Genomic DNA, 230,686 nt, shown 5'->3' on the forward strand with positions numbered 1-230,686 from the left:
CATCATATCGGCAATTCGAGTTACCCTATCCTCAGGATTATATTGATTAACTACCTCATACAATGGCATTCTTTTTCCCCCAACTATTTTGATATCTATTTCGATTTTGCCATTCGAGTCTATATCGATAATATTATAGGTATCCTCAAAAACCCCTCTATATCTCCAAGAACAAGCTGTGCCGGCATAAGCTATTTTCATTGTACCTAAATCCCAGATCCAAGGCCTGTGCTTGTGACCGCAGATAACAATATCGACATCATTAGCCAGACATGTTCTTAAAACATCACCTGCGTCAGATATTCCCACTACATTTGTATAGCCTGTATCAGGTATGGCAATCAAATGGTGATGCATTGCAACAATCTTTATTATTGCTTTAGTCCTATTTTGAGACTGCTGCTGACCCTGTTGGTGTTTCAGATCCGCTTTAGGTTTGGGAATGTGATATTTTCTTAGAATCTTGTTTAACCATAGGTTTTGTCTAAATCCAACTTCACCTTCATCTCTATCTGCTCTTGCAGTTCCTACCGTAGTAACTATTACTGTTTGGTTCTTGTTCTTCGGATTATTATACTTGTAAACCCGTGAACCACTCGGTGCAGAAACAGGAAAGAATTGTCTAAATAAAAGATAGCCAGTGTGTCTATAGTCATGGTTTCCTGGAAATATTATCAGATTCTTGCATGTGAATTTTTTTATTTCTTGTTGGGCCTGTTCGAACTGAAAGAATAATCCGTCATCAGTTAAATCCCCTGATATAATAATGACATCAGGTTTTAAATCATTATTAATCTCATCCACCAAAGTATCAAAAGTATCTTTTTTAAATAAACCACCAATGTGCAAGTCAGATATTTGAACAAATCTCATATCCTATATCTTATTTAATATTTTGAAATATAACGTTAAATACTTTCACAAAGAGAAAGAGATGAAAATCATATTCTGCAAATTGATTGAATCCCCTTAAACAATTATCATAACAATTACTAGTGATGAATTCTAGTCAGTGAGAGTCATGGTTTTTTGAATGTAGGTTTGGGTATAGCAATTTTAATAGGATGTCTAAAGGCAGGATGTACCAAGATAAACTCACCTCTGTGTAGTTTGCTGATAACCGATTTGGTAGTGTCATCTACCATTGAATATGGATTTGTAGAAAGCTCGGATAAGCCCAACTTGGTGATAACATGTAACCCAGTATTTTCATTAATGCTCTGATCAATTTGACTTTTGAATTGCTGTGCAGAGAAAAGTATGCAGTGTCTAGACTTGCCAGTGATCAAAATCTTTAACAGTTCTTCTGCAACAGCCGAACGATTAGACATCGACATTCTGAGATCCATATTACCTGATTCTCCCCGTGGCAAAAATCTGTTAATTTCATCAATAAAGATTACAATATATTTTGGTTTTTTTGTCAATTCTTTTTTTGTAATCTCTTTTTGATCATCAATTTCATCTCCGCTACCCACACTATCGTATTCGTCATCAGGATTATTAGCATGGCCAAGCGAGTACATCTCGTTTATCGTTTTCATTACATCTCCCACTACAAACGCTTGCTCATCTAACGTAGGCAGCCTAGCAATATCTATCACAAACACTTCATTCTTATTCATTTTTTTAATTTCCCTACCAAGATATCTACTTGTTACTTTTTTGTCTACAAATAGAGTAGATGGCTTCCTATATTTTTGGATCATACCCTGAAACTTTAGTAATGTAGTCTTATGGGTAACGATTTCTTCTGGGAATTCACTAAAATTGATCAAGTCCGTCCAGTTTGCAATTTTCTGAGGATTTCCCTTGTCACCACCCCTTTGGTCCAAGTTGGGCCATAATTCGTAAATGTAATTTAGGATTGAGGAAATATTATGTTGAGGGTCCAGAGTTGATTCAGAGGAAAATAACAATTCCAGCCGATCATAGACATCGGATAATTCAAAAGAATATGTGAAGTAGTTTTTCTCAGGAATATGTGCTGAATTTGGTTTACCATCTACTCCCCTTGGGAGAAAATATTTTACATTGTTAAACGGAGTTAAATTCAAACCAAGGATGTCCAGTTCTTCTTTATCCTCGCTAGCATAAGTTTCCTCTCTTTCTTTATCTATGTATAAAAGATCTTTTTCTTTGGTATTAAGTAGAATTATAGAAATACCTTCCTCTAATAGTTTTTGATGAAGGACCTGTAACAAGAATAAGAGATAACTGGTCTTCATGTTCCCTGAAATTCCCGTGGCGTTAACATGAGTGGTATCAGGTCCAAAAATGTAAGTTACATCCAAGTCAATTGGGATTTTAGTATTGTTAGTCATCGAGATCACGCCTGCGGGAATAGGATGTTCCATTTCAGGGATCCCAAGAGATGAAATGACATCCTCTACAGTAGCAAAAGTTACAAGTTTGCCTTCTTGAACAGGCATATTGATGTTCCAATTTTTTGATTTTGAAGGTATTTTGTTAGGGCTAGAAGTATTAGAAGAAATATCTTCTTTAAAACTAATTAATTGAAGGTTAGCAATTACATCAATCTTTGCAACTGTCAGGCCACCGCTCAACTTTTCATCCGAGTTTAAAAGTAAATTGATCTGAGTCGGATAGTAATTTCTAGAAAAAGTTTCGCTGTCTATGTAGATTCTCTTTAGTTCTTTGATCATTCCAATAGTTTTTGTGTTCTGGACATTTTCAACACTAATAAAGTCAAATGGGTTTATCAGGATTTCAGGTTTGATTATAATCCAAAATGAATCGATAGAATTGGAAAAATTTTCAGATACGAAGGTAATTCCGATGGGTTTGTTATCTTGCATCTATAAAATCTTAATCTACAAAGGTTATAAGAAACCAAGTATCGAGTTACATCCTGTCCAGCTGTCTTTACAAAAAATTTATTTTAATGATCCGCTTTTTGCAAATGTCAAGAATGTCATGAAAGTAAACTCACTCTCATTAATTTTCTGAATTCCTATTAATGAAGATTCATGTTAAAGACAATCGAATAACGTTACTGGACCAATTTGTATCTTTATGAAAATATCAATGTATACTTTTTACATTAAGAAATGAAATTAGGTATACAGGGTACAGGAGTACGCATAACTATTCCAGTTTACCAGGTTAATATTTAGAAGACTGCTCCTAATAGAGTAGGATTGAAATATTATTATCAAATTTTTTTATCACATTTAACTAATTCTTGTAACCCTTTGGAATGTACTATTTGATTGTGGTTACTAACATTAACATATATGCAAGCATACCAACTTTATAGATTGATAAATAATTCAAGAATATGGATGATAACAGTCATACCGCTTGCAATAATGATAGTAATTTTTGGATATCTTGTATATCAGGTTAATGATCTTTCAGTCAAACTAAACGCAGCATTAGAACAAGATTCTTTGTCCCTTAAAACAAAAACTAGGGAGAACTCAAGCTTACTGGAGGTAGAAGAAAACAATAGTAACAATGGTACAATCGACAATAGTATTTCAGAACAACTAATGCTAAATAACGTATCATCCGAAACATCATCTGAATCACAGGAATCTGGGATAGATAATGGTGGGCAGAATGCTGATGCTGGAGCTTCTCCTTACATTGTGATACATGACGCTCTAATTCCTGACCCATCTTCCATTTTATCGGTAATCATAAGGACTGCAATAATCGCAACCTTGGTTTTTGTTATCGTTAAATGGCTGGGTGGAAAAGGTATAGGCCAGTTATCTCCTTTTGGATTATTAATCGTAGTGGGTCTGGGGTCAGCAATTGGCGATCCTATGATTTATAAAGAAATATCTATCCCGCAAGCGATGGCTGCAGTCATCATTGCGGTAATATTCTTTAAAGTAATTGACTATTTGACCTTGAAGAGTAGGCGATTTAGAGAATCCATAGAACCTAAACCAATCTTGCTAGTAGAACATGGATCGATTGTTAATGAAGGTCTAAAAAGGGCTAAGATGGATATGGCAGAATTTGAGGCCGAAATGAGATTAAGCGGTTTAGAAAATGCAAGGGAAATTAAGTACGCCCGTCTGGAATCTAACGGTAAGATTAGCTTTATAATAAATAAGAAAACGACATCAGATGGAAATTAAGCGACTAATTAAACTTGAATTGATTGGGACTTCATCTCCTTACATCATCTAAGTTGACGAATATTCTGGATAACATTGGTGGTTCTTCACAGAAGGACCACCTTTAGAAAGAACATGTTAGTTCGTAAAATCGTAACTAACCCTCGTAATTTATGCTCTTTTCAACTAAATTGTTATTTGTAATTTGATGCGATCTTTTGTAGACATTCGAATAGCTAAACAAGAGAACATTAATTGCATTAATCTATTATAAATATAGCAAAGAAACGAACATAATTAAGATTTAGATTGATGGGTTTAGAGGACTCTCCAGAGTATCCATACTTACCAATTTGTTTAATTTATATGATTCATTCTCATTTTTAAGATTATTGAACAGCAGTGACGACATAAAATACGTCGTTGTAGTAAGAAAAGATCTCGGAATGGGTGTCGGAAAAATTGCTGGCCAGGTAGGACATGCATGTAGTTCCGTTGTGTGGCAGAACCCAGACCATGTTGCTAATTGGTTTAACTACGGTGGTCAAAAAAAAGCAGTATTGAAGATCCAATCAGAAAAAGAACTAATAGATATAATAAAAAAGGCTCAAGCATACGGTATCATTACTACAGTGATAAGAGATGCTGGAAAAACACAGATAGAGCCTAATACCATGACATGCTGTGGATTCGGTCCAGATTATTCGACAAAATTAGATAAATTGACCGGACATTTAAAGTTACTGTAGTAGTAACACTTCTGGCGACTCGAAAATAAATTTGGTTTTTCATGTAATAGTATCCTTTTGGTGTAACTTCCATGAACCAGCAAAAATTTTTCATCGCCATTCTTCAAAAATTGATATTTATTTTAAAAAAATGAATACTTGGAGAGGGAATACGAATATTACTAAGAAACACATGAAAGGGATGCAGAATTGCTCTATGTAGTTGCGACGTCTTACCTTTCTTATTCAATATCAATTTATTTGACGGTAATAGGCTGATATGTAAGATGCACGTACCGAATCCTAATAACACTTTTTACTACTTGGGCTTGTCAGTTCTATTTTCGACAATATTAGGATTATTATTCCCAAATATAGGAATCGTAGTGGAACCGTATTTGTTGTTGTGGCTTGGACTTTTACTTTTGTTCAATCTAATCAACATGAACCTGTCAGAACTTTATACAGTATTTTCACATCCGAAGAAGCTTATAATACTTACAATAGTGAAACTGGTGTTAATTCCAGTCGGATTGTACGCGATAATGAACATCTTTTCGCTTACCATTGTTCCTATAAGTACAAATTTAATGTTGTCAGTGTTTTTACTATCGGGCATATCTACAGGGCTTGGATCACCTTTTGTTGTAAACTTTGTTGGGGGCAGATTGCCAATAGTAGTAGGTCTAATAATAGCAACCTCACTATCTGTTCCATTTGTGTTACCAAGTTTAATATTTCTTTTTTTTAGCAGCAACTTTACAATCCCTATTTTCGACATGGTTGTGCTTTTATTGGTAGCATTAATGCTGCCTTTGATAGCAAGTCAGCTTTTAAAAAAAATTTCTCCCAAACTTACGGATCTAGTCAATAAACAATCACTAAACCTCTCACTTGTTTTCATTTTTCTTATCAACCTGGGGATTTTTGCCAAATATTCCTATTTCTTTTTTTCCAATTTCTTAGGAACTGTAGAAAACATATTTTTGGCGTTTATATTATTTGGGTATTATGGACTAACAGGATATGGTATCTCCAGGATAATGGGCTTATCAAAGGATGATAGAATATCAACAATGATTTCAATGATATATATTAACAATATTTTGATAGTTGTGTTTGCTCAACAATTCTTTGGTACTGAGATCGCTGCATTAGCAGCATTTTTCAATATTCCTTATTACTTGGGGATATTACTACTAAAAAAAATTTTCAATGCAAAATAAATTATTGTCATCATTTATTTTTTTGGATTTATTAGAAGAAAAGGTCACAATCCGGTTTATGTTTTAGGGGAGTTAACCCATTGTATCAAGAATCACAAATTGTAACCTGCTACTAGTAAATATCAAAAAATTTGGTTATTGATCATCTTAGCCTATTACTAGGGAATTATTTCAAAATAACTTTGATCTTGATCGTGTGGGGTCAATACTCCACCACCTTTACTTTCTGTAATGTACTGCATATGAATTCTGTATTGTTGAATCCAAATCCTTTTTGAATTGATTACTAATTAGGCCGCCATACACTACCAAGTCTCTTGCAAAACTTTCAAGTCTACCGAGCAACTGTACATTTATGATCTCGCGGTCCGCATTAAAATCCTGATTCGAGTTTATAGATATCCCATATGGTAAACTCCAACCATAGCACTGCCTTATAGCCGTTCTCATCTGATCCATTACTGTCAAACCTTTTTCATGCGAAGAGCAAAGGTACCCAAAAGTCTTTCCGGCAAACTCTGCCCAAAAGTAATCTAAAAAGTTTTTCAGTGATCCTGCCATTGAACCATGATAGTCGGGTGTTGCAAGGACTAAAGCGTCAGCCCAGTTAACTAATTCAACAGCGTGTTTAATCCCACTTAATTTTTCGTTGTATTCTGCAGTATACATAGGCAAAGGATTTGAATAGAGATTCAGTAACCTTGTATCCCCGCCATTTTTGTTTACATTGTTTAATATGATCTTTAAAGTTTCTGTACTAAAGGAATCTTGCCTCATGCTAGATCCAACACCTAAAACCTTTAAGGTCATCATCTCTAGTAAATACCACCTGGGACGATCTGAAAAGTATAATTTGTTTTATTCACACATACTATTCGTCATGGTAATTTATAAATATAATAGTTTACAAATTATATAAATTAGAAAATACAGATTCTGGATAAGTACCTCTAACAAATATTAAAGGAAATCACTCTTTTCTTTAATCAAGAACTTACAGATTGAATCTCCTTTGGCTGCTCTATGAGTAACCTCTACATTAGCATCAAGTATATATTCAAATAATTCTGTTTCAATAGAGCAGGCCTCCCAATGTTTTTCCGCTATCATTATTATTGGACAATTATATTCCAACAGAGTATGAGAATTGCGTTTTCTGTCTTTTTTGGATTCAGCGATATAGCCTTCTTCATCCCTGATTCTTGCTAATTCTTTTACTCTTTCATTGAATTTCATATCCTTCATACGTACACTATATTTTTCTAATAACTCCTTTTGACGTTCCCGCAATACAGACTCTACTGCATCCTTACCCATCTTTTTTTCTAAATAGTCCAAAGCATGTGTTGCTATTTCACCATAAGATCTTGGAAATGCAGTTTTACCAGTACTTGATAATGAATATTGCATTGTGGGTCTCCCTACACCTTTACGAATTTCCACACTTTCAACCAAGCCTCTATCTTGTAAATCACTCAAATGCTTGTGTACGGCCATTCTAGAAATCTTCATAACCTTTGACAAGTCCTTTAATCCTGCTTGTTTCATGACTTTCAGATAATACAATATTTTTCTCTTTGGATCAGATTGTGAAAAGGTTTCTGATTTCATTTTACGATACTCCTTTAAAATCCATCTAAGGTACCTAAGTAGAGCATTGCTAATTAATATACAATTTGGTTTATTAATTAAGTTAGGGTTTTAGATTTTTTTGGGTATTACACCTAGTTAGGATTCAATATATATATATATCAGCATAACAGAAGTTTCCAATTCAATTAAAATCAAGAAGAAAAAGATGTACCAATCAAGCTTTGACAAAAGATCAGGCTTTAACTTCTAAATAAATGTAAAGTACCAAAGTTTAAAAATGGTTCAAAATAACAAATCATAGTTGATTATAAGAAAACCTCACCTGGCGATAGTGGGTTTGACAATCATAACTATTATTCTAATATATTACTATTACTATGAGATAGTTGTATTGAGAGAGAAACCACCCGAGCCCCAGGAAATAATCACTCCTGAAGGCAAAGATATTTTTGGAGTTGATGAGATCTATCCCACAGCAAAGGATGGTAGAGAGTGGTTTATTAATATGCAAGATCCTCTTGATGACGATGCATTCTCAATTACATCAAATGTTCCTATAGTCAAGAATTCAGAAGATGAACCAGCCTGGTTTATTAATGATACTCAGATAAGAATGAATATAGGTACTCCAGATAGTGCACAACCATGGAAAAATATTGAGATGACCGGCTATGTTAAGATAAAATCAGTTTATGATACCAATCAAGAAGACGAAGGAGGAACTGATGGTGGAGATTCTGAGTCTCTGGCCCATGATTTTACATGGCGTGCACGTGGAGGCTCACATAATAATCAAAATCCTTGTGAGGGGACCGCATTGAATGGGGGGATTGATGTGATGAACATGGAAGCAGCTTGGAAGAAGGAAATATGGCATACCGGGGGCTACACTGATTCCAGAGGTTCGGCTAAAGCAACTGAAAAGCCTCTATTTGATAGATGGATTGGGTGGAAGGTGATAATGTACAACCAGGATAGTGACACCAGTGTCAAAATGGAATCATTTATTGATGATGATAATGACAATGTATGGAAAAAGGTCAATGAGATCACCGATGATGGTGGTTGGTTTGCCAATAGTTCAGATAAAGAATTTAACAGTGCAAAATGCAATAAGGCCAAGGACTACGTCATAACTAATTCAGGACCTATAGCAAGTTTTAGAGCAGACAATTTAGCCTTTGAGTTCAAGAATCTTAGTATCAGAGAAATTCAGCCCGTCTAAAATGATTTAAAACTAGATATTTTTTTTGGGTCTCAGTAAAGTATGACAACCAGTTTTGGTAATTAGTTGTCTTTACAAACTAAAACATATTGATTGATTAAGATGCTTTTAATGGATTGCTTTGGATTGATCGTCAGCCCTACTCCGATATCAAGGTCGAGAGGATTGAAATTGTTACAGATAAAGGTAGAAAATACCACTTAAAGCAAGTAAAACCTGAATTTCCATTTGATTTTCAAAGGCGTTGATCCACTTATTGTTAATAATGGTTCATGGATTAAACCCAAACATTGAAAACTTAACCAAGGTTAACATTTATTAACCTAGGAAAGTAATATAGATTATGCAAAATTTTAGGCGATTGGCATTGCCCCTTTTTTCAATTATTTTGGTTATTACGATAGCTTTGATAATGTCTGCCTACCTACTTAACCCATCAAATCCATCTTTTGATACCCATGCTCAAAACTCGACCGACAATAGAAAAATGATTGGAAGTCATACGCCAGGCTATCCTGTCTTCCGATCAACTGGAGATATACTAGATCCTATTTCTATTCCTGGCAACTCCAAAAATGCAGTGGTAGATCCGAATCAATATTTACATGAATTCAATTATGGACACGTGTCAAAATATGCCAATGGAACCACCCTAAGAGAATACACACTGATTGCTTCTGACTCGGAGATAAAAGAAGTGTCACCGGGGGTCTTTTACAATGTGTGGACTTACAACGGCACAATACCTGGCCCGACAATTCGAGCTACAGAAGGTGATCACATCAAGATCAATTTCATAAATAACGGTTCAAAACCTCATTCACTACACACCCACGGAATTCATCCAGCAGAGATGGATGGAGTTTTTGACATGGTTGGTCCAAAGGGCAAGTTCACATATGAATTTACGGCTGAGCCATATGGAGTTTATCCATACCATTGTCACATGACGCCACTAGAGGAGCACATAACACATGGACTCTATGGCGTCATGATTATTGATCCAAAGACTCCAAGACCTCCAGCAGATGAAATGGTTATGGTTATGAATGGTTATGATACTGACTTTGACACGGAAAATAACTTTTACACTGTAAATGGAATCCCATATTTTTATATGCATAATCCGATAGAGATCAAAAAGGATGAGCTAACAAGAATTTACCTAGTCAATATGTTAGAGTTTGATCCAATAAACAACTTTCATTTGCACGCCAACATGTTTAACTATTATCCAAGTGGAACTAGTCAAACTCCTGCTGAGCTTAATGACATCGTAACTATGAGTCAAGGAGAAAGAGGCATCTTAGAATTCAAATACAAATATCCAGGAAATTACATGTTCCACGCTCATAAAACAGAATTTGCAGAAAAGGGATGGATGGGTATGTTCAAAGTGGTAGACAACAGTCAAGACGATAAAAAAGAGGTTGATCTGAGGAGCAATAGTGCAGAAAACCCAACTAATGTATCTGTTTCCAAGAATCAGTCCTATCTGGTAGCAAATTCTAGTCAGAACGGTGTAATGAATACTGATTCAGAAAATAACAAGATGACATATAATTACACTGACTATAAGTTTAGTAACAACTCACTACATAATAGCCAACAACAGACAGCCAATCCAAATGAGGTTATTTCTTCCTATCAGTACGGAACAAACTCAAGCCAAGCCAAGGAGTAGATAGATAATGAAAGATAAGAAATTAGAAAAAGTAGACAAGGAAAAAGAGTTTGGCAAGAATGATGAAAATAAATTATCCACCAATACTCTCGGCAATACTGATGGACAAGGTCAAAAGAGGCAAGATATTAGAGATACAGAAGAGCCAACCGCTATTGGTATCAATGCAAGTAATACAAATACAAAGTCAACAAAAGGAAAAAGAAGAAAAATTGCATCATTGGTCTTAGCAATTACACCACTGATCATTTTAGCAGGGATGGTTTATTTTCTTTCAAGTCCATTTGGACAAAACCTGATAAACACTGGAGTTCCTCTACCAGAAGTAACAATAGAAAAAGTAGAATTTCATGAGAATCAAGTGGTGGCTTTTATACGCAATACGGGCCCCGAGCAAGTTATGATTTCTCAAGCAGACATTAATGATAGGATACAATCTGCCGCAATTGAACCCTCTCAAGTATTGCCCAGGCTTTCAGAAGCTAAAGTCATAATACCCTTTTTTTGGAACACAGCAGAACCTTATGAAGTGGGCATAACTACTTCTGACGGAACAAGATTTAGCAAGGTTATCGATGCCGCTGCCCCTGCTCCGGTTCCAAACATCAATCAGTTCTCAGTATTCGCGATGTTGGGAGTATTCGTAGGGGTAATACCAGTTCTGATTGGACTTGCATGGTATCCGTTTATGAGGAAAATAACAAGAAACCAGTATAATTTCTTTCTGAGTTTGACCGCAGGATTGCTAGTATTCTTGGGTATTGATGCATTTTTAGAAAGTAACGAAATAGCCGCGAATAATCTAGCTGCAACATTTAATGGCCAACTTTTAATACCAGTTATAATCATCGCGACTTTCCTTGGGCTATTCTATCTTTCAGAATATTTCGGCAAGAGAGCAGAGTCAAAGTTATCATTTGAATATGAAAAAGAGGAGACAGAACAGAATGACACAAGACGTTTAAATGCTCAAAATAATTTTCAAGAATCCTCCGTTAATCCCCTATCTAAAACTAGGGTTTCATCATCATCCTTGACAAACCCGCTTTCAAATGACATGATAGGTTTAGCACAAAAAGAGGAAGAGAAGAATAGAGTAGAGAAGAAAGAAGAAGAAGAAGAAAAACTAACTCGATTGATTGATAAGCGCGAATTAATAAAGCCACTTACCCTATCGCTAATGGTTGCAATCGGAATAGGCCTACATAATTTCGGAGAGGGTTTGGCAATAGGGGCAGCTGTTTTACTTGGTGAAATAGCGCTTAGTACCTTTTTAATCATTGGCTTTACAATCCATAATACAACAGAGGGCCTAGCTATCGTTGCCCCCCTTGCAAAAACAGGAAAGTTAATGATAAGACGATTAGTTGCAATGGGACTGATTGCAGGGATTCCTACTATTTTAGGCACATGGATCGGTGGATTTGTATACTCTCCTTTGGCCTCAATCATATTCTTGTCGATTGGAGCAGGTGCAATATTTCAGGTCGTTTACGCCCTTGCAGTATGGATGAGTAAGTCATTGAGGGAAAGTAGTAAGACTAACAAAGCCGAAAGCGTAGATTTGGGAGAAATAACAGGTAGATCCGGATCAAGATTATTAGCTTCCCAGGGAAAAAGTCCCACTGCGGCTATAATAGCAGGCTTCATCGTAGGATTGCTAATAATGTATATAACAGGATTGTTGGTGTAGTGTGATAGTTTTGCAAAGTTTTTTATCAACCCTCGGTTTCTATATAACTAACTAGGTGGACTAGAAAGTGTCAAATAATACTTCATCTTTGGGAGAAAATACAATAATTGACTCTATTAGAAAGGTCAATAGTTCACAAAGAAAGGAACGTACAGATAGGATGGAGGACTATCTTGAGATTATTTATGAGCTAGTCCAACAAAAAGGATATGCTACCAGCGTCGACATTACCGAATGTTTGAATGTCTCAGCCCCTAGTGTTACCAAAATGATGAGAAGGTTAGATACCACAGGATATTTAGAATATGAAAAATACAGAGGTATTCGTTTAACCCAACAAGGGACAAATGTTGCCCAAAATATTAGAAGAAAACATGAATTATTGACAGAGTTCTTTACTTTCATAGGTGTACGAGAGGATGTTGCAAACTCAGATGCAGAAGGCATAGAACATCACCTACATTCTGAAACGCTAGAAAAACTAGAAGAATTTCTTAACGCTAATAGAAAAAAGCAGAAATAATTGTAAAAACCACAGCATATTTCGTAAAGCAATCATCCTAGTCTCCTAATTACCTATATTAGTAGATTAACTGAATAGAAATTGTAATTGAGACAATCATTACCATCCACACAAAATCAATCCTTAACGGATCGGTTATTTAGCTAATACGAAATATAGTATGGAGAATCAAGTCATGAACTATATAATTCAAACATAATCGTACTTTGCAACCTAAGAAAAGGTAACTTTGAAATGCTAATTGAATACTTCAAGAGGGATCTCCGGAGATCGGTATCTGACGATATCCAAATAAATGGTTAAATATTTCAAGAATTAAACCTACTAACTAAAATTAAGGAATATTTGCTTGATAGAATAAAAGCAGAATATTTTCTGATTTTAAAAAATACAAAAATGATGTAGAAACCATTAAGAAAGACTAAACTAATGTATTTGAACCATAAGTCATATTTGAAAAATGAAGAATAAAAAAACTAAAATCATATTTTCTCATAATAATCTATTATTCTAGACATATCGCTATTCTTTCGCTTCTTTCTCTGTTGAAGTATAGTTTCCCAATTAACAGAATAGTTTTTTGTAACGTCTTCTATCTCCGTGCCTGAAAATGCTAGCACATATTGATACTTTTTATTCCAATTTTGTTCATAATAATGAGGGTTATTGACCGAAATAGGATATTCAAGAGTTGAATCCACATGAATCCATTTTTCTTCTATTAAAGCTTCGTTCCAACAGTGATCGAGAAAATCGTGAACAATTCTAGATTGAATCGATAGAGAACTGAGTATGGCCCCAAATAGAAACGACCATTCACTACATCTACCGATCCGATTAAATGCTATGTTTTCTATTTCGCCGTAACGGGGGAACGCCAGGGTAAAAGAACATTGAGGGCAATCATAATATTCTACACTTCTTACTATCCATGAATTTCCCTTAACATATCTAAGACTTAATGATATGTTGCACGATGGACATACTGGGCTCTTATCCATCCATTTCATAAAATCGTGTTTGAACCAATAAAGCAGCAAGGCCATAGGTATCTTCAAGTCTAATTTTCCTCCTACTGCCCCTTCAAATTTGTTTTTAATTTTGATTGGCACTAGCATCCTAATGGATTCAAGTAGGTACCTATCCAGATATTGCTTGCTCACTTGCTTGTACAAGACAAGAGTGTCCTTTGTAATTGGATAAGGAAGACCACTATTTGCTAAATCAAAAAAGTTTAGCACTAGTTAATCACCAAACAATCATTTAAAAATCAAGTGCTATAATTCAAGACCCCTGCATCATGAATCTCATCTAAATGCTGTTGATATTTGTGCCAATCGAGGTGAAAGGAGGTTGCATACAAGGAAAAATGTTGAAAAGTAAAAATAAAAAGATCAGGTAAACAAACACTAATCGTCCATATTTTCATAATTCTAATTATATTCTATTTTCAATAGACTTATGTTTGAATAAGCGCATACGGGTAAATGTTTAAAGAAATAAGGCATGATACAACTTAACAAAGATTCTATTGAAACTGAAAAAAAAGTGTCAGAAAAAAAAAGGTTTGTGTTTCCAGGAAGCAAAGTCCACTCTATGCCTTTCTTGTCTTTTACGATTGAGCATATGTCGTTAAAGATAAAGCCTGATCTAGTAAACAAGATCCTACTTGATTGCGAACAGCAAATAACAATTAGGGCTTTCGATGATTTAGCAGAAATCGTGTTAGATATTTCTGATTTAAAAGTTTCAAAGGTAAATTCACAGTCTATTAATATTTCAAATTTTAGATGCGTTGATAACAAGCAAGTCATAATAGAATTTTCAGAACAATTTAGAGCTGGAAGCACCGTAAACGTTGATATTTCATATTCTGCCGGCTATACCAGTATTGACGGCAAAGAAGAATTCGGTTCTCCAAAAACTGGGTTTCACTTTATTACAAAGAGTAATTATAGCAAACAAATTCCTGCATACCAAGCGTGGACACAAGGAGAAGCAACCGAATCACGATACTGGTTTCCGTCAATTGATATACCCCAGGTCAAATTTACTTTGGATATCGAAGTCTCTGCACCACAAGGGTACGATGTAATTTCAAATGGATTATTAGAATCAAAGGTTATGAAAGATGAATTTGTAATTTGGAAGTATGTTGAAAAAAGACCCCTTCCTTCTTACCTTATTTCAGTTGTAATTGGTACGTTTTCACATTATGAATCAAAATATAGAGACGTTTCCCTCTACTATTACTGGCCAGAAGAGATTAAAGAAGAAGATGCCATGTTAACTTTTTCTGAGACTCCGAAAATGTTAAAATTCTTTGAAGAATATTTCGAAACCAATTATCCTTTCAAAAAATACTCTCAGACCGCTGTTGATAATTTTGAGTTTGGAGGTATGGAAAATACCACCTGCACTACTTTAACCAGGAGAGTTTTGCATGATAAAAAAGCTTCTAGCGACTATAGAAATGATATTTTTTTGGTCGTTCACGAGCTTGCACACCAGTGGTTTGGAGATATGGTTACCTGCAAAGATTGGCCGCATATTTGGTTAAATGAAGGATTTGCCACATATTGTGAATCATTGTATTGGGAAAATTCTCGTGGAAAAGATGAATTTCAGTATAACTTGATAGAAGCTACAGATATTTATTTTGAAGAATCAAATACACTCTATAACAGACCAATTGTTACTAATTTATATAAACATGTAGATGATTTGTTTGACGCCCATTCATATGAAAAATCAGGGTTTATCCTCCACATGATTCGAAATCATGTAGGAGAGAATAATTTTAGAAAATCACTTAAGGTCTATTTGGAAAAATATCAGAACAGATCGGCTGAAACGCTAGACTTGCTAAAAGTAATTGAAGAAGTCTCAGGTAGAGAAATGGCATCATTTTTTGACCAATGGATTTACAAACAAGGTCACCCTAAATTGGAGATCGAGTATTCTCTGGAGAATAGTGATTCTATTGAGAATGTTAACAGAAATTCTCAAAGACTGAAAATCAAAATCTTACAGAAAAACATAGATGATAGCTATGAAGATTCCTTTAGATATTATCAATTTCAATTGGAATTTAAAATAAAAATTGTAGATAGTTCTGGTCAAAAAAACCAAATGGCGCATTTAATGAATGTGAATAACAATGATTCAGAGTCGTTTGTAGATATAGTCGGCAATTTCAATATTGAATCGATCTCCATTGATCCAGAATTTAAGATTCTAAAAGAAATAAGTTCTATTAAAGTAGTAAATGAAACCAGAGACTTTCAATTAAAGAAATTGCTTCATAACCAAGTGAAATGTGGAGAAACCATTGTAGAAAGAATTAACGCTTTAAGATTACTGAAGGATCGATATTCAGAAGATGGGATCAGGGCACTTTATGATGCAATTGTTCAAGACAAATTTTATGGGGTAGCCATTGAGGCGGCGAATACACTTGGCTCTTTTTATGACAAAAATAATTATGAAAAATCTGATAATTCATATCAGTGTTTGGTTTCCATATTAAGTAGTAAATCAACCTTTGATGCTTTACGATCGGAGGTCAAAAAAGCTGTCATTAGAAACATTGGGATATTTGAAAGAGTTGAATCAATTAGTTTGCTAAAAGATGTAATTCACGGATCTAGAGACGAAAGCAATTTTGTAAGATCATCTGCGGCTACGGCCCTAGGAAAAAGCAGTAAGGAGGTAGAAGAGGTGAAGAATAAGTTCCAAGTAATTTCACTTTTAAAAAACCTTGTTGAAGAAACAGAGACTTTTCAAAACGTTTTAGCTACTGGGGCTTTGGAAGGACTGAAAGAGTTAGCAACTGATAAAGATAACCAGATACGCATTGAGGTAGCTAATTTTTTTCTGGAGAATACACTTGAATCAAAGGACTACTTTGTGAGAGCCCAGGCAACATCAAATTTGGCCAAGTTTTTGGTTAGCAAGAATGACACGGTAGACGCAGACACTAGTGCTATGCACCAGGCTGTTTTTAACAGACTTAAGGATTTGTTAAGAGATGATAGACGAAAGATAAAGATAAATGCTTGTTCTGCACTCGCTGATAAAGACGGAAGATTTCACACTATACCAGATAAGCGAACGTACGAAACGATCCAAGTGCTTATTGATGTCGCAAAAAATGATATGGACGGATTTGTTAGAAGAAAAGCTGAACATAGTGCAAACATCGTGAGAGAATGGATACATACATGGGCAAGTAAACCCTTGCTAGTCAATTCTGAACCTAGTTCCAGTTCATAAATGTACAACATCCACCTAGCTACTAATATCATATTACCTAAATTAGGACCTAGATCAATTATCATTGTACGCGATCTAGTATGATCGGATTAGGCGAATAGAATTTCCTTAAACCTTTATATTTTCCAAATAAAACTTTTCTATTATGATTGAATCAGAAATTAAAGGTACTTTGTCAAGTGAACCATTAAGAAAAGTAGCCTTGGTTCTCATTATTAGTAGTATTTCTTTGGTTTCCTTCTTGATAATAGAGTCGGTTTCAACCGTTTCATCCACTTTTGGCCAAATTGATTCCTTACAGGCAAACAGTTCTAGATCTAATCAATTAACCATGGATGATTACGATACCCTAGTGAATCCATTTTATTCAGAAAATACAAAATCAACAAACATTAAAGTATCAAGTATTGATCCCATTCCAACCGTTGAAGTTACTTATACTGGTAACAGTACTATTGGTGGAGCACCAACTCAAACCATAGGTACAATAGTGGATAAGATGAATAATGATGGGACAGTTTTTTCTAAAGGTCAAGCGATAATATTGACATCAACAGGTCAAGTCATAACTTACAGATCTGAATCAATAGGTAACTACAATCCTGATGGGAGTTTCTCAGACAGTGGTATAATGGTCTTCCACATGCCTTTTCAAATGAATTCAGGAAATTCTACTGAAGAATACTCGAATTCAACAGACACCCTTCATACCCAATATGATAATCTATTTGGCATCTACAAGAAAACCGTAGACCCTGAGGGAAATGGTCTTACCAAGGTCTGGAAATGGAGATAGAAATCTACATCCTGATTACTTATAGAAGTGTCGTCCCCTATCTTTATGAATAATTTAGTTTTTGGGCTACCAATAAAGTAATTACCTGTATTTATAAAAGAAATGAAACATAATAATCGCACAGGTTGGTGCTTTTACCATCACAAATAGATCCATAGTTGTAATCTGTGAGAAACCTTCTGTTGCAAAACGAATAGCACAAGCGCTTAGTACATATTATCACGACCACAGAAATCATTATTCAGACAAAACCTCAGACCAAGAACAAAAAAATAGATCACAACCACCACAACCAACATCTTCAACATTATTTACTACCATTAGGGGTTTGAATGGTCAAGATTACATCATTTGTCATGCATTAGGGCACTTATACGGACTATCAGATAATAACAAAGGATCTAGAAAAGCATTCCCAGTCCTTGATCCCACTTGGTTACCATTATCCATACTAAAAAAGAAGGGGCCAAGCTCAAAATATCTGGCTTTCAAGATTGAAAAAATATTGAGGGAAATTTCTCAAATATCTAAAAATGCCTCAGGCTTTATTCATGCCTGCGACTATGACCAAGAAGGTGAAGTGATTGGATATAATATATTAGAGCATGCTTGTCACCACAAATACTCTATTTCAAAGAGAGCCAAATTTTCATCGCTTACGGATGAAGAAATAATACAATCTTTTAATAATTTGTTACCTCCCAACGAAAAGCTAAAGGATGCAGGGACGTCACGACATATGATAGATTTCATATATGGAATTAATCTTTCTAGGGCCCTAACTAATTCTGTCAATAAAAAAAAAGAATCTGCTGGAGAAATCAAAAAAGGTTATCAGCAATTATCAATTGGCAGGGTCCAGGGTCCCACACTTGCATTCGTAGTAGAAAGGGAAAAAGAAATTGAAAATCACATATTTGAACCCTATTGGAATGTTATAGCAGATTTTAAAAAAAACAATCAAATCATCAAAACTTATTATTATCCCCAGCGAATAGATACAAAACCAGTTGCCGAGAACATTGTCAACTCTTGCAAAAATCAACTCGGCAAAGTAACAAATATCAAGATTATTAAAACATCAATAAGACCACCAATTCCTTTTAATCTTGGAGACCTTCAAAAAGAAGCCTATAGGCTTTTTAGATTTACCCCAAGTTACACCCTTTCAATCGCTGAGAAATTGTACTTGGCTGCCCTTATTTCATATCCAAGAACATCAAGCCAAAAGTTACCTTCCCCAATTAACTATGAAAAAATAATCAAAGCAGTTTCAACCCTGAATAATAATTTACATCAGGATAGTTCATATGGTAACAAAACTGGATCAATCCTTTCATATTCAGAGATCTCTATAAAATTGTTAGCCAATAAGACCCTCAAACCAAACGAAGGAAAAGAAACTGATCCTGCGCATCCGGCCATTTATCCGACAGGCCAAAAACCAAAGCAAAAACTCGAAGATTCAGAATTAAAACTATTAGATCTCATAATCAGGAGATTCTTTTCTGCGTTTGGAAAAGATGCCTCTTCTAGTCAATCTACTGTCACGATAACAGTAAAAGACAAATATACGTTTAAAGCAGAAGAGAAAAAAATTGTTTTTGAAGGATGGATTCAATATTATAGGCCCTACTTTGATTTATCAGGCTTTGTAAATTTAGACTCACTTTCATTTCTAAAACCAGACGATATTTTAGAAAATATAAAAATGGAACTTTTAGAAAAGTTTACCCAGCCTCCTCCCAGATACAATCAATCAACGTTGTTGCAAAAAATGGAAAGAGAAAAAATAGGGACCAAAGCCACCAGGTCTGAAATAATTGGTACTTTGTTTAAGAGAAATTATATTACTAATCTTGTACCCCCCGCTACTACTGCAACCAATCAATCCGTTACCTATGATTCAAAGATATCAAAAAATTATCCTATTTCCAATAATCAAAAGGTAAAGACAAGCAAGTTAGAATATACAGGTGTCCAAAAATCAGGATTAAGACCTACAGAAATTGGAATAGCTATTGTAAGTTCAATGAAGAAATACATACCTAACATTGTTTCGACAAGTCTAACACAAGACATGGAAACCCAGTTAGAACAAATTGAATCAGGAAATTCCACAAGTATACAAGTGGTAGAAAAGGCACGCACCCAAATTAAAGAAGCAATACAGTCTTTTAATATCAACGAAACTAAAATTGGCCAAGAAATATCTTTAGCCTTAGAAGCAAATAGAACAACAAATCCTTCACGAAAACCCATCGCCCTAGTTGCGTTGGGCACCTGTCCTGTTTGCAAGAATGGAAATTTAATTGTCAAAAAGGCGATAAAATCAAAGAAAAGATTTGCAGGGTGTACATCCTATGCATCAACAAAATGCTTGGCTACATCCCCATTACCTCAAAAAGGTACAATAAAAAGCACTGGGAAAAGGTGTGAAAAATGCAACTGGCCCATTATCATAGCTAGTGGCAATAATCAGGGTAAAAAATACCAATGGGAGTTTTGTATTAATTCTCAATGCCCCTTGAAAATTTACAGCAATAGCGACAAAAAAAATCCTCCTTCACAACCAACATAATGGACAGAGAGAAACAACAGATCACAATTCAATTTAAAAACATGACAGCTTTGTCGATGTCTACTAGGATATAGGTAAATAATAGATATTGATGAGCAAAATAACGAATTCGTTATACTTGGTAAATCATGTTTTACTCACCGAAATTATCTTACCACAAGTACAGGACAGTGTGCGTATTTTAGCACTTCTGTGGCAGTACTTCCAACTAGCATTTTTTTCAAACCGGTTCGGCCCTTACTTCCAACTACTAGTAAGTCGACATTTTTGGATTCGGCGTAATCAACTATGGTCGATGCAGCAGATGTTTCAGCCTCAATAATTGCAGTTTCAAAGCGTGAAACAGTTGAATCAGTAGAGGTAGAATCAGCGGTATTAGAAGTAGGAGTGGCATTGATTCCTTCCGAAATCACTTTATCATTTTCTGAAGCCAGCACCTTCCTGTTGCCTGCATTGTACTTTTCTTTAAGCGAATTCATCAATTCGTCAAATTTCTGACGCTCTTTTTCTAACTTGTCAGAACCGTATGTCGGGGCGAATACAACACTTGAAAGTAAATATGGATATTTGTAACCATCTAAAATGTGCAAAATTATCAATGAAGAATTATATTTATTGCCTATTTCCATAGCACTTTCAACGGCATCCAATGAGGGTTTTGATCCATCAAATGCAACCAATATCTTTGAAAACATTAGGTTTCTTGTTTAAACTATAACTTATTTTAATTGTTTGATTTATTCTGTTGTCATCCCACATGAACAAGACAGAGGAAATAACTAGGGATTATTAATTAAGGATTTTTGCTAATGTTGAAGAACAAAATAGAAAACAGATGTTTACTAAGACACAGAAGGAGAAACTACATCAACGCTCGTAAGACCTCAAATCCAAATTCAAGGGTTCAATTTTGCTATTCTTATGACGGCAACCAATGCATTAGTGATAAATATTGGCAAGTTCATTTTAAAGTACGTGTCTTCTGTATGTCAAGTCAAAATTCTTTGAAATTGAAAGGAAAAACAACCAAGACTGACTTGGTTTCCAAAGTATATGAAAAATTACAAAAAAATATTTTAAAATTTAAACAAGTTTCAAATAAACCACTTACACTTGGAGAAAAAATTCTGATAGGTCACCTTGATGAGTCAACGGACTTTATGACCTTCAATGGCTTAACTCCGGGAAATGGATATATCTTGTTAAACCCAGACAGAGTTGCCCTTCAAGACGTTACAGGACAAACCACAATCTTGCAATTTATGCAAGCAGGTATAAAACAGGTTTTGGTCCCCACTACGGTACATTGCGACCATTTGATTCAAGCAAGGGTGGGCAGCGATTCTGACACCAAAGCCGCAATTTACGAAAATAATGAAGTCTATCAATTTCTAGAATCTGCCTCAAGAAAATATGGTATAGGATTTTGGAAACCTGGTGCTGGAATAATACACCAGGTTGTTCTAGAAAACTATGCATTTCCAGGTGGTTTGATGATCGGAACAGATTCTCATACCCCAAATGCCGGAGGATTAGGTATGCTTGCTATAGGGGTAGGCGGACTGGATGCTGCCGAAGTCATGGCAGGGCTGCCTTGGGAAGTCTTGTACCCAAAAAGAATCGGAGTATATTTAACAGGGAAACTAAACGGTTGGACATCTCCTAAAGATATCATACTATTTGTTGCATCAAAGCTAACCGTATCTGGCGGGACTAACGCAATAATAGAATACTTTGGACCAGGTGCAAGAAGTGTAAGCTGCACGGGAAAAGCCACCATAACAAATATGGGTGCAGAAATAGGTGCTACCTGTTCTGTTTTTTCATATGACGACAAAATGGAATCCTACTTGATCTCTACAGGTCGAAAAGATTTGGCAGATATTGCAAATAAAAACAAAGAATTGCTTACACCAGATCCAGAAATTGAAAAAGAAATCAGCCAGAATCGCGACAACGCTACTAAATATTTCGATCAACTTATTGAAATAAACCTAGACGAACTAGAACCTTACATAGTAGGTCCGCATACCCCTGATCTCGCCAGGCCCATTTCAAAAATGGCTGAAGACATTCAAAAAAACAACTACTTAGACACGATTTCTGTTTCGCTTATAGGAAGCTGTACTAATTCATCTTACGAAGACATGTCCCGTGCAGCTGATATCGCAAAGCAGGCAATAGAAAAAGGAATCAAGACAAAAACACCTCTTCAAGTTACACCGGGCTCAGAAATGATAAGAGAAACGATAGAAAGAGATGGTCAGATTCAATTGTTAAGAGATATTGGAGCAAATGTATTAGCTAATGCATGTGGACCCTGTATAGGGCAATGGAGCAGGCCTGAAATAAAAAAAGGAGAGCCAAATACTATAGTCACTTCCTATAACAGAAACTTCCCTGGAAGAAATGATGGTAGAAGAGAAACCATGAACTTTATTGGTAGTCCAGAACTTGTAATAGCCCTCGCCCTAGGCGGTCGACTCTCATTTAACCCACTAAAGGACGAGCTGGAGGCAAGCGACGGGACCAAATTCAAACTAGACCCCCCGAAAATAGCCCCCGAAGTCCCAAAAGACGGTTTCAAAGACACGGTAGACATCTATGTCGCTCCCGCTACAGACCCAGAAAGCGTGGCAGTTGTAATAGACAAAAATAGCCAACGACTTCAAGCTCTAGAACCCTTTTTAGAGTGGGACGGAAACGACTTTATCAAATTACCAGTATTGACCAAGGTAAAGGGAAAATGTACAACTGATCATATTTCACCTGCCGGTCCATGGTTAATGTATAGGGGTCATCTAGACAGATTAAGCGATAATTTGTTATTAGGCGCAGTAAACGCATTTAGAGACGGAGAAGTAGGCAAAGGACTCAATCTCTTAAATAAGAACATTGAAACTTTTTCCCATATCGCCAGAGAGTACAGGAAGAATGGATTAAAATGGATAATCATTGGCGATAAGAATTATGGAGAAGGCAGCAGCCGTGAACACGCAGCAATGACTCCAAGATATTTAGGCTGTGCTGCAGTAATTGCAAAAAGTTTTGCCAGAATACATGAAACAAATCTAAAGAAACAAGGGATTCTTGCTCTGACTTTTGTGGAATCATCTGATTATGAGAAGATAAGAGAAGACGACAGAATAAGCATAATTGATTTACAAGATCTTAGACCCAAAGGTGTAGTAACTGCCAACTTATACCATAGTGATGGTACTGTAGAACAAATTCCATTGATACATTCATACAATGATGCTCAACTAAAGTGGTTTCGTGCTGGTTCTGCCCTTAACATCCTGAGATCAACTGAAAGAGTTTAATCGATCTCTACTCTTACTTCTATTCCTACATCTTAGTCATGGATATCACGACCGCTATATCCATTACTGTTGCTAGTCTACTTCAGCTGACAATCCATTTATTATAAGAAACAGACAAGTGAGCAAAAATATTCATTTTGTTTAAGTTTTCTTGTTCTTTTTCGCTATCATTTATATATTACAAAAGAAGTAACGAAACAATTAAACTCACAGGAGCAACTAAAAAAATTCAAATATTGAGGTGGAGGAACACCTATCTATCTCAAATACTCAAAGCAGATACTTCAAAAAAGCCTAATTTCCCCAGATAGGGAATTTCTTCTTTAAATTTTAAAGCATCTTTTACTAAAAAGCCATACCTCTTAAATGTATGATTTGATTTTAACTTTTCAATTGAGAAATGCTTGTGATGATCACCCAAAAAATCTTCAATAGTTGTATACTTTATAACATCGTACACAAGCGCTTTTCCTATAATCGCACCTCTGACCAAATTGCGTTCGTCAAAATCTAGAGTCAAACAGGCATCTTTATTGACATTTTTTGAGGCATGTATCAAGAATGAACCTCGAAAGTTGGTATTCCATTTTCTGATTTCTATAGTCTTTCTTCCAGTTGCAAGCAAATCAGCATAAGGCTGTTTTAGAGAAAGACATTTCAAATACTGAAAATCTGAAAGTAAGATATTTAAATCATAATAATATTTTTAGTAGGATGTTCATCTCCATTTATTATATAATCCGACCGGATTTGAATGGTTTGAAAGGAAGATCCTTGGTTGCATCCAAAGAAAAGTTAATCAAATATTTCTCTAAATGACAAGCTTGTCAACAATGACACTCAGATAATCAAACTAAAATTGTTCCTACTTAATTAACTAAATGCTAGGCGACACAAAGTATTTTTGTTAATATCTTAGAAGCACTCGCTCTTATTGAAAAATCCATTAGAGAGGTCATTTCAGTAACATTGGGATTTATTTCTACAAGCACTGCATGATTTTTGACAGCGTGATATGGTAAAGTATTAGCTGGAGAAACGTTTAATGATGTTCCAATAACAAACATTATGTCACATTCAGACGATAATCGGATGGCTTGAATCCAGGCGTCTTGAGGCAAGGGTTCCTCAAAAAGTACCACATCAGGTTTTAATATGTTATCACAACCTGGACAAGTTGGAATTTTTTCTTCACTAAAGTTATTGAAAAAATCAAAATAATCATACTGTTTCCTTTTTCCACAAGCTAAACAAACCATTCCAAAAATGTTGCCATGTAACTCTATGACATTTTGAGATCCTCCTCGCTGATGTAATCTATCAATATTTTGAGTTATAACGTGACTATTTTCGGGCCTTGTATTTTCAAATCTTCCGATAGCAGTATGAGCATCATTACATTCAGCTTGACATACAAGTCTTTGTCGTGAGTAAAAGAAATCCCATACCAATTCTGGATTTGAAATAAAGGCAGAGTGTGAAGCAAGTTTCGCTGGGTCGTACTTTTTCCATAAGCCATCCTTATCCCTAAAAGTGGGGATTCCACTTTCCCTTGAAATCCCAGCTCCTGTAAAAAATACGAAATTTTCGGATTTATCAATGATTTTTTGAATTTGAATTATATCTTCCAGGTAATCTCCCTCAATGCCCTCCATGCTGGTTGTTTATTGCTATGGAATTTAAATTCATAGATTTATATAGATTACAAACGTGTTCGTACTAAATAGAGCCTCAAACTACCGTAATTGCTTATCAAAAATATAAGAAACTGTCATATATTTCAGATAGAAAAATGAAAATCCTAGCCTTAGAAACAGATCATTTGAAGAGAATCTTAATGTGACAGGAAGATTTGAATTTGAGTGAACTTGGGATGGTCGTTGATAAAATTACGTTCCTAATATGGTAATATAATTTCAGATGATAAATTATGTTACCATTAGTGAATGCTTACAAACACTACAAGTATTCATTCTTTACTCTGTCCTGGAATTTTGATAATAATTTTTGTACTTTTGGATCGATCACGTAACTACAATACGGTACATTCTTGTTGTTATCATAGTAATTTTTGTGATACTTCTCAGCAGGGTAGAAATTTTTAAAAGGGGTGATTTCAGTGACTATAGGATTAGAGTAAACTTTCTTTTTCTCAATATTTTCTTTCACGAGATTTGCTGTGTCCTTTTGTTTTGGTGTTTGATAAAAAATGGCAGATCGATATTGTGTTCCCACATCATTTCCCTGTCGATTAAGTGTCGTTGGATCATGAGTATACCAAAATATTTCAAAGAGTTTTTCTAGAGGAATGATTTTTGGATCAAATCGGATTTGAATGGCTTCAGCATGACCAGTTTCACCAGTACAAACTTGGTCATACGATGGGTCATCTAGAAATCCTCCTGAATATCCAGGTATGACTGAGACAATTCCCCGAACTCGCTTAAAAACGGCCTCTGTACACCAAAAGCAGCCGTTTGCCAGTGTTATTTCTTCGAAACCATCTGTATTGTTAGAATTTTTGGCTTGTGGGTCGTTCATATGAATAGATAAGCAGCCACCACCCTATTAGATTTATTCACTCCTTTGTGTGTTTTTGAGAGTAATTTAGAGATGCCAAATTAGAACCAGGGTTTGAATTGACAAAAAGTCGTTGAGAAGGTCTATAATATTTTAAAAATAAAACAGAGGCATTTAAGAATGATTTTAACTTTAGCTTATCCTATACAAATAAACCGAATTTTATCAAGAATTTTAAGAATTAATAAATTAATAAAAATAAAGGTAACTACGAAGATTTAAGATTTGTTAATAAAAAGTATCATTGATTTGGTCCTTACTGCAAATCAAGAATAATCTTAATTTCGAATCAGAATACCATCAAGATAAAACAGGTATGAAATTAGAATTGAAACTACCACATTAACATATGTGAAATCAGAACGTATTCAATTTATCGATTTAAAGTTTTTCAAAAATTATACTATACGATCAATTAGTAAGATTATTAAATATTAAGACATTAAAATTTTAATTAACAAAAAAGGATCGTTCTAATTAATCAACTTTGAAGAGGTTGTAATCGTAATTAAATATAAAGGTTATCTCTAACTGATTTTATTCGTTTAAATAATAGAAGATTTATAGTATTTAAAAAATTGGTAACTGTAGATCCTTTTTTCAAAAGTTTTTTTATTCTGTTTATTACAATTATCTTCTTTTCTTTTATTATCTTTTATATGAACAATATTTTGATTGTAGGGCCCAAATCAAATGTAGAAATTATGGCTTTCGCTCAAACCGTAAGTCATATTCAAGGGAAAAACTATGTTTTACTAAATACTACAGATACCAAGAATTGTCCTGAATTTTACGATAATCCTGGAGAAAGTAATAAAACCTTTGCTTCTCCTATAAATAACACATCATCCATCCCCCATAACGGGAGCGGAATAGGTAATATCACCGATCCAGTCGAAGATCCAAAGACAATCACCAATATTTGTCCATTCTTAAAGATAATGTATCCATATGATTGTTCATCAGAAATAAACAGTTTATCGGAAATAATGTGTGATTCAAAGGAAGAAGATCTAAATCAAACTGAAGTCGAAGAGGATGAGGACAATAATGAGGAGGAAGTAGAACAGGCCGAAGAAGAAATACCAGATAATGAAATATTTGACGAAAAAGGTTTGTTGATAGCGGATACAAAATTCAACAAACAATATTCATACGAATTAGTTGACCCTCTTAATTCTGACAAAAAAATAAGAGTTAATTTGGACCTTGGAAAGCACACTCAAGGACATAATAAACACATAAATTCACCCAGGATTGAAATTGAGAGAGAAAACATTAACGGAAGCTTAGACATGAATGCTGCGAAGAACCAAATGATAGTTTGGAAAGGAAACATATTGAATTATTTTGAACAACCAGAAGATAAGTTTGATAATGAAACATATATTGAAATAATGTTTAACACTGGTTTTCACGCGTCTGATGCACCAGATATTGAGCGGAGAGGAATCGGAGTAGTATTTGACGTTTCAAACAGCAGTAACCCATACATTATGGATTATCGTGATGACGGCAGATACTTGAAACTTACAATGAATGATGTAAAAAATTTAGCAGGAGATGATTTTATTTTTCATTCAAACGACAATAGGAGCAAAGACTATTTCCTAAACGATCTCATTAATACTAGTAATGTTACCCTGAAGGTGAAAACTTTTTTGACAGGCGATAATAAACGCGTTATAGAAGCATATATCGATCCTGGTACAGGCAAAGAGATTTGCTATTGGACTTTAAAAGACGCTTCAAAACTGCAACATCATGAGGAAATTAAGGATATAGAGGGATTTATAGAAACAGTTCATCAGGGTTCGGGATTTACCTATGTCCGAACTGACAACATAGATACTCGTCTCGCATCCTTACAATCACTAATTTTAACTAATTAGTGTGGTTGTTACATTTTTTGAAGTAAATTGTCAGTCCTAAATGAGAATTATTGAGCACACACAGATCAATGCACTTTTTTTTCTTCTACATCTTTATTGTCAAATCAAATTCCCCATAAATCTATTGTGTTTACCATAGACAACCAGCAAAGTTCTCAGGTTCTACAAAATTTTATGATCATATATTTAGTATATAGTATATTAAGGATCAATCTTTATACTCCTAGGCCAGTTGAGGTCAATTCAAGTACCATCTGAGGGGTCTATTTGGGTATATCCTTTCAGTTGTGCATTAAGCACTATCCACTATGATCCTGCAAGCGCCTACCCAAAATGACTTTAAGTACACCTAACCCATCCCGTCTTCTCAGAGCATGAATATCAACAGCAAAAGACAAAAATGATTTATAGGCGACATAAACCGAAAAATAATTGATTTCACCTCATCCCCTCAATAAATTTGGGATCTGGATATAAAGGATGTAGTGAATGATTCTTTAGGTAATAAAATCAAGAGGTACCATAATCTATTTTCTAAATTTAGTTAATTCCTTTGCAACAGCATCAATAGTATAGGTCACAGTGAAAGGCTCCCCGCTTGTTTTGTGAAATATTAGTGCATTACCTACGAAATCGAGCGTCCCTGAACTCATTCCCGTTCCATTGATTTCAATAGGCACATCAACCAAGTTTCGGAGATGAGTTATTGCAATGCTCTTATTTCCAGGCAATACTGCATGATAAGGTTCACCATGAGTGGAATCTGGGTTCTTCAATGGTGAGTAAGTATGAAGGACCTCGACTTCTATTGGTTTACTTGCTGTAAATGTTACTGTGCCTGACCAAATCTTACCGTCATTCCTTAATGGAAGAGCAAAAACTACTTCGTGTGATGGCTGGCCTGGATGTCTTACCGGTGCTGGTACCGACATTGAAGTATTTTGAATGGTTATTTCATGCAAAGATAGCTGGTTTGATGATGATGTCTCAGTCGGGGAATTTGTTGTACTATTTGAAATGGATTTTGAGGAACTAGATGCTAAAAAGCTATTAATGTCATTAACAAAACTCGAAAAAGATCCAAATGATACGTTTCCGTTCTCTATCAATGAGGGCGGATATGTTAAATTATTAATGCTACTGTTATTGCTGCTGATGCTGCTAGAGATGTTGTTGATGCTAGTGCTATTCTTGATATTATTAGGTGAATCCAGCTGAGCGTATGAAACTTGATATGAAAAAAATATCATCGTAGCGTTAAAAACAATTAATGCAATGCTTGTTTTGCTAAACAACAGATGCTGTCTCTTTTTAAATGTAATTTCTGTATTCATTGTCTACCTCATAAACGATGTTTAGGAAGTAAAAAATCTTTACTAATCTAAAAATGTCATCATTATGACTTATCCTTACGAACGTCATTTGCGATATTCATTACTTTATGGTTCTGAAATACCAAAACTCAAAAATGTTGATGAAAACACAGATTCAAAAAAGTAAGAAATATGCAAACCCACTTCAACTTTGATATTCTCAGAAGGATAGATCTCCAAAGATCAATAAGCAAGGATTTTCAACTTTTGACAGTATCCATAAATAATTCTATGGATTTTAGATCAAATGGATCCTGGAATGTGAGAAAGAACTGGGTGATACCCAGGTCCACATATTCTCGTATCCTTGCGCATACTTCAGCAGGATTTCCCACAAGACCTTTCTTTAATATTTGATCGTAAACACCTGGTCCCCTCTCCATAGCAAATACCTTTTTTTTGTAATCGAGTTCTTGCTCGGTACTAGCAATAAGTACATCTAATTCAATCGATCTCTTTACCTTTCTATTTTGTTGGTCTTTATCTTCTTTCTTACTTTGGGATTCTAATAATTTTTCAAATCTTTCGTTTAAAGTAAAATATTCGTTTGGCGTCAGATAGGAACATTCCCATACATCTGCATAGGTTGCAGCAATTTTCATCATTCTTTCTTGTTTGGCAGCTACTGTTATAGGAATTCTATTTTTAGGTTTAACAAATGAAGCCCCATGTATTTTATAATATAGACCCTCAAAATTAGTAGCCACAGTGCGCCCAGATTGACCGTAGTCTATATCATAGTTTTCCAGGAATTTTGATAGTAATTGAATGCCTTCGTTGAATAAATCCACACGCTGAGTTGCAGTTGGATAGTTTATTCCAAAAGGATACCACCACTGGAGAGAATATTGGAGGCTTGCACCAGCACCTGTTCTAAATTCAAGCCGTCCATTTGAAAGATCTTGAAAGGTAATTGATTGCTTTACAAGTAAAGCCAAGCTTCTATATTCCGGAAGTATATAAGTTATAACTGGACCGAGTTTAATTTTATTAGTAATTGGGATTAATGCGGAGAGAACAGTCCAACAGTCAAGGTCAATTTCGGTTAACGATTCACCATAATAAAAACCGTAATATCCAAGCTCTTCAGCTAACAAGCATGTTTGCTTAATTTTTTCATAATCCGTTCCCCAAATTTCAAGACAATAATGAATATCATTCAATAAAACAAAGTCCGATGCAATATATTAAAACATCACCTTAGATCCAAATTTGGGTAATCTCGAGATTTTGGATAAGGAAATATATCAGACAATGTTACTTATATATAGTAATAAATACCACTATTTCAGGTTGTACGTCTAGAACAAGACAAATTCATATAGGTGGGGGGATATGGTCGACTGGCTTGCTCTTTGTCGACTATAACATTGGTTGTTTATATACTACTTTCTTTTTAAGGACCACAAAAATAAACATCCAACTCTTTCTGCATCAATCAATCGAACAAAAAAAATAAAAATGGTTTAAAATTAATCTATTCTTGTCTTCTCTTATTCAACGTAGTGATGATGTATCAGCTGATCATAGAACCTTATAGACTTGATGTTTACGAATTCAAACATCCCATGCTTTGATAATTCCCTCCCAAATCCACTATTTTTGATTCCTCCAAATGGAACCCTTGGATCTGATACAACTACATTATTGACTGTGACAATTCCAGCCTGCAATAATTTTGAATATTTCTCGGCTTTACCCAGATTTTGGGTCCAAATGCTTGCACCAAGACCAAATTGTGTATCATTTGCTATTTCCAATGCTTCTTGTTCATCTTCAACTACTATCACGGGGGCAATCGGACCAAATGTTTCTTCTCGAGCTACCTCCATTTTAGGAGTAACATTTTTTAAAATGGTTGGTTTGTAGAAATACCCTTTTTCATTGCCATCATTTTTCTTACCTAATCGCTGTCCACCCGTTACCAATTCTGCACCTTCTTTCAAAGATCTCTTTACCATTTCGTCAATATTTTCTAGTGCAGAAGAGTTTACCAATGGTCCTATATCTGTTTCCTCTGAAAGTGGATCTCCAATTCTTAACTTTTCTGTCTTTTCAGCAAATTTTTCAATAAATTGAGAAGCTACGTTTTTGACGACAATAAAGCGTTTAGATGCTATACAACTTTGTCCACAGTTTATGAAACGTCCTTTTACAGCTCCACTTGATGCTTTATCAATATCTGCGTCCTCACAAACGATAAATGGGTCGCTACCTCCTAACTCTAATACTATTTTTTTCAATTGAGCTGTTGCATGCTTGGCAACCTTTGCACCCACAGGTACACTGCCAGTAAAAGTAACTGCACTAACATCATCAGAGTCGATTAAGTATTCTGCTTCGACCGATGAAGCAATAACTGTCTTAAAAACATTGTCGGGTAAACCAATTTTTTCAAAAATCCTCTCGATTTCTAGACCACATTGCATAGTAACACTGGATGGTTTCAAGATAATGGTATTACCGGCTATCAGTGACGGTGCAGCAAACCTTAGGGCTTGCCAGTAGGGAAAATTCCAGGGCATCAGACTTGCGATTACTCCTAACGGTTCAAATGTGACGATAGATTTCCTTGCATCCGTATTGATAACCTCATCGTGCAAAAACACTCCACCGTTATCTGCAAAATATTCTACAGCCCAGATGCACTTGTCTATTTCGGATCTGGCTTCTTTAACTGTTTTTCCCATCTCTGAAGTAGCGATTCGAGCTAGTCTTTCCTTCTCCTTCTTAAATTCATTCGCAAAAGCATAAAGAAAACCCGATCTTTTTCGGTAATCCTTTTTCCATTCTTTGAAAGCTTTTTTAGATTTATTTGCTAAAGTTGTAATTTCTTCCTTTGAAATTAGTCTATATTCTTTAATTATTTCTTCAGTAGCAGGATTAACAGTGACTATAGTATTAGAGGGTTTTTCATTACTTTTTGTTATATTGTTTTTTTTTAAAGGAACATTATTAGAAATCAATTGATATCCAAGCATCTCCTATTCATGTACTGCAATTTATATCGTACTTTTAATGATTATTGGAATTAAACTTTGCTAATGTCTTGGGCTATAAAATTTTGGTTTTCCGTAAAACTCATATTGATATTTTGGTAGGCGGAGGTCCATCAAATGGTGCCTAGTTGTCAAATCTGGAGCCCTTGCTGAAACGAATTCTCACTCTCCTGATTACAAGATAAATATGTCGAAACAACTTGAAAATGACAAAATAGAATGCAATCGATGTGTTTTAGGGTCAAATTTTAACCTTTGGCAAATTCCATGCGTATTTTATGGCCAATAACCTGATGCCTGTGGCCGAAATAATTCCACTGATTGCTGCCACTACTGGATCGGTCGAGATTATCAATACAAAAAAAACAACTACTCCTACGAAACTAGCTGTTGCATATAGTTCTCTGACAAATACTAATGGTATTTCATTTACTAGGACGTCTCTTAGGATTCCTCCTCCTGTAGCTGTTATCAAACCTCCAACAGAAACTAGAAGAAAATTTGGACCAAAGATAGAATAAGCAATGCTTGCTCCAATTACCGTGAAAACTCCCAATCCTATTGCATCACATTTTAGAAAAATATTCCAGTGTTTTTTCAACCGAGGATATAGAAAAAAAATAGAAAAGCCCGTAACTATGGTTAGAATTAAGTACATCGGATCTGTCAATGCAGCGGGAGGATATTCTCTAAAAATGACATCTCGTATCAATCCACCTGCTAGTCCAGTAACACTAGAAAGAATAACTACTCCTACGATGTCGGCTTTTTGTTCAATTGCTTTGAATGCTCCTGTAATTGCAAATGCTACTGTACCAAAATAATCAAGAAATAGTAATATTTGGGGATAATAGAAAAAGACAAATTGCAAGTCAATCATCCATAGCTAGTAACTTAAATGATATATTTGAGATTGCATTCATCAGTTAGGGTAATTTGGAGTCTAACAAACTGACGATTCCTATTAATCGATTCTCAAAACAAGATTTAGGATCAGAGGCGTTAAATACACTGGTTGATTACTCCTTTGATTCAGCTCCTAGACATGTTCAAATGTAGAAAAGCATGTTATTGCAATATATCGTAAAAATATGATAAGTCACTTGGTTGGTTCTAATATGACCAAAGAAGATTCATGATGATCCCGGTGAAATTGAATAAAATCATAAAAATATACTAATGTTAAAGTTCTAAAATTTGAAAAGATTTGGAAAAATTAAAACGGATTTGGAAATGTTGGCAAAAAGATACCAACTATTGATACTACTATCCAGATAACAACAGCAATCAAAATAGCCTTGAGCCATCCCGTATTATAAAGCCACTTGAGTGATATTAACCAAATAATACCCCCTATAGCGGCTGCAATAAAGCCATATCCAAATACATAAGTAACAATACCAAACATAATTGAGCCTAAAAGAGCAGCAAAGAAGGCAGTTTTAAACCCCTCCTTTTCGCCCATCAGCTTTGTAACGACATAAATTAGAAAAGTGGATATCACTAAACCTATTAAGAAACCTAATATTCCCAAGTATTACTCGGTATTAGGAATTACGAATATTAAGTTTTATCTAGTTTTGAGAATATCTAGTTCACAGAATTTAACTTCCCTCAACCTATAGAATTAGGGTTAGTGCAGGTATGGGTGAGTGCAGGCACTACCCATTACCCCTTTTATTAGCAATCGCTTATGTCGATGAAATGAAAAATTGTAACATTTCTTGTCGTATACGTGATTTATATATTTTAGTAAAAACTAATTAATTGTGTCTGAAAAAATATCAAAAATTCTTATTCTTTTTTATTCAAGATACGGAAACACTGCTAAGATGGCCGAGGAAATTGCATATGGAGCAAAAGAAGTTCCAAATACAAGTGTAACACTTCGAAGAATTGCGGATGACGTTCCTGCTGAAGTAATTTCGGAAAACCCCGAGTGGTCAAAAACTGTTGAAGACTTGACTAATAGGTATCCAACCAGTAAGATAGAAGATTTAGTAAAGGAAATGCCTAATTATGATGCAATTATCTTTGGATCACCTACAAGGTTTGGCAATATGGCTGCACCCATGAAAGCCCTCTGGGATCGCACTAGCGAATTATGGATGAAGGGATCCCTTATTGACAAGTTAGGTGCGGTGTTCACCGGAGCGGCTTCCGTCCATGGCGGTCAAGAAACAACTGCTATTTCAATGATGTTTCCCATGCTTCACCATGGAATGATAATTTTAGGTGTCCCTTATGCCGTTCCCGAATTAACTCAGAGTGGAAGTCCCTATGGTCCTAGTAGAATTGTCGGGCCCATGTCAAATAAGGAAATTACGGAGGCAGATACCAAGGTAGCACGAGCACTAGGAAAGAGAGTCTCAGAATTGGCACAGAAACTATCCTAGAATACCAAGGTTTGGAAAGCAGCACAGATCCCTGTGGGTTGCTACTTGAATACCATCCAGACAAATTTAACCATTGATTGATTGATTGATTGATTGATGCATATACCTTCTGAAATGATGATCGGCACGGAGAACAGGATGATAATTAATGATGATGATGGCATGAAAGAAAATATCAAAATTCATAAAAAATTGGATTTCAACAGGGGTATTAAGAAATTTACTTGAAATTGCTTGTTGCTACCCCATATTTCCATTTACTGGCATTCATCTTGTGTATGAAATCTAAAACAACTCTTGCAAGAATATCTATAATTTCCTGTCCCTTTTGAATTGATGCCTCCTTGGGAGCACCAGTCGCTCCGGTCGTAGTTAACTCACTAAATTTCCAGTAAAGCCGGATATCATCTCCAGGAAGGTTTGGAATAATCTTATCTGGCGCCGACTTTAGGTCAACTAAATCAGGTCTTACTGCCATCATAGCAGAAGTTTCTGCTTCTCCACCGTGACCTAACCCTTTCCACACATTGAAAATAGTGGTGTTTTTTTGTCCAACTAGTACCCACCATGATTCAAGACAAGCAATAACCATATCAGGATACTTGTCTTTTAAATTTCGCGAAGCTACTTCAATTGGTGCAATATTACCGTCATGACCATTTATTACAAGTACTTTTTTGATTTCATTTTTTGCCAAACTATCTAACACATCTTCGATTACAGAAATCATAGTCGAAAATTTTAGGCTCATTGTCATTTGAAAATCATTGTGATGTATACTAACTCCGTAAGGCAGGACAGGTAATATGAAACAGTTATTATCTGAAGAAGGATTGTTGTTGTCAATTTTTTCTAATATGATTTTGGCAAGATTCATTGGAAAGATAAAGTCAGAACCAAAAGGAAGATGGGTTCCGTGATTTTCACATGAACCAAGAATAATCAAAGCTATTGAATTTTTGTTGACGACGTTATTAACCTCGCTTGCATTCATTTCTTCTAATAGTAGTTTTTTATCCATTACATCAATCACTTTCTAATTGAATTGGCTATACTTTAAATTTTGATTTTCAATTATCATTAACATATGTTTCAATAACAATATACAATTGTTGGATAATCTTGTAGGCTCATAAGACTTCTTCATATCTATGTAAATTTAATCATTGTATGCAAAATTTAACAAACAAGACTTTGATTTTTTAATGGACAATCAATAAGAACTAAAGTGGACATCTTTCTTAATTCCTGGATTCAATTTAATATTTGATCCAACGAGTTCTTCCATCTTTTTTGCGACAAGCAAAACTATATAATCTCCATACTGGGGACCAATTATCTGTAGACCTACAGGAAGTATATTGGCTTTTTCAGTAACAAATCCCAGTGGGATTGTAATTGCAGGAAGCCCGATACTATTGAACAATATGGTATTCCTTAGTAATGTTTTTCTAACATTTAGGAGTAGATCATTAACTTTTACATCGACTTTTCGTAGCTCTGGCGCCGGGATGACAGTAGTGGGTAATAGAATAGCCTTAATTCCACTACTAAAGATGTTCATAAATTCATGTTTGATTTTTTTTATTTGTTTTTTGGCTCGGATATACTCATCAATACTAGTATTAGTTCCTTCGATGAGCATTTTCAAAACATCGGTCCCAAATTGTCCTGTATTTGATTCAAGTCTACCAGCATGAATGATTGAAGCTTCATACAATCTAACCTTCTTCCAACTTGAGAAAAAGTTATTTGTATACTTCGTCTCAAAATTTTTTACCAATATTGGAGACTGTGAAACAATATTTATGAAATCAGTAAACATTTTTTGAATTCGAGAATCTATGATTTTGAGAAAATATCCGTTTGGAATTCCTATTACTATTTTTGAAGTCCTCAAAGGTTTGTCGGTAAAAATTGTGTTTTTTTTTAACTTTTTGCAGTTTTTATGATCACATAGACTTTTAAATATCAAATTCGCATCCCACACACTCCTTGTCAGCCACCCGATATGATCTAATGATGGTGACAGTGGGAAAACTCCCGATGCACTTATCAAGCCGAAAGTAGGCTTGACACCCACTAAACCACATAGAGAAGTTGGAACTCTTACAGACCCACCTGTATCTGTTCCTAAAGAAAATACTACCATACCAGAAGCAACGGCAACAGAGGATCCACCACTAGAACCTCCAGAGATTCTCGATAAGTCCCAGGGATTTTTTGAGTCTCCGAAGACAGGATTTTTGCCTGTAATTCCTGATGCAAATTCATTTAGATTGTTTGTCCCGATAAGAATTGCCCCTTTTTTATTCAAGATTTTTACAATTGAGGCGGTAGTATTGGAAACATAATTAGAATAAAATTTTGAGCCTGCAGTAAATTTGAGTCCCATTACATGAATCATGTCCTTAATAGAGTAAGGAATTCCATGCAAAGGATCCAAAATATCATTTTGTTTTACTTGTTTATCGCATTTTTCAGCAAATTCGAAAATTTCTTCTTCTTTTCGAATAGTTATAAACGAATTTAATACATGATTGAATCTTTTTATTCGATCTAAGCACAATCCTGTCAATTCTGAAGGAAGTAACTCACCGGTCCTGATAGATCTTGATAGATATTCGATGGTAAATGGAGAAATTGGAGGTTTCAAACCGATCATGATTTAATTCCTACAAACTACTGTTTAGGTAATAAATTATTTGATCCTACAAATTAGGAGGGGTTTACATTATAATACAAATTAAAACTATTTCCCCATCTCAAGTAATCATTCTTGCTAAAATAGATAAAGTTATTCATAAAACACAAATAGTAGAATTACTCTTCTACAAGAGGTATCAACTGGAGTAATATACTTTACGCGATACTGAAATTTGTATAAAAATTCTGTAATAGCAGATGGGTCTTCTCTTACAATCATTTCGGGATTTGTTTTAATAATGATACTCTAAACATAGATGAAGCAAGAATCGGTAGTAAAAAAAGTCGATTTAACTGGCCAATTCTAATGCTATGTTAGTAATTTGTGAATATATGTAATTATACGTCAATGTTATAAAAACCCAAGGTGATAACACTTTACCTAAATTACTCTTTTAGGAACAGCATTTAAAGCGTCTAATCTTTGATCTAAATAAATACAAACTAATCCATAAATTCAATGACATTTTACTTTAATGATTTCATTCTTACCCTAAGTATTCAAAGAATGATTCCTTTTGAGAGAAAATAGAATTAGAGTCTATATTAAAACGGTAACACTTTTAAATATTGTTATAGCATGACAGGACATGTAATGTGAAGGTAAATATCTAAGATAAAACAAAAAAAGCGTGGTAATTGACCGATTAAGGTATAATTATCAAGTTTTAAAGTGCTTTGTCGCCTAACTCAACATATTTAGCTGGAATGAACAGATTGATTATTTGTGATAGACTGGCCCTCTTACAATCGCTCATTAGTTCAACGCGGTGAGATCCTCTTCTCGTATGATTTCCTTGATGGTTGGGGTTCAGAGATAGAGAATATGAATATAAACAAAAAGGGTAAACCATTTGTATTTCCAGATTCTTTCATCTTGGCCATTGGTTACATTCGCTATTTATTTCACCTACCATACAGACAAACCCAAGGTATAATTAAGGCCACAGGAAAAAGGTTACCTGCTAATCCACCAAGTTATGGTCACATCTGTAAACGAATCAACAAGCTAAACATCGATATTAAAAGAGACAAGATGGATGACGATGATGACCTAATAATATCAATAGACAGTACAGGTATCAAGATTACTACCAGAGGTCAGTGGATGGATGAGAAATGGAATACACAAAATAGAAAAGGATATCTCAAGATCCACGTTGCTGTAGACATAAAGACCAGGAAAATCATTGCTTTGGAAGTGACAGATGAGAAGGTACATGATGGGAAAATGCTAAAGAAACTAGTCAATCATGTTTTGGATTCGAGAGAACCAAACACTGTAAAGATAAAATCGGTACTAGCTGATGGAGCCTATGATTCAAATCCAAACTTTGTGTATCTTGAGGACAAAAAGATCAATCCAGGTATAAAGGTAAGAAGGAACTCTATTGTTTCTCCTAAAAACAATAGGTTAAGGAACAACGAAGTAAAGTTACAAGCAAAGGATCTGTTGAAATGGAAGACAAAAAGAAAATACGGACAGAGATGGATATCTGAAACTGTGTTCTCAGCTATAAAGAGAATGTTTGGTGAATACACATCAGCAAACAGGTTTCAAAACATGGTAAAGGAGATCATGATAAAAGTATCATTGTATAACATTTTTAGAAGAATATAACATGATGATCATGATGATAACCGGAGAATAAGGAATTATGCAACAAAGCAGTTTTAAAGAACAAAATAAACTATATTAAATTACTAAAATTATCATCTGTGATTGATCAAGGTAATTCATCCAAACATTGTTAAAAAATGGGTAAATATGATAGAAGAGTTTTTAGCCTGATGAACAAAATATTAACAGGAATAGTTTCAGCCTTACTCGTAGCAGGAATTGTTGGAATATACATTCCACATGTATCAGCAACTGTTGCTCAAGAAGAATTAGAATTCTGTTCTGGCAATAGTGCACTAGGACAAAAAGCAACTAGTTCAGCAGAACAAGGTCCATCACAAGACCAAGCAAGTGGTTCAGACGCACAATCTATAGCACCAGAATTTAACGCTTTAACTGGTAACAGTCTTAATTTCAATGCACAACAAAATGGTGAATGCTTTTCCCCATTAGAAGCAACCAATGGAGCTCCATTAGGTGCAGCTGAAAGCGAAAATCCATTAGCATCTACAACTGCTCTCCAAAACAGCACCAACTAATATAACATAACCCCTTGAGGGTTTTACTTTTTTTCAATGTTTTTAGATTTTTTGGATTTTAGCCCAGGATATCTTTTTGTATATTGGCTAAGAAAGAAATTCAAGATGATTAGATTATTATATTGATAAATTGTTTCTACATAAATGAAATCGACTACTGAATATCTAACATTTAATACCAAATCAAGGTTCCAACTAATCAATATAACCATGGATGTGGAAAAGATCTTAAATGTAAGCGGAATCAAAGAAGGTTTATGTTTAATTAATTCAATGCATATATCAGCTAGCATTTTTATCAACGATGATGAAGAAGGATTACATCGTGATTTTCATGAATGGTTAGAAAAATTAGCACCACATGAACCTATTAGTCAGTATAGACATAATGATACTGGCGAAGAAAATGCTGATGCCCACTTAAAGCGACAAATCATGGGAAGGGAGGCAGTAGTGGCAATTACCAAGGGCAAATTAGACTTTGGTCCCTGGGAACAAATCTTTTATGGGGAATTTGATGGAAAAAGAAAGAAAAGGGTCCTAGTTAAGATTATTGGGGAATAACAGATTACCCATTTATAGCAATTTAGTCTCTCATTTGGTAACCCGAATCATACTAACTGTAAGAGGTTCATCACAGGTAAAAACTAATACATTTTCCTTCAACATCGTAACCCTGCAACTTGGTGATATTAGAATGAGAAGAGTGATTCTAGAGGCACCATTTACTAAACGCACATACAATATAGTACAATGATTAGAATTTATTGATCTAACCAATTTGTTTCACTTTAGGATCATCACGTGCCCATTAGAGAAAGCTTGTCTTTATGGGGAGATAATATTATGGCAAAAATTCACACAAACCAGTACAATGACCTTCTTTATTAACAAGAAACGGAAATCATTTGTCAACATTATATACCTCTTTACATATAGTATAATGGATGATTTTTTGACCCAAAATAATTTTCCCCTAAAAAGTTGGCATATTGAAAATATGGAAAAAACAGTTATAAAATATGTTAAAGGACTCCCTGAGGATGCATCAAAATGGGAGATAAGGAAACACAAAAAATATGGCAAATTATCAAATATAATTAGAAATATCCATTATGACATCAAACATGGCGTTACCAATGATCAAGTTATTGAAGTTTTCGTGAAAATCCGAAATGAGCCAGTATTCTGTGATTTACAGAATAATCTTGATGCTATGAATAGACTCGGAGATTTGGAAAAGCACTGGAAGGAAACATAAATGACCAAATAGCAATAACCTACGACTTACTAGTGATTAACCATGTTCTTTCAAAAAAACTTATCGCGAAGGAGCGAACAAGGAATCTTCATTTCAAAGTTATTGGATTAATGATTAATGATTAATGATTAATGGTTTGGACTTCATCTTATACCTATTAAAATATAGAATTTTTATATCAATTTCTTAACTAATTTCTAGATATTTATATTAAGGTAATCGATTATCTTGAAAAAAGACACCCAATTATATTAAACCGATAACAAAATGGTCATTTAGGTTTGCAACTTTTCAAGAAGTCATCTCCTTAAAAAGAATATAGCTACCTTCTAGGTCTTTGATTCGTATTCATTCTACGATGTGAAGAAGAACAATAACCACAATATTCTGTAATACCCGCTTTCCCATGGCACATACATTCACATTTACTTCCCGCTGAAAATTTTTGTCTCATACATATAATTACTACACCAACCCTTATAACAATTGGTAATTTTACGTATATAAAAATCGAATAATTACAACTTAGATTAGATTTATTTGATCATGAAAGATAAAATCGCCTTTCAAACCAGTCAAAGTTAATGGCCATGCGTTGAATAATCAGTTATTCCTGTGCCAGTAGTTTAATGTACTTGAGAACTTTATTTTCAATAATGAATATTGAATTAGCCTCAACGTCAAATGAGATCAAGATATAGTATTTGCTTTCACTTACACTCTTTAATGGTATTGTAGCGCGTATTAGTTTGTCATACTTGCCCACTGAGTAATTAAGAGCACCTAGATTTTTCTGAAAATCTTCACGAATTTCTGCTCTAAATACTGCTTGCATTGCATAGAGCTTTGTTTCATCGTCATCCATAAGTGGATTCAATTGTTCTCGGTAGGAGGTTCCCACCAAAGTACCCATCCCATTTGCTATGCCTACAAACCGGATTAGTGGATCCAATTCCCTTATGTGTTTACAGTGATTATTTGCGAAATCTTTATTATCAAAATCCAATAATACTCAATTAATATCAAATACGTTTCATGTTATTAATTTTTGTTCTTTTCAGTAAAATTTGATACGTTGTAGTTGAAAATTAATGAGCATGTTATGAAATACATTCTGTTAAGATCCAAGCATAGTAGCAGAATATATTAATAATTATTTTTCATAGGAACGATTTGTTTTATTTTTGAAAGAATACAACATTGTCAAAGGAAAATCTAACGGCAAAAATGAGTGCAAAAATTCATTCACTTTTGGACTGCATAACCAAACAAGATTATTGTTTATCTAATAACACCAATGCAATTGATCTCTAATGAAAATCACCATCCTGTTGGTGATTACCCCACAATGTGATTACATAAGGGGAATAGAATAGTGTGCTTCATTCCTCGATATTTTCTTTTGTCCTTCAGTCTTTGACATAACTGCGTAATCGGGGTTTAGATCAATTGCCTGGTTCAAATAAAATACAGAATCAGGTAATTCGTCATCATTTGATTTTGTTTTAGATACAAAACATCTATACCAGACCTCGGGTATCAATGGATCTTGTTTTAATATGTGGTTGTAAATTGAGACTGATTCTTTGTACGATCCCAAGTGCTCCATTATGAATCCATATGTATATAGAATATCAATATCCGTTGGATCGATACCTAATGCGCGCTTTATTGTTTCCAGTGCTTCGTTAATGCGCGTCGGGAATTGATTTGCGAGAATCCATGACTTTCCATTTAGTGCTTTTACGTTATCAGAATCAATTTCCAGAGTTTTTTCGTATGAAAAGATGGCTTCTGTAAATTTGGATGTAGCTGAAAGGGCCATTCCTTTATTATAAAATGCATCTGCATAGTAGGGGTTTATTTCGATGGCCTTATCAAAGGATGTGATGGCTTCTGTAAATTTGGATGTAGCTGAAAGGGCCATTCCTTTATTATAAAATGCATCTGCATAGTAGGGGTTTATTTCGATGGCCTTATCAAAGGATGTGATGGCTTCTGTAAATTTGGATGTAGCTGAAAGGGCCATTCCTTTATTATAAAATGCATCTGCATAGTAGGGGTTTATTTCGATGGCCTTATCAAAGGATGTGATGGCTTCTGTAAATTTGGATGTAGCTGAAAGGGCCATTCCTTTATTATAAAATGCATCTGCATAGTAGGGGTTTATTTCGATGGCTTTGTCGTAGCAGGCTATGGCTTCTTGGTTATCTCCTAAATAATACAAAGATAGGCCTTTGTTGTTGTAGGCATCAGCATACTGTGGGTTTATTTCGATGGCTTTGTCGTAGCAGGCTATGGCTTCTTGGTTATTTCCAGTAACTGCCAAAACTAAACCTTTGTTGCAAAATGCGAGATCATATTTGGGGTTTATCTCGATGGCTTTGTCGTAGCAGGCTATGGCATCCTGACTTCCAATGTAATATAAAGACAAGCCTTTGTTGTTGTAGGCATCAGCATACTGTGGGTTTATTTCGATGGCTTTGTCGTAGCAGGCTATGGCTTCTTGGTTATCTCCTAAATAATACAAAGATAGGCCTTTGTTGTTGTAGGCATCAGCATACTGTGGGTTTATTTCGATGGCTTTGTCGTAGCAGGCTATGGCTTCTTGGTTATTTCCAGTAACGGACAAGGCTATACCTTTGTTGTAAAATGCAAGATCATATTCGGGGTTTATTTCGATGGCTTTGTCGTAGCAGGCTATGGCTTCTTGGTTATCTCCTAAATAATACAAAGATAGGCCTTTGTTGTTGTAGGCATCAGCATACTGTGGGTTTATTTCGATGGCTTTGTCGTAGCAGGCTATGGCTTCTTGGTTATTTCCAGTAACGGACAAGGCTATACCTTTGTTGTAAAATGCAAGATCATATTCGGGGTTTATTTCGATGGCTTTGTCGTAGCAGGCTATGGCTTCTTGGTTATCTCCTAAATAATACAAAGATAGGCCTTTGTTGTTGTAGGCATCAGCATACTGTGGGTTTATCTCGGTTTTCTGTTCAAAGGAAGTGACGGTTTTTTGGTCATCATTGTTAGAATTAGTAGAACTATCTGAATAATGTGGGTTTATCTCGGTTTTCTGTTCAAAGGAAGTGACGGTTTTTTGGTCATCATTGTTAGAATTAGTAGAACTATCTTTAATAGAAGTATTGCTAACATTGGACGGTATTGATTTAATTAAATTTGCCAATACCTCTATTTGAGTTTCAATCGACTCTTTGTGTTTTGTAGAGATATCAGAGTTTCTGATCTTGGCGTTTAAGATAGCAGTAATGTCATCGATCGAATTGCGTAAAGATGGGTCTAAATTTTCAAGAGAGTCGTCCTTTATAGGACTTCCACTGTCATCGGCAGTATTATCGATGTTGGCCTCATTATTATTGGCATTCGCATCAGCAGTATTATTATCCCTAATCTTATCCTTAGGGATTTTGTTAATTTTATAATTTCCATCCAAATAATGTCAATTCATATTACCTCTATCGTTTATTTAACCATTATAGTAAATCCATATGACAATCTGAAGATCTTTCGGTTATGATATAAAACTCATATTAATTTACAGCAAAATTTAGAAATCACATATCTGAATATTGCTATACTATTTAGTAGCCAGTAAATAAATTTGTTGATAACATATAATCATTTAGCCCTTAATGCACGAGTAATAAGAGTAATACCACTTTATATCTTATTTTGTGACAATATCAAATTTTCCGATCATTTATAAAAACATTAAAACTTTCAGCTTCGATTTTAACTTTGTTATAATATTCAAATACTTTTGTAATATTCTAACCAATTTAGCATGGATATTAGTACTAAAATGGAGACTGTTCTAATTAATTTCGTTTAAGATGATAGTAGCCTGGATTTAATTCATTTTTAATATAACTTGGGGTTAATAATGATAATTTTTTTGGTACTACAATCATTTTAAAACATAGAGTGACTAAGAAAGTTGAAATGAAATTGTGAAATAATCTAAGGATAGATCATCTATGATAACGAACTAGAACAGTAAATTTAAGATCAAATAATTTTAAATTAACTAATCATAGGTTTAAAAATTTAAATATTTTGTTGCTATTATGAGTATTACTTGCGAATGAATGCCCAAATATTGAGTTAAAAATACTTTGAATGATCCAATATAATATTGAAATGTCAAACTTTATTAGTATTATTCAATTAGGATTGAACTATGTTACCATAAAGATAACTCATAAGTTTTAAGACTGCTTATATAGTATATGAATAAAATTGTTAAAGAAATAGCATCTATGATAGAAAATGGTATTAATGAAAATAAATTCGATATGAGCACATCTGGACTTAGTCAAGAACAGATGGATGTCATAAATAACTTTTCAAAATCATTAAACAGGAATGCTTGGTGGGGACCTTATCCACTCAAGGGGAAATAATTATATTCAATTATCTGTATGGAAATGTTCCATGATGGTATGGAAAGATTGAATCTTGGTTTTACATGTGAGTAATAATGGAACTCGATAAAGACATTTGCAATTGCATACTGTGTGGCCAGAGGTGCTACAATAATTTGGTCAATAACGATACTAAGGTGAAGTTGTTCTTTGATAGGCCAGATTGTTTTAGACTATACAAAAGGTTCATTAGTATTTATGGAGCCGAATTCTCAGAGTTCTTAGGAATCTCGAAGTCATGAATTTTTTTATATAAATGTGAAAGCTCGAATATTTAATAAGGATTGAAAAGTGCAGCTAAATCTAATATGTTTCTCTGAATCAGGATAATCTCAAACTTAGAAAGAGGTTTGCGACATTATCGACATCCTTTTCTTTGAGGGAATCTAACAATTACTAAAAGATTAAAATATAAGTAAAATTAAGGAGTACAATTGAAATCATTGGATATTTCATCTAAGAATCCATCTCATAGTCCTTTGATAATAGCTATTATTATGATGACTGTATTATTTATAGATTTTTACTTAAGCACGATAGCTAATATAATTGTCCCATTTTCAGAATCATTCTATGGACTAAGTATTTTTTTGATAATGATCATTGCAAGTATAGGGGCAAGTCATTATTTTTTGAATAAGCTTTTTGTAATAGTGAAAGGTAATAGAAACGCATTCAGCAAATACAAAAAAATAATTCGAGTTATTCAATTGATTTTATATGCACTAGGAATTATCCTGTTGATAAATATTTTACTTCAGAACAAATATTATACAATAAATATAATTTCGATTGTCACGATTAGTTACAGTTGTAGTATCGTAGCTAGTTTGTTGGTAAGTATAAAACTATTTAGTTGGTATAGGGAAAATAAGAACATTTTTTCGTTTTTGTTTGGTTTGACTATTTTATTCATTTTTATTAATAATTTGATATCATTACCCCTCTTTGATCTATTATTGTTTGAAAAACCTTATGAAATCAATCATAATACTCCAGTTGAATTCAATTTTGAATGTACTGATGCTTCAACATATTGTGATATTAAACAAAACTTGCTCAATTATCAGTCATATACATTGATGACCTACATATTACTTTTCTGGATAAGTAGTATATTTCTCTTACACCATCATATAAAGAAGCTTGGAAAAGTAAAGTTCATAATTTTAGTGACTTTACCTATAGTAATATTTTATTTCCAATTTATATATCAATATAATGAGCTTTATAGCCTAAATGATGAATTAAAATTTGATGAAAATGTAATTTATTCGATTCAAGTTTTTATTCTTGTATTATGCTATGCAGGTGTAGGAATATTTTTTGGGTTGGGATTAAGATCGGTTGCAAATTTAATGAAATTTTCTCCAAATATTGAAAATTATCTAAAAATGGCATCGTATGGAATAATGCTTTTTATACTAGCAGCAAACTCAACTATTGTTGCTATTGGAATACCGCCGTATGGTATCCCGAGCATGATTTTTCTTCCCTTTGCATCTATATTAATTTATGTTGGTATCTATTATTCAGTTATTGCTATTTCAAATGATGTTACTGTTAGAAAGTATATCAAGAATTCAACATTGAATGAGCTAAAAATATTAGGGAAATTCGCTGAATCCCAAATGATAGACAACATGAAAGATAAAGTATTAAAAATGAGTAAACAATATTCCGACCAATTGCATAAACAAAGCAACACAGATACTACAGAAACGGAAGAGGACTTGAAAAATTATCTAGAGGATGCAATCAAGTTATTTAATACAAAGAATTCTAAGGAATAAAAGTTATTAAGCCAGTTTTTCCACTGATTCAACTAAATCATATACTTTTTTAGTAAATGGGTGATTTTGAAATTCATGAGCAGTTAAATATTCTCTTTCTTTAAATTGGATGTCACAATAGCAAGGTATCTCAGCCAGGGTATCAATATGGAAGGATTCAATGTGTAAGTTGTTCAAGGCATCTTGAATTTTTTCTTTAAAAAGAGACTCAGTTAAATCAAATTTGCTATAACTACTATCTTTATTGAATGGAACGCAATAACCAGACACACGGTTTAACAGCAGTTTACAAATCGATCCATGCTCAATAAGAGAACCATATATTTCATTTATCATTTTTAGTGTTCCTTTCAAATCCAAATCGCCCATCTTCAAGGTCAATAGCACAATATCAGAAATTACTATTGAGTTAATAGACCAATACCTAATGCCTGGGCTAGTATCCATTATTATGAAGTCTGCATCATTATCTACTAAAAGTGATTCTCGTAATGAAATGAAATTTCTAAACTGCTTTAGTTGTTGCTCCCGATCATTTACCAGACTACCCTCTAATTGATATATGTCCTCTTTTCCGCCTCTTGAGAATCCCACCGATAGTTTTCCCCTGAACTTATGATCAATAAAGGAACTAGAGTCAATCATAATATCATTCAAATTAGTATTGTTTTTTAAATAATCGTTTATCCAATATTTAGGTTCTATATTAAAATATGTATAAAGACTGGGAGCATAGAAATCTAGATCTAGGAGATAGACTTTGTAGCCCTTAGAGGCCAGTACAAACGAAAAATTGGCGGCTAGCGTCGTTTTCCCAGTACCTCCTTTATAAGAATGGAAAGAGATGCATTTGCCCAATTAAGATACTTTAAGAGGTTATTTAAAAAACCTTTTGAAATATGGTTAATGAAAAATTGCAGACTATTTTAGTAAAACTATGTTGTCCTATAAGGACATAAGTTACAAAAATCATTCCGTCGGTAATTCAAAGCTAAATGTACTACCTGCTCCGATATCATTATTTCTTCCTTCAATCCGTCCTTGGTGTTTCTCTATTATTAATTTTGATATGTAAAGACCCAAACCAGTTCCGAGTTTGTCGGTTGTAAAGAATTTGGTAAATAATTTGGGGAATTCATTTTCATTAATACCACATCCAGTATCGCTAATTTTGACTTTCAAATTTTGTGGCAATTTTTCTATAGATATGTCAATTCGTCCTTCCTCGGTGAACTTTATTGAATTACTTATTAGATTATCTAGTACTTCAGTTATTCTTATTTTGTCGGCTTGAATCACCAACGGTTTGAATGAGTAAGTCAGATCAAGTTTTATATTTTTGTTATTTACCTGTAAGGCATAATCACTTACTAAGTCTTCAATGGTTTTCACAATATCGAATGGTTCGATGTTAAGGTTAAAAATTCTATTTTCCATCCTTGCATAATCAAGAATATTATTAGTCATGATATCTAATTTTCGAGCATTTCTTGAGATGATTTTCAATAATTCATTTTTTTGTTCAGAACTTAGTCTCGTATTGTTTTGCATCATGTCTGAAAATCCTAGAATCGGTTGGATGGGATTTTTTAATTCATGAGCAAGGATTCTTACAAAATTATGATTGGAGATATTGTTCCTATTTAGTTCCAAGGACAAATTTTTTACCTTATTTTCCAATATTGACTGCTTCCAAAGGCTTTCAAAAACGATTGTGTTGTACCAAATCAATGAATCTTTTGTAGAAATCACATTAAAATACGTAAATTCTTGTGGGTTGTTATCATTTCTTTTCATTTCAGAAAAAATAGATGTGACTTTATCTCTAACAACTATTAAATATTGGATGCTATTTTCAGGTATATAGTTTAATTCTACATACCCGTTGTCCTTAACGTCGGATTTTTCGAAAAAGGACAACACTTTTTTGTTTTTTGGGGCTAATAATTTAATTTTGGGTTTTGGTAAATCTATGTCATTGTAATTATATGAAGAAAATAACAAATCAAATGTATTGTTAAATCTAGAAAAAATTTCACTACTTGAAAAAACGATCTGCAACTCTTCCTTCGTCTCAGAAATCTCTTTCAGAAGCATTCCTTCAAAAACAGCGAAATCAGAGATGATCTCAGAACTGCTAAATTTAGTGTTCTTGATTTCAAAAAGTGATAATTCAAGGATATCACCAGAATAACTTTCCCATTTGATCTTGTCCAAACCTAATTCTGAAAAATTTTTACCATAGACAGAAGAAAGCCTATTGTAAAACATGAAGCAATTTTTATGATGAAATCTCTCGCCTCCCTGGTCTGTCGGTTCAACCTGCAAATCACCGGTAAATTTAATTGATTTACCACAAAGGTAACATTTTATCTCATCCTTAAATTCATCCACCTGTGAATTTGAATTTGTGATGATTGTTATATAGGTAGTTAGCAAGATAAATAAATAAACTTATCTTGATTTTGCTTCTTTCTTTAAAAGTATACTAAAAATTATAAAACAAGTGTATTAAGATTGAATGTGTTTAAGAGACCCTTTGTGTTTAATTTTTTAGAAAAACTGAATTATGAAAGAATTTTATTGAATAATACCAACCCCTTAGAGTTACTAGATCAACTAAATATACCAAAAGAAAGAAATACATCAATTAGTCCTAAAATTCTAATAGTTACAAAGAAAATAGATATTGAAGCAGATCTTCTTGGAATACAATTCTTAAAACATGGGATAGAATACTTAAAACTAACAGAGGAAGACATACCGCTAAACTTTGGCTGTGAGTTTAGAATAGGTAAAAAGAATAAATTTAGAGTTGTAATAAAAGGAAGAAAGACAAATCTCCAGAATATTAAGATTGTTTTATTGAGGCATTTTGATCCAAAATTTTTGAATTATTTTTCCGGAATTAGACAAACATACTTCGTGCAACAATGGTATCAGACCTTTTTATGCCTTCAACAGATTTTAAAATGTGTATGGATAAATGATCCTCAAAAGACTTTTGACGCTGAAAATAGATTGAATCAGTTACTTACTGCGCAACGGATTGGCTTTAACATACCAGAAACATCAATTACAAATCACCCAGATGTCGGTAGGAGATTCTTTGATGAAAATTTCGGAACTACGCTAGTTAAAGTTCTTCATCATCACGAAATTATTCACAAATGCATGTCATACAGATTCTTGGCCACTAAGATAGAGAATAGCCATTTATCAAAATTTGACGAATTATCATATTCGCCTGTAATTTTTCAGAAGAGGATTGAAATCGATTCAGAGATTCGAGTAACCATCATAGGTGACAATATTTTTTCTTGCGATCTTTCTACTAGTCATGGCAAAAAATACTTTGACCTGCACAGGATCAAAGAGAAAGATTTGAAGTATAAGGAGATCAATTTAGAGAAAAAAATAGAAAAACTATGCCTAAAGCTCAATAAAGAACTGAAGTTACTGGTATCAAGTATTGACTTCATCGTAGACAAAAAGGGGGAGATAGTTTTTCTTGAAATCAATCCAGTTGGGGATTGGAATTGGATTGAAAAACATACTAATTTACCGATAACAAAATCAATGTTTGACTTTGTGAACAGTCTATTAAAAAAAAATAGATTACATGATTCATAAATGTATCATAATTAAACTCAAAAATTTCTTTGATCATTCTAGACCATGAGAATATGACCAATAATTTGATAACTTTGTGGTGTCAAAATGTAAATATATTTTAGTTGGTTTAACAATCAATAAAATATTCTATAATGGGAAATAATATCATAGTAATCGATGATGATGTAGGAACAGCATTATTCTTTAAAATTTGTTTAGAAGATGAGGGGTACCAAGTTAATATTTACAATGATCCGAACTCCCTTTTAGAAGAATTTGAACCTGGAATTTATGATCTCCTTATAACCGATATAAGAATGCCCAGAATAAATGGTTTTGAATTAGCTAGTAGGGTTAGAATAATGGATAGTAAAATTAAGATCTGCCTAGCTACTGCATTTGAGGAATATTATCAGTCAATTATAAAGTCGTATTCAGATTTAAGTTTTAACTGCATAATCAGAAAACCAATTAATAAAGATAATTTTTTGGAGATCGTTGAAAGCAGGTTGAATGAATCAAAGTAGATTCAGAAATTTTATGAGAGCCATCTACCAATAAAATCTCTAAATAATTCTAGTCCGCCCTTTCTATCTTAAATCCTATTCTAACCTCTACCTGATATTCAACTTGCTGATTTTCATCCAATCTAAAGGTAACTCTACCCATTTCACCCCATTGAATATTCTTCACGGTTTTAGACGCTTCCTTAAAGGCGTTGTTGACAGCTTCATTTATTCCAGTTGGTGACGTGCCAACTATTTCGATATATTTGTAAACCATTAGAGGTTTTAATTTTCGTCACATAAAAATATAATCAAAAATCTACAATTAACAGGTTCATGATAAACTTTATTGAAAAAATTTCAAAATTAATGATTATTGATTAACAAAAGTCATGTTTGTCATCATTGATCGACTATACTCCTTTATTCGACCTAGGAATTTTCAATGAGTTGTTTCAAAATATGACGATGACATTTATTCATGTTTTCTGGTTCATAGCAAAGTAACACAACATCGTTCCTCCTTGAATAATCTTTTATCCATTTTATGTTAGAAATAGCTGGCGTGGCACTCATTTCTTTTTGATACAAATCTGTGTATTCATTAATATCCAGTTCATCGCGTTCAAACTTATCAGTCAAACTCTTAGAGGGTGATAAATCATAAAACCAAGCATCCATTTTATGCTGTAGCTCAAAAGGCAGTGTAGCGGAAACAGCAATCCTGTAGTAATCACTCTTATATCTTGAAAGATTGGTTAATGAATCTGTATATATGGTCACAAAACTAATAATTGTGACATCACTAAAATCGTTTTTGATTTTGAAAAAAAAGTTTAATAAACTAAAGAATGGGAATTTTTTTATTATTTAAATACTGTATAAGGTTAATGATTATCTGATAAATGTCGAATAAATATGCTCATCCTGAGGTTTTAGTTGATACAAGTTGGACTGAAGATCACTTAAAAGATCCGAATGTAAGAATTGCAGAGGTGGACTATGATCCAAAAGCAAACTACCATTTAGGACATATTCCCGGGTCAGTGTTGTTTGATTGGAAGAAGGATATCAATGACCCCTTAAATAGGAACATCATTTCAAAAGAATCATGCGAAGAATTACTCAAAAAATCAGGAATAAATCAGGATACGACTCTAGTACTTTACGGAGATTTTAACAATTGGTTCGCGGCTTTCGCTTTTTGGGTTTTTAAGTATTATGGTTATAAGGATGTGCGCATAATAAATGGAGGCAGAAAAAAATGGCTTGAAGAGGATAGATCTATTGAGAAAACCATCCCAACTTATCCAACAGGCGATTTCAAAGCATCTAACCCTGATGAGAAAATAAGAACATATCTAAATCACGTGTCAGATTCACTCAAAAACAACCAAAGCATCTTAGTCGATGTAAGGTCGCCAGCAGAATTTACTGGAGAAGTGACTGCACCAGCCGAATATCCTACTGAACATGCACAAAGGGGTGGCCACATTCCTAAAGCTATCAATATACCGTGGGGAAAAGCAGTCAATGAGGATGGAACGTTCAAATCGCTTGAAGATTTAATGAAGCTTTATAAGGAAAATGGAATCCTGCCAGATAAGGAAGTAATTTCATACTGCAGGATTGGAGAAAGATCATCACATACATGGTTTGTGCTAAAGTATCTTTTGGGCTACCCAGATGTAAAGAACTATGATGGATCATGGACAGAATGGGGCAATATGATTGGAAACCCGATTGAAAAATAGATTATTCCATTGTTCCTAATCTTTTATTTTTTTAATAATTACATTAAATAAGTAATTATTACTAGAATTTGGTAATGAAGATTGTACAGGGTTTTTCTCTTGCACAATTTCAATAATTTCTTGTTTGTTTTGATTAGCCCAACGTAATAATTCAAGATCAGCAGTAGGATCATCAGACACTAATCTTATAACGTGCCCAATCCGCATATTTTTCACCATGAATTCATCTAATTTTGCCAAAGTGGCAGAACATTCAGTACCTAATTCAAACATGTGAAAATCAGGAAACGATTTAAAGCATTTCACATTGAATTTCTTAATTTGAGACTCTATCTCAAACTTACACTCCTCGATGGTTCTTATGGATTCAAGACTTTCGAGGTTGTCTTTAGTTTTGATCTTTGCTATCCATCCACGCTCAAATGGGGAGTCATTAACAATCTTAGGGTTATCAATGATTTCTTGATTTGTTTCCACAATATTCCCAGATACAGGAGAACGAATTATTCCAAAGTGGTTTAAACTCTCAATTGTACCCAAGCTCTTATTTCTAACTATTTCCGTGCCAACTGGTTTAGTTTTAAATTTGAGGATCTTGCCTGCTATGTATGAATATACTGGAGTAATACCTACAAGGACCTGCTTTACATCATTTTTTTTATCATCCGGCTTCTCTATTGATTTTACCCAAGTAAAGTTATCTAGATCATAAAAGTAATTTACTGGAAATACACAATTTTCAATTCTGTTGTCTAGCATAGTCATTATTGCAAATAAATTAAAGGAAATTATTTCAATATAATAGTAACCATTTCATTTTACGGTCACGGATTTAGCCAAATTTCTAGGGTAATCTGGATCTACTTGTTTCTTCAAGGCCAAATAGTATGACATTAGTTGTAATGGGATGATTTCAAGAATTGGATAAAGGTAGCTATCAACATCAGGTAATTCCACAAACCGATCATATACCTCATTCTTTTTGTTTGAAATACCAATTATATAGGCCCCACGTGATTTAATTTCATTCGAACTAGAAATAACGTCCTGATAGGTTTCGTCGGTAGGGTTTAAGACAACAACTACGGACTCTTTGTCAATCAACGCCAGTGGTCCGTGCTTTAACTCACCTGCGGCGATACCTTCTGCATGTATATAGGCCAACTCCTTAATTTTTAGAGATCCCTCTAAGGCAATCGGATAATGGATGGACCTCCCCAAAATGTATATATCCTTAATATTAGTGTCCAGGGATGAAACTAGATTTTGAATAATACCATCCGAGTTCAACACCTTTTTTACCATCATTAGTAAATTCCTTTGATTAAATTTATCAAATGGCATTTGACCACTCGATAAAATATTTACAATTTTATATATTAACATCAGCTGGCCCATGAAACTCTTTGTGGCAGCAACTCCTATTTCGGGACCACAATTCAAGGTAAGAATAGAATCACTCATTCGTGCCAGAGACGAAGTAGGTACATTCACAATTGAAAGAATTTTAGCACCATTTTCTTTTGCTTTCTTTACTGAATGCAAAACATCAGCCGTTTCACCACTTTGGGAAATGGCTATTACAACTGAATTAGGCTCCAAAGAGTCCGAATAATATTGAAATTCGCTTGACATAATTACCTCGGTTTTTATCTTTGCAAATTTTGAAAGGAGTTGCTTTCCCAACAATCCACAGTTATAGCTTGTTCCGCTACCAGTGATATAAACATTGGATGCATCTCTAATGAATTCACAAAAATTTTGAAAATCATTGAATTCTTGAAATGGTTTCAATAGAGTTAATGACTGTTCATGAATTTCTTTTATAGTGTGGTGTGCATACTTTCCTTTTTCAGTAGACCCTAGTTCCCATGCAACCTGAGTTATAGGTCTGGCTACAATTCGTTTATTCAAATCAAATATTCGATAAGTATTATGATCAATTATTACAATATCGCCATTATCCAAGAAAACAGATTTATCGGTGTATTTCAGGAAACCTAATACATCGCTAGATAGAAACAAAGCACTATCAGATATTCCTACTATCAAGGGTTCATCGAATCGTGCACCGGCAATAATACCATTTTCAAAAATAGCAACAAAGGCAAAAGATCCTTTAAGGGCCTGACAGGTTTTCATCATAGTTTCTTTCACATTAGAGTCAGATTCTTGGTAGCATTTTTCCAACAGATGGGCAATAACCTCACTGTCAGTCTGACTTTTGAAAGTATGACCGTCTCTTGTTAACTCTGTTTTCAATTCTTGGTAATTTTCTATTATTCCGTTATGAACTACAGCAATATTGGATGAACATGAATAATGTGGATGAGCATTTTTATCGTTTACGCTCCCATGAGTTGCCCAACGGGTATGACCTATTCCAATTTGTCCAGGAAGTTTATTGAGGTCCATTTCTTTATCAACTTCTGCAACTTTTCCTACTCCCTTACTCACTAAAATATTTCCGTCATTTAAGGTTGCAATTCCAACACTGTCATAACCTCTATATTCCATCTTTTTTAAGCTCTCAACTAACAATGGAGCCGCAGAGATTAACTTCCCACTATACCCTATAATTGAACACACAACTATTCTGAAAAAAAATTGTTTAAAACCTTTATCAAAAATAAGATCTTTCCGTTATAAAAAAAAATATAATCGACGGGAAAAATTTGTTCGTCATTGTTCATAATTATTTTTCTATTATAACAAAAAATATATACCAGCAAAAAAAAAATTATAACATCATATATTATGGGGATCGAAAAAAAAATAATTTATGAAAAGGAGGGTAGACTCTATGAGAAAAAAATTATAGTGTTTGAAAAACAAAAAGAAATCCAAGTTTTATCAAATCCGATCGCCTGGAAGATACTAAGGCTGATTTCCGATAGACCCAGGTATACTGCTCAGATAGCCAAAGAATTAGAGATATACGAACAGAGCGCTTATTACTATGTCAGAAAATTGGTTTCGATTGGAGCAATTGAAGAAACAGGATCATATTTTGTCAAGGGCGGAACTGCCAAACTTTACTCGGCCACCAGCCCCGCCTTTGGTATCGAAATGGAATGGGGTGAAAATTTATCAATTGAATACAACCTAAATGATTGGAAAAAAACCACAGAATTCTTGACTGCTAGAAAGTTTCTAAAGGAGTTCATCGATGAAAATAACAAATTCGACGGGTTAGTCATAGTAGGATCTCCTAATCCCCACGGGATCTTCAAAACATCTGCAAGAGATGGGCACTATGCAATTCAATTGGCTTTTTTTTTAGGAAATATATGCAATTTGCCTCAAGGCTTTGTTGTAAAGTTAGATGAAGATGCGAAGGCCGAGAAGGAGTTAGAAGATAATAACTTGATCATAATCGGTGGTCCAGGAACAAATATAGTTTCTTCTGAATTCAATAGGTATTTACCAATTAAATTTAATGAAGAAAACTATTGGTCAGGCCTCGTGGACAAACCTGGGAGAATTTACCACCTAGACAATTTGGGAATTATTGCAAAATTTAAAAATCCATTTAATGAAAAAAAATCAATAATTTTGATCGCCGGAGTGAGATCAATTGGAACTAAATCCGGTGTAATTGCATTTACTAACTTTAGTAAAAAAACATTTTCAGATTATTCAGGAGATGAACAGGAATGGGAAGCCTTGGTTCAAGGCTATGACATGGATAGTGATGGCAAAATAGATTACGTAGATATAGAAAAGGTTGTAAGAACGTGAGTCTCTAATAATTTCAATTGTTTTTGATAGATTCTGAGGTTTCAATCGCAGGGGTAAAATGCACTAGTATCTGAGACTCTTCCTCTTTCCTTACCAAATAGCCTGGCAGATTTATCTTTCGGTTTCCTAAGCTGACATGGCCATGCACAACCAACTGGCGAGCTTGATATGGTGATTTCAGATTGGATTTTTTCATTATGATTGTTTGCAATCGTCTCTCCAAAATATCTTCTATCTTTAAGTTCAAAACGTCATCCAGGGATGAACCGCTAGAAACAAGACCAAGTCTAGAAATATAGTTTAATAGCTGTGTTTCCTTTTCGTGTCTTACATCAATCGATAAAGATAAAAGGGCACGAGCTTGATTCCTTATCCTGGCAATTTCTGTCTGAGCCTTCCATAACTCACGTTTATTTCTTAAACCATAAGAACCGACTACATACAACTCTGAACTTATTTGATCGCTTGTCCAAATGCTACGCGGTCGGTTATAATTCTTCTTTGATTTTCTAGGATCTCCCACTCAATTCACCTTAGTTTATTTCGACCCTGCTGCTCCAGCTGGTGCCTTTCCTGATGCCTTCTTGACCCCCACGGCGGTGGCCTTCCTGCCCGTGGTTCTAGTGCACTGACCTCTAACTCTCAAACCAAACATATGCCTGTATCCTCTCCAACTCATAACAGACTTCTCTCTCTCAATATCATTTGATTTGGTAAAATCCAAATCTGATGTAATTAGATGAATGTCAGCTCCTGAATCCATATCTTTTCTTCTATTAAGATACCAATTAGGAACTCCGATTGTTCCAATATTTCTAATAGAATTCTCAATATCAGAAAGTTCTTTATCAGTCAAAAATCCTACCCTTAAGTATGGATTAATGTTCAAAGTCTGCAATATTACTTGTGACAAATTATAACCAACACCTTTAACTTCACTTAATGCAACTACTGACTTCTTGCTGCCTTCGATATCTTTACCGGCTATTCTTAGAATATGTTTAAACTCTTCGACTGACAACTTGCTTATAAATGAGCATTCCATTTTCCTAAATAAAAACTATACTAGCCAGGTCAAGTCAAGAGTCTAATTTATCTGATAATAATTACAATGACGAGACTTAAATGAGTCCTTAGATTGTAATATTTATACAAAAAGGATCGCATCAATGTAATAATAGGAGAGAATGTAACGAAAACAGCACAATTAAGTCTTATATCCTTCTTCATACACTATAAAGATAAAATGAATGAAAACATCATCCACAAGAGAAAGGTTCTGGAACAGCAGGGTGAAATAGAATCGGAAAACTATCAGGCAGATGTAGAACTAGCCATTGAGAACCACTAGATAATAGGCTATCAGTATTTGAGACTATCAAACCAAACAAAAAAGATGCATGTGTTTTAAGTAATTAACATATTTGTCTAATTTATTCAAAAGGAAAATTTTAATAAGTCGCTAGTGATATATTTATTATAAAATGATATCTGACTGGTTGTCCCGTGTAGGAAGTGCTATTCCTAGAGGGTTCTCTCGCCATTATATCTTGGAGCTTTTAGCTGAACAACCAATGACGGGTAAGGAGATCATCGACAAAGCAATAGTTCAAACAGGGGGAAAATGGAAACCATCTCCGGGCCTCATCTATCCATTACTGGGAAGACTACTAGAGGAAGGATTAATTGAAGAACACGAAAATGGTAGGTATCGAATAACTAAGAAAGGGATTTCCATAGCCTCAGATATCAAATCAGCGCATAATATAATGCAAAAACAACTGGAAGTAATGTTCAGGATTGGAAATATGGGAAAATTCATGACCATGGATTTGATTGATAGGATTTCGGCAATAGGATCCACACTAAGTTCAAATTTGGACAGAATGACAGAAGAAGAAAAGAACAAGTACAAGGACTTTTTAGTAAATGAATTAAAGAAACTTAACAATCAGGAGAAAATTCAAGTTGATGATAGAAAAGTTGATGATAGAACCATAACTTGACTAAAATGAATAACGATTTGATTAAACAGGGAGCTTACTATCTGTTGAGAGGAGGTACTCTCCTTTCAGAGCCTTGCAAAAAATGTGGAAATCTTCAGATAAAATATAAGGAAGATGTAATTTGTATGAATTGTCAACACATAGAACAAGGTAGAATGGAACCACAAGAAACCTCTGTAAGTAATATCGAGACTAAAAAAGAGATCCCCAATGTGAGGAGCGGAGAAGATGATAAAGGGACTCTGAATACTCTCGATGATATCCACGAAGTGTTAAGTCAGGTAGAACATAAAGTTCTTCAAAGCTTAGCAATGCTCAACGTGGAACAGGATTTGACGGCCAGTCCAAAAAGATTCAGGAAATATTTGAAAATTGTTCAAACTAGTTTGAAAACTATTGAGATGATTAAACATATCAAAAAGCTATAGATATACTTATTGTCTTGTATAAAAGGTGAATAAGAAGTAATCTTATATCTAAACCTTTTTTTGATCTTGGTTCGCTATTCCCAATATAGACAGAGATAAAAAAATCAATTCCTACAGTGATTAGCAGAATCTGAATCTTGGCATTTCAAAGCTAAAGCGGATAAAATATTGTAAATATCTAGCTTTATTATCTATTTTAAACTCTTGAAACCATGTTAAAAATGCTTGATTTTTGAGGTTATCAATAATTTTAATATAAAAGAAAGGAGTATAATCGACAAAAATGATGAATATTTCGATCAAGATGCTCAAAGAAATAAAGTTGGACAATTTTGTTGTTTTTGCCTCTCTGCCAGATATGGGTAAAGTTGGTGGGCTTGTATCAGAACATCTAATTAAGGAACTTCAGGTAGAAAAATTTGCAGAGATCGGAATTTTTGAAAAACCTTGGGTAAAAAATGAAAAGGGATTGGTCAAGCCTGTAATAGATACGTACGACTTTTACGTTAATTATGAAAATAAAGTCATAATCATGACGGGTAAAGAACAGCCACAGGATCCAAATAACCTTATTAATTTATGTCTTACCTCTTTTAACATCATAAAAAATATTGGTATTCCTAAAATTATTTATACGTCTGGAGGATATCACCAGCCCCAATTAGCTCAGGCCCCAAAAGTATACGCAGTCTCAACAGATAAAGAGACTGTTATCAAGCTAAAAAGCCTAGGGATTAATGTCTTTGATACAGAAATTGAAGTTATTACCTGGTTTAATGGAGTAGTTCTTGGAGTTGCAAGCGAAATGAAGTTTAATGCGATAGGTCTTTTTGGTGAAATAATGGAAACCAATGAAAAACAACCCTTAGCCGCAAAATCGATTCTAAAAGTGTTTTCCATTTTAGAGAACATATCTATTAATACCGATGGATTTGATTTAGAGTATGAGAATCAAATGCTCGATAAAAGTAAAAGAATTGATAACGATGGAAATACATCTAAAAAGTCGGGACCTGGTATAGGTTAAATTAAATCATATTGCTATCAGTAACAAGAACGACCTTTTACCGATCTCACAAAAGGAATAATTGATTTGTTTCTAATTGCAAACTATTTTAAATCATTCCAAACAGGAAGCAATCTAAACCTCAAGTTTAAGGACTTCTATTTTCCGGTAACCGAAGTTGATTTGAATTGTATTTTGAACATATCTCCAATCAAATTAAACTTATAACTCTCAAGAGGATCCCTACTAAAAAATCATATACCTATCATAAAAGTTGATGACAGTTTTATCAGGTGCAGTCATTCTACAGAGAAAATGAATTATTAACTATTCACTAGCAAAATTACAATCTTTCAAAAGAATGTAGTTATCCGGTCCAAATAATAACAAGTTATTTACTAACAAGAATACAAAAGTAGAATCTAAATACACCAATATCAATACAAATTAAAATACCAAAGACATTATCGGTAATAGTGACACTAATATCTACTACCAGAATAATTAATTCTTCAGAGGAATTAATATGGAGTCTTATTTCCAATATTGATGATGATCCTGATTTTTGGCATGGTATAAAAGCTGTGAAAAATATTAAAAGAGAAGGAAATACTACCGAGCGAGAAACTACTATCGCCTTCAGACATTCGAAATGCCTCGAATTGGTAACGCTAACACCTCGAAGGCAAATAGCAATAGTGATCAGAGAAGGACCAATTGTTGGTACAAAGACAATAAATCTAGCTAAAATAGATGCAAAAAAATGTGAAATAAAAGTGGACTGGGATATCCATATGAATGGATTAATGAGTTTGTTCACATTCACTATCAAAAAACATATTTTGAAGGGAACAGATGAAGCTTTAGAAAGGATTGCCAATAAAGTCGAAAGATAACATTGTATTAATTGGATCAAATAACAAAAGCAGCCGAGGAACTAATTCAAGGTGTCGCCTAATCAATTCAGGCGTATACACAATCAATAGATTGACTATTTGAATTAGAATCCTTTCTGTTATCAACTCATGGCTATTTTTTATGGAATTTAACACAAGACATAGAATAATGATTCAGCGTATAATGTTGTGGCCCTTTGCGCTTGTCACAATACTTTCTTTTGCTAATCTAAAATGTTCAAAAGTAATTCTAAAATTCTTTAAATCCTGTTTTTTTAGTTTCCTATTTATGGTATTAGCATTAGTTACCTCGGCCTTTCTATGGTTTCTTAGATAGTCCCTTAGAGCTAAAATTGATGCATGATTAATCATGCCTTCAATTTGAGCACCAGTGAATCCATCAGTTAATTTTAAAATTCTATCAATGGTCACGGTTGTTTCATCAAGAGGCTTTTTTTTAAGATGTATCTTGACAATTTGTCTTCTGGATTCGACTGTTGGAACAGGGATCTCTATGATCCTATCAAAGCGTCCAGGTCTCAAAAGAGCACCATCTATCAAATCAATCCTATTGGTAGCACCAATGACAAATACACCATCTAAATTTTCAATTCCATCCATCTCCGTTAGAATTTGACTCATCATTTTTGCAGATGAATCTGTTCCCTCCCTCTCAGTTTTCCTTTGAAGTGCTATTGCGTCAAATTCATCAAAAAAAACAAAACACGGAGCTAGCTGTCTAGCCTTTCTGAAAACCTCCTGGATCGCCTTCTCAGATTCTCCGGCCCATTTAGATAACAATTCGGCACCCTTTATGCTGATAAAGTTTGCACCAGAATTTGAAGCGACAGCCTTTGCCAACAGAGTCTTTCCTGTTCCGGGCATTCCATATAACAGTAAGCCTTTTGGAGGTCGTATACCGGCTATTTCATATATTTCAGAATGATTTAATAGCCAATCGATCAGGTCTACTAACTCTTCTTTTAATGAATCCAAGCCACCTATTTCGCTCCACTTGACAGTTGGTTTTTGGATAGAGAACTCTCTGCTAGCTGAGGGAGTAACATCTTTCAAAGCATCATTAAAATCTGAATCAGTGATCGTTATTTTATCGAGTAAATCTTGTGGAATAGGGGTTTGATCAATATTAACTTGTGGCATCAAACGCCTTAGTGAGCGTATTGCAGCTTCTTTTGTTAAGGCCTCCAAATCTGCACCGACAAATCCATGTGTTAGTCTCGATAACCGTCCTAGGTCAACATCCCGACCAAGGGGCATCCCCTTTGTATGGATATTTAGTATATCCAGTCTTCCAGCATCATCAGGAATACCTATTTCAATCTCTCTATCAAATCTCCCTGGTCGTCTAAGGGCGGGGTCTATAGCATTTGGTCTATTTGATGCACCTATCACAATAATCTTACCCCTAGAATTTATCCCATCCATCAGTGTCAAAAGCTGTGATACTATACGTCTCTCAACCTCACCTGATACATCCTCCCGTTTTGGAGCGATAGAATCTAGTTCATCAATAAAAAGTATTGATGGAGATTTCTCTTGCGCTTGTTCAAAGGTCTCCCGCAGTCTTTTCTCACTTTCACCATAAAACTTGCTTACTATCTCAGGCCCACTTATGGTAAAGAAGGAAGCGTTTGTTTCATTTGCAACTGCTTTTGCAAGCAGTGTTTTTCCTGTGCCTGGTGGACCATACAACAATACACCTTTGGGTGCATCAATTCCTAATTTTTCGAATAATTCCGGATGCCTAATTGGCAATTCAATCATTTCACGTATTTTGAGAATTGAACTTCTAATTCCGCCAATATCCTCATAATTAATTCTTTCAAAAGCATGGGACCTATTCTTCTTAAAACTACCGATCGAAAATTTTGTGGTTGTTTTTACTAGTAGAGGACCAGTACTAGGATTCAAGAAATTTACCAAAAAAATGATCTTTTTCCCAACCAGATTAATTGGGATAGTATCCGATCTGGAGATTACCCGTCCATCCAACAGCCTACCTAGTGAATTCTTAAACCCTGAATACTCTAGCTCTTCCAATGGGATCAACTGAACTTCCTTAGCCACACTCACAATTCCAACCGGACTAACCATAATATGATCATCTATTCCACTTTCCAGAATACCTCGGGTATAACCATCAATTCGAATTATCCTCCTGCCATAATCTGATGATAACCCTTCAGACAGTTTGACATATGTGAGACCTTTTTTTCCTTTTAATTTCAAAACATCCCCGACATTTAGCTGAAGATCACCAAGTATTTTAGGATCCACTAGGGCCAAGCCTTTGCCCACAAAATTAATTTTGGTTTCTGCTATTTTTAAGGGAACTTCAATAGTATTCTTCGTAGTAATTTACCTCGTACTTAGAAAGACAGAATTTTCAACATGATAAACAATCAAAATAACCACATTACAAACCCATTACATCATGAAATGATTTGTACATTATATAAATTATTTGGATACTTAGTAAAGTTTATTTTATTCGAGAACCATTTATTACATGTAATGTACGTCCGAGACATCTCGGTCCCACAGGCTGTAAAAGAGATTATCTTGTCAAATGATTTATACTTAAAAGCAGTAAAATCCGGAATTGCTAATTACACTGCAATAGCCAACAAGATACAATCCGACGTAGAAGCAGTTACTGGAACAAGAGTTAACACAGGCACTATTGTAGTGGCTATTAAAAGATTCGCAGATCTGATAAATAAATCAGTAAATTTAGAAAAGCAAAGGGTAGAGGATGAATCAAATGGAAATTATGTAGTTGGAATTGAATCTAAAGAGAACAAATCAGCTATATCTTCCCAAGACGCAAGGATGAAACTGACTGGAAGCATAATCGATATTGACTTGGGTAATCAAAATTCATTCAAGAATGTAAATGACTTGTTAGATGAATTTACACAAGAAACTTTGATCGATTACAATTTGATACGAACAACCGAAAAAATAAGGATAGTAACTGAAGATATGTTTAATTCAAGAAAAATTATTTCATCCATAACAGAAAAATGTAATGGTAAGATAACTGCAGGATTGTCAAGAATTACAATATCTCTATTTTCCGATAATATAGTTGGAATTAGACAACTGTTATTTAGTATATTTGATGTTTTGAACAATTATAAAATCACTTTAAATAACGTTTTTTTTGGCAGTAATGAAATCGTCCTGATATTAGAAAAGGACCAAGCAATACGCGCTTATGAATTACTACAAAAAAAAATTTTTAGAAACTAGAAAGTCAATAAATATTATATACATTGCAGACATGATTGGATAACCCTGATTCTTTACTTGTGTTCTTAAAGACAAATAAACCCGACGAATACAAGGTAAAAGCATGTTAAAGACATTAAAAATGAAAACTGGAGCATGGGATTTGTCAGAACTCTTGAAGGATCCTATCAAGAATGAGTTCAACAAATCACTTGGCGATATCAATACTAAAGTAACAAACTTTGAGGAGAAAAAGTCATCTTTAGAACAAAACATTTCTACAACTGATTTTTTGAAATTAATTAAAGATTCTGAAGATATTGCAGAATCTTTAAGTTATGTTGCTGGGTACGTTCATTTGAAGTATGCTGAAGATACCTCTTCAAATGATATTGGTGCATTAGTCACAAAGATAAATATTTTTTCTTCAGAAATATCAAACAAACTTTTATTCTTTGATTTATGGTTCAAGAAAGTGTTGGACGAGGAAAATGCCGATCGTTTAACAAAGGGAGTTCCAGATGTTTACAAAGATTATTTACTTCATGAGCGTTCCATGTCAAAATATACTCTGAATGAATCAGAAGAGAAGATAATAAACATACTAGATGTTACGGGGATAAGTGCATTAATCAAGATTTATGATAGGATGACAAATGGTTTTGAGTTTGAGTATATAGAAGAAAGAGGAACAAGAAAGATAAGAAAAACTATTACTAACAAGGAAAAGCTGGTTTCTTTGGTGAGAAGTTCTAGATCTTCTGAAAGAGTTGCTGCCTATAAATCGTTGTTGTCAACGTACAAGAAAAATAGCGGAGTTTTGGGTGAGATTTACATCAACCGGATTTTAAACTGGAATAATGAATACATCTTACTTCGAGGCTTTCCAACACCAATTTCTGTAAGAAACTTATCAAACAATATTAGCGATGAGACAATCAGGGCGCTTCTTAGTGTGTGCAGATCTAATTCTAAAGTCTTTCACCAGTATTTCAGGGAAAAGGCAAAGATACTGAAGGTTAAGAAACTAGAGAGATATCATCTTTATGCACCACTAAAAACACAGAATCAGAAGAAAGTTACTTTTGGAGAGGCTCTTAAAATGGTTTTAGAGGCTTTTGATGATTTTCATCCAGAGTTCAAAAATATAGTTCAAGGTTTGGTTACTAAAAAACATATCCATTCAAAGCTTCAAGACAATAAACAGGGTGGAGCTTTTTGTTCAACAATAAGTCCCAAAGTCGACCCTTTCGTACTCTTGAATTTTGACGGTACTTTAAGGGACATTTCAACCATGGCGCATGAATTTGGGCATGCAATTCATAGTGTTCTTGCAGCGGATAAACCGATTAGCGTGCAACATCCTTCCTTACCATTAGCAGAAACTGCTTCGGTATTTGGAGAGATGATACTCAACGATCGGCTTTTGGATCAGGTCAAGAAAAAAGATAAGAAAATCATGTTAGCAGAACAAATAGATGACTTTTACGCAACGATTATGAGACAAGCCTATTTTACGATTTTTGAGATTTCAGCGCATGAAATGATCGGAAAAAATAGTGCTACAAACATAGACGAATTATCAGATATTTATATGGATAATTTAAAAGAACAATTTGGAAATTCATTAAGGTTATCCGATGATTTTAAATACGAATGGCTATACATTCCTCATTTTTATCATTCACCCTTCTATTGCTATGCGTATTCATTTGGAAATCTACTAGTAATGTCTTTATATCAACAATTCAAGAATGAGGGTAGAGGATTCATACCCAAATACATTAGGATCCTGTCATCGGGAGGCTCGAAAAAACCTGAAGATTTACTATTAAATGAGGGCATTGACATCTCTAAAGAAGAATTCTGGCAAAAAGGATTTGATCTCGTTAATGACAAAATAAGTGAGATGAACAAAATTAAATGATATCCTAGTGTATCCTTTTATTGCATCTGATCCGATAGTATGTTTAGCTAATTATACGAATCCGATCAATATTTTAGTTATTCGTAGCTGGTAATCCCATAACCACTTTGGTCAATTGCAAGGGTTAAGAATAAAGGATTATTCGTGATCTAATTGCAATTATTTCTTATTTAATAGACATTGTGTAAACATAATTGGACATGATTTGATCCTAATAATCATCAATAATTATTTTGATTTATCACAAAGAGCACAAATCCTCAATTCTTCATAGAGGAACTTTATCTTGTAATAGCTTGAAAGTATTTTAGTTAGATCAATAAATATTCAGGACTAGGTAACTATGGCTTGTAGTCATTAGGGGTAAAACAAAAATGCATTTCTTGAGAGACTGTAGTCTTTTTGTAGTCATAAATCTCCCCTGTCAACCACTTTTTTATTTTTTGGATATTGGATGCAGACTGACGTACGTGGACAGAATGGTATATGGACAAAACTTGAGAGCAAATCTAAAGCAGTAATAAAATAAAGAAACTTGTAAAAGAAATTAGCAAATCCAAACAGAAAATTACACTAGTCAAATCGCAGAACAGCTTTATTGTGGATGACGTATGAAGTTAGGGGGACTACTTCTCTTGGAGAAGTCCCTTCATCAGTGTCATGAGTTGAAGTATTCATAGTCTTATTAGCGGCGTACAATACCATGGTAATTATCCTGTCATTTAAAACGAAATCGTCAGGAAATTTAAATGAGAGATTTATTCTGTCATCAAGAATATCCCAATTTTCCGCCTCAATTATACGATAAGATTCTGGTTGAACATACTGTTCATAAAATTCTAAAGGTTTACTTACGATTAGTCCCAGGTCCCCCATGCTATAGTTTAATTTATTTTTGTTCACTTCGTACTCCCTCTCATTAGGTAAGTTGTCAATATAGAATGAAATGTGACTTAATTGCAGATTTTTTTTTGGATCAAGCATTTTTGCTTCCAATAAATACTCATCGTTTTCATTTGAAAGATTATATCTCAGATAATTGTTTTCAAAATTCTGAACGAGAACAAAATAATATTCATTAAAGGCTATCCCAATACTTACATTTGTATGAAGTTTGTTCAAAATATTGTTTTTATGACCATCGTGACAGCACAAGAAATCATCGAACATCATAGAGTTTTCTAGCTTATCAATTGCATCAAAAGGATCTAGTGGCTCACAGTATAATCTTGAATCACTGGTACAAAAAGAATGAGATGTCATTCCTTTCATGACATCATCGGTATTGATATAGCTTATTTGACCAATGTTTTGCTGTACGTAACCTGTGCCATTATGTAAAGAATACAGCATATAGGGTTTCAACCCGTTCTTGCTCCAATGGGATAAAATCTCTGATTGTAGTATTTCAGATGCATGATATTGAGCAGCCTTATTATCGCTTAGAGATAAAGGGTTGAGCCCCACATTCAATCGATCGGTATTTATCTTGGATAATGCATAGCTCTGCAATATCTTCAAACTAGAAGTTCCATTAATGGAAAACGCTTCTTGAAAGTCTGTAATACAGGCTAAAGAAATGAGAATTATTAGAATATTAGACATTAGAAGGATAAGGAACATTTCAATTATTATTTAGCAAATGGTGTTCTGCTGGTTACATATTAAGAAATGCAGGCCAGCCCACATATGAAAAATCTTTACAAACATTTTGATAATCCCATTTTGTCATTCTGGTTGTCAAAACGATTTCGACCCACCTTTTGGAACAAGATGGCAGAAGTTATCAAAATTAAGGATATGACAACAGCTGAGAGAATCTGAGACCCAGAGATCCCCAATAATAATCCTAGTGCTAAGGACACTGTAAAGATAATCACAATGATTGGTACCCATTTTTTAAGTAATACCTTTTTATCAAAATTAATCATACAGCATACAAAGGTGTTGCATAACAAATTAAGGGTTACTGGTGATAAGAGGAAATGGCACTTGACATAAAATAAATAACAATCTAATCAATCAGCTCGACTATCCCTTGAGTTAGCATGATCCTGCGTAATTCTTTAGCTAAATCTGTGACAGTGATTATCCCTATCACTTTCCCGTTTGATATAACAGGCAATCGTCTTATTCGATTATTGATCATTCGTTGCACCGCAACATCCACAGGAGTATCTGGTGCTGCAAAGGTCTGAATCTTGGACATTAATTCAGATATCTTCACTTCTGATGACACCCTATCATTCGCACAAACCCTTTTAACAAAGTCTCGTTCCGTAATGATTCCGAGCAATTCATCTTCATCCTGAACTATCAGGGAGCTGATCCTTTTTTCTTTCATAAGCAAAGCGGCATCTAATGCAGATTTATTAGAATTAATCGTAACAACATGACTAGACATGATCTCACTTACCACTTCTTGCATAACAGTTTCTTAACCATTAAATAAAAAAAGATTTCTCTTAGTCATGATAATTCATACCAATTCTATTAATTTTTGAGCACATGTATAGCCGATGGTTCACTATATAGCTATCACAAAAGATTTAAAAATAATTGTGTTAAAATAAATACATAGAAATGGAAAGCAAGAACTTTTTTACTACAATTTTGAATAAAATCCGTCTCATAAGAGCATCAAGGAAGCATAAGGTAACAGCATAACTTATGCAAGATTTAATATTTTGACTAAAATAGTATTATTAATTTTTTCCCATAAATAAAATATTGTTAAAAGGGCTACAAAGTTCAACTATTTATTAATAGTTTTGAAAAGATTATTACCATAAAATTACAATTTAGGATTTGAATTATGAAACAAAAAAAAATAGATTAAATTACTTGCCACGGCCTTGTAGCAAATGTTACTCCAAGCCCAGCAGCAATAATTATGCTCTGATATATTATGTTGTTCCACGGAATTGGTTTAAGTATTGGTTCTCCAACTACCTGAATAGTTTGACCTGGACCCAAACCTGGACCTACGTTTGCAAGATTGAGTTGGGTGTGAACGTGATAAATCCCAGGTTCTAATGCCTTTGCTTCAATTTGGTATGGAACGGTTTCTTGTGGTTGAATTTCAAGGATGTTTCCTGGTGGATCTCGACTAACGAATTCCCATCTGTTTCCAGCATTGGTAGATTCACTGAAAAGTGATATCCAACCTCTCATTGGTCTATTTACCAAACTTTGAAGTTCGCCTGTAACTACCAATGTGTCACCAGTGTTTAGAGATTGAGCTGAAAAAGCTTCATCGTTGATTCTAACGAATCTACTTTGAAGCTGAGCTTGAACTCCGTGACCATCAGCCATTGGAAGTAGTGCAATAATACTAGCTAATATGGATGCTCCTGCGATAAAGGTTACAATTAGAAACACCATAGCGGGTTTGTTGCCGCTCTTCTTATTCATCTAGGGATTCAACTTCTTACATAGATAAAAAGTTTGCTGTATCCTCTAATCGTTAAACATCAATTTTTTATAACAATAATCAAACATTGTCGAAATTCTATAACATACACAGACATTTCACCTAAATCATATTAGAAGATGAAAAATCAGGTAGAATGAAAATTCCAGTGATGTTAATAGAATCATGAAAAAGATTGATTTCTAATTGCAAATATCGAATATCATGAATCTAGGGTTTTCGAATCGTAGTACGAACCTTCTTTATTTTTAGATGGGATTTAGTTGCAACGAATGATTGCGATATGTACCCAACTTGGATACTTCTTTTTGTAATTCTTATCTTTATTATTGATACTGTCCACCACTATTTAGGATCTTATCTGAGGTGCAGTGAGCTAGTTAAATTTTAGAGGCCTCGCGAAATTTGTGTTTGAAATATCATACTAAATACAAAGCACAAAGTTTTGTGATTTATTAATTAAATCTATTGGAGTCATTAGAGATTCATTGTTATATCAGAACATCCATTTCTTCATTCTAGACCCAGACTTTATCACTCGAGCTAGATAGTGTAAATAATCTAACACAATCAAAATATCCTGGGAAATTTAACAAGTTTTTGAACAAATTCTATTCAAACTAAGTATAAGTATTAATACGATGATCTGGTTAAAATAGGCTATTGAATCAAGGAACTGATTTCCAGTTAGATGAAAGCGAAGAAACAGTGTTGTGTGATCTTTGTGGAAATGTTCTTGAAGCATGCATGTGCGTATGTCCTTACTGTGGAAGAGGAGATAAATGTGAGTGTTGTATTCATGATTCGATGACTGGCGGTTGAACAAACTTCTTAATTTAGATGGGTTGAAACTATAATAAGAACAAGCGCAGATATTAATATTATTAATGGCTATTTCTAGAGAGTCCATTTCTTGGGTTATTGGTGGGCCTCAAGGAAGCGGAGTAGATTCAGCGTCCCACATATTTCTAAAATCTATAGCGATGTCGGGTCTAAATGTATTCGGGAAGAGAGAATACCACTCAAACATAAAAGGAGAACATAGTTACTTTTCTGTCAGATTTTCAAATCAAATTGTAAGGTCTCATGTCGATGATATCGATATTCTTGTAACATTTGATGCTGAAACTATAGTAAGACATTCTCCATTCTTAATGAAAGGTGGAATATTAATTTATGATCCGGATGTTGTAGGAAAGAAAATTGAAGATATACACACTTTGGACAAATCATCCGAAAAGAGAATATCACATATCTTAAAGAGCAATAACAAAGAATTTAGTCTTGCAGGAATAATTGAGGAGCTCAAAGAGAGGAAAGTCATACTGGTAAAATTACCATATACTAAATTAATAAACAAGTTTTCTGAGGCTATTCAGGATCATTCCCTAAGTAAATTAGCAAGGATTACCAACGTAATGTCACTTGCAGCTTCACTAGCGGTTTTAGATTTTGATATTCCCCTTATGGAACAAGGGATACTAGATACCTTTGCTAACAAACCAAAGATAGCAGAACTCAATGTGAAAGCGGCAAATTTCACTTATTCGTATGTTAAGGAGAACTTTGGTGCGATCCCAGAAAAATTTTCATTTATATCAAAAATACAGAATGAAGCTAAAAGCAATTCCATTATTGCACAAGGAAATCAAACTTCACCTCTAGGAAAGATGGTGGCCGGCTGTAGATTTCAAACATACTATCCTATCACGCCAGCTACCGATGACAGCGAATATCTAGAATCAAACCAGATTATAGATCAAAACGATAATGATATTGGATCAGTGGCAGTAATTCAAACGGAAGATGAGATAGCCGCTATAACTATGGCTATTGGAGCAGCTTTAACCGGTGTACGAGCCTGTACTACTACTTCAGGTCCAGGGTTTTCTTTGATGGCAGAAGCATTAGGATGGGCAGGAATAAATGAAGTCCCTTTGTTAGTTAGTTTGTATCAACGTGCAGGACCATCGACTGGACTACCCACAAGACAAGAGCAAGGAGATCTACTATTTGCAATTAATGCAGGACATGGTGAATTTCCTAGGATAGTCTATTCGTCTGGAGACATCGAAGAAAGCTTTTACGATACGATTAGAGTATTCAATTATGCAGATATTTTCCAGACGCCAGTTATTCATATGTTAGACAAGTATCTTTCTAATAGCATTATTACGTGCAGCCCATTTGAATATAAAAATCTGAAGATAGAAAGGGGAAAATTATTAGAGGGTAATTTGATAGAGATTAAACAACAAGGCTTTCCAGATCACTTTAAAAGGTTCGAATTGAACGATGATCCGATTACAATACGAGTACCGTTAGGCACAGAAAATGGTATATTCTGGAATACGGGCGATGAACATGATGAAATGGGTCATATAACTGAAGACCCAGAGACTAGGATCAGCATGATGGAAAAGAGATTATCCAAATTAGAATTAATTCAGAATAAAATTCCTAAAGAAGAACAAATTGTGATCGAATTTGAAAATAATATAAGCAGTAAAGCAAAAAAATTAATCGTAATAGTTAGTTGGGGATCTACGAAAGGAGCAATTTTAGATTCATTAGAAAAAATAACAGAATCAGATGACAAAACTCAATTCTTGTACCTTCAAATCAAATTATTAAATCCTTTTCCAGGAAAACTTTTGGAAGACATTGTAAATAATAAAATGAAAAAATTGAATACTGGTGATAACAAGATCTCCAACATTGAAACAATAATAACAATTATTGAGATGAACTATTTGTCGCAATTGGACGTTCTAATAAAACAAAATACAACCTTGCAATCAGATCACAACATACTAAAATATAATGGTAGGCCAATGTCTCATACCGAAATATACAATTCTTTATTAAACATAATAGATAACCAATCAGATCGGAGAGTGGTATTAACAGATGGAGTATAAATTAGCCGATTTTAAGACACCAGTTCATAATGACTGGTGTGCAGGTTGTGGAGACTTTGGTATACTTAATGCAATACAAATGTCTCTTTATGAATTAGAAATACTTCCGCATCAAGCTGCAATTTTTTCTGGAATTGGATGTTCGGGAAAAACCCCTCATTTCATTAATACATTTGGAATACACACACTACATGGCAGAGTCTTGCCTTTCGCTCAAGGAGCCAAATTGGCCAATCCGAATTTGAAAATTCTGGCTGTTGGTGGCGATGGAGATGGATTGGGAATAGGCTCTGGACATTTTGTAAACTCAGGAAGAAGAAATATTGATCTCACATATATTATTTATAATAACGGGGTTTATGGATTAACCAAGGGACAAGCATCACCCACTCTAAAATTAGGGATGAAGACAAAATCTCTGCCTCAGCCCAATGTAAATGATAGTATTAATCCCATAGCATTGGCTTGTATTAGTGGTTTCACCTATATAGCAAGAGGATACTCATATGACATTAAACATCTAAAGGAGGTTATTAAGAAGGGAATTGAACATGAGGGTTTATCCTTTATTGACGTATTACAGCCTTGTCCTACTTACAATGACATAAACACAAAGGAATGGTATCAAAGTTTTACTCTAGATGAGAATAATCCTTCGATAAGAATTCCCAAGATATACAAGCTAGAAGAAGAAGGGTATAACGGGGTAGTGGATAATGATGAGGAGTCATCAAATAAGATAATCAAAGCTATAGAAAAATCAAAGGAATGGGAAAATAGAATTCCTGTTGGGGTATTTTATGAAAATAAGAATACGCCTACATATGAAGAAAGATTACAAGGCAGAATTGACAATTACAAGGAATATCCACCAGCACTGCAAAGAATAAAAGATAAAAACGGAAATCCAAATATCAACATAGACAGGTTGCTCGATGAGCTTAGAACAAAATAATCTGGTACTAAATTCTAGTCCTTCTTCAAATTTCACATTTTACTATTTTCGTACTAAAACTTTAATTCTTGTTAAAGCATCATTATGCTCTCGATGTAATAATCTGTATAAACAGATATTAATACAAGATAGAAAAAATTTTCACAATTATCAGTGGTTTGCCATAGTTAAACTCATCATAGTTTAGTTACACGAAGTCATTTGAGTTCATATATATAGTAATTTACACTACCAGATTATCCTCTGACCTGATAGCAAATAATATAATCCTAGATTGATGGTTTTAATTTCACTTCAAACCATATAGTGGCCTTGCAGTGTGAAATTCCTATACTTTTGCTCAATGTTAGCGTTTTTGAAAATATATGACTATATTATGTAAATTTCTGTTATTAGTGAGTGTTTTTTATAATTTTCTTCATTAATTCCTGAATCAGAATACTTAGTACAAACTAACTAAAAATTCAATAGTTGCTTGCCCATTAGATTTCATATCGTAAATTCAAGGATACCGATATTATATAGAGATTCGTTATATCTACATGTATATATTGAATAATTATGAATAGTTTGGTATGCTTTTTGTCATGTAATCAATAGAAAGGGCGATATCAAAACCCTAAACCTAATGTATAGATGAAGCCTCCAAAAGGAGGTTTATTTCGTGCATATAGATGCTTGGACTAATGTATGCTAGTCCAGGGATTAAATAGGTCTTTTGTATTTGGGTAGCAACAATGGTCCTAAATCCTGAGGTATCGAATCCCAAATGCGGTCTTCTTTCCAGTTAATGTAGAAATTTTGAATATGTATTGTCTTTTCTTTTGTCTTTTTTATGTCATTAAGCAGAGCACATTAGATTTTCTGGGTAATCAACAGGGATTAATCATATCTTCTAACCATTATAATCCATCTGGTAACTAACAGGTATTCATTATCTGGTAGTTTACCAATCATGAAACTATTTCTGAAACTCCATCATACTTTCTTAACTTATTCCTAAACACATCATTCATTATTCTGTACCTTTTTATTCTGCAGATGGCATGACATGTTCTACCACTATTCTTTTCGCAGAATGGTTCTTGTTGTACTCTTTTTCTGTTCTGCAGTTAGCTGGCAACCTTACTCCTCCTTGATAGGTAATGATGATTATTGTTGAGGAAAGTATTTTTCCACTCCTAGAAAGCCAAGGTCAAACATAAAACCTGTCAAGATATAGGTATGTGTGAGGTATATGGACGATAATATGCCAAGACCATGATAATAGATAACCCTGTCTTTAACATCCAGTTTGAAACTTCGTCTACCAGCCAGCCCCAACGCTCTTTCTCTCTATCTCTCTTATTTTGAGATAAGCGCTTTATCTCGTGTTTTGGATAGGATATTTTGATAAATTACTTTATAAATATCATCAAATTGTTTGACTGAAAGACCGGTGAATGACTTGAAAAATGTGCGTTTCCTGGATAATCTATAGTGAGATAACAAATGGAAAAAGACATCTTTACATAAGATGTACAGAAATAAAGCTGTTTAGACTAATTACACAAAAGAGATTTTTACCTATTTATCTTTTATAACTTGATTCACATACTACAATAGTATATAGTCACGATCTGGTGGTGGTCGTTGGATTGAATTTTATTATCAATAGTAGGAATTAATTTTGCATTTATGAGAAAAGTTAACCTGTGTCACTTGAGACACATTCATTTACTTAATTTCCCTTAATATATCTATATACCATTCCACTTAAATGTAAATCAAACGGTCACTCAACAAATTCAACCTTATTTGTATCACAAATATCGTTTAATTTCTCTTTTTGTATATCTTTTAAAAATAATTCAGAGAAATTGCAATATTCACACATCTTTTCTAAAGCTGTTTGGACTAATTACACAAAAGATCAATAGTACCAGTGGAATCCATTAATCAATCCAAAATGACTAGATTATCAATATTGTTTCAACAAATAAGAATACAAAGTCAAATCAGTGAGAGACTATACCTAACTTTCTATAACCTAATATAACTTGGTAGTAAAATCATTTCCACAATTCGGCTTATAGAATATTTTTGAGAATTTTAATATTACGTATAGGTTCTTAATTTTTTATAAATTCTGATTTTTAAAATAAAAAAAGGGGTTTAGTCCCACTTACTCCATGCAGCCATCCATCTGTAAGTCCAAGTATTGAGTTTTGCACCCAAGGCCGCTATAGGTACACAAAGCACCGCTCCAGCTCCTGCTCCCAACGCGACAGGACTGTTATAGAACTTTCCTACCTGTGGTTCAATTGGAGTCATGTATGGTGGTAATGTGGGTCTAGGATATTTGAATGCCATTTCTAATGGGTCAGCAACCAGCAATAAGTTAATCATATTAAACAGTGGGAGTGACATTCCTACCAATACACCACCAATTAATATAGCCGCGTGTTTGTTTCTTCTTGTTGCCCAGTACGCCAAATCCAATAACATAGCAGACGGTATCCAAACAGGAACCACGACAAAATCGTACGGGTATCCCAATGCGAACCATGCTCCTTTGGCAACCCATGTATAAATCGTCATAATAGTTGCGTAATACGTAGCCGTGCCAGGGACACCGGTAAACAACATATAGTATATAGCTCCTACCACAAGCATTGTGGATTGAGAAATCGAGAATACGACGAATGATGTCCATGCCCAGTCAGTATAGAAGATATAATCTCCTGCGTTGATTGTAAGCAACGTACTATTTACTGCAACAACAACTATGAACAAATAGTGAGTTGTACGTCTTAACCAGACCATTATTATGCTGTTCTTATAGGTAGTATATAAGATTTTGTGTATATTTTTTTAAAAATCTACAATTACTTGAATAAATAATTTAATTATGACTATTTCTAAACTATTAATAATATCTATAATTTTTGAACTTAAAAAGATAAAATGTAGGATATTACATCCTTACTGGTTTTTCACCAGCTATTTTCAGCATCCAGATCATTCCCAAAACTTCAATAACGGTCAAAACAGATAGAGCATATAGACCACTTGGTAACGGATATGCCCATGGATACACAGTAACACCAACATAGACACCACCAGCTGTAGCCACCCAACATAATATAAAGCCCAAAACTATAATACCTCTCATATTTTCGACTCTACGGCCAATCATACGCTCGATTTCGTCTCTGCTTGCTCCTGATGAACCACTACTGCCACCACCACTATTACTACTACCACTATTACTACTACCAGATCCAGTTTGTGCACTAGGTTTATACCCTTTTGGTAAAGTCATTATTTGTAATAAAGACGGTTCCTTTTTAAATTTTGCTATTGAGTTTGACGATTTAAAACTAGCACGTTGTAATTATGATATCTGAATATTTTTGAATCAAAATCACAAATCCTTTTCAATGATTATACAACAAAAATCAAAATTTTTCTTATCTGAAATGTAACCCATTTTGAAAAAATATACCTATATAGCGTTTTATTTAATAAAAAAACATGGCTATTTCATTAATACCCGCAAACAGGAAAATGAAGGGTCAAAAGGTCTCGACACAAGGAGACAACACCGTTGTAAAAGGGAGTATTTTGGTAAAGAGGGGCTTTGCCCACATGCAAAAACACGGAGTAATTATGGATGTTACTAATGTTGAACAAGCTCAAATAGCAGAAGAAGCGGGAGCGGTAGCTGTGATGGTTTTGGACAAGTTACCTTATGATGTTAGAAAAGCAGGAGGGGTAGCAAGAACAGCTGGAGTAAAAACGATCGAAGAGATAATGAATGCCGTATCAATCCCTATCATGGCAAAATGTAGAATAGGTCATTACTCCGAAGCCAAAATGCTCGAAACTTGTGGAGTAGATATGATCGATGAGAGCGAAGTTTTAACTCCCGCTGACGAAGAAAATCACATTTGGAAGTGGGAGTTCACTACACCTTTTGTAAATGGTGCAAAGAATTTGGGGGAGGCATTACGAAGAATAGAGGAAGGTGCTTCAATGATAAGAACTAAAGGTGAACCCGGAACCGGAAATGTTGCTGAAGCGGTTAATCATATTAGAAAATTGAATAAGGAAATAAGGTTATTAAAGGCAGCCTATTTGGATAACGATTATCAAGAAATAATAAAACTCGCTAGGGATTACAGGGTTTCCATGGAGGTAGCATCGGAAGTGGGCAGACTAGGTAGGCTTCCCATAGTAAACTTTGCAGCTGGTGGTATTACTACTCCAGCTGATGCCTCTTTCCTGATGAAATTAGGTTGTGATGGTGTTTTCGTTGGTTCTGGTATATTCAAATCAGACGACCCATCTTCAAGGGCAAGAGCGGTTGTATTGGCCACTACATTTTATGATAATGAAAAGGAGGTTTTGGAGGCTCAAAAGATGGTAGATGAAAAAAAGTCACTTATTGGATTAGACACAAAAAATTTGGATCTGCGAATGCAAGAGAGAGGACCTGCAGTTTGAACTCCCTATTAAAAGTAGGTATTCTAAGCATTCAAGGCGATATTGAGGAAAATTCAAACGCAATTAAGGAATCATTTAAAGAACTAGAAATTGAAGGCACGGTAGTCTATATGAAAGATTTAAAAGATTTAGAAGAAATTGATGGACTAATTATTCCAGGAGGTGAAAGTACAGTAATAGGTATGCTCTTATTCCTAAAGGGGGTTCAACCAGATTTAATCAGAAAAAAGATCCAAGAGGGCCTACCAATATTAGGAACTTGTGCTGGACTCATAATGCTATCGAATAAGGCATATGATAAAACTATTGGCGAGACAAAACAAGCATTATTAAAAGTTCTGGACGTTACAATAGAACGTAACGCCTTCGGACGTCAGCATGAATCCTTTGAGTCTGAATTAGATATATCATATTTAGGAGAAAGAAAATTCAATGGAGTTTTTATAAGAGGTCCAGCCATAACTGAGATCGGTAATGATGTAGAAATCATTGCAGAATATGATAAAAAGATCGTAGCCGTCAGGCAGAATAACATCTTGGGAACATCATTTCATCCTGAACTTGCCAACGATAACAGGTTCCATACCAATTTAGTAAAGTTAATGGTAGATTACAATAAATCCAGAAAAGAAAAATGACAAAACCGAACTCATGAGTAACAGGAACAAGACCCTGAAATAAGACCTGAAAAAATCATAAAGTTATGCGTTAGGTCATATGAACACGCATTACAACCTATATCGTTGATCTATTCTCGTCAGCTCACCTTTAATGATGCGTCAATGTATGCATCTCAAAGGTTTTGTTTCTAATACAATTATAACTTATTGTAAAGCTAAAAAATTTGTATTAACTTTTCATAGTCTTTGTAAATTAAGTGACAATTGTAAGCAAGGCATGTAACTTGACAAGTCCAGGCAAATTTAGAAGACAAGACCGAGCCTCAATTCTGGTAGTAAAGCCATATAGAAAGGTGCGGGGGGTGGGATTTGAACCCACGGACCCCTAAGAGACGGGATCCCTTATATAGATCTTAAGTCCCGCGTCTCCAAAATATTATTATTTATTTGGCCAGGCTCTACAACCCCCGCCCAACTAAGGTTAATTTTGAAACACTAATATATATATCATGAATTGTAAATCCTTTAATCAGTAGGCATATAGCCGAAATTTAATCCCGGAGTGATTGATTTGTCAAAATGTTTAATAAATCGTTCACTTTCCAAAATCAAATCAACATGAAATTAATCGGAGTATCCATTCTAAAATTTAAATTTAAGAAAACTGAGGGGAAATACTATTGAAAAATGATGAATTAACTAATTTTCAATATCAGAGCAAAAAACAAAATCCTTTTCCAGGTGGGTATACATCTTTTAAATATCCATTAGTTATAGGTGGTTCCTAGAATAAAAAAAATATTTCCAGAAATCTAACTAAATCTTATAAATTGCGAACTTTGTTCGATAATTTTCTTCTCAAAATACTCGTTAGATGAAGATGCGACATATAAACCAATTTTAAATCGAATAAGGGAAATTCTAAAAGAATAAGGATTATGGATCAAGATGAAGGAGATTGGATTTGAATCACAGTTGTTTAGTAAATTCAAAAATTAGGTTGGTAGGCTATACACGTCACAATTCCAATCCTGGATCTTGTTTTCAAAGGTGCACTTTATGTCTACTTCAGAATAATCAATATCTACTGCAGAATTAATTGCTTCAAACAGTTGTTTTTGGATCGTAGCGCTGATCGTTGCCTGATCAACAAAAGGATTTGGTAGGGCAGGCAATACATTTGTTGCATTGGCGGTTGAATTAGAAGAATTATTTGGCTCCATTATATAGCCTGCAGTAGGTGAAGAAAGAAAGTCATTAATAATTGTAGAGTTAATAATGTTCTGTGAGTGATTCAAAAAGTTACTACTCCCGCTAATTATATACGAGGTATCAAAAAATGGTTTTATGTATGCAGTTTCATTTACGATTTGATAGGAATTCGTAGATGATTTTGATATCTGTACAGCGGATTGGAGATTTTCCCCCGAGTTTTGGGCATTAGAAGCAGGCACGCCCATGCTAACTAAAAGTAATACTAACACACCACTCAAACAATAAGAAAACGTAAGACCTCGTTTTGGAAAAGAGTTTATCTTATTCAAATTATCAATAAATATTTATATGGCAATATAAACATTTTCGGGATTTTTGATTGATAGATTACCAAAGCAGGACAGATGGTGGACAAAAATCAAATCTTAGATATCTGTCCAAGACGATCAGAGATGTTCAAAACCTAAGAATTTTCGTTAGCCTATACCGCTTGGTGAGATAAAATGTTGAAAACGTGTGATCAATTTGAAAGATTCGGACCGGTAGTCGACAAAGATCTAATTTTACAAGAAATCTATTTGGGGAATAGTGCTTTAGAAGTGTGTTGATTAAAATTCTTTTTTAAATATTGCTTATACCCCTCCCAATCAAGGTGATCGTTAAAATAATTTCTTACTGAATTTGGTAAGATGACTTCATCATTAACTTGTTCACTAAGGAGTTCAAAATGGCTTTCTTTTGGGTTACAAAGAAAGCCTTGGGCGGGAATTGAACCCGCGACCTTTGCCTTACCAAGGCAACGCTCTGGCCAGGCTGAGCTACCAAGGCATTTTATTAATAAAAAATATGAACATAATTTAACCATTTCCATTCAACATTGTATTCGCACAAGTGCAATGGTATTATAGTCTCCATTTTGATTTTCTAATATTGTATCTCCATAGTTAGAGTATGTATCAAGGACAATTATTAAGAATCACTGCTCAGGAGTTGCTGTTGTTGATATTCTAACCCTATATCGGATTTGATTTAACTCCACCAACAAATTAATATCAAGAAAGGACAGAACATCCAATAATTACACCACACCTCTACTCACAATTTGAGATTTCAACGACAGTCGTCTATCTCTTCGCCAATCGAAATACAAGATTGAAATTTATAAAAAATACTCCTTCTATTTTGTAAAATGCTAGAAGGAATTACCAGAGTTGTACAGATCTCGTACATATGATATAGAAGAGTTCAAACATCTATTTCTAGTTTGATACATCGTTCATTTCCAGGATTTTCTTCAACGATCTATGCCTATTATAATCATCAAGCAGTATTCTGGCAAGATGATGTGTAATATCAGTAACACTTATTATCCCAATAATGCGGTTATCGGCCTCTAAAACAGGTAGTCGCTTGATCTTATTTGAAAGCATGATTCTTGATGCGGTATCAACTGAATCATATGTCATGATAGTAATTAGTGGAGAAGACATGATCTCTTCAACGAGAACTTTATCGGCATTATAATTCTCCAAACAAACACGTTTGACCAAGTCGCTTTCAGTTATAATTCCGACAGGGGTATTGTCCTTATCTATAACAATTAAGGATCCTATACGATTCTTGGTTAGAATAGCAGCTACATCACGCGCAGTCTTATTGGAATACGCAGCAATTGTCCAGGGCTCCCTAAAAGACATTATCTCACTTACGCTACTCATACTATTGAAATAGCATGTATCAACTTCGTATAAAAACTATCAACCTACTAAATGGCTATTATTGTAGTAAAACAAGCAACCTATATGTACGGAAAACATCAATACAGGTTCACTTTTTAACAATAATACCGTCACAATAAATAATAATCTAATTTCATTAGGATTCTGTAGTGAATTTTCTAGAACTAGCTGAAACCTTTGCAATGATGGAGAAAACCACGAGTAGGTTGGAACTTACTGATCATCTAGTATCAATATTAAAAAAAACACCTACTGATATAATCGATAAATTAGTTTATTTAATTCAAGGAAAACTAGGACCAGATTATGAATCGAGTGATCTGGGAATTGCGGATAAACTAATAATCAAATCTCTGTCACTTGTAAGTGGTCATTCACCTGCCTACATTCAAAATAAATATTCTGATATAGGAGATTTGGGAGAAGTCGCTTACAATATCTTAACGAACAAAATACAAACCACATTAATTCATCAACTACTAACTATCGAATACCTATTCGAAACATTACTAAAGATTGCCAATACATCTGGGACAGGTTCTTTGGACGTTAAACTCAGGTTCATCGTGAGTTTGTTGAACAACTCCTCCAATCTTGAAGCCAAATTTATAGTCAAATTGATCCTGGGAAATTTGAGACTGGGTATAGCTAACTTTACTCTACTTGATGCAATATCTCTAACCTTCACCGGAGAGAAGAAAAACAGACGAATTTTAGAAAGGGCCTATAACGTTTCTAGTGATTTAGGAAAGATTGCATTAATACTATCCAAAGGGTCAATTGAGGATATCCAGTCGATCTCGATTTCTTTATTTATTCCCATTCGACCAATGCTTGCTGAAAGAGTATCAAATCCATCGGAGGCTCTGGAAAAAATTAATGGCGATGCATTGGCAGAATTTAAGATCGATGGTGAAAGAATTCAAATACATAAAAAAGGAAAAAAGATAGAACTATTCACAAGGAGCCTAGAAAATGTAACCTCAAATTTTCCTGATATCCTATCGGCGTTGGATGAAATTGAGACCAAGGATTTGATAGCTGAGGGCGAAGTTGTTGCAATTGATCCTGCGACCAAAAAGTACCTTCCATTTCAAGCCTTAATGCGAAGAAGAAGGAAGTATAATATTCAACAAATTACCTTAGATTATCCAGTAATATTGAATTTGTTTGATTTGTTGTACTATAACGGCCTTGACAAGACTCACGTACCCTTATCCGAACGCAGAAGGTTACTTGAAGAAATATTTAGTACGCAGAAAACGGGTGATAAGATAATCCTGATAGATCAAATTAAAGTTTCAAGAATTGACGAAATAGAAAACTACACCGAAAAGGCGCTCAAGAATGGTTGTGAAGGAATCATGGTAAAGAATCCCAATAGTCAGTATAGGGCTGGAGCCAGAGAATGGGCTTGGATGAAACTAAAGAAAGAGTATTCTGGAGAAGTTACGGATTCGGTTGATCTAGTAATAGTAGGGGCGTTGCATGGCAAGGGAAGGAGGGTTGGAAAATATGGAGCATTGCTGTTGGCTACATATGATGCAGAAAGAGATGTCTTCTGTACTATATGCAAAGTAGGAACTGGATTTACAGATAATGTTCTCATAGACATAACAGACAAGCTTAACATGCACGTAATCAAACATAAACATTCCAGAGTGGAATCTGGAAATACAAAAATGGATACATGGTTTGAACCCAAAATTGTTCTAGAAATACTTTCTCCTGAAATAACTTTAAGCCCTGTTTATACAACTGCAATTAATAGAATAAAGTCCGGGTATGGTCTAGCACTTAGATTTCCAAAGTTTACCGGAAAAATTAGGGAAGACAAATCAGCAGAGGATGCTACAACAGTCAAAGACATTTTTGAAATATACAGAAGTCAACTAAAGTAGTGGTGATGGTGGTGGTGGTGACGGCAGTGTTAGCTGAGTTGAATACGGAATTTTATCTATGGTGATTTAATTTTTTCATCGAAACCAATTAGAATAAATTTTCTATGACGGGTGGAGACATTAATGTAACTATTAGACAAACTTACACCCACCCCCGATATTGTTGTCCTCTGGCCGCCTTAAAATTAGTTTTACTCTTGTATAACAATAACATCTAAGATTAGTAAAAAAATTTTAAAAGTGTTATAGCATATTAGACTAGATTGATTACAATTAATCAGATCTATTGCGAAGATTGTAATTTGTTCATGGAAAAAGTTAGAAAGGAGGACAGATTTAAGATAGACGTAATCATTACTTCGCCTCCTTACAATATTGGAAAAAACTATAGTTCCTATCACGATACGAAAAAGACTGACGATTACTTAGATTGGCTACTTGTGGTAGCTCAAAAAAGTTTTTGGATTTTAAAACCTAATGGATCCTTTTTTCTCAATATCGGGGGAACCTCAGCTGAACCTCTAATTCCATTCCTTGTCCTAAACAAGTTTATCTCTGCTGGCTATAAATTACAAAACACCATTCACTGGATTAAATCCATATCTATTGAAAAGGAAGACATAGGGAATAATAATCAGATTTGCAAAACCGGTTTTTCGGTAGGTCATTTCAGACCAATCAGAAGTAACCGATATTTAACCAATACACATGAATACATTTTTCACTTTACTAAAACGGGAACCCAAAATTTAGAAAAACTATCAATAGGTGTTCCTTATCAAGATAAATCAAATATTAAAAGATGGAAATCAGTGGAACAGGATAAGAGAGACAGAGGGAATGTATGGTTCATATCTTATCCCACCATTCAATCAAGTAGATCACATCCAGCTATTTTTCCCGAGAAACTAGCTAGTCTTTGTATCAAACTACATGGATATTTGAATAAAGATTTTATAGTATATGATCCTTTTATGGGTATAGGTAATACTGCATTAGCATGCATCGAACTTGGTATCAACTATATTGGGACTGAGATTGATGAAAACTATATTAACATAGCTAATAATATGATCGTAGAAAAGAAAAAAAACCTCTCGAAGTCAAAGTAACAATTATGTACTTATACTTTTCACTAGAGATTCAATGATAGGAAGAGAGTTTTAAGATCTTGGTAATGCATTGATACAATAGTTCGGATGATTGACCTTATTACACCAATACAAATAACAGTTATTGTTATCAAATAGAGGTACACAATAACCAACGAAGTCATATACAGGTTGAGTTTTATTTATTTAGCGACCTGATGATTTTTGAAAAACATACTTGCAATTTATTTGAGTCATGAGTACTAATGATCTTGGGTTATAACCACATAAAGATTATGGAAAATTCTACTGATGATATCAAAAAATGTTATTTTAGGTAATCTATATGATGTCGTAAGTTATGAGAGTTGGATTTACCACTATATCTTTTCAATGATAAATAGTAAACGACCAGAGTCAGAGATCAGGATATAGGTTTAAAGGAATCTAAAGATAGATACATACAGCACGGGTGATCCGACATTTTTGGAAATAATGACATTATATGGGAAATAGAGAAAGTTTGTATAATATATCATCTTCATATTTTAGATAATTATTCAGTATCTCTCTTTTAATTTAGGAATATACAAAACAATCGGAAGGATAGTACGCTACTACGTTCTATTTTTTCCTCAATACCCTAAGGATTCCCATCCCCATAATAAAATACCCTATTACTATTACTCCAATGAATTGAGGTGAAACTCCTTGCGATTGTCCGCTATCGGACGATGAATTCATGCTATTACTATCTTGTGTCGGGACAATAAACGACGATATCATTACGGAAGTACCCATGATAGCACCGCCTATGATTAATAGGACAGTTAGAATTCTAGATGCCACATTTATTCCAATCCCAAACGAAATTACAAATAATAAAATCGATCCACCGCCAAAAATCATTCCTCTTTCTTTGGCTGAGAGAGGCAAAAAGCCGTCTTCTGAATGATTAATCATCGAAACAGCGACATCAAGAAGATATATTACTAATAGCGCAAGTGCTATAGATACTAGGACTTCAGATGCTATTTTTCTTGTTCCTTGCATGCTATTTATTTTCACATTGGTTATTTAATGATTAAATAGTAAATAGCGATTTCTGAGATTCTATTATCATCTGAGGTTGACCAAATAAGGGTAATCAGATGATCAAGAAGTCATAATAATGGAAAACAATTATTTTAGACACTGCCAAATTGAGCTAAAAAAATCGTCAATGGTAAACACAATACAGGATATTAGTTTCGGTTATAAAAATATGACAATGATCAGAGATTTGGTGTGTTTTCGTGCCTCTCAACACAAGCGACGAGTCATTAGATCTGTCTAATTTGACCACCAAAACTTGAATAAAACTTAGTTAATCTTATATTAAATTTAATTAACAATCAGCCAAATCCCCTACCGAGTTAAAAGGAAGATATAGAACAAAATTGAGGGAAAAAGGAAAATGAAAAAATTCTTTATAAATAGAATGGCGTGTAAATAACAAAAGGTATATTGAAAACAGTACTGATAAAGGGTCCAGTACTACTTGAGATTAAGGGAGAATGTAACATATTAGGGGTCAAATGCAAGAATGAATGCATCGGATGGGAAAGCAGTAGAATCATTCCAGTTGAAAAAAATATCAATTCTACCTTATCGATAATTAGGGGAAGGAGTTTGAAATATCATTACCATGAAACAATTAGGTATAACAAGAAATTTGGAATCTCAATTTGGAAAGGCCTTGTGAAAAACGTTTTGAGGCAAGAAAAAAAGAGAATCATAATAATTGGACCCTCCAATTCAGGTAAATCAACCCTTTCATTGTATATGGCAAATGTGTTTTTAGGCCATGGTTTAAGACCATTGATAATAGATGCAGACGTGGGTCAAGGCGATTTGGCTCCACCCACTTGCTTGGGAGCAGCAGTAATGAATTTCCCGGAAGTAGATCTATGGAAAGTAAGAACAAATTTTACCAATTTTATAGGCAGCATTCAACCCGTTGGGTATGAATCTAAAATTATTTCAAGCATTAGCCAGCAGTTGGATACTTCATTAAAGCATGATTTGTCGATTATAAATACTGACGGATATATAAAAGGGAACGGACTGGTACACAAGATCGATCTGATAAAAAAAATACAGCCTGATTGTATAATATATCTTGGCGGCGCAAATATGGACAGAAATCTAATGGAATTTTTTCACCATCTCCCAAGAAACCTGAAAATGAATTTCATGTATGGAGAAAGGCAAGGAGCTGTAAATAATAGATCTCTAGCGGAAAGATATGCTAAAAGAATAAAGACTTTTTGTAAATATTTGACAAAGGATAAGATCATACTCGTGAAATTAGATCTTTCTAGAATCAATCATATTTACTACAGAAATAGATTTTTTTCAGAAATAAGATGCCAAATGGGCTACGAGTCCCTAGATGTAATGAATGAAAAAATATTTTACATTCCCGATAGCGAATTTCTAAAAAACCGTTTTGTGGGATTTGGAAATAAAATTGATAATGGCCTGATTTGTGGATTTGGATTGATCGATGATTTTATGAAAGGAGTTATTAGTGTTAAGGCAAGTGTCAAAGAATTTGATACAATATTCTTAAGTGACACCAAATTAGAAATAGTATGAAAGTGTTAATTTGAATCAGCGGTATTAACAAAGCCTAGATAACTTAAATATCACCATCATAATATCAAATAATGAACCACTCCATGGTATCACAAAGCAGAACATCAAAGTCCTGTATTGTTTGTAAAAGGGAACTTACAGTGATTAACACTAAGGTAAACAAGAATCCAAAGTACTCTAAATACAGAGAGATAGTGTGTAACGACTGTTTTAATCTATACTATCCTTAAAAGTGATCGATTCTGATTTAGAATGATTTAGTCCTTCTCAAACTTTTTAGCAATTGATGCAACCAAAAGAAGATAATGGTTAATAACAATATAATACAGAATTTTTGTAAAGAATAATTACTGCATTATTTTCTCTATAATTCCATTATGACTATAACCACTGAATAATTTTTTTAAAAATTGATTTAAATCGATATTAGTAAATAGATAGAACTTTACTTATGTCAAGTCAAGCTTTCATACATTCAAAGAAATTAACAGATCTCATCAAAGTCTTAGAAAAGGGTGTTAGAACATTATTTTACAAATACTATAAGGGTATTTAGCAATCATCTGGGAACGGGGGTTAAAACTGAAGAACATGTTTGATGGCTATGCTTCTGTCACAGTTATGGGTAAACTGCTAAAGAAGATCGTCGCAGATTACACAGATCTTTTAAGCGAGCCAGTGAGGTTTGAAGGCCTACTCAAAGATATATACGGCTCTGAAAATAAGAGGGAAATATTTTTGCTTACTGTCGCCCTTAGGGCTAGAATAACTGAGTTTCGAGAGTGTAATATCTTTGATAAGGATACTGAAAACAAGATTTACAACGTGATCACCAGATTATCCTCAGATTATGGATTGGATGAAAAATCTGCTGCATGGGCGACTATTGCTTGGTCTATTGGATTTGATCTGATGACAGAAGAAGAGTTTAATGATTTGGCAAATGGTAATAGATCAGAAAGATATTTGATCCTCGGCAATCATATTGCGAATATGGATGAGGGCATCCAACAAGGGGAAGTTTTGCAGTGTAATCCAATCTCCAATTTAGTAATGGTAAACACAGCCAATCTAAAACAGTTATATGAAAATGGAATAATGTTCCATAACCAAGGTAAATTTGTAGAAGCATTAGAATGCTATGATAAAGCACTAAGAATAGATCCCCAGAATTCTAATGTTTTATCTAATAAGGGGTTGTCTCTTCATAACCAAGGTAAATTTGTAGAAGCATTAGAATGCTATGATAAAGCACTAAGAATAGATCCCCAGGATGAATTCATAATCAAGAGAAGGAACAATACCAAAGAGTTATTATTTAACTCTAGCAACAATGCAAGATCTGGTCAAGCCATAGGTCAAGTATCAAACTTGAACAATGGCTTGAAAAATTCTAACAAGTTATACTTTCTAGGATTAGCATTAGCTGCAGTACTCTTGACAATAGGTGTAGTTACGTATATAATTTTCGGAACAAATATTGACCTTAAAGTAAATCTTTTAGAGGACAAATCCGAGTTAAATGGTTATGTTTCCACTAATAATAACGCTCTAACAAATCAGGGTTTAGAATCACCGGGTATTTCCTCCGATAAAGAATCAATTTCAGAATTCACGAATAATATAGAAAAAGAATTGAATCTCCAGATAAATAGTGAAAACCAGTCCCTTTTGCAAAATGTAAATAAATCAGAGGCACACTCTAATACTGGAAATTCACAGAGTAATGGCATAGAGTCTGATGGTTTGAATGGAGTGGATCAAAAGGTAGACAATTTTAAAACAGAGCTAGGTAAAGCAATGAAAAGCAACTTTAGCTAATAAAAAAACAAATCTTTGGTTTTTTATCAATCTTGAGCAGGCATTAATCTACATCTGATAAATCAAACCAAGAGTTATATCATCACCACTCCCTTCGAGAGAGGTTTGTTTTAATATGTTGCAAAGATTCTTACTCAAGTACGAAAACCCGAATTTCTCCAAAAGTGCTAAATAATCAAGTCCGATTTTAAGAAAGCCAGATTCACTGCTAAAGGAATTGCAATATCCATCGGTAGATAACAAAATCAACTTCGGTTTTAAGGCCTGAAAGTCAAATATTCCAGTTTTGAATTCTAGCCAACTATTGTCCATGCAAAGTGATTCGGTATGAATAATTGATTCGATTGATGAGTTGTCATCAGAGTCACTGTTCTTATTGGAAAACATACATCTTACGTTCTGGTCATTGTCAACAATCAATATATTACCATCACCCAGTTGAAAAAATATGAAATAATTTTTTGTTATGACTGCAGTCAATAATGTGGATCCATAAGCGATCTTTGGATTGTTAACTATTTTTTCTAATATGAGGGGACCTTTCTTTTTCAATATGAGGTCAATCTCGCTGTTTGAAAAAGGATGTTTTTGCACATGATATTGCACTCGATCCATCCAATTATGTACTAATAGACGAGGCGCGGAGTATCTAATAATATCCCTTACCTGAAAAACATTATCGATTTCAATTGGTTGATTATGAAATAGGTCAAATAAAGTTTCTACCGCAATTTTGACTGCAAATTGTGAACCGACTTTGCTTCTAAAATGTATATCACTTCCATGACCATCTGCAACTGACATGACTACAGTGTTAGACGTATGAGATTGTTTCCACCTAATTGAATCTTGATTGGAAAAACCAGTTCGTGAATGTGATGCGCCCTCTACACTTTTGCTGTACACTAACCACTTTTTTGAATTTGATGTTATACATTTATCAAAGATTTGTGTGGTATTAATTTCAATCATGAGTCCATTATGTCCCTAGTAGCAAACCACACCCTTAGAGGTGCCAAAGTCTATTTGAGTACCTGGCACTAAGGAGAAACTTTGCTTTGAATAAACCTCAATTACATCACCATTAGCCTTGCCAACTTTCCAAGTACATGCAGAAAGATTCTTCAATCCCCAGACCCCGGGATCAGTTGGATGCCTAGAAACTTCTGCTATAGGATTAGAGAAATCGTATTTGCGGTCCGGATCTATGTGATGAAGGAATAATTTGGTGTCATGATTTAAAGCAACAAACAATCGATCATCAATTCGAATATTCAAAATGTGAGTATTCATAGTTTTACATTTTGGATTCCAACAAAGAGGATTGCTTTGTACCCCCTTGGCCATATTGCTTTGTTTCCAAACATTATTGTCAGGATTAACTCCACCCAGGTCTACGGGGATCTTTAATTTTTCAAGTACAAAGGAATCAGTAGCAAGGAAATTCTCAGAACCACAACGTTTACAATAATATAGAGAATCGCGTAACGCGAGCAAAGCAATTTGCCATTCAGTTTCTCTGACCCTTCCATGCATCGGGTCCGTAATACCATTGGTAAAAGCCCTTATGAAAATTCTTTTAATAAAATCGGGATAAATACTCCAAAATATTATGGCATTCTCATGAAAAGCTGGATCAGGATAATTGGAATCATTGCTAGGATCAAATATGAAAATCGGTTCGAAACCGTATAGTTTAGACATGGAAGGTAGGTCAAGACTTTTGATGGAACTTTCGATCTTGCCTTCCAATGGATGGTTTAGAAACAAAATATAAAATAATATTATTGCTAACGAGTATAAATCTGTTTGGGTATTTGGTAACGCTTTTCCAACTATTATTTCTGGGGCCATGAATTTAGGGGTCCCTATTACGTTACCTTTATCTTGACCATTTACTACAATATTATCTGTATCTCCTATGCGTATTTCCCCATTTTCAGGGTCAAAATAAATATTATTTAGGGATAAATCCTGATAACAAAGGCCCTTTGAATGCAATAGATGAAAACTTTGTACCAATTCAAAGCAGGCGGTCAGCAACACTTTAAAGGAAGGATCAATTTTCCTAGATAGCCATAAACTAAAACTTTTAAATCTCGATTCCTTCATGACCATTGCGTATCCAAATCCTTCTTTATTTGGAGTTTTAACTAGTGCCAAAGGCCAAAGAAACCGATTACTTGGAGAATCTTTTTGAATTAGAGATTTGAGAATATCATATTGCTCTTTAGTAGCCATGGAAGGAAAATACCACTTTAGAACAAGTTGAGTATTATCTGGACTGATTAATGAATATACCTTACCTTGGGTACCTGAACCCAATTCTTTTTCAATATTGCAAACTATGTTTAGGCTGTTTATGTGGACTGGCTCACCCGCTTGAAACTCGTGCGTGGTGTTCATTTGTTTAGCCTTTGGAATCAAAATTATTTACCACACATCGGTAGCTCCCGATATTATTTCAGGAGGTTTAGGTATGTCAACATTAGAAATAGATCCGTCATAGTATTTTTGTTGGCTTTTGGGTCTAGCTGAAGCTGTTTGCACGACTGTTGATACCCATTTTATATATTTTGTGAGCGATTCGGGGTTTCGCGCCAATAGCGGTTGTCTTTCATTGTCTCCAATAAACCTTTGAAGAACATCCATGTTTGCGTCCTCACCGATTGCAATAGATACTCGAATTGCCTTTCGACCCCATGGTTCTGACAACAATTTTTCCAAACCATCTTTAAAATTATCAGTGGGTTGTCCATCAGAGAGCAATACCAATACTGGTGGTAACCCCCTTTCAGTCATTGGAGGTATGCGCAAGATTTCAGATAGTAAAAGGAAAGCTTGTCCCAAATCAGTTTCACCCTTCGCCTCTATATCAGTCCATTTGAATTCATTTACCCTTGTAGGGGCAATAATCCATTGTGCACCTGTGGAAAACTTTAATGCACTTATTAACAGATTTGCTTGGATATTATTTTCAGATTCTCTTTGCATATGAGGAATTGCCTCTTTGATAGCATAATTCAAGGCCTGGATCTTTCCATCATCTCTCATAGATCCCGAGCAATCTACAATCCAGATAAAATGTAGTTCTCTTTTTGAAATTTCACCACCTGGAAGAGTCATAAAAATCAAAAAAAATAGATGGATAATATTTATAACAATTTCACCTAATAGTATCTTAGATTTCTTATGATGAATTTTTTTTAATAAATAGATATGTTTACTTGGATATGAAAAACTGAGAAAAAAGTGAATTTTTCATCATAATCCTTAATTCAGTGCTTTGTCGCCTAACTCAACATATTTAGCTGGAATGAACAGATTGATTATTTGTGATAGACTGGCCCTCTTACAATCGCTCATTAGTTCAACGCGGTGAGATCCTCTTCTCGTATGATTTCCTTGATGGTTGGGGTTCAGAGATAGAGAATATGAATATAAACAAAAAGGGTAAACCATTTGTATTTCCAGATTCTTTCATCTTGGCCATTGGTTACATTCGCTATTTATTTCACCTACCATACAGACAAACCCAAGGTATAATTAAGGCCACAGGAAAAAGGTTACCTGCTAATCCACCAAGTTATGGTCACATCTGTAAACGAATCAACAAGCTAAACATCGATATTAAAAGAGACAAGATGGATGACGATGATGACCTAATAATATCAATAGACAGTACAGGTATCAAGATTACTAACAGAGGTCAGTGGATGGATGAGAAATGGAATACACAAAATAGAAAAGGATATCTCAAGATCCACGTTGCTGTAGACATAAAGACCAGGAAAATCATTGCTTTGGAAGTGACAGATGAGAAGGTACATGATGGGAAAATGCTAAAGAAACTAGTCAATCATGTTTTGGATTCGAGAGAACCAAACACTGTAAAGATAAAATCGGTACTAGCTGATGGAGCCTATGATTCAAATCCAAACTTTGTGTATCTTGAGGACAAAAAGATCAATCCAGGTATAAAGGTAAGAAGGAACTCTATTGTTTCTCCTAAAAACAATAGGTTAAGGAACAACGAAGTAAAGTTACAAGCAAAGGATCTGTTGAAATGGAAGACAAAAAGAAAATACGGACAGAGATGGATATCTGAAACTGTGTTCTCAGCTATAAAGAGAATGTTTGGTGAATACACATCAGCAAACAGGTTTCAAAACATGGTAAAGGAGATCATGATAAAAGTATCATTGTATAACATTTTTAGAAGAATATAACATGATGATCATGATGATAACCGGAGAATAAGGAATTATGCAACAAAGCATAATTCAGCACAAAATTCAAGAATGTTCTTGGAGTTAAAGGAAATATTCTTGAGATTTAAGATGAAATGGAGGCAATGTTACAGTGTATTCAATAATGCAAAACTAGACTAACCGAAGTAGATATAATCAGACTATTTCCTCATGTGTAAATAATCTTCCGATAACAATCATACAAATTTTTGATTATAGATTAATGATATTTTTATTCCGACCTATCTTTATAGGAGTAACTTATACTATTTTTAAAATTATTTATTGATTCTATACCTTCTTTGCCCTTCACTATCATTTTGTTAATAGTTTTGCCAGTTGCATTCACCATTGTTGGTAACTCGTTAACGACATTCATTGCCAAATCAAGAATTTGTTTGAATGAAGTTTCAGAATCCTTTATTTTAAGAGGTGAGTTCCTTTCAATCGAATCCTTTATTGTTCGTGTGACATCACTTTCTAAATGATCTGGAATGTTGCTCTCTGATCTGGTTATGTTCTCAACATCAATTTTCTTATCGATTCCAACGGTATTATTTTCATCCCTATAGCTGTCGAAAATATCATGAGCCATATTCTTAAAATATGGAACAAAATATTTAACCTGTTTTCAACTTAGTTAAATAATAAAGCTTTATAAAAAACACAATTAGAAACAGTAGGGTAGCCCGTTAGTACCAACATGAACAAAAGGCCCCATTTCAAATCCTCCCAAATCCACCACGTAGACGTAACAGCACGGCTGCGATGCCTTAGGGTTGCTCCCTCCCGGACCTCACCCATTTCAACAATCCACAGTCAATTTTACACCTTCATGTAAGTTGCTGCTCATAGCCATCCGATACGGCATGATTTCATCCCAGTCGAACGAGCGGGTATCCTCCCATTCACGAATTTACCTAACGGTTACTGATCCCGACATAAAGCCGATTTTCGGCAAGGGGCACGGCTAGCACCCCGATCCTACCTACCCCGACAATCAATACCTCCAATTCAAATATAATTTTATTGGATGATATAATTCTAAAATCAAAAAAATATTTTTTGGGTCGGATCCGGTCGTGAACAAAAACTAAATAAATTTTTCTAAAAAAATAGGCGATATAGATCTTTCTACATCATTCCATCCATGCCTGGTGGCATTCCGCCCATTCCGCCTGGTGGCATTCCTCCTCCACCAGCAGATTTACTTGAAGCAATTACATCATCAATCCTTAGCAACATGGATGCCACTTCAGTAGCGGATTTTATAATCTGTTCTTTTACTGATAACGGCTCAAATATTTCAAGTTTAGACATGTCGGCAATTCGTGAATTGCGTGCATCAATTCCAGCCCATTTTGATCCCTTATTTTGCTTAGATCGCAATTCAGCTAATGTATCAATTTGGTTCATTCCTGCATTTTCTGCAAGGGTTAAGGGGATAATTTCCAGTGCTTCAGCGAATTTTTCGGCTGCCAGTTGTTCTCTACCAGTCAATGTATTAGTCCATTCTCTCAATTTTCCAGAAACGTACGCCTCAGGTGATCCACCTCCAGCTACTATCAAGGGTTTTTCCAAGACATCTTTAGTCACCATAAGTGCATCATGAACAGAACGGTCTGCCTCATCGACTACTCTCTGGGATCCACCACGGATCAAGATGGTTACAGCTTTTGGATTCTTGCATCCTTCTATGAATACCCACTTATCAGTTTCAACCTTCCTTTCTTCAACGAGATCAGCAGCTCCCAAATCCTTGCTTGTCAAGTCATCTAGATTGTTGATAACTCTTGCGCCTGTTGCTCTGGATAACTTGGTCATGTCGCTCTCTTTCACACGTCTAACAGTCAAAACATTGGCTTTTGCGAGATAGTGTTGTGCAATGTCATCTAATCCTTTTTGACATATTACTACATTAGCACCAGATCCAGTTAATTTTTCAACCATGGTCTTTAACATGGTGTTTTCTTCATCAAGGAATCGCTTCATTTGCTCTGGTGACGTAATGTTTAATTTTGCGTCAAATTCTGTCTTTTCTATTTCCAAAGCAGAATTGATTAATGCGATCTTAGCTTTTTCTACCCTTTTGGGCATCCCTCCATGAACTACCTCCTTGTCTAAAACAATTCCTTTTATCAATTTTGTATCTTTAATGGATCCGCCAGATTTCTTTTCAACCTTGATATCATCCAAATCGACTTTTGTAGATCCATTTCGAGACTCGGATACTTGTTGAGCAGCTGTTACAACAATATTAGCCAGGTCATCTGATTCCTTTGAAACTAATTTAGTTTGCATTGATGTCTTTGCTATTTTTACTAATTGCTCCTTCTCGTTATTTGTTACCTTAATGGCGATATTGTTCAAAAGTTCTATTGACTTGACAGCACATTTTCTATACCCATCTACAATAACAGTCGGGTGAACATTCTTCGTAATCAACTCCTCTGCTTTTTCAATCAAAGAACCCGCTAGAACAACTACAGAAGTTGTACCGTCCCCCACCTCATTATCTGTTGCCTTGCTTATTTCCACCATCATTTTGGCAGCAGGATGTTGAACATCAATTTCTTTTAATATAGTTGCACCATCGTTAGTGATAGTTACATCACCTAAAGAATCTACAAGCATTTTGTCCATGCCTCTAGGTCCTAAACTAGTTCGTACTATTTCAGCAACTGTCTTTGCTGCGTTTATGTTATTTTTCTGTGCCTCTCTTCCTTTAGTCTCACTTGCGCCTTCTTTTAATATTAAAACGGGCATTCCGCCTGCTGATCCTGTTTGAATTGACATATTTCCATCATTCACCTTAAAATTATAGTTTACACTGCAGTCATTGGTATATTTTAAACTTACTTAAATAAAATTAATTTACTTGAAAAAAAATAAAAATAACTAGGCTAGCAACGCATCGTATTTGCCAGCTGAAATATCTTGATATATCTCATTTGCCACCTTATCTTCCACTTTTATACCCAGACTTAGACAGGTGCCTATTATTTCCTTTGAAGAAGATTTTATCGTTTGTGCGTATGAGACATCTAATTTCATTTTTGATATTTTGACTATACCTTCCATTGAGATATTCCCTACAAAATTAGTACCAGCAGTTCCAGACCCTTTGGTAATTCCAGATTCCTTAAAAATAAGGGCAGCTGTTGGAGGTATACCTACCTCAACTGTAAATTGTTTAGTCTCAGTATCGACTTCCACTTTGACTGGAACTTTCATTCCCGGAAAATCTTTAGTTTTTTCGTTAATAGTATTAACAACTTGTAAAATGTTAATTCCAAGTGGTCCAAGAGCAGGTCCTAAAGGTGGCCCCGCGCTAGCTTCGCCCCCACTTACTAATGCATTCACAACTTTTTTTTCACTCATAAGATATTACAAACAGACTAATGTAAAAACCACTTATAATTCTATAAAGACTTTTTTAAATAATTAGCGTCAACAGTTACAGGTATTTGATATGGAGAATCAAGTAATACTACTGTGGCTTCCTGCTTTTCATAATCAACTCTCATAATTTTGGCTTTCATGGATTTGAACGGTCCCGCAATAATCTCTACTGTGTCATCGATGATTAGTTCGGTAACTACTGGTTTCTTGATGAGATAACCCTCCAGATCCTTAAATGGAAGTTCACCCCTTATTTGTCCACGTATATGTCGGATTCCGTGCAAAGCCTCATATGCGATATTCGAGTCTACTGCTTCAACGATTACGTAACCCTTAAAATTTTCTAAAAATAAAACCGAATATATACCCTCTATTTTCTTTGAGTGCAATCTACTCTGCAGCATTGATGCTATCATGCTTTCTTGACCTCCAGCCACCCTAACAACAAAAAATTTTGAATCATCATCCTCTTCGTTTGACAAGAGAGCAGTATCCCCAGTTTGATTGTCAGGCTCTTTTGATCCCTTCTCACTTACATTTTTAAATTCCTTAGCATCTAAATTATCATCCTTTGTCCTCTTTGTACTGTTATTACCAATCAACTTGGCCTTGGTTGATTTTTTTTTATGCTGACTATCAACAATATCGGTGTCAGTGTCAATTTTATCGGATTTATTATTATCATTAGAATACTTGTCATCATTCAGGTCTATCAAATCCAAATCATCGTCGTCTTTGTGGAGGTTTTTTGGCATATTTATAGAATCATTAAACGTATTTGTTTTGGAATTTATAAGTTTATAACATTTGATTCAACTATCAAATTTGACGCGTCTGAGTTAAAAATAAGAAATAAATCTAAATCAAGATCTCTTGTTCTCCTTGGTAAATAATTTTACAATCATAACCTCTTCCAAAGATATTGCCAGTTTTACCATGCTAAATTATTTGAAAAATGAGGTAGGGTTTGAGGACTCTCTTGATGATCGCGCCAAACTCGGGATTGACAAAAATCAAGATGCAAGAAATTCTGATTCTAGAATTAGATTTCTTAAATGCAAAAAATATAACAACCTGAACTTAGTTGTAACAGATGAGGAATTAATTCACATTAAAAACATCGACAAGTTTGAATTTCCAAATAACGTATTAATTTTCCTATCTAAACACGCATCAAAGAGTAAAATACCTGCATTGACATCCCACTTTACAGGAAATTTTTCAACAGATAAGTCGCTAGGTGGGGCAGCATTTGAGATAGGTATTGCATACCCTAGTTTTCAAAAGGAGTACATGAAAAATTTGTTTTCGATGAAGAACAGCTTACCCAAATACGATCTCACTATTGAATCTTCTCATCACGGACCAACATCATCCTCCAATCCAATCTTGTTTATTGAGATAGGATCCTCTGAAGAAGAATGGAACAACAAGGAAACAGCCAAGATGGTTTGTGATTGCTTGATACAAACTATACAAAATGTAAACAAAAAAGCGAATAATGAAGAATTAGAAATTGCTATAGGGTTGGGTGGTAACCATTATCCACAAAAATTTAACAACTTAATTCTGTCTTCGAATGTTGCCTTTGCATCTATTGCCAGTAAACATAATTTGAGATTCATTAATAATGAAATGTTAAACCAGATGTGGGAAAAAAGCATTGAGAAGGTAACCAGTATTTATATTGACAAGAAAGGTATGGGTAGTGAAAAAAATAGAATATTATCACTCCTAAGAACGCATGTATTAGAACCAAAGTACATTTGATCTCATAATATTTTTCTCGTTCTCGATGAATAGGATTGATAGCATTAACTAATCAAAACAAATCATTAAACGACCTAAAAAACTGTAACCGCAAGATAACAGATTAGTAGTTAATTCCAATTTCACATCAAATATCCTAAACTTAGATTAACTCATTCTGCAAATAATAAATCAGGAAGCAAAATGAAGAAGGACGAGACACCACCTTTTGATCAAAGCCATAAAAAAACTTCGATGGTTGTAACCTCGGTTTTAAAAAACCAAAACGAAGTATTGGTTTTACGTAGAAGTATGAAAGTTAAGACCATGCAAGAAAAATGGGCAGGGGTGAGTGGGTATCTTGAAAAAAACGAAGATTTACTCTCTAGGGCATTGATAGAGATCTATGAGGAAACACGAATCAACAAAGATGAGTTAATATTAAGAAAAATATTTAATCAATTTGGTGTTCAAATTCACAACGAATTGATGATAATCATCCAACCCTTCTGTTTTGTTTCGAACACCAGGAATGTAGTATTAGATTGGGAACATTCAGACTATTATTGGATGAATAAGAAGGAAATGGACAATTTTGAATTCGTCCCCCGATTAAAACAAATAATCTCAAGATGTTTTGAAGAACTATGACAATAAGGATTGACAAAATGTTAGAATTGTCGTAATTGAAAAAAATAAGATGTTAAAATCCTATATTAGTGTGTTTTTGTTATTTTAACCAGTTCTCTAAGATGAGACAAGGAACGTACTTGAGCACCATTTACTTTTTTGTATAGAGCCCAAAATTGTTCATTCGTTATGTCTTTTCTCTCCTTTAATATCTTTAGATGCCTTCTCATCGATCGTACTTTGATAACATACACTTCCTTTTTACCTACTCGAGCTGTCTTTTTGCCTTTTTTGGATCCTGGGCCAGTTCCATGTTTTTTCTTAGTTGCAAGTTTTGACCTAGTTCGGCCTCTTGAAGTGCCTCTAACTTTTGCGGTCCAGATGGACCCATTGCTTATCAAAGATCTTATGTTTTCACGTGTAATTGAGTCGGCTACGTCATCTAATTTGTCTGGTTCAAATCTTACCCTATTAACTCCAACTCCAAGAATACGGGATGCTAGTTCTCTTTTTTTATGTATATTTACTACCATTCATATCACTACTTTTGATTTTTCTTTGGGGTTGAAGCTTTGGATGAATTTTTCTTTGGGGTTGAAGCTTTGGATGAATTTTTCTTTGGGGTTGAAGCTTTGGATGTATCGGATTCAGATTTTTTTCCGTTAATTAGTTTAATTCCCATTGACTCTGCTTTTGAAATGATCTCAAGTCTCTTCTTGTTTCCTACAGTACGGCCTATGCGGGCTGCATCTTTAGTTTTGTCCAGGAGCATTAAATCCTTAACGTTGTGAACCAAACTGTCAACATAACCAGAAGGATGTAATCCCCGTGATATTTTGGGGCCACGGTAACCAATCTTTACCAATGGGGGTACTCCTGAGACTTGTTTTCTCATCTTATTGTCAACGCCCTTTGGTTTTCTCCAGGTGACGGCTAACCTTTTATATCTCCAGCTTTCTTGTCTCTTAAATTTGGGACGATGCTCTGAAATCTTTTTACGTTGTTCAAGGAGATCATTATTGATTACCATAATATCGTTTTATTCTACTTAGAATAAATAAATATGTTTCCGATTGATGCCGCACCTCCTAAGATAGTAATTGCGTTAGTTAGCCCATAAGAAAATATTTACCAAGATATCAAGCCAAAACATCAGATAAAGAAAAGGAAAAGGATAAAAGGTTTCGTATCCACAATTGTTTAATGAGTAAATATGAATTACCCCCTCTTCCATATGGCTATGATGCATTAGAACCACACATAGATGCAAAAACTATGGAAATCCATTATACGAAACATCATCAAACATATACCAACAATCTAAACGCAGCTCTTGAAAAATGTCCTCAAGATGTGCAGAATAAGGATATAACAGAAATACTAAGTGACTTAGGGAGTGTACCCAATGATGTGAGAGCAGCAATAAACTTTAATGGTGGTGGATTTGATAATCATCGAATTTTCTGGAACAATTTGACACCGAATGGCGGTGGGGACCCACAAGGATCTATTGCAGAGGCAATAAATAATTCATTTGGAAGTTTTTCAGCCTTTAAGGAAAAGTTTACTACAAGTACTGTAGGTATTCAAGGAAGCGGTTGGGGATGGCTAGTATTTGACCCAAAAAACAACAAAGTAGACTATAAATCCATGCCAAATCAAACTAGTCCCAGGACAGAAAATCTAATACCACTGTTAGGATGTGATGTTTGGGAACATGCTTATTACCTCAAATATCAAAACAAAAGACCCGACTATGTCAACGCTTGGTGGAATCTGATAAATTGGGAAGATGTCAACAATAGGTATGCCAAATCAAAGTAACCTATTTTTTGTTGTAAGAAGTAGTTAACTTTCTAGTTAATAACGTCGATTTTTCCAAACCCTTCTCTAATTGTGGTGTTAACATTCATAGTATAATTATAAATAATTTCAGAATATTTGACTAAAATTGGCATAATGTCATCCAAGTTTTTACTCAGGTAAAAACCTGGACAATCACCTGTAAGTTGAAATGATGTATGTACAGATACTAGGTTCTTTTCATTTTGACTCCATGAAAAAAAGGGATATAACCAACAAACCCCAGGCTTATTGGGATGGAGCTGACATGCTCCACATTCATTTAGGAATCTGCAAGAAATAGGGTGACCGTTGTCAGCCTCATTTTCTGACTTCCTTCTCTTCAAATTAAGCATAGTCAAAGTTGTTATTACATGAGAATTTGAATCTGAAGCGGATTCATTATCCCATGTTGCTACATAAGTTTCATTTCGTAGAAAAGACGGTTGCGAATCATATCCCAAATGTTTTGAAATAGTGGCAATATCTCTCGAAGTTAAGGGTAACCGTCCTTGCTTATCACAGCAATTATGACAATCAGGCCATAGACAATCCCATAATAAAAAAAGAGAAGATTTAGACAAAAAGGGGATATGATAAGTAACCTTGTTTATCCTAATAGTATAATCTTGAATGTCCATGCGTTTTCCAAGATGCACATCTCTAACAATTGGATCTATCTCCCATTTTTTTGAGAGATCATCTAGTGCGGAAGAGACATCATCAACTTTTTCCTCTTCCCCATGAGAAAACACCATGTATGTAGAATTATAAAACCGGATGTTTAAATGTGACTATGATATCAAGTCCAATAATAAAGACCGAAACACAGAGAAAATGACATTAGAGAATTACAAACACAAGGAAAGGAAAAAGGGAAAACATGCGTCCTCGACTGAAAATCGTCGTTTGGTATGGGAATTTGTAATCTGGCCGCTAATATTGGAAGTTAACAGAAACTATTTTACTTTACAAGAATATCACATTAAGAGAGATAGCATTTGTGAAAACAAAGAAATTTTGCCCTCCAAGGTTGCAGGAGGGTTTGTATCACTATTGGTTAAAGGCATCCTAGTGCGCGAAAAGAACATTTATTCAATTCATTATAAACTGATCCCGTATATGAGAAAAAAAGTTCATCTCGATTATGGAACGGTAATTAGAGAGATAAATACAAAGAAATAAACAACATAATTCTATTGCTGACAAGTACTTCACTAGATTAGAGATAAAATAAAATAATAGAAGCAAATATCACAAAGTGTAGCTCGTGAAGCCCGGTCGAACCATAAAAAATGGTGCCGAATCTAGCGGTCAAACTCCAAGAGGACTAAGGATCTCAGGCTCTGGATCTGGTAGAGAAGAAACCTGGGGACAGCAGTTCGAATCTGCTCCGGGCTACCTTTAGATTGAAATAAGAAACCCTTAAGACACATTACAATACAATGGATTCTAGTTCAAATGCGGACCCGCCTTAATAATTTCTGCAGAAGTGGGTTCAAATTTCCTGAAATTATTTATAAACAATTTAGCCAATCTTTTGGCAGAAAAGTCATATTGATTCTTGTCATGCCAAGTATTTCGAGGATTTAATATGGAAGCAGGAATGTCATAGCATGACGTGGGGTAATCGAGATTAAACGTTTCGTGTGTCTCATATGGAACTTCATCTAGTGCGCCTTTGAGCGTTGCAGATACCATCTGCCTGGTATATTTTAGATCTATTCGTTTACCTATTCCATAAGGACCGCCCGACCAGCCGGTATTGATCAAATAAACTTTTGAATTATATTTGGTTATCTTCTCTCCTAGTAACTTCGCATATTCTGCAGCTCTTAATGGCATGAAAGGGGCTCCAAAACATTGAGAAAACGTCTCTTTTGGTTCAGTGATTCCTCGCTCAGTCCCTGCTAATTTACTAGTATATCCCGACATAAAGTGATACATGGCACCCTCCTTTGATAATTTAGATATAGGAGGAAGGACCCCAAAGGCATCTGCAGTAAGAAAAATAATCACGGATGGATGACCGCAGACACTTGGAATAACGGCTCCAGGTATAAAATTCAAAGGATAGACAACACGAGTATTTTCTGTTAAACTACCATCTGTAAAATCAGGTTCCCTTGTAAAAGGATCAATAACAACATTCTCCATTACCGAACCAAACTTAATGGCATTCCAAATCTGTGGTTCTTTGTCCTTGTTTAGATTAATACACTTAGCATAACAACCCCCTTCAAAATTAAATACACCATTATCAGACCAGCCATGTTCATCGTCTCCCACTAATCGTCGATTTTCATCGGCCGAAAGGGTTGTTTTTCCAGTTCCTGACAAACCAAAAAATAGGGCCGACCTATCATCCTTGCCCAAATTTGCCGAACAATGCATAGGAAATATACCTTTTTTGGGTAAAAGAAAATTCATGACTGAAAACATGGATTTCTTTATTTCACCAGCATAAGATGTTGACCCCATCAGGACCAAATTTCGCTTGAAACTAATAATAATGAAAGTTTCAGATTTTGTTCCTTCTAACTCTGGGAAAGATGCAAAATCATTGATTGACAACAAAGTAAAATCAGGTTTGAAATGTGACAATTCTTCTTGTGATGCGTTTATGAAAATTTGAGTTGCGAATAGACTATGCCATGCTCTATCTGTAATAACTCTTATAGATAGCCTGGAAGAGATGTCAGCTCCAACAAATCCATCAAAAGTATAGAGTTTCTGGGCTAAATTATTATCATGGATATACTTTGTCATACGAGTAAATATTTTTTCAAAGTTTTCTTCAGAAATTGGATGGTTAACTTTACCCCAATCTACCGACTTGGCAGTAATTTCATCCTTGACAATATATTTATCCTCAGGCGAACGACCAGTAAATTTTCCGGTCTTTACCGATAACGAACCGGTAAATGATAGCTTACCCTCATCATTCAGAATAGCTGATTCAACTAATAGGGGAACTGTTAAATTTCTTTGCCCCTCATTAATTGTAAAGTCCATCTTCTAATTCTGCTTCATAATACCAATAGTTATAATCTTTGGGGTAGATTGTTATTAAAGATATGGACCATAAATTATAAAAAATTTTTTTGTTAGAAAAATTTTAATAATTTATTTTATTACATTGTTATGAAAATTAAAAAAATAATATCATCCAAATCCAATAAAATTAATTCAAAATTTAGTTAATAAGTTAACCTTTCTTAATAAAAATCAGTTAAATCTATATTAAAAAAATATTTCAATATTTCTACATAGCTTTTCACTGGAGGTGGAATTTCATTTTCACATGCTATTCCCAAATCTCTCGCATTAAACCATATAATTAGACTTTGTAAGATATTCAGGAATCTGTGATGACTTGCGTCGACCGTTCCAAAAGATTTGATGTACCTGTCAGCCAAATTCCATGACGCCGTAAAGTCAATACAATCGCTTTTATAGATTGCTCTAAGTTGATCTTTAATATCCATTCCAATTTTAAACGGTTTTTGACACACTAATATTGGAAAATCAATTTTGTCAGGTAGAAAAAGAGCGGGCGGAGACCAAATTGAAATAATTCTGGCACCATTATCTAACTCTGACTCAAACTTTTTGGATAATAACTTATTTATTTTTTCATCTGTAAACCAAGAAAAGATCACGGTCGCCTCGGACAAGGAACAACTAGATACGTTTTCATTAAGGGCATAAACATTTTTGATTTTAGTTTTTGATTTTATTTCATCAATAACTGTGGCGTTAATATCTATGCCTACAGCTTTTTTAACTTTGAATTCTTCTATGGCAATCTGTAATGTTGAAGGATTGTTACCAATACCAAGATGATAAAATATATCATCTTTATTCAAATTTGAAAACGAGAACATCTTCCTAATAAAGTCATCAGGAATAACAACGCTGTCCCCGGTTAATACCGTATTGGGCAACGTTGAAATAAACTCACTAATTTTCACATATATTTACCTTTTTTTTGTTACGGTTATTCTCTTACTAATATTATATTTCGACAAATACATTATCTCCCTCTATCAGCACATTGTATGACTGTTGGTTTTTTAGTTTTTGAGGAAACCAGATAAGATCACCAGTTTGTACATCCCATTTAGCACCGTGCCATGGACAAATAAGTTCTTTGCCTTCTAATACCCCCTCGTGTAATTCGGCTCCTGCGTGAGTACATATATTATTAATTGCATAGTATTCACCTTTAACATTAGCTATTACGATTTCTTTACCCGCAGCAGTAATATTTTTTAGTTTACCTTCAGGAATGTTTACGGCCTTGTCCACCAAAAACTTTGTCATACTTAATTATTTCAAAATTTAGAATATTTTAAAGTATTTGATACTTTTTATTCAAGAATGGTTCCTATTGTGTACTGATGAATCTCCCAAGATCTTGATCAATAAGGCTTTTTGTACATGTAAACGATTTTCGGCCTCGCTCCAAATGACAGAATGGGGGCCATCAATGATCTGAGATGTAACTTCTTTCCCTCTCTTTGCAGGCAAACAGTGCATAAAAATGAAATCTTTTTTTGCATATTTGACCAAGTCATCATTAACCTGATATTTAGGGAAAAATATTTTTTCTCGACTGTCGAATTCATTTTCCTTTCCTATCGAAATGTGAGTATCGGTAACTATCACATCGGCAGCAACAACTGCTTCTGTAGGATCCGATGTTATCAATAAAGCCGATTCATTTTTTCTAGCTGATGTTCTTGCTACTTCCACTACCCAATTTGGTGGTTCAAAACCTAGTGGAGTAGAAACTCGAATATTTATTCCCAATTTTGAACATCCTAGGAGTAAATCATTACAAACATTATTGCCATCTCCAATAAACGCCATATTGATCCCTCTTAATTTTTTTTTATATTCGAGGATGGTGAGCAAATCCGCTAGAATCTGACATGGATGAAATAAATCAGATAATCCATTTATGACCGGAATGGAAGAATATTCTGATAATTGTTCGATATCTTTATGATCATATACTCTTGCCATCAAAATATCAGCATATAATGATATGGTCTTAGATGTATCTTGTATCGATTCACCGCGGGATAACTGTAAATCATTAAAAGACAGATTTATTGCATGCCCACCTAATTGAAGCATTGCAGTTTCAAAACTTATTCTAGTTCGTGTAGAGGGTTTTTGAAAAATCATTCCCAGGATTTTTCCATTTAGGTATTTAAGATTCGAACCTTGTGTTTTAAACTGGTTTTTCAAGGATGATGCGTGATCCAGCATGGCTAAAATTTGATCAGACCTCAAATCTTGAAGACTTAGGATATCTTCTTTCAATACTAATTTTGAAAAAAATCTTTAATTTAATGCTTTCAAATACTATTTCTTTTTCTTAAACCATCCGAATCGGCTTTTTTTCTCAGCTTTTTCCTTCTTTTCTACTTCTTCCTTCACTTGCTCTTCCTTCACTTGCTCTTCCTTCACTTGCTCTTCCTTCACTTGCTCTTCCTTCACTTGCTCTTCCTTCACTTGCTCTTCCTTCACTTGCTCTTCCTTCACTTGCTCTTCCTTCACTTGCTCTTCCTTCACTTGCTCTTCCTTCACTTGCTCTTCCTTCACTTGCTCTTCCTTCACTTGCTCTTCCTTCACTTGCTCTTCCTTCACTTGCTCTTCCTTCACTTGCTCTTCCTTCACTTGCTCTTCCTTCACTTGTATAGACCCGGAAATCTTTTTATTTTCACTAGTAGATTTCCCATTCGAGTACGAGTCTTGTTGTTCAACAGAAGTACTGAACGAAGACGATGGATCTATTTCTAAATCATCATTCTCTAATTGGTTATACGTATCAGCACTAGTAGTAGCCGCTTCAATAACAGGGGCCACATAATTCTCGTTTGACAATGATGATTGAGTACCACGGTAAGAATCAAGGAGCGACTCATTATTGAAAATAGTCTCAACAAATTTTTCTCTATTGAAATTGATGATATCGTCGTATCCTTGACCTACCCCTAGATAAATAATCGGTTTGGAGGTAATGTAGGATATGGATATTGCTGACCCGCCTTTAGCATCAGCATCGGTTTTGGTCAGGATTGCACCATCAAATTCTGTATATGAAAAGAACTCTCGTGCTTGATTAATAGTGTCATTACCTGATAAAGAATCACCAACGAATAGTTTGATATCAGGTTTGATAACCTTTACAATTTTTCCAATTTCATCCATTAGATTCTTTGCAGTTTGCATCCTTCCCGCAGTATCAATTAATACAACATCAATGTAGTGTTTGCTCGCGTACTCTAATGCATCCCTGGAAACAGCAGATGGATCGGCACCGTATCTTTGAGATATCACTTTTATAGATAGTTTTTCTGCGTGTGATGAAATTTGCTCGATAGCTCCAGCTCTGTGAGTATCAGCGGCGGCAATCACTACTGAAAATCCAGACTTTTTTAGTAAATTAGCCACCTTGGCTACAGTGGTAGTTTTTCCTGTCCCATTTATTCCTAAAAATACAATTTTAAACGGTCCACCCTTGCGTTGCTTCTTTTCATTAACCGCAGAAATCAAATCAACAGATCCTGCCTTGGCCAGAATCTTTGAAAAATTATCTTTTAAAGTAGCTGCAATAATTTGTTCAGTAGTTTCATTCTTTTGTAATTTCATACCCACCAAATTGTCTTTTATTTGCTGCGATAAATCATCTATAACTTCTTGAGAAACATCACTTTCCAAAAGGGCAATATTTAGATCAAAAAGGCTTTCATCCAAATCTTTATCAGATAGTTCTCTCTGACTAATGCTCTTTGCAGCACTAGAGAATGCTCGCTTTAATTTATCAAACATATAGGCATCCCAAACACATAATCTAATACTTTTTCTGGTTGATTTTGAAAGCCCCTAGTGGGAGTGGGAGTGTGATGGTGAATGGGAATGTGCTGTTTCATCGTGGTTTCGCATCTGCCCAACATAGGAATTTACAGTATTCTGTATTTCCATCATTCGGTGCGATATCTGTTGTTTTTGTGTTGATAATTGCTTAGTAGCCAATTCAAATTCCTTTATGCGTTGCTCTATGAAGTTGACAGCATCATCCTTCCTCTTTTCAACTACTACCCCAGCACCGATATTTACCAGAACTTTTTCTAGTGGATAAATAAGACTCTTAACATAAACACCTATACCTAAGGGTACTAAGGAGATTGTTTCGGATTCCGGAGACAAAGATCTTAATGCTTCAAAGGAGTTATGAGACTCTTCATATAATCGATGTAATACGGACTCCTTTGCTACTACGTCATTATAATAAGCTTCAAGTAACTTTGATTCCTGTACTAAATCATTTACTGTTTGTTCCATATCAATACCTCTTCTATTACCCCCATCCATTGTCATAATAAGCTGATTTGCATCTGACTTTATTATAACCTTGGCATTATTCAACTTGGAGCCGGTTCTAGCTCTTTATCGCTCATTATTCTATATTTAGGCTGAGTGAGATGCAAAAATAACAAAAAGTTCGGCGTCCAGAAAACGTAGATAGTTTCGGTCTTCCATATTGAAATCTTATCCGTTAAATGATCATCTTTGTCCATTCCTTAAACAATAATCAATGAATTGCCAGTTTTAGGTAGTTGGAAGTAGTTAACACATTCAATGATTTAGTATGTCTGAGTAATTCATTGCCAATCTCCGTCGCGTCTAAAGAACCTGCATTTCATAATCAACAAATCAAATAGGCGTAAGGGAAATGAGTTGATAATAGTATAAGATTTTCTGTCTTTGAATTAAAGGCAATAAAATTGCAAAAATAGTGACAAGATTGTAGGATATGAACCGAAACTAAAGTCATGATCACCATTAAAAATATATTAAATATTGCAAAAATTACAAACCAAGAGTGTATCAAGTTTTCATAAATGGTTATGGCATAATTGGAAGCCGCTTGGCAACTGCCTTAACAAAGGATAAATCTATTAACCTTATAGGTATAGCAAAATATTCTGTCGATGAGAAAACACAAGAGGCAATAAGCAAGGGATACAAGGTTTTTGTTCCTAGTAAATTGATTAAGGAATTTAGAAATAAAAATTACGACATTTCAGGCAGTATCGAGGATGCAATAAACCAATCCGATTTGGTTATAGATGCTTCTACAGAAGGAAATGGAATTAAAAATAAGAGAAAATATTATCATCCTCTTAAGAAGAAGGCAATCTTTCAAGGGGGGGAAGATAGGTATGGCAGAAATTCTGTGGCAGACATTATCCACAATTCAAGAGTAAACTATGAAAAGACATTAGACAAAGATTCCGTAATCCAGGGTAGCTGTAATGTTACTGGAATGGGTAAAATCATCCAGCCATTGATTGAAACTTATGGTAAATTAATTAAAAGATTTGATGTGGTATTAGTGAGGAGATGGGCCGATCTTGAAGATAAAAAAGAGGTAAGAGATTCGATAGAATGGGATAAGAATCCACACCACCAGGACGATTTGAAGGATTTCATACCCTCTGCCAACTTGTATGTCGATGCGTTAAAGGTGCCATCAAGAATGATGCATCTTCATCAAATGACGATCAGGTTCGATGGTAAACCACCATCCAAGGATGACATCCTAGAAAATTTCAAAAATGAATTTGGAGTGGCTATTTTGCAAAATGCAAAGGGTACCGGAGATATAAGAAAGAAGGCTGCAGAACTCAAATTTGATCATGGAGATACATCAATGGTCCACATCCATAGCGAGTTAATAAAAATCCAAGAGGATACATTGAAGATTTCATATTCAGATGATCAAACCGGGATGGTAATTCCTGAAAACTACATGTTAATACAATCAATGTTGTTGAAACAGCCCCGAGTATACGCAATAAAGCAAACTGACAAGATTTTTGGCATGAAAAAGAAAAAGAAATTATTGGAATCAGAGTTTCAGGGCTAAGTCATATTGACACCTGATCTGATTAGGTAACAAAAATCACATTATTGAGCCGTAAAAAGTATTAATTTAAATCAAACACAAAAAGAACAAAGAGGATTTAATCCCAATGTCAGGCTCTATTTTTTTATTCCAAATATCCTATCAAAATAATCTGATGATTCTGCTAGGGATGGGTTTGATATGGTGTCTTCGCCTTCCGCTACTTTGGCTAATTTTCTTGCCAACTTTTTCTTGTATTCAAGCTGCATCTGTCTGGCTATTTGAATACGTTGAGCTTGTGGCGACCCTGCACCATGCATGGATTCGGTTAGGTACCCAACGGCATTTCTACCAAGTGTCATATTCTCGATTAACCGAAGTATACGAACCCTGTCTTCTGTTGATACGCCTTTTCGTCCTTTCAAGTATTTATCAAGTAATGGACCGGTAACTGGTCCTCTAAAGTCCTTCTCAGAAGGCATAGTGACCATAAGGCCTCCAGCAATGTCCTGAGCTAGCCGTCCAATTTCGTATGGAAAACGGGTAACATTGTGCTTGCATACATTAGCAAGCATATCATCGTTAATGAAATTCCCTGACTCAGTCCTGTATGCTTGATGTGAAGAAGCTATACCAGCCGCAAAAATTGTTTCATTTAAATGAGTCATCTCAATTAATTTGTCCTTAATATGGGAAGCGTTTGAAACGCCATTATATTCAGCGATTGCCGCAGAAGCACCGATCAATACATCTCCTAATCCGGTTTTACAAACATAACTTCTCCTATGATAGCAAGTAAATCTTTCAACCAACATTGAAGCGAACTCCACCTCGCCTTCCATGAAGATCAATTCGTTTGGAATAAACACGTTATCAAATATTATAAGTGCCTCTTGTCCGGAAAATTGAGAATTACCTGCATCCAAGTCCCCCTCTTCCATACTCCTGGTATCGCACGATTGTCTTCCATAGATATAAGTAATACCTTTTGCATCTACCGGAATGGCACCGACGATTGCATAGTCCCTATCTTCGGGCCTCATACGCATAGTAGGCATCACAATTAACCAGTGTGAATTAATGCATCCAGTCTGATGAGCTTTAGCTCCTTTGATATAAACGCCCTTTTCGTCCCTTTTTACAACATGGACAAACATATCTGGATCTTCTTGTTGAGATGGAGATAAACTCCTGTCCCCTTTGGCATCCGTCATTGTCCCTCCGATTACATGGTTTTCATATTGAATTTTTTTGATAAATTCAATTAGTCTCTCATGATATGGTGTTTGATATTTTTTATCAATTTCAAATGTTGTAGAATATAATGAGTTTAGTGCATCCATTCCTACGCAGCGTTGAAAACAAGTTCCAGTTTGTTGTCCGAGCTTTCTTTGCATACGGTTTTGATTCACCAAGTCTTGGGAACTTTCTGCTATATGCAAGAATCTGTTAACCTTGAGTCCCGTCAATGAGGAAGTTGCAGAACCTATTTCGGGATCTTCTTCTGCAATATCATACGTTGCTGCCACGGCATTAATAGAAGGCCTAATCATAGGATGATCAACCGGCTCCTTAACTAGTTCTCCAAAAAGATAAACCTGCAAATTTCTATCTCTCAAACTTTCAATGTACTCAGACCCATTTTTAATAGGCATGTATTAAATTGAACGAGATATTATTTGAATATTTGTATACGTCCTTCTGAAAACCATTCGTAGTATTGCAGGACCGCGGCATTAATGGCCTAATCGACAAAGATCCGTCTAAGGACAACTTATTTTTAATATCGGCGAACAATATATTTATGAATCAAACAAGCCAAATTAAGACTCTACTAAAAGAGCAGCTTCAAATGAATGAATTAGAGACCGACATTTTTTTGGCATTAATGAAATCAGAAAAAACAACTTCTCGGGGATTCCAAGAGAAAACCAACCTAACGGTCGATCAAATTATTGAAATTTCTAAAGGCTTAGAAAATAAAGGAATGGTTATCGAAATTAACAAAAACGAATTTAGAGCCTTGCATCCGAGGTTTGCGATAGTAAATAGATATAGAAGAATATGTCAAGCAAATAACATACTTTTCAAAAAGAACACATTAATCGATAACCTCGGAATAATGCTAGAAAACTATCAAAATCAGATATAAAGAGAAATAAACATTATGTAAGGGCTAAATAAGGGAAAACGGTTAAATTAATAATTCAGGATGCAATCTTCAACTTCATCAGGAAACAATAAGGACAAAATAGCCTATTTTGGTGTAATAAACATAAATGAAAATGGGAGAAATATTGGAGCGGTTGATATTTGGAGAAGTTTAATTACAAAGAATCTATTTTGTGAAGAAAAAAGATTAGGAATTCTGGATATCACAGATAAAATAGGTATGCCCGAAATTAAGAATGACGAAATTTGGGCTGTGGCCATAAATAAATTTAGAAAAGGAAAAGATCGGTGGAAATTGATAAGTATTGCTAAAGATGGTAAAACAGAATTTTTGGATACCGATGATGAAACCAAAATAATTGTAGATACATCAAATTTCAAGATCATTGATAAAGAATGGTGGAGTTTTTTGGTTTCAGAAAATGTAAACAAAAGTGTAGAAATTACTAAAGAATTGATATAACATGATAAATGAATTTCCGGAGGAATATGACAATCTAGAAATCGACATTAGTATAAAACATGTTGTAGAAGGGGCTCTGGCTAGCAAACTATCAGGCTATTTTCTGATTTATAACAACAAGTTTAGTTTCAGTGCAGTAGCTTTTGGTCGGATAGGCGGACATAATATAAACGTCAAAATTTCTAAAACCACTGGTGACAAGATTAGAAAACTAAATTTGGATCCCGAAATAGTGATATTGATAATTCAGAGAAAAATTATTGAGGGAGATATCACTATTCTGATGAAGGAACATTAATAGTTTCACAAGGTCAAAATGCTATAATACGGCATCCTTTAAAGCATTTCCACAGGAACAGTTGTTTTGTTCTTCAGGGATCATAGGTAGTATCTTCTCGAGAATCCTCCTAGTGGTTTCAACGTTCTTGTTTAAGGTTTCTATAATTTCTCTTGACGACACAGGCTGATCGGCCCAAACATCATAATCTGTAATAGTAGAAACAGAAAGATAACAGATCTCACTTTCTCTAGCCAAAATGCATTCAGGAACTAGGGTCATGCCTATGATGTCAGCCCGATATACATCCCTATATATCTTAGATTCTGCGCGTGTAGAAAATCTCGGACCTTCAATACATACATATGTTCCCTTATCATGAACACGTATGCCTAACTCATTAATACAGCTGATAGCTATATTTCTCATGTCCCCACAGAAAGGATCTGCTACAGAAATATGGCATACTTTTGGCCCATCATAAAAGGTATAAGCCCGTTTTTTTGTAAAATCAAAAAATTGATCAGGAAGCATCACATCCCCAGGTTTTATTTCATAATCCAAACTACCTACTGCAGAAGGTGCAATGATTCTCTTAATTCCCAATTCTTTTAGAGCCCAAATATTAGCCTGATAATTTATCATGTGAGGAGGAATTCTATGGCCTTTCCCATGCCTTGGGAGAAAAGCTATTCTCTGATTCCCAAATTTTCCAATAATAATAGCGTCTGAAGTAGGACCATAGGGAGTATGAGGATTAATTGATTGTTCTATCTTAAATAAATTAGGGTCATAAATTCCGGTACCACCGATTATGGCTATACCTACAGATTTATCACTAGCAAGCATTTAGTAAACCACCATTGAATGAACACGATATCCTCTTTCTCTTAATAGTTTCCCCCCATCCAAGGAGGATAACTCTATTATGAATGCAAATCCCGCTACCTTGCCTCCCAAGTCTTCAACTAAGCTGGCCGCGGCTAGTGCGGTACCACCAGTAGCAAGTAAATCATCGGCTATCAGAATTCTGTCACCTGTTCTTAGTGAATCAGACTGCAGCTCCATTACCGCTGTACCATATTCAATTCCGTATGATTGTTTTATGGTAGTTCCAGGGAGTTTTCCAGCTTTTCTTATCATGATTACTCCTTTGTTAAATTTTAAACCCAACAAGGTAGATATAATAAACCCTCGTGCTTCAATACCCGCTACATAATCAACCTTAACCTTTTGAAACTGGTCATAAAAATGATTTCCAAGTATATCCAAAGATTTACCATCTCTAAATACAGGATTGATATCCTTAAACAATATTCCTTGCTTTGGAAAATCAGGGTAATCTCTTATTAGATCTTGAACGTGGCTAATATCTGAATGCACAAAATTTTTTTAGATTTATACCTATAAAAAACATTACTAGAAGTTTTCAAGAAACAAATATTATGAATGCCTACCATTTCTTTATGAGAATGATATAATTGAAACTTGCCGATGCAAGGAGGGATCCCTATAGGAAGCTTGCTAAGGAAAATAGCTACAGGAGTCGTGCTGTTTACAAGCTTTCGCAATTAAATAAATCACACCACATTTTGAAACAAGGGATGAAAATAGTGGACATAGGTGCAGCTCCCGGCGGTTGGTTACAATTTGCATCTAAAATAGCTGGAAATGAAGGTAAAGTCATTGGGATCGATGTGAAAGAGATAGAACCGATTTTAAACGTCATCATTATTCATGGAAATGTAGAGGATGAACAAACGGTAACATTATTATCAAAGTATTTGGATGGCAAGGCTGATATAGTCTTATCGGATCTAGCACCCAACGTTTCTGGATTGTGGGAAATGGATCACTTAAAGCAAATTGACTTAACAATGAAGGCTGTGGAAATAACTAAAAAAATCCTTAAGGTAAATGGAAATGCAGTGTACAAAGTATTTCAAGGAGAAACAACGCCGGAATTTATTACCTATGTAAAAAGTATATTTTCTACAGTCCAGATAACAAAACCTGATGCAAGCAGAAAACAGAGTAGCGAGATATATTTATTGTGTAAGCACTTTAATCCATCTATAGTTTGAGAAACAAAATAATTAATTCTTGCGTCTGATATTTAGCATTTTTTCAGCCTGTTCCAACTTCGAAACATCTCCACTGTTCTTTATTATAGTCTCTAATAATTTTTGTGGGCGTCCTTCATTTAATGAATCTCTCACAATCGATAATGCGTCACTTAAAGATTCTATTTCTCCTCCAACCATCAAGGCAGCTGCACTGTTGAGTAAAACAATGTTTTCCTTGGATTTGTTGGATTGTATTCCATAGATTATTCGTAAACTTTCATTTATTGATTCCATTTTATCCTTTACAATTATATCTTGAATTGAAGATCTGGGCAAACCCAATGAAACAGGATCTAATAATTCATGCCGGACAAGGTACTTTCCATCTTGAAAAGTGACATGAATTATAGTGTTCCTGCTCGTGGTAGACAGTTCATCCATTCCATCATGAGATCTAACTATCATCGCATGCTTTAAACTAAGAGTAGGGATTATTTCAGGAATAAGGGTTAACAAGGACGGGTCAGCAACTCCTATTACCTGGCCATACAGATTTCTACAGGGGTTACACAATGGTCCAACTTTGTTAAATATTGTACGAATTCCTAACTCCTTCCTTACCTTAGAAACATGTCGTAATCCCGGATGAAATTTAGGGGCATAAAGAAAACCAAGCCCATAGTTTTCAATAGATTTTACAATAGGCATAATATTATCTTCATCCAATCGATAGCCAATATATTCAAATAGATCTGCGCTACCACTTAGACTTGATGACGATTTGTTACCATGTTTTGCTATCGCTATTTTTTTACAAGAGCTAGCAATAACGGCTGAAGTGGTGCTTATATTGAATGTATTTAAGAAATCGCCTCCAGTTCCACAATTATCTATGATTGGGAGCTCAGACACGGGATTGATTGGTATGGAAGATCCTCTGATAATTTCAGCTGCAGCCTTTAATTCATCGTGGTCTTCTCCATTCAAGATTAGAGCCATCAAGAAAGCTGAAATAAACACGTCAGAACAGAGTCCGTTGATAATACTAGTCATTACAGACCTCATTTCAGTGCTATTTAGTCTTTGTCCAGTCGAAAGTTTCTTTAGATAAATTTGATTTTGCGAGTGCAACTCATCTCCGATACGGCCAAAGTGATTACCGTATGCTGTCTCTGTACCTTTATCGATATTTCTAATGTTCGAACTCATTTTTTTATCATTCGGATAAAATTAGAGAGAATTTTCTTACCTTCAACAGTTAATATCGACTCAGGATGAAACTGTATTCCTTCTATCAGATATTTTTCGTGACAGGCACCCATTATTTCTCTGTCGTCTAATGAAATAGAAGTAATCTTCAAACATTTTGGAAAACTATCTTTGTCAGCAATGAGTGAATGATAACGCGTTGCCACAAATGGGTTTTTGACACCTTCAAACAACATAGTATTGTTGTTGAATTGGATATTACTGGTCTTACCATGTTTTATTTCTTTAGCCTTCTTTACCGTTCCTCCAAAGGCGTTCACAATGCCTTGATGACCCAAGCAAATACCCAAAATTGGAACAGATGGTCCCAGCTTGGTTATCACCTCCGAACATATTCCAAAATCCTTTTTGTATTTTGGATGTCCTGGACCTGGCGATATTATAATTGCATCAGGATTCATTTTAGATATACCTTTAATGGTAATCTGATTATTCCGTTTTACTACAGGATCTGTACGTAGTAAACCCATAATCTGGGCAATATTATAAACAAATGAATCGTAATTATCAATTATAAGGACTTTCATTTAACTAGTGGTCACAATCTATTATCCCAAAGTTGATAATAATACTTTCTAATAAGGCTAAATATGTAACATCTTTTTATATTTATCATATCTGTCCACTATATCTTCAATAGTTATTCGCATTAATCCATCGATTCCAAACTCCTCTATCGCAAAAGTACCCATAATACTTCCCATGAGAATTGATTCTTTAACCAGTGCTAAATCATTCGCTAAATGACCTTTAGACTTTGAGATTAAATACCCCATAAATCCACCAGCAAATGAATCCCCAGCTCCTGTAGGATCAGTAACGCTTTCTAATGGGTATCCGGGTATTGGTATAACCTCGTCACCAATAAATAGTAATACACCATGTTCTCCCTTTTTAATAATTGCAAAATTTGGACCATAGGACAAAAGTTGTTTGCCGCATTTAACAAGATTAGAATTATTGCAAAGCAATCTTGCTTCTTGGTCATTTATTACTACCCCATTTGTTTTTTCAATCATAGATATAACAGAGTCCTTCTTATTGTGAATCCAATATTCTATAGTATCGCAAATAATTAGTTCAGGACTATTAAAACTATCAATTATTTGTATATTTTGTTCGGGATCGTTATTTGCAAGATAAATATATTTTGAGTTTTTGTATTCGGCTGGAACAATCGGTTCAAAATTTTCAATTACATTCAGTTCAGTTATGTTTGTCGTCCTATGAGATAGGTCAAAATCAAATGTAGAATCATAAAAGAAAGTTTTCTTGTCATTGAATCGCTCTAAGCCCTTTATATCCAATTTGTTGCTCAGCTGAGTGTAATATTTATCTGGAAAATCATTACCAATCGCACCTATTAATGAGACAGGTACGAAAAAGGATGCAGCCATAGATGCATAAGTCGCAGCACCTCCCAAGATACGCTCTTTTGTCTCAAATGGAGTTCTTGTAGTGTCTAAAGCAATCGAACCAAAAACTGTAAGCATTAGGAAGAGTATTAGAGTATTAAATATAAAACATTGGAAACACAATAAATAAAGAACATGGGAGAAAATCCAAGGATAGTTGTTGGGATTACAGGAAGTTCAGGTGTAATATATGGCATTATGCTTTTGAGGGCACTACAGAAATTTGATATTGAGACCCACCTAGTACTTAGCAAGTGGGCAGAAAAGAATATAGAGATTGAAACAGAGGAAAATGTCAACGAGATTAAAAGGATCTCAAATTTTGTCTATGATGAAAATGATATGGCTGCACCCATATCAAGTGGATCATTTAGAACCGACGGGATGGCGATTATTCCTTGTAGTATGAAAACCCTTTCTAGCATTGCCAATGGTTACGACGATAACCTTATTTCTCGAGCAGCGTCAGTTACTATCAAGGAAAATCGGAGGCTTGTCCTAGTCCCAAGGGAGACCCCACTTTCAAAAATCCACATATCGAATATGTTAAAGTTGGCAGAGATTGGAGTGGTGATATTACCAGCAATGCCAGGATTTTACCATAAACCAAAATCAATTGACGACCTAATTTCACATATCATTGGAAAAACACTTGATCAATTTGGAATAAACAACGAGATGTTCAATAGATGGGGTAAGAAATAGAACTTGACGATCATAACATCTGTTAAAAAGATGGATCGTCCTGAAATAATATCAATTAACAAGAGTATTAACCCGATATTAGTGAGCTGAAGAAAATCCTGGTGGTTAGCCCAATATTTTCATGGTAAATAGCTATTTATTTAATTTTTTCCCATAGATCCATTTTTGCTAATTTTTTCCTTCTGTTATGTTCCTCAAGCATATGATACACTGATTTGTGGGAGCTTCCTTTACAGATCATTAAAATTGCGTTTAATGCTAGAGACGTTTCGTCATAAGTCCCAATGAATCCGACAAAGTGTCCGTAGATTGATATATCAGCACCAGAGAAGTCCTCCAGGTTCTTTCTAAATTTACCACTCTGTCCAATAAGTCTTGATTTGATCCTATCTAAAGAATTCATTGATTTCCCTGAATACTCCCGTAGATCTACAAGTTGCAATAAAGATTCATCGGATAGCAACCTATAGGCCCGTTCAGGGGAGAAGCCTTTTGAAATGGCCATTATTATTTCGGATGCTTTGAATATTCCACTATTTGTTATGGATGCTTCATTTTTTAGTCGGATCGTTACATCCCCAGTATCTCCGTCTACATCCAGGGTAATATTGCATTTTGATTCTATTTCAGATTTGACAGATCCTTTTTTCCCAACTATAACCCCTATACGATCTTTGGATACTTTGATTACCTTAAAAATATTTTCAAAAGCCACTATATGATAGTGAACACCAAGCTATAATATATTTTAAAAAAGAGTTACAGTCATCCGCCATGTACAACTGATAGAATAGTAACAGTATCTCCGGACGAAATTTTGGCTCCTCTTCCACCCATTACAGAGGACTCGACGCCATTAATCGCGATCATTATTTCGTCCTCTTTTATCTTATTTTCCAAATCATATTCTCTCTCCAACAATGTAAGTAATTCATTTACGCTTGAATTGGTTACATTGATATTTACTGTTGAAAATCCAGCTGCCTTCCTTATACCACCAACCAAATCAACAGTTATCAATCTTATTCTGCAGTTTCTTCACGAGATTCAGTATTTTCTTCAGAATATGAGAGTGAGGCATTCTGTTGAGCTAGGTTTCTATTTACATTCTTGGTAATGTAACCTGCTATTTTGTTTCGTAATTCCTTTGAACGAACAATGGCAAAATTCTTAATGGTTTCTTTATTTTCGTTAAAATCACTAGTAAATTTATCAGGATAACGTTCCAACAATTCGTTGGCCATTTTTTTGACTCTATCCACATGATTAGAAAAAAAACAAGGGTATTTTATCTTTTATCTTAATTAGATTAGACTAAAGACGAATTCACTATAGGTAGACATGTTAGTTTAAAAATCGTGTAGAATTGTCATAAAGAATTTCAGACATTTCCTCAAAGGACTTTTTTAACAAAACAGAAGCAAAATAAACTATGCTTATTACCATAGATGGAGAAGTAAGTGCACCATCAAAGCAATTCCTGTATTTGACCGGCCCATCAGTCTCTACCAAGATCAGGTTAATATCAGATTCTTTTAACAAGGCATGTTTGTCATTTGAGTACAGTAGATATGGACCGAAAGAAACGAAATATCCCTTATCATTTATTCTTTTTAGATTGCTTTTGTTCCCATCATACCAATGGAATATTGCATTCCTAATTTTATATGAAGGCAATATCTCCAGAATTTCATTTACAGATTTTCGAGAATGAAGAGACACCGGCTTTTCATTCTTTTCTGCTAGGTATAGCATTTCTTCGAAAACAATTTTTTGTCTTTCGAGTGTATTGTCTGGATCCAAATTGGTATATGTTGGATCAATTCCAATTTCACCTATTCCAGTAATAAATTCAAGTTTAGATTGTAAAAGACTCTCAAACAATTGCAGATTAACAGAACCCGCTGCAAACTGTGGGTGTATACCCACAAAAACTCTAAACAGATCGGAATCCTTAAAAAATTTTTCCTTTAGTGATAACGCCTCTACAGAGGAATTGAAATCTTCTGACATGCAAATCGATTGAACATTAGCCTGACGCATGTAATCGAATATCATCTTATGGTATTTGTTATAATTCTTATCTGATAAATGAATGTGCGAATCAACGTAATACAATTACTTGTTAATCTTTAGATGCAACTAATTAATTATTAGTCTTCGCTTGCGATATAATAAGCGAGCGATCAATATATCTACTAGTTATCTCAACATCAACAATGTATAACTTAAAGATCTCGATCAAGATAATTGCATTCTGGGTAAAGTCTGGAAATAATAATATGACCTAATGATAAAGGACTCATATTTAGTAGTAAGAATGAACTCTTTAATTGAATCAATTTTACATAGGAGTTTAATAAACGAGGTAACAACACTAGTAGAATAAATGGCAATAAATTCTGAATCCGAAATAGCCCTCGCGTCTGTTCACAGAATCATAAAAAAATACGGTGCCGAAAGGGTAAGTGACAGTGCAGCAGATGAATTGAGAAGAATATTAGAAGCCTTAGGCGAAAATATTGCTAAGCAGGCCGTGCAGTTGGCCAGTCATGCTCACCGGAAAACAATCAAATCTGAAGATATAACCCTTGCATCTAAAAATTTTATCAAATAATTACATAGAGTCAAGAACGGATTCATTTTTGACGGTATTGTATTGCCCTATTTATGATCTTGTAAAGATATGAAACCATTACCAAAGAAATATAAGTTTTCAATTAATGATAAAATAAACAGCTGGTGGGGTGGCAGAGCGGCCATGCGTTCGCCTGCAGACTCAAAGATACAGATAGCGAATATATAAGGGTTCGAATCCCTTCCCCACCTCTTAAGAATACTATTTCAGGCACATTTTGATGATTGATGGATTTTTAGTACGTATTATTTTGTTGATATCCTTTAGCAAAAATTCTAAATTTATATCATAAAAATATCTAGGATAGTCTTTGAATTTTTCCAAAGAGCGATTGAGGATGGAGAAAAAAATGGCATTTTCTCCTTTTTGGAAGTGCACATATGCCGCATCCACTAAAATTAATCCATTTAAGAGATTTCTTGTTTCTCCCTTTGAATCTTTCCAAACACCCTCTAGAACTTCATGAGACTTCCAATATCTTTCCATGTTAAATAAAAATATTGATGACATCACTGCGTCATCTCTGGATCTAAAGCCGGTTACTTCATTCAATTCTTCTAGTCGGATCAAGGATCCTAACATGTCAATGGGTCCAAAAAATTCAAGATCATTGGGGCTTAATGAGTTATCGTCCTGTGTACTAACGTCTATCTCAATAAAATAACTTGAAATCCGGATGTCCCTGACTACTGCATTGCGATAGTTTTGTAGTAGCACCCGCAGTGAATGTAAAACACTTTTTGAGTTGGCGGGCAAATAATTATTTTTGTTACCTAGATAAACAAGATATCTTTTATTCATGTAGCTAGTTCGTTATTAACCGATTATGGTAAATGAGCCTTCTGATTTCTGTGGCAGAAGTCGTTAGAGCAGGATAATCTGTTATTAATAAACCGATTCAGACGAAGGTCTTAATCCCCTTTTCTTTGACATGAAACCACAATTTCCACATTTATAAACTCTTTTTCTTTTATAGGTGTAAATAACATCTATTTCTTCTATCCAATCATGTGCAGTTTTTAACATACAGTTTGTGCAAAATCTTTTTTCCAAATGGATTTACAAGTACGTAAGGCGTTGAACAAATAAAAATAGATTTAGTCGACTATTATATTACCTTCTTAATTTTGTCCTTAACAACAACGGAACTTCCCTTGGGCTTTTTGCAACTGGAACGTTTGCCTTATCATAGTTATTTATTTTTGATTCGGCAGATCCGTAGTTTCCGTAAACTATAGCTCCAGCATGACCCATTCGTTTTTCTTTGGGGGCAGATCTTCCTGCTATGTAAGCAACAACAGGTTTTGAGAAATTAGTCTTTATGATATAGTCGGCGAGTTGTTCTTCTGCGTCACCACCTATTTCACCAACCACAACCACAGAATCAACATCTTCTCTGTTTCTAATTAACCCAAAAGAATCAATAAGATTAGTTCCATTGATTGGATCACCCCCTATTCCCAATCCTAAACGTTGTCCAAAACCAGAGTTGGATAGATGGAATGAAACTTCATACATTAAGGTCCCGCTTCTTGAAAATACAACTGTGTTCCCCTTAGTAAAAGGTTGAGCGGGCATGATTCCAACTTTCATTATATCCGGGATAATCACTCCCGGAGTATTTGGTCCAATCATTCTCGCTCCTTTTTTCTGAGCATACTCGAAGACTTTTATTGAATCAATTATTGGCACATGTTCTGGTATTGCTACTATTAGTTTAATTCCATTATCAAGAGCTTCTTTAGCTGCTTTATAAAAGAATGGAGCGGGTACGAATATCCCAGATATGACTGATCCTGATGCTTTTACTGCTTCCTCTACTGTATTGAAAACAGGAACATCCTCAAATTTGGAACCTCCTTTACCAGGTGTGACCCCTGCGGCTATATTAGTTCCATAAGATCGCATTAATCTTGTGTGTGTTGATCCAAAGCTGCCCGTAATTCCTTGAATGATTACAGGTTTCTTTTCATAATCAGCATCAGATTCATTCCCGGATAAAATTCTAAAGATGTCAAATTGTGTGGTCAAATTGTCTCACTGTTTAGTTGTTATTTATCTTTAGGACCACAGCATTTATTGCTTCCTCTACTGTGTCAAATAAGCGTGCTTTGCTTCCGTTGAGCAATTCCCTTGCCTTTTCGGATTGAGCTCCAGAGATTCTAGCGTAAACAGGTACTGTCAATATATTGTTCTTATATGCCTCCAGAATACCCTGTGCCACAAGATCTGTTCTCACAATTCCTCCATATAGATTCACAAGGATTACTTTTACTTTCGGAAGTCTACTTATGACTTTAAGAGCTTCATAAATGGTTTCGCTCGTAGCTCTTCCCCCAAAGTCAAGGAAAGCCCCTGCTTTTCCATTTGCATCCGTAACCATATCTAGAGTTGACATGACTAAACCTGCGCCATTGCCTATGATTGCGATGTCTCCTTCCAATTCAACAAAAGAAAATCCATTTTCAGCAGCTTGCTTTTCCAAATCGCTAAGATACAGATACTTTTTTAAATCCTCGTGTCTAAAGAGAGAGTTATCATCAATTATCACTTTAGCGTCCAAGGCAAGTAAGGAGTCATCAGAAATGATAGCCAGAGGATTTATCTCTGCTAGTTCGGCCTCCTTCTCTACAACTACTCCAAAGAGATTTAGTAATAAGTTGACAAAACTTTCTTTGGATTTATCGGGGATATTCAAACTAGATGCGATAGTACTCGCCAACTCACTTGAAACGCCTTCAATAGAAATATCTTGAATTATTTTATTGTCAGTTTGTTCAATATCAATCCCCCCTTCTGATGAAGCAATTATCGAGAAACAACGTTTGCTCCGATTTAAAAAGATAGACAAATAGATTTCTTTCACAATGTCAACCATTTTCTCTAAGAGGATACCCCTTGGCAATTCGCCCTTTACTTCTTTCACTAATAATTCACCAAACTTAGTTTCTAACTCAGAGGAATCTTTGCATTTTTGAATCGCTCCTGCTTTGCCTCGACCCCCAACTGTTAGTTGAGATTTCAAGACAAACGGAAAACCTAGTTTCTGAGCTCCAATTCGGGCATCTTCCACATTTTCAGCCAGAATAGACTCTGGTGTTTTGATACCAAATTGATTAAATAGCTCTTTTCCTTGATATTCGAGAAGTCGCATCTTTGTAAAGGTTTGAAAATACTCTTTATAAACAATCCTTTTTTAGATTTGTTTAAGGATTGCTGAATTATTTCCTAAATTCTTCAAGTCCTCGCTCATATTGAGCGAGTTTGATGTAATATTCTTAACGTTTAACAGATAAACAGAGTAATCTTTCAGATTATTCATTAATTCAACGTATCTTGGCATTAAAGTTTGATTTGGTTGTCCATTTAACAAGGTCTGCATTAATTCATTATTTTGATTGATCGAGACACTAATGACGTCATTAATGTACGTCCTATTGACAGTGTTTGCTTTAGCATCATCAATCTGATTTTGAACCTCGTTTTGTAATAGTGAAAATTGACTGTTGACTGAAGTTAATGTATCATTTGGATCCAAGAATGAAATGGTCATGTTACTCACTCCATTATTTTGTACATTTTCTGATGGCAGAAACCATACAATAAAGCTAGCGCCTATAATACCTATAACTAGAATACTGGTTAAGATGATTCCTTTTTTATTAATTCTCTTACTATTATGAGTATTATCATTTTCCTTCTTGTCAGTAGTCATTGATTTTTTTTTGATTATACTATAATTATTACTTTATGTTTGTGCTTTGTTGCATAATTCCTTATTCTCCGGTTATCATCATGATCATCATGTTATATTCTTCTAAAAATGTTATACAATGATACTTTTATCATGATCTCCTTTACCATGTTTTGAAACCTGTTTGCTGATGTGTATTCACCAAACATTCTCTTTATAGCTGAGAACACAGTTTCAGATATCCATCTCTGTCCGTATTTTCTTTTTGTCTTCCATTTCAACAGATCCTTTGCTTGTAACTTTACTTCGTTGTTCCTTAACCTATTGTTTTTAGGAGAAACAATAGAGTTCCTTCTTACCTTTATACCTGGATTGATCTTTTTGTCCTCAAGATACACAAAGTTTGGATTTGAATCATAGGCTCCATCAGCTAGTACCGATTTTATCTTTACAGTGTTTGGTTCTCTCGAATCCAAAACATGATTGACTAGTTTCTTTAGCATTTTCCCATCATGTACCTTCTCATCTGTCACTTCCAAAGCAATGATTTTCCTGGTCTTTATGTCTACAGCAACGTGGATCTTGAGATATCCTTTTCTATTTTGTGTATTCCATTTCTCATCCATCCACTGACCTCTGTTAGTAATCTTGATACCTGTACTGTCTATTGATATTATTAGGTCATCATCGTCATCCATCTTGTCTCTTTTAATATCGATGTTTAGCTTGTTGATTCGTTTACAGATGTGACCATAACTTGGTGGATTAGCAGGTAACCTTTTTCCTGTGGCCTTAATTATACCTTGGGTTTGTCTGTATGGTAGGTGAAATAAATAGCGAATGTAACCAATGGCCAAGATGAAAGAATCTGGAAATACAAATGGTTTACCCTTTTTGTTTATATTCATATTCTCTATCTCTGAACCCCAACCATCAAGGAAATCATACGAGAAGAGGATCTCACCGCGTTGAACTAATGAGCGATTGTAAGAGGGCCAGTCTATCACAAATAATCAATCTGTTCATTCCAGCTAAATATGTTGAGTTAGGCGACAAAGCATATGTTTGGTTAGATTTTTTGGGTAGAAATATAATCAATGACATACCATCTCAATAAAAGAGTTAGATTTGTCATGAATCAAGAAAACAAATATGCGCTAAGAAGGATAAAGTATCAAGGAACGTATATGATCAATATTTGTGATCTCAATTTGGTGGATAAAGTGATTAACAAGGGCGACTTTGCGATAAGTATATCAAAAGAATATTTTCATGATGAAGAGATTGATGAAGAGGAAGCCACAAGTTTACTAAAATCATCGTCAATGCTAAATTTGGTTGGAAAGAATGTTGTTGCCCTGGCCCTAAGACTAAAGCTCGCAAAAGAGAATAGTGTGAAGGTGATTGAAGATGTTCCCTTCTTGATGGTGTTTAGTTTTTTGGGTAATTATTAAGTTACAAAGCAATTGTTTATCAGTGGTCCCAATACTCAAGCCCTTTTACTAAATCATAAATGTCCTTTACCTTGTTTAATGGTGAATCAGAATTGATTATCGCTCTGCCTATAATCAAATAGGTAGAACCAGATTCAAGTGCCATTTTGATATCTCCTCCCTGTGTTATAATACCAGGGGAGTAAATAGGTAGGCCCTCATCTCCTTTATCTCGCAATTCCTTTAAAATATCTAATCTATTTCCTCCAATTACTACACCATCTACACCTGCCGACTTGGAATTTTCATAAAATATGCGATAGACAGGCTTTGAATTTTCCGATTTGTTAATACCGTCCGGATTCGCTAACGAGGCTCCATACCCTTCTACTGCATCAGCATGACTCATGTATACAAGAGATATTACTCCAAAATTCAATGAATGAGCATAATCAACTGTTGCTTTAAGACTGATTTTACCTATAAAAGGATTTACAATAACAGAATCGAATCCTGATGACGATAGATATTTTATAGTAACTTTATTAGTATCAAAAATATCATTTAATTTAATATCTGCTATAATCTGGAGATTGTCTTCATGAGCAATTTGTGTAATTTTCTTTAATTCAATTTTAGACAAGGGCAATATTACATGGAAATTTAGCTTAATAGCACAAACATAATCATGTAGTTGATCAATAACATGACATACGTAGTCAAATATGTTTTCTACATCAAAATTTGGGTCTACGGCTAAAACGATATTGCTGTTCTTCTTTCTTCTGATTTTGTTAATTCGGTTAGCGAAAGATTCGTATTTATCCATATCAAAATTTAATTAGAGGGTGCATATCTTGCAATTTTATGATCTTTAAATAAATATAACCGTGTTCATCGATGTGATTTGAAAAAGTAGGAGCAGCTGATTTTTGCAGGCTAAATTTCATGAAATACTTTTCGATTTCTTGCTCTAATAAAACATAATAAAAATAACTCGTATCTGAAGAGTCAGTTAAGCTTAAGTGAGCTCCCAAAACGTATTCCATATTAGATACTTTGTCTGGAAGGTCCAAATCATTTAATTCTGTTTTTGGGAAAAGGAACAATGGCAATGTTGATTCCTCATAAATAGTGTGAAACGCAACTAATTTCGACAAACTAAATAGATCTCGTAAACCTATACCTGTGTATTTGGTTGTTGTGCTTATCTTTGCCGGTTTGAGGAATGTCTGTGGTGGAATAGATAACTTAATGATAGGCGAGTACAGCGATGAAGTATCCTTTATAGAATTAACCATCGCAGCTTCCTCACTATTGTTATTGATCTTATATGAAAGATATTGATTCTCCCCTGACTTTACGTTATCGACGTAATAGGTAATTGAGTGTCCATTGAGTGTATCTAACTGGGCAGCGAAGATATCTGTATTTTGATAATTATATTCATAAATAGGGATTGGAATTCTCTCCAACGAACAAACTAATCTAGCAAAATCATTGAGGGATTTTAATTTTATATAAATTGGTGATTTTAGCAATTTGAAACGAACTTAACAACAAGGTAAAAATTATCCATATATAATTTTAATACAATAAAGTATATTAAATAGAAAAGCAACAAAAGTCTCAATAGCATACACGCAGTGAATATTCTTTTGAAATTTGGCAAGTATGCCGTTGAGAAATTTCCTAATATCTAGAATGAAGGGTTATTTTGAGGAATACCAAAATTAATGAAAATGACTTAATTCTTATAACCAGTATTTGTTTAATTCATAAAAATAGATAAGGGGTAAGCGAAAATTTCAGACAGGAACAAGTGACAATAAATAACATTTAATATCGAAAAAAATCAAATCAAATTATGCTAGGTTACTCTGATGACGATATAAAAAATGCAGCAGAGATAAGGGAATGGTTAACTAAACAAATATTGGAAAAACAGGATGAAATAGAAAAAATAAAGATAACACTCTCATTAATTGATTCTGTATTAAAACAAGGAAGTTTCAAGACTGCAGCCAATCTTAATTTCTCAAAAAAATTCTCAACCAATGAACAAAACAGTGAGATGAATTCGCTGAAGAAAATCCCTAATCAGTACCAAGAGAAACGTAGAGGTGACGAGGAACGAACTGAGCCAAGAAAACAAGCCTTTGAGGAAACAAGGCTAATAAAAAGATTAAAAGACAATACCCCCGTTGCCCGATTTCATGTAACACCGGAAGAAGTAATAATTCTTCTCGAAGATCCAATTAGACTTAGCATAGAAACTCCACCCTTTAAGTCATTTTTTATAAATAGAATATTACAAGGTATGATAAACAAGGACCTTGATAAGATCAATCAAGGACAATTGTCCGAAGCTGAAATAATCAGCTATGATATCATTACCGAAAATGAAAATAAGGATATCCTTAACAAAATTTCGATTAGGAATTATAAAGATAAGGAAAGGATCAATGAAATTTTCAATACTGCTGCATGGGTATTGACAAGAATGTTAGATAAAGTGGACAAATAATGGACAAAATAGTAGTATTGGATTTTGGATCTCAGTACAGCCATTTAATATGCAGGAGGATACGGGAATTAAATATCTATTGCGAATTAGTTCCTTACAATACTCCGGCCGAAAAAATAAAAGATTTAGAACCAAAGGGAATAATTTTTTCTGGTGGTCCTGCCAGCGTATACAGCAAGAATTCCCCTAAACCCGACTATGAAATATTTGAATTAGGTGTTCCTATTTTGGGCATTTGTTATGGACATCAGATCATTGTTGATCACTTTAACGGCAAGATAAAGAGAGTTTTGAATAGAGAATATGGAAACGCATTGTTAACAATAATGGACAAAACTAATTTATTTAAAGACATAGGATCATCTGGTCTGAAATGTTGGATGAGTCATAGTGATGCCGCAGAAGTACTCCCTAAAGGATTTGAAGTTTTAGGTAAAACGAGCAGTTCTTTTTCAGCAGCAATAGGTAACAATGACAAAAAGATTTTTGGGTTACAGTTTCATCCAGAAGTAGCTCATACTGAAAAGGGAGATAAAGTATTATTCAATTTCGCTTATGAGATTAGCAAAGCAAATCCTGAATGGAGTATGTCGAACTTTATTGAAACAAGCGTTAATGATATACAAAAGAAGGTTAAAAATGAAAAGGTCCTGTGCGCGGTGAGCGGAGGTATTGATTCTACCACTTGTGCAATTCTCATACATAGGGCTATCAAGGATAATTTGACATGCGTTTTTGTAGATAATGGATTATTGAGAGAGAATGAAAGGGAAAATGTTGCAGAGATATTCAAAGAAAAATTAGGGATACCCCTGCGAATCATAGATGCAAGGGAGAGATTCTTGAAAGGTCTTGGAGGATTAAACGATCCGGAACAAAAAAGAAAAAAAGTAGGAGAGGAATTTGCAAGAGTATTTACAGAATTCGCCGAAAATGAAGGACCATTTCAGTGGTTAGCTCAAGGAACTTTGTACCCGGATGTCATAGAGAGCGGAGTCTCGGGCGGTCCTGCTACAGTAATAAAAACTCATCACAACGTAGGTGGACTTCCAGAATGGCTTCATTTAAAAATTTTAGAACCTTTGAGATATTTGTATAAGGACGAGGTGCGAAATATGGCAAGAATAATGGGTGTACCCCCGGACTTGCTTACAAGACACCCATTTCCTGGACCAGGGTTGGCGGTAAGAATTGTCGGTGAAGCTAGTCAGGAGAAGATAAATGTAGTTAGGCAGGCAAGCCATATAGTTGAAGAAGTACTCGTTGAAGATAATTTGTACGACAAAGTATGGCAAGCATTCGCCATAGTGGGAGATGATAAAGCAGTTGGAATTTTAGGGGATGAAAGAATTTTTGGACATATTGTCTCAATAAGAGTTGTTGAATCGGTTGATGCGATGACAGCCGATTGGTCAAGATTACCTTTCTCCACTTTAGAAAAGATTAGTTCCAAAATAACCAATGAAATCGAAAATGTAACTTGGGTAACATATGCTATATCAAGCAAACCACCTTCCACAATTGAACCTCAATAGATAGACTGGTTATGAGAAAAATGCCAAAACGAGTATGGGAATAGGAGCACTCTATGGACCTAGTATACCAAAAGAAATAAAGAAATAGACAGTTTTAGATTAATTATTTGTAAGGTAGTGATCTATTATCAATGAGATAATCTTAGAGCTCAGACATCATCATCTTTAGAATTAATCTGTTTATGCTTGTTACTAAATTTGTTTCTGTTTTTTAGTCTATTCTTGTTCATACGATTAATTCGAAATATAATCAAAAAAGTCAAACCCCAAAGGATCATGCCAAAAGTAATCTGTCCTATCATCCACAAATAACCTCCAAGCAATGCCAGTCCAAAACCTGCAAAAGCTAGAATATTCTTAGTTTTCATATTACCTTATAATTATTCACCCCATAAAAAGATGAATCGTGATTAGAAGTCGTAATATGGGTTACTAAGGCGCTAGAATTTTCCAGGAGCATTCCAGTCAAATATTTGCCAATTTGCAATTTTTGTTTCTTCAATTTAAGATTTGCCACCTTTCTTTTTGAAAAAAAACCGATCCTAGAGTCAAAATCCATACCTATTAACAAGATTTCTCTAGCTAAAAACTCAACCGCAAGGGATACACCTCTATCACCATCAGTAAACCCTCCAAAGTTATAGACATTCCTCAATGGAAAATTTTGAGTTGTTCCTATAACATTACTAAGTGATGGAACATAAGAAGCGATCTTATCAAAGTTATCACCATGAGCGTGGACTACCATAATTGAGCCACCAGAATCAGCCCTGAGTAAGGATTCATAATCTCCATCAAGATCCGTTACAACATAATCTGGAATTATTCCTAAATCTAGACACATTTCAGTAGCCCCGTCGGCGGCTATTACAACCGGATTTTCTGACATGGCAGTACTAAATTCGTTTTTGCCACATTTGCAGATTTCAATTATGAAATTTTGTACCGTGCTTTCTTCAATGCTCGGTCCTGCTCCTATGACTAATGCTTTGCTATATTGTATTTTCCTGAAGCATTTTGGACCCAAGAATCCAATTTGTTTCAGGCCCGACAAGTTCAGCGAATTTAGAAAATCCTTTTGAATGTGAATGTCCAATAATCCAGCAATTATTAGGTAATAAGGATACCAGTTATTGAAATGCAATCAATTATTCATTAATCAATGAGTAGTATATCTTAATTTCATTGACTAGGAATTATTGGGAAAATGGTTTCAAGCTTTTTCGATTTTCAAAGTGTATATGCCTTCCAACCGTTAAATAATAAGATATGTCAAAACATGGTATGAATACTATTGATATAGACAAAAATTCGGATGATGTCATAAAAAGGATATATGATTTTAAGAATATTGCAGTAGTTGGAATGTCCCCAAATGAAGGAAAACCGTCTAACTATGTTCCAAAATACTTAATCGAAAAAGGATACAATGTCATTCCTGTAAATCCTATTTATGGGGAGATCCTAGGGAAAAAGTCATATCCAAAAGTATCGGACATCCCGCATCAAGTTGACATATTAGATATTTTTCGAAAATCAGAAGACGTATTACCAGTAGTTCAAGATGCAATTCTCAAGAATGGAATCAAAGTTATATGGATGCAATTGGGAATTTACAATATGGAAGCAAAAGAAATTGCAGAAGAGAAAGGTCTTAGCGTTATTTATAACAGGTGTATCCTAAAAGAACATCAACGATTGTTTTAGCCATATAGATCTAATATGAATATTAGTCAGTAGAATTTTGAAAACATCGAGTAGCTTAATTAAATAGTAGATCATCTTATTTATTGTATCATTAATGCCTAAATTGGGCCAACTTGACAATAAAGTAGATTTAAAAAAAAATGAGAATTATGACAAAATAGGTTCCTTACAAAATTTTACTAAGGTTATTGTCTTTTGTATCGACAGAGATGATGATATTGGTATTAAGGGAGGACTTGAAACTCCAATTATCGGGAAAGAATTATGTATTAATGCGGGAACAAGACTAGCGATCGAAGATCCAGAAGATTCAGATTGTAATGCAATTTTTGGAGCCGTAAAATCCTATGAAGAATTCAAAATGAAAGGATACGATGTTGAGATAGCCTTGGTTGCAGGCAAATATAATAGAGGCATTGAGGGAGATCTAAAAATAACTCAGGAGATTGACAGGGTTCTAAGTGTGTACGGAGCAGATGGGGCGGTAGTAATATCAGATGGGGAAGACGATGAAACCGCAATACCTTTGATTCAGGGTCGGATTCCTATTATATCTATCCAAAGAATAATAGTAAGACAGAGTAGAAGTGTTGAATACTCCTATGCTATTTTAGCTCGTTATATAAAAATCCTGTTTTACGATCCTAGATATTCAAAATTTTTCCTGGGACTTCCTGGTGCACTTTTAGTTATAAGCGGTCTGTCAATAATTTTTGGATTCTCTCGAGAGGCATTTGCATTAGGAATTAGTATTCTGGGTGCGGCTTTTATTCTCAGGGCATTTGATATAGATAAATCAATAGCTAGTTTTTCAAAGCCTACTCCTTCTGGATTTATCAGATTATTTTCTTATTTTGCTGGTACAATGATAATCTTAGCATCAATTCTAAGCGGAATTTCTCACATTCCTCAGGAATTACTGGATTCAGATCAAGGAATAACAGCGATTATAACTGACAAAGTTGTGCTGAGTAGTTTTGCAACTGGAACAATAACGCTGCTGTGGATAGGAATTGCAACAATATTTGCAGGGATATTGTTGAGTAATTGGTTCAAAGGTAGTATCAATATTATATATGATATTCTGCGATTGGTCGTTTTGGCTTTATTATACATACCCATGTTGCAATTAACTTCCTTAATCACCGAGCGTGGAAATCCATTCAATCTGATTTCTTCATTGTTAATCGGTTTAGCGGTTACTCTGATAGTGGCAACTTTTCTATTTCAATACTTTAGAAACCGAAAGGGTGGTGAAGCTCTAAAACATGACGACCAGTAAGATATATTAGAGCATAGATGAACGTATAAAGCATCTCTCCTAATGTCTATAATAGACAAGATTTTCAAACTACTGTATTTAACATCTAGACAAAATCTAATTTATAAAATATATGAAAAACACCTGACAAGCCAAATTAATCAATTTCCTTTCCCTCAACACATAGGAATTATTCTGGATGGTAATAGGAGATGGTCAAAAATAATGGATATCGATAAAGCAAAAGGTCATCAAATGGGTGCAGACATTGCAGAAGATTTATTGAATTGGATTTACGACCTGGGGATAAGAATAACCACAGTGTATGTATTATCTAATGAAAATCTTAGTAGGGAGACGAACGAACTCGAAAATATTTACTCCTTGCTCGAGGACAAATTAATTGGTTTGTATAATGATAAGAGGATACATGAAAAGCAGATCCGAGTAAAATCGATTGGAGAATTCAACATACTCCCAAAGAGATTGCAAGATATTTTGAGAAAGTTGGAAACGAGAACGGAAAAATACGAAAATATGTATTTAAACATAGCCATTGCATATGGTGGACAGAAGGAACTAATCGACGCAATTAGAAAAATAGCAATGCTGGCAAAAGAAAACAAAATTGGAATAGATGATATTGATGAAAAGGTTATTGAAGCAAATTTATATACTGCACATCTCCCTCAAGCGGAACCAGACTTGATTTTAAGAACATCAGGGGAAAAACGATTGAGTGGTTTTTTGCTCTGGCAGAGTGCATATAGTGAACTCATATTTGTAGATATTTTTTGGCCAGAATTTAGAAAAATTGATTTGATGCGAGCAATCCGAACTTTTCAAAAGAGAGCCCGAAGATATGGCAAATAATTTCAGGATTTAAATTAGACCAGTACCCTTTACATGTGATCAATGCCTCAACATGGAGAAATTGATAAAGAGAAAAAATTAGTCTATTGTGGATATTGGATGACGTTTGAAGATTGGGAAGACATTCACAAATATAGCCCCAATATAGATGAGTCAGAAGATGATGAAAAAGAGACGGTTAAAGACATTGCATAGTTGATTTTTTTATTAAAGGTGTGGGAAGTGATTCACGATTAAGTAAATTCTCAATCTTACTGGAAAAATATCATAAAAACTTGCGGAAGGGAAGATTTCAGATCCGCGATCTGTATAAGCTTTTCAATCTGTTTAAAAGGTTGTCACTTATTAACAACAAAATGTCAGTTTCAAAAGTGGCTATTATGGAACTAAACTTTTTAGACTGATAATCTGATCGTAATATCGCATTTTATGAAAAAAAGTGTGAATTTTATGGTTAGTCTTTTAAGTAAAAAAAATTATGATAAGGTATAATCATACTCGAAAAATAGTATTTTCCATTCGTAGTTTTGTCCTATGGTGCAACTTGTAAATACAAAACTAAAGTAGGGAAGCAACTCATTATCGTAATTTTGTGAAACTCGAATTTGGTTCAAACGGATTATTGATGAAGTCTGATACTAAATACAAATAATTAAATTCAATCAAAGTTAGATTTTTTGAACTTTGAACTGTGAACTAACAGATTTATGATATTTTTAATAATTTACTTACAGCGGTTTTCGGATTGCCTTTATGTTATTTCTCAACAGGAATACGCTATCTCTATATTTATCTAATGATTTGTCTGTTGTCTATCATAGTAGGTTTTTCACGGGAATTCATATGACTTGATTCTTGTTTCACTTTATTTGACCACTATTGGATGTGATTTTATAAGGATATCATTTAGCAATTTCAATTATGATAACAAATTCACTATATTAGTTTGGTGAGGAGTTGTGTAAAAGAAAGTCTTGATAGTGCTGACATGCATGCTTGCAAGCAAATCGAATCATTTTTTGACATGCTCTAGTTTGTAATTCTTTTTTCTACATTGAAAATAGCCATAAAATCCTTTAGTTCTGACTTGATTCAATGCATCTTTCTCTTTTTATCAAGTTTTTCCCCATAGAGGAATGGACTAGGTGACCAAGATTTAATAGCCTTCCTGCTTGATGGGTCCTACGTACTACCAACTGTGGAAACCAAATGTTTACCATGAATCTATCAATGTCCAAATGAAGTTCTATGCTATGAGATGCGGGTATGTTTCTCAATGGGTGTAGGTAATGCAAAATTTTGTTTGTTTTTAGGGTCTATTGCAACTCACAGCCGAATGTAATCAAACCAGACTTTGATTTTATTTAGTCAGTAATATGTTCTGATAGTATTATTTCCATATAGAGGATGTCTTTTAAGGTTGACACTTTGTATCCAGTCAATTAATGAAGTGTGAATTCTCTTGACAATTCTGGAATATAGTAAATAGGTTTCCTCAAAGAAAAACGGTCAAAAAAGAGATTTATAGATGGTTATAGCTCCAATCTCAACTTATTTCTTGTTTGACAAATCATGTCTCATAGAAGCAAAGGATTGTTAAAGCTTTTTCGTTAGCCCTACAGCCCGATGCTACATGAACACGCTTTTATAATTGTTAAATTCATTCAAGGCAATGTATGATGAAATTTCGGCCGGGGCTGTATTATATTTGATTGACGAAAATTCCGAAATAATGTATTTGATCCTCAATTATAATTATGGACATTGGGATTTTCCCAAAGGTAATATGGAATTAGGGGAAACAGAGATAGATACAGTTTTTAGAGAAGTGTCAGAAGAAACTGGAATAGTCGACCTCCAAATAATCAACGGGTTCAGACAACAAATTTCATATAAATATAGGAAAAAATCAAAATTAGTTAATAAAGCTGTAATATACTATCTGGCGGAAACTAAATCAAAGAAAGTTGTCTTATCATTTGAGCATGTAAATTTTGAATGGCAAACTTTTGAGAAGGCACTACAAAAGCTCTCATTCGAAAACAGTAAAAGAGTGTTAAGAATGGCAAATGAATTTCTGTTAACACCAGAAAGCATGAAAAGAAGTTCGGTTAAATCCTAAAAAAGTTTTGCTTATAGTTATCAAAATCAATTAAGAATGAGTTAAAAGAGCTTATTGGAACTATAGGCACTTGATTTACGCTTTGAAATTCATTAGGGTAAAAAGTAATAATTATTGGATATGCATTTTCAATTTCAATTGATTTATTCTTTTTCATAAAGAGGGTACCTCGTTCTTTTTGTTTATCTACTACACCTACCATTTCAGGGTAAGAATTTCTTCTCCAGTGCTTACAGTCTATAACCAAAGCATTTTGCAATCTTACACCTATTACATCAATTTGTCGAGTAGGATTCTTAATCCGATAGTTCTTGTATACCACGTAGTGATGAAATTTCATAACTTCAGAAGCAAATAATTCGAAATCCTTCCAGTTAATTAGCTTACAGACAGTTAAGATATCTATGCCACACTCGACTGCAGCTAACGCAATCATAATTTTATTATAGGAAGAGGCATCTATTTGCTTGTCTCTAATTGCGACACCTCTAGTATACAGAAAATCTAAAAAACCAATAGTTAAAACATTATTCTTGATTCTAATTTTGTTTATGTTTGAATCAAATTCTTTTAGGAGACTAAGGAGCGAATTAGGATTAATTTTCAAAAATAAGAATAAAAAAAGAGTTTGAGTTTTAGCTCACTACTACCTTACCGACCATTGCTGGATGTAAGGTACAATGATATGGAAATTCTCCTGCTGTATCAAATTTATGCTCAAAGGTTTTTCCCTTGGCAGTCAAGGCTGATGGACCTTGTAAACCTGAATCAAATGCTTTCCCAACATCTGCTCCACCGGCGGTTCCAGATGTTACAGTATGGAATGCGGAATCCTCATTTGTCCATTTTACTTCCTGACCAACTTTGGCTTGAATAGGATTTGGACTGTAAGCTGTATCGGTCAATGTAGATGCACCCGGTACAATTGTTGCCTGCACTTCATCTGATTGAGCAAAAACATTATTGTTTGCGCTTGCTCCAATAGCTATTACGCTAAGGATTGCAAGTAAACTTGCTGCAAGATAAATTGGTTTATTTACCATTTTTATCAATCTTAAAGTAAAATTTACGGTAATAAATATTATAAGGTAAAGATCATCAAAATAAGCATAAAATAGTCGATAAATATTTTATACAAAATGGGCATAATAAATCTAAAGATGCAAAGTGAATGAATTCATAACCATATTGCAGAGTGTTAAACGTTTTCCAATTTCAGATTCCGAAAAAAGAGTCCTATATAATATAATTAACAATACACAAAGGGATTCGAGAAATAAAATAAAGATGTTAAAAAAATTGCTCGGTTTTATTAGTAATAGAAAGGATGAAAACATTTCAGCAGTGTCTTTTGAAACAAACAGTTTGCTTGAAAAAGGCATAATCCACTCAATCAATACGACCATAAACTCGAATCCAGGGGTTAACATCAACCAGAAGCCAGCTAATGAAGAATACAGATTAACTAGTATAGGCCTCATTCACATCTTTAACGACAGATATACTTATTCGCCTGACTTTCTGCTCAAATATCAAAATGACATCTTTTTGCAAGAAGTATTGTTCAGCCTCTTTCAAACTATTACAATAAAGGCAGCTACAGCCAAATTTTTTAACATCATTACAGATTATTTGACCTCAACATCTGACTATGTAATAAATTTGTCACTTGAGATGAACAAACCCGTGAATGAAGATATAAAAAATGAAATTGAGCACAAAATAAAGGTTTTTTCTTTGATTTTAGGCTTTAAGATAACTATTCTATTTAATGAAAACAACATCATATCATCTAATCTTGAAACAAATAATGATAAAGTAATTTTTGCTATTCACGAGGTAGAAACCCTTATGAAAAAGAATTTATCCAAGGATTCGAAATTTCTAAATTTATTATCCACAGTCTCGAGCGAATTCACATCAGGCTATGATGATTTAACCGGTTTCTTAAATCAAGATAATAAACACAGGTACGAATAATATTTTTCATCATTCAATGCATTACATCCAAGAGACGGATTAAAAACCATACAAAGAATCATTTATCACAAAAACAAAATATAATAAGTATCCTATGCGTCAATCTACTATCGGAATGTCAAAAACATGTCTAAGATGTAATAAATCATTTAATGAAAGTGATGTTGAAGACGAAATTTCACAGAAATACCCATCTTGTCCTGAATGTTGGAAAGAATGGACAACTTATGCAGTCATGGTCATGAATGAGATGAGATTAGATATGTCCTTGCCAGAGCATAGAAAAGCTTTAAGAAAATATGAGAAAGGATTCTTTGATAAAACAATTGGGGAAATAGAAAAAAAACCGGAGAATAAATAATCATACCAAAGCCGTAATTATTCATACATTGTCCCTAGCAATGTAGTGGGGATTACACTCAAGATCAATTTGGGATTGGGAGTATTAAGGATTGATTCAAAAAAACAGTCAAGTAGTTTTATCTTTTTGAAGCTTGGAAAACTAGTAAATATATCAGTCATAGATATAACAAGATCGTGCTTGAAAGTATTGATTAGAGAGGGATTTAAGGAAATTTCAATCAAGTAAGAATAGAATATGATACTAATTTCATCACTTTTCATTTCTGTCAAAGAATTCAACCAAGAATCGAATATATTCAAAAAAGCCTGATTATCAATTTTCCCATAATTAGCAAAAACATTTTGAATAATTTCCCTTTTTTCAACTTTATCGAAAGATAAGAATTCGTTCAGTCGACTTCTAATTATGGGAGATCTAAGACCAGGAGGCAAATTTGACAAAATTATTAGAATGTTTTCTACAAATGATGATGCAGAATTCTCATTGTCCACATGAATCTGAAAAAATCAACAATATTTTTTTCTTTCCAATTAGTACGATTACAGTTCGACAATACAAAAAAAAATCATATCAAAAAGCATTATGAATTAGTAATTTTCGCTTTCATTTAGATAAATCTTTGTATTCCATCTCACGTGTAGCGAATCCTATAACTACTAGGATTAAATATTCTATGTTTTTTAATAATATACCGTATGCCTTGTGTGGTCACTGTAGGTGGATTTTATGGAGATGAAGGGAAGGGAAAGGTAGTTGCATATCTTTCTATTAAGGATAATTACGACATAGCAGCTAGGGGTGGTGCTGGGCCTAATGCAGGTCATACTTTTGTTCAAAATAACAAAGAGTTCAAAGTTAGAATGTTACCTAGTGCAGTATTGAACAAGGATACTAGGTTATTAATTGGTGCAGGTGTCCTCATAGAACCGAACATATTATTGAAAGAAATAGAGACATTCGGGACTACCGATAGGACTTTTGTAGACTTTCAATGTGGTATTATAGAAAAAATTCATCAGGATAAGGATAAAAATAGTGATCATCTCAAGAAATTAATCGGTACTACGGGGACAGGGACTGGACCCGCGAATGCAGACCGAGCATTGCGAAGTCTAAAGCTTGCAAAGGATTTTCCAGAAATAGCCTTATTTTTGGAGGATGTTAGTAATTCCATTAACCATTCAATAGACAACAAGGAAAAGGTACTAATTGAAGGGACTCAAGGTACTTTTTTGTCACTATTTCACGGGACGTACCCTTTTGTAACATCAAAAGATGTTTCAGCTTCGGCCATTTGCTCTGATGTCGGGGTGGGCCCAAAAAAAATAGATGAGGTCTTAATTGTTTTTAAGTCGTATGTTACAAGGGTAGGTGAAGGACCATTAAATTCTGAAATAAGTAGCGAGCAAGCAAAAGAGAGAAATTGGTTAGAATACGGAAGCGTAACGGGAAGACAAAGAAGGTCAGCTCCATTTGATTACGACTTAGCAAAAAAAGCGATTCGAATTAATAGTGCAACACAAGTGGCGTTGACAAAATTAGACATTATTTTCCCAGAATCTAAAGGTATTACAGATTTTTCTAAATTACCTCTCAAAGCTAAAGAATTTGTGAATAATATTGAATCAGAGACAGGATTACCAGTAACTATTATAGGGACTGGAGCAGAGATAATGGATACGATAGATAGAAGAAATTACAAATAATTTTCAAGGATCGAAGATATCAACCTAGTTGTCATAATCTTCAAAAGGCAAGAAAAAGAAAATGTTCTTGGTTTTGGCTCATCCCTAATCTTATGGAGTTCATACTTTAGTAGGTATGAAAAGATACCATATTACATCATCTTGTTAAAAAGATCCCGTTTTAAGAACCATCTATTAGATAGAGAGACGTCCTTGATTATGCGACTACGAGTGGAATTTTATAGTCAGAATTAAAAGTTCGGGCTCAGTTTCAAATGAGTCAATAAAATCTTTAGGATGGTGAGATTTCATTTAAATGACAAACCAGTAATGAGGTAATGTACTTGGTCTTACCATGATCCTTGCAAATGTTTAGACCAGTTATATATGGCGTTCAATAATGCAATTCCACGGAACTTAATATGGTTTGCCAGAGTTCCAGTGTTGTTCTTACCCTTGGAATTGGGCAAATACCTTACAGATGAGTGCTACAGGTATCAAGATTCTGCGTGACAAGAGTGTGAATATGAAAGATTCTTGATCACTAATCAGTTTAGCGCTAGTTTAGACATATTTAAAATACACTCATCAGAATAATTATAAAAAAAGTGGTTGAAAATCTTAAATTACGTCTACATCGTGTGGATGGCTCTCCTTATAACCTGCTAGAGTAATTTTTATGAATTCTGCATTTTCCTGCATTTCGCCGATTGTATTGGCTCCACAATAGCTTAGCCCGGATCTTACCCCACCGACAAGTTGTCGTATAATTTCAATTACGCTGCCTTTATAGGGCACCATAGCTTCAACGCCTTCTGGGACATAGTCATTTAAATCCTCGTTATCTGAACTTGAATCAGGGTTTTCTCTATATCTTCGTCCCAAAGCAGCATAAAAAGATGCCATACCGCGATACATTTTATATTTTTTACCATTTTTCACTAGGGTCTTGCCAGGGCTTTCATCAGTACCCCCAAACATACTCCCTATCATGACTGATGACGAACCAGCAGCTAAGGCCTTGGTCATATCGCCTGAAGTTCTAGTTCCACCATCGGAAATAATCGGGATATCATATTTCTTTCCCATCTTAACACTATCAATAATGGCTGTTAATTGAGGAACCCCAGAACCAGTAACAATTCTGGTGATACAAATTGAACCTGACCCAACGCCTACCTTAACTGCATCAACTCCTGCTTTTATTAGATCTTCGGTTCCCCTTCCAGTTGCAATATTTCCAGCTATAAGCTCACAAGAAGGAAATGCTTTTTTAATCATCTTTACAGTATTTATGGCGTTGTCACTGTGCCCATGTGCTATATCTACAACAATTACGTCTGCTCCATTGTTTAATAGCGATTCAGTTCTTTCTAGGTAATCACCCTTTACTCCTACCGCGGCGCCAACAAGCAGTCTTCCTTTCTTATCTTTCGAAGCATTTGGATATTCCTCCATTTTCAATATATCTTTACCAGTAATAAGTCCGCTAATCTCGCCGTTTTCATTAATAACGGGCAATTTCTCAATTTTATTCCTATGAAGAATTTCTTTAGCTTGATCTATAGTAGTACCAACTTTAGCAGAAACTACATCTTTAGTCATCAGATCGGAGACCAGTACATTTAAGTTTCTTTCAAAAACAGTATCTCTGCGTGTCAATATTCCACAGAGTTTATTATTGGAATCTTTTACTAACAATCCGGAAATTCCATTTTCTGACATTAAAGAGTTAGCTTCCTTTATAGTACTAGTAGGACCAATCGTATAAGGTTGCTCAATAACAACAGATTCGCTCCGCTTTACCTTTAAAACTTGTTCGACTTGATCTTGGATAGTCATGAATCTATGTATTATTCCAATTCCCCCTTCTCTTGCTAATGCGATTGCCATTCTTGATTCGGTCACCGAATCCATGTTGGCACTTATAATCGGGACATTAAGACTAACATTTGAAGAAAGTCTTGTTTTTAGACTGGTTTGTGATCGAGACACGATAGGTGATTTCTTAGGCACCAAGAGAACGTCATCAAAGGTGAGGCCTTCTTTGAAGTACAATATTACCTTAATCCATATCATGTCCTAGGATTATAAGCGTTTTCTTTTTTGTTTGAAAGTTGTAAAGTGATTAGCGTACCACAATAATTGTGACTATGAAGGATATAACTTTGTTTTCACTTTAGATAGAGCATAAAATTGTAAGTAGGTACTATGGTACCTATATTACAAAAATTATTGTGTCGAATTCAAAGTAGAGTTGTGTGCTAATTGCGTTGATTCAGCTGCCGAACCCAATGGGATTTCTATGAAAGGAATAGCGCCAACGTCACTACCTCCACCTGCACCACCGCTGCTTCCAGTTACTAAGGGAAGTTTTCCATCCCATCTTTGAGTCTTTAACCAATCTAAGTATGTACTGCTATTTTGAAGCTGAACATCAATAATCTTTATGGCTTCGGATTCACCTTGTGCTTTTAATATGTTTGCTTGTCGAAGACCTTCTGCGTTCGCTATATTTGCCTTCTGTTCACCTAATGCCCTAGCTTCCGTTTGTTGGGCTTCGATTTGTATTCTGCGAAGTTCATTTTGAGCCTGGAGTGCACGCTGTTCGGCCTGGACCTTAGCTTCCACTGCTTGAACAAATTGATCTGAAAATTGGAAGTCAGTGATTGATATTGTGTCCATAATGATATTGTAAGGAGTTAACCTAGCCTCTATTTGTTCCTCTATTTCAGATTTAACTTGATCTCTTTTAGTAATCAACTCTTCTGCGTTATATCTCGCAGTTACTTGCTTAACAGACTCCTGAATTGTTGGAACTATAACCCGGTTAGAATAATCAAGACCTATCTCTTTATACAATATTGGAACAGTGTCTGGGTTGATTCGATAATTCAACGCGACTTCTGTCGCCACATTTTGAAGGTCTTTTGAAGCTGAAGTGGTGCTCTCAACAATTTTTTGGGTTCGAACTTCCATTGGCACTATTGAATCCCTGAACGGTAATACAAAATGCAATCCTTCGCTCAAAGATACCGAGGTATCAACTGCACCAAATTTTAGTAATACGCCACGGTTACCAGCCTCAACAATCTTCAAACTAGAGGTCAGTACAACAAAAATAATAATAATAGCAATTATTGCAGGTATAGCTATTTTTAATGGACTAGAAAAACCAAATCCACCTCCACCGCCAACATCTTCCAGTGGTTCCCCATCTGGTGTAATTCGCCTATTTCGCTTAGATTTAAAAAAATCTACCATGTTTGTATTAATTTACGAATATACGTGATTTAAATATTTATAAATATTAATTCTATGAACTATAATTTACCAAAGTGTTCGAGGAATTCTTTGGAAAAATTAGCAGTTTCTGACAGATTTGAAACCTCTTTCATATTAGCATTTTTTATCCAAACTATATTTCCATCCAAATCTACTAAGATCTGCTTTGATCGTTCGAGATATCTTAAAATGGCGTTAATTTTGTCCAATGATAGAGTAGGAGACAGCAGCTTCCTCAAATCTCTTAGCTTGGGAAAAGGCCTTACATTCTTTATCGTTTCGATAAAATAATCAACTTCCGCATCAGTATACACATTTAGGGCATCCAATCTTCTTTTCTTGTTGACTTTTTTTTTCTTAATATTTGAATTTTAGATCCAGAGTTTATAAAAATTTTTTGTTGATATAAAATAGAAATTTAGCTTAAGGAAGATGGACAAACATACAGAATAATCTAATTGATCGGCGGGACAATTTGAATTCAAGAATTAAGGAAAAAATTATTTTATGCACATATCACCCCTAGATATTTGTCTGTTGGAAATTGTACTCCCAAGAAGGAAAATAGAAATAAAGAGAATAGACTCGACGTTATTCCTAAAGCCCATAATTAAAAGAAGAAGGATGAAATAAGAACAGACAGAATGGAAGGTCCCTTGAAGTCATTTATGAATTAATCCAGCAGAAAGGATATGCAAATACAGCAGATATTTCAAATCACCTAAATGTAAGATCACCAAGCGTGACCAAGATGGTTAAGAAATTGGATGATAATCATTATCTTATTTACGAAAAATACAGAGACCTGATGCTTACAGGGGCAGGAATCAATATAGCACAAAATATACGAGAAAAACACAGCTTGTTTGTAGAATTTTTAAAGATGATAAAAGTATAGGAGGATGTTGCTCATCTGGATGCGGAAGGGATAGAGCATCATTTACATCCACAAATGATAAAAAGTCTAGAGAAACTAATACCAGTTCTAAAAAAAATCAAACCAAAAATCAGCAACGGATTCAGGTAGTTTGTATTTATAGAGAAATTAGGGCTGCGACTTGCTAGGGAAATGGAAGGTCTACATCTATTTTTAAGTATGAAATATCAACAATTCCCTTATTAACGGGAGACGAAATTTCACTCGATTTTTTGGCACCATCACCATTACACAGGTTCAGGAAATCGCAGTTATTGTGAAAAGTTTGATTAATGTCATACTTATTAACGTAATAATCCGATGCCACTGGAGATTCGGAGTATGTGAAGTTCAAGAAGGACCCATTTAAGGTCAAGATTGAGAGTAAGGATGATATACTTATGACTAAAAGTGTAACTTTCCTAAATAAGATCATCTTAACTCGTATTTTATTTCTAAATAAATTATAATTGCATTTCTTCATATAGTGTAGTTATTTTAATTCTAATGGATATACTAGAAAAAATGATATGCGAATTAACAAAGTAGTATGAATTAAACTATTATCAGAATATATCTATCCGGAAAAAAGAACCTGGTTTCATTTACTAGTATTTGATTCGGTTAATATATTGTGAATTCTGATAATTGAATCTATATGAATCTAAATAGACCAGAATTAGGCATACAGTATTCATCAAGGCCCCTATCACCCATTTCTCAACACCAGACAAATCATTTTTTTGGATTCACTACTATTATCAACCAAATTCCCAGTATCCAAAATCATTGAACTCCCTAGGAATTGGTTTTGGCAAACTCCTTAACAATAGTTTTATCTAACAATCAATTCGAACTAAAAATTCTTTACTACTTTTGTTTGTATTCATTGCAACCTAACATAAAATCCAAGTAATAGATTGAAAATAGATTAAAAAACAAGCAACCAAGAAATCTAATAATAATAACCACATCTAGGATTTTAAAAAGTATTTTAAAACTAGAACTACCAGCAATCAAGTTGATAAATCAACGTCAGTATTACTATAATTAGGAAAGATTAAATGTTTGTAATGAAACAATAGTATGGGTAAGGATAAGGAGTACAGAGTGGTCTCTATCTCGGATTGGAAAAAATGGATCATATATAATTTAATTGGAGAAGGAGTTCACAACGTTCTCTTTGAAGATCAGATTAGAAAACTTTCTGGTAGACATTTTGATGAGAACTTGATTTTTGCATTAAATAGTCTTGTGGATAGTGGCTTGCTTCTTAAATTGGAAACTAATAGAAAAAGAAAATTTATTGTTAACTATGAAAAACTGATTGACGCACAAAAGATTTTAAACGATAATCGAAATTGGAGATTAGGCAAAATTTCTGGAATTGAAGACGGGGAAGGGAAATATGTCTCAAATAATATAAATCAATTTTACGCAGAGCCAGAAGGATATAGTTTTTGGTTCAATTTAGAAGAAAGTCCTCAAAAAAAACGGAGTGTCTATAATATTTATCATCGAAAAACAGATGATCTTGAATTTGCAGCTCAAATAATAACGCAAAAATACTCCAAAATACTTTATTTGGGATCCCTTCGACAAAATCGATCTATCATTTCAAGACTTTGGAAGGCTTGTCTTGATTTATCAGATGAAAAGATAAGAAGCGATGGTGGGTTTATTTTGCAGGATCTACAAGACAAGGAAAGAAAAGCTTGCGGCAATAATAGACAGCGTGGGAAAATAGCCTTAGTAATATTTAGAAAATTAGAATATGTAGAAGAGCATGGTAAGAAGGGTAATTCGATAATATTTAGAATCACAGGGAGACATCCTCCTTTTTCCACATTGGACGATATTATATCAGCTTGAGATTCCTAATAATTCAATAAGTCTCAAAGGCTTGTTGATTTAAAAGCGTAAGCCTATTATTAAATACCAAACTATTTTTATCTATGGAAATTCTGGAGGAGAAGATACTTGCCAAGCAGATATTCAAAAAATATTCAATAAACCCTAGAAATTGGAATTTCATTATATCCACGAATTCGATCCGCGATGGATTTTTTGATGCAACAGTGACAAACTCTGACGAATCTTGGCAGTTAAAAATTGATTCCATCTATAAACCCTCCCCGATCATAACAGGTACAAAATTGGATATTGATCCTATCAAGATGAAGAAAACATTTGATGAAGATATTATCCCATTTGGATATAGAAAAATAGATCCACCAGTCTTTATGAACATGTTTAGGAAAATTTCGGAGGAACATGAAATGTTGTCCAAGAAAAATACAGATTATATTAATAGAGAATTGAATTTCATGTTGAATTCCATGGAACCAACTGTGCCGACTAGAGGTACAGATTATCTTTACGGACCTTTCCTATATACTAGTAAAAACCTAATTGGAAAGAGCACGTATCACGATATCGTGTCAGACAAATTGACTTCAAATATAAAAAAGAAAATAAAAGAGAGATATCCAGGATATGGATAAAATTAATTGAACGGGAAGATAGATATCTTAAAACTTGAAAGCAAAATATTAAAGAATAATCCTTTAAAGGATCCATATGAAAGAGACATAATAGTTTACACTCCGGAAAATTATACTGCGAGTGTATCGTCGGGATATCCAACTATTATTTTGTTACCCTCTTTTGGAAATGATAATTATTCCACAATTAACTGGAATCCTTTTTCTATGCCAATTAACGAGAGATTGGAAAAATTGAACCTGGATCAAAAATGTGGTGAAATGATCATTGTAATCGTAAATTGTTTTAACAGATTAGGAGGAAGCCAATATATTAATTCTGTGGCTGTGGGCAGATATGAAGATTACATTATAGATGAAATTATCCCTTTAATAGACTTTAAATATAACGTTTCAAAAAGAGCTGTTCTTGGGAAATCATCGGGAGGGTATGGAGCTCTTTCCTTAGGCATGCGAAATCCAAAAATTTTTAGTGCCATAGCAGCACATTCATTTGATTCAGCGTTTGAATACTGCTACCTACCAGATTTTCCGATCGCAATCGATGTGTTAAGAAAGTACAAGAGTCCTAAAAGATGGCTTGTTGACTTTTGGAATAAGGCTAGTAAACACGATAAGAAAGATTTCACTACATTAAGTATTATGTCAATGGCTGCACATTATTCACCAAATTTGAATAATCCAGAATTAAGCACAGATTTACCATTTGATATAGAATCAGGAGAATTCAAAGAGGCCGTATGGAAATTATGGAAAGATTTTGACCCAATCAATAAAGTAAATGAATTTTCAGAGAATCTTAAAAAAATGAATCTTTTGTATTTTGATTGTGGATGTAACGATGAATTTAATCTGACCATAGGTTCAAGAATATTCAGTAAAAGATGCAGCGATCGAGGTATTAATCACGAATATGAGGAATTCGAAGGGGGTCATTTTAATACAGGCTATAGGTATGATACGTCTTTACAAAGAATATGGAATGCTATTGGATGAATATTGGGATCGATATGATTAGAAAGGAACATACTTTATACTGGTTAGTTAAATTTGACATGAAGTTTGTTAACAAGCAGACTATAAGTAGTAACACTATGTGCAACCAACTCATAGATCCGTTCATAGGATGAAAACGTAAAACATCAATCTCTCAATATAATTACAAAGAAAAGGAGAGAAATTATTTTATTACAATGTCAGGACAACTGACAATTAATAAAACATCTTGTTCCTGGTGAATGAAATACGAGGTTTTGATGAGGATTTTCAAGATTATTGTATAATTGTAAGCCAATTACGTTTTTCATGGTTCTTACCTCTCACTATATTTTCAAAATGTTGTTGGATTTCTCTTGTAATTGGTCCAATACCCCCATCGCCTATAACCCTGTGATCAATGAATCCAACCGGAACAATTTCTGATGCAGTTCCGGTCAAAAATATTTCATCAAAGTAATAAAGTTCGTCCCTAGAAATGTTATCATAACAAATGTTGATACCATGCTGTTTGGCAATTTCAATAACTGTATCTCTGGTTATTCCTTCAAGGGCTCCTGTTGAAATTGGTGGGGTGTACAATATCCCACCTTTTACAAAGAAGATATTTTCCGCGCTTGCTTCTACGACAAAACCATTAGAATTTAGCATTATCGCTTCATCGAACCCAGATTTCAAAGCTTCCATTCTTGCCAATGCAGAATTAGCATAATTTGCCACTCCTTTTGCATGAGTAGGCATTGATCTTATTCCTACCTTCTCCCAAGAAGATACCATGATGTGAATACCTTGTTCCATATCTTCTTTTTTAATATGTTCAGTCCATTTCCATGCAGATATTGCTATAGATACCTTGTTGGGCAAAGGGTTGACCCCCAATTTGCCATAGCCATAAAACGCAATTATCCTGATATAACATTCGTCCAATCTATTAGCCCTAACTACCTTTACTGTAGCTTTTTTGAGCTCATCGAATGAATATTCAAACTTCATAAAGTAGGCTTTTCCGCTATTAAACAATCTTCTTATATGATCGTCCAGTCGAAATATAGTAATTCCTTCTGCGGTTTTATAAGAACGAATTCCCTCAAATACACCGGTTCCATAATGTAATCCATGAGTTAATACATGCACCTTAGCTTCAGCATAATCAATTAAATTTCCATCAATCCAAATTTTATCACTTTCGATCATAAACAGTACACCAGGATAGTGTATCTAATTTATTATCGAGCCTTTTGAGTGTATTGATCTAATAACTTCTTCAACATTTCGATCTTCTACTAAAATGAGAATTCTAGATGTCTCTTCTTGTGCATCTATATTCAGTATGTTAATGTCTTGCTGACTAACAATACTACTGGTATCAGAAACTATTTTAGGAATTTTCCACATGGAATCTCCAATAAGAGTAACTACTCCTCTACCATATACCATTTCAACCTTTGGGTAAAATGAGCGAAATATTTTTTCATGTCTTTTTACATAGTCCCCATCCAAAAATAGGAACCTTGTCATTTCCATATTGTCTTTTTTATATGGAGATAATTTAATAAAATCATGATATTGTCTCTGTTTCTCAAATAATGCGGCAATGTGAGAGGCAGCTATGGATTCCATTCTAACGATAGCACAGTTTTTTTTACCAGTAACAATCTTAATTTTGGCTTCTGTTTCGAGTTCATCGTCTGACAACCGTTTTAATATTTGTGTATAATTAGAAGGATTTGAAATATTAGTAACCAAGATGATCAAATTTAGGTCATGATCGTCTATATCTTTAATAGCAATTGGATCCAAAATTTTCATGCCAAACATTCCTGCAAGTTTAGCTTCGTTATAAGATAGAGTCTTCACGTTGTGAAGATTCTTAGAAACGATTTTAGGGTCTGCGCTTAATACGGAATTGTCTTTTTCAAAATCAAGAATGACGTTAAACTGTGATGATAACAAAATCCCTAAGTCCGCAGCAGATCTATCAGATCCACCCCTTTCATAAGTGGTTTCCAACCCGTCTACTGTTTTTCCAATAAAACCCCCTATGCATAAAACTTCATTATCTTTAACTAACCTGATTAGTGAATCTATCTGATTTTTAGATTCGTCTAGCAAGAAACTAGCTGCTTCGAAATTATCGTCCGTAACTATTGGCCATTCATTCACGTTCACACTAGAGGATTTAATACCGTTACTTTTTAAAATATAATCCATTAAAACAGAAATCACTATTTCTCCACTATATGCAAGGATTCGCGAGCGGCTAACATCAACAAATCGACGATTCTCTGCCACTTGCTTGAGTGATATCAAAACAGTCTTGTTAAATTTCTCTAACTCGGATTCAAAACTTAGTCTGTCAGCATCTGATAAATATTTATTTGAAATCTCCAAATAGACGGTTTTTAGGACATCGATGTCTACCGGATTTGATGATGCATAATTTTTTGAAATCCGGATGGCAACATCGGTCATAGACATATTCTTTCCTTCATAATTTGTAAGAGGAGCAGAAAACACGCAAATGATCTTAGATTTTTTCCTTAGTTCTCTTATTCTGTCAATTATGATTGGGATCTTTACGCCATTTACTCCTAACGCTGATCCGCCGAATTTTGCAATTACTAATGGCTCCAATACAAAAATTAATACAATATCCTGTTATTATTTATTCAGATATTCAGCAATAAGCTTGGCAGCCTCGGAAACTCCATTTGGCACCCTTTTTTCTTTTTTTAAACGAAAGCCTGAAAGATTATCTTCCATAATTGTATCTAACTTATTAATATCCTCGTATGAAAACCCCAATTCTCTGGCCCTATCCTCTTGCTCAAAATGATTCTTAATTGGAATAAAAATGCCAGGGGTACCGTATACTAAGCTCTCATCAATTGTAGATTTTCCTGCTAATGATATAATCAAGTCTGCTGCGTACACGTATTCATGGATATTGTTTACAAAGCCGATATTCCTATAGGATTTATCTCTATTCTCATTGAATGAAATATTAGATGAATAAGATACTACCAAATCACAATCATGCCGTTTTTGTAATTTAGTAAAAGATTCGAGCGTCCTTCTTGTTAAATAATCTCCAGCTGACGTGCCCCCGGTAGTTAGCAAGATTGTAAATTTATTAAACGAGAACCTCTTTCTCAACTCATCTCGACTTGCTGTTATCTCTCTAACTATTGGACCCACATAAAATAAATTATCGCGATTATCCCCAGATTCTGGAATAATAACACAATCACTAGATTTTATCAAATTACACATAGAATTGTTGAGATATTTTTCAATACCAGACAATATCCCATTTCTTATAAAATGAGTTCTAAGTATATCTGTAACAAAGATTCTTGTAATATTGAGATCCTTGCCAACAGATAGAGAAGCAAAATCCTCATCAGTTACAATTAAAGGATTGGTATCCCGTTCCATGTCACTGGTAGATAGCCATTTTTTTACTTTTTTTTTGGATTTTCTGAAATAGGACACATATTTTAGCAACCATAAAAAACTGTTGTTTAACCTGCCTTCATCTATTGAAAACTCTGGAGGAAAATATAGATCATGGGCACTGAACTTTGATTCTTCTGAAGAATCATTCTCAATGGATATAAAATCAAAAGCTTTGGAACCCGTAATGAAGCTGAAATCATAATAATTAAATGACTTGGCAATTTCCTTTACAATGGCAATATCCCGTGTTATATGTCCAAGACCAATTGGGCTTGAAAAAAATAATGTCATGTGGATTAAACCAGCAGTATTAATGTAGAAATAATAAAAACAACGTGGATAGTTTCAAATTAAAGCTATTTTACAATCATAAGTAATTCATCGTCTGATATGAATTTCATAAATAATGGTTTTGAAGACGAACCAAATAGTAGATTCCGCGGTTCTAAGGACAGCCTTCCATTTTTTGAATGTAGTAACCAGATTGACTAATGTCTTTTGCTACTACTGGTGGAGCCGCTTGAATATGGCAGAATTGACATTCCTCTTGTGTCATTTTCTGCCCTCCTTGATCAACACTTTCAAGATACTCCTTTCCGTATTCGATTGCTTTTTCATGGGGAGTATTTGCTTCTACAATCACATCAAAATGCATTATTCTTCCATCTTTTTTTGTAACATATGTATCATATACTGCACATTCCATATACCTTTTTTTGGACAGACATCATATTTAATTTATTACATCGTTATCTAATACGAAATTGAGATTTTGGTACTTTAGATGTTCAAAATTCGATATGATATATGAAAACAGGATAATTGGCTTTACGTAACAACTACATAGAACCAACCATTATCAGAAAGCAAATGAAAATGTAGACAGAAAATCGTTGATTATACGCATGGAGTAGTAGTGGCACCTACTTAGGGAATTCTTAAGGTATAAATCAATGGTTCTTTATGATGGTTCTGAACATCTTGGAAATGACCATAGTTGACTCCTGCACAAGGCGTTGTATATGGCACACTAGAATTAATCAAGGCAGAAACTACTTCATCAGAAGTAGCACTAGGTTTAATACTTTTATACAAAGCGGCCTGTCCTGCAACAACAGGGGCTGCCATACTTGTACCACTGTCAAATGCGTACCCTTGTTCCTTGTAGGTCGAGAATATGTTCACACCCGGTGCTGCAAGATCAATACTATTGCCATAATTACTGAAACTCGCAGCATAATCGTCAGGACCTCCTATAGTACTATTGCCCCTACCTCCACATTCTCCGTCACTATCAGATATCGCAGAAACTGCTATTACTCCAGGGATTCTTGCTGGAGAAGTTAATGAGGTGTTAATATTACTGTTTCCAGCGGCTACTACATATATCAATCCCTTTGCGAGAGATTCATTAATAGCCTTATCCAATTTGTTTGATGGTGGATTTTCAATACTTAGATTAACTATGTCTATCTCGTCAGCATGATCATTAACGTACTGTATGCCCTTTATTTGAGACGATAGAGGACAGTTGCCGTTGACATCACATACCTTTATTGCCCAAAGCTTTGCTCCGGGTGCGACGCCTAGAATACCTATGGAATTATCTTTTGCTGCAGCTATTCCAGCAATATGAGATCCATGACCCAAGTCGTCATCCCCTGTTAGCGCACCTTCTACGAAAGATACATTCCTGTAGACATTCAAATCGGGATGGTCAAGACTTATTCCTGTATCCAAGATTGCGATATCAACATTCGAAAAATCTAATTCTCCCGATTGTTTGGAAAAAGCATTTTCCAATTTTTCACTTGTGATATTGAGCACATTTGCATTGATCCTTTCAAGGCTATCAGGTATGGTTTGATTATGGTATCTAACTGAGGTGATCTTTCCGTTTAAATCTTGATTAATTGCAAAAATCCTTGGATCGTTACTAAGTTTGTTCATAAAATCCCTCTCATTTAGTTGTCCACTATTATTCATATTAATAACAAAACCAGGTGGATTCTCAAAAACAAATTTTATTTCACCATTTTGGATATAATCTTGCGAAACTAGTCTTGAATTTGTGGTAACACTTTCATTCAACCACACAATAAATTGTAAAGGTATAGGTTCATACCTCAGATTTGGAACGAATGTTCTGTCAAATACGTATATCGTAGGAAAGGAAAAGTTTTCATTTAAGGAAATATCAAATGTCTTGGTATTATTAACATTGTACTGATCTAGGATTTCTACTGTATACCAAGAATAATCTAGTCCGTTTAAGGTTATTACCGAGATATCAGAATCACAATCAAAAAAATCATTATTCACAAAATATAGAGAATCTTCAGTTGTATATGGATTAGGAGATATCTTATATACTTGCGAAAAATCTTGATCGGTTATAATTGTTAATGATCCTTTTGCAAAAATATCTGTTGGATTAGGTCCGCAATCCTTGACTGTTGTTTGAAACTCTTGTTGAATAGGAGTTTCAGGTGGGGTATCAGGAGTTTCAGGTGGGGTATCAGGAGTTTCAGGTGGGGTATCAGGAGTTTCAGGTGGGGTATCAGGAGTTTCAGGTGGGGTATCAGGAGTTTCAGGTGGGGTATCAGGAGTTTCAGGTGGGGTATCAGGAGTTTCAGGTGGGGTATCAGGAGTTTCAGGTGGGGTATCAGGAGTTTCAGGTGGGGTATCAGGAGTTTCAGGTGGGGTATCAGGAGTTTCAGGTGGGGTATCAGGAGTTTCAGGTGGGGTATCAGGAGTTTCAGGTGGGGTATCAGGAGTAACAGACACAGTTACAGAATCAGGATCACTGGTAGCAGTGTCACTACTTACCACTAACTGGAAGGTAAGTTTAGTTTCTTCTTCTACCTGTGGAGATGTAAATGTGGGATTTGCAGATATAGGGTTATTTAGGATCACTTCTGGACCACTAGTCTGTTGCCAATCGAAGTTTAGTGATGGACGAACATCATCACCAGAAGTATTAGGATCATAGCTTTTGCTACCATCCAATTTGGTCAACATATCGCTTTGTACAGTTATGTCAGTGCCAGCATCAGCAACTGGAGATAAATAATCAGAGTTGGAGTCTGAGGAAGAGGTAGAGTTAGAGTTGGAGTCTGGGGAAGAGTTGGAGTCTGGGGAAGAGTTGGAGTCTGGGGAAGAGTTGGAGTCTGGGGAAGAGTTGGAGTCTGGGGAAGAGTTGGAGTCTGGGGAAGAGTTGGAGTCTGGGGAAGAGTTGGAGTCTGGGGAAGAGTTGGAGTCTGGGGAAGAGTTGGAGTCTGGGGAAGAGTTGGAGTCTGGGGAAGAGTTGGAGTCTGGGGAAGAGGTAGAGGTGTCGCCTTTTTCAACTTCTGGTTCAGAATTTCTCAATGTACCAAATGCTTTTGAGACATCAAAATCCTCTATTGATTTGAGTGGAATAAAAAAATAAAAATGAAAGACGCTAATTACAGACAATAAAAAAATAACAAATGAAACAAGAAATAATTTTCTATTGACCATTTTAGATTTCACGGTTGAACATATTTTGTATCTAAAAAAGTACTCGTGCTCGATTCAATCACAAGACAGGCATATGACGTCTATCGCTATCTAACGAGCCTGGAAATGAAGAGATAGTCCCATTTATGTTATTCTCGGTTGAGTTGGAATCTGTCAGGAGGGTGGAGTTGGAATCTGTCAGGAGGGTGGAGTTGGAATCTGTCAGGAGGGTGGAGTTGGTATCCAAATTAGCAAAAACATTCGACAAGGTCAATGTAAATAGAGCAAGGATTAATAAGCTAATCGAAAAGACAGCAAAGAAATTATATCCATCGAATTTGTTGTAGTTTTTTATTGTCATACTATCCATGAAGTTTATAAATAGATAAATTTTGTCTTGACTTTATTATACTCTCATAGTCTAAAATTCTAAAAGTATAAGAATAATAGAAATTATTTAAGAGATTATGAAAAATTATTTTGAAGGATATTATTGCAGGGATGACCTTCATTTACAAGTAATTAATAAGGACAGTAATCGGAAAATTCTAAATGCACTGCGTGAAGCATATCCTATAGGTTTGTCGGTCGAGGAACTAAGCGAAGTTACCAAACTACCAATAAAGACTGTCTACGCTCAGAAGGCCGAACTCTATAGAGAGTATTACATAAATCATGTTGAGGAAGAAAAGAAAAATCAAAGAGGTAGACCATCCAAAAGACAAGATCCTTTTATTTTCCGTAAGAGGGCTCGACTAGTAATTGAGGAGTTGTTTGGAGTTCACGATATATATGAAGGCAATAAACCAGTTCCTTTACCCCCCGGACACACAATTTATTCTGACGGTTTTGCAGAAACCTTGAGTAAGCTGACCCTCAAGGAGGAGAAGAATGAATTATTTATCACTCTTTTAGATTATGCGAGAAAAGTACTGTCGAGAGCGTACAATAACGAGGAGATCAAAGATAAATGGGCTCCAAGTAATGAGGGAAATTATTGTTGTACCCAATGCGGGTTAAACCACGAAGCGCGTGATTTTTTTCGGGCAATATTTTTGAACTTAATTGATGAATTTGAACAGAGTAAGCATTTTGTGGATTTTCTCAAGGGCCAAAACATGGTAACTCAAAATTCCTATGAAAAAATTCGAACAACAGTGGAGTAAAAGGAAGTACTGAGAATAGGTAAAAAAGCAAACTGGATTAACATGTTTACAATAGCGACAGTTTTTTCGTTTTGATTTCCGAAATTCCTTTATCATATAATAATAATAAAGTTAGCTTCATTTGCAGGTTAGATGGTGAATTGTTCTCCATTTATATTAATCACGGGAATGATCAATTTTTTGTTGAACCTGGACTACACTTGTAATTAGCGGGATAGATTTTAAAATTTATATTATAAGGATATGTCAAGTAAACTACGAAGAAAACAATTTATGGGAAATGTCCCAATTGTAGATCCAAGGGTCAACTAGACGTGGTTTCCAGCACTCCAGGAAAAGAAAAATTTAAGTGCAATTCTTGTTATTTTAAATTTAGTTTAAATGATTTATAGCCATTTACTATTCAAAAATAAATATTTGAATAGTAAAATTTAAAATATAATCGATATAAGGAATGATATGAGTGCTACCTTTTTAGTTTTCTATAGATTTAAAACAATGACTCCGGAAGAATCCAAAAAAGCAAATGAGCAGTGGAGAGAGATGAAGAGGAGTTTGCCGCAGGGAATCGAGTTAATGGGAGAATATAGTCATGCGTGGGGTACTGAGTATAATGGATTTTTGCTCTTTGAATCAGATACCAGTGATGGATTTATGGACTGGTGGTCTAGTTTTAAGGATAGTATTAGATGGTATGTAGATCATACACACACGATTACTGCCAGAAGAAAATAATTTTTTTTTATTAAAAAGATAACAGTTTTATTTTGTGACGTTATAGTCAAGTTGTATGAATCACAATGCCTTTGTTTTAATTAATTGTACGCTAGGGTCTGAAGCAAAGGTAATGGAACAAATAAAGGATTTGGAATACGTCAATAAAGCTTATCGCGTTTATGGCGTTTATGATATAATAGTAAAAGTAAATGCTAGTGACAAAGAGGATTTGCAAAGGAAAGTCCTTTTGATTAGACGACTCAATGATATAAAATCCACATTGACACTACTTGAAATAAACAATTCATGATCGCATTTTTGAAAATGATTTATTGGTAGATAATATTGACGTTTTGAGAGCAAACGAAATTGAATTCATATCTACAAATTAGGAATAGATAGAAGGGCGTCATAGATGAGTAAGAATGTATGATAGAGTAATACCCATCGTTCGCAATTCAGAATATTTTATGATTATTTCAAAAAATGATAATACCAATTTGACAAGAAATAGTACCCGATATTTTTGATTTTGGGTAACCGGATTTAGTTTACATTTATATTTGATCTTAACAGGCAAAATAAAAAAGAAAAATATATTAATAATACCTAAAAACCAAGCAAATTTCAATTAATATTTATAGGATTTATATATAATAGAAAACTGCAGTCTGTGAATGAATTTTTTGACAAGGATAGCGAAAAAAGGGATGAAAACCAAGACAAAAACATAGATGGCATCTCCTCTCATTTTACAAGCTCTGGTATACTTTTATTTCTAAATCAGTTAGTTTTGGCCTTTGGTAACTGGATTTTCTGGATGCTGATTTCAAGATTCGCATCAACAGTAGAAATAGGTCAAGCAACCACCATATACAGCTTGGTGGTTTTTGTTACCACAATCATTCAATTTGGCATAGAATATCCAATTCTGAAATATTCCTTAAAATATAGAGAGTCCATACTATTTACTACTTTTATCATTGAGATGGGTTTAAGCCTCCTTGCCATCCCATTCATGGTTTATTTCTTCGCAAATTTTGAAGATAACAACCTGGGTCAGTTTGAATGGCTAGCTATACTAATGGTCATCATGACTGCACCGGGCATAATCGCACATTACCTTCTATTGAGTTTATTTAAAATCAGAACAGTTTTAATCATAGACATTATTGCTACAGTCATAAAATTTTTGGTTGGTTTTATTCTTGTAATATATGGTTTTGGAGCCTCGGGCATTTTGTTTGCATTTTTAATAAATGTCAGCATTGTAAGTTTGTTTACGTTTGCAATTGTCCTAAAGGAGATGCCATTTAGATTAAATTTCAAGGTTTTTAAAGTAGTAATCAAAGATGGTTTGATAAACACACCTTCAAAAATATCAAGGGTCTTTGTTTTTAGTCTAAGTGTAATCCTATTAGCCGTTTTTGGTGTTGATGTTTCACAGATTGGAATTTTCTACATGGCTTTAACAATAAGTCTCATAGCCGGAGGATTTGCTACCAATATTGGTCTAATGGTAATACCCGCATCAATCAGAACCGAGAGAGACTATGCATCTTCAGCTTTGCGGATAGGTTTAAGCTTCACGATCCCGCTCATAATGATTTTGATAACTCAATCATATGCCATACTAGGCTTCATAGGTAATAGCTATACTGTCGCAAGCGTTGATTTAATAATTCTTGGACTTTCCATATTACCTTCGTCTATAACTATAATAGCAATTTCGGAATTTAACCTTACAAATCAATATAAAAAGATCCTGTTTATAGGAATAGTAGAAATCATTATCTTCATTGTAACCTTCTCCATTCTAGTTCCAAATCTCAATATTTTGGGAGCATCATTAGCTACTTTAGTTGCTTTCATAGCGTCTGCAATAATATCCATAATTTGGATCAAAAAAACTTCCTTACGATACATCTTAACCTCATTAGTATCACTTGCATCTGGAATCATAATATGGCAAACTATAAGCTTTATTGCAGGAAATGGGCTCATAGCCACTATCATAAATCTGATAGTAGTGGTACTTGCCTCATCAGCTATAGTATTTTATTTAAATAAAATTACTATTCGTGAGTTAATTTCTATGATAAGGTCGGTGGCTAAAATGAATAATGAATAATAATGATTGACTAAGAACTCAGTTCACTAACCATAATTCTGCTTATGGGATATGTTCATATCCGCTTCTATGTGTATACGATAGAAAACAAAAGAAGCATTAGCGTTTATTCTAGAATTTGAGACAATATCTCACCTAGATAGGTCGAAATTTCAGATAGCTTTAGACAAATGATCAATCAAGTGAAATTGGACTCATTCTAATGGAAAAGATCATATGAATGGAACCTGTCAAACTTAAGATATTATCCCAATTCAGATCCAACATAATTCAAATTCGTGGTAACAAGGATATAGAATTAAGAGCGTAAATGAAAATGTTGAAATCTTTAATAATTTATATTAAGAAAAATAAAAAAAGGAAAATTTTTTTTTTTGGCGTTCAAAATAAAAAAAATTATCTGGTTTGTCCTATCACATTATTGCCGTAATTAGTCTGTGTTTGGCTATTAAAGTTGTTGCATGATCCACTAGTACTACCGCCAGAAACACAAAGGCTACCTTGGTTTGCTGATTGGGATTGGCCTATACCTTGTGTTGCAGTATTGCCGCCACCTTTATATCCGCTGCCGCCTTGTTGGCCTGCTACATTGTTTCCGAAGTTGGTTTGCTCTTGGTTACTTAGGTTGTTGCAAGAGGCACTAGTATCATCGCCAGAAACACATAAGCTTCTTTGGTTTGCTGATTGGGATTGGCCTATACCTTGTGTTGCAGTATTGCCGCTTCCGCTACCACTGCCGCCTTGTTGGCCTGCTACATTGTTTCCGAAGTTGGTTTGCTCTTGGTTACTTAGGTTGTTGCAAGAGGCACTAGTACTACCGCCAGAAACACAAAGGCTACCTTGGTTTGCTGATTGGGATTGGCCTATACCTTGTGTTGCAGTATTGCCGCCACCTTTATATCCGCTGCCGCCTTGTTGGCCTGCTACATTGTTTCCGAAGTTGGTTTGCTCTTGGTTACTTAGGTTGTTGCATGAGCCGAAGGTGCCATCACCGCTTACACAAACTGCACCTTGCTTTACTGATTGGGATTGGCCTATACCTTGTGTTGCAGTATTGCCGCTTCCGCTACCACTGCCGCCTTGTTGGCCTGCTACATTGTTTCCGAAGTTGGTTTGCTCTTGGTTACTTAGGTTGTTACAGGATATGAAGGTGTTCACACCTGAGAGACAAATTCCAAGCTGTGTAGCTAATTGCAGTTGTCCTATACCTTGAGTTACAGAATTTTGAGCAAAAACATTGTTATTTGTAGCCAGTAAAACTGGAGCTATAAATAATACAGATGCTATTGCAAGTACTGAAAGGGTTCTCATTATGGTACATGTATCTTAACACATACATTTAACCTTTTCTTGAAATATCCATTTATCTTCTAAATAGCCAAACGAAATACAATTGTTGTAATTACTATATAACAAATCGAAATTTGTCTTTAACAAATGAACTGGATTTATATATTTAGACAACTTTATATTTAATGATATAGATTTTAAATTATTAATTACAGTATAATCTTATATTTTAACCAAGCTATAGCTATCTAAATTTTTTGTTTCAAGTATAATTTGAATTCTTCAATGATTCTTTAACATATATAAATAAGTAAGAGTATTATAAAACTGCTTGAAATTTCCAATAAGTGTCATAATCCCAATATTCAATGAAGAAAAAAGGATTAGAAAATGCCTGGAGCGATCTCTGGAATATTGTACAGCTCAGGATTGGGATTTTGAAATTGTGATAGTAGAAGATGGATGTACTGATCAGTCCGTCATGATAGTAAAGGAATTTGAGAAGATAGATAAGAGAATTATACTTGTCTCGTTAACCAAAAGATATGGTAAAGGTGGGTCAGTATTACGAGCTATTGATCATTGTACAAAGTCAAACATAGGATTTATGGATGTTGACTTATCAGCTGACCCATCGGAATTTGAAAGATTGATTCCGTTTATTGAAAAGAACGACATAGTTATTGGTTCAAGAACTCTGCGTGGAAGTTTAGGTGTGGCAACAAGGCCTATTAGAAGAAAGCTCTTGTCATTTATGTATCATTTGTTTTTCAGCTGTCTATTTGATATCAAAATTCGTGATCTTCAATGTGGTTTTAAATTATTTAAAAAAAATTCATTGTCTAGAGTCTTGTCAGGAATAAGAGTTAATGGTTTCGCATTTGACACAGAGTTTTTGGTAATGAGCAAGTTGAATGGTTTGCAAATAAAAGAAGTCCCTATCGTTTGGCACCATGACAAAAATTCCAAGCTAAATCTATTTTCCACCATATTTAATATGTCCCGCGATTTACTCAATATTTGGGTAAAGGCTTTCATGACACAATTACACGAGTGTTCGTCTCAGAAAGTCAAATTTGTTGCAAGACCAGTCATCCTATTTCAAGCAATTTCATATAACCCCTTCGCCAAACGTTCTATCAAGACAGATGTTCTAACGGGATAGGAGTAATCACCATGTTTGCGATTGTAACAGGCACAAGACCCGAAATTATCAAAATGTTTCCAATAATGAAACAGATGGACAGACATAATATTGATTATAAGTATATTCATACAGGCCAACACTTTGATGTTTCATTGTCAACACAATTTCTTAATGAGTTCTCTATCCCCCATCCTGACTATAGTATCGATTTGTTCGACTCAAAAATAAATCCAACCCTTCAAATTCCAGAAATGATGATAAAACTAGATAAGTTGTTTAGAGAAGAAAATTTTGACGGTGTAATAGTACAAGGTGATACCAATAGTGTTTTAGCTGCGTCACTAGTTTCTACACAACATAACATACCAATTTATCATGTAGAATCAGGATTACGATGTTTTGATTACAGTATGCAGGAGGAGCGAAATCGATTATTAGTAGATCACATGTCAGATGTTCTTTTTGCTTCAACTGCAGTTTCCAAAAAAAATCTCGAGAATGAAAATGTAAAGGGAAAGATATATGTCGTTGGGAACACAGTTATGGATGCAATAAGCATAATTTCGAATAGCGAAATGAGCGCTCTAAATGATGAAAAACCAATTGATAAAATTGTATCTGAAGAATATGTAGCAGTAACATTACACCGACATGAAAATTTGTCAAATAGAGATTTCTTGTACAACTTTTTTAGTGGATTACATGAATCTAACTTAAATTATATATTTCCTATACATCCCCATACTTTAAAACAAATGAAGAAATTTAAGTTGGATTATTTTCTTAGAGATAGAATAAAAATCGTCCCACCATTAGGATATACTAAATTTCTGAATTTATTGAAAAAGAGTAAATTTGTAATAACTGACTCCGGCGGGATTCAAGAAGAAATTACGTCCCATTTAGTAAACAAATGTGCTATTGTGGTAAGACCTAATACGGAACGACCAGAGTCAATAGAATCGGGACATTCCAGATTGCTTAGTGATTTTAGTAAGAATAAATTAGAGAACGAAATTTATAAACTCAATAATGATCTAGAACACGGAATTAATTTTAGAGCCAGCCCATATGGCGTTGGTAACAGTGCCCAAAGGATCGTGAATGTGTTATTAGAACATTATCAACCGGTTTCAAAGATATTGAATTAAGGTTGACTTTACGAATTTAGATAAGGAAAAGTCATAGTTTTCCTGTTAGATGAAAAACTCTATTTTTGAATGACGTACATCTTTGTTGTTATTTCTTTTATTCCAGAGGTCTAGTGCTTGTAAAGAAAACATGCTGCACCAAGTACAAGCAAAATTGGATTGCTCATTATACTTTATAGCTTTTTCTGAATTAATAAAAAAGCTCATTACTCTAACAAGAAGACTATCCATGGCCTTTTCTATTTTATCTCTAGGCAACTTCAAATAAACTTCCAATTCTTTACCATATAGGATTAGTAACCGTAGTAACTGTGAAGTACAATCGGCTTGATCATTTAAGTCGACATTGCTCCTTGGAACACCGCCCATGATTGTCATATTGGAAATGGCCCATTCAATTCCCTTCAATCCATTAATTAACAATTTCCTATCGTTTTTTATAAACCCAACATATGTTAATCCTTCACAGGCATAAAGGTGTGGATGAAGGTAAATCTGGTCATTTTTATCTAGATTATTCAAAAAACTACCTTCATCGTTCTGCATACTTGTTGCAAGTTCGCAAAGACTTCCACAAATTTTTAAATATGTCTCATTTCCGGTAATTCTATATAAATCTATCAAACCAATTCCCAATTTAGCGTGATATGAGCCAATTTGAGTAGACCACTTTTCAGAGCCATAGTTTAAGGGTGACAAGTTTACATCTAATAGTGCATAACATAGTTGGTCATTCTTAAAGAAATATTTTATTAAGGCATTTGCTAATTTCTCTGCCATTTTAAGAACCACTTGATCTTTGGTAACTTTATAATAATTTAAAAGACCAGCAAGAACCATGCCATTATCAAAAGAATAAATTTGATTTTCGATCATACCTTTTTCCGTAAAATTTTCATTTTTTCTCTTACCCGTATTTAATAAATTGTTAATCATATTTTTTTGAATGTATTCGACAGTTTGTTTCATGGCTTCTAAATATTCAACATCATTAGTCTCGGTATACAAGTAACTAAAGCAACTTAATGAATAACCAGTAATTTCATTATATATATAAGGATACTTGCCTGCTTCATCCAATGCATCTAGATTTTTCCATCCGAAAAAACCTCCACAATCTTCTCCTGCCGTAATCCTTATATCAGAATGCAAAAGCCAATTTTGCAGATCCTTTGCAAGTTCAAACTCTTTATTCTTCAATTATCAATTCCATATATGCGCTCATATTTCTTTTTATTGCAAATTGTGAACTTTTAGTCGATTTTGCCCTTACTCAAGCTACTTATATAAAGGCCATAAATCGAACATTGGGATTAGGTATGTTTAAGGTTTCCAATAGGAATAGAAACGTAATATTTTCGAAAATATATAGTCAGCCTATTATTGTTATGGTATTGGCTTTGTTTTACTTGTTTTATAATAATATATTGTTGCAGTAGCGGCTAAAATCAACAAAACAATAATGCTTATAGTTAACCCGGTATAAAACCAAGCCTGGGGTTCATATTCTAAAACAATATCAAAACTACCAGTTTTATTAATCAAGAATCCATTAACTATTGAGAAAATAGGAACATTATCTATTTCCTTTTGAGACTGCGGATCATTACCAACAATGCTAGCTTTCCACAATGGATCATAGGTTTCTGAAAATGACAAGACAAATGGTTTTGTTGCATTGTCTATTTTTATGATATGTTTTGTAGGATTAATTTTGGAATAATTGCTCAGATATGCTGGTATGCTTTGATCACTAAAAGGTAGACTAGAGGTAGATGAGGAATAAGCATCATTTGTATCTGCATTTTCATTACTGTTAATTGTATAAATCAGTGCAATATCTAACTTAGTTTTTGGATCAGGCATGGTTAACTTTATTTGATGTGTTCCTTTTGGCAGGTAGACAGTAGAACCAATTGAAAACGTATTGTCTGAAGTTAAGGATGAGTTTGAGGATGAATTGTGGTTGGATTCATTATTAGAAAGACTCTGATAATCTCTTTCCACACCATCTATTACCAACTTAACTGGTTCATCTTTCAAGTCTCCTGTACCATTATCATAAAACTGGAAATCAAAGGAATAACTACCACTTTTTATTATATCGATATCCTTCTGTAATGTGTACCCCATACTACTGTTGTCCATGATTGTATTCATAGTTTCTGTACCTGTATCAGCTGTGGCATTGATAGCAGTAGTGGTAGTATTGGTGGTAGATGAAGTCATATTAGATTGATTTGATTCGCTAAATAGTGCATAGGATTTTATCGAATCAATATTTTCATCGTTTACCTTTATGTTATAACCATAGGAAGCGTTATTAACAACAGGAATAGATCTTGTTTGGACCAAGGAAGTTGAAGACGATGCATTACCATCTGTGTTATTCTGGATTAGACTTTCACGATGCATATCAGCATAATATTCATCAGTATATCCAAGATTATTCAAATGAATACGTGGAATTATCTCTGTCACCTCAGTGTCATCTAAATAGAAGGTACTTTTTGAATTTGCATTAGGTAAGAACAGAAAAGCAACCTGGATAAATTCTGTATTACGTGGAGGTACAATGTCAATAGCGTATTCCTTTTCAAAGGAACCATTAATGGGTTCAGAGACAGGATTTTCACTTATCAGATTATAATTCAAATCGTAAAAGTGCACTTCTGGGTGAAAATCGTTCATGTCAAATGCTTTAACTTTGGACTTGAATTTTAGATTAGTGTCATCACCGATTGGTATATAATCTGTCTGTAAAATATTCCACGTATTCATACTATCGGGTGTAGATTGGTTTACATTAACTTTTAAACTGCTATTTCCTGCAATAGGATAATTTTCTTCCAAATTCTCTGAGTATAGTTCATCGCCAAATAATTCAAATGGATTGGTAGCATTCTCATAATCTTCAGAATAAACAGTTTTTTGACTTGTAGGTATTAGGTCAATAGATCTGATAGGATTAGTAGTTTGGGTATCATTACCGCTATTCTCAGGAGAAAATGGTTTGTACTTGTTTTCAAAATTTAATCTAAGTGAATCAACATTATCAGGCGTATTTAGTGTGCCATTAAACATGACAGTACCAGCTGTTGTATTATTGATTTTGTTTGGAGTCATAGTCATGGTATTATTTGAAATTGTAGTATCAAATAGCGGAACTAGTATAGAATTAGTGCTGTTACCAAAACTGTCAAAGTCGGCTTGATCCATCAAATATATAATATTCATCTCACTAGTTTTATCCATAACAGCAGACATTGATTGTTCAAATTGGCTATGAGGAACTACTGCAAATGTGTTTATAGCATTAAAACCATTTACATTTTCGATGGTTAATTTGTGCGTACCTTTAGTCAAATTGCCTGACCATATTTTTTTCCATACAAACTTGTCGTTGTTGTCTGTGCCTTGAGTATTGATTTCATTTATTAAATCATCGTCTAGGAAAATCTTGATGTTTCCTCCTCTGAAATTCTCAAGATAGCGTATGAACAAGTCGTATTGATCATCCTTGTCAATTTTAATAGGTATGTCAAGTTTGACACCTGAAGCTTGTGTTATAACTATACCCTTCCCATAATCTAAATCCCAATTATCTATTCCTACTGGTTGTAAATAAGGATGGAATTCCCCATGTAATGAATCAATGGCATTGACTCTGGACCAAAATAGGGAGTGGTCATTATGAAAAGTATATTCAAAAGGTGAAACAAAGTAGTCATTAGGCATAAATGGAAATACAAGTCCTAAGAAAGATGGTTCCATGATTATGTTGTTAAAATAATTTAGAGAACTGATATTTTGTGATGGATTTTGATCCAAAAATAATACCGAAGAATTTGTGGAACTAAAGGACTTGATCTTATTAAGAAGGGATAATTTGTCTAAGCCTTGAACTACTCCAATGTTGTTGTTGGTATTCATTATATCAATGGATGATGACTGATTTTTTGGTAATTTGAAGACGTCAAAAAATCCAATGTTCTTATCATGCTGTAAATCACTCAAAGTATAAACCTTGTTCGAGAAAGACAAATCATCTTCTGATATTGTATCATTGTGATATATCAAATACGATGTACCGAAAGGATAAATGTAATTGCTGATACCTTCTTTTGTTTGATTATTTTGAATCAATTGGGTAAAATAATTATAGTAATTCTTTTGCACCGGATAAAAGATCTGATTGCTTGGAAGATCAGATTCTAACTGATAAATGCCAGGTTGATTTGGACCGATTATTCCATGATTAAGACTCCAGTATGGCGGGGTCGCAGAGTAAGGCATAAAAAAGACCTTTTGAGTATCAAGGGTAGATAAGTAGTTGTTTAAATTATCAAAATCCTCTGGCAATTTTATGGAATTATAAATTTCATCCATCGTATAGTTATAAACCGGATATGCAAAAATAGCAATACTACCAATAATAATAACAATATAGATGGATGAGACAATGATGTTTTTAGATCGATTTGAAAACAGTTTGAAAATGAAAACTGAAAATAAAGTTATGAAAAAAGAATAACTAAATGCTATCAAAAATGACCACTTATCAGGGTCTCTAAAAACCCAGGCAATCTTTCCAAGTATAGGTGTGGAAAATAAAATACTAAAATAATCAATCCGAATGTTTGTTCCCATAGCCAGCACAAATCCAATTACAAAAAAAACAAACAAAATAAGAGAATATTTTATTTTTTTAACCCAAAGAATGAAAGATAGTATAGCTAATACTGGAAACAGGTAGATAGTAAATAACCACAAAGAATGCAGGATAGATGTAGGAGGCGATGGTTCATAATTGACTCCAAAATTTATCCAGTCAGCAGTGAGAGTCAGAGTGTTTAATAACGCACTATCTCTGCTTAATAGGTCTGTTATCTCTAAATTCAAAACATATGTGGGTGCAATTAATTCAGAGGAGGTGACCGAACTCAGAACATACGGTAGAATCCAGTACAGATTTACTACAACAAAAAGAGAAAATAAAGATACCAGTGTTATTGTGGAATGTAATACTGGTTTGAATTTCCTTTTGCTAAGATAGTAAACAAAAAATGAAAGAAAAGTAATTGTCAAAATTATTCCATAAAATATCACCATGTGTGGAGTAGATGAAGCGATGATAGAAGTTAAGGCAGCTATTATTATGTATTTAAACTTGAACCGCTGAAATGAAAAAACAAGAGATACAAAAAAGATAGGCAAAATAGAATATCCAATCCATAAGTAGTAATGATCTATTCGATTAAATGACCAGACATTATACGCATAAAAAATGCTACCAATGATCAGCGCTATACTTAACTTTAATTCAGTAATTCCTTGAATCTTATTTTTTAGCAAATAAAAAAATGAAAAATAAAATGAAAATGAACATAACGAAAAACCCAGTATAATCATTATTTTGGTAGATGCTTCAAAACTAACAGAAAATAAAGAGAGAAGAGCCCAGATTCCTATCATTGGAAATCTTGCCAAATTCTCAAAACCAGAATAGCTACCTTTATCTATCCATAGCCAAAGCCTCTCAAAGGAATAATGAGAGGTATCAAAAGAAGGAAAATCTCCACCGATTAATACGCCAGATTGAACAAATAATCTAATAGAGATAATAAAAATTGGAACTAGTAATACAAGAAATAGATATTTTTGAACATAATGGTTAGAAGTACCTTGGCTGAGTGAATCTTTCTTGTACATAAAAATTTAAAGTTAATGAAAATGTCATTTGGTCCAATAAAAATCATCTGCTCGTCATATTTAATGTAAGCTCGATGGTAAAACTGCCATTTTAAGTATAGCGACATCACGTTCAAAATACTTCTTTAGCAAATAGGGAACTCAATCAAAAAAGATAAACAAAAGTGCATGTGACAAAAAGACTGTTGAATCGGTATGGATCCCCTAAAATAAGGTTCTCAATTTACTTTGTTGTGAGATAGCATTATAACCCATTTTCTCCAAAACTATAATAGATTTATTAAACAATAATTCAGAATCTAAGTTAAGTAATGAATATTCTGTATATCACCCAGTGGTTTTCTTCAGAGGGTGGAGGAGGAGAGGTCGTTTTTATGAATGTTGCTAGAGGTATGGCTAAAAAAGGTCACAAGGTCGATGTAATTTCCCATATACTTAGTAATACTGTTGATGAACAAATCCATGGTTTAAAAATTCACAGAATTAATCCTAAACTTAGAAATCAATTACCTTCGATATCTGACAACTTTCTATTTATGATACGCAGTTTGATTGAAGGAATAAGGATCATTCGAAAAAACAAAATCGATTTAATTCATTCGAATAACTTTATTTCCGTAATTGTGGGTAAAACGTTATCTAAAATATTTAATATTCCGCTAGTTACTACAATTCATTACGTATATTATCAGACTCCCGAATTGTGGGATAAATGGGCTAAACAGGAAGGAGTATCAATATTCTCAAAAATTTTAGGCCCATTTTTAGAGAAAATGACGATAAAAATAAACGCCGATGCAGTTCATACGGTCAGTAAAGCTACATATGATGACGTTAAAAAAATAAATAAGAAGTCCAAGGTGGTAATAATAACCAACGGACTTTATCCAGAAAAATATTTGGGATATTTTTCTGAAGAATTTAAGAATTATATAGTCTTCATAGGAAGGCTTGTTTTCTACAAGAACGTGAATTTCTTAATCAATGCCTTTACTGATGTTTTGGAAAAAATCCCGGATGCGAAGCTAATAATAATAGGGGACGGCCCCCTAAAAAATGAACTATACGAACTAGTAACACATAATCATTTAGAAAAAAATATATTCTTTATAGGATTTAATGATGGAGATAAAAAATTTGAACTGTTGGCCAATTCAACAGCATTAGTTCAACCCAGCCTGGCAGAAGGATCCTCCATGGTTGCTATCGAGGCATTTGCATTGGGAAAACCTGTAATCATGTCTAATTTGAAATGTTCAAATGAATTAATTGTCGATGGAATAAATGGGTTTACTATACCACCAGATGATCAAAAACAGTGGACTGAAAAAATAATTATGCTGTTAACGGATAAAATGCAATCTAAAGAATTAGGGAAAAACGCTCAAAAACGGATGATTGAAAAATTCAATTTGAATGTACTTTTGAACGAATTTGAATTATTGTACAAAGATATTCTAAACGATAGAAAAACATAACAAAATAAATATGTCAAAATATTTAATAGCATCAAGATTCTATCAACTTTCCTCTGGTTTAAGTTGATAATGAATTTATAACAAGTTATGATATTCACCTGCCTTAGAGACTTCATATTTTGAAATTGATTTGCTAATTCTTTTAATCTAAAATATCTTTCGAAAATCCCCAGTAATAACCTACATAGTGTTTTTATGTCTTTCTGCAAAATATTTGCAGTATATAAATCGGCCTTCACACACAAATATCTCTGTATAACAAATTCTTTCGTGCAGATTTAATCTTAATGCCTTGAAGTAACAGAATATATTTTATTTAAATACTTAAGCAATGAATAACAGATAAAAGGAGTGTATAATTGCACCATATACAAGATCCATCCTGTAAACCAAGAGGATGATGGTAGAAATATTTGTTAAATTTGATACTTAATATCCTTATTCTTATTTAACCACCATGGATCCTCATTTTTTCGTAATTTTATAAATTACTCCATATTTCCCCTGATTCTCCTTTGAATGATCAAAGTCAATGATCTGATCGGGATTTATAGATAGCACATACATAGCACCATCAGGACCCACTTGGATATCCGTAATATGTCCAAAGCCTCTACCAAACACCGGAGAAGAGGCATCACTATAGTTTGGCATCAGATCAATGTACTTACCCGAATAGTTATCGAAAAGTTTAATTTCATCATACTTACTGGTGGCTTCTTTATCTTCTTTAGACGACCATCCGGCATTAATAGCAGGTTGGATTTTTGATATATTATTAGGGATTGTCAGGTCGCACTGAAATTTAGTCATATCCATCTTTCCCGTTTTTGCATCGGGGCATTGTATTAACGGAACCCATGATTTTGACGTTTCATTAAAACCCTGGACTACAATGTGTGAATCTGTAGAATATTTATTTTGTGACATGGACGTCTCAATCGTATATTTATTCCCTGGAATAACCCCATATTCCGAACCATAAATCCATGACCATAAATTTTCAACGTTAATTGGTGTAGATATAGTCAAAGATCTTTCAAGATTATTGCTAGTTACATTGACAGATTCATCAACTGTGCATCTATAGTAATTAAAACAGGTTGTAAATGGATCCTGATAAATTACTGGATAGCTTTTTCCCATTATTCCGACGTGACTTATCATATTTGAATCACTTTCAATAATCGACCTATTTTCATTCAGTTTAAAACGGTAAATATTACCATCATTAAAATCTCCAACAAACATATCACCAAAATAATTTTCTCCCAAGTTGTGCGAATTCATAAACTTGATAGCAGTTATTCCTATTGTATCCAAGAAAGTCATTTTAGGATAGTCATATCCATTGGATTGATCAAATGTAACTAATTCAGTTAGGTTTGTAAATAGATCCCCGGCTTCTTCACCTGAAGGCTCCCACAAACCCTGAACTTTCTTCCATCCACTGTTGAACCCAGGTTGAACTAAATTGATCTCATCCCCGTATCCAGGTCCATTTTCTGTATCCCAAAGATTGCCGGTTAAGGGATCGAAATCTAAACCAAAACTGTTTCGAATTCCATATGCAAAATAATTATGTAGCGTGGAATTTTCAAAGATGTTTTTAATCGGCTTGTCATCTAAACTGATCCTTATAATTCCACCTGATCCATTGACACCTGTACCGTTATCAAAATTTTGAGTTAAGGACCTGGATGCTAAAAGATCACCTATAGATACATAAAGATTATCATCAGGACCTATAACCATTTTACCGCCAACATGATATGGAGGTTCAGAATCATATGGCAAATCAAATAGTAGCTTTGGGTTGACTAATTTGCCATTTATAAAATCATATTTGAAAATTCTATTCCCTAAAACATCGTCTTCAGAATTGGATTCATTGGTGCTTTCCTCACCATTTAACTGCGTGAAATATAGATAGACGCTTGTTATCCCCGAAGAATTGGTAAGCGCAACTGAACCTAGCAACCCTCTTTCCTGCGAGTTGTCTACATCAAGTTGTAAAACAGGGTCATCCAACATTTGTCCATTTATGATTCTGTTTACTATTCCATCGTTTTTTTCTAAAACTAATATGTCATCATCTTTCAAGAAGGACATTGAAACAGGAAATTCCAACCCATGGTATAATGTTTCAATTTTCAAATTTTTGTCGTATAGAATAGGCTCTGAAGATACATATTGTAGACAAGAATTAAAAAATACAAGAAAGAGAATTAATGGTAGAAAAAGGATTAATTTCATTTATACCCAATGTAATTTGTAGGTACACCTCTATCTATTTATTCGGATCCTAATCCTTGAATTTCGTTTCAGCTACGTAGATGTATAGTATTATATTTGCGTCGGGCATTTTATTCATTAAGAATTTAGGTGCATCTTATCAAATTGGTCTAGTTTTAGATTTCTCATTTAAGGTCTTTGGCAAATCAGTCTCTGTTAGTAGACAGCAAGATCAATACTATCCAATTATTCAACATTCATTGACAAAGAGTACATGTAGAAAATTAAATCAAATCTGGAGATTACATCAGGATTATTCATCTCGCACGAGTAAATTGCTATAGCATTAGACGCAAGCTATTGACTTTTCAAACCTGTATTCCACCCAGCGTAGAACGATAAATGAGTCAGATTACCTAATAATATAAATAATTTAATTTACTTGATTATGTCCGAGGTAATAGAATAAATCTTAATAATCAAACTTAAACAATACATTATTGTGAATGATAATCGATCGCCATATACTCCAACGAAAGTAGTTTGGGGTAACAAGTCATCAATATTAACAGAGCTACTCAAGGAAGCCCGGGAGTCCGTTAGGAAAAAGGGATTAATCCATGTTTTTAAGATGGGAATTGTAACCAGTTATGAATATTTTCAATTGTTCTTTTATAAAAAATTTCGTAATGATGAAACGTTCTATTTTAATGGAAAAAAATACCACTATCTTTTTCATGGAAGAGTAGCCGGAGCGGGTCCTAGTTGGAAAAATGAACGGTGTGTCAACATTCCAATCATATGGGAAACTATTGAGGAATATAGAAAAAATAACAAGAAAGTATTGGAATTAGGAAATGTAATTTCATATGCAACAGATATCGATCATGATGTGATTGACAAATATGAAATAATGGATGGGATAATAAATGAAGATATAATTGATTTTAATCCTAAATTCAAGTACGATTTAATTGTAAGCGTACTATGCCTTCAAAGCGTAGGATGGGATGAAATACCTAAGGATCCACCAAAAATTCTTAAAGCGCTTGAAAACATGAATAACATTCTAGCTCCCGGAGGGAAAATGGTTATTTCTGTAGGCTGGGGGTGGAATCAATACCTTGAAAGCTTGATTTTAGAGGGAAAATTCAAATTTGATGAACAATGGTTTTTGAAACATGACAAGGGATACAAATGGGAGGAAGTACAATCTATTAACGAAATTAAAGATCTTAAATATGATGAGAAAGCCTACACAGCACGAGGGATAATCATTGGAATAATTAACAAAAAATCATGAAATTTTATATTTGGATTTTTTCTTTATCCATCCATAATAATCTTCTCAAATTCTGATACTGTATTATCCCAATTAAAATTCTTGGCATAATCCAAAGAAGATCGACTTAATGTTAATAACTTGATTGGATCCTTTAACAATGAAACGGCCATACTCGCCAGTTCATCAGGAGTATTTTTTTCTACCAGGAGACCATTTATACCGTTTTGAACTGAATCCACCAACCCCGGCACCTTATATGCAATAACTGGGGTGCCCATCGCATTTGACTCGATCACCACCAATCCCCATCCTTCCCTAGTTGCTGGCATCAGTACCAAATGTGAACGTGCAATGAGTTCATATTTTTGCTTATCATCAATATGACCAAAAAAAGTTATATTTTTAACATCGATTTGTTTTAGTTTCTTTATCATATATCCATTCCCTATGACATACATCTGACTTTCAGGAAAAGATTCCAGGATTTTTTTAAATGCCAAGATTGCATGATCTGGAAGTTTATGTTTTTTTAACCTACCAATATAGGTAACTGTAATTTGATCTTCTTTTGGTAAAGGCTCAGGCAGTTGTTTGATACTTAACCCTACTTTAATTACACGGACTCTATTATAACCTAGTTCTTCTAATGAAATACGTGTAGAATTAGACACTGTTATTGTTAAGATATCACGATAATACGATAACCATTTTTTTTCCAAAAAATATCTACCGATGATGCCGATTGGAAATGGGAGTTCGGTGGTAAACTGTTCAGGAGATATCTGATGAATTAGACCAATTATTGGCAATTCTTTAACATATTTTGGAGTCAGGAAAGGCTTGACATTTATCTCATCTATTATCAGGTCAAATTTGTTTTTATGGATTTTATAATATTTTTTTGCTTCCCTATAAACAGAGAATTTTCCCCCCTTTCTGACTACACTTACACCATCAATAACATCCGATTCGGAGCAATCTTGAAACGATGATGTAAAGAGTGTTATGTCGTGACCTTTTTTTACCAACCTACTAGAAATCTCATGAGTTAGTACCTCTGCACCGCCAGCTTCAGGATTTCTAATATCTCTCCAGTTAAACCATAGGATGCGCATTCTCTGTTATGTGCTTATTATATTGCAAATATTTACCTTTGAATAATTAATGCCCATTTGTTGATTGATTTGATTATAGTTGATTTATTAAATGATCACTATCTAAGGTTATGAGATTTATTTTCTTTTTTTCAAGGAATAAAACCAGACCGTTGTTGTCTAATTTTTTATTCTACATGGAAAGTAATCGTCGAAACTTTCTGTTCTGTTTCGATATACTATATCTTTCTTTCGATCATGCTTTTCTCCCATGGAGTGGATATGGTGTTTTAGTTCTACGAATTTACAGGCCATTGGAAACCAGAATCCGCCATCTGTAGAAATATGAAATATTTAATAAATTCGGATAATATCTGATAGGAAGCTCCCAGCAAGAAGTATGTTTCTCTCTTGTGAAATATGTTGTGCGAGAATTTGACCTATTTCTGGTTTAATAGCTATCCATACTCATACAAACTCTAAATCAGCCTTTAGTATGGTCTAATCTACAATACATTAGGATATCTCATCCTTTCTGGTTTATGATATTTTTTGAGGACAGTACTTTAGAATCCACTTCCACATTGCTACATGACATCTCTTGTTTAATTGAATATATGACTAGGCATTGACAAAGTTACTTGATCATAACCGAGAAAATATAAATACAAACCGTAGTCGATGTAATCTAAAGGTGTTCTGTCTCTTTTGTTTAACAAATCAAAATTAGAGCATCTTCAAGCTAAATCATTTTCTTAAATTAATAGGGCTAACTAAAGGAATAATCAAATTTTTTAAGAATTGGTCAACTAGTCATCATTCTACTAAGGAGACGATAGTAGACACACTGAGCTGGTTTTGTAATGATTGGTATTATAGCAATTTTTTTAGAACAAAAACAACCTTTACGTGCGATTTTTAGAATTAACAGGTTTGACACCGTTTTACTTTCGATAAATAACGCATGGTTTTGACTAATCCTATCAATCAAGGCGTATTTATTACATTTACCACCCTAATAGAGATCTTTCTAATGATTCTTTGATAAATGAACTGGAGTAATATGTTCTGCTAAACTAATCAAGGATCAATCTTAAGAAGTGTCCTATTGGCAGGGATTTGTCGATTTTTTTTTAGATGAATAATTTTTGGAGGTAATTTGCTAAGATGGAAAAACTTCAGTATTTTTGAAAGACGGCATGAAAAAATATATAATAGAGAGTGTATTCCAATAAGCGGAGGGAATACCAATAAGAATAACGTTATATTTAATCGTTTTAATAAGTTCTTTTTTACTCACACTTAATTGCATAGTTTTTGCCTATGCACAAGATATGACTAACTTTACTCATCCTCAGAATGTAAGTTTGGATCTGGATGCAAACAATCTCTTTAGCATTGATGACTTTTCAATGATTACTTCAACTACGGAAACGAAAAATAATACATGGTCACCCATTTTTGGCGATACCATAAGAGTCAAACCTGACAGAGAATACATGGTAATATCCAATTTGGAACTGAATAAATATGCTATGCAGTCTCATATAAAAATATCAGGATTCAATGAAACTAGTGAAAAATGGTTCCAAATTATTCAATGTCCAGAGGGCCTAGACGGCCCTTTAGAATTAAGTAGATTTGTTTGCCCATTTACAGTACCGGAAAATGTGACCAAAATACAGCCCATTTTTCAGTCAGGTTGGTCCAACGAATCAGGACAAAAAGCTGAAACCATATTTGGAAATTTCTTCGTTATCGAACGACCCCCTGATGGAATTCCCATAGTATTTGATAATAAACTAAAGGTTCAAGAAATTTTTCACAATAACATTACATCAACTGCTATGACTTTCATAAATCAAAACGACATATTACTACCTGATTCCTATAATGGAACAGTATACAGGTACGTGAATGATACACTCATGGGGCCGATGGTTGATTTTAATGTAGCACAGAATGGATTATTGGGATTAGACAGTCTAGAAAAGAATGGAACTAGATATGTATACATATTCGTCACTGAATCTGGAGGATCAGAAGATGGCGACGATATTAGTAAATCGGTAAAACCGAAATGTAACTGTATTTACAGATTTGAGTTAAAAGACAATAAATTAATAGATCCAAAGCTCATATTCAGTGTTCCAGCTTATTTAGGTGGAAACGCTCATGCTGGCGGTGTAATAAGAATAGATAAAAATCAAGATATCTTTGTTATGGTTGGGTCACTTAATTCTGAAGAAGCAGATGGTGAACCGAATCTAATTAACAACGAGATTAACGGTTCTGATCCCGATGGTAGATCAGGGATACTAATAATGGATTATAATGGAAAGCCAATCAAAGGAATCCTTGGTGATCACTTTCCACTTAATCTATATTATGCTTACGGAATTAGGAATAGTTTTGGAATGGGTTTTGATCCAGTAACTGGATATCTATGGGATACTGAAAATGGACCTGACACAGGAGATGAAATTAATTTAGTTCGACCAGGATTCAATAGCGGGTACAATAAAATTGATGGTGTTTGGACTTATGGGAATACATCTGACACTGAAAAGGGATATGTAGAAACCTTAAATCCGTCCAATCTGGTAGATTTTAATGGAAGCGGAAAATATAGAACACCAGAACTGACATGGCAACAACCAATAGGCATAGTTGCATTGGGCTTTTTGAATTCAAGTTATCTCGGTAATGAATACCTAAATACAATGTTTGTTTCCGACATTAATAATGGCTATGTATATAATTTCAAATTGGATAAAAACAGAACTGGGTTGGAATTGAATGGCCCATTAAAAGACAAGATAGTGAATTCCACGAAAGGAATAAATGATTATTCAGAAATAAGTAGCAATATTTTTGGTATGAATATGGGTCTAATTTCAGATATTAAGATGGGTCCAGACGGATATATCTATTTCCTGAAAATGAACGATAATTATTTTGGCAAATTATATAGATTAGTACCTAATACATAATCCCAATCATAGAACAATGTGCAAAATCAAACTTAATTACAAATTGAAATGCAATAGGTGAAAAAGATGCTTTAAGCAAATTCACTACTTCGAGTCGTAAAGCCATCCAGAAATATCATTTCACTTCTAAATAGGATTCCAATTTCATGACCTAAACTATTTTGGACATCCATTAGTCCTAAGTTAACAAATCTATATCTTCATAATTATCATTATATTTCCAACCTTTTTCTTATACATTTCTTGTTATTGGCATATTATTGTCGTTGTTTTGATTTTTACTAGGATTTATTTTTTCTGTGATAGTATAATATTGTTGTAGTAGCAGCTAAAATCAACAAAACAATAATGCTTATAGTTAACCCGGTATAAAACCAAGCCTGGGGTTCATATTCTAAAACAATATCAAAACTACCAGTTTTATTAATCAAGAATCCATTAACTATTGAGAAAATAGGAACATTATCTACGGCTGTGTGAGATTGTTGATTACTATCACCACTAGTATCATTAGTATCATTAGTATCATTAGTATCATTAGTATCAACAATGCTAGCTTTCCACAATGGATCATAGGTTTCTGAAAATGACAAGACAAATGGTTTTGTTGCATTGTCTATTTTTATGATATGTTTTGTAGGATTAATTTTGGAATAATTGCTCAGATATGCTGGTATGCTTTGATCACTAAAAGGTAGACTAGAGGTAGATGAGGAATAAGCATCATTTGTATCTGCATTTTCATTACTGTTAATTGTATAAATCAGTGCAATATCTAACTTAGTTTTTGGATCAGGCATGGTTAACTTTATTTGATGTGTTCCTTTTGGCAGGTAGACAGTAGAACCAATTGAAAACGTATTGTCTGAAGTTAAGGATGAGTTTGAGGATGAATTGTGGTTGGATTCATTATTAGAAAGACTCTGATAATCTCTTTCCACACCATCTATTACCAACTTAACTGGTTCATCTTTCAAGTCTCCTGTACCATTATCATAAAACTGGAAATCAAAGGAATAACTACCACTTTTTATTATATCGATATCCTTCTGTAATGTGTACCCCATACTACTGTTGTCCATGATTGTATTCATAGTTTCTGTACCTGTATCAGCTGTGGCATTGATAGCAGTAGTGGTAGTATTGGTGGTAGATGAAGTCATATTAGATTGATTTGATTCGCTAAATAGTGCATAGGATTTTATCGAATCAATATTTTCATCGTTTACCTTTATGTTATAACCATAGGAAGCGTTATTAACAACAGGAATAGATCTTGTTTGGACCAAGGAAGTTGAAGACGATGCATTACCATCTGTGTTATTCTGGATTAGACTTTCACGATGCATATCAGCATAATATTCATCAGTATATCCAAGATTATTCAAATGAATACGTGGAATTATCTCTGTCACCTCAGTGTCATCTAAATAGAAGGTACTTTTTGAATTTGCATTAGGTAAGAACAGAAAAGCAACCTGGATAAATTCTGTATTACGTGGAGGTACAATGTCAATAGCGTATTCCTTTTCAAAGGAACCATTAATAGTCTCAAAATTAACTGCCTCACCCAACAAATCATAATTGGAATCATAGAAGTATATCACAGGATGAAAGTCTTGTGTATCAAATGCTTTAACTTTGGACTTGAATTTTAGATTAGTGTCATCACCGATTGGTATATAATCTGTAATGATATAACTCCAATCTGTTGATTCATTTGTAGCATGCATCTTCATGTCGACTCTTAAACTGCTATTTCCCGAAATAGAGTTATTTCTATCTAAGATTATATTTGAAATAGGATTATCAGGATTTGACAATGCCGAAGACAACTCTTCGCCAAATAATTCAAATGGATTGGTAGCATTCTCATAATCTTCAGAATAAACAGTTTTTTGACTTGTAGGTATTAGGTCAATAGATCTGATAGGATTAGTAGTTTGGGTATCATTACCGCTATTCTCAGGAGAAAATGGTTTGTACTTGTTTTCAAAATTTAATCTAAGTGAATCAACATTATCAGGCGTATTTAGTGTGCCATTAAACATGACAGTACCAGCTGTTGTATTATTGATTTTGTTTGGAGTCATAGTCATGGTATTATTTGAAATTGTAGTATCAAATAGCGGAACTAGTATAGAATTAGTGCTGTTACCAAAACTGTCAAAGTCGGCTTGATCCATCAAATATATAATATTCATCTCACTAGTTTTATCCATAACAGCAGACATTGATTGTTCAAATTGGCTATGAGGAACTACTGCAAATGTGTTTATAGCATTAAAACCATTTACATTTTCGATGGTTAATTTGTGCGTACCTTTAGTCAAATTGCCTGACCATATTTTTTTCCATACAAACTTGTCGTTGTTGTCTGTGCCTTGAGTATTGATTTCATTTATTAAATCATCGTCTAGGAAAATCTTGATGTTTCCTCCTCTGAAATTCTCAAGATAGCGTATGAACAAGTCGTATTGATCATCCTTGTCAATTTTAATAGGTATGTCAAGTTTGACACCTGAAGCTTGTGTTATAACTATACCCTTCCCATAATCTAAATCCCAATTATCTATTCCTACTGGTTGTAAATAAGGATGGAATTCCCCATGTAATGAATCAATGGCATTGACTCTGGACCAAAAGGATAAAGGATCGTTATGAAAAGTATATTCAAAAGGTGAAACAAAGTAGTCATTAGGCATAAATGGAAATACAAGTCCTAAGAAAGATGGTTCCATGATTATGTTGTTAAAATAATTTAGAGAACTGATATTTTGTGATGGATTTTGATCCAAAAATAATACCGAAGAATTTGTGGAACTAAAGGACTTGATCTTATTAAGAAGGGATAATTTGTCTAAGCCTTGAACTACTCCAATGTTGTTGTTGGTATTCATTATATCAATGGATGATGACTGATTTTTTGGTAATTTGAAGACGTCAAAAAATCCAATGTTCTTATCATGCTGTAAATCACTCAAAGTATAAACCTTGTTCGAGAAAGACAAATCATCTTCTGATATTGTATCATTGTGATATATCAAATACGATGTACCGAAAGGATAAATGTAATTGCTGATACCTTCTTTTGTTTGATTATTTTGAATCAATTGGGTAAAATAATTATAGTAATTCTGTTGTACAGGATAAAAGATCTGATTGCTTGGAAGATCAGATTCTAGGTTATAAATTCCAGTAACACTGTGATTAAGACTCCAGTATGGCGGGTTATCAGAGTAAGGCATAAAAAAGACCTTTTGAGTATCAAGGGTAGATAAGTAGTTGTTTAAATTATCAAAATCCTCTGGCAATTTTATGGAATTATACCTTTCATCCATCGTATAGTTATAAACCGGATATGCAAAAATAGCAATACTACCAATAATAATAACAATATAGATGGATGAGACAATGATGTTTTTAGATCGATTTGAAAACAGTTTGAAAATGAAAACTGAAAATAAAGTTATGAAAAAAGAATAACTAAATGCTATCAAAAATGACCACTTATCTGGGTCTCTAAACACCCAGGCAATCTTTCCAAGTATAGGCGTAGTAAATAAAATACTAAAATAATCAATCCGAATGTTTGTTCCCATAGCCAGCACAAATCCAATTACAAAAAAAACAAACAAAATAAGAGAATATTTTATTTTTTTAACCCAAAGAATGAAAGATAGTATAGCTAATACTGGAAACAGGTAGATAGTAAATAACCACAAAGAATGCAGGATAGATGTAGGAGGCGATGGTTCATAATTGACTCCAAAATTTATCCAGTCAGCAGTGAGTGTTAAGGTGTTAAAAAAATCGTTATCCCTGCTAAGTACATCAGTTATCTCTAAATTCAAAACATATGTGGGTGCAATTAATTCAGAGGAGGAGGTGACCGAACTCAGAACATACGGTAGAATCCAGTACAGATTTACTACAACAAAAAGAGAAAATAAAGATACCAGTGTAGCTGTACTGTATAAAAGGGGCTTGAATTTCCTTTTGCTAAGATAGTAAACAAAAAATGAAAGAAAAGTAATTGTCAAAATTATTCCATAAAATATCACCATGTGTGGAGTAGATGAAGCGATGATAGAAGTTAAGGCAGCTATTATTATGTATTTAAACTTGAACCGCTGAAATGAAAAAACAAGAGATACAAAAAAGATAGGCAAAATAGAATATCCAATCCATAAGTAGTAATGATCTATTCGATTAAATGACCAGACATTATACGCATAAAAAATGCTACCAATGATCAGCGCTATACTTAACTTTAATTCAGTAATTCCTTGAATCTTATTTTTTAGCAAATAAAAAAATGAAAAATAAAATGAAAATGAACATAACGAAAAACCCAGTATAATCATTATTTTGGTAGATGCTTCAAAACTAACAGAAAATAAAGAGAGAAGAGCCCAGATTCCTATCATTGGAAATCTTGCCAAATTCTCAAAACCAGAATAGCTACCTTTATCTATCCATAGCCAAAGCCTCTCAAAGGAATGATCAGAAACTTCGAAAGAAGGAAAATCACCATTTATTATTACACCTGGTTGAACAAATAATCTAAAAGAGATAATAACAATTGGAACTAATAATACAAGAAATAAATATTTTTGAACATAATGTTTGGAGGTACCTTGGCTTAGCGAATCCTTCTTGTACATATAAATTCCAAAGTTAATGACATTGTTATTTGGTCCAATAAAAATCATTTGATCGTTATTTGACTAGATAATTGTGGAGTTGAAATTTAACTAAAGCTATTGTTACTATAATATCAGCTTCGAACTACCTGTTAACGCTAATCTAGTTTTTCAAATTTTTCCCAAAGATCCAATTTAAAATTCTCATCATCATGAATTTCGCACTCAGAAATCCAAATCAATAATATGCCAAACTTCAATCCTACTTAGATTGGATTATTTTTAAAATAAAAGCAATGTAGCAATATGAATCAATTATAGTCCTGTTCGTTCATAGAGGAAGATTTAACCTATTGTTATTCATTTCTTTGCAATAAAAAAATAGTATGGGGATTATCAAATTGTCTTTCTAGGATTCTATCAAATAAAAATTAACCAAGGTTCTGATACCTATCGAGGTTTGGAGCATAATGAACGCCCATAACAAATAGGTATTTCTTGTAGCGCTCACCAGGTAATATAATGCGATTGCAAAGGGAATTTGGAAAGGTATATCATAAAGAACCCTGACCTGTATATTCCAATATCCCAGAAAAATTGGAACAATCAAAAGAGAGAAGAAAGATAACATTAAAAGATCAGGTAATTTCCGAAGATTCAAGTAAAAAATTGAAAATAGTAATACGACTAAAAGGACAAGTCCATTTCCAAAAATTCCTCCATGTGAAATTAGAACACTTTCATAAATATTTTTTAGTAGTATAAAAAGGTTATTTACTCCGATAAATTCATTAGTTAATTTTATATCCTCTTGTACTCCACCAGAAGAACCAATCATAACATCTTTAACAACATCTATCGAAATTGTTAGTCCTATAGTAAGTAAAATCAAGAGAATCGGTCGTTTAGGAACAATCTTTAGCTTCAAAGAAATAAGAGAGAATATGAGAATGGTAATGATGTATATACTCCACGTATAGACGTGCACAAATACAAGGGTAGTAATAAGAATTACGAACAAGGCAAAATGAACCCTTTTGTAGGATTTGAGATATCGTAGTAGATAAATCAGAGATATATTTCCAAATATTAGCCCCAACCAGTTTGCATAGAATCCAGCGTATATACCAATAAGCACCTGATAAGATAATGTGGAGAAAAAAGTAACCAACAGGCTAATCTTTATATTATTTGTGATTTCCCTGGTTAGAAAATATATGACTAATGTTAGTATTGGAGATAGTATAATAGGCATGTTATCAATTGCGTCTACAGTACTAAATGGAAGAATTTTTGAAAAAATAAATATGATAAACAATGAAAGTGGTCTATCACCATGACTTTGCTGATTAAATGCATTATTCAAAAGTTCTAATGGATCATTATTTTCAAAGGATCCCGTCCAGTTCACATACCAGAAGGTATCAACCCCAACATACCTATTATCAGGATTGATAGTAGGCAGCTGGGGAATAATTGGGAGCAGTACACTGAAGGATAATATTAGAATCAAAATCAATCTTGGATCGAGTATGGATCCGGAGTCGGGCTGATAAGTAGCAAAGTTACCAATCTTTGTTGAAATGATTTTTGTGATCCGAGGTTTCTTTTTCAAGTAATTTACTACTATGTTAATGAATATAGCTATTGAAATTAAGATAACAATGAAAGGAGAGAAGCGCGAAATTATAACAAAAAAATTGTACGCGTAATCTTGTATTTGTTCTTTTAATTCCAAATAGCCAATTATCTTGAGAAATGATAAACCCAAGCTATAAGCACATAAAATTATTAATATTATTGAAAAGTAAGTACATGATAAAGTAATTGAATTAAATTTACTTAGGATCTTGACATTGTAAAAAGAATTGAGAAAATATAAGAAAAAAAAGATTGGAAATGAAGGGATGATAATCAAGTTTGGTATTACTTCATCATTAACCAAGTATGAATACAAAAATAAAGAGACAATGCAAATCGAGATAGCTATATTTAGTCTTTTCTTAAATACCAGTAAGGTAAGAACAGAAATCAAAATTCCCAAGACAAGCGTATCAAAATTCTTATCTATTATGTAAAATGAATTTACGATAGTAACATCATACATTACACGGTTTTCCAAGACGTATACATTGAGATTAAAAAAAGATGACACGAAAAATACATAGAAGAAAGCCAACAAAGCGATACAAATGGACGTAATCCGCGTAAGATACGGTTTATCTAACCCTAATTGATATAGATATAGATTCTTTAGATTTGTCACCGCTAACTCCTATGAAATATGCATGATGAATTGGAGTTATATGTATATAGTGGTCACTAGAGTTATGGGACTAAGAATTGAATTTACACAACTAAGATAAACCGTAAAACCATAATCATTTGTTTCATAAACTGTATTTCATGCTTTATTACTCAAGTAGAAACAACAAAGTAGTGTTTTTGAACGTCCTTTTTTGTACTAAATATTGTACTCATGATTTTTCAATATAGATAAATTCCACTGCAGTAACCTGAATCCTCATTAAAGATCGAGCAAAATTTCAATATTCAATCTGCCTGTCGTCCCAAAGGATTGCTATATCTATTTTGATACTTTGGTACAACTCAATATCATTTTGGATTATGCCAGCGAAAATTCATGAGTTTCAGGATTATCATTATTCTATTCTAATCAAATAATAATCTATTGAACTTGAAGTGTGAAATGTTCAATTGATAAATAATTAAATCTATTGTGTAATTAGTCCAAAACAGCTTTATTTCTGTACATCTTATGTAAAGATGTATACCATTTGTTATCCTACGATAGGTTATCCAGGAAACCAACACTTTTCAAGTCATTCACCCGTACCTCAGTCAAGCAGTTGGATGACATTTATAAAATAATGGAATCAATATCCAAAACACGAGATAAAACGCTTCTCACAATAAGAGAAATAGGGAGAAAGAGCTGTTGGGGCTGGCTGGTAGACGACGTTTCAAACTGGATGTTAAAGACAGGGTTATCTATTATCATGGTCTTGGCATATTATCGTCCATATACCTCACACATACCTATATCTTGACAGGTTTTATGTTTGACCTTGGCTTTCTAGGAGTGGAAAAATACTTTCCTCAACAATAATCATCATTACCTATCAAGGAGGAGTAAGGTTGCCAGCTAACTGCAGAACAGAAAAAGAGTACAACAAGAACCATTCTGCAAAAAGAATAGAAGTAGAACATGTCATGCCATCTGCAGAATAAAAAGGTACAGAATAATGAATGATGTGTTTAGGAATAAGTTAAGAAAGTATGATGGAGTTTCAGATATAGTTTCATGATTGGTAAACTACCAGATAATGAATACCGGTTAGATATCAATGGATGATAATGGTTAGAAGATATGATTAATCCCTGTTAATTACGCAAGAGATCTATTATATTAAACGGTAACTTGGCAATATGACCGCAATTCTGTAATATCAAGTCGGAATTCAAATAAATCGGTAATGGAAAACAAATCAAGTTTATTGAATATTTCGCTACCTGTTCATACCTTCTCCATAAAGTTATCTCTAAAGTAAAATACGGTGAATACCCCCTTAATATATGAATGAATATTTGAATATTGACAATCTTCGAGAAAATAGTACCAGAGTTGTATTTTTTATCGTTTGAGTAAGGATCTCTAATTCTTTCTAATGGAGTAAAAACGAAACCTTGTGGACTTTCTAATTTTTGCGCTTTTTATGTATTCTAGACATAAATGCCCAAACAAGATGAATCTCATCTGTTCCAGAATTTTGAATTGGCTTGGGTTGTACTACCTTTACAATCAAAAACTAGAGAATAACATGGAGATATATACCCGGGTTAGAACCTAAATGAAAGCATGTATAGAAATCAAAAAGTGATTATGTGACTATTTAGAACGCAATGTAAGAAATGAGATTTTGATATTTTGTTAATTCCAAAGAATCTACGTTCTATTTATATATAACATAGAGAATAAAATTGTTAAATTTGACTACAAATAAAGAAAGACCTGACGGCATTACCGTCATAGCGATTTTGATAATAATAGGTGGAATTTTCCTTATCACCGGCGGAATATCTCTAATGGGACTAGGTGCGGTCTTGTCTATGACATCAGAAAATATTATTCAAAGTAATGACACTTCAGGTGACCTGACACAACTTGCATCCCTGGGGACAATTCCATTAGCTATAGGTGCGGTACTGTTGATTCTTGGAATTGCATATTTAGTAGTCTCATACGGTCTGCTGAAGGCTAAAGCCTGGGCTTGGGTTATTACAATAATAGTAACCATAATTGGGCTTATTATTCAGATTATTTCAGCTATTATAGCTGGATCCATTACTTCATCAGTTTTATATGGACTAGTCAGCCACATAGTGGGCATATTCATAAGCGGAGTCATAATTTATTATATGTTTAGACCCAATGTGAAAGCTTATTATAGAAAATAATCTCCAATTTTTTTGGATACAGATTAGTCCCCATATTTTTTACTTCCCTCAAAAAACAAACAAATCAAATACTTATTATTAAACAGAATTTCATTTTAGATATGAGAAAATTCTTAGAACCATATAACGACAGAAATAGGGAAGGTAATCCAGAGAATGGCGCCACCAGAATTCAAAAGACTTCAGATAGTTCGATGCATTTACAAATTTTTTATAATGGAAGCTGGAGACATGATAACAATTGCAGAATAAAAACAAATAAAGAATGCAATATTACTGTATAGAATTTTAAATTTGTAATTTTTTCAATTTTTTCTGTTAGATCCTTCAATTGAGTTAATAGTAGTTACCTCATCTTTAAGGAATTTAACATTTTGCAACAAGAGAAAGCCAAACAAAATTTTCCTAAATTCAATTTTACGATCATCTAATTCTACCTTTCTACCTTTCTCAAACAAGGAGAAAATGGTTTACTTATTTAAATACTCTAAATCATAAATCCTTACCAATATTTTTCAAATATTTAAATTAACTTTAAATATTTGAATAGTTATATAATATATAACTAATATTTGAATTGATTCAAATATAGTTAGTAGGTATTTCATGCCCGGCGAGAAGGTTTCAAACCTGTCTTCTCGCGGGTGAATTATGTTGAAAATATAAAGAAGCTAATCCAGGACCATCTTAATTCCTGGCCGGAATGGAAATAAGGAAAAGGCTTTGTCCATTATGAAACAAATCAATAAAATTATTGATCAGATAAAGATAACCAAGGAATTCACTGCATAACATTACCTAATTTTCGGTACTATTCAACAGAATGCCCGATAACAGAATTATCTTTCATATCTATGCAACAAGGGCATTTTTGTTTAACACAGACATTTGTAACTTCATGTTTACAAATAGGACACAAACATTTTTGAAGTTCAATTTCGCCCAATTTCTTTTTCCTATCAGTTTTTAATATCAAGTAAACCCAAATTATAAATAGGAACAGTGATACGGCAAAGAAAACAAACGAGACTCTCACATTTGCCCTCAGTGCCACTAGCAATATCCCAAATAGTGCAAAGCCTATTCCACTCCAAAAAGGCCAGATTGGATAATTTTTGTTCAGATTGTAATATTTGGAATCTCACTCTTATTTAATCCCTTTTAGTTAAGTGAATAGAGATAGCGCACAGGTGTATAAATGACATAATTCTGGTTTTAATTGGTAAATCAATAAAGGATTTGGCAATTTAAATATTAGAAGGTCAATTTTAATTTATTGAACAAAACTAACTGGAAGATCATTCCCTCAGCCCTGCTCTTTTTATTAATAATTTTCATGATTACGAATCAGAATAACGCAGTTTTTGGTCAGGACGACCAATCAAATAATAATGACACTTTTAGAACAATCCCTACCAATATCTCTGGAATCACATGTGATAAGGTTGAACATTTAGTTTATCACAACCATACGAAATTAGTTATAAAAATTCAAAATGAAACTCAGAATATTCCTGCTGGAATAGGCATCATCCCAAACGATTGCATATTCTGGTTGCATACTCACGATGATTCAGGCATAATTCATGTCGAATCACCAATTAAAACCGCATTCTCCCTTGATCAGTTTTTGAAAGTATGGGATATCTTTGATAACTCTTCTTTCATTGAAAATTTTTCAAAAAATAATATGACAGCAAATGTTTCAATGATTACAGAAAACGGCTCCCAGAGTAAATTAGATAATTACAAGAATATAATTTTGGAAAATAATGCCATCATTACCGTAGACCTTGTTAATAAATCAAAAGATTGATTCTCAATAACGGGAATTTATCTTTCCTTAATCTTAGCATGAGGATAAATTTTTAATAGTCTTTGATATATTTTATACTGTCATCCTCATCTTCATCTGTTCTCCTAAGCTTCATCACAATAGTCCCACCTACTTTACTGAAAATTCTTTGTCTCCTCTTACTAGAAAAAATAAGTCCCAATATGATATCAACTGGCAATAGGAAAGATTTTCCGAAGACCTCGATGGCTATATTTATGATACTTGGTCTGCCGCCGTACAAATTTGTAGTCTTAATGTGAACAACCCTTTTTCCAATAGTCTCTCCAGTTAAAAATTCTAGAATTACCCAATAAAGAAAAAAAATGGAGCTAGCTATAATGTACTCATATGGTTGTCTGATACCCACTCCATCGTCACCGTCGATAGAAATTCCCCAAAATGGAAAAGAGTAGTCAGCTGAAAAGATGAAAAACAGGATTCCTATTATTATTGATATTATGACAAAGTCAATGAGCCAAGCTACAAATCTATCCTCCCATTTTGCTAAAACGATTTCGCGTGAATATTTCTTGTCAGATTTGTTATCACCCATATTTTTAAAGAATCAATAGTAAATTATAAAAAGTTATATATTTGATTTGATCTCGTGAGGCTTTTAGACTTTTGCAAACCACTGAGCCGATATTAATCGAATATGCCATGGGGCGTTGTATTCAACTGTTTATATGATGGTGTAATGATATCCCTTCCGAGTTCATGTGACTAGATCTTAAATAATGAAGGTCGAATCCGTGTAAAAAAGCAAATAATCAAAATCATGTAAAAATTCAATTTGTCGACATCGACTAACTCAAGAATTCAAATGCATTGAACCTTTATTTATTAGGATAAAATCAAAAATAATTCGGTAGCATTAGGATTTTGAACTACAAGGTCTGTGAATCAGGTACATCATAAACAAAGACTCTACCATGTATATCTGCATGTGCCTTTAGTGCTTCTACAATTGCGCTAGCTTTTGAATCATCTATTACGATAGTTTCGACTCGTGTACGACGGACAAATTCAGGTGTATATTTTTCTCCAGTTTTATAGCCCTGTACAATCCTTTCTTTAGCTTCCCTTTCAAGGTGGCCCTGTCCCATAACATCAAAGTATGTAATAGCATCTACTTGGTTGTCGAATAGGACTTGTTTAACTGCATTAAAATTATTCTCCTTAACATAAATAATCAATCCTTTCATGAGTTTGTTTTGAGTCTGATTTATATAAATATAAGCAGGTAAAAACCATTTATTAATTATTTGCGCACGCTTTTGTCATAAGAAAATCGCAAATGCATTACTAGAGATCATATCCATTCCATCATTTACTCAAACTTATACTACTAATCTATGCTATACAGTAAATTGATAGTCATATTTCATGATTCGATAGTTCAACATAATGATAATATTATTTTATCATCGTGAATTTTTTGGATGTCGCTTTTTTCACTAGCTGACTGTAATTCATTAAAATAATTATTCCAGGTAATCTTCAAGATTATTGCCATGTATTAGACTCCTAGTCTTGGTACCCGAAGCATCGAATCATATGACGTTATTGTATATTTTGACGATAATTTTATCATGTTTTAAGTCCTGGCGTGATTAATCTGCAACTATATAATCGGTTTCTCCATTGTTTGGCAATTTAGATATCTTTAAATAGTCAATTGTATACCAACAGTTGTAATTGTATACCAATAGTTGTAATATGATTATAACCATTAAATCTTTTTATTCTAGATATAATATTATCCTTCTATCAAAATTGAATTTAACTGTTGTATATATATTAGAACTATCAAGTAGTTATATAAAAATTAAAATTGCATTAAATTGTATTATAAGGTTCTTCAAAATACAGAGTCATCACGTTAGGCATATTTTTTAGGTCTTTTGACATGAACAGGATTACAAATCATAGAAAAACATTTTTAGATATTCTTATTGAACTGAAAGAAAATCAAATAACCAGTATTGTCCCCACCTTTCGTCCATTAGTGGGTTATCTTTACAATGATATCAGCGTTGAGAATTTAGAATCGCAAATAAATATACTTGAAGAACTCTATAGACTTGGGATCTGTTATAGAGAAATTAAAGTGTCTACTCTTCAATGTGAGATCTGTCAATGTAATGAATTTATCCCACATCTCTCTTGCTCATTATGTTCGTCAACTCAAATAATTAAACATACAGGCATAAAACATGACATATGCGGGACTACGAATTTTAAGGATAAATATTTAAGATTTAATGGTGACTTAATATGCCCAAAATGTAATCTCAAACTAAATGCTGTGGGAGTTGATTATTCTGTAATAGAAACACTGTATAAATGCCTTCGATGCAAATCCTTTGTTTCAGAAGGAAGGTGGATTAATAGATGTCGTAGATGTATGAATACAACCAGTAAAAATAACATACAACTTCTAGAATTGTTTGGCTATGTTGTTGATCTTGATAAAGTGACTGAATTTATTCAATCCCATGATTTATTGCTTTATGTAGACTATGCCTTAAAAAAAGCCAATATAAAATCCACACTGAAACACAGTATAAAAGGTATTTCTAAACTTGATCATACCTTCTCAATTGTCGTATCTAATAATAGTTCACACAATATTGTTATTGATATCATCAATTTCGAAAATAACTCTGACATGACTAAATTCAATGTTTTAAATTTTGTAACAAAATGCTCTGATATCAAAGCTATACAAAAAATCTTGATTTCTATACCCAGTTTAAATGAAGAACTTAGAACATTGTGCTTTAATCACGGGATAACCGTTCTAATGGCTAAAGATAAAGAAGAAGCTGTATTTGAACTAATTAAGATGATTAGTAACGTATTTATGGTAAACTTACATGAATCGTAGTCACTATTCCATATTCGCCTTGATCACAGCTTATGCAGGTATATTGCTAATTATTTTTGGTCTCGCGTTTCTTTTAAAATTATACCTCCCATTACTCATTGGGTTAATGGTGGGAGGATGTTATATGATGTATGTTCATTTTATCCATAAGAATGAAAACAAATTCTCTGTAATTATGGGGAAAAAAAATTCTGGTTATCTTGTATTGTTCTGTTTAATTTTTTTTCCAGTAATCGGAACAATCATTATTGCAGGTTGTTATTTGCATCAAACAATTAATCAAGAGATTCTTTGCATACTTTTTGCTGAAGGTATTCTATTTGGAGCAATACCCACCTTGTTCTCAATACCATTTATACTTAAAAATGAGTTGTTCTATAAATCCGACCAAAAGTCTTACTCCCTTCCACCATTGATAACTATAATTGTTCCTGCATATAATGAAGAATTAAATATAAAGTGGACTATTGAATCGGTAAAACAAACGACTTATCCTAATAAACAGATAATAATTGTAGATGATGGATCTAACGATAATACCCACGTTGAAGCACAAAAAGCATTGCAAAACTATCCTTCAGAACGATGTTTAGTATTGAAAAAACCTAATGGAGGTAAGGCCTCAGCGTTAGATTTCGGATTAGAATATGCTAAAGGAGAGATCATAGTTACCATTGATAGTGACTCAATAGTAAATAGGAACGCATTTGATGAGATGGTAAATCTTCTTCAAAATCCGGATGTCTCTGCAATTGCTGGCAACCCTCGAGTGTTGAATCGGGTAAATATCATTACAAACTGTCAACAACTTGAATACTCTGTAGGAAATTTATTTAAGCGACTACAAAGCATTCTTGGAACAGTAATGGTTATACCAGGTGTGCTAGGTGCATTTAAAAATGATAAATTGATAGAAAGGGGTAAATATACTTCTGATACTTTGGCAGAAGACTTTGATGCTACAATTAAAATCCTTAAATCGCGCAAAACAATTCTCCTAAGTTCTGATTCTATTGTTTATACACAGACCCCTTCTGATCTAAAAAATCTATACAAACAAAGAATAAGATGGGATCGGGGAACATTGCAGACATTTGTCAAACATAAAAATATACTAAGTTACTCAAGATATGGATTACTTTCTAGTTTTTCCTATCCCATTCTATTGTTACTATTCGTGGCAGCACCCTTATTTGACATACTATTGATCGCTCTTGTAATAATCTTGAGCTTTACTTCGCTTTCGTGGAATATAATTCCGCTTCTTGTCAGCGGATTTTTTGCTATACCAGTATTAATAGCATTGATATCACTTGTTCTAGATAAAGTTGATTGGAAAATAGCAATATATGCCCCTCTAATGATTTTTGGATATCGGCAGCTTCTAGCGGCCATACGTATCAAAAGCATCGTTGACGTATTAGTAATCAAGAAGAATTTTTGCTGGACTAGCGTTAAACGTACGAAACATCTAGGAGGTACTACTTAAGCCCTATGATAAACTGCACATTGTTTGAGGTAATAAAGGATATTGAATTGGAATTAATGTAATTCTAATTTGAACTAAATGCAAAGTGAAAAGTACAGTAGCAGTGTCGAATAATCATAATAGGCGGCTTAGTGAAAAAAGCCATTGCTGTGGATTCCAAGCGACGTAAAACATAATTAGTGACCAAAATAATGCAACTCTTTTCAATTACTGACGAGTAAAAGTGACTAAATACTAAACAAAGGAACATTTTATTGGAATGACAGCGAATCATAATTGAAATCCTTGTTACGGATAGAAAAGATTTACTGAACATTAATTTTAGAATCACGACATTATTAATCGATAAAATACCAATAGACTAGATCCTAGAAATAATTTAGAAAGAATCAGAGGTTGACAAAATCATTCTGATACATTCTTTTAATCTAAAGACATAATTAAGAATAGCCGTCATATTTAGAAGTCATTGGTAGTAGCAGTTATGACAATAAAAGGATTGAATTTAATCCTATTATTCTAGTTTGTATCATCACCGATGATAATAGCTTTGACTATCTCAGGAACAATATTCATAAGACACCATCTTAGTATATAATGTATTAAATTGAAAAAGATTATTTTAACTATCTGTGTAGTTTTCATCACTGCCTTTTATTTGTCTAACAACATTTTTAATGTCAGCACACATGCAAATTCTATAATCGATATTAAACAAGAATCTAATAGTACAGGTAACAATTCTATTCCTCTTTCTTGTAATTGCGTTATTTTTAGATTTGACGATATACAGGATTATTATCACCGCAGTGCCCAATTGGCAATTATGGATGAATTCATTCATAAAAATCAAAGTTTGTCTCTAGGACTAATTATGCATGTATTTGGAAACGATTCTGAAGTAAAGGATAAAGTAAAAGAGGGATTTGCTAAAGGATTATTTGAATTAGATCTACACGGATGGGATCACATAAATTATAGTCAACTTCCAGAAAAAACTCAGCAAGAAACCTTGTCTGCTGCGGATAACAAAATGAGAAGCATCTTTGGAAAGGATTCTGAAATTTTTATACCCCCATATAATACGTTTAATAATATTACACTTATGGTTTTATCTGATTTGAAAATAAAAGTATTAAGTTCTGATAAATTTGAAGACAGTATGTCCTATTTTAATGCCACCAAGTCAGGTAATCAGTCTGATATATACGGTATTTATCACTTACCACAGACGATTGAATTCAATGATTGGTACAAGGATGAGATGCTAAAAGTTCCAGTTGGTGATATATTAGGCAATACATCAAAAAATATATTAAAATACGGGTATGCTGTTCTGACACTGCATCCTCAGTATTTTTCTAATGTAAATGAGACAACGGGCCAAGAAACCATAGATAAAGAAAAGATGAATGATTTGACTTTCGTTATAGACCAACTCACTGCATCCCATATAAAAATAGTCCCCTTTTTAAAGGTGGTTAGTTTTGGATCTACAGAGGTTGGTAATGAAGATAAGGTTGAAACTAATACATCAAATCAAACAACTTCAACTACTAATAGTATTGGCCTAAATAAGCATCCTTGATGTTCCCTATTTTAGGGCGAGTCATTAGATGCTACCGAAATAGACTTAGACTTTAAGGGTCAACGTGACCAATATAGAGTAAACACTAATAAGAATCATTGTTACAAGATACTATTTATTCATCAGATATGAACAATAATGACATGAAAATTCAATAGAAGGAATTGCTATTAAATATTCAAAAACAACTGGATAAATTTGCTCTGCTGAGGAAAATCCATTTCATATTGCTAATCATCAAAATTTATGATAGACTTTATGCAGTCCAATAATAATTGGTTTTCATTATGATGGAAACTTTACGTTATTTCCAACATAAAGAAATTGAATGGATTATAAGTTGGTGAAGATGATACTTCAGAGTGATTGGAGAATGAAAAATTTGCTATTCTTGAGCTTGCTATTTACATTTCTAATTGTTAGTAATGGAATGAATTACCAACTAATATTTTCCTTCGATATGGCTTATTCGTATGAAGGGTCAAATGCTCTAACATATAACTATAATCAAATTATGTCTAGTAACAAGTTTTTACCTCTTGACAATTCTGCGTTCATCCCAGCTGGGGACTCGCCACCAAATAATAATCTAACCCAGTTAGAAATGGGTGTATGGTTATATGTTCATTGTTATTATGATTTAGACTATGGTCTGGTAGACGAATTCCTATCAAGAAATATTAATACCATTTATTTTTCTGTACAAAATGATGATGATTGTGAGGGTTGGGATGATCCTGCATTATTTCAAAAGTACGCTGATTTCATAGAATTTGCTCGTTCGGAGGGGATGAATGTCTATGCGGTTACGTTAGAAAAACCCTATTACATAAAACAAAATTATGACGAGCTTGAAGACAGTTTTGGTAATTTTATTAACAAAACTAAAGAAATTTTTGATACATATGTGATTGATGTCGAGCCTTATGATATAGAAGGAGGTGCAGAGCCTGATGCTGGACCCAATGTATATGTTCCTGAATATATCGAAATGTCTAAAAATCTTCGAAGTATAGCTGATGATTATGGAGTAAAATATATTGATACAGTTCCAGATTGGTTTCACACTGATATAAAAAATACAGGGTTAAAAGAAGGGCTTGATGCCTTGTATGGAGATGGAGTCAATATTATGACTTACCATACTACAGCAGAAGAAGTCTTGAGTAAAATTAATGATATTAGAACGGAAGTTATAAAACCATATGTAATTAGTATAAAAATAACCGAGGGTTTGGATGCTCCTACATTACAAGAGAATGAAATCTCTAAAACAATAAACTTGTTAAGGGCATTATCAATACCAATAGGATTGTTTGAAGCAGATGGGATACTTCAATTACCTATTTCCTTTTTTCAATAATTTAGAATAACATATTGAAAAGTATCGCTTTCTAATGTTGTTATCTTGTTCCTTACATTACATGAGAAGTAAATTTATTATCATATTAGCAATTCAAGTTTTAGTAAATGTTCTAACTAGATCCTATTTGAAAATATGTTAGTTACTAATATAGAATATATCTAGCAATTCTTGTCCAGAATAATTGGTTCTATGTCACTTTTGTCATACTCCATTGCCTAGGCCATAACAAAGATCATCACATTTAGTAAAATGATGATTTGGCTAAGTGAAATTACAAATCGTCATGGTTTGAAAATTAACGATCAAAGTTATAAAGTTGCACTTTGTAAAGATACCCTAAACCATCTGCCTGATTTCATCAAGATATAATAATTGATAGAATCCGCCCCTAAAAGACATGGATTCGAGTTCTCTCGCTGGCAACAAAAGACGGATCTCAGCCATAATCAATTCTATTTGAATAAATATAAATAATGCTGAGCAAAAGGTATCTTTTCATGTTCAAACAGATTAGACTAATTAAGACACTTTATATCGTCGAAGAAATTATCTATACTCGCAATTTAGGATTATTAATGTTTGTTATTGATGTAATTTGCAAAATTTTTTCATAATAGATCTTCTTTCCTGGCAGTCAGATTCATTATTATGGTATTTTGAGATTACAGTTTAAACAAGCCAAATGAAAGATGTAAAAAAAAGGAAAGTGTATAGGCTCGAATTTTAGACTATTTTGAAAATAGATTGGAAAACTCATTAATCAAATTCCCAACATCCCCTCCTAATTGATTCAATAATTTACTTGAATTAGTATCGTTCTTAATTAGATTTTTAGCTTGGTTTACAAGTCCTAGGGAAGTATTTTTAGCTTGGTTCAAAGCACTTTTTAATTCATCAGGAGCTTGGTTTACAAGTCCTAGGGAAGTATTTTTAGCTTGGTTCAAAGCACTTTTTAATTCATCAGGAGCTTGGTTTACAAGTCCTAGGGAAGTATTTTTAGCTTGGTTCAAAGCACTTTTTAATTCATCAGGAGCTTGGTTTACAAGTCCTAGGGAAGTATTTTTAGCTTGGTTTACAAGTCCTAGGGAAGTATTTTTAGCTTGGTTCAAAGCACTTTTTAATTCATCAGGAGCTTGGTTTACAAGTCCTAGGGAAGTATTTTTAGCTTGGTTTACAAGTCCTAGGGAAGTATTTTTAGCTTGGTTTACAAGTCCTAGGGAAGTATTTTTAGCTTGGTTCAAAGCACTTTTTAATTCATCAGGAGCTTGGTTTACAAGTCCTAGGGAAGTATTTTTAGCTTGGTTAAAGGCCTCGTTGTTTACATAATTGGTTCCTATATTTTGGGCATAGACTACAGGGGCCAAAGCCAACAAGGGCACTAAAATTCCCACCAAGAATAAGTTATTCAATGTTATTTTAACAAAAAATCTCTGATTCAATTGTAATTATTATTCAACATACAAATCATTAAAGTTATTGATAACAAACAAATTCATAACATATTTTGAATAATCTTAACATAGGAAAATTAAATGTTGATATATTAAGACCGACTATATAAGTTTGTGGAACTAGGGAATAACAATATTATTATTGATTCCGAAGAAGAATTCTTTAGAAAATCCTATGCTTTGGAGCTTCAAAAGAAAAAGCAACAAATAAATGATTACCAAAGAGGATTTAATGAATTAGAAGAAGAAAGGCGACAAGTGAACCAACAAGCGATCAGAACCCCAGGTAGACGTGGGGAAGTAATTAAGAAAGAAGAAATTGAAAAAGAGTTCACCCGAAGATACAAAGAACAAAGTATTAATTGAATAAATCGTCATTTCTTTCTTTTATTAGTTTTTACAACAACAAAAGTGGAAAATTAATATAATAACAGCAAGAATTGCAAAATTAGTAATTTCATTAAAATCATAGATTATAAAATATATATATACTAGTAACTTTTGCAAACCAATGGATTCTTTAAGTGAACCTCTAAAGTAGTTATGCAGCTATCTAGAGTAAAGGTACAAACTGTATACTTAGAAATCGCGATTGGCATCTGCCATTTCCATTTTAATTACGCAAATATAAAATAATATAGGATCTATATGATAACATGATTTCACAAGAGGTCAGTAGACAATTATACAGTCATCTAAAAGACATTAGAAGTAGGGAATTAAGAGAGCTTATTGAGAAGCCAGTGTTAGTAAAGGAAGATGTCCCTGTATCTAAAATCATCGGGATTATGACTAAAGAAAAATCCCACGAGGTATTTGTTCAATTATCAGATAAATCACTATTCTGTCTGAATACTAGAGACATTCTAGTTGCCAGGGAAATTAACACTATGAAATCTTCTACATTAGGGAAGAGAATTCCAAGTCTCACACAATCTGACTCTGTTGCAAATGCTGCAAGAATAATGAGTCTTCATAGATTGCGAGCGTTACCTATTCTTGATGAAAGCACTCATGAAATCGTAGGACAGGTGTCGTCAAAAAGAATACTACAATACATACTTGAAACCTTCGATAAGAAGAAAATAAACTTTGATAAACGAATTATCGCTTCTGACTTGATGACTCCCGAACTTATTACAATTGACCCAAAGGATAAAGTGGCTACCGCAAGGAACATAATGATAAAAGACATGATAGATCATCTTCCAATTGTAGAACAGATGCGCGAGGGAACAAATTTAGTGAAGGGTATTGTAACCTCCAGTGATATCATGCACACACTGATCCCTTCAGAAAGGATTGCGAGGGATGCAATTGTGTCAGAACATGATAAACACAGGTTAGAACTTGAAGTAATTGGTATTGCAGACAGGAACATAGTAACGATTGGTCCGAATGAAGCTATTAATTCGGTAATTAATTTACTGCTAAGTTCCAATTCAACTTATGCATTAGTCAAATCCCTCGATACAGTGCTAGGCATAATTACTTTCAGAGATATTATTTCATTATTAGGCGAACAGGTTGAGAACGAAATTCCATCATACATTATAGGCTTGCCTGAGGACCCATACGAGTCAGAGTTAGTAAAATCAAAATTTATTAATATAATAAAATTAATGCACAAAATATCTCCTGAGATCATAGAATCTAGATGTAAGATTAAGATTAAGGATATAACAGGGGAACGAAAGAGATATGAGATATCTGCAAACATTATATATCCTCATAGAAGATATACATATACTTCTACAAATGAATATGATATTGCTAAGATTTTTGATGAAATGAGCGACAGCTTTAAGAACCAGATTTCTCGACAAAAATCAGGAGATAAGCATAAAGAATCAGTAAGATACTCGCCAAGGGAATAAAGACAATATTATTTATAAAATGGGATACTTATCCTGTGAGAATAAAGGATAAAAGATTATATCTTAAATAAAAATATTCCCTTCTCTCCCTCAATCGAATTTTGTAAATTCTACCACCTTGATCACGTAAAATGGGAACTGCTTTCACTTTTTAGATATATGAAGCTAATTGTTCCGTCTAAACCAATCTTAATAGAAAATGATACAAGGCAATGCCTACGAACCATCACCCCTTATGAATCATTATGGACTAGAGATCAGAATAAGTCAAATGCCAATAAAAGACACTAAAAGTAGCAACTACAAATCAGCAAAAACTGTTGAGAATGATCATGAAAGAGTAACTACTCTGCAAATCGTATCTAAAAATAACGAGATATTGTAGAAATCAGTTGCTGCTTTGGCACTGCGCCCATAAGTCCATCTATTGCTTCTCCGTTCTTGAATATGATCAAAGTAGGAATACTTTGAATCCCGAAAATGTTTGCTACTGTAGGATTTTCATCAACATTTAGTTTACCAAACACTGCTTTTCCTCTTAATTCGATGGCCAATTGGTCAATTAAAGGAGATACCAATTTACAAGGGCCACACCAAGGAGCCCAGAAATCAACTACTAAGAGTGGATATTTTCTACTAGTTTCATCAAAATTATAATCAGTTAACGTAATTGGGCCACTGATATCATTATTATGATTACTGGTTGTTGTAAGATTATTGTCAATTTGTTCTTTATACTTTTTCAATTTTTTTTCCATTATCTTGGCAAGATCCTCGTCCCAATTTTTCATAATTTAGTATATCTTGTGAGAGTCACAATAATAAAGGTTCATTAAATACTAGGATTTTGTATTCGTTCATCTACCTGTGTTGACTTGGTTATTCTCATTTCAGATTTTATCCCTTTGAATCAGCTAATTTTGGTCAAAAGAAATGCAAAAGGTAATTTCATTTTAACATCAACGAATTCATCTAAGCCGGTACAAAATATTACCTTTTGAAATCCACTAATGCACATGATCTTATATAGTGCTAAAGGAGGTTAATTGTTGATTCTATTGGAAAGTGATCGCTATACCCAGTTAGAATTGTTCTTCCCGGAGACAACTCTTCAAGATCTCCGTTTGGCTTAATTCGCTGATATTCAAATCTCATAGGACTTTGCCCATATGAGGGGTGAATTTTGTTTCGATCTCGGGTATCGAAAAATTCATAAGAGAGATTTCGATCTAACTGAATTTTTTTGTTTATATGAATTTTATTTAAATCTATTTTCAGATCTTGTTCACCATTCAGTAATCCACGAGAGACAATGAATTGATCAAATAAATCGTATCCACCATCATAGAAAATAGTCCCATCTGGTATGAGTGACCACATGCAATTAAAAAGATATCCTTGATAAAATAGATAATTGTGTTTATCAGTTTGTTTATTCGAGGGCCATCTTTTTTGGATCGGGTGTTCGAATATTTCATCCCAATTCATTAACTTCCGTTTATCAGGTGTAGCACGTAAATAGCTCAAAATACTTCTATCATACGGATTGTCATTAAAATCACCCATAAGTAAAATATTCTTATTCCATCTATCATTCAACAGTGAGAGTGATTTTTCATCATATTTCAAATCCCAAGGAAGATCCTGCAATTCATTCTGGTTTATTTTCAAGATGTCCTCAACAGCACGTGCACAATTTTCGGCAACTGCAATTCTAAGAGGTTCAGTTTCGAATCGTCCCCCAGACCGTGAAGGCCAATGATTAACAATTAAATTTAGTTCTGCATTATTTGATAATACAGTTAAATTAACAACCAAAACATCTCTTGTTGGATATCTTAGTTGTGTGCTGTAACCCTTAACGGTATTAAGTCTAAATAGTTTTTTTGAGTATAACAAGCATGTGTCAATTCCTCGAATATCTGGGCTATTAAGATATTGTGCAATTGAATATTCTTTTTCAGCTCGTAGTTTATCTATTAAATTAAGGGCTAATTTTTCACTCTCAATTTCACAAAGACCGATTATATCTGGTCCCTGATTATCATGCAGAGAATTTATTACATGAGCCAGATTTTCAATTTTCTTGCTCTTTACTACATTATTCCATCCCCTGTCGGGAGTAAATTCAATAGTAGATCCTATTGATGTGGGAAGAGTATCAAATAAGTTGTTAACATTCCAAAAACTCACGTAAAATTCATTCATATTAGGCAGATTAAATCATAGGGGTTAATAGTTTTTTCATTTTTATGGATTAACCAACCTTAGTATAGTGATCTCTTTTTTAGAAAAGCAATAATCAAATTACGCTGACTCCTTAAAATAATGGAAGGTAAAAACACATTACTGTTTTTCCACTTGAAGTAAATTTACATACCAACTTTATCGTAGTAAAACAAAATGTTAGTAACAAGGATGATTAACTGTGCTTGAATCTAAAGAGAGTAATCGCTTTTTGAAAGATATCTTAAAATTTAATTTAACAAGAACAATAAAGTCTTTCGACCTGTATTTCTAATTTAAAGGTCTAAATTATCCAAAAAGTAGAAAAACCAGGGACTAAAATAGAGGATCGCTGAATAGCAAATTCTCAATTAAATCGTGAAAGATTTATCCCTAGGCAGGCTCTGCATGGACAATTACTCGCGCAGCATTCGTATTCTCCAGTAGAAGATTTTGAACCTGAGTAGAAATATCATGGGCTTTTTCCACCGATAGACTATCGTCAGGATTAGAAGAAGAGGAAGGGATTGAATCAGATGATCTGTCTTGAGATTTAATTGACAGAGGATTTATTTTAATGGTCAAAGTAATATGAAGTTCATTTTTTACATAAACAAGGGAAATTTCATCACAATCAGAAACCCCTTCTATAGAGAGCGCCATTTTCTTTATTCGTTCCAAGAAAGTCTGATCAGCCATCTCTTCACGTCCAACAGATGATTCTATATCCAAATCTGTTTCAATATGAGTAGTGATCCGCTTAATATTTTGAACCTCTTCCTTTATTTTCTTTTCAAAATCATCAACAACTCCATGGGCTATCTTGAAACTTAATTTATCATCCATCTGAACATCAAGATAAAGATGCAAAAGCTGCAAAGAATTTTCGCCAGTTTCATTGTTCTTGGATCTATCACTCGTTTCATTTACTACAATATTTGAAAGGTAAATTGAATGAACATTTTTTATCGAGGGAAAATCTTCGGAAATAAGTCTTATTTTATCTTTTATAGTTTCTGTTAGGTAATCTTCTACCGCATCTACATGTACAACAACATCAGAATTTGGTAGTATTTCATTCTTAATCTTGTACTCTACACTAGTAGCTATTCTATGTGCCTTATCGTGGGTGAATATTCTTGGAACTTCAATGTGTAAATCTACAAAAGTATCTTTTCCCACTTTTCTTACCCTGATGCTATGAGCCTTTTTTATTCCTTCAAAACCCGTTATAGATTCATGTATTTGTCCCTGAATACCTTTTGGTGCCTTATCCAATAACACGTCTAGAGTTCGCCTGCCAAGTCCTAAAGAGGTATATACGATAAGACCGGCAACCGTGATTGCAGAATAGGCATCAGCATTAGGAATACCAAGAAAATATACAATTGCTAGTCCAACAAGTACTACAAAAGAAGTAAGCATATCAACTCGGAAGTGTAATGCATCTGCCTCGATAGCCTGACTACCATATTTACCAGCAACCTTGTATAGAGCCCTAGATCGGCCATAATCAACCACTATTGATACGATCAAGATTCCAAAAGAAAAAACAGTAATTTCAGGTACTACTTGTTTGAAGAAGATCCGTTCCAACCCTTCGTAAAAGATCCAGCCCGCTACGATGAAAAGAAGCAAAACAGCTCCTAAACTTGTAAGACTTTCAAATTTTGCATATCCATAATTATGTTCAGGATCAGGTGGTTTCCTTGATATTCTAATTGCATATAATGTCATCAAGGCAGCTAAAACATCCAAACCAGAATGCATTCCTTCAGAAAGCAGTCCAAGACTATTGGTATAAATTGCAATGATGAACTTCGAAACGGTAAGTGAGGCCGAAGCGATAATAGATGTTATAGCAATTTGAATTTTTTCGTTATATGCTAATTGGTTGAGTAACGCTTGATCTATGGTTTCAGATGATTTTTTTTCAGGTACATTATTAATCTTAAACCTTTTGAATTTATCAAAGAATGAATCCTCACTATCTCTCTCCTTGCTATCTACCACAAATACAAATGAATAAAATATTGAGGTATATAATGGATATGAAAAATTTGTTTTACCTAAAAATTACGAATGCGTTTTAATAAAATTTAGACCTAAAGAAAATAGATATATGATGATCGATGAAAATATTGACAAAAAAGTGTACAGCAATTCTTGGTTCAGTTCTTTATATAATTGGAGTCAGGTCATCCACAACATTACCATGACACAAAGAAGGAAGTAATTTGAAATAAGCTATCTTTTTTTTGAATCCAAGTATGGCTTTTTGTTAGAGACTATCATTTACTTTGTTAACCAATGTCAGTGGAAGTTGTCCTCGCAATACTCTTTCAATATTGATAAATATGATATCTGTTATAGAATCAATTGCCTCATGGGTCCATCCAGCTATATGCGGTGTCAAGAGAAAATTATCTAGCTTTAGCAATTCATCCTTTGAGTCTACTGGTTCCTTCCAAAATACATCAAATGCGGCTCCGGCAATATTCCCTTCCTTTAAAGATTTTAGCAACGCATCTTTGTTTACCACTTGAGCTCTGGCCGCATTAATTAGATAAGCAGATTGTTTCATCAATTTCAATTCGTCACTTCCTATCATGTTTTCAGTTTCCCTATTTAATGGAACATGGATAGATGTTATGTCTGCTCGCTGAATGACTTCAGTGAGCTTGTCTACACCGTACAAATTATCTACAAAATATTTCTTATCTCCACCCTCAGTCTTTGTGAAAGGATGTTTCGTTACAGCAATAACTTTCATCCCGAAAGCTTTGGCCCGTTTAGCTACTTCTATTCCTGTAACCCCCAGTCCAATTATTAATAATGTCTTTCCTAGTAATTCTGATCCCATTCTATCTTGTTGTCTTCTAACAAACGAACTAGTATTTGCTTGAGAGTTGAACAAGTTTATTTTTATATTCTTAACCAAATAAAGCATTAACAAGAAGGTATGTTCTGCAACAGAAATTGCATTAGCCATAGGAACATTTGCTACGTAAATACCCTTCCTAGAGCAATAGTCAATGTCGATACCGTCCACTCCGATACCAGATTGTTGAACTAATTTAAGTTGGGGACAGGAATCAATGAATGACTTGTCTATTTTATCAAAACTGTTAATCAGTATATCAGAATCTTGAATTTGCGGTATAATTGATTCATCATAATCAATAAATTCTATACGTATGTTGGACTTTTCTGCCTTTCTTGCTATTTGCTGTTTAAACTCCAGATTTTGGATCATTGCTTTAATTTTCAAGGTATATCATTATCTATTTTCCATGTTTTTATTTATCTTTAATATGTTTCTGGGATAAGTGTAAATTGGGTCAAAATTCGGGAAAAGAAATGTAAAAGACTGTGATAGTTATCTACAAGTTATCAGAACTTTGAAGTGATTAGTATTACCAGTAGATAATTCGGTATATATGACGGTCTTAAGGGTGCCACAAGTCATAGAGCCCAAATCAAATGAAGTACCACTCAACTGTAATCCTGGAAAATGACACAAGGTATTCTTTGTGTCCAAATTGCCCTTAAATGTATACGAAATACCATTTGCTTTCCCGCTTATAATATGACCACTTTTTTCTCCAGTAGATCCTTTGATAGAAATTGTTCCGGACCATTTACCATTCTTCTTGTCAGCAGTAACTTTGAAATAGCCGGGGGAGATTATGACTCCCTTTTGTCCGGTTGCACAATTATAAATGGATTGTTGAGTATTTTTTGCCTGTACGTGAGTTATTGATCCTTTGTTACTTGATGAAGACTTCATCGTAGAAGATGAAGTGTCAGACACCGTATTCGGATTAGCATTATCACTAAAATCAGTTATCGTTTCAGTAGCTTGTACAGATCCAAAAAACATCAAACTCGGTGCCATAAATACACCTGTAATAAGTGTTAAAACTATAAACAAACCTTTTGAAATTGGTTTAGACATTCATAGTATTCAATTTATTGTTATACTTAAGTGATATGCTAATTCTCCCCTATGTAAGAAAACAATTCAGGATCCTGTTAAGAATTTAAAAGATTGTCTAGTAATTAACATCAAATTATTTAAAGTCTGTGTTTCTAATATCTGTTAGCCGGTGTACTTTAGTACTCTGGGTTTTGTATAATTGCCTATATCATACCCCATTTCTCTAAAATATTTTAGGGTTAATTTATAAACTATTTCATCATGATCTACAATTTCTAGTATGTGTTTCCATGAAATTTCTTCATTATCATGAATTTCGCCAGACAGTTTTGTAACAAGATCCCGAGCTTCTGCTTTGCAGTCCTCAAACGTCTTTCCATTCTTATAAGCTCTATTTCTTGGATCACAATTCGCATTATTCAAATGATAACTTATTAATCAATTTGCAAATATATAACATTATTTCAGCTTTCAAGATAAGAGGATTTCTTTGAAAAATATAAAGTTAAGAAGGGACAAATTAACAAAGAATCAGTTTCTTGTAAATTAATACATTAATCATTTAGAAAAACAACACGTTACATTGGATTTTACAAAATTCATTGAAAAGTAGATAAATCAAGAGAGTACGTAATGATATTCTTATTTATTGTTGATGTTTTCTAATTCTTATAATTGTACATAAATGTTGAAGGAATTAACGTAAAGTATGACGAATTTGGAAAAAGCAATGAGAAAATTGTTCTATTCCTGCACGGTTTAGGATCTTCATCCTTAACATGGCGGGATATTCCCGAAGCACTCTCAAAGCATTTTCATACCATAGCATTGGACCTAGTCGGGTTTGGATTGACCGATAAACCTCATGAAAATTATACTATAGATTATTTCTGTAAATTTCTAGATAAATTTTTGAGTAAAATGGGAGTAGAAAGTACCGAGAAGTTGAATGTTATAGGACATTCATTGGGTGGATACATAGCTTTAGAATACTCGATCAGAAACAAAACTAGAATCAATAAATTGATATTATTTAATTCTTCGGGTCTCTTGGGCAAGCCCACGCCTTTACTTTGTGACTATTTGAATGCTGTGCTGACCATAGATCCTGTTTTGAGGTACAATAATCTTAAAAATGTGTTTGAAAAGCTGTTAGCAGATCGAATCAGACTCCTTCCGATTGTCGTAGACATTTTTGTTTCAATAATCGATATGCCTGGTGCAAAGCATGCGTTTGAATCCGCATTTGAAAATAGTACCTCAACGACATTGGATTTGAACACGATTGATACGATTAAAGAAATTCCTTGTCTTATTATTTGGGGAGAAAAAGACAGACTAATTCCAGTAACATTTGCAGAAAAATTTAGGGAAATATTAGAAAACGCAACAATATTGATAATGAAAGACGCTGGACATTCACCGTTTATCGAAAAGCCTGCGATTGTTTATCAAACATTATTGGATTTTCTTGTTACCTAATAATAGTATTAGATATTGCAAATTTAGAGAATTGTTTGGAATATTGGAGATGAAGAAATGATATAAAAATATACTGTAAATTTATTATGCTAAAATGTAGTAGAAGATAAAACTGTTACTAGAATTTAATTAAAAGATATGTTAAATACCCCAAATACAAAGTTATAGTATAATATGAACAGTTCTACCAGATTATTGCTCCTATCTTTTATGATTATAGTTCTGTTTACTACCATTAGTATTAATCATTTATCGTTTGTGAGGGGGGATGATGATGATGATGATAACGATTTCTCTGATAAAGATGTAATTCAAATTTGTTGCACATGGGGTTACGAATTAGCCGATGGCCTTTTAACATATTCGATAGAAACTGACGATGACGACGATGATCTCAAGGAAGCGGTAAGAAATGCAGTTGACTCTTGGAATGAGGCTCTGACTGGAATTACTTTGATTGAAACAGATGACAATGAAGATATCAAGATTTCTTTCAAAAATGATGGAAAAAGAATAGCTGGAAAAACTGTAAACTATTTTGACCAGTTTGGATTCATAAGACAATCTCATATAACAGTATCAGAAGAATCATACGATCGTGATTTTAGTTCCTCACAAATCGAGCAAATCACATTGCATGAGTTGGGTCATGTACTTGGTCTTGATCACGCCAACTTCAGAGGAAATCTAATGACTGAAAGAGTAGATATTGGCAGCCCGACAATCTCATCTTGTGAAATAGAAGCTGTGCATATAGCCAACGCCTGGAGGATAAATGGCGGAGACACGATGTATTTACCAAGAGAAAACTATATGGAATGTTAGAAACAAGAAAAAATCTATTAGCTTAAAATAGTCATCATAATTTTTTGGTCCAAATTAATTTTCCAATGCAGCTGAAAAACAAAAAAAGCGGATGTAGTTTCATTTAAATGCTATCTCAGATAGTTGCGCAGAACCAAATACAGTTATTTTAATTATGAATCAATTATCTTAAAAGAACTTTAAATAAATTTGCAAATTTATCAAAAAGAAACAACTTTGTTCTCTAGAATCAATGTATTTAATAATATCTTAAACTCATGTTATATGTGAATATTCTTCAAAAAAAATACAAGTGTGAAAAAGATGGAGAGAAGTTTGATACTTATGAGAAATATATTGAACATGGTAGAAAAGTACACCATAAAGTAGTTTTAAAATGTAATAAATGTGGTAAACAGTTCGTTAGTGAAAAAGACAGATTACATCACGTTCAAGCACGTTGTAAAGATAAAAAAGACTAATCCAATTTTCATATTTGTTTACTTTTTTTATTAAATATTCCTAGCAACATAGAATATGAAATTTTTTAGTCTAACGTAACTTTATCAAAACCAATAGTTTGATAGGAAAACATAAGAAATTAAAAAATTAAATATTCTATATTTTGGGAAGTCTTTGTCTTTTGAAATGTTTTAAGAATTTAGAAATTAAATTTATGAATATTTTTTAAAAATTTTAGTAAAAATATTTAAGAAAATTGGGGATGGATTAGTTGTTATCTTCGCCATCTTCACCGTTGTCGCCATCTTCACCGTTGTCGCCATCTTCACCGTTGTCGCCATCTTCACCGTTGTCGCCATCTTCACCGTTGTCGCCATCAGATTGTCCAGATGATGCTGATTGTTTTTCGTTGTCGCCATTACTGCTGCCATCGTTGTCTCCGCTCTTGTCATTGTTACTGTCAGATTCTGTTGATGTTGATTTGGAATCGCTGCTGTCAGAATCGCTGTCGCTGCTGCCTTCATTAGATGGTGCGGATCTTGCAGATTGTGTTTGGGCGCCATCATTATTGTTGTCGCCGCTATCATCATCTTCTTCCTCACTACCTGATCCTTGAGATTGACCGATTCCTTGGTTTGCAGAGTTGCCACCGCCACCGTTGCCGCCACTTTGACCTGCTACGTTATCGCCAAAGTTTTGTTGGTTTTGTAAGTTGACATTGTTTCCTGAGCCTATTGAATCTCCACCAGAAACTACAAGGCTTCTTTGGTTTGAGGATTGTTCTTGGCCAATTGCTTGGTTTGCAGAGTTGCCGCTACCTTTACCGTTGCCGCCACTTTGACCTGCTACGTTATCGCCAAAGTTTTGTTGGTTTTGTAAGTTGAGGTTATTTCCAGATAGAATGGAATCTCCACCAGAAACTACAAGGCTTCTTTGGTTTGAGGATTGTTCTTGGCCAATTGCTTGGTTTGCAGAGTTGCCGCTGTATTTACCGTTGCCGCCACTTTGACCTATTGTGTTGTCGCCAAAGTTTTGTTGGTTTTGTAAGTTTGCATTATTACAAGATACAGTAGCATCTTCTCCTGAAACACATAATGCATTTTGGTTAGAGGATTGTGATTGACCGATTCCTTGGTTTGCAGAGTTGCCGCTACCTTTACCGTTGCCGCCACTTTGACCTGCTGTGTTGTCGCCAAAGTTTTGTTGGTTTTGGGCACTCAAGTTATTGCAGGATGCAGCTATACTCCCTCCAGCAACACATAATGCATTTTGGTTAGAGGATTGTGATTGACCGATTCCTTGGTTTGCAGAGTTGCCGCTACCTTTACCGTTGCCGCCACTTTGACCTGCTGTGTTGTCGCCAAAGTTTTGTTGGTTTTGGGCACTCAAGTTATTGCAGGACACATCTATATCTCCGCCAGCAACACATAATGCATTTTGGTTAGAGGATTGTGATTGACCGATTCCTTGGTTTGCAGAGTTGCCGCTACCTTTACCGTCGCCTCCTATTTGACCTGCTACGTTATCGCCAAAGTTTTGTTGGTTTTGTAAGTTTGCATTATTACAAGATAGAGCTACATCCTCACCAGCAACACATAATGCATTTTGGTTAGAGGATTGTGATTGACCGATTCCTTGGTTTGCAGAGTTGCCGCTACCTTTACCGTCGCCTCCTATTTGACCTGCTACATTGTTTCCTTCATTTTCTTGGTTTTGTAAGTTGAGGTTATTTCCAGATAGAATGGAATCTTCACCAGAAACTACCAAGGTTCCTTGATTAGAGGATTGTTCTTGGCCAATTGCTTGGTCGATAGAGTTGCCGCTGTATTTACCGTCGCCTCCTATTTGACCTGCTACATTGTTTCCTTCATTTTCTTGGTTTTGTAAGTTGAGGTTATTACAGGCTATAAAAGTGCCATCGCCGCTTACACAAACTGCAACTTGACCTGAGGATTGTTCTTGGCCAATTGCTTGGTCGATAGAGTTGCCGCTGTATTTACCGTCGCCTCCTATTTGACCTGCTACATTGTTTCCTTCATTTTCTTGGTTTTGTAAGTTCAAGTTGTTACAAGATATAAAAGTGTCAATTCCTGACAAACAAATTCCGAGCTGAGTAGCACCCTGTATTTGTTCTATGGATTGTGATGCCTCATTTTGCGCATATATATTACTTGGAGCAGCCATTAAAGCCGGTGCCAAAGTTAACATAATGAATATTGGTAGTATAGTTAGTAGGTATTTCATTATAGTGTTCTTCTATGTTAATTTTCAATATTTAAACTTTATTCAAATTAACCGCAATAATGTTCAATAACAATCATTGATAAAATTTTTCTAATATTATGTTAGATAACATATGTACCTTTTGTATATCGTATATCATTGATTTATCAATTGTTATGGTTATATGCCACATTTCCTGCACGGGACTATCACTGCTGTCAATATAGAAGTATTATTACTTTGCAATTTGTTGACATATCCTCATAGCATACTGTAAAATGCTATTGTTAACGGTCAATATCTAAACAGCTAAACTACCAATAGCATCCCCTCGAGAAGGAACTATTGCCCTAAAAGAATTTAAAGAATTATTAGAAGATCATATTTCACCGCCGTACTATGGATGCGAGACCAAAAGATACTTCATTACAAGAAATTATCTGGAAATCTAGATTCTTAAGAATTCTTCAAAGTTGTAAAATTTCCCTCTCTTTCTTAATATACACATGTGCATACGTTAGTAATTAGTTATTAAGGATAACCCTATCAATAAATTATGAGAAAATATAAAAGATCTCATGAACAAGATATTCAGAATCATATGAAACGCATCATGAATTCAAAATCGACAATTGTATTTTTATTAGCGGTAGCACTTGGAGCATCATCTTTTCTGGGTAATAATTATAACGTAGCGATAGCTCAAACATTTTCGGTGCCCAACCCTCAATCATATTCGACCGGTAATATTGGAAATGTAACTAGTGAGGAAAGTGATACCTTTTTCCAGTTAGATGATGCAGTGCAAACTACGCAGACATTGATCAATGAAACGCAGTCCGCGATTATCAATAACAATATTACAGAAGCGATGAATTTACTAAACCAAGCATACAGTGAAACGGTTCAAATACAAAATAACGCTAATAATTTGATATGGGACTCACCTTCATCAAATGAAGGTGCCTAGATAATTCTCGGATCAAAAATAATCATTTTTTTGCTCAAGTTAATGCTAGATTTTTCTATTATTAATTTATAAGCACAGCGGTTTTGCTTTTTTGAATTAGAATTATCTTTTTCTAGTTGTATACTATAGTAGAAAAAATATACCTAAATACATTCATAATAACATAATACTACCATTAAATAGTAATCTCTTATGAATAGCCCCATGAATATTTAGAAAGGATCCTTAATTAATTACCCATCTAAAGAAACATAGGTCGTCTAGATGAATACGGGTGATTAATCAATATATTTCAGTAGTAGTAATAAAAATGATAACTTTATAATGAATTCTCACTTTGCATTGTATGTTGTCAAAGATTCCAAATCTTAGCCACTATCTTGTATAACATAAGGAAACAATGCAATATCATAAATAGGAATTTGAGTATGGGATCAAACCTTCTTTTTAAATATGGAAAACTAAATTGGTTACATTGTTCGACGGTCGAAGGTCTAAACGATCCTCCAAGACCAAAATACCAAGATTTAGGAATTCAAATAATGGGCGATAATGAATTAACTAATTATTGCATAAATCCAGTATTCGCCTTGCTTGTTGAATCCCTGTAACAGGCATATTTTTTTCCTGAATTAGTCCTATTTGAACTAGGACAGAAGCTTGATCCCAGTATATGTGCTCATGAGCAATTTTAGATCCTGCAAATTTCATAATAACTACATGAGGTATCTCCACATATTTTCCGGTAGGTTCCACCCCAGGTAACATATATTCAATTTCTCTATCATGAGTAAAGCTAATTATGATTTCATCTACTACCTGATCTTTACCTACCGTCCTTGATATAGGTATTATTTTTATATCTTTAGGCATTTTTCCAACAAAGCTATTTTTATAAAAGCTATATACTTCGTCATATCCATAACCACCAGCCAAAGTCGGCACATGATGAACATAGGGTTCATCGGTCATAGTAGTCATAGTTGCTTCGACATCCTCTTTGTCGAATTCATATTCTATATGTTTATCAAATATTTTACCTAGTTTTTCAGGACCGGTCATACTAGTTAGGGCATTCCATTGCTTAAAGATTTGTCTGTTTGAAATCTAAATCACGTGCAGGCTATTTGGATATTTGAAATAAATTGGGTCCAGGTGGATAAATTTTGGAAGGATGTACGTTTAGAGAATTCCCTTAATACTAATCAAGCTCTAGTCATTCATCACCATTGGGTATCCTGACCTGACTTAATGTTTACATATGATAGATGATAACCAATACCATGACAATGTTTGCGTGTCCAAAATGTGGAGAATCGTACATTGCTACACCCCCAGACTCGGACCACAAAAAGTCAACAAAATACCCTGATAGAGATACAATTCCAACAAGTGTTGAATGCAAAATGTGCGGAAATTTAAATACGATTTACTGGAAATCAATTCAATAATTTTTTTGTCTATTTACAGGCCATTAATTCCTTTTACGAGTAACGCCATAGATACGCTAAAGAATGTGTTTGAATAACCATCGCATTTTATCTCTATCCCCCCATAATTAAATAATAAACTATTCAATAATGATCATATAACTATTTTACAATTGGACTAATTTGAGTTACTACTGGTAAAGTAAATGCGAATGTTGCCCCCTTATCCTCATTATTGTTTTTAGTCCATATTTTCCCCCCGTGAGCTTCTATAATATTTTTACAAATATATTCCAAGACCAGTTCCTGATGGAGAACCTGTTATGAATTTATTAAATAACTTTGGCAATATCTCCTTATCGATTCCTGGACCAGAGTCACTAATCTTGACAAACACCATGTTGTAAGTCCTTTTGACAACTATAGTAATACTCCCTTTTTTAGTAAACTTTAATGCGTTGATCAAGATATTTGATAATACTTGAATTATTCGATTCTTATCGGCATAGACAAATAGATTTACAATTTTTTGTTTCTCAAACTGAATATCCAAATCGATATCTTTACCATCATTCTCCAATTTCATGCTAATATTATTTCTGTTTGCTTGACTAGAATAATCACTTATCAGGGTAGTCATCAATCCTAACAAATCAAATATTTCCAAATCCAAATCCAATGAACGGCTTTCAATTCTCGCAACATCTAGAATTTCTTCAGAAAGTTTCTGAAGTCTTTTTGAATTCTTTATGATTATTTCTATATGGTCCTTGTATTCTTCTATTTCTCCCTCCCTCTTAGCCAGGAAGATTGAAAGTGCAAGTATGGGTTGAATTGGTGTACGTAATTCATGAGCTGCGACGTTAATGAACTCATCCTTTATTTTTATTTTTTCTGATTCTTTGATCTTTTCATACTGATCTTGTATCAACTCATTCCTCTCCCTGAGATTAATTGTATATCTTATTCCAGATATAGTAAGAGCAATAATATTAACGAAGTACCCCACATCCTTAAGTACGTGAGCTAAATTATGTGCTGTGTCAAAGGATTGAGTGGAGTAAGACATAATAATTTGTGAAAAAATATCTACTAATAAGTAAATAAGTATTCCCTAATAAATAACATCTTTTTTCAAGTAAAGTCGTTTCTTATAAAAGAAAATTAATGCCATGGTAAACAAAATTAAAGGAGGGATTTCGTATGGCCTATGCAAGTAATAATCGTCTAAAACACTTGCTGGAAAAACTATGAAGAAAGAGACTGTTGCGATAATTCCTGCAAAGATTCCCAAGAAAATAAGATACATTATGAGGTTTTTTGAAACTTTTCGACTAATTTTTTTTGATCGACATTTAGTGTAGGTGAATTTCGGACAGTTTTGTTCCCTTGAGTATCAGACGGATCTATTTTAGAGGATACCAAATCTTCTGGAAACACTGAAGAATATTTTGCTATTGCAACTAAAAGCATACTACTAAGAAATATCCTGCCAGCAAACCATGTTTGGGGAATAAAGTAATTCAGAAAATCTGAATTCTCCATTAAACTATATGATACCGCCACATGAAGTAAATCGATTAAGGCACTTACGGAAAAACCAATTCCAATAAACAAACTAAATTTATCATTCAAGTTCCTAGCGTGTAAGATGTAGTAAAATGCTGTGACTCCAGAAAATATTACAGCAAACAACTCTATGTAAAAGTGATGAATTTCCGAACCGATCCATAAATAAGGATTTACTGCCATAACCGTAAATAAGAAGAGCGGTATGGCAGGGATAAGAGTATATGTTATGAATCTCTTGTTTGAAAATAAGTCTAAGATCCTCAATGATTTTTGAAAACAACTATATAAGTATTGATCAAACAAAAGATATCCCATCTGCCATTGTACACTTGTCGATTGGTAAAATTTGATACAGTACTAACGTAAATTGCAGAGATCGACCTAAACCATATAAAGAAATTTGTTCGAAAATGACCGCTCTCGATGAGAAGAATGGATACAAAGACAAACCAGATGGATTAATTCTAATCCTCGATATCAGAATTTTTAAAGCTCCACACATTAGTCACGATACAGTATGGATCTTATAATACAAAGCAGAGCATCTGGTTCGATAGGCTTGCGAATAATTTCACTATGCTTGATTTCTGGAAAAATGCATAGCACCTCATCAAGTGCATTTAATGCAGAGAGGAATAGTACTTTTATATCAGGATTCAAAACTTTAAGCTGAGAATATAATTTGATGCCATTTAACTCAGGCATGCGTATATCCATTATTACAAGATGATAAAAATAGGGATTTTTCTCTGAAAAATGCACTAATGCATTTGATGAACTTGAGAAAGAGGTAACGTTGTATCCTTCACTTGAAATTATTGAATTAAATACAAAAAGGATATCTTCGTCATCATCAATTAATAATATATTAAATGACGAATTGTTCATATTTCTATGATCTTTTTGACTTTCAATGAAAATTCTATTCCTCTTATCTTCAATCTCTTTTCTCCTATTGGAATCACCTATCGGATTAACGGAGTATGCTACATAATTAGAGACTATGTCTTCATTAGTATTCTTCTCTAAAGCTTTGAAGGAATATTCTTGGTAAAATGAGGTAGTTTCTAGGACTTTAAACAAATCATTACTAATTATCATTTCATTTGCTGATGCTAAATGATTTATTTTAGAACATATATTGACAGGGGGTCCAAAAAGGTCGACATTAAGAGAATTCGCTGATACGGCTAATTCGACCTTCCCATAATTGGCGCTTATCCTATAGCATATGGATGACAGTCCTTTTTGGGAGAAGTTCAAGGTAATGGACTTTTTTGCCTCGATCATAGCCAAACCGCAATCAAGTACATCCTGAAAAGCCAACTCATTCTTAGAGTCCACAGTTTTAGGTAAGTAATACAACAAACCATCTCCGGAGTTCTTAATCACTTTCCCATGGTGCCTCTTAATTATAGACGACATGGTATTGAGAAAAATGGAATAATACTCTTTTATCTTATCGGATCCATTAATATCACAAGTATTTTTTGTAGAATCAACAATATTAACAAAACATACACAGTAATTGTGAGCACAATTAACAAAAATAACTTGTTCAATATTGAAGTTGGAATTAGAACGATTCTCTACCATGTTTTTATCTAGTTGATTCATACTCTGGTAGTATATTGGAGAGTCAAAACCAGTATAGTTCAATTACTGCCCACCCCCCAAAAAGGAGCGTAATTTTGAGAACTTCGTTGAGAAAGTCTGAACCATAAAACGCAATCCTCGTATTATGTCAATTGAGGGATTATCTCCTATAATGATATGTTTTGCATCATCCAAAATAGTGATATTGTTTGACATTCCCAATACTATACAATTAACGTATATAACTCTTTTGAATAATTTTTTAAATATTGGATATATTTTCCAATAATGGAATTTCATTCCATTTATCCACATAATTTGAAATGCAAAAAATAATTTATCATATGACCTATCGTGGTAGAAGACATTGAAATCTCTATGTAAAAAGTCCCCCTAGATTTTCATAGGTCATGATAGTACACTTTGATCCAAAACATCAAAAATTCAATAAATGAACTACAATCCTATCTATAGAATGTTTTATAGATACAAATCAAGATGGAAGAGTTTTCATTGTAGTCTTTGAAGAATCTATTGATTGTTACAAAATGTATCTACATTTGGAACAAAAATATATTAATTCTTTTTTGCTATCAAACAGTATTTATAGGCATGAACTTTTCCTGTTATGCGATTGAAGAATAGAACGTACTCATTGTAATGACAAATTATTCAAGTGTACCTCTGTTATATTCATTAGCGCATCTTCGACATCTTCATCGACCGGAAATCCCATTTCATCTTCTAAGTTATTTATTGCCTTATTCCAATTTTCTCCGCCATTTTGATCACCATCTTCTTTGTCCTCTTGTAATGCCTGAGAAAGGTTAGCCAATGCAGAATCATTGATACCATCAGAAAAATTAGTAGATTCTTGTTGCGGAGATGATGTTGAGGGTAGTGATGATGTGGTTGCATTTACAATTGAAATAGCAGGATGCCCAATTAGTATGCCCAAAACCCCAATGGTACAAAGGATAATCATAAAAAATTTTAATTCTTGCATCTCAGTTCAAATTATTGTTTCGATATATAAATATAGACAGTCACAAAATTGTTACAATTGGTAAAACAAGTTAGATACTTTACCCACAGTAGGACAAACAACAGAATTCGATGAAACTTTGTTAAAGTAGCAGCTTACCCTTTTATCACTTCTATTCTTGATTTTAGAGTGCGACCAAATACCCTTCATAACATATGTTTTGTGACAATAATTATGCTTGCTCATCGTTCAATCATCTGAATGGATACCAAGCGGAGATTAGGATGAACTTTACGATGCATCATCTCCATAATTTTCATCTGCAAGGCAAATTTTATCAAAAAGAAAAATTAGAAATTTTTCGGTTCTGATTATGGATAATTATTCACCCTCAACTTTGAAAGGATATACAATCAATTATGAAAGATTATGGAATCTAGCCAGAACCCTGGTCAAGTCATACGAATTCAATAATACTTTTCTCCAATCCATTTAAAAAAGGAATACTTCAATGTGTCGGATTGGGGAATTGTAATCATATTTTTAAATATTAATTAATCCCCTATGTACATACTAGGTAATTGATTAAACTATTAGGTATATCAGCTGCAATCATTTTCATTTTGAATGCGGTTTCACTAGGAGGGTATCATCAGGGTGGTTTGGAGATATATGCTCAAAGTAACTCAACGGTTGAGACCAAGAAACAACCAGCAATAGCTAACACTACTCAAGGTCAACAGGCTACTGTCACGGTAACTAAAATTGTTCACTGTGATTCCTCACTAGGTATTCCAAATGATGATTCGGTTTGTCAATTTGTGCTGGAGAATGTTGATGCAAATCAATTCAATTTAGTAGTAACAGGCAATAATCCAAATTTGACTAGTTTTCAAGGATCTGCTAATGGGACAACTATTTCCTTAAACCCAGGAAATTATACCATTTCAGAAACATCTTTTGATACTATGGATATCGAAAATCAGTTAGGTGAAACAGCAATTGTGACTATTTCAACAGATTCAAATGGTGATTGTTCATCTCAATTTAACGAAGTAGATACGTTCCAAGAAGCAAAAGGATCTATATCTAACAGCGAATTACAAAGTTGTGAAATTATTAATACAGTCGAAGTAAGTCAAGGTGCCTCGCCAGAAGCATAGTAAGTTCATAATGATAGCGGTATTATATAATATCTGGATAGGATGACCCTCCACTGTGAATCCAAAAAATAGATTCATTACGTTGTCTTCTTTATTTTATTAAAGTTACAAAAAGGTGCGGGAACTACACAAATCATCGTTTTTTCATTGACTGAAATTTTAAACTGATTCAGAGAAATTCTTTGTTAATTCATTGGGTGTTTAAATCCTTACTCCATATTTTTAAGCTTAAACAGATTAATCTGAAACCAAAATGTACATGAGCTAAAGACCTACTGCAAATATTTGGAGATTCAATATTCATAAAAATCTTGTCCCTTTGATTCAGATAGAGAAAAATTCAACAATCGTTATTAATCATACTGATATTTTTTGGTATATACCATTGTAAGTGTTGGTCCGATGTGATTATGGTCCTTTTGATCCTTTCTCTATCAACCGTTTTGAGTATGCTGGTTGCATTAGATGGGGCATTTGTCCATGACCTTTCCGTTTACTCATATGATACCCATTGCCTGGGAAATGATCCAACTGGCAGATTAGACCGACATTCGAATCTCTTAGGAACAGAATTGGTAGATTATTTAATGTGGCCATCCACCAGAACCGTAGATGAAGAAGGTTGTTCAACCCAAATCATAGATTCAAACGTTGATTTGGATTTGTTTGCTAATGTTTTTTCTGGCCATGTTGAATTAAATGATTTTAAATTGGTACCTTTTTCAAAGGTTTTCGACTTGCTACTTCGGCCTTCATCGATTGTCCTATTATTATCAATCGTGGTTACTGGATTAGTTTTGAATTCTCTTAAAAAATTGAGAAAGAGTACGAATAGGGTTAGAAAAGGGTTTTCTCAAGGCACAAGAGAAAGAATTCTTAGAAAGCAAAATTATAGATGTGCTTACTGTAGAAAGGCCCTAAAGGTCATAGATTATCATCACAAGAATGGCAATAGGTCCGACAATAGAGAAAATAACTGTCAGGCACTTTGTCCCAATTGTCACGCCATAAAAACTAGAAACAAATTAGTCAAGAATTAGAGTCGTTTGTTTACCCAATTGACGTTAGGTCTGAAAAAGTTTAATCTGGGAAACCGAATTTTGGAATTCTAATAGCACAAAAGGCACAATCATCAAGCCCGTACCGATACCATGATGACAACTTGGATCAAATCCTTATGGACGACTGTAATTCATCATAACGACAATATAAGGTTGGCGTAAATAGCATTAAAGGAAAATTAACTAGCTTCTGACGATTCAGGTCTTTGGATTATTTTGTCCAATATTTCTTTTACCAAAATTGATTTTTCCTTTATTGATCCTTCTCCAACAGGGTATAAATTGTATTGCTGGTTTAGTAAATCATTACAGCGATCCAGATCCTTATGGTAAACAAATAGCACACTTCTAAGGATACCTATATTTGAATGTCTATTAGGGTTCTCCGAAGATCCAATAATGTTCCCAATGTTTTGTAAATAATAATCTTTAGTTTTGTTTAACGTCTTTTCTAGTCTTTCAAAGAAATCAATGAGAGCAAAATTATTATTGTTATCATGCTCATTTTTGATTTCTCGCTTTATTCTTTCTCTATAGTATTCGAATGAGCAATGAATTATATCGGTATACCTCAATTTATTGTAATTGGGGGTATCAAAAACCATAATTCTTCCATATGTAAATAAATCATATAATGCTTTTCTTGGCATAAACATCTAACAAATACCAAAAATTTTGATACAAGTATATGTATGTATATGAAAGATAAAAATAATCATTCATATCCCCACACACCAAAAGGAAGAAAAGTGCACTATTGGAACAGTGAGATAATTAGACAAAATGAGCGGTAAGGAGAGTTAGCGTGATATTTGTTATCCAGATGAAAATATTTGAGTTGGACTATCAATGAGATCTTAAATTGTTTTGTTTGTATGATTTGCATATATCGGTTGTTTCCGTCAGGGTTAAATCCGCATGAGTATTTTACCAGTTTCAATACCAGTCTATTCAATTATATTAGAAACAGAAGTGTGTTTGCGCTTTTTATAATCAAACAATCGTGCAAAAACAAAATTTCAACATCACGTCATTTTTATTACATTACCAGAAAGCCTAATGTTTCCAACTAAGTAAACAACATGGATCGAGGCCCGTTATTTTGTGATAAGAGGCTCCAGAATAGTTAGACATAAGAAGACCTATTGAGGACATAAAAGAAACATAGGTGTCTTAAGAAAGTACGAAAATAAGAGAAATCGGGATGTATTTTTATTGCATCCAGTCTGATTTTAAATGTCCAGCCATCAAAAAGAGTTTTTCTTTATTTGCAGTTACCTTCTTTTTAATAGATTTTGCCGGCACCCCTGCAACAATGTCTTCATCTAGAATGTCATAGATAACAGAACTGCCTGAACCCACAATAACATGATCACCTATTTTTATCTTGTTTTTTATAGTACTATTTAGTCCTAACCAACAATTATTGCCAATGGTTGTACTCCCACCTACTATAGTTCCAGCTGTTAGTTCAGTATTTTTTCCAATAGTAACATTATGGGCGATATGACACAAAGCATCAATTTTGGTTCCTTGTCCTATAATCGTGTCAGAGAGTGATCCTCGTGCTATAGAACAATTTGCGAATATTTCTACATCGTTTTCTATCACCACTTTACCATAGTGTGGAAATTTTTCTAGTTCTAAAGCATCATCTGTTCTTTCAAATGCAAATCCATCAGATCCAATAGTTGTGTTTGGTTGAATAGAACAGTTATCGCCTACTTTACAATTTTGCAAATTTGCTTTTGATTCTATTATAGTATTATTGCCAATGATACAATTATCACCTATAACTACGTAATCGTCAATATAACAATCTCTTCCTATCTTCGCTGAATCGGCTATAACAGCACTCTTGGATATACCGATTTTAGGTAGAGCATGGGTAATCCGCTTTGCAAGTCTTGTAAATTCAAGTCTAGGATTATCAACAAATATCAATAGTTGTCCCTCCTTGTGATTTGGATATACCAGACCCTCCATACTTTTTTTACAAAGTATAACGCCAGCATTTGATTGTGAAATAGAGAGCATGCCTTTGTATTCCTCTGAAGAACAAAATGAAACATCATCTCGTGTTCCAGTATGCAATGATGACACATTTCTTATTGATTTTGAGTTAGATTTTTGTCCTTGAATCGTATAATCTGAATCGGTTATGTGCTGTAATAGTGATTCAACTGTCCATTGAACCATACCGAATTTATTTTTCTTTTTAATATAATTGTTTTCTATAATATTGTATTAGAGAAATGATAGTATGAATTCGGATATGATAATTTTAGTTATGGCTAAATTGAAAAAATATGGCCGGTGTGGAAACTAATCCATTTATTGATCGATAGGGATTAATCAAAGTTAGGTAATCAATTCAACGGCGGCTGCTCATTGCTATTATGAATGTAAAGAAAACACACAGAGCCTTAATAAGATACTAAGCTATTCTAAAATAACTAAAAATGTCAACAAAAAATTTGAATGGTTGATTATATTTCTAGCACAATGTGTACTTGTAAGAATATCCAAATAATCGTTGATATTTAATCTAATAATTTAATCGTAACAGGTCCTCCGCTGAGAGATTTTTGCTCCAAACGGATAATTGACCGCTTTCCACGATACATAACATAAGTTTCAAACTCCCTTTCTCCATATTCAAATTTGACCTTCTTGTTCAACCACTCTTTAGGTACTACGGCAGTGAGTCCCAACCCCGGTACTTGTCTAAAATGGGTCTTGCAGGTCATATTATCTTGAAACACATTATATAATATGGTCAAAAGATAAAAAACTTATTCAACGAATGTTATTATATTATATGTTTTAAATTTTGTGTGTAAAATACCAATCTAAACTTTGATTGGAAACATTTTCCATTTTTCTTCAAAAATAGAAAACCGTTAAATGCTTTTGAATTACATTATAAATCTATAACTCAGTGATACTTGCGAACTAGAATATGAAATGAACAGAGTGAAAGTACGTTTATACTAGACCAACTCCAAAATCATATCCTTACTCGAATTTAATTTGATAATTTTTAGAATCCCATGAGTAAGAGATTTTTTGTGATAATGGGTTCTAAAGGTTGCTTGATCCAAATAATGGTTCATTAATCTTTCGTATGTGAAACTAATGGTAATAAAGACCATTTAATACCAATCTTTATATAAGGCGATTGACAATTATGAGTAATGTCAAAACAAGATAAAAGAGAAACATCTACCTCCACATCCAGTTCAACTACAAAAGATAATATTGATCAAGCAGTTCAAATCAATAGTGAAATTTTCAATCGAGCTGTAGAAGAGAATACACAAAATCTGAACCAGGTATTTGATGAGTCCAAAAAAAGCATTGAAAGAAACATCGCAGAAGCAAAAAACCAAATCCCATTATACACAAAGTCAATAAATGAAGTTCAAGAGCAAGCTGTTCAAGCTACAAGAGATATCGCAGAAAACTACCTCGACTATCAAAAACAAACCATTGATTCTTTTCAATCTATAGTAAAACCATATTTTGAAAATGCAAATAACCAGTTATGGAATAACCAAGATATATTTAGAAGATACCCAGAAGTATATTCAAAAATAGCCAATAACTATGCAGAAAATACAGTAGCTATTACCCGAGTATGGAACAATATCGCATTTTCAAATGTTGAAATAGTAAAAACAGTAATCAACAACACAAAAGAACAATCAAAGCAATTTGCAGAAATTGGAAAAAGAAACGTAAAAGTTTACGAGTCTTTCGAAAGAGAAAACAGAAACAGTCTTTAAATAAAATACTCTTGACTCAACTTGTAGTCAAGAGTTGTATTTTATTTACTTTTTTTTGATTAACAAAGCATGTAGCATAAAAATAACATTTAGCATCATGTGCCTAAAAGAATAGTCAATTTTCAAATATCCAGTATTTATTTGGGACTCGATAAGTATCAAATCATCGGGTTAAAATTAGGAATTATAATATAAACTTTTTAATTTTAAAGTACTCAAAAAATTTACAGTTTTTAGCTTGAAAAGTCAAATATCTAAAGATCTTCCCAATAATAATGGTTTAAATGTCTACGATAACTAAAACTCCAATTATTATTGCAGTGCTTGCTATCGCATCATTATTTGTTGCAGGCCCAGTCTCAATGAGCATGGATGAACTAAATGTTTACGCAAGCAAGAAATCAGACGCCGCATCACAAGGTCTATTACAGGGTCAATTGACTGACCAATCCAGTGAAGTCTTTTCAGAGAATGGATCCAGTACTGCTTCAGGTAATAACGTTGATTTATCGCTCAACCTAAATGATGGCCAAAACGCCTTAGGTCAACAATAATCTTTATTTTTTCTAAATCTTCGACAAATTATTTTTCTACAACACAATTTCCAAACATAATTTTAAGTCCCATACACGGCTTCCAATGATGACAGTCTTAATTCAGCATACTCTATGATTATGATATTTTGAGGTGTCACTTCCTATATGCAAGATAATATAATAGTAACAAATCTGATGAGTGTTAAATCCACCTTCCAATCATGTTATCAATAGATATTAGATGAGACGATCGGTTTGAAACCTAGACTAGAGATAAAAAATATGATTCTGGACTTACCGGTGGTATTCGGAGGTGGTGTGTTCCTGGACTTCATCGTAGAACCTATAGAAACGTTTGATGGTCAAACTAAGAATCAGGTTTAAAAATGATAAATCTAAATTCTCAGATCAGTTATAAATAAATATTCTGTAAAATTATTCTAAAATTATCGGATAGAACTAAATATGCTAAAGATCTTAAAAAATTATTATATCATATAATTTAGGTATAGAAATTAATACTAAAATGTTTAGGTCAAATAATACAAAATCTAGCACAGTATTAATTGTAGTAGCACTAGCAACAGTAATGATAATGGGTCCCCAAATATCAAACTTGGGAGATGCACTTGCAAAACAAAAATACAACGATTGGGATGATTGTAGAGACGATCACAGTAAGAACTGGTGTAAGAAATATTTCAAGAATCATGACAAAGATGATGATGATGATGGAAATAGAGCATCACAAGGTATTGGTCAAAGCCAATCATCAAAGCAGAACAGCCAAGTAGTTTCTGGTGGCGATACTGAAGATTCTGGAAACAACTTTAGCTTCCAAAACCAAGAAAATTCTGGAAACAACGCACTAGCACAAGACTCAGATGATGATGATGATGATGATGGAAATAGAGCATCACAAGGTATTGGTCAAAGCCAATCCTCAAGCCAAAATAGTCAAGTAGTTTCTGGTGGAGATTCAATAGGCTCAGGAAACAACTTTAGCTTCCAAAACCAAGAAAATTCTGGAAACAACGCACTAGGACAACAATAACTCTTTTTTTTGTGGGCTTTCCCACATTAAAGAAGGTCAAACACTATGATCTAAAATAAAATATTTACGACCTTATACCTATCAAACATCTTAAAATATAGTAATTATCACTAGAATATAGTTGCAGATATCAGAATTATGTAAAATGATTGAAGAATCATTTCGTTCGGGAAAATATCCTTTAACACAAGAAAGTGAAAAACAAAAATCACAACTTGTTAAAGTAATAAATAGGTCAGATTCAGAAGACATGAAAGGAGATAATATAGTCATTGAGACCAGGATCACTGATTTTTTTGTGATGAACAATTATGTGTCAGAGATCACTCATTTACCGGGAATGATCGAAATGGATGCATTGGATTCTTTTAAAATGCTTAGTAGACGTATAGATAGGGTTAAGAACGATTTAAGTAACATCACCATAAAAAAGGGAAAGTGATAATTTCACAGCAAACCAGCAATAATTTTTATTCCTATTTTGAGAATCTTTATAAGCTTTTAATTTAGTTAAAACCTGATTTTCAGAGGTTATCAGATATTAAAAAATGTTTGAGGACTAGTCATAATACAAATAATAAAAGAAATAATATATTAGACCACAATAGCGAGACAGATTCAAGAAAAAGTGGTATAAAAAATTCCTAATTAATTATGGTTTTATAATTTCTAGTTGGGGTCGCAAGTAATTCTTCGATTTCACTATTCATCTTTAAGAAAATTAGTCCTTTTTGGGTGGTTTTATATTCCGATCCCTCTATATATTCAATTAAATCATTTTCTATAAGAACAGAGAGGTATTCTTTAAGTTGTGCGTAGCTTAGAAAAGCTTTGTACATGATTTTAGTTTTGGTAGCGCCACCATTGGCTGCTTCAAGAATCATAGCTACGATTTCGGTGCGGCTTCTATATTTCATAATAATATATATAACATCACTAGTATATAACCGTCTACAAATTAGAGCCAATATCGCTTACAGCCTTATGAGCACGTATGCCTAGAAAAAATAGGTGAGTAACACTTGATGTGGGTGACAAGATTCGATCCAGTTCGTCCTAATATCCACATGCTTTTGAAATTTACAAGATAATTAAAGAATCTAAATGCATAATTAATCCAATGAATGTAATGAACATTAATTAGCAATAGGTCTATAAATATCGCGGTTCATATTTTACCATAATTACATAAAATGATACTGTCAACGTGCCCTCAGTCTAAACATCAGTCATTTTTAGCAGTTTACTATCCAAATACTTTAAGATATACTAAATATAGTATAAGATTGAATGATGGAGTGAAAGTATAGTTGAGATACCCGAACGAATCCGAAAAAAGAGGGAATGACGGGGAAGAATGTATAATAAGACCTCAAGTCAAGATTGTTAACTGTCCCATCAAAACAAGTCTAGGAGTATTAGGCAAGAAGTGGACCATGCTAATAATAAGAGACATTGGTTTTCTAAAAATAAAGAGATTTAATAGAATTTTAGAATCAATACCAGGACTAACACCAAGAGTATTATCAATGAGGCTAAAGGAGTTAGAAAGAGAGGGTATCATAAAATGCAGGGAAGACAGAAATGATCAAGTTATAGTATTATGGAGTTTGACTGAAAAGGGGGAAGACATCTTACCTATTTTACTTATGTTAACGGCTTTTGGGTCGAAATGGTATCCTGAATTTGTTTTTGAGGACAAAAAGCCAAGGAGATTAGACGAAGTATTTTCTCAACCCGAAACAAGACAAAGGATACTTGAATATAACAAAAGGTACAGGTTTAACCATAATGAAAGAAACCAACAATAAACCAAAAACATGATAATCGAGCAATAAAGGAGCTGATATAAACTTTTATAGTAACATAATACCGTCATCAAAATCTAATAAAAACAACTAGTAACAAGTATCCAAACTATGATATAATTAATTTCAGTTATACTTTATGATTATAATGAGTAACATAACAAAAAACTATAAAGCAGGAATCTTTACAATGTTTATTGCAGCAGCCCTAATAGGTTCAGTAGTAGCCTTTGGCGATAACATGGCATATGCAGGCGGAAAAAACAAGAAATCTAATGATGCAGAACAAGCAATTGAACAAGGACAGGCAAGCGAACAAAATGCACAATGTGTATCTGGTGACTTCTCATTAATATGTGGAAATAACGTAGACTTGCAATTACAAGCCCAATTAGGCAATTTGGCATTAGGCCAACAATAATCTTTTTTTTAAAACACTTTCGATTTCTGATTTTAAAAAAACCAATAACTATTAATTCTTTGAAGAACACTTGAATTGAATAACTATCATTCTTTTAACATTTACTCTAATAATAAAAGCGATTAAAAGATAATTCACAAAAATTACTCGATTTTATGATCCCCCGATCATTATAATTTATATCTAGAAACGGTTAAATTTAGAATCATTTCAACGATTCCATTATTTTTTGAAAAATTAATTAGTTCTCGATTTTGAACCTAACCAATTGAATCGTTGTCAGGAATAATTTTAAAACAGAGTATTCAAATAAAGAACAAAGAGAATTGACCAGGATAGTTCAATTAACATCAAAACTAAAACACGGGTGTGCTATTAGATAGAAATAGGTTAGATATACTATATAAATTGCAGCTCAATCGGCTCATTGGCGAACGTAACTTAAGACTTGATTAGTTACAGGAAGCTTAGTTCTACATATTCATTTTAAAAGATAATTGGGATAATTAGAACCTTGAATACCCTAGGATTAGATAAAGTTACAATACGATTATATTTTTTTCGTGTTTTCTGAAAAAGAATCGATTAATCCTTGACACTAAACAGAGTATGAAGTAAAATATCAAATCAAAAAATCGGTTCAAAAGCAATATCATATACTACATGGAGTTACTGATTTTTGAATCTTGTTACCTATTATTGCTTTTTTATGTATTTGTAACCATCTAACATCAAATTTAATCTTCGGCTTCAATGTTTTGAATTATCATACTAAATGAAAGTTAGTGTATAAGAACTATTATTTTTTGATCCATTTGTATATTTGGCGGAAACTCTGTCCTGAGGATCCTATGGTGAATCTTTCAAGCAACCTCGTATTCCATGTTCTGTCCTAGGAGTTTTCCTGAATAAGCAAAATCGTTCTTCATGATCGAATCAACATAATTGGAAAATATAGAACCGTCTATACATGAACCATGCATAGGATAAATCATCTTGGGCTTTAATTTCTCTAATCTTTTGCTGGTTATTCTTACTGGCTTTTCGCTCGCAAAGATTCCGACCGCCTGATAAAGAGCAATCATAGAATCGGACAGATCCTCTGAGATAACAGGTTTGTTGAACCCTGGTTGTATAAATAAATCCGAGGTAAAAAGTGACTTTGAATTCTCTTCAAATATCATCATACTGTCCCAATGATGTACATGAGGAGTCATAATAAACCTCAGTGTTGCTTTTCCTATATTCAATTTTTCATTGTCCCAGAACGAAATGTGATCTAAAGGAACGTTATTCCAACCAGTTAAGTTTAATTTGGAACTGAGATCGCTGCATACTAATCTTGCACCTGGACTGTTTAGAAACTCCATACCACCCCATTCATCACTCTCAAAGTGCAGAAAAGCTACATAGATTAATTTTTCCAATCCGATTACTTCCTTAACTTTCGCCTCAATCTTTTCATACATCCCTACCGGACCTGTGTGAATCAAGATAGGTTTTTCGTCATCAATCAAAAGTTGATTAAAGGTAATTCCGTAGGTGTCATCAAATCCACAGATTCTGTAAATTCCATCATTTATTTCAGAAAGGGAGACATCAATTTTGCTTGGATTAATATTTTTGCTTACTTCAGGCATATTTGCTAGTATCAAATCAAAGAAATAAATATTTTCGAATCCTTATCTTGCCAATAACCTATATCAATATATCAAATGAAAAAATAGAGAATTTTGGTCAAGGAGCGAAGTAATTAAAACGCAAAATATCTAATTTTTTAGTATTCTTAGTGTTACCTTAAGATTGGGAATCTAATTCATTTGATCGGAAGACGACATCATGAAAACGCTCCAAAAAAAGTAGGATGAGAAAAAATCTTTGTCTGTAATTATTAATTGGAGAAACATTAAACTCAATTTAGAAAGATCATGATCAAGTTCTTTCGCACCATAACAGGGTATTTAGAAATTATTTGATGCTGATGCTGACATCATTTTAAGGCTTGCAACATATCCTTTTTTCCTGTAAAAAGTTCACGATTCATGATATTCCATTCAACTGAAAATCTACCAGGTTCTGTCAATGTCAAGGAAATAGAAATAGCCATGAATCGAATAGGTATGGACAACAAACCCAATTCATTAGCCTCAGGAAGAACCACTACATTAGAGGTATTAACTATTATGAATGCAGAGATCATTTCTATTGCAAACAAGAGTGCAACAATTCTGGTCATTAGTCCAAGAATTAGAAATAGGCCACCTATTACCTCAAGAAGACCCCTATTAGCAGAGCCAACTCTGTAGGAAGTCCAATCATGTTGAAATAACCCTGTACATGAGATAGATGGATAAGTTTTGGCCATCCGTTCGTAATAAATAAAGTTCCGAGCACAACTCTTAGTATTGGCGGTCCGATAGTCATTAAAATGCGGCTATCACCAATATCTACAATGCCTACCAATAGACAAATGTCACTTTAGCAAGAAATTAGAAAAATTAACATTGTTATGAGAGTAAGATGATGAATATTCAAACCTATGGATGCTTCGGCTATAACCTGATCAATAATTTCATCTACTATCATGTGAAAGAATAGTCACAATGTGTACAAAAATAGATAAGGGAACAAAAGTAGATTGGTCTATTTTTTTATGGCCTCGTATAATCCAAACATGTTATTTTCTGTATCTAGAAATACTATTATGAATCCCATGTCAGGAATTTCGGTTTTTGGCATTATTACTTTTCCCCCTGCTTCTTCAATTCTGGATGCGTAGTCATCAACAGATGGCACAGTAATGTAATTTGTAGCAGAATGTTCTGGAGCTTGACGTTTCATTAATCCGCCTCCAATACCTTTATTCCCATTTTCGTCTTTAGTTTCAAAAAACCAATAATCTTTAGAAGAGTCTTCAGGATTGCTTAATTTTTGCGTTGACCAATCAAACACTCCCTTGTAAAATTTTATTGCCCTTTCTACATCATCTGCGGGGATTTCAAAATGTTGAACGGTAGGCATTTCAAACAACTCCAAATATTGAAACTATTATTTTACTCATTGTCTTTAATACAGAATACTATTTAAAAGGAAAATGGTAAAAAAAACTTTGGTACAATGGGTATTCTTTTAAACAATAATGACGGCAATCAGAGTTCTAAGATTACGAAAAGCTCAAAAATATGGTTGTAACAATTACTGATAATGTTGGAGATAACAGGAAAAAAATAGAGTTATTTATTGTCCGTATATATTATGGCCAAGATTTTCACTGGCTGTTGCGTCTCCAGAGTTACAAGAATCAATGATACTTGCATTGGGTGAATAGCACTGTGCACCTTGTATGGATCTTTGTGTGTTTCCTAAGGATTGATCAGTAGTACTACTACCACCTAAATCAAAACCCAAAAAGGCAAATGATAAATTATTGGTAGAAAGTGATACTGAAACCACCAGCAAGAGAGCAATAGAAGCTAGGACTATTGTATTCTTAAAAGGCTTTTTATGCATTAATATTACAATAACGTTAAGCTATATCGAGATTGTTTTACTTAAAACTGAATTCATATTACTATTATTTTGTCTTGTAATTTAATAGAGATTTTTGGTCGATAAGAAATTTTCACAGCCTGGCTGAGCATCATATTTTTAGACAGGTATGTAACTGTACATCTATTTTGCAGCCATTCTGTAAATCGAAAGTCCTAGTTATCAAATACGTGTGATTCTAAACTTGAATAGAATTATCAATTAATTCGATCTTTGAGTTAAATGGTTATGAATGAATTGGCTTCATAATCAACCTGTTTGAAATGTTATTAATTCATTCTTTTTTAGTAAACCACAAGCCACAATAGCATAATTCCGTTTTTCTTGCCTTATCGACACAAATAGATCCATCAATCCTAGCGGTTTCTGAATAATGATCATTACAAATTATTTTTTGACTTTATACAAATATTTCACCTTTTCGGCTAAAATGTACACTGTCCCTATTACTGCTTTGTCCACATTGCAATTTTATTCGTATTCTTTTGCATCAAATAGGTTTACTCTTTATGTGTCTTCTAATCCTCATCCAAGCTTGCTTAGTTTTATAATCCATAGGACGTATATTTGGTTCCTTTAACTTTCCATATCGCTCAAATTCTCCAGCAAATGCTGTTTGTAACCTGTTTAGAACCTCGTTCCTATCAGTCCCCACAATTACGGAT

The 230,686-nt window shown here is 33.9% G+C and carries 212 protein-coding genes, 4 tRNA genes and 1 pseudogene (2 of these 217 running past the window's edge); 97 read left to right on the forward strand and 120 right to left on the reverse strand.

Annotated features, from left to right (window positions below; genetic code table 11):
• Nucleotides 1–873 carry the 5' portion of a metallophosphoesterase family protein gene (locus NMY3_RS14195; RefSeq protein ID WP_196816471.1) on the reverse strand. Its footprint begins 12 nt before the window's first position, so only the first 873 of its 885 coding nucleotides appear in the window; the start codon lies at nt 871–873; the stop codon falls past the left edge of the window.
• A gap of 146 nt (nt 874–1,019) precedes the next feature.
• Nucleotides 1,020–2,819: an ATP-binding protein gene (locus tag NMY3_RS14200; protein ID WP_196816472.1), complete on the reverse strand. Its 1,800-nt coding sequence runs from the start codon at nt 2,817–2,819 to the stop codon at nt 1,020–1,022.
• Between the two features lie 462 nt (nt 2,820–3,281).
• Between NMY3_RS14200 and NMY3_RS14205 the strand changes: the two genes are divergently transcribed.
• The 3 genes from NMY3_RS14205 to NMY3_RS14215 all read left to right on the forward strand — a co-directional run bounded on the left by NMY3_RS14205 (nt 3,282) and on the right by NMY3_RS14215 (nt 6,048).
• On the forward strand, nt 3,282–4,115 hold the full coding sequence (locus NMY3_RS14205) for a DUF421 domain-containing protein (RefSeq protein ID WP_196816473.1): 834 nt from the start codon (nt 3,282–3,284) through the stop codon (nt 4,113–4,115).
• A 371-nt stretch (nt 4,116–4,486) separates the two neighbouring features.
• Nucleotides 4,487–4,843, forward strand: a complete 357-nt coding sequence (gene pth2 / locus NMY3_RS14210; protein ID WP_196816474.1) for an aminoacyl-tRNA hydrolase — start codon at nt 4,487–4,489, stop codon at nt 4,841–4,843.
• A 266-nt stretch (nt 4,844–5,109) separates the two neighbouring features.
• The gene (locus tag NMY3_RS14215; RefSeq protein ID WP_196816475.1) at nt 5,110–6,048 is read left to right on the forward strand and encodes a bile acid:sodium symporter family protein; all 939 of its coding nucleotides are present in this window, start codon (nt 5,110–5,112) and stop codon (nt 6,046–6,048) included.
• Between the two features lie 219 nt (nt 6,049–6,267).
• Here NMY3_RS14215 and NMY3_RS14220 read toward each other — a convergent pair whose 3' ends face one another.
• Both NMY3_RS14220 and NMY3_RS14225 read right to left on the reverse strand, forming a co-directional pair.
• On the reverse strand, nt 6,268–6,858 hold the full coding sequence (locus NMY3_RS14220; RefSeq protein ID WP_196816476.1) for an NADPH-dependent FMN reductase: 591 nt from the start codon (nt 6,856–6,858) through the stop codon (nt 6,268–6,270).
• A gap of 150 nt (nt 6,859–7,008) precedes the next feature.
• Nucleotides 7,009–7,659: a helix-turn-helix transcriptional regulator gene (locus NMY3_RS14225; protein WP_196816477.1), complete on the reverse strand. Its 651-nt coding sequence runs from the start codon at nt 7,657–7,659 to the stop codon at nt 7,009–7,011.
• 283 nt (nt 7,660–7,942) lie between these two features.
• Between NMY3_RS14225 and NMY3_RS14230 the strand changes: the two genes are divergently transcribed.
• From NMY3_RS14230 to NMY3_RS14245, 4 genes and pseudogenes are all read left to right on the forward strand, one after another.
• On the forward strand, nt 7,943–8,866 hold the full coding sequence (locus NMY3_RS14230) for a hypothetical protein (protein ID WP_231100106.1): 924 nt from the start codon (nt 7,943–7,945) through the stop codon (nt 8,864–8,866).
• Between the two features lie 343 nt (nt 8,867–9,209).
• Nucleotides 9,210–10,295 (forward strand): annotated as a pseudogene (locus NMY3_RS14235) (multicopper oxidase domain-containing protein); the annotation flags it as partial.
• 883 nt (nt 10,296–11,178) lie between these two features.
• Nucleotides 11,179–12,243: a ZIP family metal transporter gene (locus NMY3_RS17115; protein ID WP_425319412.1), complete on the forward strand. Its 1,065-nt coding sequence runs from the start codon at nt 11,179–11,181 to the stop codon at nt 12,241–12,243.
• A 160-nt stretch (nt 12,244–12,403) separates the two neighbouring features.
• The gene (locus NMY3_RS14245; protein ID WP_196818598.1) at nt 12,404–12,766 is read left to right on the forward strand and encodes an iron dependent repressor, metal binding and dimerization domain protein; all 363 of its coding nucleotides are present in this window, start codon (nt 12,404–12,406) and stop codon (nt 12,764–12,766) included.
• 482 nt (nt 12,767–13,248) lie between these two features.
• Here the strand turns inward: NMY3_RS14245 and NMY3_RS14250 are convergent, their stop codons facing one another.
• Nucleotides 13,249–14,007, reverse strand: a complete 759-nt coding sequence (locus tag NMY3_RS14250; RefSeq protein ID WP_196816479.1) for a transglutaminase domain-containing protein — start codon at nt 14,005–14,007, stop codon at nt 13,249–13,251.
• A 265-nt stretch (nt 14,008–14,272) separates the two neighbouring features.
• Between NMY3_RS14250 and NMY3_RS14255 the strand changes: the two genes are divergently transcribed.
• The 3 genes from NMY3_RS14255 to topA all read left to right on the forward strand — a co-directional run bounded on the left by NMY3_RS14255 (nt 14,273) and on the right by topA (nt 20,418).
• Nucleotides 14,273–17,041 (forward strand): M1 family aminopeptidase, encoded by a 2,769-nt coding sequence (locus NMY3_RS14255; protein ID WP_196816480.1) that lies wholly within the window; start codon nt 14,273–14,275, stop codon nt 17,039–17,041.
• 172 nt (nt 17,042–17,213) lie between these two features.
• A complete protein-coding gene (locus NMY3_RS14260; RefSeq protein WP_196816481.1) occupies nt 17,214–17,837 on the forward strand; it encodes a hypothetical protein in 624 nt (207 codons plus the stop codon).
• Between the two features lie 163 nt (nt 17,838–18,000).
• Entirely contained in the window at nt 18,001–20,418 is a 2,418-nt protein-coding gene (gene topA / locus NMY3_RS14265; RefSeq protein WP_257720032.1) for a DNA topoisomerase I, read from the forward strand.
• A 146-nt stretch (nt 20,419–20,564) separates the two neighbouring features.
• Here the strand turns inward: topA and NMY3_RS14270 are convergent, their stop codons facing one another.
• Nucleotides 20,565–21,113: a universal stress protein gene (locus NMY3_RS14270; RefSeq protein ID WP_196816483.1), complete on the reverse strand. Its 549-nt coding sequence runs from the start codon at nt 21,111–21,113 to the stop codon at nt 20,565–20,567.
• Between the two features lie 291 nt (nt 21,114–21,404).
• On the opposite strand from NMY3_RS14270, the gene NMY3_RS14275 reads away from it, so the two are divergent.
• A complete protein-coding gene (locus NMY3_RS14275; RefSeq protein WP_196816484.1) occupies nt 21,405–23,741 on the forward strand; it encodes an aconitate hydratase in 2,337 nt (778 codons plus the stop codon).
• A gap of 262 nt (nt 23,742–24,003) precedes the next feature.
• Here the strand turns inward: NMY3_RS14275 and NMY3_RS14280 are convergent, their stop codons facing one another.
• From NMY3_RS14280 to msrA, 3 genes are all read right to left on the reverse strand, one after another.
• Nucleotides 24,004–24,402, reverse strand: a complete 399-nt coding sequence (locus tag NMY3_RS14280; protein WP_196816485.1) for an ASCH domain-containing protein — start codon at nt 24,400–24,402, stop codon at nt 24,004–24,006.
• 223 nt (nt 24,403–24,625) lie between these two features.
• Nucleotides 24,626–25,396: an SIR2 family NAD-dependent protein deacylase gene (locus NMY3_RS14285; RefSeq protein ID WP_196816486.1), complete on the reverse strand. Its 771-nt coding sequence runs from the start codon at nt 25,394–25,396 to the stop codon at nt 24,626–24,628.
• 304 nt (nt 25,397–25,700) lie between these two features.
• Nucleotides 25,701–26,282 carry a peptide-methionine (S)-S-oxide reductase MsrA gene (gene msrA, locus NMY3_RS14290; protein ID WP_196816487.1) on the reverse strand — a complete coding sequence of 194 codons (582 nt, stop codon included), beginning with the start codon at nt 26,280–26,282 and terminating at the stop codon, nt 25,701–25,703.
• A gap of 710 nt (nt 26,283–26,992) precedes the next feature.
• Between msrA and NMY3_RS14295 the strand changes: the two genes are divergently transcribed.
• Nucleotides 26,993–28,213, forward strand: a complete 1,221-nt coding sequence (locus NMY3_RS14295) for a hypothetical protein (protein WP_196816488.1) — start codon at nt 26,993–26,995, stop codon at nt 28,211–28,213.
• Nucleotides 28,214–28,740: 527 nt separating this feature from the next.
• Here NMY3_RS14295 and NMY3_RS14300 read toward each other — a convergent pair.
• From NMY3_RS14300 to NMY3_RS14320, 5 genes are all read right to left on the reverse strand, one after another.
• Entirely contained in the window at nt 28,741–29,547 is an 807-nt protein-coding gene (locus NMY3_RS14300) for a hypothetical protein (protein WP_196816489.1), read from the reverse strand.
• A gap of 239 nt (nt 29,548–29,786) precedes the next feature.
• Nucleotides 29,787–30,749 carry an LLM class flavin-dependent oxidoreductase gene (locus tag NMY3_RS14305; protein ID WP_196816490.1) on the reverse strand — a complete coding sequence of 321 codons (963 nt, stop codon included), beginning with the start codon at nt 30,747–30,749 and terminating at the stop codon, nt 29,787–29,789.
• Between the two features lie 330 nt (nt 30,750–31,079).
• Nucleotides 31,080–32,552, reverse strand: coding sequence for an NAD-dependent succinate-semialdehyde dehydrogenase (locus NMY3_RS14310; protein WP_196816491.1), 1,473 nt, complete (start codon nt 32,550–32,552; stop codon nt 31,080–31,082).
• A 274-nt stretch (nt 32,553–32,826) separates the two neighbouring features.
• Nucleotides 32,827–33,465: a trimeric intracellular cation channel family protein gene (locus NMY3_RS14315; RefSeq protein ID WP_196816492.1), complete on the reverse strand. Its 639-nt coding sequence runs from the start codon at nt 33,463–33,465 to the stop codon at nt 32,827–32,829.
• A gap of 336 nt (nt 33,466–33,801) precedes the next feature.
• Nucleotides 33,802–34,050 carry a hypothetical protein gene (locus NMY3_RS14320; protein WP_231100111.1) on the reverse strand — a complete coding sequence of 83 codons (249 nt, stop codon included), beginning with the start codon at nt 34,048–34,050 and terminating at the stop codon, nt 33,802–33,804.
• Between the two features lie 304 nt (nt 34,051–34,354).
• Here NMY3_RS14320 and wrbA point away from each other — a divergent pair, with 304 nt between their 5' ends.
• Nucleotides 34,355–34,981 carry an NAD(P)H:quinone oxidoreductase gene (gene wrbA / locus NMY3_RS14325; protein ID WP_196816494.1) on the forward strand — a complete coding sequence of 209 codons (627 nt, stop codon included), beginning with the start codon at nt 34,355–34,357 and terminating at the stop codon, nt 34,979–34,981.
• Nucleotides 34,982–35,201: 220 nt separating this feature from the next.
• Here wrbA and NMY3_RS14330 read toward each other — a convergent pair whose 3' ends face one another.
• On the reverse strand, nt 35,202–36,002 hold the full coding sequence (locus tag NMY3_RS14330) for a creatininase family protein (protein WP_196816495.1): 801 nt from the start codon (nt 36,000–36,002) through the stop codon (nt 35,202–35,204).
• A 192-nt stretch (nt 36,003–36,194) separates the two neighbouring features.
• Nucleotides 36,195–37,646: an amidase gene (locus NMY3_RS14335; protein WP_196816496.1), complete on the reverse strand. Its 1,452-nt coding sequence runs from the start codon at nt 37,644–37,646 to the stop codon at nt 36,195–36,197.
• 768 nt (nt 37,647–38,414) lie between these two features.
• Between NMY3_RS14335 and NMY3_RS14340 the strand changes: the two genes are divergently transcribed.
• The 4 genes from NMY3_RS14340 (at nt 38,415) to NMY3_RS14355 (ending at nt 41,108) form a co-directional block, all read left to right on the forward strand.
• Nucleotides 38,415–39,308 carry an IS5-like element ISThar1 family transposase gene (locus tag NMY3_RS14340; protein ID WP_196815565.1) on the forward strand — a complete coding sequence of 298 codons (894 nt, stop codon included), beginning with the start codon at nt 38,415–38,417 and terminating at the stop codon, nt 39,306–39,308.
• Between the two features lie 170 nt (nt 39,309–39,478).
• Entirely contained in the window at nt 39,479–39,847 is a 369-nt protein-coding gene (locus NMY3_RS14345; protein ID WP_196816497.1) for a hypothetical protein, read from the forward strand.
• A 144-nt stretch (nt 39,848–39,991) separates the two neighbouring features.
• Complete coding sequence (locus tag NMY3_RS14350) at nt 39,992–40,411, forward strand: secondary thiamine-phosphate synthase enzyme YjbQ (protein ID WP_196816498.1); 420 nt, start codon at nt 39,992–39,994, stop codon at nt 40,409–40,411.
• Between the two features lie 391 nt (nt 40,412–40,802).
• Entirely contained in the window at nt 40,803–41,108 is a 306-nt protein-coding gene (locus NMY3_RS14355; RefSeq protein WP_196816499.1) for a hypothetical protein, read from the forward strand.
• Nucleotides 41,109–41,715: 607 nt separating this feature from the next.
• Here the strand turns inward: NMY3_RS14355 and NMY3_RS14360 are convergent.
• On the reverse strand, nt 41,716–42,114 hold the full coding sequence (locus tag NMY3_RS14360; RefSeq protein ID WP_196816500.1) for a hypothetical protein: 399 nt from the start codon (nt 42,112–42,114) through the stop codon (nt 41,716–41,718).
• Nucleotides 42,115–42,462: 348 nt separating this feature from the next.
• Nucleotides 42,463–44,562 (reverse strand): tetratricopeptide repeat protein, encoded by a 2,100-nt coding sequence (locus NMY3_RS14365; RefSeq protein WP_196816501.1) that lies wholly within the window; start codon nt 44,560–44,562, stop codon nt 42,463–42,465.
• Nucleotides 44,563–45,358: 796 nt separating this feature from the next.
• Between NMY3_RS14365 and NMY3_RS14370 the strand changes: the two genes are divergently transcribed.
• The gene (locus NMY3_RS14370) at nt 45,359–45,532 is read left to right on the forward strand and encodes a hypothetical protein (RefSeq protein ID WP_196816502.1); all 174 of its coding nucleotides are present in this window, start codon (nt 45,359–45,361) and stop codon (nt 45,530–45,532) included.
• 455 nt (nt 45,533–45,987) lie between these two features.
• Nucleotides 45,988–47,346, forward strand: a complete 1,359-nt coding sequence (locus NMY3_RS14375) for a hypothetical protein (protein WP_196816503.1) — start codon at nt 45,988–45,990, stop codon at nt 47,344–47,346.
• A 6-nt stretch (nt 47,347–47,352) separates the two neighbouring features.
• Here NMY3_RS14375 and NMY3_RS14380 read toward each other — a convergent pair whose 3' ends face one another.
• Both NMY3_RS14380 and NMY3_RS14385 read right to left on the reverse strand, forming a co-directional pair.
• A complete protein-coding gene (locus NMY3_RS14380; RefSeq protein WP_196816504.1) occupies nt 47,353–48,204 on the reverse strand; it encodes a ParA family protein in 852 nt (283 codons plus the stop codon).
• A gap of 111 nt (nt 48,205–48,315) precedes the next feature.
• Nucleotides 48,316–49,785 (reverse strand): sensor histidine kinase, encoded by a 1,470-nt coding sequence (locus tag NMY3_RS14385; RefSeq protein WP_196816505.1) that lies wholly within the window; start codon nt 49,783–49,785, stop codon nt 48,316–48,318.
• An 84-nt stretch (nt 49,786–49,869) separates the two neighbouring features.
• Here NMY3_RS14385 and NMY3_RS14390 point away from each other — a divergent pair, with 84 nt between their 5' ends.
• Together NMY3_RS14390 and NMY3_RS14395 are read left to right on the forward strand one after the other, a co-directional pair.
• Nucleotides 49,870–50,979, forward strand: a complete 1,110-nt coding sequence (locus NMY3_RS14390) for a hypothetical protein (protein ID WP_196816506.1) — start codon at nt 49,870–49,872, stop codon at nt 50,977–50,979.
• Nucleotides 50,980–51,113: 134 nt separating this feature from the next.
• On the forward strand, nt 51,114–51,488 hold the full coding sequence (locus NMY3_RS14395; RefSeq protein ID WP_196816507.1) for a response regulator: 375 nt from the start codon (nt 51,114–51,116) through the stop codon (nt 51,486–51,488).
• Between the two features lie 49 nt (nt 51,489–51,537).
• Here the strand turns inward: NMY3_RS14395 and NMY3_RS14400 are convergent, their stop codons facing one another.
• A complete protein-coding gene (locus tag NMY3_RS14400; protein WP_196816508.1) occupies nt 51,538–51,744 on the reverse strand; it encodes a dodecin family protein in 207 nt (68 codons plus the stop codon).
• A 155-nt stretch (nt 51,745–51,899) separates the two neighbouring features.
• The gene (locus NMY3_RS14405) at nt 51,900–52,250 is read right to left on the reverse strand and encodes a DUF488 family protein (RefSeq protein WP_196816509.1); all 351 of its coding nucleotides are present in this window, start codon (nt 52,248–52,250) and stop codon (nt 51,900–51,902) included.
• Between the two features lie 122 nt (nt 52,251–52,372).
• On the opposite strand from NMY3_RS14405, the gene NMY3_RS14410 reads away from it, so the two are divergent.
• Complete coding sequence (locus NMY3_RS14410; protein ID WP_196816510.1) at nt 52,373–53,221, forward strand: sulfurtransferase; 849 nt, start codon at nt 52,373–52,375, stop codon at nt 53,219–53,221.
• A gap of 15 nt (nt 53,222–53,236) precedes the next feature.
• On the opposite strand, the gene NMY3_RS14415 is transcribed toward NMY3_RS14410, so the two are convergent.
• Nucleotides 53,237–53,980, reverse strand: coding sequence for a hypothetical protein (locus NMY3_RS14415; RefSeq protein ID WP_196816511.1), 744 nt, complete (start codon nt 53,978–53,980; stop codon nt 53,237–53,239).
• 54 nt (nt 53,981–54,034) lie between these two features.
• Entirely contained in the window at nt 54,035–55,810 is a 1,776-nt protein-coding gene (gene glmS / locus NMY3_RS14420) for a glutamine--fructose-6-phosphate transaminase (isomerizing) (protein WP_196816512.1), read from the reverse strand.
• A 168-nt stretch (nt 55,811–55,978) separates the two neighbouring features.
• Between glmS and NMY3_RS14425 the strand changes: the two genes are divergently transcribed.
• A complete protein-coding gene (locus NMY3_RS14425; RefSeq protein ID WP_196816513.1) occupies nt 55,979–56,962 on the forward strand; it encodes an ArsR family transcriptional regulator in 984 nt (327 codons plus the stop codon).
• 13 nt (nt 56,963–56,975) lie between these two features.
• Here NMY3_RS14425 and NMY3_RS14430 read toward each other — a convergent pair whose 3' ends face one another.
• Entirely contained in the window at nt 56,976–57,485 is a 510-nt protein-coding gene (locus NMY3_RS14430) for a 30S ribosomal protein S4 (protein WP_196816514.1), read from the reverse strand.
• A gap of 15 nt (nt 57,486–57,500) precedes the next feature.
• Nucleotides 57,501–58,007, reverse strand: a complete 507-nt coding sequence (locus NMY3_RS14435) for a 30S ribosomal protein S13 (RefSeq protein WP_196816515.1) — start codon at nt 58,005–58,007, stop codon at nt 57,501–57,503.
• A gap of 439 nt (nt 58,008–58,446) precedes the next feature.
• On the opposite strand from NMY3_RS14435, the gene NMY3_RS14440 reads away from it, so the two are divergent.
• The 4 genes from NMY3_RS14440 to NMY3_RS14455 all read left to right on the forward strand — a co-directional run bounded on the left by NMY3_RS14440 (nt 58,447) and on the right by NMY3_RS14455 (nt 61,298).
• Nucleotides 58,447–58,968: a PadR family transcriptional regulator gene (locus tag NMY3_RS14440; protein ID WP_196816516.1), complete on the forward strand. Its 522-nt coding sequence runs from the start codon at nt 58,447–58,449 to the stop codon at nt 58,966–58,968.
• A gap of 5 nt (nt 58,969–58,973) precedes the next feature.
• On the forward strand, nt 58,974–59,396 hold the full coding sequence (locus tag NMY3_RS14445; RefSeq protein WP_231100423.1) for an Sjogren's syndrome/scleroderma autoantigen 1 family protein: 423 nt from the start codon (nt 58,974–58,976) through the stop codon (nt 59,394–59,396).
• A gap of 286 nt (nt 59,397–59,682) precedes the next feature.
• Nucleotides 59,683–60,423, forward strand: a complete 741-nt coding sequence (locus NMY3_RS14450) for a PAC2 family protein (RefSeq protein WP_196816518.1) — start codon at nt 59,683–59,685, stop codon at nt 60,421–60,423.
• Between the two features lie 455 nt (nt 60,424–60,878).
• Complete coding sequence (locus tag NMY3_RS14455; protein ID WP_196816519.1) at nt 60,879–61,298, forward strand: type II toxin-antitoxin system RatA family toxin; 420 nt, start codon at nt 60,879–60,881, stop codon at nt 61,296–61,298.
• A gap of 174 nt (nt 61,299–61,472) precedes the next feature.
• On the opposite strand, the gene NMY3_RS14460 is transcribed toward NMY3_RS14455, so the two are convergent.
• Nucleotides 61,473–63,677 carry a CDC48 family AAA ATPase gene (locus NMY3_RS14460; protein ID WP_320410469.1) on the reverse strand — a complete coding sequence of 735 codons (2,205 nt, stop codon included), beginning with the start codon at nt 63,675–63,677 and terminating at the stop codon, nt 61,473–61,475.
• Nucleotides 63,678–63,833: 156 nt separating this feature from the next.
• On the opposite strand from NMY3_RS14460, the gene NMY3_RS14465 reads away from it, so the two are divergent.
• Nucleotides 63,834–64,574: a hypothetical protein gene (locus tag NMY3_RS14465; RefSeq protein WP_196816521.1), complete on the forward strand. Its 741-nt coding sequence runs from the start codon at nt 63,834–63,836 to the stop codon at nt 64,572–64,574.
• 103 nt (nt 64,575–64,677) lie between these two features.
• The gene (locus NMY3_RS14470) at nt 64,678–66,480 is read left to right on the forward strand and encodes a M3 family oligoendopeptidase (protein WP_196816522.1); all 1,803 of its coding nucleotides are present in this window, start codon (nt 64,678–64,680) and stop codon (nt 66,478–66,480) included.
• A gap of 573 nt (nt 66,481–67,053) precedes the next feature.
• On the opposite strand, the gene NMY3_RS14475 is transcribed toward NMY3_RS14470, so the two are convergent.
• The 4 genes from NMY3_RS14475 to NMY3_RS14490 all read right to left on the reverse strand — a co-directional run bounded on the left by NMY3_RS14475 (nt 67,054) and on the right by NMY3_RS14490 (nt 69,894).
• The gene (locus tag NMY3_RS14475) at nt 67,054–68,085 is read right to left on the reverse strand and encodes a CAP domain-containing protein (RefSeq protein WP_196816523.1); all 1,032 of its coding nucleotides are present in this window, start codon (nt 68,083–68,085) and stop codon (nt 67,054–67,056) included.
• Nucleotides 68,086–68,180: 95 nt separating this feature from the next.
• Entirely contained in the window at nt 68,181–68,411 is a 231-nt protein-coding gene (locus NMY3_RS14480) for a hypothetical protein (protein WP_196816524.1), read from the reverse strand.
• An 83-nt stretch (nt 68,412–68,494) separates the two neighbouring features.
• Nucleotides 68,495–68,884, reverse strand: coding sequence for a CBS domain-containing protein (locus NMY3_RS14485; RefSeq protein WP_196816525.1), 390 nt, complete (start codon nt 68,882–68,884; stop codon nt 68,495–68,497).
• A gap of 431 nt (nt 68,885–69,315) precedes the next feature.
• Nucleotides 69,316–69,894 carry a methane monooxygenase/ammonia monooxygenase subunit B gene (locus NMY3_RS14490; protein WP_196816526.1) on the reverse strand — a complete coding sequence of 193 codons (579 nt, stop codon included), beginning with the start codon at nt 69,892–69,894 and terminating at the stop codon, nt 69,316–69,318.
• Nucleotides 69,895–70,576: 682 nt separating this feature from the next.
• Here NMY3_RS14490 and NMY3_RS14495 point away from each other — a divergent pair.
• The 3 genes from NMY3_RS14495 (at nt 70,577) to NMY3_RS14505 (ending at nt 73,789) form a co-directional block, all read left to right on the forward strand.
• Nucleotides 70,577–70,735, forward strand: a complete 159-nt coding sequence (locus NMY3_RS14495; protein ID WP_196816527.1) for a hypothetical protein — start codon at nt 70,577–70,579, stop codon at nt 70,733–70,735.
• A 65-nt stretch (nt 70,736–70,800) separates the two neighbouring features.
• Entirely contained in the window at nt 70,801–72,834 is a 2,034-nt protein-coding gene (locus NMY3_RS14500) for a 2-oxoacid:acceptor oxidoreductase subunit alpha (protein ID WP_196816528.1), read from the forward strand.
• Nucleotides 72,824–73,789 (forward strand): 2-oxoacid:ferredoxin oxidoreductase subunit beta, encoded by a 966-nt coding sequence (locus NMY3_RS14505; protein WP_196816529.1) that lies wholly within the window; start codon nt 72,824–72,826, stop codon nt 73,787–73,789. The genes NMY3_RS14500 and NMY3_RS14505 overlap by 11 nt, the downstream gene beginning before the upstream one ends.
• A 2,154-nt stretch (nt 73,790–75,943) precedes the next feature.
• Here the strand turns inward: NMY3_RS14505 and NMY3_RS14510 are convergent.
• Together NMY3_RS14510 and NMY3_RS14515 are read right to left on the reverse strand one after the other, a co-directional pair.
• The gene (locus NMY3_RS14510) at nt 75,944–76,594 is read right to left on the reverse strand and encodes an ammonia monooxygenase (RefSeq protein ID WP_134482982.1); all 651 of its coding nucleotides are present in this window, start codon (nt 76,592–76,594) and stop codon (nt 75,944–75,946) included.
• Between the two features lie 151 nt (nt 76,595–76,745).
• On the reverse strand, nt 76,746–77,093 hold the full coding sequence (locus NMY3_RS14515) for a hypothetical protein (protein ID WP_196816530.1): 348 nt from the start codon (nt 77,091–77,093) through the stop codon (nt 76,746–76,748).
• Between the two features lie 245 nt (nt 77,094–77,338).
• On the opposite strand from NMY3_RS14515, the gene pdxS reads away from it, so the two are divergent.
• Nucleotides 77,339–78,277 carry a pyridoxal 5'-phosphate synthase lyase subunit PdxS gene (gene pdxS, locus NMY3_RS14520; RefSeq protein ID WP_231100424.1) on the forward strand — a complete coding sequence of 313 codons (939 nt, stop codon included), beginning with the start codon at nt 77,339–77,341 and terminating at the stop codon, nt 78,275–78,277.
• Complete coding sequence (pdxT, locus tag NMY3_RS14525; RefSeq protein ID WP_196816532.1) at nt 78,274–78,915, forward strand: pyridoxal 5'-phosphate synthase glutaminase subunit PdxT; 642 nt, start codon at nt 78,274–78,276, stop codon at nt 78,913–78,915. The genes pdxS and pdxT overlap by 4 nt, the downstream gene beginning before the upstream one ends.
• 336 nt (nt 78,916–79,251) lie before the next feature.
• On the opposite strand, the gene NMY3_RS14530 is transcribed toward pdxT, so the two are convergent.
• The 4 genes from NMY3_RS14530 to NMY3_RS14545 form a co-directional block, all read right to left on the reverse strand.
• Nucleotides 79,252–79,368, reverse strand: a tRNA-Leu gene (locus NMY3_RS14530).
• 524 nt (nt 79,369–79,892) lie between these two features.
• Nucleotides 79,893–80,441 (reverse strand): hypothetical protein, encoded by a 549-nt coding sequence (locus tag NMY3_RS14535; protein WP_196816533.1) that lies wholly within the window; start codon nt 80,439–80,441, stop codon nt 79,893–79,895.
• A gap of 424 nt (nt 80,442–80,865) precedes the next feature.
• Nucleotides 80,866–80,940, reverse strand: a tRNA-Thr gene (locus NMY3_RS14540).
• 431 nt (nt 80,941–81,371) lie between these two features.
• Nucleotides 81,372–81,830, reverse strand: a complete 459-nt coding sequence (locus tag NMY3_RS14545; protein WP_196816534.1) for a CBS domain-containing protein — start codon at nt 81,828–81,830, stop codon at nt 81,372–81,374.
• A gap of 170 nt (nt 81,831–82,000) precedes the next feature.
• Between NMY3_RS14545 and NMY3_RS14550 the strand changes: the two genes are divergently transcribed.
• Nucleotides 82,001–83,752: an ATP-dependent DNA ligase gene (locus NMY3_RS14550; protein WP_196816535.1), complete on the forward strand. Its 1,752-nt coding sequence runs from the start codon at nt 82,001–82,003 to the stop codon at nt 83,750–83,752.
• A gap of 308 nt (nt 83,753–84,060) precedes the next feature.
• Nucleotides 84,061–84,864: a DNA-methyltransferase gene (locus NMY3_RS14555; protein ID WP_196816536.1), complete on the forward strand. Its 804-nt coding sequence runs from the start codon at nt 84,061–84,063 to the stop codon at nt 84,862–84,864.
• A 603-nt stretch (nt 84,865–85,467) separates the two neighbouring features.
• Here NMY3_RS14555 and NMY3_RS14560 read toward each other — a convergent pair.
• Complete coding sequence (locus NMY3_RS14560) at nt 85,468–85,911, reverse strand: hypothetical protein (protein ID WP_196816537.1); 444 nt, start codon at nt 85,909–85,911, stop codon at nt 85,468–85,470.
• 438 nt (nt 85,912–86,349) lie between these two features.
• On the opposite strand from NMY3_RS14560, the gene NMY3_RS14565 reads away from it, so the two are divergent.
• Both NMY3_RS14565 and NMY3_RS14570 read left to right on the forward strand, forming a co-directional pair.
• Nucleotides 86,350–87,483 carry a Clp1/GlmU family protein gene (locus NMY3_RS14565; RefSeq protein ID WP_196816538.1) on the forward strand — a complete coding sequence of 378 codons (1,134 nt, stop codon included), beginning with the start codon at nt 86,350–86,352 and terminating at the stop codon, nt 87,481–87,483.
• A gap of 591 nt (nt 87,484–88,074) precedes the next feature.
• Nucleotides 88,075–89,304 carry a tetratricopeptide repeat protein gene (locus NMY3_RS14570; RefSeq protein ID WP_196816539.1) on the forward strand — a complete coding sequence of 410 codons (1,230 nt, stop codon included), beginning with the start codon at nt 88,075–88,077 and terminating at the stop codon, nt 89,302–89,304.
• A 48-nt stretch (nt 89,305–89,352) separates the two neighbouring features.
• On the opposite strand, the gene NMY3_RS14575 is transcribed toward NMY3_RS14570, so the two are convergent.
• Genes NMY3_RS14575 through NMY3_RS14585 form a run of 3 tightly spaced genes read right to left on the reverse strand, consistent with a single transcriptional unit; the run spans nt 89,353 to nt 92,430 of the window.
• Nucleotides 89,353–90,276, reverse strand: coding sequence for a PP2C family serine/threonine-protein phosphatase (locus NMY3_RS14575; RefSeq protein WP_196816540.1), 924 nt, complete (start codon nt 90,274–90,276; stop codon nt 89,353–89,355).
• Nucleotides 90,277–90,291: 15 nt separating this feature from the next.
• Nucleotides 90,292–91,731, reverse strand: a complete 1,440-nt coding sequence (locus NMY3_RS14580; RefSeq protein WP_196816541.1) for a serine/threonine protein kinase — start codon at nt 91,729–91,731, stop codon at nt 90,292–90,294.
• A 6-nt stretch (nt 91,732–91,737) separates the two neighbouring features.
• The gene (locus NMY3_RS14585; protein ID WP_231100113.1) at nt 91,738–92,430 is read right to left on the reverse strand and encodes a vWA domain-containing protein; all 693 of its coding nucleotides are present in this window, start codon (nt 92,428–92,430) and stop codon (nt 91,738–91,740) included.
• Nucleotides 92,431–92,639: 209 nt separating this feature from the next.
• Here NMY3_RS14585 and NMY3_RS14590 point away from each other — a divergent pair, with 209 nt between their 5' ends.
• The gene (locus NMY3_RS14590) at nt 92,640–93,533 is read left to right on the forward strand and encodes an IS5-like element ISThar1 family transposase (protein WP_196815659.1); all 894 of its coding nucleotides are present in this window, start codon (nt 92,640–92,642) and stop codon (nt 93,531–93,533) included.
• Nucleotides 93,534–93,786: 253 nt separating this feature from the next.
• On the opposite strand, the gene NMY3_RS14595 is transcribed toward NMY3_RS14590, so the two are convergent.
• The 4 genes from NMY3_RS14595 to NMY3_RS14615 all read right to left on the reverse strand — a co-directional run bounded on the left by NMY3_RS14595 (nt 93,787) and on the right by NMY3_RS14615 (nt 97,711).
• A complete protein-coding gene (locus tag NMY3_RS14595; protein ID WP_196816543.1) occupies nt 93,787–94,149 on the reverse strand; it encodes a hypothetical protein in 363 nt (120 codons plus the stop codon).
• A 539-nt stretch (nt 94,150–94,688) separates the two neighbouring features.
• Nucleotides 94,689–96,350 carry a thermosome subunit beta gene (gene thsB / locus NMY3_RS14605; RefSeq protein WP_196816544.1) on the reverse strand — a complete coding sequence of 554 codons (1,662 nt, stop codon included), beginning with the start codon at nt 96,348–96,350 and terminating at the stop codon, nt 94,689–94,691.
• A 102-nt stretch (nt 96,351–96,452) separates the two neighbouring features.
• On the reverse strand, nt 96,453–96,935 hold the full coding sequence (locus NMY3_RS14610) for a 50S ribosomal protein L11 (RefSeq protein ID WP_196816545.1): 483 nt from the start codon (nt 96,933–96,935) through the stop codon (nt 96,453–96,455).
• A 41-nt stretch (nt 96,936–96,976) separates the two neighbouring features.
• Entirely contained in the window at nt 96,977–97,711 is a 735-nt protein-coding gene (locus NMY3_RS14615; RefSeq protein WP_196816546.1) for a transcription elongation factor Spt5, read from the reverse strand.
• A 127-nt stretch (nt 97,712–97,838) separates the two neighbouring features.
• Between NMY3_RS14615 and NMY3_RS14620 the strand changes: the two genes are divergently transcribed.
• Together NMY3_RS14620 and NMY3_RS14625 are read left to right on the forward strand one after the other, a co-directional pair.
• Nucleotides 97,839–98,726: a D-aminoacyl-tRNA deacylase gene (locus tag NMY3_RS14620; protein ID WP_196816547.1), complete on the forward strand. Its 888-nt coding sequence runs from the start codon at nt 97,839–97,841 to the stop codon at nt 98,724–98,726.
• A gap of 183 nt (nt 98,727–98,909) precedes the next feature.
• Nucleotides 98,910–99,356, forward strand: coding sequence for an NUDIX domain-containing protein (locus tag NMY3_RS14625; protein ID WP_196816548.1), 447 nt, complete (start codon nt 98,910–98,912; stop codon nt 99,354–99,356).
• 65 nt (nt 99,357–99,421) lie between these two features.
• On the opposite strand, the gene NMY3_RS14630 is transcribed toward NMY3_RS14625, so the two are convergent.
• Together NMY3_RS14630 and NMY3_RS14635 are read right to left on the reverse strand one after the other, a co-directional pair.
• Complete coding sequence (locus tag NMY3_RS14630) at nt 99,422–99,868, reverse strand: 50S ribosomal protein L19e (protein ID WP_196816549.1); 447 nt, start codon at nt 99,866–99,868, stop codon at nt 99,422–99,424.
• An 8-nt stretch (nt 99,869–99,876) separates the two neighbouring features.
• Nucleotides 99,877–100,365, reverse strand: a complete 489-nt coding sequence (locus tag NMY3_RS14635) for a 50S ribosomal protein L32e (RefSeq protein WP_196816550.1) — start codon at nt 100,363–100,365, stop codon at nt 99,877–99,879.
• Between the two features lie 173 nt (nt 100,366–100,538).
• On the opposite strand from NMY3_RS14635, the gene NMY3_RS14640 reads away from it, so the two are divergent.
• Nucleotides 100,539–101,159, forward strand: coding sequence for a superoxide dismutase (locus NMY3_RS14640; protein WP_196816551.1), 621 nt, complete (start codon nt 100,539–100,541; stop codon nt 101,157–101,159).
• A 32-nt stretch (nt 101,160–101,191) separates the two neighbouring features.
• Here NMY3_RS14640 and NMY3_RS14645 read toward each other — a convergent pair whose 3' ends face one another.
• Nucleotides 101,192–101,935 (reverse strand): YkgJ family cysteine cluster protein, encoded by a 744-nt coding sequence (locus NMY3_RS14645; RefSeq protein WP_196816552.1) that lies wholly within the window; start codon nt 101,933–101,935, stop codon nt 101,192–101,194.
• Nucleotides 101,936–102,014: 79 nt separating this feature from the next.
• Here NMY3_RS14645 and NMY3_RS14650 point away from each other — a divergent pair, with 79 nt between their 5' ends.
• Both NMY3_RS14650 and NMY3_RS14655 read left to right on the forward strand, forming a co-directional pair.
• Nucleotides 102,015–102,362 (forward strand): hypothetical protein, encoded by a 348-nt coding sequence (locus tag NMY3_RS14650; protein ID WP_196818600.1) that lies wholly within the window; start codon nt 102,015–102,017, stop codon nt 102,360–102,362.
• Nucleotides 102,363–102,451: 89 nt separating this feature from the next.
• Nucleotides 102,452–102,578, forward strand: a tRNA-Gln gene (locus NMY3_RS14655).
• A 51-nt stretch (nt 102,579–102,629) separates the two neighbouring features.
• Here the strand turns inward: NMY3_RS14655 and pckA are convergent.
• The 6 genes from pckA to pfdA all read right to left on the reverse strand — a co-directional run bounded on the left by pckA (nt 102,630) and on the right by pfdA (nt 108,620).
• Nucleotides 102,630–104,192 carry a phosphoenolpyruvate carboxykinase (ATP) gene (pckA, locus tag NMY3_RS14660; RefSeq protein WP_196816553.1) on the reverse strand — a complete coding sequence of 521 codons (1,563 nt, stop codon included), beginning with the start codon at nt 104,190–104,192 and terminating at the stop codon, nt 102,630–102,632.
• Between the two features lie 203 nt (nt 104,193–104,395).
• Entirely contained in the window at nt 104,396–105,151 is a 756-nt protein-coding gene (locus NMY3_RS14665; RefSeq protein ID WP_196816554.1) for a hypothetical protein, read from the reverse strand.
• Between the two features lie 43 nt (nt 105,152–105,194).
• Nucleotides 105,195–105,503, reverse strand: a complete 309-nt coding sequence (locus tag NMY3_RS14670; protein ID WP_196816555.1) for a Rieske (2Fe-2S) protein — start codon at nt 105,501–105,503, stop codon at nt 105,195–105,197.
• Between the two features lie 51 nt (nt 105,504–105,554).
• Nucleotides 105,555–106,511: an ornithine carbamoyltransferase gene (gene argF / locus NMY3_RS14675; protein WP_196816556.1), complete on the reverse strand. Its 957-nt coding sequence runs from the start codon at nt 106,509–106,511 to the stop codon at nt 105,555–105,557.
• A 42-nt stretch (nt 106,512–106,553) separates the two neighbouring features.
• Complete coding sequence (gene ftsY / locus NMY3_RS14680) at nt 106,554–108,023, reverse strand: signal recognition particle-docking protein FtsY (protein WP_196816557.1); 1,470 nt, start codon at nt 108,021–108,023, stop codon at nt 106,554–106,556.
• A 54-nt stretch (nt 108,024–108,077) separates the two neighbouring features.
• Nucleotides 108,078–108,620, reverse strand: coding sequence for a prefoldin subunit alpha (pfdA, locus tag NMY3_RS14685; protein WP_196816558.1), 543 nt, complete (start codon nt 108,618–108,620; stop codon nt 108,078–108,080).
• Between the two features lie 457 nt (nt 108,621–109,077).
• Here pfdA and NMY3_RS14690 point away from each other — a divergent pair, with 457 nt between their 5' ends.
• Nucleotides 109,078–110,124 (forward strand): type II glyceraldehyde-3-phosphate dehydrogenase, encoded by a 1,047-nt coding sequence (locus NMY3_RS14690; protein WP_196816559.1) that lies wholly within the window; start codon nt 109,078–109,080, stop codon nt 110,122–110,124.
• 116 nt (nt 110,125–110,240) lie between these two features.
• On the opposite strand, the gene NMY3_RS14695 is transcribed toward NMY3_RS14690, so the two are convergent.
• Complete coding sequence (locus NMY3_RS14695) at nt 110,241–111,758, reverse strand: 4-hydroxyphenylacetate 3-hydroxylase family protein (RefSeq protein WP_196816560.1); 1,518 nt, start codon at nt 111,756–111,758, stop codon at nt 110,241–110,243.
• A 149-nt stretch (nt 111,759–111,907) separates the two neighbouring features.
• On the opposite strand from NMY3_RS14695, the gene NMY3_RS14700 reads away from it, so the two are divergent.
• From NMY3_RS14700 to NMY3_RS14710, 3 genes are read left to right on the forward strand one after another with little or no spacing between them, the layout of a single operon-like run.
• Nucleotides 111,908–112,255, forward strand: a complete 348-nt coding sequence (locus tag NMY3_RS14700) for a helix-turn-helix domain-containing protein (protein WP_231100114.1) — start codon at nt 111,908–111,910, stop codon at nt 112,253–112,255.
• A gap of 60 nt (nt 112,256–112,315) precedes the next feature.
• The gene (locus tag NMY3_RS14705; RefSeq protein ID WP_196816562.1) at nt 112,316–112,738 is read left to right on the forward strand and encodes a hypothetical protein; all 423 of its coding nucleotides are present in this window, start codon (nt 112,316–112,318) and stop codon (nt 112,736–112,738) included.
• 1 nt (nt 112,739) lies between these two features.
• Nucleotides 112,740–113,036 (forward strand): hypothetical protein, encoded by a 297-nt coding sequence (locus NMY3_RS14710; RefSeq protein WP_196816563.1) that lies wholly within the window; start codon nt 112,740–112,742, stop codon nt 113,034–113,036.
• Between the two features lie 21 nt (nt 113,037–113,057).
• On the opposite strand, the gene NMY3_RS14715 is transcribed toward NMY3_RS14710, so the two are convergent.
• Both NMY3_RS14715 and NMY3_RS14720 read right to left on the reverse strand, forming a co-directional pair.
• Nucleotides 113,058–113,864, reverse strand: a complete 807-nt coding sequence (locus NMY3_RS14715) for an S-methyl-5'-thioadenosine phosphorylase (protein WP_196816564.1) — start codon at nt 113,862–113,864, stop codon at nt 113,058–113,060.
• A complete protein-coding gene (locus NMY3_RS14720; RefSeq protein ID WP_196816565.1) occupies nt 113,865–114,398 on the reverse strand; it encodes an adenine phosphoribosyltransferase in 534 nt (177 codons plus the stop codon).
• 98 nt (nt 114,399–114,496) lie between these two features.
• Here NMY3_RS14720 and NMY3_RS14725 point away from each other — a divergent pair, with 98 nt between their 5' ends.
• Nucleotides 114,497–115,099 (forward strand): RlmE family RNA methyltransferase, encoded by a 603-nt coding sequence (locus tag NMY3_RS14725; protein WP_196816566.1) that lies wholly within the window; start codon nt 114,497–114,499, stop codon nt 115,097–115,099.
• A gap of 12 nt (nt 115,100–115,111) precedes the next feature.
• Here the strand turns inward: NMY3_RS14725 and trpD are convergent, their stop codons facing one another.
• From trpD to NMY3_RS14740, 3 genes are read right to left on the reverse strand one after another with little or no spacing between them, the layout of a single operon-like run.
• On the reverse strand, nt 115,112–116,290 hold the full coding sequence (gene trpD, locus NMY3_RS14730; RefSeq protein WP_196816567.1) for an anthranilate phosphoribosyltransferase: 1,179 nt from the start codon (nt 116,288–116,290) through the stop codon (nt 115,112–115,114).
• The gene (locus NMY3_RS14735; RefSeq protein ID WP_196816568.1) at nt 116,287–116,877 is read right to left on the reverse strand and encodes an anthranilate synthase component II; all 591 of its coding nucleotides are present in this window, start codon (nt 116,875–116,877) and stop codon (nt 116,287–116,289) included. The genes trpD and NMY3_RS14735 overlap by 4 nt, the downstream gene beginning before the upstream one ends.
• Before the next feature lie 57 nt (nt 116,878–116,934).
• Nucleotides 116,935–117,843, reverse strand: a complete 909-nt coding sequence (locus NMY3_RS14740; protein WP_196816569.1) for a PfkB family carbohydrate kinase — start codon at nt 117,841–117,843, stop codon at nt 116,935–116,937.
• A gap of 57 nt (nt 117,844–117,900) precedes the next feature.
• On the opposite strand from NMY3_RS14740, the gene NMY3_RS14745 reads away from it, so the two are divergent.
• The gene (locus NMY3_RS14745) at nt 117,901–118,470 is read left to right on the forward strand and encodes a UbiX family flavin prenyltransferase (RefSeq protein ID WP_196816570.1); all 570 of its coding nucleotides are present in this window, start codon (nt 117,901–117,903) and stop codon (nt 118,468–118,470) included.
• A gap of 136 nt (nt 118,471–118,606) precedes the next feature.
• Here NMY3_RS14745 and NMY3_RS14750 read toward each other — a convergent pair whose 3' ends face one another.
• From NMY3_RS14750 to NMY3_RS14765, 4 genes are all read right to left on the reverse strand, one after another.
• Nucleotides 118,607–119,185: a KH domain-containing protein gene (locus NMY3_RS14750; protein ID WP_196816571.1), complete on the reverse strand. Its 579-nt coding sequence runs from the start codon at nt 119,183–119,185 to the stop codon at nt 118,607–118,609.
• A gap of 50 nt (nt 119,186–119,235) precedes the next feature.
• Nucleotides 119,236–119,490 (reverse strand): MoaD/ThiS family protein, encoded by a 255-nt coding sequence (locus tag NMY3_RS14755; RefSeq protein WP_196816572.1) that lies wholly within the window; start codon nt 119,488–119,490, stop codon nt 119,236–119,238.
• Nucleotides 119,491–119,492: 2 nt separating this feature from the next.
• The gene (locus tag NMY3_RS14760; protein ID WP_196816573.1) at nt 119,493–119,714 is read right to left on the reverse strand and encodes a hypothetical protein; all 222 of its coding nucleotides are present in this window, start codon (nt 119,712–119,714) and stop codon (nt 119,493–119,495) included.
• Between the two features lie 100 nt (nt 119,715–119,814).
• Complete coding sequence (locus NMY3_RS14765; protein WP_196816574.1) at nt 119,815–120,588, reverse strand: TatD family hydrolase; 774 nt, start codon at nt 120,586–120,588, stop codon at nt 119,815–119,817.
• Between the two features lie 271 nt (nt 120,589–120,859).
• Here NMY3_RS14765 and NMY3_RS14770 point away from each other — a divergent pair, with 271 nt between their 5' ends.
• Both NMY3_RS14770 and NMY3_RS14775 read left to right on the forward strand, forming a co-directional pair.
• A complete protein-coding gene (locus NMY3_RS14770) occupies nt 120,860–121,087 on the forward strand; it encodes a histone family protein (protein WP_196816575.1) in 228 nt (75 codons plus the stop codon).
• Between the two features lie 124 nt (nt 121,088–121,211).
• Nucleotides 121,212–121,299 (forward strand) — tRNA-Cys (locus NMY3_RS14775).
• Nucleotides 121,300–121,309: 10 nt separating this feature from the next.
• On the opposite strand, the gene NMY3_RS14780 is transcribed toward NMY3_RS14775, so the two are convergent.
• From NMY3_RS14780 to NMY3_RS14800, 5 genes are all read right to left on the reverse strand, one after another.
• On the reverse strand, nt 121,310–121,909 hold the full coding sequence (locus NMY3_RS14780) for a DUF309 domain-containing protein (RefSeq protein WP_196816576.1): 600 nt from the start codon (nt 121,907–121,909) through the stop codon (nt 121,310–121,312).
• Nucleotides 121,910–122,221: 312 nt separating this feature from the next.
• Complete coding sequence (sucD, locus tag NMY3_RS14785; protein WP_196816577.1) at nt 122,222–123,139, reverse strand: succinate--CoA ligase subunit alpha; 918 nt, start codon at nt 123,137–123,139, stop codon at nt 122,222–122,224.
• Between the two features lie 13 nt (nt 123,140–123,152).
• The gene (locus NMY3_RS14790) at nt 123,153–124,262 is read right to left on the reverse strand and encodes a succinate--CoA ligase subunit beta (RefSeq protein WP_196816578.1); all 1,110 of its coding nucleotides are present in this window, start codon (nt 124,260–124,262) and stop codon (nt 123,153–123,155) included.
• Nucleotides 124,263–124,304: 42 nt separating this feature from the next.
• Nucleotides 124,305–124,823 carry a hypothetical protein gene (locus tag NMY3_RS14795; RefSeq protein WP_196816579.1) on the reverse strand — a complete coding sequence of 173 codons (519 nt, stop codon included), beginning with the start codon at nt 124,821–124,823 and terminating at the stop codon, nt 124,305–124,307.
• Between the two features lie 92 nt (nt 124,824–124,915).
• A complete protein-coding gene (locus tag NMY3_RS14800) occupies nt 124,916–125,809 on the reverse strand; it encodes an IS5-like element ISThar1 family transposase (RefSeq protein ID WP_196815659.1) in 894 nt (297 codons plus the stop codon).
• A gap of 126 nt (nt 125,810–125,935) precedes the next feature.
• Between NMY3_RS14800 and NMY3_RS14805 the strand changes: the two genes are divergently transcribed.
• Nucleotides 125,936–126,256, forward strand: coding sequence for a DUF424 domain-containing protein (locus NMY3_RS14805; RefSeq protein WP_196816580.1), 321 nt, complete (start codon nt 125,936–125,938; stop codon nt 126,254–126,256).
• Nucleotides 126,257–126,275: 19 nt separating this feature from the next.
• Here the strand turns inward: NMY3_RS14805 and NMY3_RS14810 are convergent, their stop codons facing one another.
• Nucleotides 126,276–127,064: an orotidine 5'-phosphate decarboxylase / HUMPS family protein gene (locus NMY3_RS14810; RefSeq protein WP_196816581.1), complete on the reverse strand. Its 789-nt coding sequence runs from the start codon at nt 127,062–127,064 to the stop codon at nt 126,276–126,278.
• A 1-nt stretch (nt 127,065) separates the two neighbouring features.
• On the reverse strand, nt 127,066–127,776 hold the full coding sequence (locus NMY3_RS14815; RefSeq protein ID WP_196816582.1) for a hypothetical protein: 711 nt from the start codon (nt 127,774–127,776) through the stop codon (nt 127,066–127,068).
• A 326-nt stretch (nt 127,777–128,102) separates the two neighbouring features.
• On the opposite strand from NMY3_RS14815, the gene NMY3_RS14820 reads away from it, so the two are divergent.
• Nucleotides 128,103–128,762 carry a hypothetical protein gene (locus tag NMY3_RS14820; protein ID WP_196816583.1) on the forward strand — a complete coding sequence of 220 codons (660 nt, stop codon included), beginning with the start codon at nt 128,103–128,105 and terminating at the stop codon, nt 128,760–128,762.
• Nucleotides 128,762–130,297, forward strand: coding sequence for a glutamine-hydrolyzing GMP synthase (gene guaA / locus NMY3_RS14825; protein ID WP_196816584.1), 1,536 nt, complete (start codon nt 128,762–128,764; stop codon nt 130,295–130,297). The genes NMY3_RS14820 and guaA overlap by 1 nt, the downstream gene beginning before the upstream one ends.
• A 149-nt stretch (nt 130,298–130,446) precedes the next feature.
• Here guaA and NMY3_RS14830 read toward each other — a convergent pair whose 3' ends face one another.
• A complete protein-coding gene (locus NMY3_RS14830; protein WP_196816585.1) occupies nt 130,447–130,665 on the reverse strand; it encodes a hypothetical protein in 219 nt (72 codons plus the stop codon).
• A complete protein-coding gene (locus NMY3_RS14835) occupies nt 130,662–131,441 on the reverse strand; it encodes a 6-hydroxymethylpterin diphosphokinase MptE-like protein (protein WP_196816586.1) in 780 nt (259 codons plus the stop codon). Before NMY3_RS14835 ends, NMY3_RS14830 begins: the two co-directional genes overlap by 4 nt.
• Nucleotides 131,442–131,581: 140 nt before the next feature.
• Between NMY3_RS14835 and NMY3_RS14840 the strand changes: the two genes are divergently transcribed.
• From NMY3_RS14840 to uppS, 3 genes are all read left to right on the forward strand, one after another.
• Nucleotides 131,582–132,004: a CoA-binding protein gene (locus NMY3_RS14840; RefSeq protein WP_196816587.1), complete on the forward strand. Its 423-nt coding sequence runs from the start codon at nt 131,582–131,584 to the stop codon at nt 132,002–132,004.
• Nucleotides 132,005–132,098: 94 nt separating this feature from the next.
• Entirely contained in the window at nt 132,099–133,286 is a 1,188-nt protein-coding gene (locus tag NMY3_RS14845; RefSeq protein WP_196816588.1) for a DUF373 family protein, read from the forward strand.
• Between the two features lie 42 nt (nt 133,287–133,328).
• The gene (gene uppS / locus NMY3_RS14850; RefSeq protein ID WP_196816589.1) at nt 133,329–134,138 is read left to right on the forward strand and encodes a polyprenyl diphosphate synthase; all 810 of its coding nucleotides are present in this window, start codon (nt 133,329–133,331) and stop codon (nt 134,136–134,138) included.
• Between the two features lie 1,076 nt (nt 134,139–135,214).
• Here the strand turns inward: uppS and NMY3_RS14855 are convergent.
• Nucleotides 135,215–135,415, reverse strand: coding sequence for a hypothetical protein (locus tag NMY3_RS14855; protein WP_196816590.1), 201 nt, complete (start codon nt 135,413–135,415; stop codon nt 135,215–135,217).
• Nucleotides 135,416–135,810: 395 nt separating this feature from the next.
• Here NMY3_RS14855 and NMY3_RS14860 point away from each other — a divergent pair, with 395 nt between their 5' ends.
• Nucleotides 135,811–136,260 carry a bis(5'-nucleosyl)-tetraphosphatase gene (locus NMY3_RS14860; protein ID WP_196816591.1) on the forward strand — a complete coding sequence of 150 codons (450 nt, stop codon included), beginning with the start codon at nt 135,811–135,813 and terminating at the stop codon, nt 136,258–136,260.
• On the opposite strand, the gene NMY3_RS14865 is transcribed toward NMY3_RS14860, so the two are convergent.
• Both NMY3_RS14865 and NMY3_RS14870 read right to left on the reverse strand, forming a co-directional pair.
• Nucleotides 136,250–136,867 carry an NERD domain-containing protein gene (locus NMY3_RS14865; protein WP_196816592.1) on the reverse strand — a complete coding sequence of 206 codons (618 nt, stop codon included), beginning with the start codon at nt 136,865–136,867 and terminating at the stop codon, nt 136,250–136,252. The two genes, NMY3_RS14860 and NMY3_RS14865, sit on opposite strands and share 11 nt — an antisense overlap.
• A gap of 28 nt (nt 136,868–136,895) precedes the next feature.
• Complete coding sequence (locus NMY3_RS14870; RefSeq protein WP_196816593.1) at nt 136,896–137,303, reverse strand: cupredoxin domain-containing protein; 408 nt, start codon at nt 137,301–137,303, stop codon at nt 136,896–136,898.
• Nucleotides 137,304–137,427: 124 nt separating this feature from the next.
• On the opposite strand from NMY3_RS14870, the gene NMY3_RS14875 reads away from it, so the two are divergent.
• Together NMY3_RS14875 and NMY3_RS14880 are read left to right on the forward strand one after the other, a co-directional pair.
• Nucleotides 137,428–138,240 carry a hypothetical protein gene (locus NMY3_RS14875; protein ID WP_196816594.1) on the forward strand — a complete coding sequence of 271 codons (813 nt, stop codon included), beginning with the start codon at nt 137,428–137,430 and terminating at the stop codon, nt 138,238–138,240.
• 115 nt (nt 138,241–138,355) lie between these two features.
• A complete protein-coding gene (locus NMY3_RS14880) occupies nt 138,356–138,601 on the forward strand; it encodes a Fe(2+)-trafficking protein (protein WP_196816595.1) in 246 nt (81 codons plus the stop codon).
• Nucleotides 138,602–138,618: 17 nt separating this feature from the next.
• Here NMY3_RS14880 and NMY3_RS14885 read toward each other — a convergent pair whose 3' ends face one another.
• A complete protein-coding gene (locus NMY3_RS14885; RefSeq protein WP_196816596.1) occupies nt 138,619–139,095 on the reverse strand; it encodes a hypothetical protein in 477 nt (158 codons plus the stop codon).
• Nucleotides 139,096–139,299: 204 nt separating this feature from the next.
• On the opposite strand from NMY3_RS14885, the gene NMY3_RS14890 reads away from it, so the two are divergent.
• A complete protein-coding gene (locus NMY3_RS14890; protein ID WP_196816597.1) occupies nt 139,300–140,310 on the forward strand; it encodes an adenylosuccinate synthetase in 1,011 nt (336 codons plus the stop codon).
• Between the two features lie 600 nt (nt 140,311–140,910).
• Here the strand turns inward: NMY3_RS14890 and guaB are convergent.
• The 3 genes from guaB to NMY3_RS14905 all read right to left on the reverse strand — a co-directional run bounded on the left by guaB (nt 140,911) and on the right by NMY3_RS14905 (nt 143,888).
• Nucleotides 140,911–142,347, reverse strand: a complete 1,437-nt coding sequence (gene guaB, locus NMY3_RS14895; RefSeq protein WP_196818601.1) for an IMP dehydrogenase — start codon at nt 142,345–142,347, stop codon at nt 140,911–140,913.
• A gap of 174 nt (nt 142,348–142,521) precedes the next feature.
• Nucleotides 142,522–143,553 carry a prohibitin family protein gene (locus NMY3_RS14900; protein WP_196816598.1) on the reverse strand — a complete coding sequence of 344 codons (1,032 nt, stop codon included), beginning with the start codon at nt 143,551–143,553 and terminating at the stop codon, nt 142,522–142,524.
• 59 nt (nt 143,554–143,612) lie between these two features.
• The gene (locus tag NMY3_RS14905; RefSeq protein WP_231100118.1) at nt 143,613–143,888 is read right to left on the reverse strand and encodes a hypothetical protein; all 276 of its coding nucleotides are present in this window, start codon (nt 143,886–143,888) and stop codon (nt 143,613–143,615) included.
• 395 nt (nt 143,889–144,283) lie between these two features.
• Here NMY3_RS14905 and NMY3_RS14910 point away from each other — a divergent pair, with 395 nt between their 5' ends.
• Entirely contained in the window at nt 144,284–144,472 is a 189-nt protein-coding gene (locus tag NMY3_RS14910; protein WP_231100425.1) for a hypothetical protein, read from the forward strand.
• Nucleotides 144,473–144,635: 163 nt separating this feature from the next.
• On the opposite strand, the gene NMY3_RS14920 is transcribed toward NMY3_RS14910, so the two are convergent.
• Complete coding sequence (locus NMY3_RS14920; RefSeq protein ID WP_196816600.1) at nt 144,636–144,845, reverse strand: hypothetical protein; 210 nt, start codon at nt 144,843–144,845, stop codon at nt 144,636–144,638.
• Between the two features lie 731 nt (nt 144,846–145,576).
• Between NMY3_RS14920 and NMY3_RS14925 the strand changes: the two genes are divergently transcribed.
• The 3 genes from NMY3_RS14925 (at nt 145,577) to NMY3_RS14935 (ending at nt 147,990) form a co-directional block, all read left to right on the forward strand.
• The gene (locus NMY3_RS14925) at nt 145,577–146,362 is read left to right on the forward strand and encodes a hypothetical protein (protein WP_196816601.1); all 786 of its coding nucleotides are present in this window, start codon (nt 145,577–145,579) and stop codon (nt 146,360–146,362) included.
• An 83-nt stretch (nt 146,363–146,445) separates the two neighbouring features.
• Nucleotides 146,446–146,994 (forward strand): hypothetical protein, encoded by a 549-nt coding sequence (locus NMY3_RS14930; protein ID WP_196816602.1) that lies wholly within the window; start codon nt 146,446–146,448, stop codon nt 146,992–146,994.
• Between the two features lie 6 nt (nt 146,995–147,000).
• Nucleotides 147,001–147,990 (forward strand): alpha/beta hydrolase, encoded by a 990-nt coding sequence (locus NMY3_RS14935; protein WP_196816603.1) that lies wholly within the window; start codon nt 147,001–147,003, stop codon nt 147,988–147,990.
• A gap of 276 nt (nt 147,991–148,266) precedes the next feature.
• Here the strand turns inward: NMY3_RS14935 and NMY3_RS14940 are convergent, their stop codons facing one another.
• The 5 genes from NMY3_RS14940 to NMY3_RS14960 all read right to left on the reverse strand — a co-directional run bounded on the left by NMY3_RS14940 (nt 148,267) and on the right by NMY3_RS14960 (nt 154,488).
• The gene (locus NMY3_RS14940; protein WP_231100119.1) at nt 148,267–149,184 is read right to left on the reverse strand and encodes a branched-chain amino acid transaminase; all 918 of its coding nucleotides are present in this window, start codon (nt 149,182–149,184) and stop codon (nt 148,267–148,269) included.
• Between the two features lie 24 nt (nt 149,185–149,208).
• Nucleotides 149,209–150,624 (reverse strand): aspartate kinase, encoded by a 1,416-nt coding sequence (locus NMY3_RS14945; RefSeq protein ID WP_196816604.1) that lies wholly within the window; start codon nt 150,622–150,624, stop codon nt 149,209–149,211.
• 27 nt (nt 150,625–150,651) lie between these two features.
• On the reverse strand, nt 150,652–151,740 hold the full coding sequence (locus NMY3_RS14950; protein WP_196816605.1) for a glycosyltransferase: 1,089 nt from the start codon (nt 151,738–151,740) through the stop codon (nt 150,652–150,654).
• A 154-nt stretch (nt 151,741–151,894) separates the two neighbouring features.
• Nucleotides 151,895–152,155: a DUF2024 family protein gene (locus tag NMY3_RS14955; protein ID WP_196816606.1), complete on the reverse strand. Its 261-nt coding sequence runs from the start codon at nt 152,153–152,155 to the stop codon at nt 151,895–151,897.
• Nucleotides 152,156–152,376: 221 nt separating this feature from the next.
• Nucleotides 152,377–154,488, reverse strand: coding sequence for a S8 family serine peptidase (locus tag NMY3_RS14960; protein ID WP_425319413.1), 2,112 nt, complete (start codon nt 154,486–154,488; stop codon nt 152,377–152,379).
• Between the two features lie 40 nt (nt 154,489–154,528).
• Here NMY3_RS14960 and NMY3_RS14965 point away from each other — a divergent pair, with 40 nt between their 5' ends.
• Entirely contained in the window at nt 154,529–154,879 is a 351-nt protein-coding gene (locus NMY3_RS14965; RefSeq protein WP_196816608.1) for a hypothetical protein, read from the forward strand.
• Nucleotides 154,880–155,008: 129 nt separating this feature from the next.
• On the opposite strand, the gene NMY3_RS14970 is transcribed toward NMY3_RS14965, so the two are convergent.
• Complete coding sequence (locus NMY3_RS14970) at nt 155,009–155,290, reverse strand: hypothetical protein (RefSeq protein ID WP_196816609.1); 282 nt, start codon at nt 155,288–155,290, stop codon at nt 155,009–155,011.
• 106 nt (nt 155,291–155,396) lie between these two features.
• Between NMY3_RS14970 and NMY3_RS14975 the strand changes: the two genes are divergently transcribed.
• From NMY3_RS14975 to NMY3_RS14990, 4 genes are all read left to right on the forward strand, one after another.
• The gene (locus tag NMY3_RS14975; RefSeq protein ID WP_196816610.1) at nt 155,397–156,095 is read left to right on the forward strand and encodes a hypothetical protein; all 699 of its coding nucleotides are present in this window, start codon (nt 155,397–155,399) and stop codon (nt 156,093–156,095) included.
• Nucleotides 156,096–156,554: 459 nt separating this feature from the next.
• Nucleotides 156,555–156,830, forward strand: coding sequence for a DUF3303 family protein (locus NMY3_RS14980; protein ID WP_196816611.1), 276 nt, complete (start codon nt 156,555–156,557; stop codon nt 156,828–156,830).
• A 55-nt stretch (nt 156,831–156,885) separates the two neighbouring features.
• Complete coding sequence (locus NMY3_RS14985) at nt 156,886–157,122, forward strand: Lrp/AsnC family transcriptional regulator (protein ID WP_196816612.1); 237 nt, start codon at nt 156,886–156,888, stop codon at nt 157,120–157,122.
• 363 nt (nt 157,123–157,485) lie between these two features.
• Nucleotides 157,486–158,943 (forward strand): lipopolysaccharide biosynthesis protein, encoded by a 1,458-nt coding sequence (locus tag NMY3_RS14990; protein ID WP_196816613.1) that lies wholly within the window; start codon nt 157,486–157,488, stop codon nt 158,941–158,943.
• Between the two features lie 396 nt (nt 158,944–159,339).
• On the opposite strand, the gene NMY3_RS14995 is transcribed toward NMY3_RS14990, so the two are convergent.
• The gene (locus NMY3_RS14995) at nt 159,340–160,254 is read right to left on the reverse strand and encodes a hypothetical protein (protein WP_196816614.1); all 915 of its coding nucleotides are present in this window, start codon (nt 160,252–160,254) and stop codon (nt 159,340–159,342) included.
• A gap of 310 nt (nt 160,255–160,564) precedes the next feature.
• Here NMY3_RS14995 and NMY3_RS15000 point away from each other — a divergent pair, with 310 nt between their 5' ends.
• Both NMY3_RS15000 and wecB read left to right on the forward strand, forming a co-directional pair.
• Entirely contained in the window at nt 160,565–161,398 is an 834-nt protein-coding gene (locus tag NMY3_RS15000; RefSeq protein WP_196816615.1) for a glycosyltransferase, read from the forward strand.
• An 11-nt stretch (nt 161,399–161,409) separates the two neighbouring features.
• Nucleotides 161,410–162,531, forward strand: coding sequence for a non-hydrolyzing UDP-N-acetylglucosamine 2-epimerase (gene wecB, locus NMY3_RS15005; RefSeq protein WP_196816616.1), 1,122 nt, complete (start codon nt 161,410–161,412; stop codon nt 162,529–162,531).
• A 45-nt stretch (nt 162,532–162,576) separates the two neighbouring features.
• On the opposite strand, the gene NMY3_RS15010 is transcribed toward wecB, so the two are convergent.
• Both NMY3_RS15010 and NMY3_RS15015 read right to left on the reverse strand, forming a co-directional pair.
• Nucleotides 162,577–163,731 carry a beta-L-arabinofuranosidase domain-containing protein gene (locus NMY3_RS15010; RefSeq protein WP_196816617.1) on the reverse strand — a complete coding sequence of 385 codons (1,155 nt, stop codon included), beginning with the start codon at nt 163,729–163,731 and terminating at the stop codon, nt 162,577–162,579.
• 186 nt (nt 163,732–163,917) lie between these two features.
• Nucleotides 163,918–168,243 (reverse strand): hypothetical protein, encoded by a 4,326-nt coding sequence (locus tag NMY3_RS15015; RefSeq protein WP_196816618.1) that lies wholly within the window; start codon nt 168,241–168,243, stop codon nt 163,918–163,920.
• Between the two features lie 311 nt (nt 168,244–168,554).
• Between NMY3_RS15015 and NMY3_RS15020 the strand changes: the two genes are divergently transcribed.
• Nucleotides 168,555–169,721: a glycosyltransferase family 4 protein gene (locus NMY3_RS15020; RefSeq protein WP_196816619.1), complete on the forward strand. Its 1,167-nt coding sequence runs from the start codon at nt 168,555–168,557 to the stop codon at nt 169,719–169,721.
• 465 nt (nt 169,722–170,186) lie between these two features.
• Here NMY3_RS15020 and NMY3_RS15025 read toward each other — a convergent pair whose 3' ends face one another.
• Entirely contained in the window at nt 170,187–171,977 is a 1,791-nt protein-coding gene (locus NMY3_RS15025; RefSeq protein WP_196816620.1) for a PQQ-dependent sugar dehydrogenase, read from the reverse strand.
• A 481-nt stretch (nt 171,978–172,458) separates the two neighbouring features.
• On the opposite strand from NMY3_RS15025, the gene NMY3_RS15030 reads away from it, so the two are divergent.
• Complete coding sequence (locus NMY3_RS15030) at nt 172,459–173,259, forward strand: hypothetical protein (protein ID WP_196816621.1); 801 nt, start codon at nt 172,459–172,461, stop codon at nt 173,257–173,259.
• A gap of 23 nt (nt 173,260–173,282) precedes the next feature.
• Here NMY3_RS15030 and NMY3_RS15035 read toward each other — a convergent pair whose 3' ends face one another.
• Nucleotides 173,283–174,356, reverse strand: a complete 1,074-nt coding sequence (locus NMY3_RS15035; RefSeq protein ID WP_196816622.1) for a glycosyltransferase family 4 protein — start codon at nt 174,354–174,356, stop codon at nt 173,283–173,285.
• Between the two features lie 1,313 nt (nt 174,357–175,669).
• On the opposite strand from NMY3_RS15035, the gene NMY3_RS15040 reads away from it, so the two are divergent.
• Nucleotides 175,670–177,328, forward strand: a complete 1,659-nt coding sequence (locus tag NMY3_RS15040; protein ID WP_196816623.1) for a PQQ-dependent sugar dehydrogenase — start codon at nt 175,670–175,672, stop codon at nt 177,326–177,328.
• Nucleotides 177,329–177,609: 281 nt separating this feature from the next.
• Here NMY3_RS15040 and NMY3_RS15045 read toward each other — a convergent pair whose 3' ends face one another.
• Nucleotides 177,610–181,995 carry a hypothetical protein gene (locus NMY3_RS15045; RefSeq protein ID WP_196816624.1) on the reverse strand — a complete coding sequence of 1,462 codons (4,386 nt, stop codon included), beginning with the start codon at nt 181,993–181,995 and terminating at the stop codon, nt 177,610–177,612.
• A gap of 388 nt (nt 181,996–182,383) precedes the next feature.
• Nucleotides 182,384–184,096, reverse strand: a complete 1,713-nt coding sequence (locus tag NMY3_RS15050; RefSeq protein ID WP_196816625.1) for a hypothetical protein — start codon at nt 184,094–184,096, stop codon at nt 182,384–182,386.
• A gap of 1,889 nt (nt 184,097–185,985) precedes the next feature.
• Between NMY3_RS15050 and NMY3_RS15055 the strand changes: the two genes are divergently transcribed.
• The 3 genes from NMY3_RS15055 to NMY3_RS15065 all read left to right on the forward strand — a co-directional run bounded on the left by NMY3_RS15055 (nt 185,986) and on the right by NMY3_RS15065 (nt 188,269).
• Nucleotides 185,986–186,453, forward strand: a complete 468-nt coding sequence (locus NMY3_RS15055; RefSeq protein WP_196816626.1) for a hypothetical protein — start codon at nt 185,986–185,988, stop codon at nt 186,451–186,453.
• A gap of 101 nt (nt 186,454–186,554) precedes the next feature.
• Nucleotides 186,555–186,737 carry a hypothetical protein gene (locus tag NMY3_RS15060; protein ID WP_196816627.1) on the forward strand — a complete coding sequence of 61 codons (183 nt, stop codon included), beginning with the start codon at nt 186,555–186,557 and terminating at the stop codon, nt 186,735–186,737.
• Between the two features lie 992 nt (nt 186,738–187,729).
• Nucleotides 187,730–188,269, forward strand: coding sequence for a hypothetical protein (locus tag NMY3_RS15065; RefSeq protein ID WP_196816628.1), 540 nt, complete (start codon nt 187,730–187,732; stop codon nt 188,267–188,269).
• Nucleotides 188,270–188,321: 52 nt separating this feature from the next.
• Here NMY3_RS15065 and NMY3_RS15070 read toward each other — a convergent pair whose 3' ends face one another.
• Together NMY3_RS15070 and NMY3_RS15075 are read right to left on the reverse strand one after the other, a co-directional pair.
• Nucleotides 188,322–188,843 (reverse strand): RDD family protein, encoded by a 522-nt coding sequence (locus NMY3_RS15070; RefSeq protein ID WP_196816629.1) that lies wholly within the window; start codon nt 188,841–188,843, stop codon nt 188,322–188,324.
• A gap of 334 nt (nt 188,844–189,177) precedes the next feature.
• Nucleotides 189,178–189,495, reverse strand: coding sequence for a P-II family nitrogen regulator (locus tag NMY3_RS15075; protein ID WP_196816630.1), 318 nt, complete (start codon nt 189,493–189,495; stop codon nt 189,178–189,180).
• 704 nt (nt 189,496–190,199) lie between these two features.
• Between NMY3_RS15075 and NMY3_RS15080 the strand changes: the two genes are divergently transcribed.
• The 4 genes from NMY3_RS15080 (at nt 190,200) to NMY3_RS15095 (ending at nt 195,620) form a co-directional block, all read left to right on the forward strand.
• On the forward strand, nt 190,200–191,180 hold the full coding sequence (locus NMY3_RS15080; protein WP_196816631.1) for a hypothetical protein: 981 nt from the start codon (nt 190,200–190,202) through the stop codon (nt 191,178–191,180).
• 175 nt (nt 191,181–191,355) lie between these two features.
• Nucleotides 191,356–192,669 carry a glycosyltransferase family 2 protein gene (locus NMY3_RS15085; protein WP_231100121.1) on the forward strand — a complete coding sequence of 438 codons (1,314 nt, stop codon included), beginning with the start codon at nt 191,356–191,358 and terminating at the stop codon, nt 192,667–192,669.
• A 607-nt stretch (nt 192,670–193,276) separates the two neighbouring features.
• Entirely contained in the window at nt 193,277–194,257 is a 981-nt protein-coding gene (locus NMY3_RS15090; RefSeq protein WP_196816633.1) for a polysaccharide deacetylase family protein, read from the forward strand.
• Between the two features lie 373 nt (nt 194,258–194,630).
• Entirely contained in the window at nt 194,631–195,620 is a 990-nt protein-coding gene (locus NMY3_RS15095; RefSeq protein WP_196816634.1) for a hypothetical protein, read from the forward strand.
• A gap of 731 nt (nt 195,621–196,351) precedes the next feature.
• Here the strand turns inward: NMY3_RS15095 and NMY3_RS15100 are convergent.
• Nucleotides 196,352–197,062, reverse strand: a complete 711-nt coding sequence (locus NMY3_RS15100) for a hypothetical protein (RefSeq protein WP_196816635.1) — start codon at nt 197,060–197,062, stop codon at nt 196,352–196,354.
• A gap of 126 nt (nt 197,063–197,188) precedes the next feature.
• Between NMY3_RS15100 and NMY3_RS15105 the strand changes: the two genes are divergently transcribed.
• Both NMY3_RS15105 and NMY3_RS15110 read left to right on the forward strand, forming a co-directional pair.
• Complete coding sequence (locus tag NMY3_RS15105; protein ID WP_231100122.1) at nt 197,189–197,440, forward strand: hypothetical protein; 252 nt, start codon at nt 197,189–197,191, stop codon at nt 197,438–197,440.
• A gap of 290 nt (nt 197,441–197,730) precedes the next feature.
• Nucleotides 197,731–198,951: a CBS domain-containing protein gene (locus NMY3_RS15110; RefSeq protein WP_196816636.1), complete on the forward strand. Its 1,221-nt coding sequence runs from the start codon at nt 197,731–197,733 to the stop codon at nt 198,949–198,951.
• A gap of 362 nt (nt 198,952–199,313) precedes the next feature.
• Here NMY3_RS15110 and trxA read toward each other — a convergent pair whose 3' ends face one another.
• The 6 genes from trxA to NMY3_RS15140 form a co-directional block, all read right to left on the reverse strand.
• The gene (gene trxA, locus NMY3_RS15115; protein WP_196816637.1) at nt 199,314–199,709 is read right to left on the reverse strand and encodes a thioredoxin; all 396 of its coding nucleotides are present in this window, start codon (nt 199,707–199,709) and stop codon (nt 199,314–199,316) included.
• Nucleotides 199,710–199,983: 274 nt separating this feature from the next.
• Nucleotides 199,984–201,159 carry a hypothetical protein gene (locus NMY3_RS15120; RefSeq protein WP_196816638.1) on the reverse strand — a complete coding sequence of 392 codons (1,176 nt, stop codon included), beginning with the start codon at nt 201,157–201,159 and terminating at the stop codon, nt 199,984–199,986.
• Between the two features lie 411 nt (nt 201,160–201,570).
• Nucleotides 201,571–203,190 carry a cation diffusion facilitator family transporter gene (locus tag NMY3_RS15125; RefSeq protein WP_196816639.1) on the reverse strand — a complete coding sequence of 540 codons (1,620 nt, stop codon included), beginning with the start codon at nt 203,188–203,190 and terminating at the stop codon, nt 201,571–201,573.
• Between the two features lie 268 nt (nt 203,191–203,458).
• Nucleotides 203,459–204,448, reverse strand: coding sequence for an NAD(P)-dependent oxidoreductase (locus tag NMY3_RS15130; protein WP_196816640.1), 990 nt, complete (start codon nt 204,446–204,448; stop codon nt 203,459–203,461).
• Between the two features lie 108 nt (nt 204,449–204,556).
• Nucleotides 204,557–205,135 carry a hypothetical protein gene (locus NMY3_RS15135; protein ID WP_196816641.1) on the reverse strand — a complete coding sequence of 193 codons (579 nt, stop codon included), beginning with the start codon at nt 205,133–205,135 and terminating at the stop codon, nt 204,557–204,559.
• A gap of 144 nt (nt 205,136–205,279) precedes the next feature.
• Nucleotides 205,280–205,540 (reverse strand): hypothetical protein, encoded by a 261-nt coding sequence (locus NMY3_RS15140; RefSeq protein ID WP_196816642.1) that lies wholly within the window; start codon nt 205,538–205,540, stop codon nt 205,280–205,282.
• A gap of 252 nt (nt 205,541–205,792) precedes the next feature.
• On the opposite strand from NMY3_RS15140, the gene NMY3_RS15145 reads away from it, so the two are divergent.
• Both NMY3_RS15145 and NMY3_RS15150 read left to right on the forward strand, forming a co-directional pair.
• A complete protein-coding gene (locus tag NMY3_RS15145) occupies nt 205,793–206,599 on the forward strand; it encodes an alpha/beta fold hydrolase (protein ID WP_196816643.1) in 807 nt (268 codons plus the stop codon).
• A 174-nt stretch (nt 206,600–206,773) separates the two neighbouring features.
• Entirely contained in the window at nt 206,774–207,424 is a 651-nt protein-coding gene (locus NMY3_RS15150; protein WP_196816644.1) for a matrixin family metalloprotease, read from the forward strand.
• A gap of 708 nt (nt 207,425–208,132) precedes the next feature.
• Here NMY3_RS15150 and NMY3_RS15155 read toward each other — a convergent pair.
• Nucleotides 208,133–210,109, reverse strand: a complete 1,977-nt coding sequence (locus tag NMY3_RS15155; RefSeq protein ID WP_196816645.1) for a hypothetical protein — start codon at nt 210,107–210,109, stop codon at nt 208,133–208,135.
• 592 nt (nt 210,110–210,701) lie between these two features.
• Between NMY3_RS15155 and NMY3_RS15160 the strand changes: the two genes are divergently transcribed.
• Entirely contained in the window at nt 210,702–211,058 is a 357-nt protein-coding gene (locus NMY3_RS15160) for a hypothetical protein (RefSeq protein ID WP_196816646.1), read from the forward strand.
• A gap of 561 nt (nt 211,059–211,619) precedes the next feature.
• Here NMY3_RS15160 and NMY3_RS15165 read toward each other — a convergent pair.
• From NMY3_RS15165 to NMY3_RS15185, 6 genes are all read right to left on the reverse strand, one after another.
• A complete protein-coding gene (locus NMY3_RS15165) occupies nt 211,620–212,120 on the reverse strand; it encodes an ester cyclase (protein ID WP_196816647.1) in 501 nt (166 codons plus the stop codon).
• A gap of 530 nt (nt 212,121–212,650) precedes the next feature.
• A complete protein-coding gene (locus NMY3_RS16935) occupies nt 212,651–212,785 on the reverse strand; it encodes a hypothetical protein (protein WP_257719990.1) in 135 nt (44 codons plus the stop codon).
• Nucleotides 212,769–213,557, reverse strand: a complete 789-nt coding sequence (locus NMY3_RS15170; RefSeq protein WP_196816648.1) for a sensor histidine kinase — start codon at nt 213,555–213,557, stop codon at nt 212,769–212,771. Before NMY3_RS15170 ends, NMY3_RS16935 begins: the two co-directional genes overlap by 17 nt.
• A gap of 239 nt (nt 213,558–213,796) precedes the next feature.
• On the reverse strand, nt 213,797–214,324 hold the full coding sequence (locus NMY3_RS15175; RefSeq protein ID WP_196816649.1) for an MASE3 domain-containing protein: 528 nt from the start codon (nt 214,322–214,324) through the stop codon (nt 213,797–213,799).
• Between the two features lie 237 nt (nt 214,325–214,561).
• Nucleotides 214,562–215,719, reverse strand: coding sequence for a response regulator (locus NMY3_RS15180; RefSeq protein ID WP_196816650.1), 1,158 nt, complete (start codon nt 215,717–215,719; stop codon nt 214,562–214,564).
• Between the two features lie 589 nt (nt 215,720–216,308).
• Nucleotides 216,309–216,662: a hypothetical protein gene (locus NMY3_RS15185; RefSeq protein ID WP_196816651.1), complete on the reverse strand. Its 354-nt coding sequence runs from the start codon at nt 216,660–216,662 to the stop codon at nt 216,309–216,311.
• 560 nt (nt 216,663–217,222) lie between these two features.
• Here NMY3_RS15185 and NMY3_RS15190 point away from each other — a divergent pair.
• Together NMY3_RS15190 and NMY3_RS15195 are read left to right on the forward strand one after the other, a co-directional pair.
• On the forward strand, nt 217,223–217,804 hold the full coding sequence (locus tag NMY3_RS15190; RefSeq protein ID WP_196816652.1) for a hypothetical protein: 582 nt from the start codon (nt 217,223–217,225) through the stop codon (nt 217,802–217,804).
• Between the two features lie 410 nt (nt 217,805–218,214).
• Nucleotides 218,215–218,844, forward strand: coding sequence for an HNH endonuclease (locus NMY3_RS15195; protein ID WP_196816653.1), 630 nt, complete (start codon nt 218,215–218,217; stop codon nt 218,842–218,844).
• A 200-nt stretch (nt 218,845–219,044) separates the two neighbouring features.
• On the opposite strand, the gene NMY3_RS15200 is transcribed toward NMY3_RS15195, so the two are convergent.
• The 3 genes from NMY3_RS15200 to NMY3_RS15210 form a co-directional block, all read right to left on the reverse strand.
• Entirely contained in the window at nt 219,045–219,515 is a 471-nt protein-coding gene (locus NMY3_RS15200; RefSeq protein ID WP_196816654.1) for a hypothetical protein, read from the reverse strand.
• 562 nt (nt 219,516–220,077) lie between these two features.
• Nucleotides 220,078–221,064 (reverse strand): LpxD N-terminal domain-containing protein, encoded by a 987-nt coding sequence (locus tag NMY3_RS15205; protein WP_196816655.1) that lies wholly within the window; start codon nt 221,062–221,064, stop codon nt 220,078–220,080.
• A 344-nt stretch (nt 221,065–221,408) separates the two neighbouring features.
• Nucleotides 221,409–221,615 (reverse strand): hypothetical protein, encoded by a 207-nt coding sequence (locus NMY3_RS15210; RefSeq protein ID WP_196816656.1) that lies wholly within the window; start codon nt 221,613–221,615, stop codon nt 221,409–221,411.
• A 447-nt stretch (nt 221,616–222,062) separates the two neighbouring features.
• On the opposite strand from NMY3_RS15210, the gene NMY3_RS15215 reads away from it, so the two are divergent.
• The 5 genes from NMY3_RS15215 (at nt 222,063) to NMY3_RS15230 (ending at nt 224,685) form a co-directional block, all read left to right on the forward strand.
• Nucleotides 222,063–222,653, forward strand: a complete 591-nt coding sequence (locus tag NMY3_RS15215) for a hypothetical protein (protein WP_196816657.1) — start codon at nt 222,063–222,065, stop codon at nt 222,651–222,653.
• 284 nt (nt 222,654–222,937) lie between these two features.
• Entirely contained in the window at nt 222,938–223,207 is a 270-nt protein-coding gene (locus tag NMY3_RS15220; protein ID WP_196816658.1) for a hypothetical protein, read from the forward strand.
• A gap of 237 nt (nt 223,208–223,444) precedes the next feature.
• Entirely contained in the window at nt 223,445–223,573 is a 129-nt protein-coding gene (locus NMY3_RS16940; protein ID WP_257719991.1) for a hypothetical protein, read from the forward strand.
• 142 nt (nt 223,574–223,715) lie between these two features.
• The gene (locus NMY3_RS15225; RefSeq protein ID WP_196816659.1) at nt 223,716–224,243 is read left to right on the forward strand and encodes a hypothetical protein; all 528 of its coding nucleotides are present in this window, start codon (nt 223,716–223,718) and stop codon (nt 224,241–224,243) included.
• 145 nt (nt 224,244–224,388) lie between these two features.
• Nucleotides 224,389–224,685, forward strand: a complete 297-nt coding sequence (locus NMY3_RS15230) for a hypothetical protein (protein ID WP_196816660.1) — start codon at nt 224,389–224,391, stop codon at nt 224,683–224,685.
• A 202-nt stretch (nt 224,686–224,887) separates the two neighbouring features.
• Here the strand turns inward: NMY3_RS15230 and NMY3_RS15235 are convergent, their stop codons facing one another.
• The gene (locus NMY3_RS15235) at nt 224,888–225,160 is read right to left on the reverse strand and encodes a winged helix-turn-helix domain-containing protein (RefSeq protein ID WP_196816661.1); all 273 of its coding nucleotides are present in this window, start codon (nt 225,158–225,160) and stop codon (nt 224,888–224,890) included.
• Nucleotides 225,161–225,553: 393 nt separating this feature from the next.
• Here NMY3_RS15235 and NMY3_RS15240 point away from each other — a divergent pair, with 393 nt between their 5' ends.
• Together NMY3_RS15240 and NMY3_RS15245 are read left to right on the forward strand one after the other, a co-directional pair.
• Nucleotides 225,554–226,054 (forward strand): winged helix-turn-helix transcriptional regulator, encoded by a 501-nt coding sequence (locus NMY3_RS15240; protein ID WP_196816662.1) that lies wholly within the window; start codon nt 225,554–225,556, stop codon nt 226,052–226,054.
• Between the two features lie 145 nt (nt 226,055–226,199).
• Complete coding sequence (locus tag NMY3_RS15245) at nt 226,200–226,472, forward strand: hypothetical protein (RefSeq protein WP_196816663.1); 273 nt, start codon at nt 226,200–226,202, stop codon at nt 226,470–226,472.
• An 863-nt stretch (nt 226,473–227,335) separates the two neighbouring features.
• Here the strand turns inward: NMY3_RS15245 and NMY3_RS15250 are convergent.
• The 6 genes from NMY3_RS15250 to NMY3_RS15270 all read right to left on the reverse strand — a co-directional run.
• Nucleotides 227,336–228,112: a hypothetical protein gene (locus tag NMY3_RS15250; protein ID WP_196816664.1), complete on the reverse strand. Its 777-nt coding sequence runs from the start codon at nt 228,110–228,112 to the stop codon at nt 227,336–227,338.
• A 350-nt stretch (nt 228,113–228,462) separates the two neighbouring features.
• Nucleotides 228,463–228,738, reverse strand: a complete 276-nt coding sequence (locus NMY3_RS15255; RefSeq protein WP_425319414.1) for a DoxX family protein — start codon at nt 228,736–228,738, stop codon at nt 228,463–228,465.
• Nucleotides 228,738–228,896 carry a DoxX family membrane protein gene (locus tag NMY3_RS17120; RefSeq protein ID WP_425319381.1) on the reverse strand — a complete coding sequence of 53 codons (159 nt, stop codon included), beginning with the start codon at nt 228,894–228,896 and terminating at the stop codon, nt 228,738–228,740. The genes NMY3_RS15255 and NMY3_RS17120 overlap by 1 nt, the downstream gene beginning before the upstream one ends.
• 219 nt (nt 228,897–229,115) lie before the next feature.
• Nucleotides 229,116–229,493 carry a VOC family protein gene (locus NMY3_RS15260; RefSeq protein ID WP_196816666.1) on the reverse strand — a complete coding sequence of 126 codons (378 nt, stop codon included), beginning with the start codon at nt 229,491–229,493 and terminating at the stop codon, nt 229,116–229,118.
• 216 nt (nt 229,494–229,709) lie between these two features.
• Nucleotides 229,710–229,982: a hypothetical protein gene (locus NMY3_RS15265; protein WP_196816667.1), complete on the reverse strand. Its 273-nt coding sequence runs from the start codon at nt 229,980–229,982 to the stop codon at nt 229,710–229,712.
• Between the two features lie 529 nt (nt 229,983–230,511).
• Nucleotides 230,512–230,686: the 3' portion of a hypothetical protein gene (locus NMY3_RS15270; protein ID WP_196816668.1), read on the reverse strand. 134 nt of this gene lie beyond the right edge of the window; only the last 175 of its 309 coding nucleotides appear in the window; its start codon lies beyond the right edge, outside the window; its stop codon occupies nt 230,512–230,514.

It is taken from the genome of Candidatus Nitrosocosmicus oleophilus, from assembly GCF_000802205.1.
Lineage (GTDB): Archaea > Thermoproteota > Nitrososphaeria > Nitrososphaerales > Nitrososphaeraceae > Nitrosocosmicus > Nitrosocosmicus oleophilus.

Bases quoted from the DNA above. Each gene is read 5' to 3' on its own strand.
- NMY3_RS14950 (WP_196816605.1), bottom strand. From the start codon at position 151,740: ATGACATTATTTTTTTCAAGCCCAATTGGTCTTGGACATATAACACGG.
- NMY3_RS14585 (WP_231100113.1), bottom strand. From the start codon at position 92,430: ATGACTCTTCCAGGTGGTGAAATTTCAAAAAGAGAACTACATTTTATC.
- NMY3_RS15200 (WP_196816654.1), bottom strand. From the start codon at position 219,515: ATGCCAAGAAAAGCATTATATGATTTATTTACATATGGAAGAATTATG.
- NMY3_RS14735 (WP_196816568.1), bottom strand. From the start codon at position 116,877: ATGAAAGTCCTTATAATTGATAATTACGATTCATTTGTTTATAATATT.
- NMY3_RS14370 (WP_196816502.1), top strand. From the start codon at position 45,359: ATGAATAAAATTGTTAAAGAAATAGCATCTATGATAGAAAATGGTATT.
- NMY3_RS14450 (WP_196816518.1), top strand. From the start codon at position 59,683: ATGAATATTTCGATCAAGATGCTCAAAGAAATAAAGTTGGACAATTTT.
- NMY3_RS14780 (WP_196816576.1), bottom strand. From the start codon at position 121,909: ATGAATAAAAGATATCTTGTTTATCTAGGTAACAAAAATAATTATTTG.
- NMY3_RS14315 (WP_196816492.1), bottom strand. From the start codon at position 33,465: ATGATTGACTTGCAATTTGTCTTTTTCTATTATCCCCAAATATTACTA.
- NMY3_RS14300 (WP_196816489.1), bottom strand. From the start codon at position 29,547: ATGAATACAGAAATTACATTTAAAAAGAGACAGCATCTGTTGTTTAGC.
- NMY3_RS15095 (WP_196816634.1), top strand. From the start codon at position 194,631: ATGAAAAATTTGCTATTCTTGAGCTTGCTATTTACATTTCTAATTGTT.
- NMY3_RS15260 (WP_196816666.1), bottom strand. From the start codon at position 229,493: ATGCCTACCGTTCAACATTTTGAAATCCCCGCAGATGATGTAGAAAGG.
- NMY3_RS14745 (WP_196816570.1), top strand. From the start codon at position 117,901: ATGGGAGAAAATCCAAGGATAGTTGTTGGGATTACAGGAAGTTCAGGT.
- NMY3_RS14645 (WP_196816552.1), bottom strand. From the start codon at position 101,935: ATGGTGTTTTCTCATGGGGAAGAGGAAAAAGTTGATGATGTCTCTTCC.
- NMY3_RS14650 (WP_196818600.1), top strand. From the start codon at position 102,015: ATGACATTAGAGAATTACAAACACAAGGAAAGGAAAAAGGGAAAACAT.
- NMY3_RS14220 (WP_196816476.1), bottom strand. From the start codon at position 6,858: ATGACCTTAAAGGTTTTAGGTGTTGGATCTAGCATGAGGCAAGATTCC.
- NMY3_RS14770 (WP_196816575.1), top strand. From the start codon at position 120,860: ATGGCAATAAATTCTGAATCCGAAATAGCCCTCGCGTCTGTTCACAGA.
- NMY3_RS14255 (WP_196816480.1), top strand. From the start codon at position 14,273: ATGATACAACTTAACAAAGATTCTATTGAAACTGAAAAAAAAGTGTCA.
- NMY3_RS15080 (WP_196816631.1), top strand. From the start codon at position 190,200: ATGAACAGGATTACAAATCATAGAAAAACATTTTTAGATATTCTTATT.
- NMY3_RS14710 (WP_196816563.1), top strand. From the start codon at position 112,740: ATGATAAATGAATTTCCGGAGGAATATGACAATCTAGAAATCGACATT.
- NMY3_RS14795 (WP_196816579.1), bottom strand. From the start codon at position 124,823: ATGACTACTGACAAGAAGGAAAATGATAATACTCATAATAGTAAGAGA.
- pckA (WP_196816553.1), bottom strand. From the start codon at position 104,192: ATGGACTTTACAATTAATGAGGGGCAAAGAAATTTAACAGTTCCCCTA.
- NMY3_RS14805 (WP_196816580.1), top strand. From the start codon at position 125,936: ATGAATCAAGAAAACAAATATGCGCTAAGAAGGATAAAGTATCAAGGA.
- NMY3_RS14490 (WP_196816526.1), bottom strand. From the start codon at position 69,894: ATGAATAAGAAGAGCGGCAACAAACCCGCTATGGTGTTTCTAATTGTA.
- NMY3_RS15195 (WP_196816653.1), top strand. From the start codon at position 218,215: ATGGTCCTTTTGATCCTTTCTCTATCAACCGTTTTGAGTATGCTGGTT.
- trxA (WP_196816637.1), bottom strand. From the start codon at position 199,709: ATGGAAAAAAAATTGAAAAAGTATAAAGAACAAATTGACAATAATCTT.
- NMY3_RS14625 (WP_196816548.1), top strand. From the start codon at position 98,910: ATGAAGAAGGACGAGACACCACCTTTTGATCAAAGCCATAAAAAAACT.
- NMY3_RS14940 (WP_231100119.1), bottom strand. From the start codon at position 149,184: ATGATCGAAAGTGATAAAATTTGGATTGATGGAAATTTAATTGATTAT.
- NMY3_RS14215 (WP_196816475.1), top strand. From the start codon at position 5,110: ATGCACGTACCGAATCCTAATAACACTTTTTACTACTTGGGCTTGTCA.
- NMY3_RS15135 (WP_196816641.1), bottom strand. From the start codon at position 205,135: ATGTCTAAACCAATTTCAAAAGGTTTGTTTATAGTTTTAACACTTATT.
- NMY3_RS15220 (WP_196816658.1), top strand. From the start codon at position 222,938: ATGTCTACGATAACTAAAACTCCAATTATTATTGCAGTGCTTGCTATC.
- NMY3_RS15025 (WP_196816620.1), bottom strand. From the start codon at position 171,977: ATGAAATTAATCCTTTTTCTACCATTAATTCTCTTTCTTGTATTTTTT.
- NMY3_RS14810 (WP_196816581.1), bottom strand. From the start codon at position 127,064: ATGGATAAATACGAATCTTTCGCTAACCGAATTAACAAAATCAGAAGA.
- NMY3_RS14760 (WP_196816573.1), bottom strand. From the start codon at position 119,714: ATGGCCAACGAATTGTTGGAACGTTATCCTGATAAATTTACTAGTGAT.
- msrA (WP_196816487.1), bottom strand. From the start codon at position 26,282: ATGAACGACCCACAAGCCAAAAATTCTAACAATACAGATGGTTTCGAA.
- NMY3_RS15170 (WP_196816648.1), bottom strand. From the start codon at position 213,557: ATGTCTTACTCCACTCAATCCTTTGACACAGCACATAATTTAGCTCAC.
- NMY3_RS15120 (WP_196816638.1), bottom strand. From the start codon at position 201,159: ATGAATGAATTTTACGTGAGTTTTTGGAATGTTAACAACTTATTTGAT.
- NMY3_RS14270 (WP_196816483.1), bottom strand. From the start codon at position 21,113: ATGTTTTCAAAGATATTGGTTGCATTTGATGGATCAAAACCCTCATTG.
- NMY3_RS14880 (WP_196816595.1), top strand. From the start codon at position 138,356: ATGTCAAAAACATGTCTAAGATGTAATAAATCATTTAATGAAAGTGAT.
- NMY3_RS14470 (WP_196816522.1), top strand. From the start codon at position 64,678: ATGTTAAAGACATTAAAAATGAAAACTGGAGCATGGGATTTGTCAGAA.
- NMY3_RS14870 (WP_196816593.1), bottom strand. From the start codon at position 137,303: ATGGTAAATAAACCAATTTATCTTGCAGCAAGTTTACTTGCAATCCTT.
- NMY3_RS15205 (WP_196816655.1), bottom strand. From the start codon at position 221,064: ATGGTTCAATGGACAGTTGAATCACTATTACAGCACATAACCGATTCA.
- NMY3_RS15265 (WP_196816667.1), bottom strand. From the start codon at position 229,982: ATGCATAAAAAGCCTTTTAAGAATACAATAGTCCTAGCTTCTATTGCT.
- NMY3_RS15075 (WP_196816630.1), bottom strand. From the start codon at position 189,495: ATGAAAGGATTGATTATTTATGTTAAGGAGAATAATTTTAATGCAGTT.
- NMY3_RS14225 (WP_196816477.1), bottom strand. From the start codon at position 7,659: ATGAAATCAGAAACCTTTTCACAATCTGATCCAAAGAGAAAAATATTG.
- trpD (WP_196816567.1), bottom strand. From the start codon at position 116,290: ATGAGTTCGAACATTAGAAATATCGATAAAGGTACAGAGACAGCATAC.
- NMY3_RS17120 (WP_425319381.1), bottom strand. From the start codon at position 228,896: ATGACTATCGGACCGCCAATACTAAGAGTTGTGCTCGGAACTTTATTT.
- NMY3_RS14740 (WP_196816569.1), bottom strand. From the start codon at position 117,843: ATGCTTACAGTTTTTGGTTCGATTGCTTTAGACACTACAAGAACTCCA.
- NMY3_RS14900 (WP_196816598.1), bottom strand. From the start codon at position 143,553: ATGGTAGATTTTTTTAAATCTAAGCGAAATAGGCGAATTACACCAGAT.
- NMY3_RS14400 (WP_196816508.1), bottom strand. From the start codon at position 51,744: ATGGTTTACAAATATATCGAAATAGTTGGCACGTCACCAACTGGAATA.
- NMY3_RS15020 (WP_196816619.1), top strand. From the start codon at position 168,555: ATGAATATTCTGTATATCACCCAGTGGTTTTCTTCAGAGGGTGGAGGA.
- NMY3_RS15045 (WP_196816624.1), bottom strand. From the start codon at position 181,995: ATGTACAAGAAGGATTCGCTAAGCCAAGGTACCTCCAAACATTATGTT.
- NMY3_RS14635 (WP_196816550.1), bottom strand. From the start codon at position 100,365: ATGGTAATCAATAATGATCTCCTTGAACAACGTAAAAAGATTTCAGAG.
- NMY3_RS14820 (WP_196816583.1), top strand. From the start codon at position 128,103: ATGCTAGGTTACTCTGATGACGATATAAAAAATGCAGCAGAGATAAGG.
- NMY3_RS14890 (WP_196816597.1), top strand. From the start codon at position 139,300: ATGCCTTGTGTGGTCACTGTAGGTGGATTTTATGGAGATGAAGGGAAG.
- NMY3_RS14845 (WP_196816588.1), top strand. From the start codon at position 132,099: ATGCCTAAATTGGGCCAACTTGACAATAAAGTAGATTTAAAAAAAAAT.
- NMY3_RS14595 (WP_196816543.1), bottom strand. From the start codon at position 94,149: ATGGCTCATGATATTTTCGACAGCTATAGGGATGAAAATAATACCGTT.
- NMY3_RS17115 (WP_425319412.1), top strand. From the start codon at position 11,179: ATGTTGGGAGTATTCGTAGGGGTAATACCAGTTCTGATTGGACTTGCA.
- NMY3_RS14570 (WP_196816539.1), top strand. From the start codon at position 88,075: ATGTTTGATGGCTATGCTTCTGTCACAGTTATGGGTAAACTGCTAAAG.
- NMY3_RS14985 (WP_196816612.1), top strand. From the start codon at position 156,886: ATGAATCACAATGCCTTTGTTTTAATTAATTGTACGCTAGGGTCTGAA.
- NMY3_RS14465 (WP_196816521.1), top strand. From the start codon at position 63,834: ATGTACGTCCGAGACATCTCGGTCCCACAGGCTGTAAAAGAGATTATC.
- NMY3_RS14275 (WP_196816484.1), top strand. From the start codon at position 21,405: ATGTCAAGTCAAAATTCTTTGAAATTGAAAGGAAAAACAACCAAGACT.
- NMY3_RS14575 (WP_196816540.1), bottom strand. From the start codon at position 90,276: ATGATTGAAATTAATACCACACAAATCTTTGATAAATGTATAACATCA.
- NMY3_RS14245 (WP_196818598.1), top strand. From the start codon at position 12,404: ATGGAGGACTATCTTGAGATTATTTATGAGCTAGTCCAACAAAAAGGA.
- NMY3_RS14860 (WP_196816591.1), top strand. From the start codon at position 135,811: ATGTATGATGAAATTTCGGCCGGGGCTGTATTATATTTGATTGACGAA.
- NMY3_RS14975 (WP_196816610.1), top strand. From the start codon at position 155,397: ATGAAAAATTATTTTGAAGGATATTATTGCAGGGATGACCTTCATTTA.
- NMY3_RS14435 (WP_196816515.1), bottom strand. From the start codon at position 58,007: ATGGAATGCTCATTTATAAGCAAGTTGTCAGTCGAAGAGTTTAAACAT.
- NMY3_RS14615 (WP_196816546.1), bottom strand. From the start codon at position 97,711: ATGCCAAAAAACCTCCACAAAGACGACGATGATTTGGATTTGATAGAC.
- NMY3_RS14640 (WP_196816551.1), top strand. From the start codon at position 100,539: ATGAGTAAATATGAATTACCCCCTCTTCCATATGGCTATGATGCATTA.
- uppS (WP_196816589.1), top strand. From the start codon at position 133,329: ATGTCTATAATAGACAAGATTTTCAAACTACTGTATTTAACATCTAGA.
- NMY3_RS15015 (WP_196816618.1), bottom strand. From the start codon at position 168,243: ATGTACAAGAAAGATTCACTCAGCCAAGGTACTTCTAACCATTATGTT.
- NMY3_RS15150 (WP_196816644.1), top strand. From the start codon at position 206,774: ATGAACAGTTCTACCAGATTATTGCTCCTATCTTTTATGATTATAGTT.
- NMY3_RS15160 (WP_196816646.1), top strand. From the start codon at position 210,702: ATGAATTCAAAATCGACAATTGTATTTTTATTAGCGGTAGCACTTGGA.
- NMY3_RS14840 (WP_196816587.1), top strand. From the start codon at position 131,582: ATGAATACTATTGATATAGACAAAAATTCGGATGATGTCATAAAAAGG.
- NMY3_RS14475 (WP_196816523.1), bottom strand. From the start codon at position 68,085: ATGTCTAATATTCTAATAATTCTCATTTCTTTAGCCTGTATTACAGAC.
- NMY3_RS14345 (WP_196816497.1), top strand. From the start codon at position 39,479: ATGAACAAAATATTAACAGGAATAGTTTCAGCCTTACTCGTAGCAGGA.
- NMY3_RS14670 (WP_196816555.1), bottom strand. From the start codon at position 105,503: ATGACAAAGTTTTTGGTGGACAAGGCCGTAAACATTCCTGAAGGTAAA.
- NMY3_RS14415 (WP_196816511.1), bottom strand. From the start codon at position 53,980: ATGCTAGACAACAGAATTGAAAATTGTGTATTTCCAGTAAATTACTTT.
- NMY3_RS14335 (WP_196816496.1), bottom strand. From the start codon at position 37,646: ATGATCGGTTTGAAACCTCCAATTTCTCCATTTACCATCGAATATCTA.
- NMY3_RS15245 (WP_196816663.1), top strand. From the start codon at position 226,200: ATGAGTAACATAACAAAAAACTATAAAGCAGGAATCTTTACAATGTTT.
- wecB (WP_196816616.1), top strand. From the start codon at position 161,410: ATGTTTGCGATTGTAACAGGCACAAGACCCGAAATTATCAAAATGTTT.
- NMY3_RS15085 (WP_231100121.1), top strand. From the start codon at position 191,356: ATGGGGAAAAAAAATTCTGGTTATCTTGTATTGTTCTGTTTAATTTTT.
- NMY3_RS14410 (WP_196816510.1), top strand. From the start codon at position 52,373: ATGTCGAATAAATATGCTCATCCTGAGGTTTTAGTTGATACAAGTTGG.
- NMY3_RS14700 (WP_231100114.1), top strand. From the start codon at position 111,908: ATGAATCAAACAAGCCAAATTAAGACTCTACTAAAAGAGCAGCTTCAA.
- NMY3_RS14505 (WP_196816529.1), top strand. From the start codon at position 72,824: ATGGAGTATAAATTAGCCGATTTTAAGACACCAGTTCATAATGACTGG.
- NMY3_RS14980 (WP_196816611.1), top strand. From the start codon at position 156,555: ATGAGTGCTACCTTTTTAGTTTTCTATAGATTTAAAACAATGACTCCG.
- NMY3_RS14970 (WP_196816609.1), bottom strand. From the start codon at position 155,290: ATGACAATAAAAAACTACAACAAATTCGATGGATATAATTTCTTTGCT.
- NMY3_RS14320 (WP_231100111.1), bottom strand. From the start codon at position 34,050: ATGGGCGAAAAGGAGGGGTTTAAAACTGCCTTCTTTGCTGCTCTTTTA.
- NMY3_RS15230 (WP_196816660.1), top strand. From the start codon at position 224,389: ATGATTGAAGAATCATTTCGTTCGGGAAAATATCCTTTAACACAAGAA.
- NMY3_RS14515 (WP_196816530.1), bottom strand. From the start codon at position 77,093: ATGACTTTACCAAAAGGGTATAAACCTAGTGCACAAACTGGATCTGGT.
- NMY3_RS15250 (WP_196816664.1), bottom strand. From the start codon at position 228,112: ATGCCTGAAGTAAGCAAAAATATTAATCCAAGCAAAATTGATGTCTCC.
- NMY3_RS15215 (WP_196816657.1), top strand. From the start codon at position 222,063: ATGTCAAAACAAGATAAAAGAGAAACATCTACCTCCACATCCAGTTCA.
- NMY3_RS14555 (WP_196816536.1), top strand. From the start codon at position 84,061: ATGGAAAAAGTTAGAAAGGAGGACAGATTTAAGATAGACGTAATCATT.
- NMY3_RS15060 (WP_196816627.1), top strand. From the start codon at position 186,555: ATGAGAAAATTCTTAGAACCATATAACGACAGAAATAGGGAAGGTAAT.
- NMY3_RS14715 (WP_196816564.1), bottom strand. From the start codon at position 113,864: ATGCTTGCTAGTGATAAATCTGTAGGTATAGCCATAATCGGTGGTACC.
- NMY3_RS14955 (WP_196816606.1), bottom strand. From the start codon at position 152,155: ATGGAATGTGCAGTATATGATACATATGTTACAAAAAAAGATGGAAGA.
- NMY3_RS14425 (WP_196816513.1), top strand. From the start codon at position 55,979: ATGGGGATCGAAAAAAAAATAATTTATGAAAAGGAGGGTAGACTCTAT.
- NMY3_RS14440 (WP_196816516.1), top strand. From the start codon at position 58,447: ATGATATCTGACTGGTTGTCCCGTGTAGGAAGTGCTATTCCTAGAGGG.
- NMY3_RS15040 (WP_196816623.1), top strand. From the start codon at position 175,670: ATGACTAACTTTACTCATCCTCAGAATGTAAGTTTGGATCTGGATGCA.
- NMY3_RS14545 (WP_196816534.1), bottom strand. From the start codon at position 81,830: ATGAGTAGCGTAAGTGAGATAATGTCTTTTAGGGAGCCCTGGACAATT.
- NMY3_RS14930 (WP_196816602.1), top strand. From the start codon at position 146,446: ATGGAAATTCTGGAGGAGAAGATACTTGCCAAGCAGATATTCAAAAAA.
- NMY3_RS14350 (WP_196816498.1), top strand. From the start codon at position 39,992: ATGAAATCGACTACTGAATATCTAACATTTAATACCAAATCAAGGTTC.
- NMY3_RS15225 (WP_196816659.1), top strand. From the start codon at position 223,716: ATGTTTAGGTCAAATAATACAAAATCTAGCACAGTATTAATTGTAGTA.
- NMY3_RS14500 (WP_196816528.1), top strand. From the start codon at position 70,801: ATGGCTATTTCTAGAGAGTCCATTTCTTGGGTTATTGGTGGGCCTCAA.
- NMY3_RS14510 (WP_134482982.1), bottom strand. From the start codon at position 76,594: ATGGTCTGGTTAAGACGTACAACTCACTATTTGTTCATAGTTGTTGTT.
- NMY3_RS14995 (WP_196816614.1), bottom strand. From the start codon at position 160,254: ATGAGAACCCTTTCAGTACTTGCAATAGCATCTGTATTATTTATAGCT.
- NMY3_RS14925 (WP_196816601.1), top strand. From the start codon at position 145,577: ATGGGTAAGGATAAGGAGTACAGAGTGGTCTCTATCTCGGATTGGAAA.
- guaA (WP_196816584.1), top strand. From the start codon at position 128,762: ATGGACAAAATAGTAGTATTGGATTTTGGATCTCAGTACAGCCATTTA.
- NMY3_RS15070 (WP_196816629.1), bottom strand. From the start codon at position 188,843: ATGGGTGATAACAAATCTGACAAGAAATATTCACGCGAAATCGTTTTA.
- NMY3_RS14395 (WP_196816507.1), top strand. From the start codon at position 51,114: ATGGGAAATAATATCATAGTAATCGATGATGATGTAGGAACAGCATTA.
- NMY3_RS14485 (WP_196816525.1), bottom strand. From the start codon at position 68,884: ATGTCTAGTCATGTTGTTACGATTAATTCTAATAAATCTGCATTAGAT.
- pdxS (WP_231100424.1), top strand. From the start codon at position 77,339: ATGAAGGGTCAAAAGGTCTCGACACAAGGAGACAACACCGTTGTAAAA.
- NMY3_RS14610 (WP_196816545.1), bottom strand. From the start codon at position 96,935: ATGAGTGAAAAAAAAGTTGTGAATGCATTAGTAAGTGGGGGCGAAGCT.
- NMY3_RS15110 (WP_196816636.1), top strand. From the start codon at position 197,731: ATGATTTCACAAGAGGTCAGTAGACAATTATACAGTCATCTAAAAGAC.
- NMY3_RS14330 (WP_196816495.1), bottom strand. From the start codon at position 36,002: ATGGATAAAAAACTACTATTAGAAGAAATGAATGCAAGCGAGGTTAAT.
- NMY3_RS14830 (WP_196816585.1), bottom strand. From the start codon at position 130,665: ATGAAAACTAAGAATATTCTAGCTTTTGCAGGTTTTGGACTGGCATTG.
- ftsY (WP_196816557.1), bottom strand. From the start codon at position 108,023: ATGTTTGATAAATTAAAGCGAGCATTCTCTAGTGCTGCAAAGAGCATT.
- NMY3_RS14630 (WP_196816549.1), bottom strand. From the start codon at position 99,868: ATGGTAGTAAATATACATAAAAAAAGAGAACTAGCATCCCGTATTCTT.
- thsB (WP_196816544.1), bottom strand. From the start codon at position 96,350: ATGTCAATTCAAACAGGATCAGCAGGCGGAATGCCCGTTTTAATATTA.
- NMY3_RS14285 (WP_196816486.1), bottom strand. From the start codon at position 25,396: ATGGAGGGCATTGAGGGAGATTACCTGGAAGATATAATTCAAATTCAA.
- NMY3_RS14480 (WP_196816524.1), bottom strand. From the start codon at position 68,411: ATGATTAATTTTGATAAAAAGGTATTACTTAAAAAATGGGTACCAATC.
- NMY3_RS14200 (WP_196816472.1), bottom strand. From the start codon at position 2,819: ATGCAAGATAACAAACCCATCGGAATTACCTTCGTATCTGAAAATTTT.
- NMY3_RS14790 (WP_196816578.1), bottom strand. From the start codon at position 124,262: ATGCGACTTCTCGAATATCAAGGAAAAGAGCTATTTAATCAATTTGGT.
- NMY3_RS15155 (WP_196816645.1), bottom strand. From the start codon at position 210,109: ATGAAATACCTACTAACTATACTACCAATATTCATTATGTTAACTTTG.
- NMY3_RS15035 (WP_196816622.1), bottom strand. From the start codon at position 174,356: ATGCGCATCCTATGGTTTAACTGGAGAGATATTAGAAATCCTGAAGCT.
- NMY3_RS15235 (WP_196816661.1), bottom strand. From the start codon at position 225,160: ATGAAATATAGAAGCCGCACCGAAATCGTAGCTATGATTCTTGAAGCA.
- NMY3_RS15185 (WP_196816651.1), bottom strand. From the start codon at position 216,662: ATGCAAGAATTAAAATTTTTTATGATTATCCTTTGTACCATTGGGGTT.
- NMY3_RS14695 (WP_196816560.1), bottom strand. From the start codon at position 111,758: ATGCCTATTAAAAATGGGTCTGAGTACATTGAAAGTTTGAGAGATAGA.
- NMY3_RS14705 (WP_196816562.1), top strand. From the start codon at position 112,316: ATGCAATCTTCAACTTCATCAGGAAACAATAAGGACAAAATAGCCTAT.
- NMY3_RS15210 (WP_196816656.1), bottom strand. From the start codon at position 221,615: ATGACCTGCAAGACCCATTTTAGACAAGTACCGGGGTTGGGACTCACT.
- NMY3_RS14445 (WP_231100423.1), top strand. From the start codon at position 58,974: ATGAATAACGATTTGATTAAACAGGGAGCTTACTATCTGTTGAGAGGA.
- NMY3_RS15165 (WP_196816647.1), bottom strand. From the start codon at position 212,120: ATGACCGGTCCTGAAAAACTAGGTAAAATATTTGATAAACATATAGAA.